This is a genomic window from Pseudomonas sp. SIMBA_041, from assembly GCF_046535095.1.
Classification (GTDB): Bacteria; Pseudomonadota; Gammaproteobacteria; order Pseudomonadales; family Pseudomonadaceae; genus Aquipseudomonas; species Aquipseudomonas mucoides.
Genome location: NZ_JAWRXJ010000014.1, coordinates 1 through 178,388, shown reverse-complemented (window position 1 = coordinate 178,388; position 178,388 = coordinate 1). Strand labels below are relative to the sequence as shown.

At 59.3% G+C, this 178,388-nt stretch carries 167 protein-coding genes, 5 tRNA genes, 5 pseudogenes and 1 riboswitch; of the genes and pseudogenes, 72 read left to right on the top strand and 105 right to left on the bottom strand.

What is annotated here, in order from left to right:
• Positions 1 to 2: 2 nt before the first annotated feature.
• Positions 3 to 75: transfer RNA gene (locus SB725_RS28085), tRNA-Glu, on the bottom strand.
• Between the two features lie 378 nt (positions 76 to 453).
• Here SB725_RS28085 and SB725_RS28080 point away from each other — a divergent pair.
• Entirely contained in the window at positions 454 to 1,224 is a 771-nt protein-coding gene (locus tag SB725_RS28080) for a hypothetical protein (RefSeq protein WP_027924010.1), read from the top strand.
• A gap of 150 nt (positions 1,225 to 1,374) precedes the next feature.
• Here the strand turns inward: SB725_RS28080 and SB725_RS28075 are convergent, their stop codons facing one another.
• From SB725_RS28075 to SB725_RS28060, 4 genes and pseudogenes are all read right to left on the bottom strand, one after another.
• Positions 1,375 to 2,079 (bottom strand): methyl-accepting chemotaxis protein, encoded by a 705-nt coding sequence (locus tag SB725_RS28075; protein WP_371258949.1) that lies wholly within the window; start codon positions 2,077 to 2,079, stop codon positions 1,375 to 1,377.
• A 204-nt stretch (positions 2,080 to 2,283) separates the two neighbouring features.
• Positions 2,284 to 2,460 (bottom strand): annotated as a pseudogene (locus tag SB725_RS28070) (HAMP domain-containing protein); the annotation flags it as partial.
• 987 nt (positions 2,461 to 3,447) lie between these two features.
• The gene (locus tag SB725_RS28065; protein ID WP_027924008.1) at positions 3,448 to 4,827 is read right to left on the bottom strand and encodes a PLP-dependent aminotransferase family protein; all 1,380 of its coding nucleotides are present in this window, start codon (positions 4,825 to 4,827) and stop codon (positions 3,448 to 3,450) included.
• A gap of 184 nt (positions 4,828 to 5,011) precedes the next feature.
• The gene (locus SB725_RS28060; protein ID WP_027924007.1) at positions 5,012 to 5,773 is read right to left on the bottom strand and encodes an SDR family oxidoreductase; all 762 of its coding nucleotides are present in this window, start codon (positions 5,771 to 5,773) and stop codon (positions 5,012 to 5,014) included.
• A gap of 228 nt (positions 5,774 to 6,001) precedes the next feature.
• Between SB725_RS28060 and SB725_RS28055 the strand changes: the two genes are divergently transcribed.
• Positions 6,002 to 7,006 (top strand): NADP-dependent oxidoreductase, encoded by a 1,005-nt coding sequence (locus tag SB725_RS28055; RefSeq protein ID WP_027924006.1) that lies wholly within the window; start codon positions 6,002 to 6,004, stop codon positions 7,004 to 7,006.
• Positions 7,007 to 7,145: 139 nt separating this feature from the next.
• Here SB725_RS28055 and pyrF read toward each other — a convergent pair whose 3' ends face one another.
• The gene (gene pyrF / locus SB725_RS28050) at positions 7,146 to 7,844 is read right to left on the bottom strand and encodes an orotidine-5'-phosphate decarboxylase (RefSeq protein WP_027924005.1); all 699 of its coding nucleotides are present in this window, start codon (positions 7,842 to 7,844) and stop codon (positions 7,146 to 7,148) included.
• A 293-nt stretch (positions 7,845 to 8,137) separates the two neighbouring features.
• On the opposite strand from pyrF, the gene SB725_RS28045 reads away from it, so the two are divergent.
• The 3 genes from SB725_RS28045 (at position 8,138) to xopAW (ending at position 11,049) form a co-directional block, all read left to right on the top strand.
• Positions 8,138 to 8,896, top strand: coding sequence for a response regulator (locus SB725_RS28045; protein WP_027924004.1), 759 nt, complete (start codon positions 8,138 to 8,140; stop codon positions 8,894 to 8,896).
• Positions 8,896 to 9,951 carry a sensor histidine kinase gene (locus SB725_RS28040; RefSeq protein WP_027924003.1) on the top strand — a complete coding sequence of 352 codons (1,056 nt, stop codon included), beginning with the start codon at positions 8,896 to 8,898 and terminating at the stop codon, positions 9,949 to 9,951. Before SB725_RS28045 ends, SB725_RS28040 begins: the two co-directional genes overlap by 1 nt.
• A 246-nt stretch (positions 9,952 to 10,197) precedes the next feature.
• Positions 10,198 to 11,049, top strand: coding sequence for a XopAW family type III secretion system calcium-binding effector (gene xopAW, locus SB725_RS28035; RefSeq protein WP_027924002.1), 852 nt, complete (start codon positions 10,198 to 10,200; stop codon positions 11,047 to 11,049).
• Positions 11,050 to 11,185: 136 nt separating this feature from the next.
• Here xopAW and SB725_RS28030 read toward each other — a convergent pair whose 3' ends face one another.
• The 10 genes and pseudogenes from SB725_RS28030 to SB725_RS27985 form a co-directional block, all read right to left on the bottom strand.
• A complete protein-coding gene (locus tag SB725_RS28030) occupies positions 11,186 to 12,241 on the bottom strand; it encodes an AI-2E family transporter (protein WP_027924001.1) in 1,056 nt (351 codons plus the stop codon).
• A 67-nt stretch (positions 12,242 to 12,308) separates the two neighbouring features.
• Complete coding sequence (locus SB725_RS28025) at positions 12,309 to 13,115, bottom strand: DUF4892 domain-containing protein (RefSeq protein ID WP_410922905.1); 807 nt, start codon at positions 13,113 to 13,115, stop codon at positions 12,309 to 12,311.
• Positions 13,116 to 13,159: 44 nt separating this feature from the next.
• Positions 13,160 to 13,261: pseudogene (locus SB725_RS28020) on the bottom strand (glutathione S-transferase); the annotation flags it as partial.
• 50 nt (positions 13,262 to 13,311) lie between these two features.
• Positions 13,312 to 14,166 (bottom strand): alpha/beta hydrolase, encoded by an 855-nt coding sequence (locus SB725_RS28015; RefSeq protein WP_027923999.1) that lies wholly within the window; start codon positions 14,164 to 14,166, stop codon positions 13,312 to 13,314.
• Positions 14,163 to 14,969 carry an alpha/beta fold hydrolase gene (locus tag SB725_RS28010; protein WP_027923998.1) on the bottom strand — a complete coding sequence of 269 codons (807 nt, stop codon included), beginning with the start codon at positions 14,967 to 14,969 and terminating at the stop codon, positions 14,163 to 14,165. Before SB725_RS28010 ends, SB725_RS28015 begins: the two co-directional genes overlap by 4 nt.
• Before the next feature lie 269 nt (positions 14,970 to 15,238).
• Complete coding sequence (locus SB725_RS28005; RefSeq protein ID WP_027923997.1) at positions 15,239 to 15,682, bottom strand: hotdog fold thioesterase; 444 nt, start codon at positions 15,680 to 15,682, stop codon at positions 15,239 to 15,241.
• A gap of 32 nt (positions 15,683 to 15,714) precedes the next feature.
• Positions 15,715 to 17,382 carry an AMP-binding protein gene (locus SB725_RS28000; RefSeq protein ID WP_410922904.1) on the bottom strand — a complete coding sequence of 556 codons (1,668 nt, stop codon included), beginning with the start codon at positions 17,380 to 17,382 and terminating at the stop codon, positions 15,715 to 15,717.
• A 211-nt stretch (positions 17,383 to 17,593) separates the two neighbouring features.
• Positions 17,594 to 18,046, bottom strand: coding sequence for a phosphohistidine phosphatase SixA (sixA, locus tag SB725_RS27995; RefSeq protein ID WP_027923995.1), 453 nt, complete (start codon positions 18,044 to 18,046; stop codon positions 17,594 to 17,596).
• Positions 18,043 to 18,390, bottom strand: coding sequence for a DUF4389 domain-containing protein (locus SB725_RS27990; RefSeq protein ID WP_027923994.1), 348 nt, complete (start codon positions 18,388 to 18,390; stop codon positions 18,043 to 18,045). The genes sixA and SB725_RS27990 overlap by 4 nt, the downstream gene beginning before the upstream one ends.
• A gap of 32 nt (positions 18,391 to 18,422) precedes the next feature.
• Positions 18,423 to 19,448 (bottom strand): NAD(P)H-dependent glycerol-3-phosphate dehydrogenase, encoded by a 1,026-nt coding sequence (locus SB725_RS27985; RefSeq protein WP_027923993.1) that lies wholly within the window; start codon positions 19,446 to 19,448, stop codon positions 18,423 to 18,425.
• Positions 19,449 to 19,645: 197 nt separating this feature from the next.
• Between SB725_RS27985 and SB725_RS27980 the strand changes: the two genes are divergently transcribed.
• From SB725_RS27980 to SB725_RS27955, 6 genes are all read left to right on the top strand, one after another.
• Positions 19,646 to 21,769, top strand: coding sequence for a TonB-dependent receptor plug domain-containing protein (locus SB725_RS27980; RefSeq protein ID WP_410922903.1), 2,124 nt, complete (start codon positions 19,646 to 19,648; stop codon positions 21,767 to 21,769).
• Entirely contained in the window at positions 21,770 to 22,702 is a 933-nt protein-coding gene (locus SB725_RS27975) for an ABC transporter substrate-binding protein (RefSeq protein ID WP_410922902.1), read from the top strand. It abuts the gene before it with no gap.
• On the top strand, positions 22,699 to 24,600 hold the full coding sequence (locus SB725_RS27970) for an ATP-binding protein (RefSeq protein ID WP_059182325.1): 1,902 nt from the start codon (positions 22,699 to 22,701) through the stop codon (positions 24,598 to 24,600). Before SB725_RS27975 ends, SB725_RS27970 begins: the two co-directional genes overlap by 4 nt.
• Positions 24,601 to 24,847: 247 nt before the next feature.
• On the top strand, positions 24,848 to 25,363 hold the full coding sequence (fabA, locus tag SB725_RS27965) for a 3-hydroxyacyl-[acyl-carrier-protein] dehydratase FabA (protein WP_008148022.1): 516 nt from the start codon (positions 24,848 to 24,850) through the stop codon (positions 25,361 to 25,363).
• A gap of 11 nt (positions 25,364 to 25,374) precedes the next feature.
• Positions 25,375 to 26,595: a beta-ketoacyl-ACP synthase I gene (fabB, locus tag SB725_RS27960; RefSeq protein WP_027923989.1), complete on the top strand. Its 1,221-nt coding sequence runs from the start codon at positions 25,375 to 25,377 to the stop codon at positions 26,593 to 26,595.
• Positions 26,596 to 26,895: 300 nt separating this feature from the next.
• Positions 26,896 to 27,084: a hypothetical protein gene (locus SB725_RS27955; RefSeq protein WP_027923988.1), complete on the top strand. Its 189-nt coding sequence runs from the start codon at positions 26,896 to 26,898 to the stop codon at positions 27,082 to 27,084.
• Positions 27,085 to 27,154: 70 nt separating this feature from the next.
• Here SB725_RS27955 and SB725_RS27950 read toward each other — a convergent pair whose 3' ends face one another.
• The 7 genes from SB725_RS27950 to SB725_RS27920 form a co-directional block, all read right to left on the bottom strand.
• A complete protein-coding gene (locus SB725_RS27950; protein WP_059182324.1) occupies positions 27,155 to 27,697 on the bottom strand; it encodes a DUF2058 domain-containing protein in 543 nt (180 codons plus the stop codon).
• Between the two features lie 28 nt (positions 27,698 to 27,725).
• Positions 27,726 to 28,559: a nucleoside triphosphate pyrophosphohydrolase gene (gene mazG, locus SB725_RS27945; RefSeq protein ID WP_410922901.1), complete on the bottom strand. Its 834-nt coding sequence runs from the start codon at positions 28,557 to 28,559 to the stop codon at positions 27,726 to 27,728.
• 121 nt (positions 28,560 to 28,680) lie between these two features.
• Complete coding sequence (gene relA / locus SB725_RS27940; RefSeq protein WP_027923985.1) at positions 28,681 to 30,924, bottom strand: GTP diphosphokinase; 2,244 nt, start codon at positions 30,922 to 30,924, stop codon at positions 28,681 to 28,683.
• 123 nt (positions 30,925 to 31,047) lie between these two features.
• Complete coding sequence (rlmD, locus tag SB725_RS27935; RefSeq protein WP_194940672.1) at positions 31,048 to 32,400, bottom strand: 23S rRNA (uracil(1939)-C(5))-methyltransferase RlmD; 1,353 nt, start codon at positions 32,398 to 32,400, stop codon at positions 31,048 to 31,050.
• Positions 32,400 to 33,302, bottom strand: coding sequence for a cysteine synthase CysM (gene cysM / locus SB725_RS27930; RefSeq protein WP_027923983.1), 903 nt, complete (start codon positions 33,300 to 33,302; stop codon positions 32,400 to 32,402). The genes rlmD and cysM overlap by 1 nt, the downstream gene beginning before the upstream one ends.
• A 204-nt stretch (positions 33,303 to 33,506) precedes the next feature.
• Positions 33,507 to 34,937: a histidine kinase sensor domain-containing protein gene (locus SB725_RS27925; RefSeq protein ID WP_410922900.1), complete on the bottom strand. Its 1,431-nt coding sequence runs from the start codon at positions 34,935 to 34,937 to the stop codon at positions 33,507 to 33,509.
• Positions 34,924 to 35,646, bottom strand: coding sequence for a response regulator transcription factor (locus tag SB725_RS27920; RefSeq protein ID WP_027923981.1), 723 nt, complete (start codon positions 35,644 to 35,646; stop codon positions 34,924 to 34,926). Before SB725_RS27920 ends, SB725_RS27925 begins: the two co-directional genes overlap by 14 nt.
• Before the next feature lie 215 nt (positions 35,647 to 35,861).
• Between SB725_RS27920 and SB725_RS27915 the strand changes: the two genes are divergently transcribed.
• Together SB725_RS27915 and SB725_RS27910 are read left to right on the top strand one after the other, a co-directional pair.
• Positions 35,862 to 38,618, top strand: a complete 2,757-nt coding sequence (locus tag SB725_RS27915) for a response regulator (RefSeq protein ID WP_027923980.1) — start codon at positions 35,862 to 35,864, stop codon at positions 38,616 to 38,618.
• A 102-nt stretch (positions 38,619 to 38,720) separates the two neighbouring features.
• Positions 38,721 to 39,710, top strand: a complete 990-nt coding sequence (locus SB725_RS27910) for a 2-hydroxyacid dehydrogenase (protein WP_027923979.1) — start codon at positions 38,721 to 38,723, stop codon at positions 39,708 to 39,710.
• Between the two features lie 6 nt (positions 39,711 to 39,716).
• Here the strand turns inward: SB725_RS27910 and SB725_RS27905 are convergent, their stop codons facing one another.
• The gene (locus SB725_RS27905) at positions 39,717 to 40,124 is read right to left on the bottom strand and encodes a hypothetical protein (protein WP_027923978.1); all 408 of its coding nucleotides are present in this window, start codon (positions 40,122 to 40,124) and stop codon (positions 39,717 to 39,719) included.
• A 134-nt stretch (positions 40,125 to 40,258) separates the two neighbouring features.
• Between SB725_RS27905 and SB725_RS27900 the strand changes: the two genes are divergently transcribed.
• On the top strand, positions 40,259 to 40,693 hold the full coding sequence (locus tag SB725_RS27900; protein WP_027923977.1) for a hypothetical protein: 435 nt from the start codon (positions 40,259 to 40,261) through the stop codon (positions 40,691 to 40,693).
• Positions 40,693 to 41,097, top strand: a complete 405-nt coding sequence (locus SB725_RS27895; protein ID WP_027923976.1) for an META domain-containing protein — start codon at positions 40,693 to 40,695, stop codon at positions 41,095 to 41,097. The genes SB725_RS27900 and SB725_RS27895 overlap by 1 nt, the downstream gene beginning before the upstream one ends.
• A 72-nt stretch (positions 41,098 to 41,169) precedes the next feature.
• Here SB725_RS27895 and SB725_RS27890 read toward each other — a convergent pair whose 3' ends face one another.
• Complete coding sequence (locus SB725_RS27890; protein ID WP_059182319.1) at positions 41,170 to 41,637, bottom strand: TlpA disulfide reductase family protein; 468 nt, start codon at positions 41,635 to 41,637, stop codon at positions 41,170 to 41,172.
• Positions 41,638 to 41,751: 114 nt separating this feature from the next.
• Here SB725_RS27890 and arsC point away from each other — a divergent pair, with 114 nt between their 5' ends.
• From arsC to SB725_RS27875, 3 genes are read left to right on the top strand one after another with little or no spacing between them, the layout of a single operon-like run.
• Complete coding sequence (gene arsC, locus SB725_RS27885; protein WP_027923974.1) at positions 41,752 to 42,105, top strand: arsenate reductase (glutaredoxin); 354 nt, start codon at positions 41,752 to 41,754, stop codon at positions 42,103 to 42,105.
• Positions 42,102 to 42,698: an NAD(P)H:quinone oxidoreductase gene (gene wrbA, locus SB725_RS27880; protein ID WP_027923973.1), complete on the top strand. Its 597-nt coding sequence runs from the start codon at positions 42,102 to 42,104 to the stop codon at positions 42,696 to 42,698. The genes arsC and wrbA overlap by 4 nt, the downstream gene beginning before the upstream one ends.
• Before the next feature lies 1 nt (position 42,699).
• Complete coding sequence (locus SB725_RS27875) at positions 42,700 to 43,125, top strand: DUF2069 domain-containing protein (protein WP_410922899.1); 426 nt, start codon at positions 42,700 to 42,702, stop codon at positions 43,123 to 43,125.
• Between the two features lie 99 nt (positions 43,126 to 43,224).
• Here SB725_RS27875 and SB725_RS27870 read toward each other — a convergent pair whose 3' ends face one another.
• Both SB725_RS27870 and ttcA read right to left on the bottom strand, forming a co-directional pair.
• Entirely contained in the window at positions 43,225 to 43,899 is a 675-nt protein-coding gene (locus SB725_RS27870; RefSeq protein WP_059182317.1) for a DNA-3-methyladenine glycosylase I, read from the bottom strand.
• 130 nt (positions 43,900 to 44,029) lie between these two features.
• Positions 44,030 to 44,854 (bottom strand): tRNA 2-thiocytidine(32) synthetase TtcA, encoded by an 825-nt coding sequence (gene ttcA / locus SB725_RS27865; protein WP_027923970.1) that lies wholly within the window; start codon positions 44,852 to 44,854, stop codon positions 44,030 to 44,032.
• 279 nt (positions 44,855 to 45,133) lie between these two features.
• On the opposite strand from ttcA, the gene SB725_RS27860 reads away from it, so the two are divergent.
• Positions 45,134 to 45,736 (top strand): Yip1 family protein, encoded by a 603-nt coding sequence (locus SB725_RS27860; RefSeq protein WP_008029348.1) that lies wholly within the window; start codon positions 45,134 to 45,136, stop codon positions 45,734 to 45,736.
• 149 nt (positions 45,737 to 45,885) lie between these two features.
• Positions 45,886 to 46,380, top strand: a complete 495-nt coding sequence (locus SB725_RS27855) for a SprT family zinc-dependent metalloprotease (RefSeq protein ID WP_027923969.1) — start codon at positions 45,886 to 45,888, stop codon at positions 46,378 to 46,380.
• Positions 46,381 to 46,435: 55 nt separating this feature from the next.
• On the opposite strand, the gene SB725_RS27850 is transcribed toward SB725_RS27855, so the two are convergent.
• The gene (locus SB725_RS27850) at positions 46,436 to 47,617 is read right to left on the bottom strand and encodes a CaiB/BaiF CoA transferase family protein (protein ID WP_194940669.1); all 1,182 of its coding nucleotides are present in this window, start codon (positions 47,615 to 47,617) and stop codon (positions 46,436 to 46,438) included.
• 144 nt (positions 47,618 to 47,761) lie between these two features.
• Positions 47,762 to 49,096 (bottom strand): dicarboxylate/amino acid:cation symporter, encoded by a 1,335-nt coding sequence (locus SB725_RS27845; protein WP_027923967.1) that lies wholly within the window; start codon positions 49,094 to 49,096, stop codon positions 47,762 to 47,764.
• Between the two features lie 339 nt (positions 49,097 to 49,435).
• Between SB725_RS27845 and SB725_RS27840 the strand changes: the two genes are divergently transcribed.
• The gene (locus tag SB725_RS27840) at positions 49,436 to 50,434 is read left to right on the top strand and encodes an AraC family transcriptional regulator (RefSeq protein ID WP_027923966.1); all 999 of its coding nucleotides are present in this window, start codon (positions 49,436 to 49,438) and stop codon (positions 50,432 to 50,434) included.
• 485 nt (positions 50,435 to 50,919) lie between these two features.
• Here the strand turns inward: SB725_RS27840 and SB725_RS27835 are convergent, their stop codons facing one another.
• From SB725_RS27835 to SB725_RS27820, 4 genes are all read right to left on the bottom strand, one after another.
• The gene (locus tag SB725_RS27835) at positions 50,920 to 52,965 is read right to left on the bottom strand and encodes a hypothetical protein (protein WP_410922898.1); all 2,046 of its coding nucleotides are present in this window, start codon (positions 52,963 to 52,965) and stop codon (positions 50,920 to 50,922) included.
• Between the two features lie 320 nt (positions 52,966 to 53,285).
• Positions 53,286 to 54,632, bottom strand: coding sequence for an ATP-binding protein (locus tag SB725_RS27830; RefSeq protein ID WP_059182314.1), 1,347 nt, complete (start codon positions 54,630 to 54,632; stop codon positions 53,286 to 53,288).
• The gene (locus SB725_RS27825) at positions 54,629 to 55,306 is read right to left on the bottom strand and encodes a response regulator transcription factor (RefSeq protein WP_027923963.1); all 678 of its coding nucleotides are present in this window, start codon (positions 55,304 to 55,306) and stop codon (positions 54,629 to 54,631) included. The genes SB725_RS27830 and SB725_RS27825 overlap by 4 nt, the downstream gene beginning before the upstream one ends.
• A gap of 54 nt (positions 55,307 to 55,360) precedes the next feature.
• Positions 55,361 to 55,666, bottom strand: coding sequence for a hypothetical protein (locus SB725_RS27820; RefSeq protein WP_059182313.1), 306 nt, complete (start codon positions 55,664 to 55,666; stop codon positions 55,361 to 55,363).
• 144 nt (positions 55,667 to 55,810) lie between these two features.
• Between SB725_RS27820 and SB725_RS27815 the strand changes: the two genes are divergently transcribed.
• Positions 55,811 to 56,602: a dienelactone hydrolase family protein gene (locus tag SB725_RS27815; protein WP_410922897.1), complete on the top strand. Its 792-nt coding sequence runs from the start codon at positions 55,811 to 55,813 to the stop codon at positions 56,600 to 56,602.
• Between the two features lie 162 nt (positions 56,603 to 56,764).
• Entirely contained in the window at positions 56,765 to 57,490 is a 726-nt protein-coding gene (locus tag SB725_RS27810; protein WP_410922896.1) for a 4'-phosphopantetheinyl transferase family protein, read from the top strand.
• Between the two features lie 126 nt (positions 57,491 to 57,616).
• Here the strand turns inward: SB725_RS27810 and SB725_RS27805 are convergent, their stop codons facing one another.
• On the bottom strand, positions 57,617 to 59,227 hold the full coding sequence (locus SB725_RS27805) for an ATP-binding protein (protein ID WP_059182311.1): 1,611 nt from the start codon (positions 59,225 to 59,227) through the stop codon (positions 57,617 to 57,619).
• Positions 59,224 to 59,946 carry a response regulator gene (locus tag SB725_RS27800; RefSeq protein WP_027923958.1) on the bottom strand — a complete coding sequence of 241 codons (723 nt, stop codon included), beginning with the start codon at positions 59,944 to 59,946 and terminating at the stop codon, positions 59,224 to 59,226. Before SB725_RS27800 ends, SB725_RS27805 begins: the two co-directional genes overlap by 4 nt.
• Positions 59,947 to 60,680: 734 nt before the next feature.
• Here SB725_RS27800 and SB725_RS27795 point away from each other — a divergent pair.
• Positions 60,681 to 63,575 (top strand): ribonucleoside-diphosphate reductase subunit alpha, encoded by a 2,895-nt coding sequence (locus SB725_RS27795; protein WP_410922895.1) that lies wholly within the window; start codon positions 60,681 to 60,683, stop codon positions 63,573 to 63,575.
• A 211-nt stretch (positions 63,576 to 63,786) separates the two neighbouring features.
• Here the strand turns inward: SB725_RS27795 and flgE are convergent, their stop codons facing one another.
• The 6 genes from flgE to SB725_RS27765 all read right to left on the bottom strand — a co-directional run bounded on the left by flgE (position 63,787) and on the right by SB725_RS27765 (position 68,900).
• Positions 63,787 to 65,103 (bottom strand): flagellar hook protein FlgE, encoded by a 1,317-nt coding sequence (flgE, locus tag SB725_RS27790; RefSeq protein WP_027923956.1) that lies wholly within the window; start codon positions 65,101 to 65,103, stop codon positions 63,787 to 63,789.
• Positions 65,104 to 65,134: 31 nt separating this feature from the next.
• On the bottom strand, positions 65,135 to 65,857 hold the full coding sequence (flgD, locus tag SB725_RS27785; RefSeq protein ID WP_027923955.1) for a flagellar hook assembly protein FlgD: 723 nt from the start codon (positions 65,855 to 65,857) through the stop codon (positions 65,135 to 65,137).
• 15 nt (positions 65,858 to 65,872) lie between these two features.
• A complete protein-coding gene (flgC, locus tag SB725_RS27780; RefSeq protein WP_007980123.1) occupies positions 65,873 to 66,316 on the bottom strand; it encodes a flagellar basal body rod protein FlgC in 444 nt (147 codons plus the stop codon).
• Between the two features lie 3 nt (positions 66,317 to 66,319).
• Entirely contained in the window at positions 66,320 to 66,727 is a 408-nt protein-coding gene (flgB, locus tag SB725_RS27775) for a flagellar basal body rod protein FlgB (RefSeq protein WP_027923954.1), read from the bottom strand.
• Positions 66,728 to 67,093: 366 nt separating this feature from the next.
• Positions 67,094 to 67,921, bottom strand: coding sequence for a protein-glutamate O-methyltransferase CheR (gene cheR / locus SB725_RS27770; RefSeq protein ID WP_010457158.1), 828 nt, complete (start codon positions 67,919 to 67,921; stop codon positions 67,094 to 67,096).
• A 46-nt stretch (positions 67,922 to 67,967) separates the two neighbouring features.
• On the bottom strand, positions 67,968 to 68,900 hold the full coding sequence (locus SB725_RS27765; protein ID WP_059182310.1) for a chemotaxis protein CheV: 933 nt from the start codon (positions 68,898 to 68,900) through the stop codon (positions 67,968 to 67,970).
• Positions 68,901 to 68,982: 82 nt separating this feature from the next.
• Here SB725_RS27765 and flgA point away from each other — a divergent pair, with 82 nt between their 5' ends.
• The 4 genes from flgA to SB725_RS27745 all read left to right on the top strand — a co-directional run bounded on the left by flgA (position 68,983) and on the right by SB725_RS27745 (position 71,594).
• On the top strand, positions 68,983 to 69,744 hold the full coding sequence (gene flgA, locus SB725_RS27760; RefSeq protein WP_081743963.1) for a flagellar basal body P-ring formation chaperone FlgA: 762 nt from the start codon (positions 68,983 to 68,985) through the stop codon (positions 69,742 to 69,744).
• A gap of 167 nt (positions 69,745 to 69,911) precedes the next feature.
• The gene (gene flgM, locus SB725_RS27755; RefSeq protein ID WP_027923951.1) at positions 69,912 to 70,238 is read left to right on the top strand and encodes a flagellar biosynthesis anti-sigma factor FlgM; all 327 of its coding nucleotides are present in this window, start codon (positions 69,912 to 69,914) and stop codon (positions 70,236 to 70,238) included.
• Positions 70,239 to 70,287: 49 nt separating this feature from the next.
• A complete protein-coding gene (locus tag SB725_RS27750; RefSeq protein ID WP_027923950.1) occupies positions 70,288 to 70,755 on the top strand; it encodes a flagella synthesis protein FlgN in 468 nt (155 codons plus the stop codon).
• A gap of 92 nt (positions 70,756 to 70,847) precedes the next feature.
• Positions 70,848 to 71,594: a flagellar brake protein gene (locus tag SB725_RS27745; RefSeq protein WP_027923949.1), complete on the top strand. Its 747-nt coding sequence runs from the start codon at positions 70,848 to 70,850 to the stop codon at positions 71,592 to 71,594.
• 67 nt (positions 71,595 to 71,661) lie between these two features.
• Here the strand turns inward: SB725_RS27745 and SB725_RS27740 are convergent, their stop codons facing one another.
• The 4 genes from SB725_RS27740 to SB725_RS27725 form a co-directional block, all read right to left on the bottom strand.
• Entirely contained in the window at positions 71,662 to 73,035 is a 1,374-nt protein-coding gene (locus tag SB725_RS27740; protein WP_027923948.1) for an MFS transporter, read from the bottom strand.
• Between the two features lie 69 nt (positions 73,036 to 73,104).
• Positions 73,105 to 74,346, bottom strand: coding sequence for a glutamine synthetase family protein (locus tag SB725_RS27735; RefSeq protein WP_172825979.1), 1,242 nt, complete (start codon positions 74,344 to 74,346; stop codon positions 73,105 to 73,107).
• A gap of 199 nt (positions 74,347 to 74,545) precedes the next feature.
• On the bottom strand, positions 74,546 to 75,238 hold the full coding sequence (locus SB725_RS27730; protein ID WP_059182309.1) for a sensor histidine kinase: 693 nt from the start codon (positions 75,236 to 75,238) through the stop codon (positions 74,546 to 74,548).
• Complete coding sequence (locus tag SB725_RS27725; RefSeq protein WP_194940666.1) at positions 75,235 to 76,839, bottom strand: tetratricopeptide repeat-containing response regulator; 1,605 nt, start codon at positions 76,837 to 76,839, stop codon at positions 75,235 to 75,237. Before SB725_RS27725 ends, SB725_RS27730 begins: the two co-directional genes overlap by 4 nt.
• A 207-nt stretch (positions 76,840 to 77,046) precedes the next feature.
• Here SB725_RS27725 and SB725_RS27720 point away from each other — a divergent pair, with 207 nt between their 5' ends.
• Positions 77,047 to 81,186, top strand: a complete 4,140-nt coding sequence (locus tag SB725_RS27720; RefSeq protein ID WP_410922893.1) for a CheR family methyltransferase — start codon at positions 77,047 to 77,049, stop codon at positions 81,184 to 81,186.
• Positions 81,187 to 81,198: 12 nt separating this feature from the next.
• Here SB725_RS27720 and SB725_RS27715 read toward each other — a convergent pair whose 3' ends face one another.
• The 3 genes from SB725_RS27715 to SB725_RS27705 all read right to left on the bottom strand — a co-directional run bounded on the left by SB725_RS27715 (position 81,199) and on the right by SB725_RS27705 (position 83,376).
• Complete coding sequence (locus SB725_RS27715; RefSeq protein ID WP_027923943.1) at positions 81,199 to 81,738, bottom strand: hypothetical protein; 540 nt, start codon at positions 81,736 to 81,738, stop codon at positions 81,199 to 81,201.
• 131 nt (positions 81,739 to 81,869) lie between these two features.
• A complete protein-coding gene (gene chrA, locus SB725_RS27710; RefSeq protein WP_410922892.1) occupies positions 81,870 to 83,207 on the bottom strand; it encodes a chromate efflux transporter in 1,338 nt (445 codons plus the stop codon).
• A 92-nt stretch (positions 83,208 to 83,299) separates the two neighbouring features.
• Positions 83,300 to 83,376: transfer RNA gene (locus SB725_RS27705), tRNA-Arg, on the bottom strand.
• Between the two features lie 290 nt (positions 83,377 to 83,666).
• Here SB725_RS27705 and SB725_RS27700 point away from each other — a divergent pair.
• The gene (locus tag SB725_RS27700) at positions 83,667 to 83,897 is read left to right on the top strand and encodes a hypothetical protein (RefSeq protein ID WP_410922906.1); all 231 of its coding nucleotides are present in this window, start codon (positions 83,667 to 83,669) and stop codon (positions 83,895 to 83,897) included.
• A gap of 22 nt (positions 83,898 to 83,919) precedes the next feature.
• Positions 83,920 to 84,099 carry a PA3371 family protein gene (locus SB725_RS27695; RefSeq protein WP_027923940.1) on the top strand — a complete coding sequence of 60 codons (180 nt, stop codon included), beginning with the start codon at positions 83,920 to 83,922 and terminating at the stop codon, positions 84,097 to 84,099.
• Here the strand turns inward: SB725_RS27695 and phnN are convergent.
• Positions 84,074 to 84,634 carry a phosphonate metabolism protein/1,5-bisphosphokinase (PRPP-forming) PhnN gene (gene phnN / locus SB725_RS27690; RefSeq protein ID WP_059182306.1) on the bottom strand — a complete coding sequence of 187 codons (561 nt, stop codon included), beginning with the start codon at positions 84,632 to 84,634 and terminating at the stop codon, positions 84,074 to 84,076. The genes SB725_RS27695 and phnN overlap by 26 nt on opposite strands.
• 385 nt (positions 84,635 to 85,019) lie before the next feature.
• Between phnN and SB725_RS27685 the strand changes: the two genes are divergently transcribed.
• Positions 85,020 to 85,346 carry an Arc family DNA-binding protein gene (locus SB725_RS27685; RefSeq protein WP_003178899.1) on the top strand — a complete coding sequence of 109 codons (327 nt, stop codon included), beginning with the start codon at positions 85,020 to 85,022 and terminating at the stop codon, positions 85,344 to 85,346.
• Positions 85,347 to 85,449: 103 nt separating this feature from the next.
• Here the strand turns inward: SB725_RS27685 and mgtE are convergent, their stop codons facing one another.
• Complete coding sequence (mgtE, locus tag SB725_RS27680; RefSeq protein WP_010457218.1) at positions 85,450 to 86,892, bottom strand: magnesium transporter; 1,443 nt, start codon at positions 86,890 to 86,892, stop codon at positions 85,450 to 85,452.
• 318 nt (positions 86,893 to 87,210) lie between these two features.
• On the opposite strand from mgtE, the gene SB725_RS27675 reads away from it, so the two are divergent.
• Complete coding sequence (locus SB725_RS27675) at positions 87,211 to 87,729, top strand: hypothetical protein (RefSeq protein ID WP_027923938.1); 519 nt, start codon at positions 87,211 to 87,213, stop codon at positions 87,727 to 87,729.
• Positions 87,730 to 87,748: 19 nt separating this feature from the next.
• On the opposite strand, the gene SB725_RS27670 is transcribed toward SB725_RS27675, so the two are convergent.
• From SB725_RS27670 to ltaE, 7 genes are all read right to left on the bottom strand, one after another.
• A tRNA-Arg gene (locus tag SB725_RS27670) sits at positions 87,749 to 87,825 on the bottom strand.
• Positions 87,826 to 87,897: 72 nt separating this feature from the next.
• Positions 87,898 to 87,974 (bottom strand) — tRNA-Arg (locus tag SB725_RS27665).
• Positions 87,975 to 88,081: 107 nt separating this feature from the next.
• Positions 88,082 to 88,172 (bottom strand) — tRNA-Ser (locus SB725_RS27660).
• A gap of 62 nt (positions 88,173 to 88,234) precedes the next feature.
• On the bottom strand, positions 88,235 to 88,423 hold the full coding sequence (csrA, locus tag SB725_RS27655) for a carbon storage regulator CsrA (RefSeq protein ID WP_002554426.1): 189 nt from the start codon (positions 88,421 to 88,423) through the stop codon (positions 88,235 to 88,237).
• A gap of 188 nt (positions 88,424 to 88,611) precedes the next feature.
• Complete coding sequence (locus tag SB725_RS27650) at positions 88,612 to 89,853, bottom strand: aspartate kinase (protein WP_027923937.1); 1,242 nt, start codon at positions 89,851 to 89,853, stop codon at positions 88,612 to 88,614.
• A gap of 91 nt (positions 89,854 to 89,944) precedes the next feature.
• A complete protein-coding gene (alaS, locus tag SB725_RS27645) occupies positions 89,945 to 92,569 on the bottom strand; it encodes an alanine--tRNA ligase (RefSeq protein WP_027923936.1) in 2,625 nt (874 codons plus the stop codon).
• 146 nt (positions 92,570 to 92,715) lie between these two features.
• Entirely contained in the window at positions 92,716 to 93,720 is a 1,005-nt protein-coding gene (gene ltaE, locus SB725_RS27640; protein ID WP_059182304.1) for a low-specificity L-threonine aldolase, read from the bottom strand.
• A 195-nt stretch (positions 93,721 to 93,915) separates the two neighbouring features.
• Positions 93,916 to 94,087, top strand: a riboswitch (FMN riboswitch).
• Positions 94,088 to 94,188: 101 nt separating this feature from the next.
• Here ltaE and SB725_RS27635 point away from each other — a divergent pair.
• Positions 94,189 to 94,698 (top strand): 6,7-dimethyl-8-ribityllumazine synthase, encoded by a 510-nt coding sequence (locus SB725_RS27635; RefSeq protein ID WP_027923934.1) that lies wholly within the window; start codon positions 94,189 to 94,191, stop codon positions 94,696 to 94,698.
• A 50-nt stretch (positions 94,699 to 94,748) separates the two neighbouring features.
• On the opposite strand, the gene astE is transcribed toward SB725_RS27635, so the two are convergent.
• From astE to SB725_RS27600, 7 genes are all read right to left on the bottom strand, one after another.
• The gene (astE, locus tag SB725_RS27630; protein ID WP_059182303.1) at positions 94,749 to 95,759 is read right to left on the bottom strand and encodes a succinylglutamate desuccinylase; all 1,011 of its coding nucleotides are present in this window, start codon (positions 95,757 to 95,759) and stop codon (positions 94,749 to 94,751) included.
• A gap of 12 nt (positions 95,760 to 95,771) precedes the next feature.
• Positions 95,772 to 96,059 carry a hypothetical protein gene (locus tag SB725_RS27625; protein WP_027923932.1) on the bottom strand — a complete coding sequence of 96 codons (288 nt, stop codon included), beginning with the start codon at positions 96,057 to 96,059 and terminating at the stop codon, positions 95,772 to 95,774.
• Between the two features lie 26 nt (positions 96,060 to 96,085).
• Positions 96,086 to 97,432, bottom strand: coding sequence for an N-succinylarginine dihydrolase (gene astB, locus SB725_RS27620; protein WP_027923931.1), 1,347 nt, complete (start codon positions 97,430 to 97,432; stop codon positions 96,086 to 96,088).
• Positions 97,433 to 97,596: 164 nt separating this feature from the next.
• Positions 97,597 to 99,066, bottom strand: coding sequence for a succinylglutamate-semialdehyde dehydrogenase (gene astD / locus SB725_RS27615; RefSeq protein ID WP_172825978.1), 1,470 nt, complete (start codon positions 99,064 to 99,066; stop codon positions 97,597 to 97,599).
• Positions 99,063 to 100,088, bottom strand: a complete 1,026-nt coding sequence (gene astA, locus SB725_RS27610; RefSeq protein WP_027923929.1) for an arginine N-succinyltransferase — start codon at positions 100,086 to 100,088, stop codon at positions 99,063 to 99,065. The genes astD and astA overlap by 4 nt, the downstream gene beginning before the upstream one ends.
• 84 nt (positions 100,089 to 100,172) lie before the next feature.
• Positions 100,173 to 101,192 (bottom strand): arginine/ornithine succinyltransferase subunit alpha, encoded by a 1,020-nt coding sequence (gene aruF, locus SB725_RS27605; RefSeq protein WP_027923928.1) that lies wholly within the window; start codon positions 101,190 to 101,192, stop codon positions 100,173 to 100,175.
• 197 nt (positions 101,193 to 101,389) lie between these two features.
• Entirely contained in the window at positions 101,390 to 102,610 is a 1,221-nt protein-coding gene (locus SB725_RS27600) for an aspartate aminotransferase family protein (RefSeq protein ID WP_059182301.1), read from the bottom strand.
• A 286-nt stretch (positions 102,611 to 102,896) separates the two neighbouring features.
• On the opposite strand from SB725_RS27600, the gene SB725_RS27595 reads away from it, so the two are divergent.
• The gene (locus SB725_RS27595) at positions 102,897 to 107,762 is read left to right on the top strand and encodes a dermonecrotic toxin domain-containing protein (RefSeq protein ID WP_410922891.1); all 4,866 of its coding nucleotides are present in this window, start codon (positions 102,897 to 102,899) and stop codon (positions 107,760 to 107,762) included.
• Positions 107,763 to 107,764: 2 nt separating this feature from the next.
• On the opposite strand, the gene argR is transcribed toward SB725_RS27595, so the two are convergent.
• The 7 genes from argR to acs all read right to left on the bottom strand — a co-directional run bounded on the left by argR (position 107,765) and on the right by acs (position 115,802).
• Positions 107,765 to 108,745, bottom strand: coding sequence for a transcriptional regulator ArgR (argR, locus tag SB725_RS27590; protein ID WP_027923925.1), 981 nt, complete (start codon positions 108,743 to 108,745; stop codon positions 107,765 to 107,767).
• Between the two features lie 243 nt (positions 108,746 to 108,988).
• Positions 108,989 to 109,753, bottom strand: coding sequence for an ABC transporter ATP-binding protein (locus SB725_RS27585; RefSeq protein WP_007943885.1), 765 nt, complete (start codon positions 109,751 to 109,753; stop codon positions 108,989 to 108,991).
• 27 nt (positions 109,754 to 109,780) lie between these two features.
• A complete protein-coding gene (locus SB725_RS27580; protein WP_410922890.1) occupies positions 109,781 to 110,893 on the bottom strand; it encodes a M14 family metallopeptidase in 1,113 nt (370 codons plus the stop codon).
• A 1-nt stretch (position 110,894) separates the two neighbouring features.
• On the bottom strand, positions 110,895 to 111,593 hold the full coding sequence (locus tag SB725_RS27575; protein ID WP_027923923.1) for an ABC transporter permease: 699 nt from the start codon (positions 111,591 to 111,593) through the stop codon (positions 110,895 to 110,897).
• Positions 111,590 to 112,279 (bottom strand): ABC transporter permease, encoded by a 690-nt coding sequence (locus tag SB725_RS27570; RefSeq protein WP_027923922.1) that lies wholly within the window; start codon positions 112,277 to 112,279, stop codon positions 111,590 to 111,592. Before SB725_RS27570 ends, SB725_RS27575 begins: the two co-directional genes overlap by 4 nt.
• 91 nt (positions 112,280 to 112,370) lie before the next feature.
• Positions 112,371 to 113,147, bottom strand: a complete 777-nt coding sequence (locus SB725_RS27565) for an ABC transporter substrate-binding protein (RefSeq protein ID WP_027923921.1) — start codon at positions 113,145 to 113,147, stop codon at positions 112,371 to 112,373.
• Positions 113,148 to 113,846: 699 nt separating this feature from the next.
• Positions 113,847 to 115,802 (bottom strand): acetate--CoA ligase, encoded by a 1,956-nt coding sequence (gene acs / locus SB725_RS27560; RefSeq protein WP_027923920.1) that lies wholly within the window; start codon positions 115,800 to 115,802, stop codon positions 113,847 to 113,849.
• Between the two features lie 495 nt (positions 115,803 to 116,297).
• Between acs and SB725_RS27555 the strand changes: the two genes are divergently transcribed.
• From SB725_RS27555 to SB725_RS27520, 8 genes and pseudogenes are all read left to right on the top strand, one after another.
• Complete coding sequence (locus SB725_RS27555) at positions 116,298 to 116,561, top strand: DUF2790 domain-containing protein (protein ID WP_027923919.1); 264 nt, start codon at positions 116,298 to 116,300, stop codon at positions 116,559 to 116,561.
• 188 nt (positions 116,562 to 116,749) lie between these two features.
• Positions 116,750 to 117,064: a hypothetical protein gene (locus SB725_RS27550; RefSeq protein WP_027923918.1), complete on the top strand. Its 315-nt coding sequence runs from the start codon at positions 116,750 to 116,752 to the stop codon at positions 117,062 to 117,064.
• 517 nt (positions 117,065 to 117,581) lie between these two features.
• Entirely contained in the window at positions 117,582 to 118,832 is a 1,251-nt protein-coding gene (locus tag SB725_RS27545) for a ribonucleotide-diphosphate reductase subunit beta (RefSeq protein ID WP_007943877.1), read from the top strand.
• A 416-nt stretch (positions 118,833 to 119,248) separates the two neighbouring features.
• Positions 119,249 to 119,782: a Bro-N domain-containing protein gene (locus SB725_RS27540; RefSeq protein WP_027923917.1), complete on the top strand. Its 534-nt coding sequence runs from the start codon at positions 119,249 to 119,251 to the stop codon at positions 119,780 to 119,782.
• Positions 119,783 to 119,892: 110 nt separating this feature from the next.
• Positions 119,893 to 120,606 carry an HNH endonuclease gene (locus SB725_RS27535; protein ID WP_027923916.1) on the top strand — a complete coding sequence of 238 codons (714 nt, stop codon included), beginning with the start codon at positions 119,893 to 119,895 and terminating at the stop codon, positions 120,604 to 120,606.
• A 191-nt stretch (positions 120,607 to 120,797) separates the two neighbouring features.
• Positions 120,798 to 121,988: pseudogene (locus SB725_RS27530) on the top strand (S-type pyocin domain-containing protein).
• Between the two features lie 10 nt (positions 121,989 to 121,998).
• A complete protein-coding gene (locus SB725_RS27525) occupies positions 121,999 to 122,250 on the top strand; it encodes a pyocin S6 family toxin immunity protein (protein WP_059182295.1) in 252 nt (83 codons plus the stop codon).
• Between the two features lie 50 nt (positions 122,251 to 122,300).
• A pseudogene (locus SB725_RS27520) lies at positions 122,301 to 122,540 on the top strand (toxin); the annotation flags it as partial.
• A gap of 68 nt (positions 122,541 to 122,608) precedes the next feature.
• On the opposite strand, the gene SB725_RS27515 reads toward SB725_RS27520, so the two are convergent.
• Both SB725_RS27515 and arsA read right to left on the bottom strand, forming a co-directional pair.
• On the bottom strand, positions 122,609 to 123,136 hold the full coding sequence (locus tag SB725_RS27515) for a hypothetical protein (RefSeq protein ID WP_027923913.1): 528 nt from the start codon (positions 123,134 to 123,136) through the stop codon (positions 122,609 to 122,611).
• A 45-nt stretch (positions 123,137 to 123,181) separates the two neighbouring features.
• A complete protein-coding gene (gene arsA, locus SB725_RS27510; protein ID WP_410922889.1) occupies positions 123,182 to 124,939 on the bottom strand; it encodes an arsenical pump-driving ATPase in 1,758 nt (585 codons plus the stop codon).
• 148 nt (positions 124,940 to 125,087) lie between these two features.
• Between arsA and SB725_RS27505 the strand changes: the two genes are divergently transcribed.
• The gene (locus SB725_RS27505) at positions 125,088 to 126,092 is read left to right on the top strand and encodes a hypothetical protein (protein WP_410922888.1); all 1,005 of its coding nucleotides are present in this window, start codon (positions 125,088 to 125,090) and stop codon (positions 126,090 to 126,092) included.
• On the opposite strand, the gene SB725_RS27500 is transcribed toward SB725_RS27505, so the two are convergent.
• The 3 genes from SB725_RS27500 to SB725_RS27490 form a co-directional block, all read right to left on the bottom strand.
• Entirely contained in the window at positions 126,078 to 126,914 is an 837-nt protein-coding gene (locus tag SB725_RS27500) for a hypothetical protein (RefSeq protein ID WP_410922887.1), read from the bottom strand. The two genes, SB725_RS27505 and SB725_RS27500, sit on opposite strands and share 15 nt — an antisense overlap.
• Before the next feature lie 87 nt (positions 126,915 to 127,001).
• Positions 127,002 to 127,250: a hypothetical protein gene (locus tag SB725_RS27495; RefSeq protein ID WP_410922886.1), complete on the bottom strand. Its 249-nt coding sequence runs from the start codon at positions 127,248 to 127,250 to the stop codon at positions 127,002 to 127,004.
• A gap of 101 nt (positions 127,251 to 127,351) precedes the next feature.
• Positions 127,352 to 128,167, bottom strand: a complete 816-nt coding sequence (locus tag SB725_RS27490; RefSeq protein WP_410922885.1) for a sulfite exporter TauE/SafE family protein — start codon at positions 128,165 to 128,167, stop codon at positions 127,352 to 127,354.
• 112 nt (positions 128,168 to 128,279) lie between these two features.
• Here SB725_RS27490 and SB725_RS27485 point away from each other — a divergent pair, with 112 nt between their 5' ends.
• The 3 genes from SB725_RS27485 to SB725_RS27475 all read left to right on the top strand — a co-directional run bounded on the left by SB725_RS27485 (position 128,280) and on the right by SB725_RS27475 (position 129,743).
• A complete protein-coding gene (locus SB725_RS27485; protein ID WP_410922884.1) occupies positions 128,280 to 129,047 on the top strand; it encodes an AraC family transcriptional regulator in 768 nt (255 codons plus the stop codon).
• A 94-nt stretch (positions 129,048 to 129,141) separates the two neighbouring features.
• Positions 129,142 to 129,459 (top strand): helix-turn-helix domain-containing protein, encoded by a 318-nt coding sequence (locus SB725_RS27480; protein ID WP_027923907.1) that lies wholly within the window; start codon positions 129,142 to 129,144, stop codon positions 129,457 to 129,459.
• Between the two features lie 11 nt (positions 129,460 to 129,470).
• Positions 129,471 to 129,743 carry an XRE family transcriptional regulator gene (locus tag SB725_RS27475; RefSeq protein WP_155953731.1) on the top strand — a complete coding sequence of 91 codons (273 nt, stop codon included), beginning with the start codon at positions 129,471 to 129,473 and terminating at the stop codon, positions 129,741 to 129,743.
• 43 nt (positions 129,744 to 129,786) lie between these two features.
• Here SB725_RS27475 and SB725_RS27470 read toward each other — a convergent pair whose 3' ends face one another.
• Positions 129,787 to 131,316, bottom strand: a complete 1,530-nt coding sequence (locus SB725_RS27470; protein ID WP_410922882.1) for an amidase family protein — start codon at positions 131,314 to 131,316, stop codon at positions 129,787 to 129,789.
• 113 nt (positions 131,317 to 131,429) lie between these two features.
• On the bottom strand, positions 131,430 to 132,506 hold the full coding sequence (locus SB725_RS27465; RefSeq protein WP_027923904.1) for an MBL fold metallo-hydrolase: 1,077 nt from the start codon (positions 132,504 to 132,506) through the stop codon (positions 131,430 to 131,432).
• Positions 132,507 to 132,720: 214 nt separating this feature from the next.
• Between SB725_RS27465 and SB725_RS27460 the strand changes: the two genes are divergently transcribed.
• Positions 132,721 to 133,338: a TetR/AcrR family transcriptional regulator gene (locus SB725_RS27460; RefSeq protein WP_027923903.1), complete on the top strand. Its 618-nt coding sequence runs from the start codon at positions 132,721 to 132,723 to the stop codon at positions 133,336 to 133,338.
• A gap of 120 nt (positions 133,339 to 133,458) precedes the next feature.
• Positions 133,459 to 133,992 (top strand): DUF1003 domain-containing protein, encoded by a 534-nt coding sequence (locus SB725_RS27455; protein ID WP_027923902.1) that lies wholly within the window; start codon positions 133,459 to 133,461, stop codon positions 133,990 to 133,992.
• Between the two features lie 7 nt (positions 133,993 to 133,999).
• On the opposite strand, the gene SB725_RS27450 is transcribed toward SB725_RS27455, so the two are convergent.
• Positions 134,000 to 134,941, bottom strand: a complete 942-nt coding sequence (locus SB725_RS27450) for a LysR family transcriptional regulator (RefSeq protein ID WP_194940647.1) — start codon at positions 134,939 to 134,941, stop codon at positions 134,000 to 134,002.
• Between the two features lie 15 nt (positions 134,942 to 134,956).
• On the opposite strand from SB725_RS27450, the gene SB725_RS27445 reads away from it, so the two are divergent.
• Positions 134,957 to 135,655: a CTP synthase gene (locus SB725_RS27445; RefSeq protein WP_410922881.1), complete on the top strand. Its 699-nt coding sequence runs from the start codon at positions 134,957 to 134,959 to the stop codon at positions 135,653 to 135,655.
• Positions 135,656 to 135,660: 5 nt separating this feature from the next.
• Positions 135,661 to 135,969, top strand: a complete 309-nt coding sequence (locus tag SB725_RS27440; protein ID WP_027923899.1) for an antibiotic biosynthesis monooxygenase family protein — start codon at positions 135,661 to 135,663, stop codon at positions 135,967 to 135,969.
• Positions 135,970 to 136,085: 116 nt separating this feature from the next.
• On the opposite strand, the gene SB725_RS27435 is transcribed toward SB725_RS27440, so the two are convergent.
• Positions 136,086 to 136,412, bottom strand: a complete 327-nt coding sequence (locus tag SB725_RS27435) for a DUF2025 family protein (protein WP_027923898.1) — start codon at positions 136,410 to 136,412, stop codon at positions 136,086 to 136,088.
• A gap of 237 nt (positions 136,413 to 136,649) precedes the next feature.
• On the opposite strand from SB725_RS27435, the gene SB725_RS27430 reads away from it, so the two are divergent.
• From SB725_RS27430 to SB725_RS27420, 3 genes are all read left to right on the top strand, one after another.
• The gene (locus SB725_RS27430; protein WP_410922880.1) at positions 136,650 to 137,777 is read left to right on the top strand and encodes a glycerophosphodiester phosphodiesterase; all 1,128 of its coding nucleotides are present in this window, start codon (positions 136,650 to 136,652) and stop codon (positions 137,775 to 137,777) included.
• Positions 137,778 to 137,930: 153 nt separating this feature from the next.
• Entirely contained in the window at positions 137,931 to 138,236 is a 306-nt protein-coding gene (locus tag SB725_RS27425; protein WP_027923896.1) for a PepSY domain-containing protein, read from the top strand.
• A gap of 126 nt (positions 138,237 to 138,362) precedes the next feature.
• On the top strand, positions 138,363 to 139,541 hold the full coding sequence (locus tag SB725_RS27420; protein ID WP_410922879.1) for an ATP-binding protein: 1,179 nt from the start codon (positions 138,363 to 138,365) through the stop codon (positions 139,539 to 139,541).
• Here the strand turns inward: SB725_RS27420 and SB725_RS27415 are convergent.
• Complete coding sequence (locus SB725_RS27415; protein WP_027923894.1) at positions 139,538 to 139,975, bottom strand: hypothetical protein; 438 nt, start codon at positions 139,973 to 139,975, stop codon at positions 139,538 to 139,540. The genes SB725_RS27420 and SB725_RS27415 overlap by 4 nt on opposite strands.
• A gap of 111 nt (positions 139,976 to 140,086) precedes the next feature.
• Positions 140,087 to 141,709 carry a methyl-accepting chemotaxis protein gene (locus SB725_RS27410; RefSeq protein ID WP_410922878.1) on the bottom strand — a complete coding sequence of 541 codons (1,623 nt, stop codon included), beginning with the start codon at positions 141,707 to 141,709 and terminating at the stop codon, positions 140,087 to 140,089.
• A gap of 318 nt (positions 141,710 to 142,027) precedes the next feature.
• On the opposite strand from SB725_RS27410, the gene SB725_RS27405 reads away from it, so the two are divergent.
• The 4 genes from SB725_RS27405 (at position 142,028) to SB725_RS27390 (ending at position 146,627) form a co-directional block, all read left to right on the top strand.
• Entirely contained in the window at positions 142,028 to 143,050 is a 1,023-nt protein-coding gene (locus tag SB725_RS27405) for a transporter (protein WP_027923892.1), read from the top strand.
• 165 nt (positions 143,051 to 143,215) lie between these two features.
• Positions 143,216 to 144,835 (top strand): inorganic phosphate transporter, encoded by a 1,620-nt coding sequence (locus tag SB725_RS27400; RefSeq protein WP_059182284.1) that lies wholly within the window; start codon positions 143,216 to 143,218, stop codon positions 144,833 to 144,835.
• A 206-nt stretch (positions 144,836 to 145,041) separates the two neighbouring features.
• Positions 145,042 to 145,908, top strand: coding sequence for a hypothetical protein (locus SB725_RS27395; protein WP_410922877.1), 867 nt, complete (start codon positions 145,042 to 145,044; stop codon positions 145,906 to 145,908).
• Positions 145,905 to 146,627, top strand: coding sequence for a TylF/MycF/NovP-related O-methyltransferase (locus SB725_RS27390; protein WP_007946102.1), 723 nt, complete (start codon positions 145,905 to 145,907; stop codon positions 146,625 to 146,627). Before SB725_RS27395 ends, SB725_RS27390 begins: the two co-directional genes overlap by 4 nt.
• Positions 146,628 to 146,856: 229 nt before the next feature.
• Here SB725_RS27390 and SB725_RS27385 read toward each other — a convergent pair whose 3' ends face one another.
• Complete coding sequence (locus SB725_RS27385) at positions 146,857 to 147,294, bottom strand: multidrug/biocide efflux PACE transporter (protein ID WP_027923889.1); 438 nt, start codon at positions 147,292 to 147,294, stop codon at positions 146,857 to 146,859.
• Between the two features lie 90 nt (positions 147,295 to 147,384).
• Here SB725_RS27385 and SB725_RS27380 point away from each other — a divergent pair, with 90 nt between their 5' ends.
• Positions 147,385 to 148,239, top strand: a complete 855-nt coding sequence (locus SB725_RS27380) for a LysR family transcriptional regulator (RefSeq protein ID WP_410922876.1) — start codon at positions 147,385 to 147,387, stop codon at positions 148,237 to 148,239.
• A gap of 22 nt (positions 148,240 to 148,261) precedes the next feature.
• Here SB725_RS27380 and SB725_RS27375 read toward each other — a convergent pair whose 3' ends face one another.
• From SB725_RS27375 to SB725_RS27360, 4 genes are all read right to left on the bottom strand, one after another.
• Entirely contained in the window at positions 148,262 to 149,497 is a 1,236-nt protein-coding gene (locus SB725_RS27375) for an RNA polymerase sigma factor (RefSeq protein ID WP_059182282.1), read from the bottom strand.
• Entirely contained in the window at positions 149,497 to 149,988 is a 492-nt protein-coding gene (locus SB725_RS27370; protein WP_027923886.1) for an SRPBCC family protein, read from the bottom strand. Before SB725_RS27370 ends, SB725_RS27375 begins: the two co-directional genes overlap by 1 nt.
• 27 nt (positions 149,989 to 150,015) lie before the next feature.
• Entirely contained in the window at positions 150,016 to 150,360 is a 345-nt protein-coding gene (locus SB725_RS27365) for a YciI family protein (RefSeq protein ID WP_194940643.1), read from the bottom strand.
• Positions 150,361 to 150,427: 67 nt separating this feature from the next.
• Entirely contained in the window at positions 150,428 to 150,853 is a 426-nt protein-coding gene (locus SB725_RS27360) for a YybH family protein (protein ID WP_410922875.1), read from the bottom strand.
• Between the two features lie 139 nt (positions 150,854 to 150,992).
• Between SB725_RS27360 and SB725_RS27355 the strand changes: the two genes are divergently transcribed.
• The gene (locus tag SB725_RS27355; RefSeq protein WP_059182281.1) at positions 150,993 to 151,478 is read left to right on the top strand and encodes a GNAT family N-acetyltransferase; all 486 of its coding nucleotides are present in this window, start codon (positions 150,993 to 150,995) and stop codon (positions 151,476 to 151,478) included.
• Between the two features lie 134 nt (positions 151,479 to 151,612).
• Here the strand turns inward: SB725_RS27355 and SB725_RS27350 are convergent, their stop codons facing one another.
• The 3 genes from SB725_RS27350 to SB725_RS27340 all read right to left on the bottom strand — a co-directional run bounded on the left by SB725_RS27350 (position 151,613) and on the right by SB725_RS27340 (position 153,635).
• Positions 151,613 to 152,101, bottom strand: a complete 489-nt coding sequence (locus SB725_RS27350) for a GNAT family N-acetyltransferase (RefSeq protein WP_059182280.1) — start codon at positions 152,099 to 152,101, stop codon at positions 151,613 to 151,615.
• A 315-nt stretch (positions 152,102 to 152,416) separates the two neighbouring features.
• Positions 152,417 to 152,905, bottom strand: a complete 489-nt coding sequence (locus tag SB725_RS27345) for a GyrI-like domain-containing protein (RefSeq protein ID WP_059182279.1) — start codon at positions 152,903 to 152,905, stop codon at positions 152,417 to 152,419.
• Between the two features lie 67 nt (positions 152,906 to 152,972).
• The gene (locus SB725_RS27340) at positions 152,973 to 153,635 is read right to left on the bottom strand and encodes a LysE family translocator (RefSeq protein WP_027923880.1); all 663 of its coding nucleotides are present in this window, start codon (positions 153,633 to 153,635) and stop codon (positions 152,973 to 152,975) included.
• A 139-nt stretch (positions 153,636 to 153,774) separates the two neighbouring features.
• Between SB725_RS27340 and alaC the strand changes: the two genes are divergently transcribed.
• Complete coding sequence (gene alaC, locus SB725_RS27335; RefSeq protein WP_194940640.1) at positions 153,775 to 154,986, top strand: alanine transaminase; 1,212 nt, start codon at positions 153,775 to 153,777, stop codon at positions 154,984 to 154,986.
• 155 nt (positions 154,987 to 155,141) lie between these two features.
• Here the strand turns inward: alaC and SB725_RS27330 are convergent, their stop codons facing one another.
• On the bottom strand, positions 155,142 to 156,494 hold the full coding sequence (locus tag SB725_RS27330) for a GntP family permease (protein WP_027923878.1): 1,353 nt from the start codon (positions 156,492 to 156,494) through the stop codon (positions 155,142 to 155,144).
• A gap of 82 nt (positions 156,495 to 156,576) precedes the next feature.
• A complete protein-coding gene (locus tag SB725_RS27325; protein ID WP_027923877.1) occupies positions 156,577 to 157,110 on the bottom strand; it encodes a gluconokinase in 534 nt (177 codons plus the stop codon).
• 214 nt (positions 157,111 to 157,324) lie between these two features.
• On the opposite strand from SB725_RS27325, the gene SB725_RS27320 reads away from it, so the two are divergent.
• Positions 157,325 to 158,356: a LacI family DNA-binding transcriptional regulator gene (locus tag SB725_RS27320; protein WP_027923876.1), complete on the top strand. Its 1,032-nt coding sequence runs from the start codon at positions 157,325 to 157,327 to the stop codon at positions 158,354 to 158,356.
• A gap of 100 nt (positions 158,357 to 158,456) precedes the next feature.
• Here SB725_RS27320 and SB725_RS27315 read toward each other — a convergent pair whose 3' ends face one another.
• A complete protein-coding gene (locus SB725_RS27315; protein WP_027923875.1) occupies positions 158,457 to 159,332 on the bottom strand; it encodes a LysR family transcriptional regulator in 876 nt (291 codons plus the stop codon).
• Between the two features lie 121 nt (positions 159,333 to 159,453).
• On the opposite strand from SB725_RS27315, the gene SB725_RS27310 reads away from it, so the two are divergent.
• The 3 genes from SB725_RS27310 (at position 159,454) to SB725_RS27300 (ending at position 161,226) form a co-directional block, all read left to right on the top strand.
• On the top strand, positions 159,454 to 159,885 hold the full coding sequence (locus SB725_RS27310; RefSeq protein ID WP_027923874.1) for a PACE efflux transporter: 432 nt from the start codon (positions 159,454 to 159,456) through the stop codon (positions 159,883 to 159,885).
• Positions 159,886 to 159,900: 15 nt separating this feature from the next.
• Positions 159,901 to 160,533 (top strand): glutathione S-transferase family protein, encoded by a 633-nt coding sequence (locus SB725_RS27305; protein ID WP_410922873.1) that lies wholly within the window; start codon positions 159,901 to 159,903, stop codon positions 160,531 to 160,533.
• A 138-nt stretch (positions 160,534 to 160,671) separates the two neighbouring features.
• Positions 160,672 to 161,226, top strand: a complete 555-nt coding sequence (locus tag SB725_RS27300; protein ID WP_027923872.1) for a hypothetical protein — start codon at positions 160,672 to 160,674, stop codon at positions 161,224 to 161,226.
• A 116-nt stretch (positions 161,227 to 161,342) separates the two neighbouring features.
• On the opposite strand, the pseudogene SB725_RS27295 reads toward SB725_RS27300, so the two are convergent.
• Positions 161,343 to 161,510 (bottom strand): annotated as a pseudogene (locus SB725_RS27295) (fatty acid desaturase); the annotation flags it as partial.
• A 338-nt stretch (positions 161,511 to 161,848) separates the two neighbouring features.
• Here SB725_RS27295 and SB725_RS27290 point away from each other — a divergent pair.
• Positions 161,849 to 162,283 carry a GNAT family N-acetyltransferase gene (locus SB725_RS27290; protein WP_059182273.1) on the top strand — a complete coding sequence of 145 codons (435 nt, stop codon included), beginning with the start codon at positions 161,849 to 161,851 and terminating at the stop codon, positions 162,281 to 162,283.
• A gap of 18 nt (positions 162,284 to 162,301) precedes the next feature.
• Here the strand turns inward: SB725_RS27290 and def are convergent, their stop codons facing one another.
• From def to SB725_RS27275, 3 genes are all read right to left on the bottom strand, one after another.
• Positions 162,302 to 162,841 (bottom strand): peptide deformylase, encoded by a 540-nt coding sequence (def, locus tag SB725_RS27285; RefSeq protein ID WP_027923869.1) that lies wholly within the window; start codon positions 162,839 to 162,841, stop codon positions 162,302 to 162,304.
• Entirely contained in the window at positions 162,838 to 163,797 is a 960-nt protein-coding gene (locus SB725_RS27280; protein WP_027923868.1) for a YihY/virulence factor BrkB family protein, read from the bottom strand. Before SB725_RS27280 ends, def begins: the two co-directional genes overlap by 4 nt.
• A gap of 173 nt (positions 163,798 to 163,970) precedes the next feature.
• Positions 163,971 to 164,162, bottom strand: a complete 192-nt coding sequence (locus SB725_RS27275) for a CsbD family protein (protein ID WP_027923867.1) — start codon at positions 164,160 to 164,162, stop codon at positions 163,971 to 163,973.
• 200 nt (positions 164,163 to 164,362) lie between these two features.
• Here SB725_RS27275 and SB725_RS27270 point away from each other — a divergent pair, with 200 nt between their 5' ends.
• Positions 164,363 to 164,740, top strand: a complete 378-nt coding sequence (locus SB725_RS27270; protein ID WP_027923866.1) for a hypothetical protein — start codon at positions 164,363 to 164,365, stop codon at positions 164,738 to 164,740.
• Positions 164,741 to 164,828: 88 nt separating this feature from the next.
• Here SB725_RS27270 and fadD1 read toward each other — a convergent pair whose 3' ends face one another.
• Both fadD1 and fadD2 read right to left on the bottom strand, forming a co-directional pair.
• Positions 164,829 to 166,529, bottom strand: a complete 1,701-nt coding sequence (fadD1, locus tag SB725_RS27265; protein ID WP_059182272.1) for a long-chain-fatty-acid--CoA ligase FadD1 — start codon at positions 166,527 to 166,529, stop codon at positions 164,829 to 164,831.
• A 361-nt stretch (positions 166,530 to 166,890) separates the two neighbouring features.
• On the bottom strand, positions 166,891 to 168,579 hold the full coding sequence (gene fadD2, locus SB725_RS27260) for a long-chain-fatty-acid--CoA ligase FadD2 (RefSeq protein WP_059182271.1): 1,689 nt from the start codon (positions 168,577 to 168,579) through the stop codon (positions 166,891 to 166,893).
• 245 nt (positions 168,580 to 168,824) lie between these two features.
• On the opposite strand from fadD2, the gene SB725_RS27255 reads away from it, so the two are divergent.
• Together SB725_RS27255 and SB725_RS27250 are read left to right on the top strand one after the other, a co-directional pair.
• On the top strand, positions 168,825 to 169,769 hold the full coding sequence (locus SB725_RS27255; RefSeq protein WP_027923863.1) for an alpha/beta hydrolase: 945 nt from the start codon (positions 168,825 to 168,827) through the stop codon (positions 169,767 to 169,769).
• Between the two features lie 42 nt (positions 169,770 to 169,811).
• Positions 169,812 to 170,282, top strand: coding sequence for a MaoC family dehydratase (locus tag SB725_RS27250; protein ID WP_027923862.1), 471 nt, complete (start codon positions 169,812 to 169,814; stop codon positions 170,280 to 170,282).
• Positions 170,283 to 170,339: 57 nt separating this feature from the next.
• Here SB725_RS27250 and SB725_RS27245 read toward each other — a convergent pair whose 3' ends face one another.
• Entirely contained in the window at positions 170,340 to 170,807 is a 468-nt protein-coding gene (locus SB725_RS27245) for a ferritin-like domain-containing protein (protein WP_027923861.1), read from the bottom strand.
• Between the two features lie 204 nt (positions 170,808 to 171,011).
• Here SB725_RS27245 and SB725_RS27240 point away from each other — a divergent pair, with 204 nt between their 5' ends.
• Positions 171,012 to 171,248, top strand: coding sequence for a DUF3820 family protein (locus SB725_RS27240; protein WP_007949456.1), 237 nt, complete (start codon positions 171,012 to 171,014; stop codon positions 171,246 to 171,248).
• A gap of 18 nt (positions 171,249 to 171,266) precedes the next feature.
• Positions 171,267 to 172,448 (top strand): aminotransferase class V-fold PLP-dependent enzyme, encoded by a 1,182-nt coding sequence (locus tag SB725_RS27235; protein WP_027923860.1) that lies wholly within the window; start codon positions 171,267 to 171,269, stop codon positions 172,446 to 172,448.
• 2 nt (positions 172,449 to 172,450) lie between these two features.
• On the opposite strand, the gene SB725_RS27230 is transcribed toward SB725_RS27235, so the two are convergent.
• From SB725_RS27230 to zwf, 4 genes are all read right to left on the bottom strand, one after another.
• Positions 172,451 to 173,176 (bottom strand): intradiol ring-cleavage dioxygenase, encoded by a 726-nt coding sequence (locus SB725_RS27230; protein ID WP_027923859.1) that lies wholly within the window; start codon positions 173,174 to 173,176, stop codon positions 172,451 to 172,453.
• Positions 173,177 to 173,390: 214 nt separating this feature from the next.
• Positions 173,391 to 174,056: a bifunctional 4-hydroxy-2-oxoglutarate aldolase/2-dehydro-3-deoxy-phosphogluconate aldolase gene (locus SB725_RS27225; protein WP_007949453.1), complete on the bottom strand. Its 666-nt coding sequence runs from the start codon at positions 174,054 to 174,056 to the stop codon at positions 173,391 to 173,393.
• Between the two features lie 17 nt (positions 174,057 to 174,073).
• On the bottom strand, positions 174,074 to 174,787 hold the full coding sequence (gene pgl, locus SB725_RS27220) for a 6-phosphogluconolactonase (RefSeq protein WP_027923858.1): 714 nt from the start codon (positions 174,785 to 174,787) through the stop codon (positions 174,074 to 174,076).
• A complete protein-coding gene (gene zwf / locus SB725_RS27215; protein WP_027923857.1) occupies positions 174,774 to 176,243 on the bottom strand; it encodes a glucose-6-phosphate dehydrogenase in 1,470 nt (489 codons plus the stop codon). Before zwf ends, pgl begins: the two co-directional genes overlap by 14 nt.
• Positions 176,244 to 176,469: 226 nt before the next feature.
• Between zwf and SB725_RS27210 the strand changes: the two genes are divergently transcribed.
• Positions 176,470 to 177,330: a MurR/RpiR family transcriptional regulator gene (locus tag SB725_RS27210; protein ID WP_172825977.1), complete on the top strand. Its 861-nt coding sequence runs from the start codon at positions 176,470 to 176,472 to the stop codon at positions 177,328 to 177,330.
• 79 nt (positions 177,331 to 177,409) lie between these two features.
• Here the strand turns inward: SB725_RS27210 and SB725_RS27205 are convergent, their stop codons facing one another.
• Positions 177,410 to 178,264: a D-hexose-6-phosphate mutarotase gene (locus tag SB725_RS27205; protein ID WP_027923856.1), complete on the bottom strand. Its 855-nt coding sequence runs from the start codon at positions 178,262 to 178,264 to the stop codon at positions 177,410 to 177,412.
• Positions 178,265 to 178,388: the final 124 nt, after the last annotated feature.

Here is a 178,388-nt window from a genome sequence, read left to right as displayed (position 1 = left end):
GGCGTCCCCTAGGGGACTCGAACCCCTGTTACCGCCGTGAAAGGGCGGTGTCCTAGGCCACTAGACGAAGGGGACACACGTACAACATTCACTCCCTACCGCGTTTCGCTGTGTGCTTTACGCTGTAAGTGGCGCGCATTCTATGGATGGATTGAGGGGTCGTCAACCCCCAGATATAAATTTATTTAAATCAATGACTTCGCCCTGCTTTCAGACGCGTTTCGGGCTTTTCCACAGACTGGCGCCCAACGCCTATATTCCGGCCTCCTTCAAGACGCTATAGTCCACGCCATCAAGATGATGGCAATCTGGAACATCTTCGCCACCATTTATATAAGCAGAGCAACGGCCGATACATTTATGGCCATAGCTGATTCAAGTCGTCGAGCGGCCTATGCGCCCCAATGGCAAGCCACTACACTCGAACGCAAACCCTATAAAGAGGTCTTACCGGTGACACCACTCATGATCACCCTGCTAGTTGTAGCCGGGATCGCACTATTGATCGCCATTGGCTACATGAACCATGTGGTGGAAAACAACAAGCTGGAAAAGGCCCGTACCAAGGTTGAGCTCAACGACCGCCTGCGTCGCTGCGGCGAGATCACCGAGACCTTTCCCGGCCAGTTGATGACACCGGCGCTCAAGCTGCTGTTGACCCGCCTGGAGCTCAACGTCTGCCAGCGCCTGCTCAACCTGGAAAAGACCAGTGCCAACCTCAGGGCGCGGATCACCGAACTGGAGGCCCTTGCCGCCCAGGGCGAGTCGATCCCAGTCAACAATCCGCCAGCACCGATCCAGACCGAAGCCAAGGCCAAGGACGTACGCTTCCTGCTGGAAGCCCTGCATGGCCAGATCACCCGTGCCGCACAGGACGGTTTCCTGCCGACCAACGAAGCCAAGCGCTGGATCCGCGAAGTCCGCCATATCCTGGTACTGCTGCACATCGAGTTCTTCAACAATCTTGGCCAGCATTGCTTGCAACAGAACCAGCCAGGTCAGGCGCGCCTGGCGTTCGAACGTGGCGTGCAGTACCTGCGTAAACAGCAAGAGCCGCAGGTCTATGCCGAGCAATTGGAATACCTGGAGAAACTCCTGGCTCGCGCCAACGCCATGGTGATGGACAACATCGCTGCCGTTGAGGGTGAGGCAAACCAGTTGAACGTAGGCCTCAAACAAGTCGACGCCGATGCCGACTGGAAAAAGAAAGTGATCTACGACTGATTTGCGAGAATAGAAAAGCCACCTGCGAAGGTGGCTTTTTTTTGGGTTGGGTTGGGTGGGGAGTGCAGTCGGGAGAGATGGGTTGGCTGTCGGGCCGTCATCGCGAGCAGGCTCGCTCCCACAAGGCTCCCACAGTGATCACAGGGCTCTTCAGAGCCGGAAGTGCCCCACCATCCCTTTCAGTTCAAGCCCGAGCTGAGCCAGCTCAATGCTGGACGCCGCGTTGCCCTGCATCGCCAGTGACGACTGATCCGCGCTCGCGCGAATGCTCGTGACGCTGCGATTGATTTCCTCGGCCACCGAACTCTGCTCCTCGGCTGCCGCGGCAATCTGCTGGTTCATCTGCTGAATCAACGACACCGCTGCCGCAATACTCCCCAGCGCACTCTCGGTCTGCAACGCATCGCTGACGGCGAGTTTCACCAGTTCGCCGCTGTTCTGAATCTGCTGCACCGACGATTGAGCGGCCGAGCGCAAGGCACTGACCAGTCGCTCGATCTCCTCGGTCGATTGCTGGGTACGCTTGGCGAGCGCCCGGACCTCGTCGGCCACCACGGCAAACCCCCTGCCCTGCTCGCCTGCCCGCGCGGCTTCGATCGCCGCGTTGAGCGCCAACAGGTTGGTCTGTTCGGCAACACTTTTGATCACGCTGAGCACTGTGCCAATGTTCTGGATCTCTGCGCTCAGGCTTTCGATGCTGGAACTGGCCGACGTCGCCGAATCCGCCAGTTGCTCGATGCGTGCCATGCTCTGGCGCACCACTTGCTGACCGCTTTCGACTTTGCCATCCGCGGTCTGTGCGGCCTGGGCCGCCTCTTCGGCATTGCGCGCCACGTCGTGCACCGTCGCGGTCATCTGGTTCATCGCCGTGGCGACCTGCTCGGTTTCTTCTTTCTGACTGCTGACTTCCAGGTTGGTCTGCTCGGTCACCGCCGACAGTGAATGCGCCGAACTGGCCAATTGCTCGATACCGGCCTGCAAGCCACTGACGATGCTGCTGAGCCCGGCGCCCATCTGCTGCATCGCCTGCATCAATTGGCCGATCTCGTCACGGCGCGTCACTTCAACCGTCGCACTCAAATCACCCGCGGCAATTTGCTGGGCAACCAGGATCACACTGCGCAGCGGTGCCACGATCAACCGGGTAATCACCCACGCCGCCACCAGCCCGACCAGCAACGCCAAGGCTGAGGAGCCTATGATCAGCAACGAGTTCTTTTTCAGCTCGGCCTGCATCGACTGGTCTTCGGCGACATAGGCTTGATCCACCCGCTCCACCACTTGCGCGGCGCGCTGATGCAACTGTTCGTAGACGGTTTTCTCCTGGGCCAACAGGCCGGTATATTCCGTCAGTTTTTCGCTGAAACTGCCGATGTGACCGCTCACTTCATTGAGGACCGTCTGATAGCCCTCATCCTTGACCGTGGTTTTCAGCTGTTCGGCCTGGGTCAACGCCTGTTCCGCCTGCTCGATCTTGCCCTGGCCTGCGCTGTCGTCACCCTTGCGGCTCTGGTCCAGACGCACGCGCGCCTCGTTCATGGCCTGCAACATCAACCGCGAGACCTGGCTGACCTGACTGGCCTGCTCAAGGAATTGCCCACCCTCCTTACCTTCGGATTGCTTCAAGGTGTAGGCGCCATCATCGGCCAGGCCGGCTTGCAACACATCAAGGTTGTTGGCCACGCTGGACACCGACCAACTGGCCATTTCCAGCGCCAGGTCCTTGGCCTGACTCAGCGAGACAAACTCATCGAACGCCTTGCGATAAGCACCCAGCGACTGCTCGACATCATTCATCACCGGCACGTTAGCCGCGGACGCAGCCTTGAGCTGGGTCGCCAGAGCGATCAGGCCATCAACGCCTTCGTGCAGGGCATCGGCGGTTTTCGGGTTGCCGTGCAAGGCGTACTCCTGCTCAAGCAGACGCACCTTGAGCAAGCCGCTATTGAGCGACGACATCTGCTTGAGCCCATCGAAGCGATGACTGATGGTTTGCAGGGACCACACGCCGATGGCTGCCACCAGCGCGGTCAGCAGCAGCACCAGGACAAACCCGACACCCATTTTTTTTGCCATACCGAGGTTGGCAAAACGTCCTTGCACGGCCGAAATCATTGCACTTAGTCCCCTGACATAGTCTGTTGACGCAGATTCGCAACGGGCCTGTGCCAGCACAAGTCTCTGGCGTCGGAATAATGGCAAAAAGCTACGCCCGCGTCGTTTTCAGAACGCTTGAGGTCGATTCAGAGTGGTGGCCTGAAAAAATGCCCGGGCACGAGGATCACAGGCGCAAGCCACGTTGATGCGCTGCCAGTCCGTGGCCTCACCGCCGGGATTGAATGCAGTGGCGGAAGACAACAACACACCGAAGCGTCGGGCTTGCGTGCGCACCTGAGCGTAGTCAGACATTCGTGATCGTGCCCAGATGAACAATCCGCCCACCGGTTTGCCGAAAACCTCCCAATCGGCATCTTCGAGTATCTGCAAGGCAGCCTCTCTGTCGGTGTTCAATCGCTGGCGCTGACGCTGGACCAATTTGCGATACGCGCCGCTGGCCAAGAGGCAAGCCAGCACCGATTCGCAGAATCTTGAAGCGCCCATGCTGCTGGTCATCTTGACCTCGGCCAGTCGCGAAACAACCGCGACACTGGCGACGACAAAGCCGACGCGCAATGAACTGCTGAGGGTTTTAGAGTAGCTACCGACGTAGATGACGTTGTCGTCGATACCCAGCGCCGCGAGGCGAGTGCCGGGGCCGCGGTGCAAATCGGCAAAGACGTCGTCTTCGATGACCAGTACACCGTGGTCTCGGGTCAGTTGCAGCACCTGCTGCGCCACGGCGGGTGCCAGGCTGCTGCCGGTCGGGTTGTGGTAGAAGCTATTGATAAACAGCGCACGGGGCCGGTACTTCAGCAACAACGCTTCAAGCGCCTGCGTATCAGGCCCGCGGGGGGTACGCGGCACCTCGATCATCGTCACGCCGTTCAGCCTGAGCAGATCGAACAACAGCGAATACCCCGGGCTTTCCACCACCACGCAATCCCCGGGTTTAAGCAACGTACGCACGATCAGATCCAGCCCGTGAGTCGCCCCGGTGGTGGTCAGTATCCGTCGTTCATCCACTTCGATGTCGAGTGGCTGGAGACGCTTGAGGATCTGCGATCGCAAGGCTGGCAACCCCAGTGGCGTGCTGTAGCTGAACAAAGCAGCCATGTCGGTGCGGCTAACCTGGCGAATCGCGTAGCTCAAATCGTCGGTTTCACGCCAGCTTTCGGGCAGGCTGCCACAGCCCAGTTGAAGTTTGCCCGTCACGCACTCCTGCGTTACGTCCGCCCCTTCTGACCAGGGACAACCCGGTCCCTGCGCAGGATGGGCAACTATGAAACCGGAGCCCTGACGCGGCGCCAGCATGCCTTGTGCGACCAGGCGCTCACAGGCTTCGACGACGCTGGATTGACTGAGCAGATTGACCCGTGCAATTTGCCGCGCTGAAGGCAAACGTGTCCCCGGCAGCACTCCGTCCCGACGGAGCCAGTCGGCCAACCCGTCGACGATTTGCTGCACGACTGGCACCAATGCCTGTCGATCGATTCTCAATTCCATGAGCAAGCAAACTCCTGTCCGTTTTGCGGGAAACAGTTAATCACAGGAGCGCTGGAGGAGAGGTGCGACAACGCCGCCAAAACCCTCGGTTCTAACCCTTTGAAACACATTGATCAGCCACGTCACGGAACTGTAAAAAAGCCCGCAAACGTGCGGGCTTTTTCCTACATTGCAGCGCCTGATTTCAAAACGCGGTAACGCCACCATCCACCGCCAGCGAATGACCGGTGGTGAACGCCGCACCGTCGCTGCACAAGTACAACACCGCGCTGGCGATCTCCTCTACCTTGCCGATGCGACCCACCGGGTGCATGGCGTTGGCAAACTCGCCCTTCTTCGGGTCTGCTTCATAGGCACGGCGGAACATGTCAGTGTCGATCACCGCCGGGCAGACCGCATTCACGCGAATCTTTTTCTTCGCATATTCGATGGCCGCCGACTTGGTCAGGCCGATGACCGCATGTTTGGACGCCGCGTAAATGCTCATCTTCGGCGCAGCCCCAAGGCCCGCCACCGAAGCGGTGTTGACGATCGCACCGCCACCCTGGGCCAACAACAAAGGCAACTGATACTTCATGCACAGCCAGACGCCCTTGACGTTGACGCCCATGATCGCGTCGAACTCATCCAGTGTGCCGTCGGCGAGTTTGCCTTTCTCGATCTCGATGCCGGCGTTGTTGAAGGCATAGTCGAGACGGCCGTAGGTGTTGACCACTTCGTCCATCAGATTTTTTACATCGCTTTCCAGCGTGACGTTGCAACGCACGAAGGTCGCTTCGCCGCCGGCCGTACGAATCAGCGCCACGGTGCCTTCGCCGCCGGCGGTGTCCATGTCGGCCACCACCACTTTCAACCCTTCGGCCGCGAATGCCTGGGCCGTCGCACGGCCAATACCGTTGGCAGCGCCGGTCACCACGGCGACCAGGCCGGAAAACGTCATGCTCATTGTTATGTCCTCGAGTGCGGGGGATTTCGAATTTTCAGTCTAGCCACGAAGGGTCATGCCACGGCAGCACTATCAGGTGGCCGGTTGGGCGCCCATGCGTGGCAGTGATAGAACGACGGTGCCAACTATCACTGCACTGGATCGATGTGCATTCGCCGTATCAGCCAAACTTGCGGCATTGGGCCTGAAGGGCTATCAACAAGGCTTCATTCATCTTGAGTGCCTGTCATGACTACCCAGACCAATCGCCAGTTCCTGCTCGCCAAACGTCCAGTGGGTCCAGCAACCCGCGAGACTTTTACCTATCAGGAAGTACCGGTCGGTGAGCCGGCGGCAGGTCAGATTCTGGTGAAAAACGAATACCTGTCCCTGGACCCGGCCATGCGCGGCTGGATGAACGAGGGCAAGTCCTACATTCCACCGGTCGGTCTGGGTGAAGTGATGCGTGCCCTGGGCGTAGGCAAAGTCGTTGCGTCGAACAACCCGGGGTTTGCGGTCGGGGACTACGTCAACGGCGCGCTTGGCGTGCAGGATTACTTCCTCGGCGAACCGCGCGGTTTCTACAAGGTTGATCCAAAACTGGCGCCGTTGCCACGCTACTTGTCCGCCCTGGGCATGACCGGGATGACGGCCTACTTCGCCCTGCTCGATGTCGGCGCGCCGAAGGCCGGTGACACGGTGGTGTTGTCGGGCGCAGCCGGCGCGGTGGGCAGCATCGCCGGGCAGATCGCCAAGATCAAAGGCTGCCGCGTGGTCGGGATTGCGGGCGGCGCGGACAAGTGTCAGTTCCTGATCGACGAATTGGGTTTTGACGGTGCCATCGACTACAAGAACGAGGACGTCGTCGCCGGTCTTAAACGCGAATGCCCGAAAGGGGTGGACGTGTATTTCGATAACGTCGGCGGCGACATTCTCGACGCCGTGCTGAGCCGACTGAACATGAAGGCACGCGTGGTGATTTGCGGCGCGATCAGCCAGTACAACAACAAGGAAGCGGTCAAGGGCCCGGCCAACTACCTGGCGCTGTTGGTCAACCGCGCGCGCATGGAAGGTTTTGTCGTGATGGACTACGCCGCCCAGTTCGCCGCCGCCGGGCAGGAAATGGCCGGCTGGATGGCCAAGGGGCAACTCAAGAGCAAGGAAGACATTGTTGACGGACTGGAGACATTCCCGGAGACACTGATGAAATTGTTCAGCGGCGAGAATTTCGGGAAGTTGGTATTGAAGGTTTAACCCACTCTTACCAGACACCACAAAACTACTGTAGGAGTGAGCCTGCTCGCGATAGCGGTGTATCAGTCAATGATGATGTCGACTGATAGACCGCAATCGCGAGCAGGCTCACTCCTACATTTTGATCTTCGGTGTTGGGTCAGGCGAGTTCGGCGACTACGGCGGCAAGCGCTTTTGCTGGATCAGCTGCCTGGCTGATCGGACGGCCAATCACCAGATAATCGGAACCGGCGTCCAGGGCCTGGCGTGGGGTCAGGATGCGGCGTTGATCGTCTTGCGCACTGCCCGCCGGACGAATGCCCGGGGTCACCAGTTGCAACGACGGGTGAGCCGACTTCAAGGCCTGGGCTTCCAGTGCCGAGCACACCAGACCGTCCATCCCGGCTTTTTCCGCCAGCGCGGCCAGGCGCAACACTTGCTCCTGTGGCTCGATGTCCAGACCGATACCGGCCAGGTCTTCACGTTCCATGCTGGTCAGCACGGTCACGCCGATCAGCAGCGGCTTGGGCCCGGTACGCTGGTCCAGCACTTCACGGCAGGCCGCCATCATGCGCAGGCCGCCGGAGCAGTGAACATTGACCATCCACACGCCCATTTCCGCCGCAGCTTTGACGGCCATGGCGGTGGTGTTCGGGATGTCGTGGAATTTCAGGTCCAGGAACACTTCAAAACCCTTGTCACGCAGGGTGCCGACGATTTCCGACGCGCAGCTGGTGAACAGTTCCTTGCCGACTTTTACCCGGCACAGCTTCGGGTCCAACTGGTCGGCCAGCTTCAGTGCGGCGTCACGGGTGGGGAAATCCAGGGCGACGATGATAGGAGTCTGGCAGACGGACATGTGAGGGCTCTCAGGCAGGACGAAATCGGCGCGCATTGTAGCGGAACCAGCGGCGCTGCGGGACCCGATGATCGGTAATTCGTCATCGGCGCTCAGGCAAGACTAGTCCTTTGGCCAATTGTGTCGAGGCCGATACACTCATGACACGCTCACAACATCCTTCATCGCTACCGTCGGCAGCCGCAACACGTCCTTACAGCACTTCCCGCCTCCGGGCCGGACGCCTATGCTGAAGCCACAACCTCGCAGCCCATCTTTGTGGTTGGCAGCCTCTCTGGCAGATGAACGCACGCATGCACAACACCCAAGCCCCTTTGAACGACGATCAAAAAGCGCCCGGCGATGACAAACGCTGGAGCATTCGCGCCCTGATCGTCGACGATGACGTCCCGATTCGCGAACTGATGATCGACTACCTCGCCCGGTTCAACATCCACGCCAGCGGGGTCACCGACGGCGCGGCGATGCGTCTGGCGCTGCAAGCCGAACATTTCGACGTGGTGGTGCTGGACCTGATGCTGCCGGGCGAAGACGGTTTGTCGTTGTGTCGCTGGCTGCGTGCCGAGTCGGACATTCCGATCCTGATGCTCACGGCCCGCTGCGAACCGACCGACCGGATCATCGGCCTGGAACTGGGCGCCGATGACTACATGGCCAAACCGTTCGAACCCCGTGAACTGGTGGCGAGGATTCAGACCATTCTGCGACGGGTGCGCGATGATCGCACCGAACAACGGGCGAACATTCGCTTCGACAATTGGCGCCTGAACAGCGTGTTGCGCCAGTTGATTGCCGCCGACGGCCTGGTGGTGCCCCTGTCCAACGCCGAGTTCCGCCTGCTCTGGGTGTTTATCGAACGTCCGCGCCGGGTGCTCAGCCGCGAGCAATTGCTGGACGCCGCTCGTGGCCGCTCGATCGAGGCCTTTGATCGCAGCATCGACCTGCTGGTCTCGCGCCTGCGCCAGAAACTCGGTGATGACCCCAAAGCCCCGCAGTTGATCAAGACCGTTCGCGGTGAGGGTTATCTGTTCGACGCCAGAGACATCGGCTGATGCGTGCGCGCTTCGATACGCTGTTCGGCCGCCTGTTCGGCGTGCTGTTGCTGGCGATTTTCCTTGCGCACCTGTTGGCCTTTGCCTGGTTTCACCATTACGGCCCGCCCCCTCCTCCACCGCCACGGCCGGAGTTTTCCCAAGGCCTCGACGGGCAGCGCCCACCGATGGACCCACGCTTTGAAAACCGCCCGCCTCGACCATGGTTCGGCGGGCCGTTGGTGCCGCTGACCTTTCAATTGATCTCGCTGGTCATTGCGGCCTGGTACGGCGCCAAACTGCTGAGCCGACCGATCCAGCGCCTGAGCGATGCCGCCGAGCGCTTGAGCGAAAACCTCGACAGCACGCCGCTGGATGAGTCGGGGCCACGGGAAGCGCGGCAAGCGGCCTACACCTTCAACTTGATGCAGAAACGCATCATCGAACAGGTGCAGCAGCGCTCGCGGATGCTTGGCGCGGTGTCCCATGACCTGCGCACGCCGCTGTCGCGACTCAAATTGCGCCTGGAGCAGATCGACGACGAGAAGCTGCAAGGTCAGATGCGTCAGGACCTGGACGACATGATCAGCATGCTCGACGCCACCCTGACGTATCTGCATGAACAGCGCACCAGCGAGGCCCGGCAATGGATGGACGTGCAAGCGTTGGTGGAATCGTTGTGTGAAAACGCCCAGGACCAGGGCGCCGATGTGCAGGCCAGCGGTCACTGCGCCCCGCTGCAAGTCCAGCCGATGGCGTTGCGTTCGTGTATCAATAATCTGCTGGATAACGCGCTGCGCTACGCGGGACAAGCGTTGATCACCCTCGAAGACAGTCGCGAAACCCTGGTAATTCGGGTGATTGACCATGGGCCGGGTATTGCGGCAGATAAACGTGAGGCGGTGTTTGAGCCGTTCTTTCGCCTGGAAGGCTCACGCAACCGCAACTCCGGCGGTGTCGGCCTGGGCATGACCATCGCCCGCGAGGCTTCGGAACGTCTGGGCGGGCAATTGAGCCTGGAAGAAACACCAGGCGGTGGTTTGACTGCCGTCATTGATCTACCTAGATCCCTGTAGCAGCCGGCGAAGCCTGCGTTCGGCTGCGCAGCAGTCGTAAACCGACTGACTCTATCTTGCTGAAACACCGCGGTGAAGGGTCTAGCGACTGCTTCGCAGTCGAACGCAGGCTTCGCCAGCTGCGACAAGTACCTGACGTGATCTGTGTACTGACCGGTACAAACCTCACATACCCACGACACCTTGCCCCTTGAGGCTGCAGAAGCCGGTGTCCCCACCGGTTTTCCATTCCAGGGAGTGAGCACAATGATCGGTAGCGTCAGCAACTACACGAGCTATACCAGCACCAGCAGCACCACAAACAATACCGCCCGCAGCCAGCCGTTCCAGAAAGAACTGCTGGCCAAGCTCGATACCAACAGCGACGGCGCGGTGGATCAGGACGAGCTGAAAAGTGCCTTGTCGCAAAAATCCGACGACGGCCTGGTGGTCAACCTGAGCAAAAATTTCGCCGACCTCGACAGCGATAACAGCGGCAACCTGAGCAGTGAAGAAATGGCCGCGATGGCCCCGCCTCCGCCACCGCAACACGATCAACCACCGAGCACTGAACTCGCCGATGCAATGATCAGCGCCCTGGACACCGACGGTGACGGCGCCATCAGCAGCGACGAGCTGAGCACCGGCCTGACCAGCGCTGGCAGCAGTGCCGACAGCAAGGAAATCTTCTCGGCCCTGGACAAGAACCAGGACGGTACCGTCAGCAAGGACGAACTCGCCGCCAGCCTCGCCCCTGCGCCCCCACCGCCACAGCAGGTGTCCAGCGAGGAACTGTTCGGCCAGCTCGATACCGACAGTGATGGCAGCGTGACCGCCACCGAACTGAGCAGCGCGCTGCAGGCGAGCAACCGCCCGTCATCGACCAGCACCGACACCAGCGCCGCACTGCTCAAGGCACTGGACAGTGACAGCAGCGGCGGTGTCAGCAGCGATGAATTGAAAGCAGCCTTGCAAGCAGGCCGTGAGAAAACCAGTGACAGCTCGACCGATCAGTTCAACGTCAACGATGCGCTGCACAAGATGGTCGCCAATCTGAGCAAACAGTATTCGCTCGATAACGTGGCGACGGTGGGCAAGTACCTGAACGTCGCGACCTGAGCCAAGCGTCAAGCCCGGTAGACCGCAGCGACCCTATCGCGAGCAGGCCCACGCCTACAGGGGATTTGTGAACGACACAGATCCAGTGTAGGCGTGAGCCTGCTCGCGATGGGGCCATAAGCCTGAATACAAAAATCTAAGGGCGGCGATCTTCTACCCGAGCCTGACTCTTGCTCCAGTCAGTCAGCAAGCTGTATGCCACCGCCAACAACGTCGGCCCGATAAACAGCCCGATAAAACCAAACGCAATCAACCCGCCGAACACCCCCAGCAGCACAATCACCAACGGCAGATTCCCGCCCCGGCTGATCAGGTACGGCTTGAGCACGTTGTCGACGCCACTGATGATGAACATGCCCCAGATTCCCAGGAACACCGCCATCCCGTACTCACCTTTCCACGCCAGCCACGCCGTGGCCGGAATCCACACCAGCGGTGGCCCCATCGGAATCAGACTGAGCAGGAAGGTCACGATGCCCAGTACCAAGGCTCCCGGCACCCCGGCGATCAGGAACCCGATCAGTGCCAGCACGGCCTGCGCCGCTGCCGTACCGATCACGCCGTTCACCACCCGCTGCACCGTGCCCGCCACCAGATCAATGTAATACCCGGCACGCTCGCCGATCAGGCGCTCCAGCAACCCATGAACAAAGATCGCCAGACGCGGGCCGTCGCGGTAGAAAAAGAACACAAACACGATGCTCAGTGTCAGCTCGAGAATCCCGCCGCCGATCTGCGCACTGCGCGCCAGCAGCCAGTTACCGACCTGCCCCAGATAAGGCTTGAGCGCGACCATCATCGCCGCGCCCTGTTCATCGATGCTGTTCCAGACCACCACCAGCCGTGCGCCCACAAAGGGAACACTGCCTAACCAGTCAGGCGCCTGAGGCAGGCCTTCGACTTGTACATCCTTGATAAACACCGTGGCGTCACGCACATGGTCGGCCAGGTTGAACCCCAGCCATACCAGCGGCACGGCCACCAGTAACATCCAGCCGAGGGTCAGCAGCGCTGCCGCCAAGGATTCGCGACCATTGAGCCAGCGGGTCAACAAACGCATCAGCGGCCAACTGGCAAACGCCAGCACCGCGCCCCAGAACAGCGCCGACCAGAACGGCGCCATCACCCAGAAGCTCGCACCAAACAGCACCAGGAGCAGAATCTGCACCAACAGCCGATCATTATTGGGCATGTAAAGTCTCGAAAAAATCAGTCAACAAAGGGTAGACGAATGCGCCGTGCGCATTCGCCTGTGCAGCTTATCGCAACAGCTCGATGTGCAGGCCAGAGCCTTCGACGGTGCCGCCTTCCAGTCGCGCCGCACGCACGCCCTGAGCAATCAATGCCTGACGCCAGGCCTCAGCCTTGGCACCGGAAACACTGACTCGCAAGGTGGTGTCCAGGTTCAGTCCGCGTGAAATCAGACGCAGCCACGTGTCGTCGGGATCAGCGTTCAGTTTCGGGAAATCGAGTTCACCGGTGCTTTTAAGCTGACGCAGCAGAGTGGCCGACGTCGGCAACAAGTCGCCCCACGGCGCCGCCGCATCGAATTGCTCGACATGCAGGTAGGCTTTGCGGTTGCCGCGAGTGATGCTGTAAAGCGCCACCAGCGAATTGTCCTGTGGCGCCGCCAATCTCAGCAGCAAATACGCCTGTTGATCGTCGGCACCGTAGAGCTTGGCATTGCCGAAGACTTCGTTGGCCCACAGGCTGCTTTCGCCGCAATCGCGGGCCTGGCACCAGAACAGCAACTCGGCGCCCTGTTTTTGCAAGGCTTCCCGCGCGGCGGTAAAGGCTTCGGTGGAGGAATGCTCCGGCGGCAACTCATAGGTGACCGAGGTGGTTTGCCCGCGTGCCGTGACCTGACCGTCAAAGCGCAACTGGCCACTGATCTTGCGGATCGAACCCAGGGGGTAAATCCGTTCGAGCTCGACGGCCGGACGATAATCAACGATCTGCGCATCTTCCATGCGCGGCAGGATCGGCAAGTCCTGACTGCCGGGGACATCCGCGGCAAACGATAAAGGACTGAAACAGCACAACGCCAGCAGACTGAGTGAACGCATGGACAGGCTCATCGGATCAGCATGGCCTGAGCCCCTTTTAACGTTCGTTCCTTTTTGTCGAAATCCGGCGCATGCAGGCCGGGTTCCTCGATCACGATAGAGACCTTGTGGCCGTTCGGGGTCGCAGCGGTATAGCGATCTATCATGGTTGTCTCCCATTTCAACCCGCCCAGCCTCGACAGTTGCCCGGCGCAAGTCAAGGAACGGCGAAGAACCGATTGAAACAGTCTGCGACAAGGTCGGCGCCGGTTTCGTCATTCAGGTGCAAATGATGACCGCCTGGCAGCTGTTCACGGCTAAAGGGTAGACGTTCCAGCAACTCGGAATGTTTGGCGAGCATGCCGTCGGCCGCGACCACCAGTTTGGCCGGACAACTGACTCGCTGGACAAAAGCCATGGCCTGTTCGGTGGTCAGACGCAGCGGCGATGGCAGCGTCAGGCGGTTGTCGGTGCGCCAGGTGTAACCGCCCGGCACGGGCATCAAGCCGCGCTGGGCCAGCAGCTCGGCGGCTTCGCGACTGACCGCCACCAACCCCTTCATGCGCGCTTCGATGGCGCGATCGAGGGTGTTGTAGACCGGTTTTTGCTTCTCCCGCAAATCCAGCTGCGCTTGCAGGGCCATGCCCATGCGCTCGGCGGCATTTTCGCCTTTGTCTGTAGGAGGAATGAGGCCGTCGATCAACGCCAGGTGTGTGACGCGCTCCGGCATCGACCCGGCAATGATCAACGAGGCGATGGCCCCCATGGAGTGCCCCATCAGTGCAAACCGCTTGAGGCCCAGTTGTTCGGCGACTTGCAACACGTCATGGGCGTAATCCCACATCGCGTAACCGGCGCCAGGCGGGCGATGCCCGGAATGACCGTGACCGGCCATGTCCAGGGCGATGATGCGCAAGCCTTTGAGCTTGGGCGCCAGTCGGGCAAAGCTGTTGGCATTGTCCAGCCAGCCATGCAGCGCAATCACCGGCAAGCCGTCTTCAGGACCGAACAAGTGTGCCGCCAACTCGATGTGCGGCAGGCTCAGACGGACTTCTTCGACGGCATTGCTCATGCGCAATCCTTTTGACGGCGACCGTCCCATCGGCTGAACAGGGTTTTCAGCAGCGTGGCCGTGTCGTGTGGACGTTCGAGAGGAAACATATGACCGCCGGGCAGCGTCAGGGATTCACCCTGCGGCATGCGTCCGACAGCGCTGGCGTGATGACGCATCACCACGCGGCTCTTGTGCCCGCGCACCACCGCCAGCGGCACTTTCAGCTGACGCGTGCGACCGGGACTGGTGTGGGGCACGCCACGGTAGATGCTGATTTCCGTGGCAGGATCGAAGCGCAGGCGCAGTGTGTCACCCACCTTGTGCAAACCGTGTTGCAAGTAGGCGTCAAAGCATTCCGGGTCAAAACTGCGGAACAAGGTTTTGCCTGAGAAGTAGCTACGCGCACTTTCGAGGTCGGCGAATTCTTCTCGGCGCCCCAGGGTACGGCCGGCCGGGGTCAAGCGGTCGATGAAGCCGAAACGCTTGGCGGCGCGAATGACCCATTGATCGGTGCGGGTCAGGACCGGTGAATCGAGCATCACCACGCCGCGATACAACTCCGGGCAACGCAAGGCCGCGTGCAAGTGCAGCACGCCCCCAAAGGAATGGCCGACGCCCCACACCGGTTCCGCTTGCTGCTTGAGGTGATGGATCAGTTCGTCCACCAGGTTGTACCAATTGTCGTCCGCGGGAAAACGCGGGTCATGAGCGTGCTGCTCCAGATGCGTCACCTGATACTCGGGCGCCAGCGCCGCGAACAACTTGCCGTAGGTTCCGGAAGGAAAGCCATTGGCGTGGGCGAAAAATATCTGTTGCGACATACCGGCAAATCCATGAGCGAGAACAGGCGTTGATTGTCCGTAAGACGACGGCTGACAGCAATGACTGTAAGTGACAGGAATGATGACAGTCCGGTCAGGGCAATACCGAAACGCTGATGAAGATCCCTGTAGCAGCTGTCGAGCCTTGGCGAGGCTGCGTTCGCGGTCAACCTGAAACACCGCGTTGGTAGATTTCACGACGGCTTCGCAGCCGAGCGCAGCCTCGCCGGGGCTCGACAGCAGCTATACGAGGCGGATGCAGGCTTCGTTTAGCGGGCCGGCGGGTTCTCCCCCAGCGGCACGACCGCCATGGTCAGGCGCGACACGCAACTGGCCTTGCCTTCATCGCTGGTCAAGCGGATGTCCCAGACGTGTGTCGTGCGGCCAATGTGGATGGGCGTGGCCACGGCCGTCACCCTCCCACTGCGCAGGCCGCGCAGGTGGTTGGCGTTGATTTCCAGGCCCACGCAGTAAAACTTGCTGGCGTCGATGCACAGGTAGCTGGCCATTGAGCCGACCGTTTCGGCCAGCACCACAGACGCGCCGCCGTGCAGCAGGCCGTAAGGCTGGTGAGTGCGGTGGTCAATGACCATGCTCGCGGTCAGGGAGCCTTCGTCAAACGCTTCGAAGCGGATATCCAGCACTTCGCCGATGGTGTTTTTCTGGATCGCGTTCAACTGCTCGATGTTGGGAGTGGTACGCCACAGACTCATCGCTGCTTTCCTTTGTTGGTTTTGTTCGTGGCTCAATCCTGCCACAGCACCGCCTCGCTGTGCTCGCTCCATTCTTCGAAGCGGTCGCCGTAAGCCGCTTCGATCACGTTGCGCTTGATCTTCAGCGTTGGCGTCAGGAAGCCGTTTTCCACGGCCCAGCTGTCCTTGACCACCACCAGACGCCGCAAACGCTCGTGTTTGTCGAGGACGCCATTGACCTCATCCAGGAGCTTTTCCAGGCTTGAGTGCAGCCCCGCCCTCGCCGTGCCGCTGGCGTCCTGCTGCCCGACCGCCGATAGCACGCACAGCCCCAGCGGTGCACTCAAACCGTCACCGACCACGCACACTTGTTCAATCCGCGAATGCACCGCCAGGCGATTTTCAATCGGTGCCGGCGCGACGTACTTGCCCTTGCTGGTCTTGAAAATTTCTTTCAGGCGTCCGGTCAGGCGCAGGTTGCCTTCGGCGTCTTCCTCACCCTTGTCGCCGGTGCGCAGGAAGCCGTCCCCGGTGATGGTTTCAGCGGTTTTCTGTGGTTCCTTGAAATAGCCGAGCATGGTCGCGCCGCTGCGCACCATGACCTCGCCCGATTCGTCGATCCGCACTTCTACCTCAGGGCACGGCTTGCCGATCCAGCCGGACTTGTTCTCGCCGGGCCGGCCAATGTGCGAATAGCCGCAGCTCTCGGTCATGCCGTAGACCTCCAGCACGTCCAGCCCCAGTTTGCGGTACCACAGCAGCAAGGTTTGTGGCACGGGCGCAGCACCGGACAAGGCAACGCGCAACGCGTCCAGCCCCAGCCCGGCGAGGACTTTATGCCCGACCCGCTTGCCGATGAAGGGCAGCCCGAGCAGAAAATCCAGGCGTTTTGCCGGGATCTTGCTGTACACGCCCATCTGGAATTTGGTCCAGATCCGCGGCACACCGAACAAGGCAGTAGGCCGGGCGCGCTTTAAATCCGTCAGGAAGGTGTCGAGGCTCTCGGCAAAAAACACCGTCTGCCCGGTGTAAATCGACGCCAACTCAACGAACATCCGCTCGGCCACATGGCACAGCGGCAGGTAGGACAACAGCCGGTCCGACTCGTTGAGGCCGAATAGCTGCGTACCGCGGGTGGTGGCGAACCCCAGATTGCCGAAACTGTGCATCACGCCTTTGGGCAGGCCGGTGGTGCCGGAGGTGTAAATGATAGTGGCCAACTGATCGGCTGCCGGCGTGGGGTCATCCTGGATGGGTGAGCTGCGTTGCAGGTCGGCCCAGCTGAAATCGAAGGTGCCCGGTGGGTGCAACGGCAGACTGATCGTCGGCAGCTCAGGTCTGACGCCGAGGGACATGCTCGGCCAGTCATCGAGCTTGCCGATAAACGCCAGCGCTGCTTCGGAATGATCGAGTACCTGGGCCACCGATTCGGCGGTCAGGTTGGGGTACAACGGCACCGAGACATGCCCGGCCATCCAGATCGCCAGGTCGGCGATGATCCAGTGGGCACAGTTTTTCGAAATCAGTGCGATGTGGCTGCCTTGCGGCAATTCACGAGCGCGCAGCCAGTGCGCGGCGCAGCGAGCCTGATGGCCGACGTCGGCCCAGGTCAGTGTTTCAACTTGCCCGCCACCCGTGGGCTGGACCAGAAAACGCTGGCGTGGATGACGGGCCTCACGCTCGTAGAAAACATCCAGCGGCAAACGAAAAGCAGCAGACATGCGACTCGCTCCTGAATTTTTGGTCTGGAGCAAGCGTAGTCAACCAAGCGGTTGCTTGGTTGACTATTTCATTACAAATATCAGCAACACCGCAGCCCCCTGTAGGACCCGGGCTTGCCCGCGATGCAGGCGCTGCGGTTTATGAATCAGACCGCGTCGATGCAATCGCGGGCAAGCCTCGCTCCCACATTGATGCCCTGTACCGACAGTGCTAAGGGTGTTTGATGCCCTTGAGTTTCATGGCGCCGGCCGGCGGCAGGTCACCTTCTAGCTCTGCCAGGCCGGCGGTCTTGACGGTTTCCGGCTCTTGCAGGTGACCGTGTTGCAGGTAACCGAGCAGATTGCCCACCAGCGGGTTGTGGCTGACCAACAGCGCGTTATCCACCGACACCAACTGCTCCGACACCGCTTGCGGGCGGTTGTCGGGCGTCAGCCACTCGACGGTGCGGATGTTCGGTTCGAACCCCAGCGCGTCGCGCACCAACTGCGCGGTCTGTTGCGCACGCAGGTAAGGGCTGGCGTAGATCGCGGTAATCGGCTGACCGATCAACTCGGCCGCACTGCGCAGCACTTCTTCGCGACCACGAAGAGTCAGCGCTCGCTCGGAATCGGGACGCGAGCCGTACGGTTCAGCTTCACCATGACGCAATACCCAGAGTTTCATAGCTTGGGTTCCTCATCTCGGGCCGGATGCGGCGCGGGCGCCACAACATGCGGCGCTTCACCTTCCGGTGTACGCGGCGTCGGCCAGTCGGCGAACGGCCAGGGTTTCTGGTCGCTGTGGAAGCTGCCGAAACGACCGATCTGCGCCAGGAACTGGCTCAGGCTGTCGCCAAAGTTCATCAGGCTGGCGCTCGGGGCGCCATAGAACAAACGATAGATCAGTTGCACCAGCACTACCGCGCCCAGGATGAACTGCGCCACTTGCCAGACCAGCACGAAGACAATCATCCACAGCACCCGCAGCAGGATGGACTCGTACTTGGTTTCCATTTTCGGATCGTTCATGTCGTGCTCCCCTGCTTATTTACAAAGCGTGCTTAGTTGAAACCGCTGGTCGAGATGAAGTCGACGTCGGTTTTCGGTTCGCCGCGCATCAACAGCTCAATCACTTGATTTAGCGTGCGCCCTTCGAACAGGATCGCGTGCAGCCCGGCGACCAGCGGCATATAGACGCCCACCTCCTGAGCCTTGGCCTTGAGCACTTTGAGCGTGTTCACGCCTTCGGCGACTTCACCCAGACGCGTCACCGCTTCCTCCAGGCTCAGGCCCTGGCCGAGGGCGAACCCGACCTGGTAATTGCGGCTTTTCGGCGACGAGCAGGTGACGATCAAATCGCCCACCCCGGCAAGACCGAGGAAGGTCATCGGGTTGGCGCCCTGATTCACTGCAAAACGGGTCATTTCCGCCAGTGCTCGAGTGATCAGCATGCTCTTGGTGTTTTCGCCCATGCCCAGCGCCACGGCCATGCCGGCAATGATCGCGTAGACGTTTTTCAGCGCCCCGCCCAACTCGACGCCAAAGCGGTCGGCGCTGGCGTACACGCGAAAAGTCCGGCCATGCAGCGCTTCCTGAACTCGCTGACACAGCTCTTCGTCTTCGCTGGCGACCACCGTCGCGGTCAGCGCGTGTTCGGCGATTTCACGGGCCAGGTTCGGTCCGGACAGCACGCCGATGCGCGCTTGCGGAGCGATTTCCTCGAGGATCTCGCTCATCAGCTTGAAGGTGTGGGCTTCGATGCCTTTGGTCAGGCTGACCAGCAGTTTGCCGCTCAACTGTGCGGCATGCGGGACCAGGACCGAACGCAGGGCACTGGAGGGCAGCGCGACGAAACACAGGTCGCAGGCGTCCAGCGTGGCTTGCAAGTCTGTCACCGGTTCTACCGCCGGGAGAATCTTGATGCCTTTGAGGTAACGCGGGTTCTCGCGATTGACCCGGATGGCCTCGGCCTGTTCGGGGTCTCGCATCCACTGCCGGACCTGATGCCCGTTTTCGGCCAGCAGATTAGCCACGGCGGTACCAAAACTTCCGCCTCCCAGGACCGCAATTGGGCGCTGTTCAGTCATATGCAATCCGTTAATCCATACCAGTGGCGATGTCGGCATTATACGGAGCGCCCCCGTGGCGGCCAGCCCCTGCGTCAATTACCAACACTTGTAGGAAGAAGTCCAATAAATACGAGGAAAATGCCGGCATCGTGAATGGAAAAGTGACCGCGCTCGGTTAACATGCGCGCCAACTCCTCACGATCAAAGGGTATGACGTGTCGCTTGGTTCTCCATCATCCCGTTCGCCGCTGGTCCTGGCGCTGATGTTCAGCCCGTCCTTGCTGGCCGACGATTTGTTCCTCGACAACGAACCGCTCCCGCAAGTGCTGACGGCGACACGCCTGAAGCAATCGCCGGCCGCAGTTCCGGGGAGCATGACGGTGATTGACAGCGAATTGATCAACGCCAGCGGCGCACGGGACATCAGCGAATTGTTGCGACTGGTGCCGGGCATGATGGTCGGCAACATCAGCGGCAACCAGGCCACCGTGAACTACCACGGCACCAACGCCACTGAGGCCCGCCGCCTGCAAGTGCTGATCGACGGTCGCTCGGTGTACCGCGCAGGCCTGGCCACGGTGGACTGGAGCGATATTCCGGTGGCCATGGAGGACATTGAGCGCATCGAAGTGTTTCGCGGCCCGAACACCGTCAGCTACGGCGCCAACGCGCTGATGGCCGTGGTCAACATCATCACGCGCAACCCGGCCAACAGCCATGGCACCCGCGTGAAAGTCACCCGTGGTCAACGCGGCATCAACGACTATTACGCCAGCCAGGGCACCGGCTGGGACGGCGGCGACTTGCGTCTGTCACTGTCGGGGCAGCAAGACGACGGTTTCGATTCGGACCGCAACGGGGCCGATTATCGGGACAGCCGTCGCCTGAACCGCTTCAACCTTGCGGTCAGCCAGACGCTCGCGCAAAACCAAAGCATCGACTGGCAATTGAATGCGAAGGAAGGCACCAACCAGCGACCGTATACCTACCGCCCGGTGTTCCCGGGGATTACCGCCGCCGGGGACAATTCCGACGTCGCCGCCAAAGATTACGCCGGCTCGCTGCGCTGGAACCTGGACCTCAATCCCGATCACAGCCTGTATGTACAAGGCTCGGCCCAACACTGGGATCGCCAGCAAACCTGGCGCGCCTGTGATGCCGAAGCGTCGTTCAGCCCGGAGCTGACCCAGCTTTGGCAGCTCAACCCGAATTACACCGAACGCCTGGCGCGCAACATGGATCGCTTCACCGGTCCCGGCGCACCTCTGGGCACGCCAGCGGAACAAGCGCTGGCCAATCAGGTGCTGGGGCAATGGAAAAACGGCGCCCGGCAAACACTCTGTGGCGACATCGACCAGAGCGCCCGGGAATCGCGCTACGACCTCGAAGTGCAGGACACCCTCAGCCTGTCCGACAGCCTGCGACTGGTCAGCGGCATGAACTATCGTTACGACCGGGCCGATTCCGAGACCTACTTCAATGGCACGCTCGACGACACCACGTGGCGCACGTTCGGCCAGCTGGAATGGCGTGCCACCGAGCACTGGTTGTTGCAGGGCGGGGCGATGTTCGAGGACACGCAATTGACCGGCAGCTCACTGACCCCGCGCGTGGCGGTCAATTACCTGATCAACCCGCGTCATGGCTTGCGTGCCGTGTATTCGGAAGCGATTCGCTCACCGGACATGTTCGAGAACAACGTCAACTGGAGTTACCAGGTGACCAACCTGCGGCCCACCGCTTACGGCCAGACCAGCGCCCGCTATTTCGTCAAGACCCGTGGGCCCGGCGACCTCGACAAGGAACGCATGCGCTCGCGAGAGCTGGGCTACAACGGCTACTTCGTCGAACTGGGGCTGAGCGTCGATGTGAAGCTGTTCTACGACGAAATCAACGGCATGATCAGCGAACCGCTGCGCAACAATCAGTACATCGCCAGCAACTCCAACACCTCGCGCTTCACCGGGGCGGAAACGCAACTGGACTGGCGCCTCGGCAGCGCTGACCGCCTGCGCCTGACCTATGCCTACGTGGACACCGACGCCAGTAATCCGCTGGATGAGCAACAGACCGCGCGCAACAGCGGCTCCGCCGGTTGGCTGCGCAACTGGGGACAGGGCTGGAACAGCGCCCTCTTCTACTATGGCGACGATGCGCTCAACGGCTATCGCTTCGAGCGGGTCGACACCCGCATCGCCAAACGCCTCGGTTTGGGCAAGGCCAACCTGGAACTGGCCGGCATCCTTCAGCAACGCCTGGACAATCAACCCACCACCTTTGTCGACAACAACTACGACGAGCGCCGAGTGGTTTACTTCAGCGCGGAGCTGACGTTTTAAATGCGCCGTCGCCTGTCATGGAAGTCGCCGCGACCGGGTCGCCTGCTGGCCGGGTTGTGCCTGGCGGTTGGCTGCCTGCTCGGCGCCCTGCCGATACAGGCTGCAGACATTCTGTTGACCGGCACCGAAGACAGCCCCGGCGTGCAGTCCTTCGTCCATGCATTGAGCGAGATGCGCCCCACCGACAACGTCCGCTTCCAACTACTGGCGAGTCTCCCCTCGCCAGGTAAACTGCCTGCCGCCACGCGCCTGATCCTGCTGGATCTGCCGAGCCTCGACTGGCGTCAGCAAGAGGCCCTGGGGCCGACGACGCTGGTACTGCGCATCAGTCGCCTGCAAGCCCAACAACGTTTCGGCGTGAACTTTCCACCACACCTCAGCCTGCTCTGGAGTGATCCGCCACTGGATCGGCAATTGCGCCTGACCCGACTGATCCTGCCCCAGGCGCGGCGCGTCGGCGTGCTGTTCGACAGTCACAGTGAATTCCTGCTGAAAGAAATGCGTCTGGCCGCCCTGGGGGAAAGTCTTGATGTGGTCGCCGAGCGCTGGGATAACACCAATGACAGTCGCCCCTTGCAGGATTTGCTGAAAAACTGCGACGTGCTGCTGGGCCTCGACGATCCCGACCTGTACAACCCGAAAACCGCAAAAAATCTGCTGTTGAGCAGCTATTCCCGGCAACTGGCCTTGATCGGCCCGAATGCCGCGTTCGTCAAGGCCGGCAGCCTGGCCAGCACTTACAGCGATCAGAGCGACTGGCTGCAAGTGCTCGACGAATTGCTCGACCTGCCACCGACGAGCTGGCCGCGCGCGCTTTACCCGCAACACTTCAAAGTCTCAAGTAACCCGCAAGTGGCTCGTTCATTAGGTATTGAGCAGATTGATGACGCATCTGCCGCCCTCCAGCTGGCTGAAGGAGAAAGCCGCCCATGACCTTCCGACGCCCTTGGGACATCAATACCCGCACCCAAATGATCAGCCTTGGCCCGGCCCTGTTGCTGACATTGGTGCTGATCAGTTTTTTTACGTTCGTACGGATTCAGGACCTGCGTCAGGAGCTCAATCACACCGGGCAGTTGATCGCCAACCAATTGGCTCCCGCCACCGAATACGGGGTGATTTCGGGTAACAACGAGGTGCTCGAAAGCTTGCTCAAGGCGACACTCGCCACGCCGAACGTGCGTTTCCTGGAGGTCCAGGACAACGCCAACCGGATTCTGGTGTACGTTGAGCAACCCTCGGAAACCCACCGACGCTCGCAGCAGGTTGAAGTGTTCCAGGCACCGGTGCGGTTGCAGCGGATCGCGCTCAACAATGATTTTTTCCAGGGCTCCAAAGCCTCGAGCACCGGCCCCTCCGAGGACTATCTGGGCCGGGTGATCGTCGGTCTGTCGAATGACGCCTTCAACCAGCGTCAGCAGGAAATCCTGTTGAAAGCCGCGATCCTCGCCCTGTTCGCCCTGCTGTTTACCTTTCTGGTGGCACGGCGCCTGGCGGGCAGCCTGTCGCAACCGATTCGCGACATTGGCAACGCGGTGAAGGCCATCCAGGAAGGCGATTACACACGCCCCTTGCCGATTGTCGACGACACCGAGCTGGGCGCGCTGTCGCAACACATCAACAACCTCGCCAGCGGCCTCGAACAAGCCAGTCGCGAACAGCATCAGGCGATGGCGCAGTTGATCCAGACACGCGAGGAAGCGGAAAAGGCCAACAATGCCAAGTCTGATTTCCTGGCGATGATGAGCCATGAACTGCGCACGCCGATGAATGGCGTACTCGGCATGCTGCAATTGCTCGAAACCACCGACATGACCGAAGAGCAGGTCGAATACGCGGCACTGGCCTCGGAGTCCACCGAACACCTGCTCAAGGTCATCAACGACATTCTCGACTTCTCGCGCATCGAGCGTTCGGAACTGGAACTCGAGCACATCCCGTTCAATCTCGCGGACCTGATCGTCAGTTGCGCCCAATCGTTCCAGCACAGCGCGGCGCAACGCGGGCTCGATCTGCAGTTGCTGATCCCCGACGACATGCGCGCCCTTCAGGTTCAAGGCGATCCGACACGCATCCGGCAGATTCTGGTCAACCTGGTCGGCAATGCCTTGAAGTTCACCGAGCATGGCCGCGTCAGCATCGAACCGCAGTGGCAATCGCTGGATCACGAACTGCTGTGGTTCACCTGCACCGTGCGCGACAGCGGCATTGGCATTTGCGCTGAAAGCCTGGAGCTGATGTTCAATGCCTTCCAGCAGGCCGACAGCTCCATCTCACGACGCTACGGGGGCACCGGCCTGGGGCTGCCGATTGCCCGCACGTTGGCTGAACGCATGGGCGGCACCTTGCGGGCGCAGAGCGAAGAAGGCCAGGGCTCGGTGTTTACCCTGGAAATTCCGCTGGCCCTCTATAAGCAGACGCTTCCGGTGCTGGCCCCGAGGGCGCAGACCGGCAATGAGGATGGCGCGGGGCATAACGTGTTGCTGGTCGAAGACAACCCGGTCAATCAGACCGTGATCGAAGCAATGTTGCGCAGCCTGGGCTTTACTGTCAGCGTCGCCACCGACGGCGCGCAGGCCGTGCGTAGCGCCGAAAGCCTGATTTTTGAAGCGATCCTGATGGACTGCCGACTGCCGATCATCGACGGCTATGAAGCGACCCGACAGATTCGCCAATTGCCCGGCTGTGCGGACTTGCCGATCATCGCCTTGACCGCCAATGCGCTGCAGGGCGATCGCGAAGCCTGTTTGTCGGCGGGCATGAACGATTACTTGGCCAAGCCCTTCAAACGAACGGATTTGCAGCAAATTCTGCAGCGCTGGGTGCAGTAGTACAGGCCTTTCGACCATCTGCGACTGGCGTGAAAGGCGAAAGTGCGGCAGTCTTAGGCACCCGAACAGGCCCGAAAAGGGGCTTGAATAATAATTTCAGTGCACAAGTGTACATTCATGTCCTTGGTGCTGTGACTTTCACCACAACGCAATAGTCTATGAGTAGGCTGCTGACTCGAGGCATGAACGCCTCGATCGGCCGGGAGATTTGCCCCACCCTGCCGCATGGGACTATTGAGGAGCTCGCATGACCCAACAAAACGCCTTTACTCGGGAAGACCTGCTGCGCTGCAGTCGCGGTGAGCTGTTCGGCCCAGGTAACGCACAACTGCCCGCCCCGAACATGCTGATGGTGGATCGCATCACCCATATCAGTGCCGAGGGTGGCAAGTACGGCAAAGGTGAATTGGTCGCCGAGCTGGATATCACTCCGGACCTGTGGTTTTTCGCCTGCCACTTCGAAGGTGATCCGGTGATGCCGGGCTGCCTGGGCCTTGACGCAATGTGGCAATTGGTCGGCTTCTTCCTCGGCTGGCAAGGCCTGCCGGGCCGTGGCCGTGCGCTGGGTTCGGGCGAAGTGAAATTCTTCGGCCAGGTCCTGCCGACCGCCAAAAAAGTCACCTATAACATTCAGATCAAGCGCGTGTTGAAAGGCAAACTGAACCTGGCCATTGCCGACGGTTCGGTCAGCGTCGACGGCCGCGAGATCTACACCGCCGAAGGCCTTCGGGTCGGCGTTTTCACCTCCACTGACAACTTCTAAGGGTTATCCGCATGCGCCGCGTCGTTATCACTGGTCTGGGCATCGTTTCGTGCCTGGGCAATGACAAAGAGACCGTCTCCGCTAACCTGCGTGCAAGTCGCCCTGGCATCCGGTTCAACCCGGAATATGCCGAAATGGGTCTGCGTAGCCAGGTTTCCGGCTCCATCGACCTTCCCCTCGAAGAACTGATCGATCGCAAGATCTATCGCTTCGTTGGCCACGCGGCGGCTTACGCCTACCTGGCCATGAAAGACGCCATCACCGACTCCGGTCTGACCGATGAGCAAGTCTCCAACCCGCGTACCGGCCTGATCGCCGGTTCCGGTGGCGCCTCCACGCTGAACCAGATGGAAGCGCTGGACATCCTGCGCGAGAAAGGCGTGAAGCGCGTTGGCCCGTACCGTGTAACGCGGACCATGAGCAGCACCGTTTCCGCTTGCCTGGCCACCCCGTTCAAGATCAAGGGCCTGAACTACTCCATCGCTTCTGCCTGCGCCACCAGTGCTCACTGCATCGGCAACGCCATGGAACAGATCCAGATGGGCAAGCAGGACGTCGTGTTCGCTGGCGGCGGCGAAGAAGAGCATTGGAGCCAGTCGTTCCTGTTCGACGCCATGGGCGCACTGTCCAGCCAGTACAACGAAACCCCGGAAAAAGCTTCCCGTGCCTACGACGCCAAGCGTGACGGTTTCGTCATCGCCGGCGGTGGCGGCATGGTCGTGGTCGAAGAGCTGGAACACGCTCTGGCCCGCGGCGCGAAGATCTACGCGGAAATCGTTGGCTACGGCGCGACTTCCGACGGCTACGACATGGTCGCCCCAAGCGGCGAAGGCGCCATCCGCTGCATGCAGATGGCCATGTCCACCGTTGACGCTCCGATCGACTACCTGAACACCCACGGCACCTCGACTCCGGTCGGCGACGTCGCGGAAATGAAAGGTGTGCGTGAAGTGTTCGGCGACAAGGCTCCGGCCATCAGCTCCACCAAGAGCCTGTCGGGTCACTCCCTGGGCGCCGCCGGCGTTCACGAAGCGATCTACTGCATGCTGATGATGGAAGGCAACTTCATGGCCGGTTCCGCCAACATCGAAGAACTGGACCCGGAAGTGGCAGACATGCCAATCCTGACCAAGACGCGCGAAAATGCCACCATCAACACCGTGATGAGCAACAGCTTCGGTTTCGGTGGCACCAACGCCACGCTGGTACTGAAGCGTTGGGCAGGTAAGTAATACCTCGCCGTTTCGCTGCACACAAAAACGCCCCGACTGGTTCGGGGCGTTTTTTTTGTGCCCTAATAAAGTGAATGCACCGCAGTTGCTGTAGCAGCTTGGTTATTCATGAACATGAAGCTTTTGTCATAAAACTCAACGCCCTGCGACCGAATGTCGCGCGTTACGCGGGCTGCAGGACTTTTGCAGAATCGGCAATTGTCCGTTACCAATCCCGAGCGTTTACTTAGCAAGCTAACAAAACGTATAACAAAGACCTGCACACGCCTTGGTGCAGATAATTGAGATTGGAGCTAGCAGATGACTGTAAAAGTAACTGAACGCGACGATTCACATAAATCCCATGAGGGTGTAGCCGCTGGTATCCGCATTTGGGATGTCCACCAACAGGACCTACTGGTGGGGATGTTTCACTCCGAGACTGACGCGCACAACTACAAAACCGAACTGGAAACACTGGAGCAGCAAAGGGCGTTGCGCTCCGCTTGAGCAACTACAGCATTGAAAACGACAAACCCCGCCATGAGCGGGGTTTGTCGTTGTTGCAACCTCTAACGGCTTACCACATCAGATCATCCGGAATCTGGTAGGCGGCGTACGGATCGTCCTCGGCGGCCACTTCTTCAGTCTTCACGTTCATCTGCACGATGCGTTGTGGATCACGCTCCTGGATCTTCAGCGCCGCTTCACGCGGGATCACTTCATAACCGCCGGCGTGGTGCACGATGGCCAGGAAGCCATTGCTGAGCTGATTACGCATCAGCGTGTTGACGCAGAGGCGCTTGACCTTTTTGTCATCAACGAAGTTGTAGTAGTCCTCGGTGGTCAGCTTCGGCAGACGCGAGACTTCGATCAATTGCTTGATCTGCGCGGCGCGGGCCTTGGCCTCGACTTTTTCCTGCTGCTGACGGTTCAGCTCCTGGTCGCGCTTGACCTTCTCGGCCTTCGCTTCCTGCGCCGCACGCTGCTGCGAGTCATCCAGCTCGATATGGCCTTTGTGGGCCAGGCGCTGTTGTTTCTGCTTCTCTTTGCCGACCTGTTTGGCCTGCTTCTGGTTGACCAGCCCTGCTTTGAGCAACTGGTCGCGAAGGGAAATGCTCATGGTGCTTGTTTCTCACTTAGGCAACTGCTCAACCGCAGCTGGTCAAATTCTTTTCCTGACGTTTGGCTTCGCCCCACAAGGCGTCCAACTCTTCGAGGGTGCAATCTTCTATGGGACGGTGGGTGTCGCGCAATGCCTGTTCGATAAAACGGAAGCGTCTTTCGAATTTGCTGTTGGCGCCACGCAGCGCGGTTTCCGGATCAACCTTGAGATGACGCGCCAGATTGACCACGGAAAACAGCAGATCACCGACTTCATCGGCAATCGCCGCCGAGTCATTGTCGGCCATCGCTTCGAGCACTTCATCAAGCTCTTCACGAACCTTGTCCAGCACCGGCAAGGCGTCCGGCCAGTCAAAACCGACCTGCCCGGCGCGCTTCTGCAACTTGGCCGAACGAGACAACGCCGGCAGCGCAGCAGGCACATCGTCGAGCAAGGACAGTTGTTGCGGCGCGGCAGACTTCTCCGCGCGCTCCTCGGCCTTGATCTCTTCCCAGCGCTGCTTGACCTGTTCTTCACTCAGGCGCGGGATGTCCATGGGCGCGTACAGATCACCGGTGGGGAACACATGAGGATGGCGACGGATCAGCTTGCGGGTAATGCTGTCGATCACACCGGCAAACTCGAAGCGCCCTTCTTCCCGGGCCAGCTGGCTGTAATAAACCACCTGAAACAGCAAATCCCCCAACTCGCCCTGCAAATGATCGAAGTCGCCGCGCTCGATGGCGTCAGCGACTTCATAGGCTTCCTCAAGGGTGTGCGGGACGATGGTGGCGTAGGTTTGCTTGATGTCCCACGGGCAACCGAAATGCGGGTCGCGCAGACGGTTCATCAAGTGCAATAAGTCTTCGAGTGAATACATCAATCAGTCTCTACACAAACCCTTGCAGGAGTGAGCCTGCTCCCGATGGGGGCGGTCAGTCGGCATTAATCGTGACGGATACACCGCTATCGCAAGCAGGCTCACTCCTACATTGATCATCTCAAGGAGTACGGTTACGGCGGGTTTCGATGATGTTCGGCAACTGGGAAATCCGTCCCAGCAACCGCCCCAGCGCATCCAGCCCCGGAATCTCGATGGTCAGGGACATCAACGCGGTGTTGTCCTCTTTGTTCGAGCGGGTGTTGACCGCCAGCACGTTGATCCGCTCGTTGAGCAGCACCTGCGACACGTCACGCAGCAAGCCGGAGCGGTCGTAGGCGCGGATGACAATGTCCACCGGGTAAGTGAGCACCGGCACCGGCCCCCAGCTGACCTGGATGATCCGCTCAGGCTCGCGCCCGCCCAGTTGCAGCACCGAGGCGCAGTCCTGGCGGTGAATGCTCACGCCGCGGCCCTGGGTGATGTAGCCGACGATGGCATCCCCCGGCAACGGCTGGCAGCAGCCGGCCATTTGCGTCATCAGATTGCCGACACCCTGGATCTGAATGTCGCCACGCTTGCCCGGTTTGTAGCCGGTGGCTTTGCGCGGGATCAGTTCCAGCTGCTCGTTGCCGCGTTCCGGCTCGACCAGTTGCTGCGCCAGGTTCACCAGTTGCGCCAGGCGCAGATCTCCGGCGCCCAAGGCCGCGAACATGTCCTCGGCGGTCTTCATGTTGGCCTTGTCGGCCAGCTTGTCGAAGTCCACCGCCGGCAGGCCCAGACGATTGAGTTCGCGCTCAAGCAGGGTTTTACCAGCCGCGACGTTCTGGTCACGCGCCTGCAACTTGAACCAGTGGACAATCTTCGCCCGTGCCCGCGAGGTGGTGATGTAACCCAGGTTCGGGTTCAGCCAGTCGCGGCTCGGGGTGCCGTGCTTGCTGGTGATGATCTCGACCTGTTCACCGGTTTGCAGGCTGTAGTTGAGTGGCACGATCCGGCCGTTGATCTTCGCGCCACGGCAGTTATGGCCGATTTCGGTGTGCACGCGGTACGCAAAGTCCAGCGGCGTCGCGCCTTTGGGCAGGTCGATGGCGTGACCGTCCGGGGTGAAGATGTAGACCCGGTCCGGCTCGATATCGACCCGCAACTGTTCCGCCAGGCCGCCGATATCGCCCAGCTCTTCGTGCCACTCGAGGACCTGACGTAGCCAGGAGATTTTCTCTTCGTAGTGGTTGGAGCCGGATTTGACGTCGGTGCCCTTGTAGCGCCAGTGCGCACACACGCCCAGCTCGGCTTCCTCGTGCATGGCGTGGGTGCGGATCTGCACTTCCAGCACCTTGCCCTCGGGGCCGATCACCGCAGTGTGCAGCGAGCGGTAGCCGTTCTCTTTCGGGTTGGCGATGTAGTCGTCGAATTCTTTGGGAATGTGCCGCCACAGGGTGTGGACAATGCCGAGCGCGGTGTAACAATCGCGCATTTCCGGCACCAGCACGCGAACGGCGCGCACGTCGTAGATCTGGCTGAATTCCAGACCCTTGCGCTGCATTTTGCGCCAAATCGAGTAGATGTGTTTGGCCCGGCCGCTGATGTCGGCATCGACGCCGGTGGCCTGCAATTCGTTCTTCAGCTGGCTCATCACGTCAGCGATGAAACGTTCGCGATCCAGACGCCGTTCATGCAGCAACTTGGCGATCTGTTTGTACTGGTCAGGCTCAAGGTAACGGAAGGACAAATCCTCCAGTTCCCACTTGATGTGACCGATACCGAGACGGTGCGCGAGAGGCGCATAGATGTCGAAGACTTCACGGGCGACGCGATTGCGTTTTTCGTCGTCAGCGGTTTTCACCGCTCGAATCGCACAGGTGCGTTCAGCCAGTTTGATCAGCGCGACGCGAACGTCGTCGACCATGGCGACCAGCATTTTGCGCAGGTTTTCGACCTGGCCCTGAGTGCCCAGCACCAGGGATTTACGCGGGCTCAGGCTGTCGCTGATCGCCGCCATGCGCTGCACGCCGTCGATAAGCTTGGCCACCACCGGGCCGAAGCGCTGGCTGATCGCAGGCAACAGAATCTGCCCTTCGCGCACGCCACGGTACAAGATCGCGGCGACCAGTGAATCCTGATCGAGTTTGAGGTCGGCGAGAATCTCGGCGATCTCAAGGCCCGTGCGGAAACTCGACGTCCCTTCGGACCAGAGATTCTTCGCCGCATTGGCCTGCTGTTCAGACGTACGAGCGAACTCGCACGCTTCCTTCAAGGCTTCGCGATCCAGTGCCGGATCGACACTGACCGCATGATCGAGCCAAGCCTCGAGATTGATACTGCCGTCTGTATTGATCGGCTGGTGTGCTCTCACCTGTACCATCTTGCTTACCTTCCCTACGACGCAGATTCAATGCGTCAAATCGCTGACCTTCGTTGCCCGCTTGCGCTCGCGGGGCTCATGCGAGCGCTGCACGGGCGGGACAGTCGGACCAGACGAGCCGTCCTAGCTCGCTTCAAATAACGCCATGGCCTCGACATGTGCCGTTTGAGGAAACATATCGAGAATCCCGGCACGTTTTAACCGGTAGCCCTGCTTGATCAATTCAACCGTGTCGCGCGCCAGCGTTGCCGGGTTGCACGACACGTACACCAACCGCTTGGCGCCCAAGGACGCCAGCTTGCGCACGGCCTCGAAAGCACCATCACGCGGTGGGTCCAAGAGTACCGCACAAAAGCCTTCGCGCGCCCATTCGGCGTCGGACAAAGGCTGGGATAAATCGGCCTGAAAAAACTTCGCGTTATGCAGATTATTACTAGCCGCGTTCGCAGCGGCGCGCTCGACCATGGCCTGCACACCTTCCACCGCGACCACTTCGCGAACGGCCTTGGCCAGCGGCAATGCAAAGTTACCCAAGCCACAAAACAAATCCAGAACCCGCTCATCCGCTTGCGGTTTCAGCCAGTCCAGCGCCTGGGCAATCATCGCTTCGTTGACCCCGGCATTGACCTGAATGAAATCCCCCGGCCGGTAGGCCAGTTCCAGGTCCCACTGCTCCAGGCGATAACCCAGCGACGCATCGGCCTCGACCGGTTGCGGTTCACCGTCCCCATGCAGCCACAATTGGGCTTCATGGACGGCGCAGAAATCCTTGAGGATGGCCATGTCGGCGTCAGACAACGGCGCCATGTGCCGCAGCAACACGGCCAATGACGAACCGCTGAACAATTCCACATGCCCCAGCGCTTGAGGTTTGCTCAAGCGACGGAGCATCTCCGGCAAGCCGCTCATGATCGGTTGCAAGGGCTGTACCAGCACCGTGCATTCGTTGATCGCGACGATGTCCTGACTGCCCGCTGCGCGGAAACCGACCTCGAGTTTTTTCGCTTTCATGTCCCAACGCACCGCCACGCGGGCGCGACGACGGTAACCGAATTCCGGACCGCTCAACGGCGCTGCCCACTCTTGCGGTTCGACACCGGCGACCTTTGACAGTTGCTCGGCAAGCATGCGTTGTTTCAGGGCGAGTTGTTCAGAATGAGGCATATGTTGCACGCTGCAGCCGCCACAGCGACCGGCGTGCGGGCACGGTGCCGGGCGACGCAGTTCGCTGGCCTGGAACACGCGCTCGGTGCGCGCCTCGACCACTTTGCCGTGGGCGCCCAATACTCGCGCCTCGACGTCTTCACCGGCCAATGCGCCGATGACGAACCAGGTGCGACCTTCAAAAAAAGCGATACCGCGACCGTCATTGGCCAGGCGCTCGATGCTCAAGCGCTGCTTTTTGCCGGTCGGGATTTGTGGGGCCTTGCTGCCGCCCGTGGGTTGGAAGCGCAGGCCTCTCTCGTGCTTGGCCATCAGTTAGGCGCGTCGAAAATGCCGGTCGACAAATAACGGTCGCCACGGTCGCAAATGATCGCGACGATCACCGCGTTTTCAACTTCTTTGGACAGGCGCAGCATCGCCGCCACGGCGCCGCCCGAAGACACGCCACAGAAGATGCCTTCTTCGCGGGCCAGACGACGGGTCACGTCCTCGGCTTCACTTTGCGCCATGTCGACAATACGGTCGACACGATCCGCCTGATAAATCTTCGGCAGGTATTCCTGCGGCCAGCGACGGATGCCCGGAATCGCCGAGCCTTCCATCGGTTGCAGGCCGATGATCTGCACGCCTTCGTTCTGTTCTTTCAAATAGCGAGAGACCCCCATGATGGTACCGGTGGTGCCCATCGAACTGACGAAATGGGTGATGGAGCCCTCGGTCTGACGCCAGATTTCCGGGCCGGTGGTGGTGTAGTGCGCTTGCGGGTTATCCCCGTTGGCGAACTGGTCCAGCACCTTGCCACGGCCTTCGGCTTCCATCCGCTGAGCGAGGTCGCGGGCGCCTTCCATACCTTCTTCCTGGGTGACCAGGATCAGCTCGGCACCATAAGCCGTCATCGCGGCTTTACGTTCGGCGCTGGAGTTGTCCGGCATGATCAGGATCATCTTGTAACCCTTGATCGCGGCGGCCATCGCCAACGCAATACCGGTGTTACCCGAGGTCGCTTCGATCAACGTATCGCCGACGTGGATCTGCCCGCGCAACTCGGCGCGAGTGATCATCGACAGCGCCGGACGGTCCTTGACCGAACCCGCCGGGTTATTCCCTTCGAGCTTGAGCAAAAGGGTATTGCTGGTGGCACCGGGCAGGCGCTGCAAACGGACCAGCGGAGTGTTGCCGACGCAATCGGCGATGGTTGGGTACTGCAAGGTCATGGCGTATTCGCAATCCAGACTGCGGGGGCGCCTATCATACCGGCAAACGTTCGAAGGCCATATCACGCAAAGTGCGGTGCTTATGGCTTATGGGAATAAGCAGTGAAATTCTGGTCACTCCTTTATGCCGACTGGTTAATTTGTGACGGGTGGCTGGGATGGCCTCATCGCGGGCAAGCCCGCTCCCACAGGGTTAGAGGACGATCACGCCATATACGGGTGACACACATCCAGTGTGGGAGCGGGCTTGCCCGCGATGGCGTCATCACTCACACCCTCAACTTCAGCCACCAACCGCATATTCAGCCGCAACCCAACCCCAGTGTTCTCAGCCCACAACTGTCCACCCTGACGCCGCACCGCATTCCTCGCAATGCTCAACCCCAACCCGAACCCGCCATCCCCCGGTCGCGAACCGTCGAGCCGAATGAAGGGGCAGAAGATCCGCTCAAGATCAGTCTCTGCCACCCCGCCGCCTTCATCTTCCAGCCACACATGCCAGAAATCGCCATCACGTTGCCCGCCCAGACTCACCACGCCGCCCTTGGGCGAATGACGAATGGCGTTGCGCAGGATGTTTTCCAGCGCCTGCGCCAGGGTGTTGAGGTTGCCGCGCACCCAGCACGACGAGTCCACCGTGCAGCGCAATTGACTGCCCGGCCAGCCGCTTTCATAGCAGGCATTTTCCGTGAGCATTTCCCACAAGGCCTGGACCTGAATCGCTTCGTCAGGCAACGGCGCACGCTCGGTATCGAGCCAGGCCAGTTGCAGCGTGTCCTCTACCAGACGCTGCATGCCATCGACCTCCCGCCCGATACGCTCGCGCAACGCCGTCAACCCCTGCTCGCTTTCGCTGGCCACCCGCAAGCGGCTCAACGGTGTGCGCAGTTCGTGGGACAGGTCGCGCAGCAATTGTTGCTGCAAGGCCACGGTGCTTTGCAGGCGCTCGGACATGTGGTCGAAGGCCCTGCCCAGCTCGCCGAGTTCATCCGAACGATTGGTGGTGCTGCTCGACAGGCGCACGTTCAATTGGTCCGCGCGCCAGGCGTTGGCCTGTTCGCGAAGACTGTTCAACGGCACGACCAGCAGTCGATACAGACCGACACACAACAACAGTGTGAACATTCCCGGAATGATGCCGTTGGTGATCACGCGCCAGATCAACCGGTATTGCCCCGGTACAAAACGTTGGGGCAACTCGATCACCAGGCTGCCGGCCGCCGGGTCGTTGGGAAAAGGGATTCTCAACCATGGCAAGCCCCTGGTGTGGCGACTCGTTGGCCAATCCAGCCCCCGCAAAAAGGTCAGGCGCTGAATTTCTTTATCTGTCAGCGGATAGCTGCTCAACGACTGCAAATCAGCGCCGATGACGCCGACCCAGGATCTCTCGCGCTTGCCGATACCCTGCAGCCAGACGTCGACGCCTGCACTCTGGTGCTGATTCCAGGCTTGCTCGGCTTCGGCGGCGTAGCGGGTCAGCGTGATCCGGGCCTCTTCGGACAAGAACAGGTTTTTCTGCTCCATGTACCGCCCCCACGACCAGCTCAGCCAGATCATCAGCAGACAAAACGCTACCAACAAACAGGCAAGTTTCCAGAACAGCGAGTGACGTCCCGGCAGGTCAGACCATTTCATCGGCAGCACTCAGGACGTAACCCTTGCCCCAAACCGTACGCACTTCGCGCTCGGTGTAGCCGATACCCTTGAGCTTGCGGCGGATCTGACTGATGTGCATGTCGAGGCTGCGGTCATGGGCGGCGTAACCCCGTTGCAGCACATGCTGATACAGGAAGGCTTTGCTCAACACTTCATCGCCATTGCGGTTGAGCGTTTCCAGCAACCGATATTCGCTGCGAGTCAGGCCGGCGGCGTGCTCGCCATGGAAAACCTCACACAGTTCATCGTCAAAACGCAGGCTGTGCGCCTCGCAGGCCAAAGGCTGCGGCGCCGGTCGACGGTCGAGCGCCACCCGACGCAGGATCGCTTCGATGCGCACGCGCAACTCGGCCATGCTGAAGGGTTTTGGCAGGTAGTCATCGGCGCCCAGACGAAAGCCGCTGATGCGATCCTCCTCGGCACCCAATGCCGACATCAGCACCACGGGCGTGGCATGGCTCTGGCGTAATTGCGTCAACACATTGAGCCCGTCCAGGCCCGGCAGCAGGATATCCATCAACACCACATCGAAAGCTTGCTGGCGCGCGATGGCCAGGCCTTCCTGACCGTTCTGGCACCAGGTCACCTGAAAACCGCAACGGCCCAAATGCTCGCGCACATAGGCACCGAGCACGAGGTCGTCTTCGATGGAAAGGATTCGGGGATGGCCAATCGGGATGGGAGTCATCAGTATCTGCAAATAATTCTCAGTTGAGCGATTATTAAAGATTGCCTGCCGATGGGCAACCCAAGGTTTGCCCAAGACACAAAAGCAGCCCGCCCGCCGACGAATGACGACATCAATTTTACGAAGATTGACTGCGTGCAAATCGCTACACTGCCCGGGTGGCGCGTACCGGATGTACCCGCAGGTCAATCAATCGCTGGATGCAGGAGAGATGCGTGCTCAAGAAACTGGGAATTAAAGGCCGCGTGCTGTTGCTGACCCTGTTGCCGACCACTTTGATGGCCTTGGTCCTGGGCGGCTATTTCACCTGGATGCAGCAATCCGACCTGCAATCCCAACTGATGCAGCGCGGCGAAATGATCGCCGAGCAGCTGGCACCGCTGGTGGCCCCGGCCATGGCGCACAAGGACAATGAGCTGCTGGAACGCATCGCCACCCAGTCGCTGGAAACAGCCGACGTGCGCGCAGTGACCTTCCTCGCCCCCGACCGCACACCGGTAGCCCACGCCGGCCCGACCATGCTCAATCAGGCGCCGCCGCTGGGCGACGGTTCGAAGATGTTGCGCCGCAGCGGCAACGATGCGACGCGTTACCTGCTGCCGGTGTTCGGCAAACACCGCAACCTGGCCGGCGACTTGATTCCCGACGAAGCCGACCGCCTGCTGGGCTGGGTCGAACTCGAGCTGTCGCACAGCGGCATGTTGCTGCGCGGTTACCGCAGCCTGTTTGCCAGCCTGATGATGATTGCTGCCGGTCTGGCGGGTGCGGCGCTGCTGGCCCTGCGCATGGGCCGGACCATCAATCGGCCGATCAGCCAGATCAAACTGGCGGTGGCGCAACTCAAGGACGGTCATCTGGAAACCCGCCTGCCACCCCTCGGCAGCCAGGAACTGGATGAACTGGCGTCCGGCATCAACCGCATGGCCGGCACCCTGCAGAACGCCCAGGAAGAATTGCAGCACAGTGTCGATCAGGCCACCGAAGACGTGCGTCAGAATCTGGAAACCATCGAGATCCAGAACATCGAGCTGGACCTGGCGCGCAAGGAAGCCCTGGAAGCGAGCCGGATCAAATCCGAGTTCCTGGCCAACATGAGCCATGAAATCCGCACGCCGCTCAACGGCATTCTCGGCTTCACCCACCTGCTGCAAAAAAGCGAGCTGACGCCGCGTCAGCTCGACTACCTGGGCACCATCGAAAAGTCCGCCGACAGCTTGCTGGGGATCATCAACGAGATCCTCGACTTCTCGAAAATCGAGGCCGGCAAACTGGTGCTCGACAACATTCCGTTCAACCTGCGCGACTTGCTGCAGGACACCCTGACCATCCTCGCCCCCGCCGCCCACGCAAAACAGCTGGAACTGGTGAGTCTGGTCTATCGCGACACGCCGTTGTCGCTGGTGGGCGATCCGCTGCGACTCAAGCAGATCCTCACCAACCTGGTCAGCAACGCGATCAAGTTCACCCGCGAAGGCACCATCGTCGCCCGTGCCATGCTCGAAGAAGAACACGAAGACAGCGTGCAACTGCGCATCAGCATCCAGGACACGGGCATCGGCCTGTCGAGTCAGGACGTGCGCGCGCTGTTCCAGGCTTTCAGCCAGGCCGACAATTCGTTGTCTCGGCAACCCGGCGGCACCGGGCTGGGGCTGGTGATTTCCAAGCGACTGATTGAACAGATGGGCGGCGAGATTGGCGTCGACAGTACGCCGGGCGAAGGTTCGGAGTTCTGGATCAGCCTGAGCCTGCCCAAGACCCGCGACGACGCCGAAGACCTGCCCAGCGCTCCCCTGCTCGGGCGCCGCGTGGCGGTGCTGGAAAACCATGAACTGGCGCGGCAGGCATTGCAGCATCAACTGGAAGATTGCGGCCTGAGCGTCACGCCATTCAATACCCTGGAAAGCCTGGCCAATGGCGTGACCGGCGCGCATCAGACCGATCAGGCCATCGACCTGGCGGTGCTCGGCATCACCAGCAACGACATGCCGCCCGAGCGTCTCAACCAGCACATCTGGGACCTCGAACACCTGGGCTGCAAAGTCCTGGTGCTGTGCCCGACCACCGAGCAGACACTGTTCCATCTCTCGGTGCCGAACCCGCACAGTCAGCTTCAGGCCAAACCGGCCTGCACGCGCAAACTGCGTCGGGCCTTGTCCGATCTGGTCAACCCGCGCCAGCAGCGCAGCGAACCCGGCGAACCGGTCTCCAGTCGTGCGCCGAAAGTCCTGTGCGTCGACGACAACCCGGCCAACCTGTTGCTGGTGCAAACCCTGCTCGAAGACATGGGTGCCAAGGTGCTTGCAGTTGAAAGCGGTTACGCGGCGGTCAAAGCGGTGCAGAACGAAACCTTCGACCTGGTATTGATGGACGTGCAAATGCCCGGCATGGACGGGCGTCAAAGCACCGAAGCGATTCGCCAGTGGGAAAGCGAGCGGCATTGCACTCCGCTGCCGATCGTTGCCCTCACCGCTCACGCCATGGCCAATGAAAAACGCGCACTGCTACAAAGCGGCATGGACGATTACCTGACCAAACCCATCAGCGAGCGGCAACTGGCGCAGGTGGTGCTGAAGTGGACAGGTCTGGCGTTGCGCAACCATGGGCCGGAGCGTGCCAACGAAAGCCACGGTGGCGGGCATGATTTGCTGGTGCTCGACCCCGAAGAAGGTTTACGCCTGGCCGCGGGGAAGGCGGATCTGGCGGCAGACATGCTGGCAATGTTGCTGGCCTCGCTTGAAGCCGACCGCGAAGCCATTCGCATCGCCCGGGAAAGCAATGACCAGAATGCATTGATCGAACGCGTCCACCGCTTGCACGGGGCGACCCGTTATTGCGGCGTCCCGCAACTGCGTGCGGCCTGTCAACGCAGTGAAACCCTGCTCAAGCAACAGGACCCGAAAGCCCCCGGCGCGCTGGAAGACCTCGACCGGGCGATCAATCGCCTGGCCGCGCATGCCCGCATCAACGCTTGATGCAGCGCAACGGCGCTGACCACCATCAGCGCTAAGCTGCCTTTGGTAGCAGCTGCCGAAGGCTGCTACATAAAAGCTTTGATCGAGTTAAATGGAGGACTCATGCGCACGATTCTTTTCAGCAGCCAGACCTACGACCGTGACAGTTTTCTGGGCGCCGAGCTGCCCGCCGGCATCGAACTGCACTTTCAATCGGCGCGGCTGAGCCTTGATACCGTGGCGCTGGCAGAACATCACGAGGTGGTCTGCGCCTTCATCAATGACGACCTCAGCGCCCCGGTGCTGGAACGTCTTGCTGCGGGCGGTACGCGCCTGATTGCCCTGCGCTCGGCCGGTTACAACCATGTCGACCTGGCGGTGGCGAAACGTCTGGGCCTTGCAATCGTGCGCGTCCCGGCTTATTCCCCGCACGCTGTGGCTGAACACGCGGTTGCGTTGATCCTGGCGCTCAACCGCCGCTTGCACCGGGCCTACAACCGCACCCGCGAAGGCGATTTCAGCCTGCACGGGCTGACCGGCTTCGACCTGGTGGGCAAGACCGTCGGCGTGGTCGGCACCGGGCAGATCGGCGCAACGTTCGCCAAGATCATGAACGGTTTCGGCTGCCAGTTGCTCGCCTACGACCCGTTCCCCAATCCGCAGGTCGAAGCCCTTGGCGCCCGCTACCTGAGTTTGCCGGAACTGCTGGCGCAGTCGCAGATCATCAGCCTGCATTGCCCACTCAATGAGCAAAGCAAACACCTGATCAACCGAGAATCACTGGCGCACATGCAACCGGGCGCAATGCTGATCAACACCGGGCGCGGCGGCCTGGTGGACACCCCGGCGCTGATCGACGCCTTGAAGGACGGCCAATTGGGTTATCTGGGGCTGGATGTGTATGAAGAAGAGGCGCAGCTGTTTTTCGAGGACCGCTCGGACCTGCCGCTACAGGATGATGTGCTGGCGCGGCTGCTGACCTTTCCGAATGTGATTGTCACTGCGCACCAGGCCTTCCTGACCCGCGAAGCCCTGGGCGCGATTGCCGCGACAACCTTGCAGAACATCGTCGCCTGGGGCGCCGGAACGCCGCAGAATCAGGTCGAGGGCTGATTTTTCTCAGGCTTTGGACAACAGGATCATCAGGCCCAGCCAGCCGAAACCGAGCAAGCGCTGCCCCACGGAATGCCCGCGACGCAGCAGGAACCAGACAAAAAACGGCGGCAGGAAGAAAATCATCAGCTTCAGCCAGAGTTCTACCGGTCGCGTCCCGTTCAGCGTGGGTGTCGGAGCCGGTGCTGAAACGTCGGCTTCCACCTGGGTTTTTCGTTTGCGTCCGAACGCGGCTGGAGTCACCCGGGCCACTTTCTCATCTTCCGGCAAACGCCCGAAAGAAATCGGTGCCTGTACGGGCGCTACTGTCGAAGTGGCCGCTTGCACCGTTGCCGCCGGTGCACCGCAATGAATGCAAGCAGGCGCCGTAGAGCTGATGCTTTGCTTGCACTCATAACATTCGATTAACGCCATGTCCGTTCCCTAAAAGTGTAAAAGCGGCAGTGTGCCATGAGTCGACAGGTTTTTTGAACCTGATCGAAGGTCATCTCCCCGCCCCATGCTGCGTGCAGGCCCGTGATAGCATACCGCGCATATTTGGAGGACCCATGGTCGAACACGATTTCCGCTACACCCTGATGAGCCCGCAACACACCCTTACCGAATGCCGGGCCCTCGTGCCGGGGCGTTATCAAGTCACCGGCAACGGCGGCTCGATCCGGATTGGCGACGTGCTGGTAGTGACCCTCAAAGGCAGCAAGGACTTGTCCATGCGCCTGACCGTTGAAACGGTTCGCCACTTGATCAACCCGCCGGGCCAATGGGTCGCGGTGAGCAGTGGCCCGGTGTTCGGCGAGTTGGGGATCCACACCTGGGAAGTCAATTGCGACAGCTGCGCCAAAGCCTTGAGCTTTGAATTCGCGGTCGACGCCAAACTGGGCAACAAGGCTGAAAAACCGGCTGCTAACGCGCGGATTGCCGAATTGGGCTGGACCACCGTGGGTGAAAAACACCTGTGCCCGACATGCCAGGAGTCTGCGTGATGAAACGCCTCGCCCTGACCTCCCTGGTCGGTGCCAGCCTGCTGGGCTGCGCCGCCGAGCCGGTGCAACTGCAACAAAACCGTAGCTACATTCTGGAATGGATCGGCGAACGTCCGTTGATGGACTACAGCCACCTGACCATCACCCTCGGTGACGACGGCCGGGCCTACGGCAACGGCGGCTGCAACCATTGGTTCGCGCCCTACACTCTGGAAGGCGACAAGCTGAGCTTCGGCCAGATCGGCAGCACCCGCAAGTTGTGCGCGCCAGCAGTCATGGAGCAGGAAAAACGCTTCTTGCAGGCGCTGGAAGGCGTGCAGCGCTGGGACATTTCCCCGATCGAGCAGATGCGTTTCTGGCCGGCCGAAGGCAAGCCGTTGCGTTGGTGGCTTGAAGAGGGTTGATCGACGCACAGCAACCTATGTAGCAGCTGGCTGCGCCAGCTGCTACAAGTCGTGTACGGCTTAACAGTCATCTCACTTGACCGCCTGCAACGCCTCAAGCTTTGCCATCACCCCCGCCGCCGTCTGCTCGCCCATCAGTTGTTCGCGAACCTTGCCCTTGTTATCGATGATGTACGTCACCGGCAACGCCTCGCTGCGTGGCAATTCAAAAAAATCGGCCGGGTCTGAAGCCAGGACCGTGAACTTGATCCCCAGTTTCTCGCTGGCGCTCTTCAGCTCTTCACCCTGCACGTTGTCGAAATTGACCCCGAACACGCCGATCTTCTTGTCCTTCAACTGATCGGCCAACGCGTTCAACTGTGGAATCTCGGTCCGGCAGGGGCCACACCATTCAGCCCAGTAATTAAGCACCAGCCATTTGCCATCCAGGCGATTGGCAGCAACCTTGTGACCGTCCTGGTCGATACCATAGTCATTGCCGCAGCCCCCCAGCATCAACGCCCCGATAATCGCCAATGCCGCTGCCAGTTGCCTTGTCATGTCGTAATCCTTGCTCAAAATTGAATGCGCCTGCGACCCATCGCCTCGCAAGGTTCTGGATTGCGCGCTGCACAGTTAGAATAGCCGCCACTTTACGCAAGAAGCGACCCGCACATGACCGATCTGACGCTTTATCACAACCCGCGCTGCTCGAAATCCCGCGGTGCGCTCGAACTGCTCGAGGCCCGTGGCCTGACCCCGACCGTGGTCCGCTACCTCGAAACTCCGCTGGACGCCGCGCAAATCCAGACCCTGCTGAGGAAACTCGGCCTCAGTGCCCGGCAACTGCTGCGCACCGGTGAGGACGAGTACAAAACCCTCAACCTGGCGGACAGCAGCCTGAGCGAAGCGCAATTGGTCGGCGCCATCGCGGCGCATCCGAAACTCATGGAGCGACCGATTCTCGAAGTCGGCGACAAAGCCGTCATCGGCCGTCCGCCAGAGCAAATCCTGGAGTTGCTGCCGTGAGCGCGCCGTACATTCTGGTGCTGTATTACAGCCGCAGCGGCTCGACCAATGAAATGGCCCGGCAAATTGCCCGTGGCGTCGAGCAGTCCGGGATGGAAGCGCGCCTGCGCACCGTGCCGGCGATCTCCACCGAATGTGAAGCGGTGTCGCCGGACATTCCGGACGAAGGCGCGCTGTACGCCAGCCTCGACGACCTGAAGAACTGCGCGGGCCTGGCCCTGGGCAGCCCGACCCGTTTCGGCAACATGGCCGCGCCACTCAAGTATTTCCTCGATGGCACCAGCAACCTGTGGCTGACCGGCGCGCTGGTGGGCAAGCCGGCTGGCGTGTTCACCTCCACGGCGAGCCTGCACGGCGGCCAGGAAACCACGCTGCTGTCGATGATGTTGCCGCTGCTGCACCACGGCATGCTGATCACCGGCTTGCCTTACAGCGAGTCGGCGCTGCTGGAAACCCGTGGCGGCGGCACGCCATACGGCGCCAGTCATCACGCCGGGGCCGACGGCAAAAGCGGTTTGAATGAACATGAAGTGGCGCTGTGCCGGGCCTTGGGCCTGCGGTTGGCGAAGACTGCGCAAAAGCTGGGGAACTGACGTGGCCAAGAAGCCGAAGATTCTGCCGTCCATTGAATGGCTCGAGCCGCGGGTCCGGGCGATGCGCGACATCAGCCTGCTGTGCTTTTTCGGTCTGGTGGGGCTGTTGTGCGCCTATTATCTGGTGTTCGCCGACCTGCATGGCGCGCGGCCATGGGTGATTCTGCTGATCGAGCTGGTGCCTTTGTTGTTACTGGCACCCGGCATGATTATCGGCAGTGCCCGCGGGCATTCGTGGATGTGTTTTGTGGTGAACCTGTATTTCATCAAGGGCGCGTTGGCGGCGTATGACCCGAACCGGCAGCTGTTTGGGTTGCTGGAGATGGGGGCGAGCCTGGCAGTCTTTTGCTCGGCATTGTTGTATGTGCGGTGGCGGTTTCAGCTCAATCGCAAGCTTGCGGGCGAAGGTGAGATTAGCGTCGCCTGACAGACCGCTGTCGCGAGCAGGCTCACTCCTACACTGGATCTGTGGTGTTCACAAATCCCCTGCAGGAGTGAGCCTGCTCACGATGGGATCAACTCGGTCTTAATGATTGACGGTGTAAGCCAGCATCATCGAAATCTGGCTCATCGCCCGCCCGCCACTCTGTTCATGCCACTGGTTGAACACCTCCTGCACCAAGGCCAGATCGCGCAAACTGGTCGGCACCTTGTCGACGATCTTCTGCGCATTCAACGCCGCAACCACGTCGTAGCTCGGCACAAACGTGTCCTTGCCGACCATGCGCAAGAAACGCGGCGCCGACAGCCCGCCCAATTGATGGCCGCGTTTTTTAAGGTACGTCCACAGCCCGACGATATCCGTCACCGGCCAATCGGCAATCAGCGCACCAAAGCTGCCCTTCTCATGCGCGACGTCCAGAATGAACTGCGCGTTGCGCGGCACGCTTTTGAGCTTGCCCAGGTGGCGGATGATTCGCGCATCCTGCATCAAGCGTTCGAGGTGTTCGGCGCTCATCAGCACGACTTTCTCCGGGTCGAACTTGAAGAACACTTCTTCGAAAGCCGGCCACTTGGCGTCGACCAGGCTGTGCTTGAGGCCGGCGCGGAAGACCCGCAGGGCCATAGTCGAGAGGTAGCGGTCGTCGCTGATTTTGCGCAATTGTGCCGGGGTTTTCGGAACGGGCAGATGGGCTTCCAGTTCAGCTGCTGAACCGAAGCGGTTCAGACAGTATTCGTGCAGCCACTTGTAATCGCGCATGCCCTCTCCTGAGGTATTAAACGAAAAACCAAATGGGGGAGCGAGCCTGCTCGCGAAGAGGGAGCATCAGTCAACCTACTCGTTGAATGACACACCGCTTTCGCGAGCAGGCTCGCTCCCACAGTTTTAATCAGAGGTTGACCACGTTAACGAAGCGCGAAGCCGCCGTCTCGTCGATCTTGAGGCTGGTGAAATCAAACAGGTTGCGATCCGCCAGTTGAGACGGCTGCACATTTTGCAGACTGCGGAAAATGCTTTCGGTACGGCCCGGGGTCTTGCGTTCCCAGTCTTGCAGCATGTCCTTGACCACCTGACGTTGCAGGTTTTCCTGAGAACCACAGAGGTTGCACGGGATGATCGGGAATTGCTTGAAGTCCGAATAGGCCTGGATGTCTTTTTCGTTGCAGTAGGCCAGCGGACGGATCACCACGTTGCGCCCGTCGTCGGCGCGCAGTTTTGGCGGCATGGCCTTGAGCGAACCGTTGAAGAACATGTTGAGGAAGAACGTCTCGACGATGTCGTCACGGTGATGACCGAGGGCCATTTTGGTCGCGCCGATTTCGTCGGCAAAGGTGTACAGCGTGCCGCGACGCAGCCGCGAGCACAGCGAGCAGGTGGTCTTGCCCTCCGGGATCAGCTCCTTGACCACCGAGTAGGTGTCTTTCTCGACGATGTGGTACTCGATGCCCAGTTCCTTGAGGTAGGCCGGCAGCACGTGCTCCGGGAACCCTGGCTGCTTCTGGTCCATGTTCACGGCCACGATCTCGAACTTGATCGGGGCGACCTTCTGCAAGTGCATCAGCACGTCGAGCATGGTGTAGCTGTCCTTGCCACCGGACAGGCAGACCATGACCTTGTCGCCGTCTTCAATCATGTTGAAATCGGCAACAGCCTCACCGGCCTGACGGCGAAGGCGCTTTTGCAGTTTGTTCTGGTTAACCGTGAGAGTGCCCATGACGCGAATCCGTGAGGTGTGACGAAAGGTCGGCATTTTACGCAAAAACTTCGCTCTTGTGGCGAGCGCCCCACAGGGACTTATGTCGACAGACCCGTCGGCGATTAACAGTGATCTTTACAGCGCGATTTGCTCTAAGCCCCTATCACCTGTACGGGTAAGTCCTTTCTATACTGCGACATAAGGTCGCATTCAAATCCAGACCTTTACTTACGTGGCCACTTTGGCCTGTAGGCGCTCCACTGGGGGGCGACGGTAAAAACAAGAGGAGTGACTGGCATGATCCATCACGTAGTGGGGCTTTTCACCCACCCCGACCAGGAATGGAAAGAAATCCGTGGCGACCAAGAGGAAAGCATCAGCCACATGTACCTGACTCACACGCTGATTCTGGCGGCGATCCCCGCCGTGTCCGCGTTTATCGGCACCACGCAGGTCGGCTGGGTAATCGGCAGCCGCGCACCCGTGATGCTGACGCAGGAAAGCGCGCTATGGATGACGATCATGTCTTACGTGGCGATGCTCGGCGGTGTTGCAGTCATGGGGGCGTTCATCCACTGGATGGCTCGCACCTATGACGCCAACCCGAGCCTGGCCCGTTGCGTTGCGTTTGCGACCTACACCGCAACCCCGCTGTTCATCGGCGGTCTGGCGGCGCTGTACCCACACATGTGGCTGGGGATGATCGTCGGGACGGCGGCCATCTGCTACACGGTGTACCTGCTGTACGTGGGGCTACCCACTTTCATGAACATTCCATCAGACGAGGGGTTCCTGTTTTCAAGTTCGGTGCTTGCGGTAGGCCTGGTGGTGTTGGTTGCCATCATGGCGTTCACAGTCATTGTCTGGGGACTCGGCGTGGGGCCGGTCTATACGAACTAATGGTTCTTTCCACCCAAAAACAAGATCTGCCAATACAGGCCGCCGCAAGGCGGCCTTCTAATGCCGGGGGCGACGACCATTCGGCGCCTCGGCGATTCGCAAGACTCCAGGGTTGCGGCATACTCGACGTCTCTGGAGATCCATCAAGCATGCCCGAGCAACTCAATACCCGCGTCGAAGACTGTTACCAACTGGCCGAATCCTTTTTCAAACGAACGTTCAAACGCCCCGTGGTGAGCCTCAAGCTGCGCGGTCAAAAAGCCGGTGTCGCGCATTTGCACGAGAACCTGCTGCGCTTCAATCCGCAGCTGTACCGGGAAAACACCGAAGACTTCCTCAAGCAAACCGTGGCCCACGAGGTCGCGCACCTGATCGCTCATCAACTGTTTGGCGACCGCATCCAGCCGCACGGTGAAGAGTGGCAGCTGATCATGCGCGGCGTGTACGAACTGCCGCCCAATCGCTGCCACACCTACGACGTCAAACGCCGCAGCGTGACGCGCTATATCTACAAATGCCCGTGTGCAGACAGCGATTTCCCGTTTTCAGCGCAGCGCCATGGTCTGGTGCGACAGGGCCGGCGGTATTTGTGCCGGCGGTGCCGGAGCACGTTGGTGTTCAGTGGGGAGATGCGGGTCGAGTAACCGCACGATCGTTCCCACGCTCCGCGTGGAACGATCAATGGGGCCCTGTCAGCCGCTAGATAACCACCTTGGCACGCCGCAATTCTTCGATCCGCTGCGCACTAAACCCCAACTCCCCCAACACCTGATCCGTATGCTGCCCCAGCGCCGCGCCGATATACCGTGGCTCAGGCAAACCGTCCGAAAACTTCAACGGACATGCCATCTGCGCCTGCGTAGAACCATCCCCTCGCGGAACCTCGGTCACCAAACCCCGCGCCTTCAGCTGCGGATGCGCAATCGCCTCGCCCAGATTCAACACCGGCTCGACACACGCATCCAGCTCAGCAAACAAGCCGCACAACTCGCCGAAATCATGTTTCTCGAATTCAGTCTTCAACGCGTCCTTGAGCTTTTTCTGGTCCGCAGGCTTTGGCGACAACCCCAGGGATGACAACTCCTCCAGCCCCAGCGCCGTACACAGTTGCTTCATAAACGCGGGCTCCAGGCTGCCCACTGAAAACCAGCGTCCATCCCGTGAACGGTAATAGTCATAGAAGCTGCCGCCATTGAGCATCTGGTTTTCCCGGCGCGGCTCCACGCCACAGGCCAGGTACCCGGCGCCGGCCATGGCGTTCAGGCTGAACGCACAATCGGTCATGCTCACGTCCAGGTGCTGGCCCTGCCCGGTCTGCTGCCGGGCGATGACCGCCGCGAGCAGGCCGATGACCCCGTGCAGCGAGCCCCCGGCGACATCCGCCACTTGCATGCCCAACGGCAGCGGCCCGCTGTCGGCGCGGCCGGTGTAGCTGGCCAGTCCCGCCAGCGCCAGGTAGTTGATGTCGTGGCCGGCGCGGTCTTTGTAGGGGCCGGTCTGGCCATAACCGGTAATCGATACGTAGATCAACTTGGGATTGATCGCCTTCAAGGCTTCATAACCCAGGCCCAGGCGTTCCATCACACCGGGACGGAACTGCTCCAGCACGATGTCATAGTCGGTCAGCAACTGCTTGATCACCTCCAGTGCTTCGGGGTGCTTGAGGTCCAGCGCCAGGCTGCGCTTGTTGCGATTGAGGTAGGCGTGACTCGCGGACACGCCCTGATCATGCGGCGGCAACACCCGCAGCAGATCCATGCGCGTCGGTGATTCGATGCGCAACACCTCGGCGCCCATGTCCGCCAGCAACAACGAGGCAAACGGCCCCGGCAACAGTGTCGAAAAATCCAGAACCTTGAGTGATGCCAATGGCCCGAGCATGAGCGATCTCCGTGAACGATACCTCCAGCCTAGGCAGCCGATCGGATTGCAGCAATCACCCGAAGTGTCAGCAAAGGTGACCGTTACGCTCAAATCACGGGCAAGAAAAAACCCGCCGAAGCGGGTTTTTCATTGCAACGCGTGTTACTTGACGTTGCTTGGGGTTGGGCCTTCGGCCACGCCCAGGTCGTCTTCTACGCGCTCGTCGGAGATGCCGCGACCGCCAGAAGCCAGTTCTGCGTGCATCACGTCAACGTCCAGCTCCTTGACCCACTTGGCCACGACCAGGGTGGCAACGGCGTTACCCACCAGGTTGGTCAGGGCGCGGGCTTCGGACATGAAGCGGTCGATACCGAGAATCAGCGCCAGGCCGGCAACCGGCAAGTGGCCGACGGCGGACAAGGTAGCGGCCAACACGATGAAACCACTACCGGTCACGCCAGCAGCGCCTTTGGAGGACAGCAGCAACACCACCAACAGAGTGATCTGGTGAGTGATGTCCATGTGGGTGTCGGTCGCCTGAGCGATGAACACGGCCGCCATGGTCAGGTAGATCGCGGTGCCGTCGAGGTTGAACGAGTAACCCGTCGGGATCACCAGACCCACGACGGATTTCTGCGCGCCCAGACGTTCCATCTTGATCAGCATGCGTGGCAGTACCGATTCCGAAGAAGAAGTACCCAACACGATCAGCAGTTCTTCACGGATGTAGCGAATGACTTTGAGAATGCTGAAGCCATGAGCGCGAGCGATACCGCCCAGCACAACCAGTACGAACACGAGGCACGTGATGTAGAAGCACGCCATCAACTGACCCAGCTGCACCAGCGAGCCGACACCGTAGGCGCCGATGGTGAACGCCATGGCGCCGAAGGCACCCAGTGGCGCGAGCTTCATGATCATGTTGATGATGTTGAACATCACGTGGGCGAAGCGATCGATGAAATCGAGCAGCGGTCGGCCGTAGGAGCCCAGGCGATGCAGGGCGAAACCGAAGATCACCGAGAACATCAGCACCTGCAGGATATCGCCGGTGGCGAACGCGCCGAAGATGGTGTTCGGGATCACGTTCAGCAGGAAGCCAACCACGCTTTGATCAGCGCCGGCGGCCACGTACTGCGCCACTTTGGAGGCATCCAGCGTGGTCACGTCGATGTGCATGCCGTTGCCCGGCTGGACGATGTTGACCACCACCAGACCGACCAGCAAAGCGATGGTCGACACGATTTCAAAATACAGCAGCGCGTAACCGCCGGTCTTGCCGACCGATTTCATGTCCTGCATGCCGGCGATACCGCTGACCACGGTGCAGAAGATGATCGGGGCGATGATCATTTTGATCAGTTTGATGAACCCGTCACCCAGCGGCTTGAGGGCCACACCGGCCTGCGGATAGAAGTGACCGATCAAAATACCGATGATGATGGCAACGATCACCTGGAAATACAGGGATTTATACAGTGGCTGACGAGTCGTCATTGCAAAGTTCCTCAAGAGTGCCCGGTGACAACATCCACCTGTTGTCCCTGACACCTGAATTGCGAACCCTCCTGCTTCTGGAGGGATTTGTTTTTCGAGCTGCGCGACGGCAGGCATCTGCTCGTTGTATCGCAAGGCCCGTGCCACCTTCGCCGAAATCCCGGCAAGCCTTTTGACATCAAGGGCTGCAGGTTTTTCTTCGTCACCGAGCGGTGACACAGATGTGGCGGATTTCCGCCCATCTATCCAACCTCGTCCGGCAATTTGGCGGATATCCGCCTTGTTCGTCGGCGGTCAGCGCGGCTACCATCCGTCGTTCAATGGACGGACCTGCCTCCTATGCGCGAACGCACCATCGCCAGTCATTTCGCCCGTGCCGTCCTCGGTGGCGCGCGCCGGCTGGGTTATGACTATTCAGACCTGTTGCAGCAACTGGGCATCAGTCCCGAGCTGCTGGACGAACCGCGGGCGCGTATCGCACCGGAGCAGTTCACCCGTTTGATCCAGGGTCTGTGGCTGGCACTGGACGACGAATACCTCGGATTCGGGCCGGTCCCGAGTAAAACCGGGAGCTTCGCCATGATGTGCCACGCCGTGATCCACTGCCGCAATCTGGAAAAGGCACTGCATCGCGGCTTATTGTTTTATAGCTTATTCCCCGACGGTCCGCGCCTGACCCTGGCCCACGAAGGCGAAATGATCCGCCTGAGCCTCGACGATTCGAAGTTCCAGGACCCGGATCATTTCCTCACCGAAAGCCAGTTGATGGTGTGGCACCGCCTCGGCAGCTGGCTGATCGGCCAGCGCATGCGTTTGGAACAAGTGACGTTCAGTTACCCAAGGCCCGAACACGGCGCCGAATACGATTTACTGTTCCCCTGCCCGATGGTGTTTTCCTCCGCGCAGAGCAGCCTGCTGTTTCACAGTCGTTACCTGAACATGCCGCTGTTGCAGGACGAACGCACCCTCAAGCATTTCCTCGAACACTCCCCCGCCGACCTGCTGTCGCGCCCGGATGACGGCGACAGCCTGAGCAGCCAATTGCGCCGTTTGCTGAGCCGCGACAGCGCTCGCTGGCCGGACCTGGAAGCGGTGGCCGCGCACATGCACATCAGCCCGCAGACCTTGCGTCGGCATTTGCGCGAGGAAGGCACGAGTTTTCAGGAATTGAAGGATCAACTGAGGCGCGATATTGCGATTTATCATTTGGGGCGCGCGGATTTGTCGTTGCAGCAGATTGCTGAACAGTTGGGGTTTTCCGAGCCTTCGGCGTTTCATCGGGCGTTCAAGAAGTGGACCGGGTTGACGCCAGGGGCTTATCGCGCGCAGGAGAATTGATTTTTTGTATTGAATCTACGGGCCCCTTCGCGAGCAGGCTCACTCCTACAGGGATCTTCAGTGAACACACTATTTGTGTGCAACCGAGATCAAATGTAGGAGTGAGCCTGCTCGCGATGAACGATAACGCGGTCTACCAGACTGAACGCCTACGGCGGATCAAGCCTGTCCAGCATCCGGTTCACCGCCGGCTCCCCAGCCTCACAACCTGCAATCCCCAGTACCGTGTTGCGCGGTGTCCCCACCACCTCTTGAACGCAGTGAAGCTGCGTGGTTGGTTGAACCCCAAACGATAGAACCCACGCCCCAGGCGCACGAGCCGGCGGATTCTGGCGTAGTCGTAGGCAGCGCCGCAAGGATGTGTAGCCTGAGTGAGTATCTGGAGATGCCTTTTAAACACCTCTGTTTATGGCTTGATCAGATACCCGCAGGAAGGCAGGGAAGAACACATAAATTCGTCCCTTTTTCCCTCGAGTCTTTCTCTATCAATAGTTCAACGGAATAATCGCAAATGCTTTGGCGCTGGTAACATACGGCACCCCGTTTGCAGGTGCGTTGACGGGCAGTGTACTTATGATGGGAATAGATCGCTGTGTTGACCCGTCCGGGCGGAACCATTCTGTAATACAAGTAATCCAGCTCCGGTTCAAATTATCGACCCGAATTGTCGACATCCATCCTCTTCTAACATACCCGTCACTTCCCGCTTGAATCATCGGTGGATAGTCAGGAAGGTTATCCACCTTATATTTGTCGTACCGGATACTCATAGGGGAAATAAACGTGTTTAGCCAAATTGCATCCCCTGTCTGACCTTGCTCTCGAGCCCAAGCCTCTGCCTGCCGGGGCGTCAGCATTGTGGCGCTGAATACCACTTGATAGACATTAGAGACTGTTACCGGGTACCTGCCGGTGCTGCCGTTAGCGTCTTCAACTTCAATATAGGTACTCCCATTCATTCGCCCTGTAACGTTTCCTTCCTGGGAGACAAACGCAATATTCGGATTGCCCGACTTATAAGTTATCGGCAGTTGCCCCGTCGTCGGCCGGCGCGTTGCGTTGTTATTGTTGATGGGGTCACCCGTTTCACTCCACCCACTCACATAGAGCGCCAAACCGTTCAGCAGCATTACCGAGGGGTCGATATCCAAGGGGCGAGCAACAATAAAATCCCGCGACGGAGTAGATTCCGACTCACTTCCGTATAACGCTTTGGCCGTGAAGCTTTGAGGACCTACCCCCAGGGTGGCAGGAGCGGTCCAGCTGCCGTCAGTTTGACTGGTGGGAACGGGCGCCCCTATAGCGGCGTTCATATTGAGGATCTGGACCGACCGGCCTTTGCTTGCATTGCCTTCCAGGGTCACGTTCATATCAGTGATCGTTTCACCCGGAAGAATTTCCCTCCCCCCGGAGTCTCTTATCGAGGTGATGGTTGGCCTTTCATCCACTACCGGCTCACCAATCACCTGCGCCGTGGCAGGCGTCGAGGTAGCGACGACCGCACCGCCCCGGACCAACTGATACACCACCTTCACGGTGCTATTGGCGATGATCTTGCTGTTTGGAATACTCCCCACAAACTGACTCGGTATGTGTGTGACTGGCGAAGTTTCTTCGTGAGTCGCAACGACGTTGCCATTCAACTCGGCGGTAAAAACCAGTTTGATCGAATCGCCCACTTTCCAGATCGTTTCAATAAGGTGGATCAACGCCGATAACGGATTACCGTTCAACTTGGCGAGGTCCACAGTGTTGGGATCGTCATTGTTCTCGGTCGGGATTTCTCGCAGGATTGCCATCGCCAGTGTTAGCCGATTGAGATGAACATCGGCAGTCACAATATCCGACCAGGTAGGTGGCCCGTTAGGGTTGTTCAGGAAGTCGACAACCCTGAACTTGAACTCAAAATCTGAATCGTCTCCCCCCTCTATCAGTGTCTGCCGGGGGATCGGGATGACGATGTTTTGCGGTGGAGCAGAGTCAGGTGGCTCGCTGTCTGGCAGCAGTTGGTAGCGCACAAGAACACCGTTGCAATCGACAAAAATACGGTCATACCACTGGATATTTTTGTAGGTTACGGTAACCGTTACGCTATCTGCCTCGTCGGCACCGATACTCTGATGACTGACGTTAATGGCCAATACAGGCGGGGTGTCACCCGGAGGGGAGCTGCGGTAGAGCAGTTTGAGTGGCTGGGTCAACTCCGTATTGCCTGAAGTACGCCGGACTCGAATGTTCAGTTCATTGTTGCCTTTCTGAAAATAATCAGGAGGAACGGTCAGCGAAATATCCTTTTCCTCCTCTCCCTCGGCGACGATCGTCTGGTCCACATCATCTCCATTCAGAACAAGTGTCAGCACGTCTTTTTCCGCCTGCCCGATGTAAGCCAGTGAAAAGACCATAAAACCGGCTCTGACATGAGCAATGGAGGCACCGCCGTGTGCATTTTCATCAGGCGGATACAGCTCGATCATCTTGGGGGCGAAAGGTAGCGACAAGTCAAATACTTGAATCGTGCGTTCGTTGCTCATTGCAAACTCCAGGTCCGATTTTCAGCAGGGCTGGTGTTATATGGCACGAACTTATCATGGGACGGCTACTGTCAAATCTGACAGTAGCGACGGGTGGCTGCGATCTAAAAATCAAACGGTCGCTGGTGAGTGTCTGGCGATGTGTTCAAAACATCAGTTGTTTCATCGCCAAGGCTGGCCCCATCGCGAGCGGGCTCACGCCCACACTTGGTCTCAAGTGCCCACAAAAAGTGGGTTCACCGAAGGTCCCTTGCGGGAGCGAGTCGGCTCCGGGGAGCTATCCGACTAAGATGCCCAAAAGAACACCACCCACCCTGCGGTCAAACCACCGGAAAATGAATCCGGAACGCCGCCCCGCCCATCGGCGAATCCCCCAGCGTCAGCTTCGCGCTGTAGCTCTCGATAATGTCCTTCACCACCGCAAGTCCAATCCCCTGCCCCGGATGCTGGCGATCCAGCCGCTCGCCCCGTTGAAGAATCCGCGCGCGCTGATCTGCCGGCACACCCGGCCCATCATCCTCGACACACAACTCCACCCCGCTCAGGGTTTCACGCACGCTGATGCGCACTTCACCCAGGCACAGCCGATAAGCGTTTTCCAGCAGGTTGCCCATCATTTCCAGCAAGGCGCCCTGCTCGATCGGTATGTAACACGGTTGCGGCAGATCAAACGCCACACGCACGCGTTTGTCGCGGTAGACCTTGTCCAGCGTGTCGCACAGGCTTTGCAACACCGGTTGCAGGCGCACCTGGTGGCGCACCAGACCGCTTTTGCGCAGGCTCGCGCGTTGCAGTTGATAGCTGATTTGTTGGCTCATGCGCTCGATCTGGGTTTGCAACACCCAGGCCTGCTCGCGGTTTTCCGGGCGCTGGGCCATGTCTTCGCTGACGCCTTGCAACACGGTCAGCGGGGTTTTAAGGCTGTGGGCGAGGTCGTCGAGGGAGTCGCGGTAACGACTGCGCTGCTCACGCTCGCTGTGCAGCAAGCGGTTGAGGGAGCCGGTCAGGCGCAGCAGTTCGCGCGGGTGTTGTTCGCTGAGGCTTTCGAGGGTGCCGCTTTCGATTTCGTCGAGTTCCTGGCTAAGCCGGCGCAACGCCTGCAACCCCCAGGTCAGGCCGATCCACAGCAACGACAGCAACACCAGCAAGGCTGCGCCGAAACCGAGGTAGAGGTTTTCGCGCAGGCCTTCGAGGGTGTTTTCGTACTCGCGCACCGGTTGCAGCGTGACGATGCTGAACGCCGCGCTTTTGCCGCCGAGCAACTTGACCTCGACGTCATAAACGAAGAATTCCTGCCCATTGGCCTCACGAATCCGCGCGAACTCGTTGCCGCGTCCGTCGTAACGCGGCTTGTAGTTGATCAGCTCTTGCCCGGTGGCCTTCGACCGCCAGACCAGGTGACCTTCGCGGTCGAAGATGTAGCCGAGCAAACGGCTGTCGGTCAGGTTGAAGCGCTCATCGGGCAATTGCGCCGGCATTTGCAAGGAGTTGTTTTCCACCCGAGCGGCGGAGATCAGCGTGGTGACGTCCGAGGCCAGGCGTTGCTCGATCGAGTCCTGCAACGCCAGGCTGAACGCGCCCTGCATCGCCGGCAGCAACGCCAACATGAACAACACCGCCAACAGCGTGGCGGCGAGCATCAAGCGAACGCGAAGGGAACGAATCAAGTGCAGCGCTCATTGAACAGGTAACCGAGGCCGCGCACGGTATCGATCGGTTTGAACCCGGCCGGGCCTTCGAGTTTGCGGCGCAGACGGCCGACCAGGACTTCAATGACGTTCGGATCGCGCTCGTCGTCATCGGGGTAGAGCTGCTCCATCAAGCGGTCCTTGGCCACCACTTGCTGGTGATGACGCATGAGGTATTCGAGGATCCGGTACTCATACGCCGTCAGCGCCAGCGGTTGTTCATCGAGGGACGCTTGCTTGCGATTGAGGTCCAGCAACAACGGCCCGGCGACGATGGTCGACTGGGTGAAACCGCTGGAGCGGCGCAGCAAGGCATTCAGCCGCGCGTCGAGTTCTTCGAACTGGAACGGCTTGACCACATAATCGTCGGCGCCGGCGGCGAGGCCCTCGACCTTGTCCTGCCAGTTGCCGCGCGCGGTGAGGATCAGGATCGGAAAGGTCTTGCCCTGCGTGCGCAATTGACGGATCAAGTCGAGCCCGCCCATGCCCGGCAGGCCGAGGTCGATCACCGCCAGGTCAAAATTGAACTGTCCGGTCTGGTACAGCGCCTCTTCGGCATTGGCCACGGATTCGACCACGTGGCCGCTCTCCGTCAGGCGGGTTTGCAGGTGATGGCGCAACAGCGCTTCATCTTCGACGACCAGCAGTTTCATAACGCTCTCCCGGGCAAAACAACATCTCCAATGGCACAACGGCGCATCCAACGGTCAGGACAGATCATAGCGGCCCATCAGGTCTTGCTGATTGAGTTTAATGCCATTGTGCGAGACCGACACGTTGGCGTAACCGGCGCGGTAGTCGGCCGGGGTTGTGGGGTGGCCCAAATGCGCATTCCAGGGACTGTCATGGCCCACGGTACTGACCGTGCTGAAGCTGTTCAGTGTGAGGGATCTTTTGACCTTCTCGTTGGTCTTCCCAAGAGCAAGGCTGGCTATGATGTCATCGGAGGCAAGCGCGGCGGTGCTGGCGCTCAGAACGGTGAAAGCCAGAATCAGGTTTTTAAAGCCAGTCATTAGGGAATGTCCTCATGCGCAGGTGCTTTGGGTACGGAGCTACCTTACTGGCGCGCCCCTGAACTGCCCCTGAACGCAGACTGAACCTGAGCTGAACCAGATTGACCCGGCTGTTTTGATGACTCACTTGCAGGAGATCCGACCATGCGCGTATTCCTCGCCCTCTGTTGGCTGGTGTTGAGCGGGCTGACTCAAGCCGCCATCAAGACTCAGGAAATCCCCTATCAAAGTGCCGACGGCACAAAAATGATCGGCTATTACGCCTACGACGACGCCATCAAGGGGCCGCGCCCCGGCGTGGTGGTGGTGCATGAGTTCTGGGGCCTGAATGATTACGCCAAGCGCCGCGCCCGTGACCTCGCCGGCCTGGGCTACAGCGCGCTGGCCATCGACATGTATGGCGGCGGCAAGAACACCGAGCATCCGAAGGATGCGATGGCGTTCATGCAGGCAGTGCTGAAAGACAGCTCGGCGGCCGCCGTGCGTTTTCAGGCCGGGCTTGACCTGTTGAAGCAACAACCGCAAACCGACCCGAATAAAGTCGCGGCGATAGGTTACTGCTTCGGCGGTGGTGTGGTGCTGAACGCGGCGCGCCAGGGTGCCCCGCTGCTGGGAGTGGTGAGCTTCCACGGCGCGCTGGCAACCAATACGCCAGCAACCCCTGGCCGTGTGAAGGCGAAAATCCTGGTGGAACATGGAGCGCTGGACAGTATGGTCACGCCGGATGCCGTGGCGACGTTCAAGGCTGAAATGGACAAGGCAGGCGCCGACTATACATTCGTCAGCCTGGAGGGCGCCAAGCACGGGTTCAGCAATCCGGACGCGGACCGGTTGAGCCATGGCGATCATGGTGGACCGGATATCGGGTACAACAAAGCGGCGGATGAGCGTTCGTGGGCGGATATGCGGGCGTTTTTCAAAAAGATATTTGGTTAGTCAGGTGGACCGCGGCGCGGCTATCGCGAGCGAGCTCACTCCCACAGGGATCTATGTCGCTACGCAGATCCGGTGCGGGAGCGAGCTCGCTCGCGATGGCCGCGCCGCCCATCCAGACCTTTGCACTACCCAGCCCGTGAGCAACCCGGCAAAATGCCCGCCATGAATCCCGCCCCCGCCCTTCCCGTCTGCTGCACCCCACTCGACGCCCATTGGCCGCTGCCGTTGGTGCTGCCCGATACGGTGTTGCTGAGTACCCACTTCGACAGTTCGCAACTGGCCAGCGATGATTTCCGGCGCAGCGCCATCGAGCCGCCGGCAAGCATTCAGCGCTCGGTCGCCAAGCGCCAGGCCGAGTTTCTCGCCGGACGGGTGTGCGCCAGGGCCGCGCTGCAACAATTGGAAGGCCTGAGTTTTATCCCGGCCATCGGGGAAGACCGGGCTCCGGTGTGGCCCGCGCACATCGCCGGTTCAATCACCCACAGCACCGGCCGGGCAGCGGCCATTGTCGCGAGGAAAACCGATTGGCGCGGGTTGGGGATGGACCTGGAAAACCTGCTCAACCCGGAACGGGCCGAGCGCCTGGCCGGGGAAATCCTCACGCCGCCGGAGTTGCAACGCATGACGGCCGGTCGTCGCGATGATCGGGCGCTGCTGGTGACGCTGACGTTTTCGGTGAAGGAAAGTCTGTTCAAGGCGCTGTACCCGATTGTTCAGCAGCGCTTTTATTTTGAACATGCCGAGGTGCTGGAATGGACCGAGGCCGGTGAGGTGCGGTTGCGGTTGCTGACGGATTTGTCTGGCAAGTGGCGCAATGGCACGGAGCTGGAGGCGCAGTTTGGGTTGATGGATGGGCAGTTGTTGAGTCTGGTCAGTATCAAGGCTTGAAGATTTATAGCGCTTGTACTGGCCTCATCGCGAGCAAGCTCGCTCCCACAGGGATTTATGTCGCTACGCAGATCCAGTGTGGGAGCGAGCTTGCTCGCGATGGCGGCCTGACTCTGACCACACCTCTCAACGCTTCTCCTGATTGCGCGGCCAACTCAAACTGAAACAAGCCCCACCCAGACTTTTGCTCTTGCTGATCAACGCCCGCCCGTCATGCCAATGGATAATCCGTCGCACAATGGACAACCCCAACCCATGACCGCCCGACGCCCGGGTACGGCTGTCGTCCAGGCGCAGGAACGGCGTGAAAATCCGTTCCCAGGCCAACTCCGGCACACCCGGTCCGTCATCCTCGACGTCCACCCGGCAGCGTTGCTGCCCCACCTGATAACTCACGGTCACCCGCGACGAGGCGTGGCGCATGGCGTTGCTGACCAGGTTCTGGATGGCCCGATGCAAGTAACGCGGTTCAGCCTCGACCCAGGCGTCATCGCAATCTGCCGCCGACAGGCATAACCCGCGCTGCACCGTAACGTCGGCGCGTAACGGCGCCAGTTCTTCGATCACTTGATTGACCAGCGCGTCCAGGTCGATCCGCTGGAAATTCAGCGCCGGCGAGCCCTGCTCCAGCCGCGCGTAGGTCAGCATCTCGTCGACCAGTTTGTCGAGGTCCTCGATGTCGTGGTCCATGCCTTCGCGGTATTTTTCCAGCTGCTGCGGCGTGGTGGCCGAGCCGATCATCTCCAGGCCGAAACGCAGGCGCGCCACCGGTGTGCGCAATTCGTGGGACACCGCGCGCACCAGCTCACGCTGGATCGCCAGCAATTGCTGCAAGTGCTCGGCCATGCCGTTGAACGCGGCGGCCAGTCGCCCCACCGAGTCGGCGCCGCGCGCCGGTACACGGGTTTCCAGGCTGCCCTTGGCGATGCGCGTGGCGGCGGCTTCCAGACCGCGCAAACGGCGCTCCAGTTGCCGCACCAGGAGGTAGACGATCAAACCAATCAGGCTCAAACCCAGGGCCGCGATCAACACCAGCCATTCGGGCGGATAGGGATTCATCTGGTACAACGGGCCGATCTCCAGCACCCACGGCGTCCCGACCATGCCGGCAAACACCCGGATCGAGTCGCCGCCCTTGCCCAGCGCCATCACCGTGTCGCCCTCGGACACCCGGCGGCTCTGGTCTTCATCCATGTCCGCCTGCTCGACCTTGACCAGGCGCAAGTCGAAACCGAAGCCCTTGTCTTCTTTCAGCAGCGCCAACCGTTCGGGCTGCTCCGCCACCGGGTAGCGCACCAGTTCATCGACCAGCAGATAAATCGTGGCACGGGCCAGTTGTTCACTGATCTGCTGCACCTCCCCCGTCAGCACAAGCTGTTCCTTGTCGCTGACCAGCCGATAGACCTTGGCCGCGTGCGGGCCGGTCTGCTCCACCAGCGCCTGACCGCGCAGTACGCGGGTGCGCTGGGTGAGGTCGAGGTCGGTCTGGGCGAACGTGGTCAACGCCAGTGGAATCCCGAGCAAGCGCTCCCAGACCAACAACGCGCGGTGGCGCTCAGTGTCGTTCATCGGCTTGAGGTTGTCGGCCATCAACGAAAACGTACCGTGGGCCAAGCGCTCCCGGTATTGCTCGCTGCGCACCTCATTGAGCAGATGCAGCGCCAGCACGCCGAGCACCGCGACCAACACCAGCGCCGCGCACATGCCGCCATAAATGCGCAGGAAGATCGAATTCACAGCGACGGGTCTACGCAAGCTTCGGGAACGAACAAATAACCTTTGCTGCGGATGGTCTTGATCAGTCGCGGATGCTCGGGGTCATCGCCTATTTTCGGGCGGATGCGCGAGATACGCACATCGATGGAACGGTCCTGGCCGTCATAACCGATGCCGCGCAACGCGGTAAAAATCTCTTCCCGGGACAGGATGCGCCCGGCGTTGGCGACGAGCAGCCAGAGCAGGTCGAACTCGGCGCTGGTCAGCTCGATGCCGTTGTCATGCAGCCAGGCTTCACGCAACGCGTTGTCCACCACCAGCGGACCAAACTGCAGACGCCGCTGTTTTTCCGGGGTGGCCTCGGGGGCTTCGCTACGGCGCAACAGGGCCTGAATGCGTGCCAGCAACAGGCGCGGGCGCACGGGTTTGCACACGTAGTCGTCGGCACCGAGGTCGAGGCCGAGGATCTGGTCGGTATCGTCGGTGCGGGCGGTGAGCATGAGGATCGGGCCGTCATATTTGTCACGGACCTTGCGGCAAATGCTCAAGCCGTCTTCGCCCGGCAGCATCAGGTCGAGAATTACCAGGTCCGGTTTCTCTTTGATGATGCGTGCCGCCGCCAGCGCACCGTTGCCTTCGATTGAAACGCGCAGGCCATTGGCCTCCAGGTAGTCGCGGGTCAGTTCGGCCAGACGCTGGTCGTCCTCCACAATCAATACCTGCCAGGCTTCTTGCTCCACGGTGACCTCTGCTTGCCAACAACACTTATAAGGAAGGATCCGCCCGTCTTTTTGTAATGATTGGGGAGGATAAGAATGCATAACCATGGGGCGATTGTATAAACGCCGCCCGCCGAGAACACAAGCCGGCAAATGCGTTCGGACAACCCGGTTTTTTGTGATAGGGTTCGCGCCCTTAAAAATCCAAACGGCTGTTTTCAATCGTTGAAAATCGATGAAAAACGGCTCGCTCCAGCTAGGTCGCGGCCTACACGCCCGTTCCACCTTTCACACACAATTTACGCACAGGTTTATCCACAGGTAGTACGTTGCAACACCCTCCAAAACGCATTATCTTGTACCTCGGCGCCAAAAAAACCCTACATGTAGGGTTTTAGCTTAAAAGCCCAACCACATTTCAGACCAGAAACTCAAGCGCTTTATTGCCTGTTTATGGTTGAACCAAGCACGAAATTACAAGCCCAAACCGCACAGGCGGATGGCACCGTTTTTTCAGGCCAGAACAGCCGAAACGGTACGGGTGTTGCAGTCATCACTGGCACCCCTGAAAGGAATCCGGCTTCGAGTCCAGGCTCGCGGCCAAAAACTTCGGCAAGGAAGCGGCATCATTAGCCTTTTTCCTACTGTCCCGAAGTTGTTATGCCCGACCTCCGTCGGTTGTAGTGCTTTTGGACAGAACGGTGGGCACCTTTATGGTGCCCAAACAAACATAGAGAATGTGGAGACACCCCCCCATGCAAACCGACACAACTCGCGAGAACCCGCAGGGCACCTTGCCGCAGGCCGCTGATTCGACTTCGGATCTGTCCGCCACCGCGCCTGGCCAGCTGCGTGTGATCAAGCGTAACGGCACTGTCGTTCCTTACACCGATGACAAGATCACCGTCGCCATCACCAAAGCGTTTCTCGCAGTTGAGGGCGGCACCGCGGCCGCCTCGTCGCGAATCCATGACACCGTGGCCCGCCTGACCGAACAAGTCACCGCGACCTTCAAGCGTCGCATGCCCTCGGGCGGCACCATCCACATCGAAGAAATCCAGGACCAGGTTGAACTGGCCCTGATGCGTGCCGGCGAGCAGAAAGTAGCCCGCGACTACGTGATCTACCGTGACGGCCGTTCGAAACAACGCGCCGCCCACGCCCCGGCCGAAGAAGCCGTCAACGCTCACCCGTCGATCCGCATCACCCGCACCGATGGCAGCTTTGCACCTCTGGACATGGGTCGTCTGAACACCATCGTCACCGAAGCGTGCGAAGGCCTGGAAGAAGTCGACGGCGACCTGATCCAGCGCGAAACCCTGAAAAACCTGTACGACGGCGTGGCCCTGACCGACGTCAACACCGCCCTGGTGATGACTGCCCGTACCCTGGTTGAACGTGAGCCGAACTACTCGTTCGTGACCGCTCGCCTGCTGATGGACACCCTGCGTGCCGAAGGCCTGAGCTTCCTCAACGTTGCCGAAAGCGCGACCCACCACGAGATGGTCGACCTGTACGCCAAGGCGCTGCCTGCGTACATCGCCAAGGGTATCGAATTCGAATTGCTGAACCCGGTCCTGGCGACTTTCGACCTGGAAAAACTCGGCAAGGCGATCAACCACGAGCGCGATCAGCAGTTCACGTACCTGGGCCTGCAAACCCTGTACGACCGTTACTTCATCCACAAGGACGGTATCCGCTTCGAACTGCCGCAAATCTTCTTCATGCGTGTGGCCATGGGCCTGGCGATCGAAGAGAAGCAGAAAGAAGACCGTGCCATCGAGTTCTACAACCTGTTGTCGTCCTTCGACTACATGTCCTCGACGCCAACCCTGTTCAACGCCGGCACCCTGCGTCCACAGCTGTCGAGCTGCTACCTGACCACCGTGCCAGATGACCTGTCGGGCATCTACCACGCGATCCACGACAACGCCATGTTGTCGAAATTCGCCGGCGGCCTGGGCAACGACTGGACGCCGGTTCGTGCGCTGGGTTCGTACATCAAGGGCACCAACGGCAAATCCCAAGGCGTTGTTCCGTTCCTCAAAGTAGTGAACGACACCGCCGTTGCCGTTAACCAGGGTGGCAAGCGCAAAGGCGCTGTGTGTGCCTACCTGGAAACCTGGCACATGGACATCGAAGAGTTCATCGAGCTGCGCAAGAACACCGGTGATGACCGTCGTCGTACCCACGACATGAACACCGCCAACTGGATCCCTGACCTGTTCATGAAGCGCGTCTTCGATGACGGCAAGTGGACCCTGTTCTCGCCATCCGAAGTACCGGACCTGCACGACCTGACCGGTAAAGCCTTCGAAGAGCGCTACGAGTACTACGAAGCCCTGACCGAATACCCAGGCAAGGTCAAACTGTTCAAGACCATCCAGGCCAAAGACCTGTGGCGCAAAATGCTGTCCATGCTGTTTGAAACCGGCCACCCATGGCTGACCTTCAAAGACCCGTGCAACCTGCGCAGCCCGCAGCAGCACGTGGGCGTGGTCCACAGCTCGAACCTGTGCACCGAGATCACCTTGAACACCAACAAGGACGAGATCGCCGTTTGCAACCTGGGCTCGATCAACCTGCCGAACCACATCGTCAACGGCAAGCTGGACACCGCCAAGCTGGAACGCACCGTGAACACCGCTGTTCGCATGCTCGATAACGTGATCGACATCAACTACTACTCGGTGCCGCAAGCGAAAAACTCCAACTTCAAGCACCGTCCGGTCGGCCTGGGCATCATGGGCTTCCAGGATGCGCTGTACCTGCAGCACATTCCTTACGGTTCCGACGCTGCCGTCGAGTTCGCCGACAAGTCGATGGAAGCGGTCAGCTACTACGCGATCCAGGCTTCTTGCGACCTCGCCGACGAGCGTGGCGCCTACGAGACGTTCCAGGGTTCGCTGTGGTCCAAAGGCATCCTGCCGCTGGATTCGCAACAGATCCTGATCGAACAACGTGGCCAGAAGTACATCGACGTTGACCTGAACGAATCCCTGGACTGGGCACCGGTTCGCGCCCGTGTGCAGAAAGGCATTCGTAACTCCAACATCATGGCCATCGCACCGACCGCGACCATCGCCAACATCACTGGCGTCTCGCAGTCGATCGAACCGACCTACCAGAACCTCTACGTGAAATCGAACCTGTCGGGCGAATTCACCGTGATCAACCCGTACCTGGTTCGCGACCTCAAGGCTCGCGGTCTGTGGGACTCGGTCATGATCAACGACCTGAAGTACTACGACGGTTCGGTGCAGCAGATCGAGCGCATCCCGCAAGAACTCAAAGAGCTCTACGCGACTGCTTTCGAAGTGGACACCAAGTGGATCGTTGACGCGGCAAGCCGTCGCCAGAAGTGGATCGACCAGGCTCAATCGCTGAACCTGTACATCGCTGGCGCTTCGGGCAAGAAACTGGACGTTACCTACCGCATGGCCTGGTACCGTGGCCTGAAAACCACTTACTACCTCCGTGCCCTGGCCGCGACCAGCACCGAGAAGTCGACCATCAACACCGGCAAGCTGAACGCTGTTTCCAGTGGCGGCAACCACGGTGAAGATTCGGTCCTGGCAGCACCTGCCGGCCCTGCTCCAGTGCCAAAGGCCTGCGCCATCGACGAGCCGGATTGCGAAGCTTGCCAATAAGCCGAGCCAGTAGGCGCTGAAAGGCGCTGACCTGAAACCCCCGATCAATCCTCTGGATAGGTCGGGGGTTTTCTTTTACCCAAAGGAAAGTGGTGACCGGGCTGCTCGCGATGAGGCCAGCCCTGATTACCAGGATGTTTGCACCAAGGACAAATCCCGACCATAAAAAAACCCCTCTTTCGAGGGGTTCTTTATGCGGCGCTATCAGGCATCAGGTCATCTGAATGATGGTCTGCATGATGGTGCTCTGGGTGGAGATGGTCTTGGCGTTCGCCTGGTAGTTGCTCTGCGCCTTGATCAAATCAACCAGTTCGTTGGTCAGGTTGACGTTGGACTCTTCCAGCGAGTTGGACACTACCGAACCCAAGGTACCGGTTTTCGGTGCATCGATGCCAGGCACGCCCGAGGCGAAGGTTTCTTTCCAGCCAGAACCACCGATTGGCTGCAAGCCTTGTTCGTTGGCGAAGCTGGCAATGGCGACCTGGCCGATGGCCTTGGTTTGCTGGTTGGTGAAGTTGGCGGTCATGACACCGCTTTCGTCGATGGTCAGGCTGGAAATCTGGCCTGTCGCGTAACCGTCCTGATACTGCGCAGTACGTGCGGTTGGCGAAGCGTACGAAGTGGTTTTGGTCATGTCGAACGCGATACCGGCCGCGGCTGCGTCCGAACCGTTCAAGGCCCAGGTTGGCGGGTTGGTGTTGGCGTTAACCATCACGCCCGGCTTCCAGCCAGTCATGGTCAGGGTGGTACCCGTTTGCGTCCAGCCGGCACCGCCCACCAGAGTCTTGATGCTGCCATCAGGATTGAAGGTGATATCCGCCTGGATCGGCACCGGCGGCTCAGCCAGTGGGTTGGTTGGGCTACGGCCGTCCATGTAGGTGTAGACAGTCCAGGAGTTGGACGCCGCATTTTTAACGTAGTACTGGTCCATCGTGTGTTGGTTACCCTGCGTGTCGTACACAGGGGTGGAAATAGTTTTGTTGTAGCTGTTGGTGTCTTTGACGTTGAACGGGGTCACTGTTGGCAGTGGGTCCGAGGAGTTCAGGTTCATCGTCTGATCGACACGGGTGGTCGCATGCGGCGCCAGGCTCGAGGTGTCGATTTTCAGGTCGGTCAGCACACCGTTGATGATCTTGCCGTTGGCGTCTACGCCAAAACCCTGCAAGCGACGGCCGTTGTTGTCGACCACGTAGTTCTGGGCGTCAGTCTTGAACGCACCGGCCCGGGTGTAGCTCAGCGAGCCGTTGTCGCTCATGACGAAGAAACCGTTGCCCTGGATACCCATGTCCAACACGTTGCCGGTGTTGTTCACGTCACCCTGGCCGAACTGCTGGGAAACGTTGGCCAGACGCACGCCGTTGCCGACGGTCTTGCTGCCGGTACCCAGGCGCGTGGCCGAGTACACGTCTTCGAATTCTGCACGGGACGATTTGAAACCGGTGGTCGCGACGTTGGCGATGTTGTTACCGGTGACGTCCAGTTGTTTGTTGGCTGCATAGAGACCGCTAAGGCCGATATTGAAAGACATATTCCACTCCTTTGTGCCGTGTTAGTCGGCTCTATATACCAATGGTCTGTACTTTGGACAGGGCAACACTGCCCAGGCCTGCCAGGTTCAGCATCAACTCACCGCCGGTCTGGCTGATGGTCACGCTGTTGACGGTTGCCGGCAGGTAAGTCACCAGCGAGGTCGCCTTGCTGTCGTAAGTCGCGGTAGCTGCAAACTTGTAAGTGCCGGCCTTGGCCACTTCACCCGCATCGTTCTTGCCGTCCCAGATGAAACCGGCGTTGCCGGCCTGCTGACTGCCAAGATCGATGGTGCGAACCACTTTGCCATCGGTATCGGTGATCTTGATCGTGACCGGGTTCGTCGAGGCCGGTACGACCGCCGTACCGTTGAAACTCTTGGAGGTATCGACCACCGCGGTGTCGGTCTGGGCGACAACCGAACGACCCACCAGCGAAGAAGCCTGCAACGCTTGCGACGAGTTGTAGTTGCCGGCAATGCCGCTGACCGTATCGTTGAGCGTGGTGATGCCTTCCAGGCTGCTGAACTGCGCCAACTGCGCAACGAACGCGCCGTTGTCCTGCGGTTCCAGCGGGTTCTGGTTTTTCAGTTGAGTCACCAACAACTGCAAGAAGGCGTCTTTGCCCAACGCTTTATTGCCGGTGGCGCTGCTGGTAGCGGCGGCCAGGCCGTCGCTGCTGGTGTTGCTCTTGACCGAAGAATTGGCCAGGACATCCTTGATGCTTACGGCGCTGGTAGTATCGGTAACACTCATCTGAGTCGCCCCTTATCACTGACCGAGGGTCAGGACCTTCTGCATCATGGTTTTGGCGGTGTTCATCATTTCGGCGTTGGTCTGGAACGAACGGCTCGCGGAAATCATGTCGGCCATTTCTTCGACGACGTTGACGTTCGGGTAGTAGACGTAGCCCTTGGCGTCGGCAGCGGGATGGTTCGGCTCATAACGCGCTTCGAGGTTGCTCTGGTCTTCGACCACGCCGAGCACTTGCACGCCTTGACCGGCAGCGTCCTGGCTCTGGAACAGCGAATCGCTGCCGCCGCTCTGGCCGCCCTGGAACATGGTGGCGAACACCGGGTGACGGGCGCGATAGGTCTGGTCGATGCTCGACGAGACGGTTTCGGCGTTGGCGATGTTCGAGGCCACGGTGTTCAAGCGCGTGGTTTGTGCACTCATGCCGCTACCGGCAATGTTGAAAACACTGGATAGAGACATGACTTACTCTCCGCGCAGGGCTGATACCAGCCCTTTGAATTTGCTGTTGAGCAGGGTGAAGCTGGCCTGGAAGCCGACGGCGTTTTCCGCGTAGTTCGACTGTTCCAGTTGGGCGTCCACGGTGTTCTGGTCGATCGACGGTTGCATCGGCGTGCGATACAGCAGCGACTCGTCGCCATTGCCCAGGCCTTCAGCTTCGATATGACGGCTGTTGGTCATGTTCAAGGCAAAGGTACCGCCCTTGGTTTTCTCGTTCTGTGCGGCAAGCACTTTTGAGAAGTCCAGATCCCGAGCCTTGTAGTTCGGGGTGTCGGCGTTGGCGATGTTGTTGGCCAGGACTTCGGCACGCTGAGCGCGGAAGCCCAGGGCTTGTTCGTGGATACCGAGCGCTTTATCGAAGCTGATGCTCATGTCGGGAAACCTTCGGGTGACCTGATTTTTCGTAACAGAGACATAGCAAGCGGCGTGCCAAATCGAAAAACCCCGGAAACCGGGGCTTTGCCGGCAGTGGCAAGGGCGGCAATGCCAGAAAAGCGGCAACCGGTTTCCGCAGGCTGCCGCTTTTCTGCCGCTTATCGCCTTCGAAAGAACAACTCTTACCCTGTGGGAGCCGGGCTTGCCCGCGATGGCGGTGTGTCAGCCCCATCAAATTCGTCAGTGATACCGCCATCGCGGGTAAACCCGGCTCCCTCAAGGGTTTAGGGGTGTTGGCGGAAAACCATCAGGCATAAAAAACGGGAGCCCCTGAGGACTCCCGTTTGTTGTGCCGCCAACGAATCACTTCGCCTGGTAAATGATCCCCGGGCTGCACTGGACCATCTGGTAATGGTCCGGCAAACCGTTCAGCGCTTCAGACGCGCCGAGGAACAGATAGCCACCTGGCTTGAGCGTGCTGTGAATGCGCAACAGGATGTCTTTCTTCACCTCGGCGGAGAAGTAGATCAGCACGTTGCGGCAGAACACGATGTCGAACTTGCCCAGCGCTGCATAACTATCCAGCAGGTTGAACGAACGAAACTCCACGCGGCTCTTGATCGGCGCCTTGATCGCCCAGCGTCCCGGCCCTTTCGGGTCGAAGTAACGCTGAAGACGCTCGGGCGACAGGCCACGGCCGATCGCCAGGCTGTCGTACTCGCCGGTCTTGCAGTTGGTCAGCATGGTGCCGGACAGGTCGGTGGCGACAATCTGCGCCCCCATCTTCAACTGGCCCATGTTGACGCGTTCGAACTCATCGATGGACATCGACAGCGAGTACGGTTCCTGCCCCGACGAACACGCAGCGGACCAGATCCGCAAGCGCTGGCCGGGTGCAGCCTTGATCGCTTCAGGCAATACCTTGTTCTTCAACACTTCAAACGGATAGGTGTCACGAAACCACAGGGTTTCGTTGGTCGTCATCGCGTCCACCACCATCTCGCGCAAACCGCTGCGCGGCTGGGTCTGGATGCGCTGGACCAGCTCACCCAGGGATTTGATGCCTTGCTGTTCCATCAGTTTGTTGAGACGGCTCGAGACCAGGTACTGCTTGTTTTCACCGAGCAAAATGCCACAGGCTTTTTCCAGGAAGACCCGGAACTGTTCGAAATCCAAATTACCCGTAGACAAAGATACCGCCTCTTAAATCGTGTTAATCACCAGGGGCAGAAGGCCCCTAGCTGATATCTGCTGCTTTGATCCGGTCGACTACCCGGGATGCCAGGTCATCAGGACGGAACTTGGCAAGGAAGTCATCGGCACCGACTTTCTTGACCATCGCCTGATTGAATACCCCGGACAACGAAGTATGCAGGATGATATGAAGCTTTTGCATGCGTGGGTCGTTGCGGATCTCGGCCGTGAGGGTGTACCCGTCCATTTCCGGCATCTCGATGTCGGAAATCATCATCAGGAACTCTTCTTCCGGCTTTTTCCCTTCGTCGACCAGCTTTCGCAAGTAATCCAGCGCTTGCTTGCCGTCGTTCAACGCCACCACTTCGACACCGACGGTTTGCAGGCAACGAGTCACTTGCTTGCGCGCCACCGACGAGTCATCGACGGTCAAGACCTTCAAGGACAAGGCCTTGTGCTGGGTTTCGACATCGACCACACCGACCGAAATCGCTTCCGGTGTCGGCGCCACTTCCGCGAGGATTTTCTCGACGTCGATGATTTCGACTAACTGATTGTCGACCCGAGTCACAGCCGTCAGGTAGTGATCGCGTCCCGTGCCCTTGGGTGGCGGATGAATCTCTTCCCAGTTCATGTTGACGATGCGCTCCACCGAGCGCACCAGGAAACCCTGGGTCTTGGTGTTGTACTCCGTGATGATCACGAACGGATTGCTTTGATCTTTGAGCGCGCCGGAGCCGGTCGCCATGGCCAGATCAAGAATCGGAATGGTCGCCCCCCGGATATTTGCCACACCGCACACGACAGGACTGGATTTTGGCATCAGCGTGAGTTTTGGGCATTGCAGCACTTCCCGAACCTTGAACACGTTGATCCCATAGAGTTGCTGGCCGTCGAGACGGAACAACAGCAGCTCCAGGCGATTCTGCCCTACCAGTTGCGTGCGCTGGTTTACCGCATCCATTACACCAGCCATGCACAGACTCCTACACCAACGCTTAAGTGTGTTGCGACGCACGTTCATTGCTAAACGGCACGGCGCTTGCTTTTTAACTCTTATGAACACAGAACTGACATTTTTCCGACGCCTGACATCAAACGCTCGCCACGTGCTTTGCGCGATGTCGGCCGTCTGCCTGTTCAACGCTGGCAGCCCTGCCCTTGCTGACGCAGTTACCTTGCCTGACATGCTTATCGGCGTCACTCAGGGCTTTCTTGAGTTCACCGTAGAAGACTATTTGGCGACCAGTCAAACCGAAGGCCGTTATGAGATCGAGGTCAAGCAGCTCGATCCGCGCCTGCGCATGCCCATGTGCGACAAGGAATTGACAGCCACTCTGGAGAGCCCGGCGATCCCGATTGGCCGGGTCACGGTCAAGGTTCGTTGCGACAGCACCTCGCCCTGGACGGTGTTCGTGCCCGCTCAAGTCCGCCTGTTTCGCGACGTCGTCACCACCACGCGGCCCCTCAAACGCGCCGGCTATATCGAGCCGGGCGACGTCATGCTGCGCGAACGCGACATCAGCCTGATCGGCCAGGGATACTTCACCTCCATCGATCAGACGATTGGACAAAAACTTACCCGACCAACGGTCGCCGATCAGGTGCTGACGCTGGTCCATCTCGAACAGGCCGAAGTCATTTCCAAAGGTGACCAAGTGGTGATTACCGCCCGCAGTGGTACGCTCAGCGTGCGCATGCCGGGCGAAGCCCTGTCCAATGGCGGCTTGCGTGAACAGATCCGGGTAAAAAACCTCAACTCCCAACGGGTCATCAAGGCGCAGGTCATGGCGCCGGGCCAGGTGGAAGTGGCCATGTAGAAACTCTGCGCTTGCGAAAACATGGCGCTGGCCGTGGCTGTTCCCTAAACTGTGCCTCACGCAGGAAATGCGCTGGCGCATGCAGGCTCGTTGATAAATGGGCCTAAAGTTTTTGCAGGAAGAGCCGAAAACATGGCAAGCGTCCAAATTCCCAGAGGTTTTTTATCATGGTCATCGATTTCAGCCGTTTGAACAGTTCCTCGTCACTGACCGGCAGTACGCGTACCAGCGCCAACAAGGACACTGCCGAAGCCGGCAAATCCGCGCCGCTGAATACCCCGGCCGAACAGGCCAGTACCGCCAAAAGCGGGGAATCGGTACACCTCAGCAATGAGGCTCAACAGTTGCAGAAGGTCACTGACAAGCTGCGCGATCAGCCTGCCGTCGACAATGCCCGCGTGGCCGAGTTGAAAGCAGCGATTGCCGATGGCAGCTATAAAGTCGACAGCAACCGTGTAGCCAGCAAACTGCTCAACTTCGAAGCCCAGCGCTAGGCCCCCGGCCTGCGCCAGGCTTTTGGACGCTTAAACCCCAAGGCCAGCCATGCACGACACTAATTTACTGCAACTGATCATCGACGACTTTGCTCCAGCACAACACTTGCTGGAGTTACTGCAAACCGAGTCCCTCGCCTTGCATGGTCGCGACATGCCACTGCTCGAAGACATTCTGGCGCGCAAACAGGCAATGATCATTCTGCTCGAACAGCATGGCCGCAAGCGCAGCGAAGTCCTCGCCAGCCTCAATCTGCCCACCAATCGCAAGGGCCTGGAGCAACTCGCCAGCGAATCCAGCGTCGGTGACCAGTTACTTGCGCAAAGCGATGCCCTGACCGACCTTCTGGCTCAGTGCCAGGCCATCAACGTCAATAATGGTCAGTCGATCCTGGTCCAGCAGGCCGCCACGGCCAATCAGCTGAAAATCCTCACCGGCGGCGAACCACCCGCGCTTTACGATGCCCGCGGATCAACCGCCAAGCTAGCGAAGCCGCGCCCGCTCAGTCAGGCGTGAACCTGTTGATGAGTTCGCACTTTCAAGACGCGCTACATGATGGCAGTATGCTGGCCATGCGCAGTCACATTTTGTCCGGAGAACGATGAACCGTGCCCAATGCCTTAACCGCGGAAGATGCTCCGCAGCCACCCAAGGTGCTCTCCACGCCCATGGAGATCGCGGGTAACCTGCGGCAACTGCAAGAAAGCCATGACCCGCTGATCATTACGTTCCACGAACGTAACCAGCGCTTCCAGAGCTATCTGGTTGAGGTTGACCGTGACAACAACATGATTGCCCTGGATGAAATGGTGCCCCGCGATGGTGAGCGCTATCTGCTGGCAGGCGAATCGTTTCGGGTCGAAGGCTTCCACGACGGCGTGCGCATCGCCTGGGAAAGCAACGGCCCGCTGAGCATCGACGAACTCAGCGACGCACGCTGCTATCGCGGCAAACTCCCTGACGAAGTCGTCTACCATCAGCGCCGCAATGCCTTCCGGGCTGCATTGAAACTGGCGCAATTGGTCAATGTCGAACTGGGCGGTGAAAAGCTCAAGTCGCCCATCAAAGGCAAGTTGCTGGATATTTCCGCCACCGGCTGCAAGCTGCGCTTTGAGGGTGACATCACCAGCCGACTGCAATTGGGCCAGGTCTACGACCGCTTCGTCGCCGACCTGCCCTTCGGCAGCATGACCACCCCGGTGGAACTGCGTTACCTGCACTTCGAAGAAAGGATCTCCACCACCTTCGCCGGCATCCGCTTTCACAACATGAGCGGGCTGGTGCAGCGCCAGGTCGAGCGATTCGTGTATCAGCTTCAACGTGAAGCACGGCGCTTCGATAAAGACGATCTCTGATACACCGCTTCAACAAAAAACGGGCAGCCCCTTGCGGTGACTGCCCGTTTTTTTATGCATCAAAAAATCAAGGCCTGGCTTCAGTGAAACTTTGTTCGCGACCGGCGTCCGGGTCTTCCGGTGGCGTCGGCTCACCTTCCAGTTCCACCTCTGGTTCCGGCTCCGCTTCCGGATGCGGCGGACTCTGCATCTGCTCTTGAACGATCTGCTCGTCGACACGCGGGTCAAGGCACACCACCAGCGGCGAGCTCGACATGCTGTCCGGCATGGCGACGTGATGCAGCGGCGCATCGTCGACCTGATGCAGGTTGGTGACCGCTTTCGGACGGATCCGCCACACCAGCACCAGTGCGAAGAAACTGAAGAACGCGTAGAGCATGTGGCTGCCGAACAGCTTCATCAGCACCCCGGCGACCAGCGGCCCGATACTGGCGCCGACGCCGTAGGTCACCAGCAGCATCGCTGTCAGCGAGACCCGGCGATCACCCTCGACATGGTCATTGGAGAACGCCACCGCCAACGGATACAGGCAGAACTGCACCAGCGAACAGAAGAACCCGGAGATGAACAAGACCTCCAGCGGCACCTTCTGCAGAATCGCCAGCGGCAACGCGGCCAGTGCCAGGCTGAAGGCAAAACAGCGGATCAACAGCGCCCGGTCATAACGATCAGACAGCCAACCCAGCGGCCACTGCACCAGCAGGCCAGCAAAAATACAGCTACCCATGAACAGACCGACCTGCTCGGTGGACAACCCCTGCTGCGACGCATACAGCGGCGCCAGACCGTAGAACGAGCCGACGATCAGCCCTGCCCCCAATACCGTGCTCAACGACTGCGGTACACGTTTGATAAAGAAGCGCGGCTCCATCGGCGCGGGGTGCAACGGCGCCGGGTGAATCCGTCGAGTCAGGGCCACCGGCACCAGGCACAGGGCAAAGCACAAGGCGACCAGCATCAGCAGCTCCAGGCCCAGGCCTGGATGCATGACCAGAATCAGCTGACCCAGCACCAACCCCAGGTAGGAAGCGATCATGTAGCCGCTGAAGACCATGCCGCGCTGCTTGGCATCGGCCTGCTCGTTGAGCCAGCTCTCAATGACCATGTACTGACACATCATCCCCAGGCCGACGATCACCCGCAGGAACAGCCAGGCCGGCAGCCAGTCGATCAATCCATGACCGAGCACCGCCGCACCGACGATCCCGGCACACGCGGCATAGGCACGAATATGCCCGACCCGGGCAATCAATCGGTGACCGATCTTGCCGCCCAGCACCAGGCCAAAATAGTTGGCCGCCATCAACGCACCGACCCACAAGCTGTCGACGTGATCGGCCGCCAGGCGCAAGGCCAGGTAAGTGCTCAACAGGCCCGAGCCGATCAACATCATCAGCGAGGCGAAATACAGCGCTCGAAAGGATTTCCAGATTTGGCGCATCGGCGTTCCGAGCGGCTCCTTGCAGTGAAGATCAGGCTACCGAAACGATAGCCCGAAGACGACGAAGCGTCAGGCCTGAGCAGCTAAAACACGCCGTTCCCAGGGAGTAATTTCATCAAAGAAGCTGGTCAGTTCCATGGACTTCGAAGCGACGTAGCCTTCGATGAACTCAGTGCCAAACAGTTCCTTCGCCAATTGGCTACGTTTCAGACGCTCAAGAGCCGCATGCAAGGTACACGGCAACGAAAGATTATCCGGCACGTCGAATTCGCCCTGGATCGCCTCGGTCGGCTCCAGCTCGTTTTCAATGCCATGCAACCCGGCGGCAAGGCTGGCGGCGATCGCCAGGTACGGATTGGCGTCCGCTCCCGGCAAACGGTTTTCGACCCGACGAGCGACCGGTGAACTGGCCGGAATGCGCAACCCGGCGGCGCGGTTGTCGTGGGACCAGCAGGCATTATTCGGCGACGCGTACGGATGGCACAAGCGCTGATACGAGTTCACGTTCGGTGCAAACAACGCCGTGAAATCGGCCATGCCGGCCTGCTGGCCACCGATGAAGTGACGGAAGGTCGCGGTCGGCTGACCGGCCTCGTCGCTGAACACGTTACGCCCGGTGTTGATGTCGACAATGCTTTGGTGAATGTGCATCGAACTGCCCGGTGTGTGCGCCAGCGGCTTGGCCATGCAGACCACCGTCAAGCCATGCTTGAGCGCGACTTCCTTGAGCAGGTGCTTGAACAGCAAAGTCTGATCCGCCAGCAGCAGCGGATCACCGTGCAGCAGGTTGATCTCGAACTGGCTGACACCCATTTCGTGCATGAAGGTGTCGCGCGGCAGGCCCAACGCCGCCATGCAGGTGTAGACCTCACTGAAGAACGGCCGCAAGCCGCTATTGGAACTGACACTGAATGCCGACTGACCGTCCTCGCGACGACCGTCCAGGCCCAGCGGCGGCTGGAACGGTTGAGTCGGATCGGGGTTGGGCGCAAACACGAAGAACTCCAGCTCGGTCGCCACCACCGGCGCCAGGCCGCGAGCCGCGTAACGCGCGATCACCGATTTGAGTTGACCGCGGGTCGACAGACTCGACGGTTCACCGGTCAATTCGTCCGCATCGCAAATGGCCAGCGCCCGGGGCTGTTGGCTCCAGGGCAAGCGATAGATATGCGCAGGGTCCGGCACCAACGCAAGGTCGCCGTCATCGCTGCCGTAAAAACGCGCGGGTGGATACCCGCCCATGATGCATTGCAGCAGCACACCCCGCGCCAACTGCAACCGACGTCCTTCGAGGAAACCCTCGGCCGTCATGACTTTGCCCCGGGGAACTCCATTCAAGTCCGGGGTGACACATTCAATCTCATCAATGCCCGCCAATCGCTGTGCGAGTGAACGATGGCCATCGGTAGTCATGACTCAATCCTTTGTTGTGCGAGCCGCGAACGGCGACCCGTACAAAATAGGCTTCGCCTGTTCAGAATTTCAAGCAGCGCCACACAATAAAGAACGCTCAGGGCAGGTAAAGGCTGAATACACCGCCGCCCAACGGGCCGCCATTGCTGAGCCGGGTGCTGCCGACGACGCCATTGCGCTGATGCATCGCGGCGATGCGCCCGGCAAAGTACAGGCCCAGGCCGGTGCTACTGCTGCTGTAGTTGATGCCTTGCACATAATCCGCCTGAAACTCGATCATCTCCGCCGGATAGCCGGCGCCATCATCATTGATGCTCAGCACCAGTTGACCGCCCTCGTCGCTGACGCTGATCAGCAGCGACTCGCGCGCGTAGCGAATGGCGTTGTTGATGATGTTGCCCAGTACCGAGGCGACCAGCTCGCGGTCGAAGAAACCCAGCGGGCTCAACGGGTCGACTTCATAGGTCGCAATAATGCCGCGACTGGCGAACACGTCTTGATGGCTGGCCAGTTGCGCTTCAAGAAAGTCATCCAGGTCATGGTAGGCCGGTTGCAACGGCAACTGATTGACCCCCAGTTTGTACAGGCCCAACAACTGCACGAGCATGCCGTTGAGGTGGGCGAACTCGTATTCGATGACGCCCTGCTCCGGGCTGTGCTGCTCCGGGTCGGGCAAGCGCGCCAGCCACTGGCTGTGCGCCTGCATCAGCATGGCCAGCGAGTTCTTCATGTCGTGCACGGTGGAGGCAATCACCGTCGAGAAATCCAATGCCGGGTTGTCTTGGCTCATCCGCCGAACGCCTTGATTTTCAGTTTCTGATAGCGCGGATAACGCGCGTCGGTGTCGGGCATCAAGCCGACCATTTTCAGGCAGACCCGACATTCATCGATTTCCGCCGATGGCACACTGGTGTCGGTGCCGTGCAGCAGCGACTGCGCCATGTTCAAGGCGATACTGATGTTTTTCGGCTGCATCGCCAGCGCCTTGCGGAACACCGACCGGGCTTCCACCAGGTTGCCGGTCTTGTACACCCGCACGCCCTCACGATTGAGCTCGGCGGCGGCGTTGCTGGAACTGAGGATGGTCGGGTCGTCGGTCAACTTGGCGATGCCCTTCATCACCACCGGATCATCACCGTAGATTTCCGCGCAATTCTTCAGCATCGAGGCGCCCGCGCTGGCTTGGCCAAGCATTTGCAACTGCTTGGCCACCAGCAGCGCCGCTTCGGCACTCATGAATTGCTCCATGCCGTCGAGACGCATCATCGCTTGTTCGGTGAGTTTCTCGGCGGTTTCGGCGTCGTTGAGCAACAGGCTGGTGGCTTTCATCAGCCGCGCACGAATCTGCAGGCCCGGGTCGGATGGGTTTTCCTTGGCCACCAGGCTGAGGGTCGTGTTGATTTCCAGGCGGGTGCGGGTATCCAGGCCTTTCTCACTGCCTTTGCTGATCAAGGCGTGAGCCAGACCGAGGTTGCTTTCCGCATCCTTGAAACGCGACTGCGCGCCCTGGGACACCGCCTGGCGATACGCCCTGGAGGCGGTGTCGAAATCTTCGTTGGCCATCGCCAGTTTGCCCAGCAAGGCTTGCCGGCGCACGGCCAGCGGCGACAGGCGAATGGCTTCTTCCAATACTTTCTGCGCGCCCTTGGTGTCGCCTTCGACCACCAGCACGTCGGCCATGCCGTCATACAACGCCGGCATCATCGGAAACACTTTCAGGGCTTTTTCGTAGATGCCCTTGGCCTGGCTGACCTGGCCGCGCTTGAACAGCAACTGGCCCAACCCGGCAAACGCCCACGGCAACGGCCGATCAGCAATGATGCTGTCGTAAAGGCGCTCCAGCGCTTCGTTCTGATTCAAGTCGCGCAAGGCATCCGCGCGATAGCGCAGACACAGCGGCGAATAACGGATGTCCTTCTTGCACAGCTCGATGCAGGCATTGAGCACTTCCAGCGGCTTGCCACGGTCGAGGGCTTGCAGGATCGGCTTGAGCAGGTTCTTGCGCTGCTCCAGCCGCTCCAGACGCTGAGCCAGGCCCGAGCGGTTGAACGGCTTGGTCAGGTAGGCATCCGGTTCATGCTCCAGCGCACTGAGCACCATGGCCTGGCTGGTTTCGGCGGTGACCATGACGAACACGCTTTCATGGCTGATCAGCTTCTCGATCATCAAGTCTTCGAGGACCTGCTGACCGTTCTTCTTGCCGTCGCCGAGGTGGAAATCCTGCAGGATAAAATCGTAGGCCTTCTGCGAACACATGCGCAGCGCCTGCTCGCCGGAATCCGCGGTATCCACGTCCTTGACGCCCAGCTCTCGCAGCATGGACCTGACGGAACTGCGGAAATCCGAGAAATCATCGACGATCAGAAAACTCTTTTGGTGATACGACAGCATCGAAGATTTCCAGGCAGTTTTAAGAAGAAGAGCATGACCGTTCGGGTTATCGGCCAGCAGTGCCGATACCTTGAGACGCCGTGACGCTCAAGCGATGGCTAAATATTTGAAGGGGTTATGTAAAAACGGGATTATTCTGTTTTATCGACGCGCGTGTTACCCCCGTTTTACGACAACGCCCCATGTCGCCGGTAGAAGGCAGAACAGATGACCAGCACCCCCAAACAACCGGCCGGCGCTTCCGAGCGCAAGGCCCCACGCCCGAGCGACCTGGACTTCCCGGTGGTCGGCATCGGCGCGTCTGCGGGGGGACTGCAAGCCATCAAGCTGTTTTTCCAGAACATGCCTCAAGACAACGGCATGGCGTTTGTCATCATTCTTCACCTGTCGCCCGACCATCAGAGCATTGCCGACAAGATCATCCAGGAATCGACGAAAATGCCGGTCCTGCAGGTCACCGAGACCGTGCCCATCGAGAAAAACCACGTATATGTCATCTCGCCGGCCCAGCGCCTGGCCATGGATGACGGTTTTCTAAAGGTCAGCAGCAACGCCGCGCGCGAGACGCGGCATGCCTCTATCGACCTGTTCTTCCGCGACCTCGCCGAGGTCCATCGCGAGCGTGCGTTTTGCCTGATCCTGTCAGGCAGCGGCTCCGATGGCGCGGTCGGTTTGTCACGCATCAAGGAACACGGTGGCGTGACCATGGCCCAGGTGCCGGAAGACGCCGAATTCGACGGCATGCCTCGCGCAGCCATCGATACCGGCATGGTCGACCTGATATTACCCGTCACGGAAATGCCACAAAAATTGCTCGAACTGTGGCAAAACGCCAAGGAAATCACGTTGCCCATTGCCGGTGACGCGGAACTGAAAACCTTCCACTCGGTGTCGGAACGCGAGGCCGCTATCAATGAACAAATGCTCCACGACATTCTGATCCAGTTGCGCACCGGCACCGGCCACGACTTCAAGCATTACAAACGCGCCACCGTGTTGCGGCGGATCGAACGGCGGATGCAAGTCACCGCCCAGCCCGACCTGGGCGCCTACTTCCGCTACCTGCAAAACAATCCCGAAGAAACCAAGGCGCTGCTCGGCGACATGCTGATTGGGGTGACCAACTTCTTCAGAGACCGAGAGGCGTTCGAAGCGCTGGAACGGGATGTTTTACCGCAACTGGTCAGCGCCGCCGTGTCGGCGCAACCGGAAAAAGAAGAAATTCGCGTCTGGTCCGCCGGCTGTTCCACCGGCGAAGAAGCCTACAGCCTGGCGATCTTGCTCAACGACCAGCTGCAACTGGACGCCAGCAAGGCAACGATGCAGTTGTTCGCCACCGACATCGATGAACGCGCCATCAGCGTTGGCCGCGCCGGGTTGTATCCGCAAGCGATCATCACCGATGTGCCGCCGACGCGGCTGCGGCATTACTTCGTCAAGGAGGACGATCACTACCGGATCCGCAAGGAAATTCGCGAACGGGTGCTGTTTGCCAAGCACAGCCTGCTGTCGGATCCGCCGTTCTCGCAGATCGACCTGATCGTCTGCCGCAACTTGCTGATCTATCTGGATCGCGAAGTGCAGCGTGAAATCCTGCAGATGTTCCACTTTGCGCTGCGGCCTGGCGGGTTCCTGTTTCTCGGCTCTTCAGAGAGCGCGGACGCTTGCCACGAATTGTTCGCCCCGGTGGATAAACGCAATCGCATCTTCCGCGCCAAGACCGGTACCGCCAACAGCCGTCGGACGCCGACCATGCCCCGCGGCGGTTACGTGCGGGCGAGTACGTCCCGCGAGGCGCCGCCCCGCGCGGTGCCGCGCAAGCTGTCCTTTGCCGACATTCACCAGCGTGCGCTTGAGCTCGCCGCGCCGCCGAGCATGATTGTCGATGCCAACGCCGAAATCCTGCACATGAGTGATGGCGCCGGGCACTTTCTGCGGCATGTGGGTGGCGAACTGACGCGCAACCTGCTGACACTGATCCTGCCGGAGCTGCGCCTGGAAATCCGCACCACGCTGTTTCAGGTGCAGCAGAGCAACCTGGTGGTCAAGTCCAGGGCCGTACCGCTCAAGCGCGGCAACCAGAGCTACATGATCAACCTCGTGGCTCAGCCTTATAAGGACGAAGAGTCGGATGGCGAGTACGTGCTGGTGATCTTCGAAGAAGTCGAAGTCGACCCGTCCGAACAGACCGTCACGACCCTGCTACAGACCGAAAGCCAGGTGCTGTCCAATCTTGAGCGCGAACTGCAACGAACCAAGTTGCATTTGCAGGACACCATTGAACAATCGGAAGTCTCCAGTGAAGAACTGAAAGCCTCCAACGAAGAAATGCAGGCAATCAACGAAGAGTTGCGCTCGGCCACCGAAGAGCTGGAAACCAGCAAGGAAGAGTTGCAATCGATCAACGAAGAGTTGCTGACGGTCAACTACGAGCTGAAAACCAAAGTTGAAGAAACCGACAAGATCAACGACTACCTGACCAACCTGATCGCTTCCACCGACATTGCCACGGTGTTTGTCGACCGCAACATGCGGATCAAATGGTTCACCCCGCGCGCCACCGACATTTTCAGCATGCTGCCGGTCGATACCGGCCGCTCGCTGCTCGACATCACCCATCGCCTGCACTACGACGGCCTGGCCAGTGACGCGGCGCAGGTGTTCGAATCGTTGAACATGATCGAACGGGAAGTCAGCAGCACCGACAAACGCTGGTACATCGCCCGCCTGTTGCCGTACCGCTCCAGCGAAGACCACATCGACGGCACGGTGCTGACGTTCATCGACATCACCAAGCGCCGCGCGGCGGAAGAAGATCTGCGCCTGGGTGAAGAACGCATGCGCCTGGTGGCCGAAAGCACCCGCGACTACGCGATCATCACCCTCGATGAACAGGGCATCATCACCAGCTGGAACAAAGGCGCCGAGCTGATCTTCGGCTACAGCAAGGCCGAGGCGGAAGGCGCTTTCTACGATTTCATTTTTTCCGCCGAAGACCGTGCCGCCGGGGTTCCTGAAAACGAACTGCTGGCAGTGCGCACCCAGGGCCGCAGCGAAGATGAACGCTGGCACTTGCGCAAGGATGGCAGCCGCTTCTTTTGCAGCGGCGAAGTGACCTTGCTCAGCGGCGACAACCTGCGCGGTTACGTGAAAATCGCCCGAGACCTGACCGGCCACAAACGTCAACACGAAGAACAGAGCCAGGAACTGGCCGAGACGCGCAATACCAATTACCTCAAAGATGAATTCTTTGCGGTCATGTCCCACGAGCTCAAGCACCCGCTGAACCTGATCCAGCTCAACGCCGAATTGCTGCGCCGCCTGCCCGTGACCAAGTCCCTGCCCCCGGCCGCCAAAGCGGTGAACACCATTTGTGATGCCGTCACCAGCCAGGCGCGGATCATCGATGATCTGCTGGACGTCGCCCGAGTGCGCACCGGCAAGCTAAAGCTGCAACCGGTCGCCGTCGACCTTGTCAGTGTGCTGCGCGATATCCATACCGTGGTCCTGAACGAGCAACACGAAACCAAGGTCGAGCTGCATGTGCCTTCAGGGCCGCTGATGGTCCACGCAGACCCGACGCGCCTGGAACAGATCATCTGGAACCTGGTGAACAACGCCCTGAAATTCACCCCGGCCAATGGGCTGGTTCAGCTGATTGCCGGTCAGGCCGGAAACAAGATACGGCTGGATGTCAAAGACAACGGCACCGGCATCGCTGCCGAAAACCTCGAACATGTATTCGATCTGTTTGGCCAGGCTGAAAAGCAACATGCCACGCATTCCCGCGAAGGACTGGGGATCGGGTTGTCACTGGTCCGCCAGTTGACCGAAGCACAACGGGGCACGGTCGAAGTGAATTCCCAAGGGCTGGGCGCGGGCTGTACGTTCAGCGTCTATTTGCCGATGGCCCACACCGATGACGCAGAGAAATCCTCCGCTCAGGTCAACGAGACCGCTGGCAGGTTAAGCGGGCTGACGATTCTGTTGGTCGATGACTCGGCCGAAGTGCTGGAAACCTTGAAGATGCTGCTGGAAATGGAAGACGCCGAAGTCATCGCTTTCGACCGGCCGGTAGCCGCTCTGGACGCGGCAAAACACACGCGCTTCGACTTGATCATTTCGGACCTGGGCATGCCGGTCATGAACGGTCACGAACTGATGAGCGCGTTACGCAAACTGCCTCAGGCCAAGGACGTGCCGGCGATTGCGCTGACGGGTTATGGCACCCGCAGCGACATTCAAAAAGCCCGGCAATCGGGTTTTAACCAGCACCTTGGTAAACCGGTGTCCTACGATGACCTGATCGAAACCATCGAGGCTCTGCGGCGCTCTTCGGTCCTCTGATCGGCCAGTTAACTAGTTCAAATAGGCGCGTTGCACGCAGACGCGCCGGTCAATGGCCTGGCGCAGGCGCTCCTTGTGGTCCGACCAGACCCTCGGATCGACCTTGCTGGCGCGCATCAACTCCAGCATGGCCGTCTTGGCCGCCAGGTATTCCGACCAGGCATCCTCGGAACGTATCTTCAAACGCTCGCGCTCGGTCATCTCCATGCGCCGCAGCGCCAGTGTCGGCTCATCGGTGATGACAGGACTGAGCGTCAATTGCGGCCGATGGGGCGCAACAAATGCCTGAGTGTCCGCCAGCCATTCCCTCGCTCGCTGCGCGCCCCACTTCAACGCCGTGCAATAGTGCTCACCGACGCGCCGATCGTGAAACTCCTCGCAGATTGCCCAGCCGTCGTCATCGTAAATACCCACAAACACCTGGGTGACGCCTTCGACGCTGGTCCGTGCCTGCACGTCAACCTGCAGGCCATTGCCGAGCACTTCTTCATGGGTGTGGAGCGGTAACCGACTGTTGGTCCATAACCAGAATTGAGCCCCCCTGCGTCGCATCGTTTCACCTCCTGAAATCCTTTCAGGAGTAAGGCACAGCGATGACAGGTTTGCCATGTAGGTCGTCGGTTGGCCGGACATAAAAAAACCCTGTCGGATGGAGGTATCCGACAGGGCTTTTTTTATTGTTTCTAACGCAACAGATGCACTGCCAGACCCACAAGTGCACAGGCCATCAGCACCTGAATGACGCCCCGCTTGAAGCGGAACAAGGCAATGGCCGCGGCGATCGCGATCAGTGCCGAGGGCCAATCGAGTTGGCCGCTGAAACCCTTTGGCCACAGCACGTGATAGCCGAAGAAGCACGCCAGATTGAGAATCACACCCACGACGGCGGCCGTAATCGCAGTCAGTGGCGCAGTGAACTTGAGCTCATTGTGGGTCGACTCGACCAATGGCCCGCCCGCGAGGATGAACAGGAACGAGGGCAGGAAGGTAAACCAGGTCACCAGGCAGGCAGCGACGGCTCCCGCGAGAAAAACATGGTCGCTGCCGAACACTTGAGCAACATACGCGCCGACAAAACTGACGAAGGCCACGACCATGATCAACGGTCCAGGTGTGGTTTCGCCTAACGCCAGGCCATCGATCATTTGAGTCGGTGTCAGCCAGCCATAATGCCCGACCACCCCTTGATAGACATAGGGAAGCACGGCATACGCACCGCCAAACGTCAGCAGGGCCGCTTTGGTAAAGAACCACCCCATCTGGGTCAGGGTGCCTTCCCAGCCAAAGAGCGCGGTCAAAATCCCCATTGGCAGGCCCCATAACGCGGCGCCGATCACGGCCAGCGTTGCCAATTTCAACCAACTGAACCGGGCATGCTCCGGGGACGGGGTGTCATCATCGATCACAGCCGGGCCAAAGGACTTTTTGGCAGCTCCATGACCACCGGTCCTGAACTTATCGGGCGCCAGGCGTCCGCCGACATAGCCAAGCACTGCGGCACCCAGAACGATCAGCGGGAACGGCACATTGAACGCGAAGATGGCGGTGAATGAAGCGGCCGCTATCGCCCATAGCCAATTGTTCTTCAATGCCCGAGAGCCGATCCGATGGGCCGCCTGCACGACAATGGCGGTCACGGCAGGCTTGATGCCATAGAAAAGCCCGGCCACCACCGGCACGTCACCGAAGGCGATGTACATCCACGACAACCCGATCAGGATGAACAACGACGGCAGCACAAACAGTGCGCCGGCAATCACCCCGCCCCAGGTTCGATGCATCAGCCAGCCGATATAGGTCGCCAACTGCTGCGCCTCTGGCCCGGGGAGCAACATGCAGTAGTTGAGGGCATGCAGGAATCGGCGCTCGGATATCCAGCGCCGCCGTTCGACCAGCTCTTGGTGCATGATCGAGATCTGCCCCGCAGGCCCGCCGAAACTGATGAAGCCAAGCTTCAACCAGAACCAGAACGCCTCACGAAGACTGATTGCGCCCGGCCTGGACAGCTTTTCTTCAACCATTAGCGCCAAAGCCTCTGGAAACGAACAAGCAGGGAATGTGCGATGCGGGCACTAACGGAAACGGCGCCTTGCGCAAGGCGCCATGAAATAGATGGTGTCCCAGGGCAGGTTCGAACTGCCAACCTTCCCCTTAGGAGGGGGATGCTCTATCCAATTGAGCTACTGAGACACACGTCGCCCGCACGAAATGCGGTGCGATGGACGGCGTGCATGTTAACGGGCAAGCCCGGATTTGTCATGTCGTCCGTAGGGCTTTTTAAGTGTAGGCAGACGCCCCACCGGGCTGTGGCTTTGTTTACCGTGCAAATTGCATCCCCTCAAAATGCCATCATTGCAATTTGCAATGCCACCCCTTCTCAACGACAAGTTAATTCCTTGTTTTTAAAGGATTTAATAGCCGTTAAACTATTGGCACGCGGGCTGCTTCAGCTGTTCTCAAGAACAACCGAGGTGAGCCTCATGAATCGCGACCTTTTACTCTCGAATGCGATCGCCCTGGCAGTCCTGGCGGGTTTTCATTTTGCCCCCGAGAACAGCGCGGTGCAGGTCGCTCAACGTATGCCGCATTACCTGCAGCTGCAAAAAGCCCCGCAATTGGCGGTCATGAGCGATCAGGGCGGGTTTATTCGCCAGGATGTGAGCCAGGAAGGCCCATCGCTATCGCAGGCTTCCGAACGCTTTGTATTTTGAATCACCCTATCAGGAGCACAGCATGTCCAAATCAGCCGCAGGATTTTTGATCCTTGCCTTACTGAGCGGCATTCTTCATTTGGCTTTGGTTCAGGAGGTGGTTGTCACCCTGCCGCTGATTGCCTGCGGCGTTTTCGCCGGGTTGTTTGTGTTGGCGCTAATTGCCGGGCGAAAAATCAAGTTCGATCCGGTGCTGCGTTAAATTTCAGCAGATCGAGGAGATGGGCAACGGTCACGGCGAGCTCGCCAGAGTTATCGAGTCGATGGACTGGCATGTTGTCAGCCGCGAACTGTGTGTTGCGGTGTAGCCTGTCTTCTATGTCCGCCAGGCTCTCACGACCACGCCGCACCAGGCGTTCGCGCAACACTTCATCCTTGACGGTCAACAGTACCGGGATCAGATCGGGGTAACGCTGTAGCGCCTCGGCAAGATGAGCGCGAGAACCGTTGACCAATACATGCCGGCCCTCCTTTAGCCACTGATCGATCTGAATCGGAATCCCATAATCCAGGCCATTGGCCTGCCACGACAGCGCGAAGTCACCCGCGTCTTTCAGGTGCCGGAATTCCTCGCGCGAGACGCCGACAGCGTCCTCGCCCACCGACTCGGCCGAGCGCGTTATGACCCTGCGCACCACTTCGCAGTTCATCAACTGCAAAGGTTTTCGAGCCGCTTCAATGAGGCTGTCTTTGCCGGATCCGGAAGGCCCCATCATATAAATCAGCCTGCCATCCATCCTGAATCATCCCCCACAGCGAGTTCGCCCCTAGTAAATCGGCCAATTGCCACTATCCTGTATCAGACAAGGATCAAGGATCGAATCCGCATAGCATGCACCTTCAGACGTCTTCAGACATCATCTGCGGGAGCAAAGGACGCGGTCGGCAATGCGGCTCTGGGCAACTTTTCCAACCAGTCCACATTTCTGACAAGGGGTGCTGGCATTAAGCCTTTACCCGGCTCAATATTTGTCACAGAATTGACGCCAATGATATGGCTTCTTTGAGGCATGATGCGGGCCTCTTTCAATTCAGGTTGAACATTTGGCCAGTAAGCTTGTCCTACCAGACATCCTGCGGCCAATCCCGAGAACCGCTCCCCTGAACTAACCGGTTAAATATATGCGCCCATTGAAACAGGCAATTTATTCCAGCCGTACGGCTGACAAGTTCGTCGTACGTCTGCCAGACGGAATGCGTGAACGCATTGCCGAGGTGGCTCGCAATCATCATCGCAGCATGAACTCCGAAATCATTGCACGCCTTGAGCAGAGTCTTATTCAGGAAGGTGCACTGGGCGAAGAGTTGAGCATGCGCCTGGACAGCCCGGAGCTGTCATTGCACGAACGCGAATTACTGCAACGTTTCCGTCAACTGTCCCACCGCCAGCAAAACGCCCTTGTTTCGCTGATCGCCCACGACGCTGAAATGGCCGCAGACGCGTCCTGAATCACCCCGAAAGCTCAAGCCAGCATTATCGCTGGCTTTTTTTTGCCTGAAATTTGGCCATAAAAAACCCGCCAATTGGGCGGGTTTCTTAAAGCGGGTCAAGTCAGAGCAGGAAGATCGTCGCCAGCCCAAGGAAGATGAAGAACCCGCCACTGTCGGTCATGGCGGTGATCATCACGCTCGCGCCCATCGCAGGATCGCGCCCAAGCCGCGCCAGGGTCATCGGAATCAAAACCCCCATCAACGCCGCCAGCAACAGGTTGAGCGTCATGGCGGCCGTCATGACCACGCCAAGGGACCAACTGCCGTAAAGCAGATAGGCCACCACGCCAATCACCCCGCCCCAGACCAGGCCATTGATCAGACCGACCGCCAATTCCTTGCGCATCAGCCGCGAGGTATTGCCGGTACTGACCTGATCCAGCGCCATCGCACGAACGATCATGGTGATGGTCTGGTTACCGGAGTTGCCACCGATACCGGCTACGATCGGCATCAATGCCGCCAGTGCGACCAGTTTTTCGATGGAGCCTTCGAACAGGCCGATCACCCGCGATGCAATAAACGCGGTAATCAGGTTTACCGCCAGCCAGGCCCAACGGTTGCGCAGGGATTTCCAGACTGACGCGAAAATATCTTCTTCTTCGCGCAGACCCGCCATGTTGAGAACTTCGTTTTCGCTCTCTTCACGAATCAGGTCGACCATTTCATCGATGGTCAGACGGCCGATCAGCTTGCCGTTCTTGTCGACCACGGGGGCCGAGATCAAGTCGTAACGTTCGAACGCCTGAGCGGCGTCATAGGCGTCCTCGTCCGGGTGAAAACTCACCGGGTCGCTGGCCATGACTTCTGAAACCTGTTTTTCCGGATCGTTGACCAGCAGACGCTTGATCGGCAGTACACCTTTCAGCACGCCGTCGTAGTCGACAACGAACAGCTTGTCGGTGTGGCCGGGCAGCTCTTTGAGGCGACGCAGGTAACGCAGAACCACTTCGAGACTGACATCCTCACGGATGGTCACCATCTCGAAGTCCATCAGTGCCCCGACTTGCTCCTCGTCGTAGGACAACGCGGAGCGAACGCGCTCACGCTGTTGACCATCGAGGGTTTCCATCAGCTCGTGGACGACGTCTCGCGGCAGCTCGGACGCCAGGTCAGCGAGTTCGTCGGCGTCCATGTCCTTGGCCGCGGCCAGGAGCTCGTGATCGTCCATGTCGGCGATCAGGGTTTCACGGACCGAGTCGGATACTTCGAGCAGGATGTCGCCATCGCGATCAGCCTTGACCAATTGCCAAAGCGTCAGACGATCGTCCAGCGGCAGCGCTTCAAGGATGTAGGCAACGTCGGCGGAGTGCAGATCATCGAGTTTGCGTTGCAGCTCGACGAGGTTTTGCCGGTGAACCAGGTTCTCGACCCGGTCGTGATGCGGACCTTCCTGGCGATGAGTCAGGTCTTCGACGACCCGCTGACGCTGCAACAGCTCAACAACTTGAGCGAGGCGGTCCTGCAGGCTTTCTTGCGTTTTCTTTACTTCAACTTCGGACATAGGCGAACTCCACTCCCAGCAGCGGGGCACGCCGGAAGGATCAATCAGTCAATTCATGATTGGTGAAACGGGGTACTGAGTAACTACTGGGTAAGTCCATGGAGGTATTCCACAAGCCCCGGCGGGGCTGACGGGCGCAATGATACACCGCCCAACGGTTTTAAACGTTAAAAAATCGTGGCTGAAACAAGCGCTTGCAAGCCAAACCTGAGCGCCACCCTATCTATCAAGTGCGACGACTCATTCTGAAAAGAAAACACACCATCTTCCAAAAATGTAGCAGCTACCCTTGGTATCGACCGTCAAGGAGGACGCCATATGCCATCGATTGCGTACTATTTTTTGCTGACCACCCTGCTCTGCCTGCCGCCCCTGTTGCACGCGAAGACTGTGCATCGCTGCGAAGCTGCCAACGGGCATGTCACCTTCACCACCTTGAGCTGTACGGCCGGAGAGAGCCTTTCATTGCAGGATGTGCGCACTTTCACACCCGGCAGCACGATGGCGCTCATGCCAGATGCCAACACTGGTGAAACATCAGGTATGAAAAACATCAGGAGAGAACCGATCATCGCGGGTCAGGCAGAAGACAAATGCGGGAACCTGATCAGCGCCAGGGAGCGACGCGAAGCGATCATCAATCAACGCGTCGTCGCAGGCATGAGTCAGCAGGACGTCGAGAGCGCACTTGGCAAGCCAGACAAGATCAATATCAGGAATTCATCAACGAGTTACCGCTACGACGCGAAGCGAGGCCGTAGCGCACAGGTCGAGTTTGATGAGAAAGGATGTACGAAAGGGAAAGCCAAATCCCAGACAGCAAAAAGCCCGCGTTAGACGCAGGCTTTTTGGTGTTTGGTGCACTCGACAGGATTCGAACCTGTGACCGCTCGGTTCGTAGCCGAGTACTCTATCCAGCTGAGCTACGAGTGCATTTTGTGTTTTTAAACCAGACCACAACTGGCTGAAGCAAAGTCGCTCGCATCACTGCAAACAACTCTTAAATGGTGCACTCGACAGGATTCGAACCTGTGACCGCTCGGTTCGTAGCCGAGTACTCTATCCAGCTGAGCTACGAGTGCATTTGTTGCCGCGCATTATAGGCCGTTTAATCTCTATGTCAAACACTTTTTCTAGTAATTTCAACAACTTACCGAAGAAGCCAGATTACAACGTACTACGCAAATAATGGCGGAGAACGGGGGATTCGAACCCCCGACACCCTTTTGAGGTGTACTCCCTTAGCAGGGGAGCGCCTTCGGCCACTCGGCCAGCTCTCCGCAACACGGGGCGTATCTTAACCAACCTTTTCCCCGTTTGCAAACATAAAAAACGATAAAAATTAATGGCTTGGTTCTTCGTCCTTCTCTTTCTTTATACGCAGGTAAATTTCCTCACGGTGCACAGCAACCTCTTTCGGGGCGTTCACACCGATACGCACTTGATTTCCTTTGACGCCGAGCACGGTCACGGTGATTTCGCCATCACCAATAATCAGGCTTTCTGCGCACCGACGGGTCAGAATCAGCATACCTTTCTCCTAACGCATTTCATTTCAGGGACAACAGTCTGCAAAAAAAAGGCACTCGACCCACAACCAGAATGATCGCAGCCCTACATGCCTGAGTATTGACCAGCGCGAGCAAAAGAACAGTTTTAGGCCGCGCCATTCAAAAAAAGACAAAGGGCGCGGTCAGACCGCGCCCTTTGGTAAACGCATCACTCGCCCTGACGGGCCGGTGCGTCCAGTTCGAAAGCTGTGTGCAGAGCGCGCACAGCCAGTTCCAGGTACTTCTCTTCGATCACAACGGAGACTTTGATTTCCGATGTCGAGATCATCTGGATGTTGATGCTTTCTTTCGCCAGGGATTCGAACATGCGGCTGGCCACGCCTGCGTGGGAGCGCATGCCGACGCCGACGATCGATACCTTGGCAATCTTGGTGTCGCCCACGACTTCACGGGCACCCAGCTCGCCAGCGGTTTTTTCCAGCACGGCTTGCGCCGCCTGGTAGTCGTTGCGGTGCACAGTGAAGGTGAAGTCGGTGGTGTTATCGTGCGCGACGTTCTGCACGATCATGTCGACTTCGATGTTCGCGGCACTGATCGGGCCGAGAATCTTGAATGCAACGCCCGGGATGTCTGGCACGCCACGGATGGTCAGCTTGGCTTCATCGCGGTTGAATGCGATACCGGAAATGATCGGCTGTTCCATGGTTTCCTCTTCATCAATAGTAATGAGGGTGCCCGGACCCTCCTTGAAGCTGTGCAGTACGCGCAGCGGAACGTTGTACTTGCCGGCAAACTCGACCGCACGGATCTGCAGTACCTTGGAACCGAGGCTGGCCATTTCCAGCATCTCTTCGAAGGTAATCTTTTCCAGGCGTTGAGCCACGGACACCACACGCGGGTCGGTGGTGTAGACACCATCGACGTCGGTGTAGATCTGGCATTCATCAGCCTTCAGGGCTGCGGCCAGCGCCACGCCGGTGGTGTCGGAACCGCCGCGACCGAGGGTGGTGATGTTGCCGTGCTCGTCGACGCCCTGGAAACCGGCGACAACCACTACGCGACCGGCTTTCAGATCACCACGAATCTTCTGGTCATCAATCTGCAAGATACGCGCTTTATTGTGCGCGCTATCGGTCAGAATCCGCACCTGATTACCGGTGTAGGACACCGCTGGCACGCCGCGCTTGATCAGCGCCATGGCCAACAGTGCAATCGTCACCTGCTCACCGGTGGAAACGATCACATCCAGCTCGCGGGGAACCGGTTGGCCGTCGCCACTGATTTGCTTGGCCAGATCGATCAGACGGTTGGTTTCGCCGCTCATTGCAGACAGCACAACCACCAGGTCATCGCCAGCATCGCGGAATTTCTTAACCTTGTCGGCGACCTGCTCGATTCTCTCGACAGTGCCGACCGAGGTGCCTCCAAATTTCTGTACGATCAAAGCCATTTCAAAGCCGCCTCTGCCCATGAAGGGCGCCCAAATAATCACTCAAACAGCGTTCTGACCCGCTACTAGACCGCGGGTCAGACACACTGCCTTATAAACCCTGCTCTACAAATGGAACGGTCAGGGCCAATGCTGCATCCAGAGCGCCGGCGTCTGTACCGCCGCCCTGCGCCATGTCTGGACGACCACCGCCCTTCCCGCCCACTGCCGCAGCGGCTTGCTTCATCAAATCACCGGCTTTGAGTTGGCCAGTCAGGTCTTTGGTTACGCCTGCAACCAGAACGACCTTTTCCTCATGGACACTGCCGAGCAGGATCACTGCGCGGCCGAGTTTGTTTTTCAGTTGATCGACCAGCGCCAGCAGCGCCTTGCCATCCTGACCGTCCAGACGCACGGCCAGCACCTTCACGCCTTTGACGTCCAGGGCTGCGGCCGACAGATCGTCGCCCGCTGCACTGGCAGCCTTGGCTTGCAACTGCTCGAGTTGCTTTTCCAGCAGACGGTTGCGCTCCAGCACAGCCGACAGCTTGTCGATCAGGTTGTCGCGGCTACCCTTGACCAGGTTGGCCGCTTCCTTGAGTTGTTCTTCGGCCGCATTCAAGTAGGCCAGTGCCGCAGCGCCGGTGACGGCCTCGATACGACGCACACCCGATGCCACACCGCCTTCGCTGATGATTTTCAACAGACCGATGTCGCCGGTACGGTTGGCGTGGATACCGCCACACAGCTCAACCGAGAAATCGCCACCCATGCTCAGCACGCGCACATTGTCGCCGTACTTCTCGCCGAACAGCGCCATGGCGCCCTTCTTCTTGGCTGTCTCGATGTCGGTTTCTTCGGTTTCAACCGCGGAGTTCTTGCGGATCTCGGCGTTGACGATGTCTTCCAGAGCTTTCAATTGCTCAGGCTTGATGGCTTCGAAGTGGCTGAAGTCAAAGCGCAGGCGCTGACTGTCGACCAACGAACCTTTCTGCTGAACGTGATCGCCCAGCACCTGACGCAATGCGGCGTGCAGCAAGTGAGTGGCCGAGTGGTTCAGCGACGTGGCATGACGCACGTCGGCTTCGACGTGAGCTTCAACCGGCGCGCCGATGATCAGGCTGCCCGATGCCAATACACCGTGGTGCAGGAAGGCGCCGCCGGTCTTGGTGGTATCGCGCACGTCGAAGCGGCTGTTGCCGGCTTGCAGATAACCACAGTCACCAATCTGGCCACCGGACTCCGCGTAGAACGGGGTCTGGTTTAGAACGACCACGCCTTCTTCGCCTTCGCTCAACACGTCAACCGATTGCCCTTCTTTATAGAGAGCCACGACTTTCGCCGAACCGCTGGTCGCTTTGTAACCGGTAAATTCGGTAGCCACATCAACCTTGACCAGGCTGTTGTAGTCCATGCCGAAGGAGCTGGCGGAACGGGCACGGACGCGTTGGGCTTCCATTTCGCGCTCAAAGCCTTCTTCGTCGATGGTCAGGCTGCGCTCGCGAGCGATGTCGCCGGTCAGGTCCATCGGGAAACCGTAGGTGTCGTAGAGTTTGAACACGACGTCGCCCGGTACCACGTCGCCTTTGAGGTCGGCCAGATCCTGCTCGAGGATTTTCAGGCCTTGCTCCAGGGTCTTGGCGAACTGCTCTTCTTCAGCTTTCAGAACACGTTCGATGTGCGCCTGCTGGGATTTCAGCTCAGGGAAGGCTTCGCCCATCTCGGCAACCAGGGCCGCAACGATCTGATAGAAGAAACTGCCCTTGGCGCCCAGCTTGTTGCCGTGACGGCAAGCGCGACGAATGATCCGGCGCAGTACATAGCCGCGACCTTCGTTGGACGGCAGCACACCGTCAGCGATCAGGAAGCCGCAAGAACGAATGTGGTCAGCCACGACTTTCAGGGAAGCCTGAGCGTCGTTGGTGCAACCGATGGCCTTGGCCGAAGCGCTCAGCAGGCTCTGGAACAGGTCGATTTCATAGTTCGAGTGAACGTGCTGCAGCACGGCACTGATCCGCTCCAGGCCCATGCCGGTGTCGACCGACGGCGCTGGCAGCGGGTGCAACACGCCATCGGCGGTGCGGTTGAACTGCATGAACACGTTGTTCCAGATCTCGATGTAACGGTCACCGTCTTCTTCCGGCGAGCCCGGTGGGCCGCCCCAGATGTCGGCACCGTGATCATAGAAAATTTCGGTGCAAGGACCGCACGGGCCGGTATCGCCCATGGTCCAGAAGTTGTCGGACGCGTACGGCGCGCCTTTGTTGTCGCCGATGCGAACCATGCGCTCGGCCGGAACACCAATTTCCTTGGTCCAGATGTCGTACGCCTCGTCATCGCTGGCGTAGACGGTCACCCAGAGCTTTTCCTTCGGCAGATTCAGCCACTGGTCGGAGGTCAGGAAGTTCCAGGCGTAGGTGATCGCGTCACGCTTGAAATAATCACCGAAGCTGAAGTTACCCAGCATTTCGAAGAAAGTGTGGTGACGGGCGGTATAACCGACGTTTTCCAGGTCGTTGTGCTTGCCGCCGGCGCGCACGCATTTCTGGCTGCTGACCGCGCGGGTGTACGCGCGTTTTTCCTGGCCCAGGAAGCAGTCCTTGAACTGGTTCATCCCCGCGTTAGTGAACAGCAGGGTTGGGTCGTTGCCCGGAATCAAAGAGCTGGAGGCTACACGAGTGTGGCCTTGCTCTTCGAAGAAGCGAAGGAAGGCTTCACGGATTTCTGCGCTTTTCATTAGGTTCTTCCACGGAGGCTGCGGCCAAAGGCCTGTTCGAAACGTCAACAGACGAAGCGACGGCAAAGGGCCGCATTATATCGGCCCTGCGCGCGGGGTACAGCGTGTTTATACGATAGAAACAGTCAATTGGAGCGCTAACGCTATCACTTGCGCGAAAAGTCGACGAATGCCGCGACGACCTGCCCGATTTGCTCACGATTGACGTCCATGTGCGTGACCATACGCAGACGCCCTGCCGCGCTCAACTTGATCCCGCGTTCGGCGGCGAACGTCTTGATGGCTTCGGCCTTGTCACCCATCTGCACGTACACCATGTTGGTCTGCACCGGTTCGACGTCGTAACCCGCCGCGCGCAGGCCTTCAGCCAACAGCTGCGCATTGGCGTGGTCGTCGGCCAGACGCTGGACGTTGTTATCCAGCGCATACAAGCCTGCTGCCGCCAGAATCCCGGCCTGACGCATGCCGCCTCCGACCATCTTGCGCAATCGGCGCGCCTTGGCAATCAACTCGACCGAGCCGCACAACACCGAACCGACCGGCGCGCCCAGGCCTTTGGACAGACACACCGACACGGAATCGAAGTGCTGAGTGATTTCCCGGGCATCAACCCCCAGTTTGACGGCCGCGTTGTAGAGCCGCGCGCCGTCCAGGTGCAGCTGCAAGCCATGTTCACGGGTAAAGCTGCGGGCCCGCGCCAGATACTCCAGCGGCAGCACTTTGCCTTGCATGGTGTTTTCCAGCGCCAGCAAACGGGTGCGGGCGAAGTGGAAATCGTCCGGTTTGATCGCGGCGGCCACCTGAGCCAGGTCCAGCGAGCCATCGGCCTGCAGTTCCAACGGCTGCGGTTGAATCGAACCGAGCACCGCTGCACCGCCACCTTCATACTTATAGGTGTGGGCCTGTTGGCCGACAATGTATTCCTCGCCCCGCTCGCAATGTGCCATCAAACCCAGCAGGTTACTCATCGTGCCTGTCGGCACAAACAGGGCTGCGGCGAAACCCAGACGTTTTGCCAGCTCGGCTTCAAGACGGTTGACCGTCGGATCCTCGCCATAAACGTCGTCACCGGTGGCCGCGCAGGCCATTGCGTCGAGCATCCCGGCGGAAGGTTGGGTGACGGTGTCGCTGCGAAGATCGATAACGCTCATGAATCTGGCCTCGGTAAGCAGGGGAAATCCCTTTCAAGTAGGAATTACTGCGGTCATGACGACGAATAATCAACCCTTGAGCCGGAAAAGACAGCCCAAACCAGCGAAAAAGTCGATAACAATCATCAGATAGCAGCGATGCGCGGCTCACAAATATGTGTTAAAAACGCTGCGCCGCCAGACAATCTGACGGCAAAACGTTCTCAGGGCGGGGTGCAACTCCCCACCGGCGGTAATTGCGCGCAACGCGCATAGCCCGCGAGCGCTTGGCGACAGGTACGGCAATGACCGTGCATGACGACAAGGTCAGCAGACCCGGTGTGATCCCGGGGCCGACGGTCATAGTCCGGATGAAGAGAGAACGGGATTGACGCCAAAGGGCCGTCCGCTGCATTCGTGCGAGCGTGCGTACCCTGAAATCCCATTCGATTCATATGCCCTGTTTTAACCATAAACAGGAGTCAGAACATGCAACCCACCGCAATCGATAGCAAAAGCAAAAACCATCAGGGCGAGCGCGTTGCGTTCATCCAGGCCTGCTGGCACAAGGAAATCGTCGATCAGAGCCGTAAAGGCTTTGTCACCGAAATGATTGCCCAGGGTTATCAGGAATCGGACATCGATTTCTTCGAAGTCGGCGGCGCCTTTGAAATGCCCCTGCACGCCAAGTTGCTGGCCAAGACCGGCCGTTATTCGGGCATCGTCGCGGCAGCCCTGGTGGTTGATGGCGGGATCTACCGTCACGAGTTCGTCGCCCAGTCGGTGGTCAGTGGCCTGATGCAGGTGCAACTGGAAACTGAAGTGCCCGTGTTCTCGGTATCCCTGACCCCGCACCACTTCCATGCAGGTGAAGAGCACCAGAAGTTCTTCTTCGAGCATTTCCTGCATAAAGGTCAGGAAGCCGCGAAGACCTGCGCGGATACGCTGCACAAGATCCGTAACCTGCGTCGCTCCGAACCCCGGGCGGTAGCCGTCTAAGTCGGAAGATCGTTCCCACGCACCGCGTGGGAACGATCAGTGCGCAAAAGTCAGGCGAGGTTTTCGTCGGTGGTCGGTACGATCAGGATGCCGGCGCGCAAGCCATTCTTCACCTTGGGGTTCGGGAAGATAATCCGGGCGCCCTCTTCTTCGATGATCCAGCGGGTATTGGCGATGTCTTCCGCCAGCAGGTAACCCACGTCCAGTTCGGAAAAGTTCTCGATGTCCGCCGGAAGGTTCAAGCGGAAGCTGTCGCTGTGCTTGATGATTTCCCGTGCCACGCTGTACAGCTGCAAACCGTCCAGTGCTGCTTCGGTCAGTTCCGGTTCGGCGCCTTCGATGATCTGTTTCAGGCGGGTTTCCAGCTGGGAAACGTTGACCCCGGCGTTCTGCCCGAATGGCCTTGCCTTGCCCAGTTCAAGGGTGAAGGACTCGGCGCCCAGCTTGTCGTAGGTGTAGGAACTGAAAACGATGGATGGCTTGTTCTGCAACAGCACCGCTTCCATGCCGGCAGCACGCAGGCGTGCCAGTTCCTGTCGCGAATGCTGGCGACCTTCCTTCCAGGGGTACAAGGCGAACTGCTCAATCTTCGAGCCGCGAATCGCGGTGTGCAGGTCGTAGTGCAGACGCTGACGATCTGGCAGGCTGAAGAAACTCGCCGCCAGCCGCTCCAGCTCACAAGCGCGTAAGGCTTCGGAGCCGCTGCTTTGCTCGTGACGGCCGTTGAACAGCCGATTGACGTCCTGCTCGACAAAGCGCTCGCCTTTGCGAATCGCTTCCGGGTTACCGAACAGGAACAGAATACGTGCGCGCGGCTTCAAATCACCGCGAGCGATGTCATGCAACAGGCGGTCAAGCAACTCGATTGGCGCTGTTTCGTTGCCGTGAATACCGGCTGACAACAGCAGGTCCAGGCCATTGTCGCGCGCTTCAGGTGGCCGGACTTCCAGCGCACCTTCGCTCAACCAGCGCATCCGCACGCCTTCGACAGTCAGTTGAGTCTTCTCCGCCGGTTCACGGCCGGCGAGGGTCAGTTCAAGCAGTTTGCCGAGGGCGAGCATAGAGCGGTTTCCTTAGTGGTCGTGTGCGCAATCCGGGCCGTGCACGTGGTCTTCGTCGCCGACTTCAGCCGGTTCCATTTCCAGTTGCAGACTTACCAGATTAGTCGCCAATGGACGCAGCAGCAGGTTGGCGTATTCAGCGTCACCTTCTTCGACGTCCACGCCGATCAGCAGTTGGCCACGGCCATCGTGCTGGATCCACAGCTCTTTGCCTTGCCACAGGACCGCGACGCGGGTGCAGGAGGTTTCCAGTTGCGTGCCGTCGGTGTCTTCAAGGATCAGCTGCAGGGTATCGCTCATGTTTTTTACGCTCTCGTTTGAGACTTTCAATTGATCTGGAATGGATAAACCGCGCCCAGTTTAAGGATTTGCGTCAGTTCATCCAGTGCCGTCCGGCATTCAAGCAGCAATTGCGGGTCCGCGAGATCGTTTTCGGTCATGCGGTCGCGGTAGTGCTTGTCGACCCATTCGGTCAACGTGCCGTACAACGGTGCCGTCATGATAACCCCTGGGTTGACCGCCGCCAGCTCGGTTTCATTCAGTGCGACGCGCAGCCGCAGGCAAGCCGGGCCGCCACCGTTCTGCATGCTTTGCTTCAGATCGAAGACTTTCACTTCGCGGATCAGGCCGCCGGAGCTGGTCAGACCTTGCAGGTACTGCCAGACACGCTCGTTGCCACGGCATTCTTCGGGCACGATCAACAGCATCGAACCGTCAGGACGCGACAGCAGTTGGCTGTTGAACAGGTAGGACCGAACGGCGTCTTCCACGGTGACGGCGGAACGCGGCACGCAGATGGACTGGAATTTGCCGCCGACTTTTGCGAGTTTGCTTTGCAGCTCGGCCAGCATCTGCTCGGTGTCGAGGAATGCATCCTCGTGATAGAACAACACTTCGCCATTACCTACAGCGATCACGTCGTTGTGGAATACGCCCTGATCGATCACCGACGGGTTCTGCTGCGCGTAGACCACACCGTCTTCGCTCAAGCCGTGCAGGCGGGCAACGGCCTGTGACGCTTCCAGCGTCTGGCGTGCTGGGTATTTCTGCGGTGCAGGGTAGCGGGTATCGAATGCGCTGCGACCGAACACGAAGAACTCGACGCCGGCTTCACCGTATTCACGGCAGAAACGGGTGTGGTTGGCCGCGCCTTCGTCACCGAACTGCGCCACGGCCGGCAACGCGGCATGGTGCGCAAAGTGCTTCTGATCGGCGAACATCGCACCCAGCACGCGGCTGGTGGTCGGGTGTTCGATGCTGCGGTGGTACTTGCAGTTGAGGTTGGCGGCGGTGAAATGAACGCGGCCGTCAGCGGTGTCGGCACTCGGGCTGACCGTGGCGGCGTTGGCTACCCACATGCTCGACGCCGAGCAACTGGCAACCAGCAACGGCATCGCGTCTTTAGCGGCTTGCTCGATCACTTGCGCGTCGGTGCCGCTGAAACCCAAACGGCGCAGTGCGGCCACGTCCGGGCGTTCTTGTGGCGCCAACACACCTTGCTGAAAGCCCATTTCCATCAGCGCTTTCATTTTCGCCAGGCCTTGCAGCGCGGCTTCCTTCGGGTTCGAAGACTGCTGGCTGTTGCTCTGGGACGCGACGTTGCCGTAGGACAAACCGCCGTAGTTATGGGTCGGCCCCACTAGACCGTCAAAATTGACTTCATAGGATTTCATCAGCGAGGCTCCACGAGAATCTGTTGTTATAGGCTTCTGGTAACTGTTCTTTTAGACCGGGTCGCGGCCATCGCGGGAAGCCCGGCTCCCACAGGTTCGGCGGTGTTCATACACTATGTATTCGACGCAAATCCGGTGGGAGCGGGCTTGCCCGCGATTGGGCATTACACCATCTTCACGCCAGGCGTGAGAGCAGCAGGCAACACCAGGCTCGGGGTTTCCAGCGAGGCCACCGGGTAAGCGCAGTAATCGGCTGCGTAGTAGGCGCTGGCGCGATGGTTGCCCGAGGCCCCCACACCGCCGAATGGTGCGCTGCTCGCGGCACCGGTCAGCTGCTTGTTCCAGTTGACGATACCGGCGCGGCTTTCCAGCCAGAACTGCCGGTAACGCGCTTCGGAATCCGACAGCAAACCCGCCGCCAGGCCATAGTCGGTATCGTTGGCTTCGGCGATCGCCGCTTCAAAATCAGCGTAGCGGATCACTTGCAGCAACGGGCCGAACAGCTCTTCGTCAGGACGGTCAGCCACGGCCGTCACGTCCAGAATGCCCGGGGTCAGCAACGCGGCTTGTGCCTGCGGCTGAGTCATTTCCAGCAACGCCACTGCGCCATTGGCCAGCAAATGTTCTTGCGCGTCCATCAACGCTTTCGCGGCGCCAAGGGAAATAACCGACCCCATGAAGGGTGCCGGTTGTTGATCAAACGCACCCACTTCAATCGTCGCGCTGACCGCCACCAGACGCGCCAGCAGCGTGTCGCCCCAGGCGCCCTGCGGCACCAGCAAGCGGCGTGCACAGGTGCAACGCTGACCGGCGGAAATGAAGGCCGACTGGATGATGGTGTAAACAGCGGCATCGAGGTCTGCCACTTCGTCGACCACCAGCGGGTTGTTACCCCCCATTTCCAGCGCCAGGATTTTGTCTGGACGACCGGCGAATTGCTGATGCAGGTGATTACCGGTGCGGCTGGAACCAGTGAAGAACAGACCGTCGATGCCCGGGTTTGCCGCCAGGGCAATACCGGTTTCACGAGCGCCTTGCAGCAGGTTCAACACGCCCGCCGGCAAGCCGGCTTCGATCCAGCATTTAACCGTCAGCTCGGCGACTTTCGGGGTCAACTCGCTGGGTTTGAACAACACGCTGTTACCGGCCAGCAGCGCTGGCACGATGTGACCGTTCGGCAAGTGGCCAGGGAAATTGTAAGGACCGAACACCGCCACCACGCCGTGCGGTTTATGACGCAGCACAGCAGTGGCGTCGCCCAGCGGGCCGCTCTTCTCGCCGGTACGTTCACGGTAGCTCTGCACCGAAATCGCAATCTTGTTGACCATGCTGGTCACTTCGGTCGCCGACTCCCACAGTGGCTTGCCGGTTTCTTCACCGATGCAGCGCGCCAGTTCGTCAGCCTTGTTTTTCAGTGCGGCGGCAAAGGCCTCAAGCACGGCAATGCGCTCGTCCAGGGTCCGACGGGCCCAGCCCGGGAATGCCTGACGCGCGGCTTGCACGGCGGATTCAACCTGAGCCGCCGTGGCGCCTTCGCCGGACCACAGCACTTGCTGGGTCACCGGGTTCAGCGACTGGAAGGCTTCACCCTGGCCGGCCAGCCATTCACCTGCGATGTATAGCGAATTCATTATTTCGACTCCCGAGCAGCAGACAACGGAACGGCGCGCACTTGATCGCCGGCGTTGAGTTGAAGACGTTTGGCGGTCAGCGGATCAACCACCAGCGTGCCGGCGGCGAAGCGTGCTGGCGCGGCAGTGATCCGGCAGTCTTCGCGCTTGCGGTTATGAATCAGGAACGGCGTAGCGTCGTCGCCCGGTGTGCCGATGGCCAGCACCAGCGCCTCGCTGTCACGCACCGCGCGAATCTTGCCGGTTTCGCACTCGACGGCCGGGCCGGCGTCGAAGATGTCGACGTAGCCCTGGTAGCTGAAACCTTCGCTCTTGAGCATGGCCAGCGCCGGCTCGGTGTCCGGATGGACCTTGCCGATGACGTTGCGCGCGTCGGGCGAAAGGAAGCAGGTGTACAGCGGAAACTTCGGCATCAGTTCGGCAATGAATGCCTTGTTGCCCACGCCGGTCAGGTAATCAGCCTGGCTGAATTCCATCTTGAAGAAGTGACGGCCCAGGCTCTCCCAGAAAGGCGAACGCCCGGCTTCATCGGAGACACCACGCATCTCGGCGATGATCTTGTTGCCGAACAGTTGCGGGAACTCGGCAATGAACAACATCCGCGCCTTCGCCAGCATGCGGCCATTGAGGCCGGTGCGGAAATCGGCGTGCAGGAACAACGAGCACAGCTCGGAGTTGCCGGTCAGGTCATTGGCCAGGAACAGCGTCGGAATCTCGCGGTAGATGTTCAGCTCTTGCGAAGCGCTGACCGTCAGGCCGACCCGGAAGTTGTACCAAGGCTCACGCAGGCCGACCGCACCGGCGATGGCGGAAATGCCCACCACGCGGCCCGCGTCATCCTCAAGTACGAACAGGTAGTCCGCATCAGCGCGCCCGGCTTCGCCGCGAAAGGTCTTCTCGGCCCAGCCGACCCGATGGGCCAGACGTTCTTCGTTGGCCGGCAAGGTAGTCAGGCCGGTGCCGGTGCTGCGGGCCAGGTCGATCAGAGCGGGTAAATCGCTGCTGCGTACGGGACGAACGATCATGCTATCTCCTCAAACGGGCCGCTTGCGCCACCCGTGAAATTTCGCTGCTTTCCAGGTATCTCTCGCTGGAAATCAATGCCGGCGTTAAACCGCCACCAGGCGCACGCTGGCACCTTCACCGACGCCCAAGGCTTCGGCCGCTTCCAGATCCAGGGTCACGGGTTTGCCTGGCGCGTAATCGAGCTCAAGCAACACGGCGCGGTAATCCTGCAACTGGGCATTGGCCACCAGGTACTGACGTCCGACACCTTTGACCGGCTCGCCGATTTTCACCGGTACGACGCGGCTCTGGGCGATCGAACGGATCCCCGTCACACGGGCGTGCAAGGTCGGGCCACCGTCGAAAATGTCGATGTAGTGATCGGTCTCGAAGCCTTCGCGCATCAGGATGTCGAAGGTGATCTGCGCCCGTGGATGCACCTGGCCCATCGCCTCTTGAGCGGAGTCCGGCAGCAGCGGCACATAGATCGGGTAATGCGGCATCAGCTCGGCCAGGAACGTGCGGCTCTTCAGACCGCACAGACGCTCGGCTTCAGCGTAGTTGAGGTCGAAGAAGTTGCGGCCGATGGCATCCCAGAATGGCGAGTCGCCGTTTTCATCGCTGTAACCGACGATCTCGGTCACCACGGAATCGGCAAAGCGCTCCGGATGGCTGGCGACGAACAGCAGGCGCCCACGAGAATTGAGCTCGGCCCAAGGCGACCCCACCAGCTCGCGCTGCACGTAGAAACTGGTCAGCAGGCTGTTGCCGGTCAGGTCGTGGCACTGGGAGAGCACGTGAATCTTGTTATGAATCTTCAGCTCGCGGGAGGCGTGCACGAAGGTTTCATTACGGAAACTGTAGAACGGCTCGGAATAACCGGCCGAGGCCACGATCGCCGAGCAACCGGCCAGCTTGCCGGTGGTCGTGTCTTCGAGGACGAAGAAATAGCTCTCTTCACCATTGAAGCTGACTTCGGCAGCAAACGAGGCTTCGCTTGCAGCGATCTTGTCGCTCAGGCGTTCAACGTCATCCGGCAAGGAAGTGACACCAATCGGGCTGTCCGCAGCCAGACGCTGTACCTCGCCCAGATCAGCCATTTGCGCGGGGCGCATCACCAGCATGGTGTCACTCCTTTCTCGAAAAACTCTTTGAGGAAAATAACCGGCCCCCTTGTAGGAGCGAGCCTGCTCGCGATGGTGGATCAGCAACATTGATGTCGACTGACACACCATCGCGAGCAGGCTCACTCCTACAGAAAAGCGGGCCTGGCATAAAAATTGGGTTCGACGCCTGAAAGTTCAGGCGTCGAAGGGCCCTATCAGGCTTGTGTCAGTTTGGCGGCAGCACGTTCGAAGCGGTCCAGACCGGCATCGATATCAGCGTCTTCAACCACCAGGCTCGGCGCGAAGCGAATCACGTCCGGGCCGGCTTGCAGAATCATCAGGCCTTCACGTTCGGCGGCGTTGAAGATGTCTTTGGCCTTGCCCTTCCAGGCATCGCTCAGCACGCAACCGATCAGCAGACCCAGGCCACGAACCTGAGTGAACAGGCCGTACTTCTCGCCGATCTGCTCAAGGCGCGCCTTGAACTTGTCGTGCTTGGCATTGACGCCGGCCAGCACTTCAGGGGTGTTGATCACGTCGATCACGGCTTCAGCGACAGCGCACGCCAGCGGGTTGCCGCCGTAAGTGGTGCCGTGAGTGCCGACGACCAGGTGTTTGGCCAGGTCTTCGGTGGTCAGCATGGCGGCGATCGGGAAACCACCGCCCAGGCTCTTGGCACTGGTCAGGATGTCCGGGGTCACGCCGTAATGCTGGTAGGCGAACAGCTTGCCGCTGCGGCCCATGCCGGTTTGCACTTCGTCGAACACCAACAGCGCGTTGTGCTCGGTGCACAGGTCGCGAGCGCCTTGCAGATAGGCCAGCTCGGCCGGTAACACACCGCCCTCGCCCTGGATCGGCTCAAGCACCACCGCGCAGGTCTTGTCGGAAATGGCTGCTTTCAACGCCGCCAGATCGTTGTACGGCACGTGGGTGATGCCGGTGATTTTCGGACCGAAACCGTCGGAGTACTTCGACTGGCCACCGACGTTCACGGTGAACAGGGTGCGACCGTGGAAGCTGTTCAGCGCGGCGATGATTTCGTACTTCTCGGTACCAAAACGATCGAAGGCGACGCGACGGGCCAGTTTGAAAGCGGCCTCGTTGGCTTCGGCGCCGGAGTTACAGAAGAACACGCGCTCGGCAAACGTAGCGTCGATCAGCTTATGCGCCAGGCGCAGGGCCGGCTCATTGGTGAACACGTTGGACACGTGCCACAGCTTGTTAGCCTGCTCGGTCAAGGCACCGACCAGCGCAGGGTGTGCGTGGCCCAATACGTTAACGGCAATCCCGCCGGCGAAGTCGATCAGCTCGCGGCCAGACTGGTCCCAGACGCGGGAACCGGCACCACGCACAGGGATGAAAGCGGCAGGCGCGTAGTTAGGAACCATTACCTGGTCGAAATCGGCGCGTTGTACCGCAGCGTGCTCAACGGACATCGGAGTCTCCTGAAGAGGAACACTCGCCTGAAACTGGCGAGCGATGGGGGGATTGTAAGGACAGTTTTCAGCCCGGCCTTGCCGCCAAGCGACAACTTCTTATAGCGCAAACCCCGGTTTCAGTCGGGTTTACGGCAATGCGACATATAGCGTCGCAAAGGCGCAGTTTAAACCGCCGGCACAGGTTATAGGCAGGCTTGTCGAACGGTGCGGTAAATATGTACCGCACCAGCCCCGTCATCGTCTGTTTTGCTGGTGACTCATCCAAACGCTAAGGGAATAGCGCATGAGTCGACACGAACAAGATCGCCCTTCTAACGCAGCCGGCAATGAATCCGCCACGCAGCCGGACGATCACTACCATCACCTGTTCAACAATCTGCCGACCTGGGTACTGGAAGCCTCGCCCGCCACACGCGACGCCCTAAAAAACGCCTCGCCTGCCACGCCGCGGTGGTACGGCACCGCGACATCCGTGCAACACCAGTCGCTGAAAAAGCTCGGCCAGGACCACTGGACCCAGCGAAATCGCCTGGACTCAACCCTGTCCAAGCTGCAAAGCGCACGCGCCTTCGCCGAACCTCTTCTGACCGCGGCGCTGAAAACCCGGTTTGATCTGGAACTGGACGTCAACACCACGTTCCTGCGCCTTTACATCCCGCAAACCGTGCCCTGGTTCGGAGTCAGGACGGGCGCCGCACGCACCTGGACGGTGTCGCTGCTTGATGCCGCCCTGCATAACTTCCAGGAATCGGAAGTGGCGGCTGATGCTTACGAATCGGCATCGACGTTCATTACCGCGCCGTCACCCAATGGGCAGTTCGATACGCTGCCAGCGATCAAACAAAAAATAACCGTCGCCGCCTTTGCGCGGCTGTGCCGGGATCTGGACATCGGCGCCCGGTACAACACGTACCTCAAAGACAATCTGGGGCTGACTAACCCGGTGGCCGGCGCGGTGTTGAAATCGAAGGTGATCGGCTCGCACCAAGCGGCACTCAAAGCGGCGTTGCAAATGGCTCAACTGCGCAAGGACATTCCGGAGGATGCCTGCCTCTCGATCCTGCGCCTTGTGGAAGGGCGTTCAGGTGCGCGACTCAATGGTCAACCGCTGTACGGCCATGACCTGAGCATCATGTCCTCCTCCCTGACCGGCATTGTCATTTTCGCAGCGAGTCTGGAGCGCGCACGCAAAGGAACGCGGATCATCGCCTACATTCCCGACGATCCCGAACATCCACTCAAGGAATACCCGAACACTCTGGCGTTCATGAACGAGCTGACCCGCAAGCTGCGTGCCCCGGCTTACCAGACATTCTTCAGCCGTTTCGTCGAGCACAAGGAAAGGGGCCACTTTTTCGCTGATCTCAATCAACGTCTTCAGCGCGTCACCTGGCATCAGCACACGCGTGGCGACCCATTGCCTAGCTGGCGGGAAACGCCCATCGACAGGCCCAACCTGCGGTTTTCAATGACGCCGTTCAGCGCGGACCTGTGGAATCATGTCTATCAGCGCCAACTGAACAAGATCATCAACGATGCCAGCACGCAGGCCGTCGCCACCGCCTCCGCGGACCGAAACGGGCGCTGGGCATTGTGGGATGCCTTCAGCAAAGTGGCGTCGACGCTGCTTGAAATCGCGTCGTTCGTTGCCTTGCCATTCGTTCCGTTTCTCGGCGAAGTAATGCTGGGTTACATGGCCTACCAGTTACTCGACGAAACGTTCGAAGGCATCGTAGACCTGGCCGAAGGGTTGAAAACGGAGGCGCTAAGGCATCTGATAACGCTCGCTGAAACAGTGGTTGAAGTGGGCACATTCGCAGTGGGTGGCGCGATCGCTGCCGGCGCCTTCAGCCGTTTGCTTTCGCGCGAAGCGGTCGCGCTGGTCGACCCGCTCAAACCCGTCGCAACGCCAAAAGGAAAAATCCGCTACTGGAAGCAAGATCTACTCCCGTACGAACACGCCCAAAGCCTGCCTGACGGCGCAACCCCCGATCAACTTGGCCTCTATCGCCACGGGGGCAAGACGCTGCTGCCCCTGGAAGGAAAACTGTACGCCGTGAAACCCGAAGGCACCTCCGGCGCGTATCAGATTGAGCATCCGACCCGCACCGATGCTTATCAGCCTTCTTTACTGCACAACCACCACGGCGCCTGGCACACTGAACTGGAGCAGCCGCTGCATTGGGATCGGGAAACGGTCATGCGTCGCATCGGCCACGATGTCGAGTCGTTCAGCAACGCCGAGCGCGAGCAGATCCTGCAGGTCAGCGGTTTTCACGACAATGCCCTGCGCGAGATGCATGCCGAACACTACCGCCCGCCTTCGCTGCTGACCGACACGATCAAGCGCTACAGGATCAACCGGGACATCGACACCTTTATCGAGCAGATCGGCAGTGATCAAGCCGAGCACTACCAAAAGGCCGATGCGGTCATGCAGCATCAACTGCTGAGCAGCTACGACGACTGGCCTGTCGACACGCCGATGCCGGCAGCGCAAGACCAAACGTCAACCTTCAGACAACAGACCGCCGAACTTGCCCGGAGCCACCGCAAATCGCTGTTCGATCTGCGCTACCGAGCACTGGAAAAAACCGATGACCTGCGAGTCCAGCGACTGCTGGATGACGTGCAGGGGCTACCCACCGATATCGCCGAGGAATTGGTGAGCAATGCATCCGGCACCGAGCTGAAACAACTGCACAACGGCCACCTTCCCCAGCGACTCAAGAATGCAGCGCTCAAAGCCATGGAAGCCGTGCGCGCGACCCGAGCTTGCGAAGGCTTTTATTCCGAAGCGCTGGACACCACCGACACCCACCGACTGGCCTTGCACAGCCTGAATTCGCTGCCCGATTTGCCGGCCGAATTACGCATCGAAGTGAGGGACTACTCGGCCGAGGGGACCTTGCGCGACAGCATTGGCCAGCCCGATGCGCCCATTCAAAAAATACTGATTCGCGCTGAAGACGGCACTTACCAGGTTCACCAGGACACTGGCTCGACGCAGGGGAGTTTTTATCAGGCCCTGTTCCGGGCGCTGCCGGAGTCGCAGCGCAACAAGCTGAACCCTTTGATCGCAGACGCCCGGACACTCAAACAACGCATCGCCGAACACGCACTGGACCAACCGGCCTTACGCAGGCTGTTCGCAAAAAATCCCCATCGAAAACCGTTCTATGACCCAACCACCATGCGCCTGCCCGGTGGTGCCGAGGGCTACAGTCGAATCGACCGCGAGACACCGACGCTCAACGACCGGGTGCGCGAGGTTTACCCCAACCTTCCCCAGGAAGAAATGCAGTCCATTGTCCAGGCATTGCAACTTCATCCCGATGGCGCTCGCGTAGAACTTTCACGTGTGAGGAGGGAGTTGGCCCGACTGCATCAGGACCTGCGCGTCTGGGTCAGTGACTCGCCCACGGCTCATCCTGAAACCGGACGCCCGCTCAGTGAGCTGGAGCAACAAGCCGAGCGAAACAATCGCCGGTTGCTGGCCCAGGAAATCCAGCGCAGCTGGCGGCGACAGTCCGACCGGGATTTCGACACCCCGGAGGGGGTGACCCAATATGTGCTCAGGTTCGAACAGCCGATACTCGGTGACTTTCCGCCACTGAGTGCCGACTTCAGTCATGTGTCGCGGTTGTCCCTGGAAGGCACGCGCAGTGCGCAGGCCATTCCCGCGTTTCTAAGGGGCTTCAGCGGACTGCGCCGCCTGGAGTTGCGCCGATTTTCCCTGACCACCCTCCCCGACGCCATCAGCCGAATGCCCGACCTTCAAGCCTTGGTCTTGAGCGATTGCGGCATCCGGGTCGACGCCGCCACCTGGTCGAAGCTGGCGTCACTGAAAAAACTGGCCATGCTGGACCTTTACAAAAATCCGTTTGAAAGCCTGCCGCGCATCGACACGATGAGTGAGCTGGTGCACCTGGACCTGAGCGACACTCGCATGACGGAGATTCCGGCCGGCGCTCTGCAACACCCGAAGCTCGAAACCCTCCTGCTGATGAACAACCGCATCAGCGAGTTGCCTGCCGAGTTATTCGAAAGTTCGCTGTACGACAAGCGCGGCCTGCACCTCACCCACAACCCGCTTTCGAACAGCGCGCGGGAATTGATCAAGCAACACCACTTCGAAAACGCCTACGACATGGGTGTCTATGCTCCCGAAGCCGATATTGATCGCATCAAGGCGTTGTACCCCAGCATGGAAGTCGAACAGGCCAGTGAGTTTGTCTACGAATTGCCGGGGACTCTGGAGGAAGGCCGCACATACCTTACGCGCCTCGAAGAAGAGCTCACCCAACTGAAAAATGATTTGTCTGCCTGGACCACCGATGTTCCGGACCAGCACCCCGTGACGGGTGAACCGTTCAGCCCCGACCAACTCTCTGCCGAGCAAGCCAACCGTGACGAACTCAAGCAGGCACTTGAGAAGTGCTGGCAGCGTGAATCTGGACTGGATGATTTCAACGACGCACTTGAGCCGACGTTCGAGCTTATGGTCCGCCCGGTTATCAATGGCGAGCTGCCCGCCATGAGTGCAGACTTCAGTCATGTTTCCGCGCTGGAGATCCAAAGCGCCGAGGGTGCAACACGACTGGGGCGTTTCCTCGAGTCCTTTACCAACCTCAAAAGCCTGAGGCTGCGCGAGTGCGACCTCGGTGACATCCCCGATGCGGTCTTCAAGATGGGGCGCCTGCGCTCGCTGTCGCTCCCCGAATGCCGGGTCAGCCTGTCTGCGCAGACGGCAAATGCATTGGCGGGCATGGAGCAGCTTGATTACATCGACCTGAGCTTAAACCCGTTGGGGCGTACGCCGGATCTAAGCCAAATGCCCAACCTGTCGACCGTGTTGCTCAACGACACCGGCATCACTGACATCCCCCATGGCCTGCTTCAGCTGACGGATCTGGACTGGGTCGACCTGAGCATGAATGCAATTACCGAGGTGCCCAGCGACCTGCTGGAATTGCCGGTGGAGGTGGCTGAAAACATCACCTTGAGAGGCAATCCGTTTTCGGAGGAAAGCCTGGCGCAACTGGTCCGCTACTTTGAACTGACCCGTGCGGATTTTGGCGTGGACGAGGTCATCAACCAAGGTGAGATGCAGGTTTCGACTTCAGAGGGTTCCGAGGTCGACGAATAACATCAGCCGCGCTCGGACGGCACCGACGACAACTCGAATGGACTGCTGCTGCGCCGCTGGTTGCGATCTTCCCGCGGCGTGGCACCGAAGAAGTTGCGATAGGCACTGGAGAAATGTGGCCCCGAGGAGAAGCCACACGACAGGCCGATCTGGATGATCGACTTGCTGGTTTGCATCAACATCTGCCGGGCCTTGTTCAGGCGCAATTCCAGGTAGTACTGGCTCGGCACACGGTTGAGGTATTGCTTGAAGATCCGCTCTAATTGCCGACGGGACACGCACACGTGCTGGGCGATTTCGTCGGTGGTCAGCGGCTCTTCGATGTTGGCTTCCATCAGCAGCACCGCTTGGGTGAGCTTTGGATGGCTGGAACCGAGGCGGTTTTGCAGCGGGATACGTTGGCGCTCCCCGCCTTCGCGAATGCGCTCGACCACCAGTTCTTCCGAGACGGCGCCAGCGAGTTCGGCGCCATGATCACGGGCCAATACTGCCAACAACAAATCAAGTACCGACAGGCCGCCGCACGCGGTCAGCCGATCGCGATCCCAATCGAACAAATGACTGGTGGCGATGACTTTAGGGAAACGCTCGGTGAAATCGTCCTGCCAGCGCCAGTGCACGGCAGCGCGATACCCATCAAGCAAACCCAACTGCGCCAGCGGGTACACACCCGCCGACAAACCGCCAATCACACAACCGGAACGCACCAGTTGTTTCAACGCACTGCTGAGCGCCGGCGCAAGCGTGGTCGGCGGCTCATCGGCGAGCAAAAACAGCTTCTGGAAATTTTCGAGTTTGCCGGCCCACGGCTCACCCGGCAATTGCCAGGCGCCTTCGGTCGGCGGTTCGGCCTGCAAAAACGACAGTTCGTAAACCACGTCCGGGTGCACACGCTGGGCAACACGCAAGGCCTCCTCAGCCAGCGCAAGCGTCAGTGCTTTAGTGCTGGGCCAAATCAGGAAACCAATTCGATGGGCAGTCATGGCGGGCAATCCGAAACGAGAACAGTGAAGAAGGCATGGGCCAATGCTAGCCCGTAAATGAACGCAAATCTCAAACCTGTAGCGATCAAATGTGGGAGCCGGCTTGCCAGCGATAACGGTGGATCAGATAACATCTCTGATGCAGACATACCGCTATCGCTGGCAAGCCAGCCCCCACAGGGATCGGGGCCGGCCTTCAGGTTGCGAAGCATGCACTATCCCGGTGCACAACGGCAGTCTTGATTACTTCAGGCTGCCCGAGAGGAATTGTTGCAGACGCTCGGACTGGGGATTGACCAGCACCTCACGCGGGTTGCCACTTTCTTCGACGACACCTTTGTGCAGGAACACCAACTGGTTCGACACTTCACGGGCAAAGCCCATTTCGTGCGTGACCACCACCATGGTCCGGCCTTCCTGGGCCAGGGCCTGCATGACTTTCAGCACGTCGCCGACCAGTTCCGGGTCGAGTGCCGAGGTCGGTTCGTCGAACAGCATCACCTCAGGTTCCATCGCCAGCGCACGGGCAATCGCCACACGCTGTTGCTCGCCGCCGGACATGTGGCCAGGGTAGGCGTCCTTACGGTGACCCACGCCGACCTTGTTCAGGTAATGCTCGGCTTTTTCGCGGGCTTCGGCCTTGGACATGCCCAGCACGTGAACTGGCGCTTCCATGATGTTTTCCAGCGCGGTCATGTGCGACCACAGGTTGAAATGCTGGAACACCATCGACAGGCGCGAACGCATGCGTTGCAGCTGTTTCGGGTCGGCCGCCTTCAACGCGCCGTCCTTGTTGGCGACCAGTTTCAGCTCTTCGTTGTTGAGCAGAATCTTGCCTGCGTGCGGCTGCTCCAGCAGGTTGATGCAGCGCAGGAAGGTACTTTTGCCGGAGCCACTGGAGCCGATGATGCTGATCACATCGCCAGCCGCCGCTTTCAGGGACACGCCCTTGAGCACTTCGTGACTGCCATAGCGTTTATGCAGGTCTTGGACTTCAAGTTTGTACATGCGGTCGGTTCTCACAAAAACAGTCAGTCAGTCGTTGAGCAAGCGCCCGTGACGCAGCGCTTCGCGCCCCGCCACCTTGGCCAGCCAGAAACCGGGTTGGGCATAACGCAGCCGTTCAATGGCAAACAGCACCCCGGACGTACCAGCACACACCGTGCTGACCCGATCCGACAACGGATCGATCACTTCAAAAATCTCGTCACCGGCTTCGATCCACTCACCGGGTTTACGCAGGAAACTCACCACACCGGGGTGCGGTGCAAACAGCAATTCGGTGCCTTCGAACGGCAAGCCTTCGCACGATTCTTGCGCAGGTTTTGGCCATTCGCCGCTGATCAGGCCTTGCTCGGCGAGGAACGCCAGAATGCCTTCGGCGTGAGCCACGGACTCAAGACGACCGGTATCCGCCTGACCACCTAATTCAAGGGTAGTCGCCAGACACGCCAGCGGAATCTGTGCATCCGGGAACAGGCGCGACAGACGCAACCACGGCAGCGAGCAGGCTTCGTCGAAGGAACTGCCGCCGGAATCTTCCGCGAGCAAACCCACCTTCACGTTCAAGTGCGCGGCCAACGAACGCCACTGCGGCCAGTGTTGCGGCAAGGCGTACATGTGCAGTGCCGCTTCGGCGTCGCAGTGCAAATCCAGCACCACATCGGCGGTGCAGGCGTGGCTGAGCAAGACGCGCTGCATGCCTTGCAACTGACTCGCAGCCGGTGGCAATGCAGCAAGCGCATCGCTCATGGCCTGACGGATCATCTGGATATTGGCGTGCGGATCATCACCGAGGTGCCCTGCCAGCTCAGACGCAACCGGCGCGCTCAGCTCAACGAAATCGCGGTTGAAATTCTTGCCGCTGCCGGCCTCGAAACGCCCTTGATGATTGCCCTGCAACAGTTGACCGAGACCCAGTGGGTTGGCCACCGGCACCAACTCGATCACACCGTTGAGCAAGCCTTGGGCTTCGAGCTCGGTCAGGCGCTTTTTCAGCTCCCAGGCCGTGCGCATCCCCGGCAGTTCATCGGCGTGCAGGCTGGCCTGGATGTAGGCCTTGCGCTCGCCACTGCCGAAGCGGAATACCGAAATCTGGCGTTCGCTGCCCAGGTGGCTCCACGGCAATACGTGATCGATGCGTTCCATATCAGTGCTTCCGCGGGGCCAGATAGCCCAGCCAGCGGCGCTCGGCCAGTTTGAACAGCTTCACCAGGATGAAGGTCAGGCACAGGTAGAACGCGCCGGCGGTGATGTAGGCTTCGAACGGCAGGTAGTACTGGGCGTTGACCGTGCGTGCGGCACCGGTGATGTCGATCAGGGTCACAATGGACGCCAGACTGGTGGTCTGCAGCATCATGATCACTTCGTTGCTGTACTGCGGCAGCGCCCGGCGCAGGGCCGATGGCAACAGGATGCGCTTGTACATCTTGTAGCGCGACATGCCCATCGCCTTGGCGGCTTCGATCTCGCCATTCGGGGTGGCCCGCAGGCTGCCCGCAATGATTTCGGCAGTGTAGGCGCTGGTGTTGATGGCAAAGGCCAGGCATGCACAGAACGTTGCGCTGGACAGCCACGGCCACAGGAAGCTTTCACGTACCGCTTCGAATTGCGCCAACCCGTAGTAGATCAGGAACAGCTGCACCAGCATCGGCGTGCCGCGGATCACGTAGGTGTAGAGCCAGGCGCTCATGTTGACGGCGGCGTTCTTCGACACGCGCATCAAGCCCAGGGGCAAGGCGCACAGCAGGCCGAAAAACAGCGACAGCGCGAGCAATTTGAGGGTAGTCACCAAGCCGCCGAGGTACAGCGGCAAGGCCTCCCAAATGACGTTGTAGTCGAAGATCATAGATCAGCCGCCCTTACGCCTACCGAGTAGCGCTTCTCAAGGTGACGCAATGCCAGCAACGAAACACTGGTGATGACCAGGTACATCGCCGCCACTGCGAGGAAGAAGGTGAAAGGCTCGCGGGTGGCATCTGCCGCCTGCTTGGCCTTGAACATCATGTCTTGCAGACCTACCACCGAAATCAGCGCGGTAGCCTTGGTCAAGACCAGCCAGTTATTGGTGAAGCCCGGAATCGCCAGGCGAATCATCTGCGGCACCAATACCCGGAAGAACACCTGAAAACTGCTCATGCCGTACGCCATGCCGGCTTCTGCCTGCCCCTTCGGGATCGCCATGAAGGCGCCACGGAAGGTTTCCGACAGGTACGCACCGAAGATGAAACCGAGGGTGCCGATACCGGCGGCCAACGGGTTCAGGTCGATGTAGTCGTTAAAGCCCAGCAGCGGTGCGACGCGGTTGAGCAGGTCCTGGCCGCCGTAGAAAATCAGCAGGATCAGCACCAGATCGGGAATACCGCGGATCACCGTGGAATACAGATCGCCCAGCCAGGCCAGCCAGCGAATCGGCGACAGACGCAGCGCAACGCCGATCAGCCCCAGAACAATGGCCAGGACCATGGACGACAAGGCGAGCTGAAGCGTCAGCCATGCGCCATCGAGGATGACAGCCCCGTAGCCTTTCAACATGATTCAGGTCCTCGAAAGTTGGGATGAAAAAATGGCGCAAACCTCAGAGATCCTGTTGCTTGCGCCATTTCGGACTTGTCGCCGCAGCGTATTACTTGCCGTAGATATCGAAGGCGAAGTACTTGTCCTGGATTTGCTTGTATTTGCCGTTCTCACGAATGGCGGCGATGGCAGCGTTGAGCTTGTCGAGATCAGCCTTGTCATCCTTGCGCACAGCGATACCCACGCCGTCGCCGAAGTATTTGACGTCGGTGAACGCCGGGCCAACGAAGGCGAAGCCCTTGCCAGCGTCGGTTTTCAGGAAACCGTCATCCAGCAGCGTAGCGTCTGCCACGGTGCCGTCGAGGCGGCCGGCGGCCACGTCGAGGTAAATTTCGTTCTGCGAACCGTAAGGCTTGATCTCCGCACCCAGCGGGGCCAGGACTTCGCGGGCGAAACGCTCGTGGATCGAGCCACGTTGCACGCCGATGTTCTTGCCCTTGAGCTCAGTCAGGCCTTCGCTGACTTGAGTGCCCGCCTTCATGACCAGGCGAGCCGGGGTGTTGTAGTACTTGTTGGTGAAGTCGACAGACTTCTTGCGGTCTTCAGTGATCGACATGGACGACAGGATCGCGTCGATCTTGCGCACTTTCAGTGCCGGGATCAGACCGTCGAACTCTTGCTCGACCCATACGCACTTGACCTTCATCTGCTCGCACAGAGCGTTGCCGATGTCGTAGTCGAAACCAACGATGCTGCCGTCCGGCGCTTTGGAAGCGAACGGAGGGTAAGCCGCTTCGATGCCGATTTTCAGAGGCTTTTCATCGGCGAAGGTTGGCAGCGACAGCACGGACAGTGCCAGGGCGCCAAGCAGCACGAGTTTCTTCATCTTGGGACTCCATCGGTAAAGGGCAAAAACGGCAGAGTGAGCGACAGCCCAATATGCGAGTGAGTAGAACGACAAAGCGGTTGCTGCGTCGTAGGAATCGCGTGTTGTTTTCAACACGGTCACCGACGAGCGAGTGATCGGCATTCTAACGACAGGCCCGAAGCCGATATTTCTTCAATGCGACAACAAATTACAGATGCACCGAGAAAGCCGCTTGAGCGCGTTGACAGCCCTGCAAAATCATGCAAGAGCAAAAGACAGTGAACCGATCTACGTTGCAAATTGCGGGCCTATTATTGGCAAACCCTTCTAATCCGGCAAGCTTGGCGTTATGTCTTATTTTTCCAGGGGGCTTGGGAGGCGTGGGAATGGGGTTTTGCGTTTCCCAATACCCCGGATTGGCACGAGCGGTTACACATTCAGTTACTTGAAGGAGGATGGGTAACAGTGGGAAAGGACCGACAACTGAGTCCGATAATTATTGGCTGTTGTTTATGGGGTGCCTGACCTGACCCCATCGCGGGCAAGCCTGCTCCCACAGCGGTCTCTATTGCTCACAAACTCCATGCCCACTAAAGATCCCTGTGGGAGCGGGCTTGCCCGCGATGGGGCCGGGGCTGCTCACGCAAAAATATCAGGCAATAAAAAACCCCACCAGGCTCACCACCTGGCGGGGTTTCATGCCTCAAGACCCGCTACTTAAGCAACGTTCATGGTCTTGTGCGTATCAATCAAATGCTGCACCACTCCCGGATCCGCCAGGGTCGAGATATCCCCCAACCCGTCGTATTCAGCCGTGGCGATCTTGCGCAGAATCCGGCGCATGATCTTGCCCGAACGGGTTTTCGGCAGCCCAGGTGCCCACTGAATCACATCCGGCGAGGCGATCGGACCAATCTCCTTGCGCACCCAGTTTTTCAGTTCCAGACGCAGCTGCTCGCTCGGCTCTTCGCCATTTTTCAGGGTTACGTAGACATAAATGCCCTGCCCCTTGATGTCGTGCGGCACGCCGACCACTGCCGCTTCGGCGACTTTCGGGTGCGCAACCATCGCGCTTTCGATCTCGGCGGTGCCCATGCGGTGGCCAGACACGTTGAGCACGTCATCCACGCGACCCGTGATCCAGTAGTAACCATCCGCATCACGACGCGCACCGTCACCGGTGAAATACATACCGCGGAAGGTCTTGAAGTAGGTATCGACGAAACGGTCATGGTCGCCGTACAGCGTACGGGCCTGACCCGGCCACGAATCGAGAATCACCAGGTTGCCCTCGGCAACGCCCTCGATGATGTTACCGAGGTTGTCCACCAGCGCCGGCACCACACCGAAGAATGGACGCGCCGCCGAACCCGGCTTGAGCGCGTGAGCGCCCGGCAGTGGGCTCATCATGTTGCCGCCGGTTTCGGTCTGCCACCAAGTGTCGACGATCGGGCAACGGGACTTGCCGACATTCTTGTAGTACCAATCCCAGGCTTCCGGGTTGATCGGCTCGCCGACCGAACCGAGCAGGCGCAGGCTGCTGCCGTCAGCCCCCTCAACCGCCGCAGTGCCCGACGCCATCATCGCGCGGATCGCCGTCGGTGCGGTGTAGAGGATGTTGACCTTGTGCTTGTCGACGATCTTCGCCACCCGGGTGATGTCCGGATAGTTCGGCACGCCTTCGAACAGCAGCGTGGTCGCGCCATTGGCCAGCGGACCGTAGACGATGTAGCTGTGACCGGTGACCCAGCCAACGTCAGCGGTGCACCAGTAGATTTCGCCCGGACGGTAGTCGAACACGCGCTCGTGGGTCATCGCCGCATACAACAGATAACCGCCGGTGGTGTGCTGCACGCCCTTAGGCTTGCCGGTCGAACCGGAGGTGTAAAGGATGAACAGCGCTTCTTCGGCGCCCATCTCTTTCGGCGCGCAGACACTGCCCGCTACTTTCATGAGGTCTTCAAACCAGATGTCGCGGTGCTGGTTCCACTTGATGTCGCCACCGGTGCGCTTGCACACGATGACTTTCTGGATGCTGCTGGTTTCCGGGTTGGTCAGCGCGTCGTCGACGTTGGTCTTGAGCGGGATCTTCTTGCCGGCACGAATACCTTCGTCAGCGGTGATCACCACTTTGGATTTGCAGTCGATGATGCGACCGGCCAGGGCTTCCGGCGAGAAACCACCGAACACCACCGAGTGAATCGCGCCGATCCGGGTGCAGGCCAGCATGGCGACCACGGCTTCGGGGATCATCGGCATATAGATAGTCACCACGTCGCCGCGGTGCACATCCTGGCCGCGCAAGGCGTTGGCGAATTTGCAGACTTGTTCGTGCAACTCGCGGTAGGTGATGTTGCGGCTTTCGGAAGGGTCATCCCCTTCCCAGATGATCGCGATTTGATCGCCGCGCTCGGCCAGATGACGGTCGAGGCAGTTGTAGGAAACGTTCAGGGTGCCGTCGGCGAACCATTTAATGTCGACATGGTGATCGTCGAAGGACGTCTGCTTCACCGTGGTGAAAGGCTTGATCCAGTCGAGGCGCTTGGCTTGCTCGCGCCAGAAGCCGTCCGGGTTGACGACCGACTGCTGGTACATGGCCTTGTAGGTCGCCTCGTCAGTCAGCGTGTTAGCCAGGACCTCGGGACGAACGGGATACAGGGAAGCCGCACTCATCTTTCTTACCTCGGTGGAATAGTTGTTTTTGTATGGCCCCAGTTGTAGCTGGGCCGGGCCTATAGAACCATTCGACGATGGTAGTAACAAGCCCCTACAAAATGTCCTGAAAAGCCCGCAACCCCAACTACCACGCCTCTTTCAGGGTGTTTCAACCCCCAGTCACAATGCGGTCTGTAGCCGCTGGCGAAGCCTGCGTCCGGCTGCACAGCAGTCGAACGCAGGCTTCGCCAGCGGCTACAAGTCGTACGTCGTCGTAGATAGATGGGGCTGTTTTCGTGGATTGTTACGAAATCTGTCAAAGGTGTTTATCAAATCCACGGCTATATGATTGAAACCCCTACGCCTAAAATCTGCCACGCCAACAAGGCAATCTGATTAACCAAGTTGCAGCCCCCACGAAGGCAGTTAATCAAACACTCCGGTACCCAAGCTCCACACGCAACCCCACAAAGGTTGCGTGACCCCATTCGACCTCTAAAAGGTAAATTTGAAATGAAAGCTTTATTAGTTCTGGCCCTCAGCAGCCTGTGCGCAACCGCCATGGCAGACGAGGTTCCGACTGATGTCGCACAGCAACAACCGGTAGTTGAGGAATACACTTACTCCACCCATCTGGACATCGCCAAAGTTGTTTCCATGAGCGAAGTACCGAATGTATGTGAAGTTGTCCCGATGAAAATGGAATACGAAGACTCCAAGGGCCAACACCATATTCTGAGCTACACCATGATGGGTAACGGCTGCTCCAATGGCTGATCATTCGCCCGCCTTTTAACGGTTCGACCCATCCGCCCCGCCCTTTCAAGGCAGATGCAGCGCCGAACCTAATACATCTATTTATTCGATTGTTTTAAGCATTTATTTGCGCTTTTCAATCAAATTAGTTGGCGTAGCATTCATTCCATACCCAAGGCACAAAACGCCAACAAACCTGGAGCACGACCATGAAAACCAAACTGATCCTCGCCCTGACCCTTTCTGTCCTGGCTGCCAACACTTTCGCTGCTGACGGTTTCGACCGCACCGGCTCGGCTGCCCACACCGCACAAGCAGCTGTCGCTTCTGATGGATACGACCACACCGGTTCGGCTTCCTTTGCCGCCGATGGTGCCGATCACATCGGTGCAGGCAAGCTGGCTTCGGATGGCTTTGATCACACAGGCGCCGCCAAAGTCGCTGCTGACGGCTTCGATCGCACCGGTTCGGCCAAAGTCGCCGCCGATGGTGCTGATCACGTCGGTGCAGCACGCCTGAGCTGATCATCGAGCCTGACTTCACAGCCCGGCTTCGGCCGGGCTTAGTTGTGTCTTGAACCACCGAAAACCGATTCAAAACACAACATGTAGTGAAAAACCGCTTTTTTTGCCTATTTTTTGAACAAAAAAGTAGTGCGTCAAAATTTATGAAAAAAAATCTGCACCGGCGATATCCAGCCAAAGCCCTATAAACCCTCGCTCCGACCGAAAAACCTGCCTTCTCGTCCGCTCCATGCGCGGATTCGCCCCACCACGGCCGCAAAAATTTCCCTATAATGCCGGCTTAAACGGGCCTGCAATATTCCCTTACAGGGATAACAGCCAGTCTGAAGCCCACGCCGACGTCCTCACCGATTTCTGCGCCCCTCAGAGGCTCTCGGAACCCCGTACAAAATTATGTTTATTTGCCTGCGTGTACCGCTGCAAAAAACGCTATCCAACGCGGCCAGTACGGCCGTGTGAAAAACAACCGATCAGTTTTCACACGGGCATCTGGCCCTCACGCAGGAGACGACACGTCATGCTGAGCTGGGACGAATTCGACAAAGAAGACAGCGGCGAAGCCGTGGTAAAAGGCGCTAACGCCGGCCACGCGACCGAAGCCAACATGGACCGACTCGACACCGCTGGTGGTGTCGCCGCTCAAGAAGCTCGCGCCGTTACCGCGAACGACTCTGCCGCCATCGCCCGTGCCAAAGCTGCCCTGGACACCCTCGACGTCGCCGAAGGCCTCGCCGAACTCGAAGGCGCCTCTGCTCGCGTCGCTGTCGACGAAAAGCGCATGATCAACTGCCGCGCCGACCTCAACCAACTCGTACCGTTCAAGTACGACTGGGCCTGGCAGAAGTATCTGGACGGTTGCGCAAACCACTGGATGCCGCAAGAAGTCAACATGACCGCCGACATCGCCCTCTGGAAAGACCCGGAAGGCCTGACCGACGACGAGCGCCGCATCGTCATGCGCAACCTCGGCTTCTTCTCCACCGCCGACTCCCTGGTTGCCAACAACCTGGTCCTGGCCGTTTACCGCCTGATCACCAACCCGGAATGCCGCCAGTACATCCTGCGCCAGGCCTTCGAAGAGGCGATCCACACCCACGCCTACCAGTACTGCATCGAATCGTTGGCCATGGATGAAGGCGAGATCTTCAACATGTACCACGAGATCCCATCGGTCGCGAAAAAAGCCACCTGGGGCCTCAAATACACCCGTTCGATCTCCGATCCGAAGTTCGAAACCGGCACCGTCGAAACCGACAAAGAACTGCTGCGCAACCTGATCGCCTACTACTGCGTTCTGGAAGGCATCTTCTTCTACTGCGGCTTCACCCAGATCCTCTCCATGGGCCGCCGCAACAAAATGACCGGCGTCGCCGAGCAGTTCCAGTACATCCTGCGCGACGAATCCATGCACCTGAACTTCGGCATCGACGTGATCAACCAGATCAAAATCGAAAACCCGCACTTGTGGGATGCCGAGATGAAGGAAGAAGCTTCGCAGATGATTCTGCAGGGCACTCAGCTGGAGATCGAATACGCACGTGACACCATGCCTCGCGGCGTGTTGGGCATGAACGCGGCGATGATGGAGGACTACCTGAAGTTCATCGCTAACCGTCGCCTGTCGCAGATCGGTCTTAAAGAAGAGTATCCAGGCACGACTAACCCGTTCCCTTGGATGAGCGAGATTATGGACTTGAAGAAAGAGAAGAATTTCTTTGAGACTCGGGTAATCGAATACCAAACTGGTGGTGCGCTTAGCTGGGATTGATTTCCGAGCTCACCGCGATTTGACGATTGCCGTCTGAATCGACAAATCTGAAAAGCAAAAGCCCCGATCTGATCGGGGCTTTTTTATGAGTGATGGGTAGTCCTTTTCCATCCCTACACCACAACGCAAAATCTCCTACATCACTTGCAGCCGTATCCGCATTGATGCCAGCTCAAAGCACCTCTAAGCTCCATTGCAGGTGCCTAAGAAACGCCCAACGTAGAAAGCTTTGCCAATCACTCAGAGATGCAATCACCTTAAGGTGGATTGTCGTTTGGAGGTGTGATGGCGTGGCACGTTGGGATTTCTTTAGTCCATTCTACGTTGGGTTCAGGCCCTCAAAAATCTAAACGTAGAGGTCATGGATATGCCTAAACTTTATCGACAGCTTGCTCTCGAAACCCTGGAGATCAGCGATGTCTGATCCCTTCTCTGTAACTGTTTTCTCCCGCCACAACCTCACCCTCCACGCCCTCCTCCTGGAAAATCAGCCCTGGTTTTGCGCCCGCGATTTCGGTCGGTTAATGGGTTTTCATCTGAATGATCGGGTGGTCAGCAAACTCGACGAAGATCAGCGGAATACGTTGTTGATTGAATACTACGGGCAAGCGGAAAGACGGCTGATGCTCAGCGAGTCCGGCGTGTATGCATTGTTGGTATATCACTACACGCCGGGGAATAGGCTGTTGCGGGGGTGGCTAACTCATCAAGTGGTGCCGGCATTACGCGATTCAAGCCAATCAAAGAATACGGATCGACCCATGCTGAGTTTGTTGGATTGGCCGGAAATGTCGTTGAGTCTGTTGCATTGGCAGGATGAAGGCTGGATTCGGCTGCGGGATATGCCTTATCTGTTGCTCAATCGCACACGGCGGCGGGTGCCGGTGGTGAAGCCTTGGTGGCGGAAGGTTTTGGAGTTGTTTCAGTCTTCAAAGCATTCGGTGGGTTAGCCTTTGTAGGACCAACCGAAAGAAGCGCCGGTCTTATCTGTAGGAATTTTCGTAGACAGTCGTAATGGCCACTCAGTATCGTCCGAGGGTATTCAGCCCTCGGCGATTGTATGGACACGGAAAAGAGCAACAGCGATTGGACTGACATTGAGATTCAGGCTGCGGTCGATGCCTATCTCAACATGTTGTCCCGCGAGCAGAGCGGTCAGAAAGTCGTTAAGACTGAGGAGAACCGCATCCTACGTGAGGGAGCCTTAGCCGGTCGGACCAAAGGGTCGGTTGAGTTTCGGATGCAGAACATCTCTACCGTGCTGGAGGAGTTGGGTCGAGATCGCATTGCAGGTTACAAACCCGCCAAGAATGTCGGCGCGAATGTTGCGCGAAGCATTCGAGAAGCGCTCAACGCTCCAAGTACGTTGACCCCTGAGGATTTTGTCCCGACAGCGGACGAGGCAACGCTGGAACAGCGATCGGCCAAACTTGAAAAACAACCGATTAAAGACGTGCCGAAAGGGATTGAGAGACCAGAACAGACTCAGTCCAGCGGAAAGTCTTTTGTTCGCGATCCTGGGGTGAGAGCTTGGGTTCGCCAGCAGGCTAACGGTAGATGCGAAGGCTGTGGCGAGCCCGCTCCGTTCGAAAAGGATGGCAGGCCGTTTCTTGAGGTCCACCACGTTAAGCATTTAGCGCAGGACGGTTCAGATCGTCCGAGTAATGCCGTGGCCCTGTGCCCGAACTGTCATCGACGTTGTCACCACTCGGGTGACCGGGATGAGTTCACTGCCTCACTGTTCCAGAAGGTGGAACGGTTGAAGTTTGAGTGATTTTTCTTGGAAAATTCTATAGGCACGTGTGCATGAAGATGGCGAGCCATAAGGATTGCGCTGCCCTCCAATAAAAAGAGAAAACGCCTAGAGTCATCCAGGACCCGTCCTACAGCCACGATCAGCCACGTTCGTTAACGTCGCGCAGCTCCTTTTCCAGGGCTGCCGATGGATGAACGAAAGGATGATCAGTGGCTGGCAACAAGGACATTCCGCGGATTAAGAATCCGCCCTCCGGTGATGGGCATCACGTCACCTACCGTTACATGACGGCCACCGAATTGGCCGAGCGGGACGCAAGGCAAAAAGCCTACGAGGCCATGCTGGGCAGGCAAGACGCCTTCGAACGCAGCCGTCAGGTCATAGCGGAAAAGCAAAGGCCGGCACAAGCGGGATGTGTCTTCGCTAAGTCCTGCAACCTGCCGGACGCCATCATCGAATACTCGAATCCTTCGGGTGTTGTGCCGACCGACAGTCTCAAGAATTACGGCGAAATTGCCTGGCTCGGCGCTCGTGATGTAGACGATGCCGGGCTGCTGAATCTCGAAACCATCAGTGGCAGTACCGTCTCACTCGGCATCGGTCGACTGGCACTTAGAGCCCCCGCTCTCGCTGTACCTTTATTGGCACTTGAGGCTGCCACTGCCGCCACATTGGCCGGTGTCGTCGCGTTGTTCTGGACGCCAAGCCTGGGTGATAGCGCGCTCTATACCGAAGATCAACTGCGTGCCTTGAAACAGGCCAGAACCCGCGTTCGTTTGCAGGTCGAGCAACAGGCTGATGGCAGCCTCAAGGGCTACGGCTTTTACACCGGCAAGAACCGTGATTGGGAAATGGTCGATGTCGTGCAGTTCACACTGCGCGGCAGCCAGCAGGTGGCGGATCTAGGGGAGGGTGTTGAGCTGATCTGGACGCCAGCCGTGGATGGCTCGGACATCCTCGGGATTCCTGCGCTGGAGGCGGCACCCCAGGCGCCGCATATTTAGGTGTATCCGCCGACGCCGGCGGCGGCCAGCATTATTGTGAACCCGGTGTATCCGCCGGAGTACAAGGATTTCATTCTGGTGTTTCCGGCTGATTCAGGGATTAGGCCGGTTTACATTGTTCTCAGTCAATCCGGTGATCATTCGTATTATGACCACCCGAAAACGCTTCCCGCATTCCCAGATACTGCCCGCGTAAAGTCGAAGTCATCTGTTCAAGGGGGAGGAAGGAAACGCGCTCGTTGGGTTGACAGTAAGGGGCGAATTTATGAATGGGACTACAAAAGTAATGCTGTGGAAAAATACGACAAACTCGGGGTCCATTTAGGCGAATTCAACCACATCACAGGCGAGCAAACAAAACCTGCGAAACCAGGCAGAAAAACTTCAAGAAATTAAGGAATACAGCATGCGCTACCTTTTAATAACTGGCTTTTATCCGGATGACAAGCAGGACGACTCCTTGCAGTTTGAGCTGGATATCGAAGGAAATGAACTCAATGAGAAAGTTGCGCATTTGATTGAATCGAAGCCACTTAATGAAGTGGAACCAGGAGAGCTACTTTTAAACGAAGATCAGGTAATGGCACTATCAAGACTTCTGGGCATCAGTTTCCCAGAGGGTTTAGAGTACTTTATGGGGACTTGCTCCAAGCAATGAAACCCAATGTGACAACCCTCCGGTGATGGGCATGACGTCACCATCCGAACCTGATTCTGCTAGCTGCTCGCGAAGCGGACGAATCAGGTGCTGTGCCACTGAAAAAGATCAGTGGCACAGCGATTCCCGTCGGTCTGGGCTCTCTCGCCTTGGCCGGCTCAGCATTCGCCGCAGGCACCGTCGCAGCAGCGCTGGTTGGTCTCGTAGCGTTGGTCACACCCTCGAATCTGGGCGACAGCTCGCTTTACACCGAACACCAACTCCGTTCGCTCAAACAGGCCCGCATCCGAGCTCCGTTTGAAAAGGCTCTAAAACGTTGTTACCCAGCCTAAGCCGATGGCCACCCATGCTCCCTCGTTCACTTGTTCATCATCTCGCTATGATGTGCGTCGCCTTCCATCGCGTCCTTGCCATGGTCGGAAAGCTGGGCATCAAACCACTGGTGAAGCGCCGCTACCAAGGCTGGATCCGAGGTCTTGAAGGCCAATTCGGCTCCGCCTTCGATGTCTTTGTAGGTGATCGCCATTTGCCCAGGCTTGGCCGCTTTCAGGTCCGCCAGGCCAGGCATGTCTTGGCCATGGATGTGCGCCGGGCCTGAGAAGTCGCCCTTGAGAAACCGCTCGCGGATGTCTTGAAGGTGCTGGCGAACCCACTGCACTTGGGCAGCATCCGCAGGCTGTTTGGCGACCACTTGCTGAATTCCGCCTTCGGCGGTCTTGGTAAAGACATGGGTCGTCGCTGCGAGACTGAACGGCATGACATCCTTGCCGCGACCTGCAACCTCGGCTTGCCGTTGTGCGTCATCGTTCGAATGGTTCGTGGTCTGAGCGTAAAGGTTCGCAGCAAGCGCCGAGAGAACGATTGAGGCGATGGCGGTTTTTAGCACGGTCTTTCTCCGATGTGGGAAGGGCGTTAAGCCGATGCTGACGCGTCAATCCAGCAGGCGCTTGAGCGCTGCGACCCCAACAGGTGGCTCCGCCGTCCAGGGCACCACGATGACATCGTGGCTGGTTTGGCCTGCAACCCGCGCCATCTGCTTGCGCTCACTGTCCAGGCGCGCTCGCAGCAGCGGGTCATCGGTGTCTGTCGCCAATAGAGACTTATTGACCACCCAGGCAAACGGTTCGATTTTGGCCCTGCGCAAGTCATCCTGCAGTGCCGCCGCCTGAGACACCGGTGTGGCTTCGGGCAACGTCACCAGGATGATTTTGGTGTAGTGCGCATCTTGCAGGCGCATCAAAGGCGTGACGATGTGGTCCGAGGCGCCGTTGAATTCCCGAACCATCTGGCGGTGATAGGCGCCTGTGGCATCCATCAATAGCAGTGAGTGACCCGTGGGGGCGGTATCGAGCACCACGAACGACGTTCTGGCTTGAGCAACCACGCGGGAGAACGCGTGGAAGACCGCGACCTCTTCGGTGCAGGGGGATCGTAGATCCTCGATGAGCAAGGCTATTTCATCGTCCGTCAGGGTCGGCGCGCGGGAGGCCACGATCTTGTCCACGTATTTTTGGGTCTCGACCTTGGGGTCGATGCGGCCAACGTCGAGCCCTTGCACATCGGCGTTGAGGGTCGCCGCCAGATGCGCCGCAGGGTCCGTGGTGCTCAGGTGCACGGACTTGCCGTGCTGCACCAGACCCAGGGCGATGGCGGCGGCAATGGTGGTTTTGCCTACTCCGCCTTTGCCCATGACCATGATCAACCCGCGTTCGTCCTTCGCAAGCTCGGCAACCAGTTCCGAGAGGGTGTGATGCTCCAGGGGTGAGCGCGTTTGTGTTGCAGCCGTTGTTGGCCTGGCAAGTTCCGGGGAAAGCAGACCGCGGAGCGCGGGCAAGCCAACGGAATCTATAGCCTTGAGCGAAATGTAGTCGGCTGAAAGCTGGCGCAGCGACGTGGGCATCTCGTCGAGCGCCTGCTGGCCGATCGCTTCGATGGCGGCTGCGATCGGGTCATTCAAGTCGCTGCGTTTGAACACAGCGTTCACCACTAAACGCTGGTTTTCCAGACCCAACTCACGGAGCTCGTCGGAGGAACGCGCGGCCTCGCCCAGTGCGCCTTTGTCAGGGCGAGCCACTAGCACGACGGTGGTCAGGGCTGGATTGTTGAGCGCCGCCAACGCCTGATTGAAAAGTTGCTCCTGCATTTTCAACCCCGAGTGCGGCCCCAGGCATGACGCACCACGATCATTGCCTTCCAAAAATCCGCTCCACGCTTTGGGCAGGCTCAACAGCCTGAGCGTATGCCCCGTGGGTGCGGTATCGAACACCACATGATCATAGGCCGCGCCGCCCTGTGACAGGAGATGGGAGAACTCATCGAACGTTGCGATTTCGGTCGTGCACGCTCCCGAGAGTTGCTCACGCACCAGAGCAATATCTTGATCGCTGGCCTGGGAGCCCATTTGCTCGACCACCCGGGCCCGGTAGTCGATGGCAGCGGTCCCGGGGTCGATGTTGAGCACGAACATTCCAGGCACATTCGGCACCGCTACAGGCTGATTGCTCAGCTCGACACCGAGCATCTCATCAAGGTTCGAGGCCGCGTCTGTGCTGACCAGCAGCACCTTCTTGCCTGCATCAGCCAAGGCGATTGATACCGCTGTGGAAACCGACGTTTTGCCAACCCCGCCCTTGCCAGTGAAGAACATATATTTGGTGGGTTGAGCGAGCAGTTTGATGGTGGACTGCATGGCACGCTAGCCTCGCTGCGGAGCACAATTGAGGCTCAGAGTTTAGACCGATGTTCAGCACATCCAACTTTATCTGGAAAACAGTCAGTGCAACCCGCCGCAGCTCCCGCTATTAATACCCTTCCCCACTCAAGGACCCGAGCCTGCCATGAAATTCGACCTCGCCTATTGCCTCAGCCTCGACGACAAGCTGTCGATCTATGACGTGCGCGATCTGAATTTCGACGAAACCATGGCGTTCGACTCCGCCAAAGAGCACTTCCAGTGCCCCAACGATGCCTGTCGCTTGGCGTTCGATGCGGCCAATGTGCTGACAACCTTCAACGCCAAAAACGTGAATTACGTCCGCACCCCGCACTTCAAGAACACCCCCGGCACCCGGCACATGGCAGATTGTCCTTATGCCAGTCTCAAAGCCTCGGCGTCTGGTGTGGACGCGGACGGTGCGGAAACGGATGACAGTCGCGAGGAGCATTTCCCGTCGGAGTTGTTACTGACCCGGCGTCAGTATGTGCGTCAACCATCGAACCCGGCGGGGACGGCGGATGAAGTTCGAGACATCCCGAAAACCGTTTCGGCGGACCATCACACAGAGCACCCGACCCGCGAATCAGCACCCGACAAGACCAGTGTCTTCGCCCACCCGGTAGAGTGTTTTGTGTCGAACTTCAAGGACAAGGAGTTGCTCAAGCGCATGCCGCTGAAGATTGGCGAGCACACGGCGCCTTATGGGTCGTTCTTCAAGAAGATCGAATACCTGACGGACAACAAGGGGCTGATTTACTGGGGCAAGATCAAGGAGATCAAGGATTACACCCAGAGCTTTCGCATCGATTTCGAACAGAAGGTCTGGTTCAAGCAGGCGGATGAGGCGAAGAAGAAGCCGTATTCAGTCAACGTTTACCTGAGCAAGAAGCTGATCGACAACTACCGCAAGCGCAAAGCGTTTCTGGAAGAGATCAAGCACGCCATCGAGAGCGGCAAGGATTTGTATTGCTTCTTTTATGGCGTGACGCCGGAGTTGAAGCAGGTGCCGAGCAAGAAAAACCCCGAGCAGACGTTCGGGGTGTTCAGTGCGAATATCGAGAACCTGGATCACTTTAATATTCGGGAAGCGCCGGGGTTGGCGGGTACGCAATCAGGGCAGCTGTAGCGCAACGCCGCCGGGGTGTTGCTTGATCAGGCTATACGGCAGGACACCCCAGCCCACATTTCCACACACTGCGGCCACGTGAGGAAAGGACGGATCTAACTTGATCCCCTGCTCGGTGAAATACCAGGAAGGAAAACTCCAGCGGTCCTCGTCATCGTAGTCGCAGTCGTCGTCCCCTTCTGGCGTGACCGTCATTTGATTGGGATAGAGATTAAGCAATTGAGCCACCAGCCACGGCGCCAGCTCTTTGCCGCGGTAATCAGAATAGGCACTGAATGACTCAGACGAAGAAATGTAGGCGTCGTAGTTTTCCTCGTAGTGCAGCGGTTTTCCCTGTCCCACCCACAGCACGTCATCAAGCGTCAGAGATTGGCCCGTTTTAGCATCCAGGTTGAGTGAGTCATTGACCTGATCCGGGTAAGCACCGCCACAGAAGTACTCGGTTGAGACACGGACGCTCATGACGTTCGGCGTCATCCACAGAGGCTGGCTCGTCTGTGCGTAGTAGGCGTCAGCGTAGTTAGCGAAGCATCCGTAATACCCCACAACCTCCTGCCACAAACGGGCCATCAATTGCTGATTGATACGCTTACGCTCCTCAGCGTTGTAGCCCGAAACCACTTCAAACAGCTCGGCTTTAGATTGTGGGTCGCGCCACCATTGCAGCGTGTAACCCATGAAGGTTTCAGTCTTGCCTTGTGTAAGCTTCATACCCTGCAAGCGTAGGTATTCATAAGGCGCCTTGTCGTGAAGCCTGGCGAGATAGGGCAAGGTGTCAGCGGGAATCTGAGGAAGGTTCGCTGGCTGCAGATCAATCTTCAAGACTTTGCCTTTAGGGCTAGTCCATTCTCCGGACCAGCCGCTGGACTTTGGTTGTAAGCGAATTGTCGGAAAAGGTTTGTGCTCTCCCTATCGCTGGTCACCCTCTTCCAGCACAAGTGCTTTTCCTTCCTTTGAGCCACTAAGCACCAAGTCCTTGCGGTACTTTTGGTAAAAGTAACGACCCTCACTGCCATCGGCGCTCACCTCCAGCACAATCGGCATTTTTCCCAGAGTCCCGGTATAGACCTGCCTGCCGCTGTCGGCCCACAACATCGTAGAAAACGTGGAGCACACCAATACGACAATGCCAGCAAGACGAAACAGTCCTTTAAACATCAAATCATCCTTGAATGCAGCAAGTATTGGCTCGCAAGAAAGAGCGGCGGATTATGGCGAACCCGTGTTCGAGAATCGATAAAAAGCTGACTTGATAACGATCAGCTCAGGCACATGCTGACCATCACCAACACCAGCAACCCCACATAGACCTGCGCATGCACCCGATCCGGTATCCGCCCGATCCACGGTGTGGCCAACCGAATCCCCACCAACGATCCCATCGTCAACACCGCAAACGCCAGCAGATCCACATAGCCGATAAACCACGGCCCCAGATCAAACTCAGCAAACCCCGCCATCGCCATGTAAGTCAGCGTCCCGGCCAACGCCACCGGCAGGCTCAACGGATTGGCCATGGACGTCGCCTGACTCATGCTCAGCCCACAGCGTCGCAACAACGGTACGGTCATGACGCTGCCACCCACGCCGAGAAACGTTGCGATCACGCCGATTCCTGCGCCACCACCCGACACTTCTGCCCTCCCCAATCGTCGTGGGATTGCGGTGTCGGACGCTGTCAGAAAACCACGTCGGAACAGGCAATCCACAATGGTCACGCCCAGGTACGCGATGAAGGCATAACGAATCACCTCACCACTTACCCACATCGCGGCGAGCGCTCCGAGGATTGCGCCCAGGCCGATGAACCCGCCCAGCGGCCACACATAATGACGAACGAGATTGCCGGCGCGACGGTGTTTGCCAGTGGCGATCAGTGCGTTGACGATCATCACACAGGTCGAAGTCGCCACGGCAATGTGCATCGCCGATTGGCCTATGGGATCGTCGGCGCCATGGCTGGCGGTGAGCATGCGGTAGAGCAATGGCACGACGACGAAGCCGCCGCCAAAACCGAACAACACAGCAGTGACGCCAGTCATGCACCCGAAAAATGCCAGCAGGAGATAAAACATTGCGCGTCGTCCGTTGGTTGAAAGCGGTCGACGATAGAGCGATGCGCCTTGGCCTGCTTCAGCAAGTCAGCCAATAATGTTCGCGTTTACGCCAACTGCTGGAAGCCGCTCGATGCGCAATGTTTCGATTGATCTACTGGATGACACGCCTCGCCCGGTGGTGGCGATCGGCACGGATTATTCCCACGGCCATGTGTTGCCTCGTCATACACATCGGCGGGCGCAGTTGTTGTATGGCGCCACCGGGGTGATGCAGGTCAGCACGCATGACGGCAATTGGGTGGTGCCGCCACAGCGGGCGGTGTGGATTCCGGCGGGGGTGGCGCATGAGGTGTTGATGCTGGGGGTCAGCACATGCAGTTTGTACATCGAACCTGGTGCGGTTCACCTGGGGTCGCGTTGCCAGGTGATCAATGTGTCGCCGTTGATGCGGCACTTGTTGATGGAGGCGGTGGAGATCCCACTGGTGTACGACGAGGCCAGGCGCGATGGCGCGCTGATCGACTTGCTGCTGCATGAACTGGCGCGCAGTGCTCACTTGCCGCTGCACATTCCTTTACCGGTCGATGCGCGGTTGCTGGGGTTGTGCCAAGGCTTTTTGCAGCGGCCCGATGCGCATCAATCGCCGCAGCAATGGGCCGATCAATTGCACATCAGCTTGCGCACGTTCAATCGGCTGTTCCGCCAGCAGACTGGCCTCAGTTTCAGCCAATGGCGCCAGCGGGCCTGTGTGGTGTTGGCCCTGGCGCGGTTGGCGGCGGGGACGCCGGTGACGCGGATTGCGCTGGATTTCGGTTATGACAGCCCTGCGGCATTCTCGACCATGTTTCGCCGCCTATTGGGGCAAGCACCGTCCGTCTGGATGGAGGGGGCGACATAGCAAAAATCAAAAAATGAGTTTGATCCGGGCGCAAAACAACTGTACAAAACAACAGTACTTTTTTGGATTAGCACTCTCGAGCCCGGAGAACACCATGGCCTCTATTGCGATGAAAATCACCCTGGAACGTATCGCCCTTTTCCAATTCACCCCGGCCCATTGCGCCCAGGCCCGAGCGATGCTGGGTTGGAGCGTGGAAGAGCTCTCGGAGGAATCCGGTGTCTCCGTGGACGCCATTGTGCGATTCGAGGCCGAACGCGATGTGCTGGATGTCACCCGGCTGGCGTTGGCGTATCGGTTTGAATCGGAAGGCCTGGTGTTCTTCCCCGGATTTGCGCCGGGTCGAGGGATGAATGTGAAAGGGTCGACGCCTGATCCGGTGGGTCGGGCGGACTACGCGATGGTTGAGTGAGGAGTCAGCAGATGAATGGAATCAATGAATGCGACAGGCGCGGTCATCCGTCTTTGGGTGATATCGATGCGGGGCAGATGAGGGCAAAGGCCGAATACCTCATGAAGATTGGCATGCTGCTGGATATCGGTCAGTTGGGCAAGGCGGAAGCGGCGCAAAGGCTGGGGCTGTCAGCCGGGGAGCTGGATGAAATTCTCGGTGGGAACGTTCGCGATCTGACAGTGGCGAAGATTGTGGGCCGCTCCATGGCAAGCGGCCCGACGGTGGAGGATCAGGCGTTCTGATGCCTGACTTGATCACGCCGAAATGACCGTCTCCGTTAAGACCCTACTGCTCTTCAAAAGCCGGATTCTGGCGTTCTAACGATGCTTGCTCATAGCTGTAAGCCAGCGCCAGCAGTTGGGGTTCACTCCAGCGCTGGCCGAAAAAGAACACAGACGTCGGCTGCCCATCACTGCTCATGCCCGACGGGACGGTAATGGCGGGGTAACCGGCGACGGCGGCGCTGAATTGCGAGTAGCCATCGGCATCGGCGAACAATGCGTCCAGGTGATGTTCAGTCATTTGCTCATCAATGGCAGCCTTGAAACTGGCATTGAGGATGCCGAACATCTCGGCGGCCTGCGAGGGGGTCATGTCCAGTTCGTTGATGTCGTTCAGCATTTGCTGCCCGTAGCCTTCGGCGCCCGGGTTAAGTGCGTTGAAGTCGATCAACTGTTGAAGCGTCTGAATCGGCAAGCCTGAACGACTGGCCAGGTACTCGGGCAGTTCATGTTTCATGCCTGCCATGAGGGCGTTGAAGTAGCCATCGATATCAGGCAGTCGAAGTGTCAACGGCACCAGGGTCGCGCCTTGCTCTTCCAGTGTGGCCAGGGCAATCAGGAATTCAAAACCAGGTCGAAGAACAGTGCCGTTCGTGCCGACGTACTCAGTCGGGTAACCGATTCTTTTGCCTTGCAGCGCGTCGGAGGTAAGCAGCGCGGTGTAGTCAACGCCGACGGGGGCATCGCGGGTGACCGGGTCACTGGCGTCAACGCCTTGCAGGGCATTGAACATCAGCGCGGCATCGCGGACGGTCCGAGAGAGGGAGCCCGGCGTGTCTTGCAGACGTGTGATGGGAATGATGCCCGATCGGCTGAACAGACCCAACGTAGGCTTCACGCCCACCACGCCATTGGCCGAAGCAGGGCACGCGATGGAACCGTTGGTTTCGGTCCCCATGGCCAACGGTGCGAAACCGGCGGCAACACCGGCGGCTGAACCCGAGCTGGAACCGCAGATTTCGCCGTTCAACACGTGGGGATTTTTACCTTGGCCACCTCGGCCACTCCAACCGTGGGGCAAGCCCATTTCCCGGACGTAAGCCCATTCGCTCATGTTGGTTTTGCCGAGAATGACGGCACCTGCGTCACGCAACTGTTGGACCACAAACGCGTCGTTCGCAGCAGGCTGACCGACCATGGCCAAAGAACCCGCGCTCGTTTGCATCTGGTCCGCCGTGTCGATGTTGTCCTTGAGCAGAACGGGGATGCCGTGCAGCGGGCCACGCACTTTTCCGTCCTGACGCTCCTGGTCCAAGGCGCTGGCAATGTCGATGGCCTGGGGGTTGAGCTCGATAATCGCGTTGATCGACGGCCCTTGCTTATCCAGCGTGTGAATACGCGCCTGTAAATATTCCACCAGGGCGACAGAGGTGAGTTCGTTACGGGCCATTCGCTCGGTGAGCTCGCTGACGCTCGCATATTCGAGCGGCTGGGCAGTGACGGAGGCATTGTTGTCTGCCAATGCAGGCCCGGAGACCGATAGCAGAATGATCTGCGCCAGCGCCGTCATGCGGTTTTTTAAAATGTCCTTCATTTACAGCATCCTTGTTATGGCTAATCACGGGCGAGTCATTTCACCCGCCGCACAGCCTACCGAAACCGTAGGAAACGGCTGTCAGTCACAAGGAGCTGTCAATGTAGGAAACGTCACCCTGACTTGTAGCCGCTACAAGCCAAACGCCCTTCTTCCTTCACCGTACTTTCCATTTCCGACCACCATGCGGCCCCTCGCTGTGGGTACATGATGTTAAACGCCTCGCCCATTTGCGGCGTAGTGATCGACACATTGCGCTCCCAGGCCAACGCCAAAATCCGGTCGAAGGGCTCGAACCAGGGGTGCATCGACAAGTCGAAGGTGCCGTTGTGAATGGGCAGTAGCCAGCGTCCTTTGAGGTCGATGTGTGCCTGCAGGGTTTCTTCCGGCTGCATGTGAATGTGCGGCCATTCAACGTTGTAGGCGCCGGTTTCCATCAGCGTCAGGTCGAACGGGCCGTACTGTTCGCCGATGCGTTTGAAGCCGTCGAAATAGCCGCTGTCACCGCTGAAGAAGACCCGAGTGTCGCCGTCGATCATCACCCACGAGGCCCAAAGGGTGCTGTTGCCGTCGAACAAACCGCGCCCGGAAAAGTGTTGTGAAGGGGTGGCGATGAACTGGATGCCGTCGACCTCAGTGCCCTGCCACCAATCGAGTTGGCGCACTTTGCCGGCCTCCACGCCCCATTTGATCAGCGTGTCGCCGACGCCCAGCGGGGTAAGGAAGTACTTGGCCTTGTCCGCCAGTTTGAGTACCGCGCGATAGTCGAGGTGGTCGTAGTGATCGTGAGACAGGATCACCGCTTCAATCGGCGGCAATTCTTCCAGGCTGATCGGCGGCTGGTGGAAGCGCTTGGGGCCGGCCCATTGCACGGGTGAAGCGCGCTCGGCGAAGACCGGGTCGGTGATCCAGAATTTGTCCCGCAGCTTCAGCAGGACGGTGGAGTGGCCGAGGCGGTAGACGCTGTGGTTGGGCGCTGCGATCAACGCCGCCTGGGTCAGGGCTTGTACCGGCACTGAGGCCGCTGGGCGGCTATTGCGCGGTTTGTGGAAGATCATGCTCCACATGATGCGCAGCATTTTGTGAACGCCTTCACGTTGCACGGGCACATGGTTTTGAAAGCGCCCTAGTGCCTGATGAGAAGCTTCAGGCGTAGGGGCGTTATCCGCAGCGGAAGTAGAAGTGGCCATGACTGAGTGACTCCAGAAAAACCGCAAGATGGCAGTTCTTCACGGTGGGACGATAAATGGCCAAAGCACGCACGCATCAGCCGGAGATCTATTTTTCGCTGGGCAGGATTAACAAAACTTTACACTGCACAGTGTAGTTTCTAGGTTGCATCAAAGCCGATGACAAGTAAACTACCGAGTGTAACTTTCCTTTGCCTCTTGCCGAAGCGTACTTATGACAGCTCCACAGCGCCTCACCGACCGAAAACGTGCAGCCATTATCCAGGCGGCGATTGTCGAATTCCGTGCCAACGGTTTCGATATCACCAGCATGGACAAGATTGCCGCCACTGCCGGCGTGTCGAAGCGCACGGTGTACAACCACTTCCCGAGCAAGGAAGAGTTGTTTGCCGAAATCCTCAATCAATTGTGGGCGCGGGTACTGTCAGATCAGGAAACGTCCTACCGCCCTGACCTGCCCTTGCGCGACCAGATGCGCGTGATGTTGCAGGCGAAAATGCAGACGCTCGGCGATGACAATTTTCTCGACCTGGCGCGGGTGGCCATCGCCGCCACGATTCATTCGCCCGAGCGTGCGCAGAACATGGTCGCCAGAATGGGCCAGCGTGAAGAAGACCTGACCGTGTGGATTCGCACGGCACAGGCCGATGGTCGATTGAAACCGGTCGACCCCGCGTTTGCCGCCCAACAGATTCAGGGGATGCTCAAGTCCTTTGCGTTCTGGCCACAGATTTCCATGGGGTTGCCGGGGCTGTCACCGCAGATGCAGACCACCGTGGTGGAGTCGGCGCTGGACATGTTTCTGGCCTGTTATCAGGTCTGCGAAAAATGACACGGTCCCGCCCTTCCCCTGCAGGGCTCAGCGCTCAATAAATCAGTGCAATGTGTTTCAGAATGAAACTGGCGTGGGGGCTATAGTGAGCGTCAGTCCCAGCGCCATGCAGAGAGCATCATGACCACCCCAACCGCTGATAAAAAACCCGTCGTCGATCATTTACGCTTCCATCGCGCTCACGCCCACCTCGCGCCTACTTTCGGCAACGACAAATTTGCCCTGCGCGCCGAAGCCTTCGCGCGGTTCTTCGGCACGCCGACCTTTCTCGGGGCGCAGACGCTGATCGTGGCGGTGTGGATATGCCTCAATATCTTTGGCGTGACCCATTTCGACGTCTACCCGTTCATCCTGCTCAACCTGGCGTTCAGCCTGCAAGCGGCTTACGCCGCCCCACTGATTCTGCTGGCCCAGACCCGTCAGGCGGCGCGTGACAAAGCGCAATCCGATGCCGATGCGCAACACCGTGAGGCCATCGCCGTGGCCAACAGCGAACGTCAGGCCGAAGCTGCAAAAAACAACGCGCAATTGATGGAGTTGCTCGAACAAAACACCCGGCTCACCGAGATGACCAAGACCCTCACCGAGCGCATTGAAAACCTGACCTCGGAAATGCATCAGCACTTCGTGCGCAAAGAGCCGCCCAAGGTTTAACGCGCGCTCAAGGCAATCGCAGCGCCTGCCCCAACTCATCAAACAGCGTCACCACAGAGCGCAATGCGCGGCAGTCTGGACGGGTCAGCAGCCAGAGCGCGGTGTCGTAACCGTCCAGAGGAGCGGTCAGTGGCTGCAACGTGTCGCCGATCAAAAAGTCCGGCAAGGCCGCCACCCCTAACCCGGCCCGCACCAGCTCGGTCACTGACAGCATACTGTTGCAGCGATAGGCCGGCGTGACGCCCGGCAAGTGCTGACGCCGCCAGGCAACGGTGGGATGGTCAGGCAGGAAATCGTCAGGCGCGATCCAGGTCAGCGAAGCCAAATCTTCAGGGTCGACAGACTTCAGATACCGCTGACTGGCGCACACCCGATAGGAAATGTCCGCCAGACGTCGACCAACCAAATGCTCGGGCGGTGTGCGCGTCAGGCGCAACGCGATGTCAGCATCGCGGCGGCTGAGGTTGGCGAAGTCGTTGGAGGTGCTCAGCTCAATGGTTAGTGCCGGGTAGGACGGCATGAACTGCGCCAGCGCCGGCAGCAGCAACCCTTGCAGGACCGAATCGGTGCAGGTCAGGCGAACGGTGCCGCTGATGACTTCCCCGCCCTGCTCCACCCCGATTCGCGCCGCGTCCAACGCTTGTTCTGCGCGCTCGGCCTGCTCGGCCAAGGTTTGCGCGAGCGTCGTCGGCAAATACCCGGCGCGGCTCTTTTCGAACAGTTGTTGCCCCAATGCCGCTTCCAGTCGGCGGACGGCGCGAAACACCGTTGAAACGTCGACTTTCAGCAGGTTCGAGGCCCTGGACAGCGAACCGCCACGCACCAGCGCGAGGATCAGGGCCAGGTCGGGATAGTCCAGCCGATAGTGCGTCGCTGCATTGATCATTTGGGATAACGCCAATATTGAGTGCGTGAACGCCAATCTATAGTGGCTGCCAGGAATCAACAAGCCGAGAGAGCACTCATGGAAACCCCCTTAATCCGCATCGCCCTGATCGGCGACTACGACCCTCAAATCACCGCCCACCAAGCCATTCCCGTCGCCCTTGGCATGGCTGCCGAAGAGTTGAACCTGGACGTGCAATTCCAGTGGCTGGCCACTGACCAGATCAACGCCGACACACCGCTGCAAGGTTTCGAGGGTTTCTGGTGCGTGCCCGGGAGTCCTTATCGAGACATGGACGGGGCGTTACGGGCGATCCGCTTTGCCCGAGAGCAGCAACGGCCGTTCCTCGGCACCTGTGGCGGGTTTCAACATGCGGTTTTGGAGTACGCCCGCCATGTGTTGGGCTGGGAAGATGCCGAACACGGCGAGACGCATCCTGATGCCGCACGGGCGCTTCTGACCCCGCTGACCTGTTCGCTGGTAGAAGCGGTGGACAGCATTCATCTGGCTGTAGGTTCGTTGATCGCCAAGGCGTACGAAACGACTGCCATACGCGAAGGCTATCGCTGTCGCTTCGGTGTGAATCCTGAGTTCGAACGAGCGCTATTGGTCCAGCAGCTGCACGCCGTTGGCCATGATTCCCAAGGGGACTTGCGGGCGGTTGAGCTCAAGGGACATCCGTTCTTTGTCGCCACGTTGTTCCAGCCGGAACGTGCAGCGCTCAAGGGCGTTCTGCCGCCGCTGGTCCGCGCTTTCATCAAGGCTTGTGTGAGGTAGAAACCATGACGACGCCTTACTACGCGGTGATTTTCACCTCCCGGCGCACTGAAGGTGATCACGGTTACGCCGAGGCCGCCGAACGCATGGTGGAACTGGCTCGTGAGCAGCCGGGGTTTCTGGGTGTGGAATCGGCTCGGGGCGAGGATGGGCTCGGGATTACGGTTTCGTATTGGGCCAGTGAAGCGGCGATTCTGGCGTGGAAACATCATCCCGAGCACAGTCAGATTCGTGAGCGTGGGCGGTCGACGTGGTATGCGGAGTGTCAGACGCGGGTGTGCAGGGTTGAGCGGGATTATCGGTTTCAGCTCTGAGCGTTGTGGTGTCCTTTTGGACGCCATCGCGAGCAGGCTCACTCCTACAGGGGAACGCGTTTCAACTGTAGGAGTGAGCCTGCTTGCGATGAGGCCAGCCAAGGCTCCGCAAACCTTCAACCCCGGACAAGACTCCGCACCGCCGCAATCTGCGGCACGTCCCGCCGCTGCATATACACCCGCAACGGCTCGGTGATGTTGATGCGGTCATCAATATTCTGATCCAGCAGCAACTGAATCAACTCACGCTTGAGCGTCATGACCGGCCCCGGCCCTGGCGCCCAGACAAACTCGCTCACCGGAATGATGCCGTCATCGGCCACGTCCATGCCGAACGCGTCTTCGCTGAATCGAACGATGTAATGACCCGTCTTGCGATTGAGGCCGACGAAGCCGTTGAGTTGGTCGGCAGCCTGGCAGATGAGTTCGGAAGTGATGCGCATATAAACCTCACAAAAAGGTCGTTAACGACCGGTGATCGATGGTTTACACGCAAGGAAAACGACGCGGGTTTCCCTCTGCCGGGGAAACTGCCGCGGCCAAGAGTACTGCAAAGCAGCGCACACCGGCGCTGAAAAAATGAGCTTTAAACACGTTTATGTCGGTCTGGCGATAGCGCGAGCGGCGCTCAGTTGTTAAAAGGGACGTCTTTGAAAATCTCTCTGCGAAAGGATCTCGACATGCCGGTTACCTTCACCAAAAGCGCCCTGCTGCTGAGCCTGATGCTCGGCCTCGGCCAGGCACAGGCCGCCAGCGAGCCCAGCCCGACCGCTCTGGCCAGCCGTTTGGGCATTCCGCACCCGGCGGTAATCGCCCACCGCGGCGCGTCGTTCGATGCCCCCGAGTCCACCGCGCCCGCCTATAAACTGGCCCGCGACCTGGGCGCCGATTACCTGGAAATGGACCTGCAACGCAGCAAGGACGGCGTGCTGTTTGCCCTGCACGACAACAACCTGCAACGCACCACCGACGTCGCCACCCGGTTCCCGGATCGCAAGAACAGCCCGGCCAACGCGTTCACCATGGCCGAGCTGAAAACCCTCGACGCCGGCAGTTGGTTCAACACGGCTTACCCGGATCGCGCGCGTCCGTCCTACGCCGGGCTGAAAATCCTGACGCTGGACGAGATCATCGACATCGCCCAAGGCAACCCGCTGCACAAGCCGGGCTTGTACATCGAGACCAAAGAGCCGAAGCAATTCCCCGGCATCGAGCGCGACCTCAAGGACAAGTTGCAGGACCGAGGCTGGCTGAGCCCGGCCGGTTCGAAACTGGGGAAAAGTGATCTGGCGGTCGGCCAGGGCAAAGGCAAGGTCGTGCTGCAGACCTTCGAGAAGAGCAGCCTGGAACTGCTGCAAAAAGAAATGCCGAAAGTGCCGAAGATCCTGCTGCTGTGGGTCGGCGAAGGCAGCATCGAGCCGAAATCCAAAGTGACGTTCGCTGAATCTGGCGACAAGGACAAAGCCACTTATTACGCCAGGCAGGAACCGAAAGACAAAGCTGAATTTCAGCAATGGGTCGAGTACGCCAAGGCCCAGGGCGCTATCGGCACCGGCCCTTCCGCCGCACTGACCCAGGGTGGCGATCAAAGCTATTCGGACCTGGTGCAGCCGTGGATGAACCAGTTCACCCACGATCAGGGTTTGTTGGTGCACGTGTACACCATTGATGATGCGGTGGATTACCAGAAGGTGATGGATGCCGGGGTGGATGGAGTCTTTACTAACCGGGCCAGTGAGTTGTTGAAGTTCTATAAGCGGCCGGCGGCGGGGACGGTTGCGCAGTTGCTGCAGAATAACGGGTATTGATTCGGGACCGCGGTGCGGCTATCGCGGGCAAGCCACGCTCCCACAGGAATTGGGCAGCACTTGTGGGTGGTGGCTTTCTGGAATTAAGGATGAATTAAGTTGCCATAGTTAATCTGGCGCCACTTAAACAGAACAACCCAAGGAAAGAACTTCATGAAAACATTGACGGCCCTGTTCACCGCCGCTGCCCTGACCCTCACTGCTGGCCTGGCCCAGGCTGATGTTCGCGTCGATCAGATCCATGAACTGGTCAAGAGCGGCAAGATCAAGCCGCTGGAAGAACTGAACCAGGCAGCGCTGAAACTGCATCCGGGTGCGACCATCACCGACACGGACCTGGACAACCACTTCAACGGCTACGAATACGAAGTTGAACTGCGTCTGGCTGACGGCACGGAATGGGACGTCGATTTCGATGCTGCGACCGGCAAAGTCCTGAGCAACAAACAGGACAAGTAACCCGAACTGATAAAGCCGCACGATCTCCAAATCGTGCGGCTTTTTTACGTCCCGAATTCAGCGCGAGCCAACGCGCCGCCAGCCCGATAGAATCGGTCCACGGTGTTCACGCAGGGATTGATCGATATGGGGCAAACAGCGGCAGCAGACATCGCCACGATCGGTCGGATCAGCGCGGTGCCGGCGATTCTCCAGGTCATCCGCGAGTTGACGGGCCTGCGTTTCTGCGCGGTGGCGCGCGTGACGGAGAATTCCTGGACCGCTTGCGCCGTGCTCGATCAACTGGATTTTGGCTTGCAGGTCGGCGGTGAGCTGGAGGTGGCCACGACCCTGTGCCACGAAATTCGTCAGGCCCACCAGTCGGTGGTGATCGACAAGGCCAGTGAAGACCCGCTCTACCACAATCACCACACGCCGCGTATTTACCAGTTTGAAAGCTACATCTCAGTGCCGATCTTCCGCACCGACGGACGCTTTTTCGGCACCATTTGCGCACTTGATCCCCACCCTGCACCGCTCACATCCAGTACGATCCAGAGCACCATGGAATCCTTCGCCCGGATGCTGGCGCTGCAAATCGAAGCCGAAGAAAACCAGCAGCACACCGAAGCGGCACTCAAGCAGGAACGTGAAACCTCGCAATTGCGCGAACAGTTCATCGCCGTGCTCGGCCATGACCTGCGCAACCCGTTGTTCGCGATCAGTGCCGGCGCCGAAATGCTCCTGCGCAAACTGCCTGAGCCAGCGAATCAGCAACGGGCCCGGCATATCCTCACCAGCGCCCGACGCGCCACCCGACTGGTCGATGACGTGCTGGATTTTGCCCGTGGCTCCTTTGGCAGCGGCATTCCGGTGAACATCAAACCCTGCGCGGATCTGGGCGCGGCTTTACGGCATGTGATTTCCGAGGTCCAGAGTGTTCACCCGGACCGCGTCATAACCTCTTCCATCGGCGATTTGCACAACGTCCCGTGCGACCGCGAGCGGGTCGCCCAGTTGCTGTCCAATCTGGTGGCGAATGCGGTAATCCACGGCGATCCCCAAGGTCCTGTCGAGGTCAATGCGCAGATCAAGGACAGGCACTTCCTCCTGAGCGTAAAAAATCAGGGGCTGATTGCCGAGAACGCATTGGTCTACCTGTTCCGCCCCTACTCGCGACCGGCCAGCGATACGCCGCAGACCGGCCTCGGATTGGGCTTGTACATTGCCAGTCAGATTGCGCAGTCCCACGGTGGAAAACTGGACGTGGTTTCGACCGCGCTACAGGGCACGACGTTTACCTTCACACTGCCTGTGCAGGCTTAGGCGCTGGTACTGACCAGCGAACCCGACGTGCTGGAATCAGCGTCCTGCAACGCCTGCAACAACGCCGCCGTTGCTGTCTGCAACGAACCTGAGGTGGTCGCCACCTGCGACTGAGCCGCCGCGACATCAGCGGCTTTGGCGTCGGCATCTTCCTGTTTTGCCTGGGCTGCTTGCAGCTGTTGCTGTTGTTCCTGCATCTGCTTTTGCAGTTCGGCGATTTGCTTGCGCAAGGCTTTCACCGCATCGGATTCTTCGCTGCTGCTGGAACTGCTGTCGCTCGACGCGGGAGCGCCACCGGCGGCCACTTTGCTGTCGTCGGAAGGCGTCTCGGTGGTGGCGGTGACGGAGGTGTCGGCGGCGGGATCGCTGATCGCGGTTTTGCTGGTGGAGGTGGTGAGGGTCTGGTTGATCGAGACAGAGGTGATGCTGACCATGGGATGTATCCAGTGTGGGATTTGGGTATCTCCCACATCGACATGGCCCGGCCGCACTTGAGATCGACTGTGTACCGACTCGGTAAGCGAGCCGGTACACAGCCGTCGGTCTTACGCGCTCAAACGCGCCGTCACTTCATTCAACTGCGACGACACCCCGTGCAGGTTGTGGCTTGCCGCTTCGGTGCGTTGCACGTTGTCCAGATTGGTACTGGCGATGCTGGTGATCTCGGTAAGGTTGCGCGAGATGTCCTCGGCCACCGAGGTCTGCTCTTCGGCAGCGGTGGCGATCTGGCGGTTCATGTCGCGAATCGCTTCGACGGCCTGGGTGATCCGCTCCAGCATGGCGCCGGCCTCGGTCACTTGCTGCACGCTTTCTTCACTGCGTGACTGCCCGCTTTCAATCGCCTGCGCCGCGTCCACCGCGCCGGTTTGCACGGTCTGAATGATCTGGTTGATCTCGATGATCGACGCCGCCGTGCGCTGGGCCAGGCTGCGCACTTCATCGGCGACCACCGCAAAACCGCGCCCGGCTTCACCGGCACGGGCCGCTTCGATGGCGGCGTTGAGCGCCAGCAGGTTGGTCTGTTCGGCGATGCCGCGAATCACTTCCAGCACCTTGCCGATGCGGCCGCTGTCGGTTTCCAGCTGACGAATGACCGTGGCGGTGTTGGCGATTTCACCGCGCATCTGGGTGATGGTATGGATGGTGCCCTGCATGACTTTTTCGCCCTGTTGCGCGGACTGGTCAGCGTCGTCGGCAGCGCGTGCGGCGTCGGCGGCGTGACGCGCAACTTCTTGCGCGGTCGCGGACATTTCATTCATCGCCGTGGCCACCTGATCAGTGCGGTTGAACTGCTCGTTGGTGCCACCCGCCATCTGGCTGGCGATGGCGTTCAGTTCGCCGCTGGCGCTGTCGAGGTCCTTGGCGCTGCGCTGCAAATGGCTGAAGGTGTCGGCGAGGAAATCACGCAGGGTATTGGCGGCGACCGCCAGTTTGCCCAGCTCATCCTGACGGGTGCTGGCCACGCGATCGGCGAATTTGCCCTGGCTGAGTTGCGCCACGTAGTCGATCAGTTTGCGAATCGGTTCAACCAGATTGCGGTTGACCAGCCACAGGCTCAACAGACCGATCAGCAAGCCCGAGGCGAGCATCACGATGATCCCCAGCAACACGGTGCGGTCAGCGTCGGCACTGATTAGCTTCGACTGCTCGGCGCCCTGTTTGCGCAGTTCGACAACCAGTTCGCTCATCTGATCACTGGCCGCGCGGTCCACGCCTTTCACAGCGGTATCGCCAGCAGTCGGGTCGGCACCGGCTGCGACGTAGGCATCGCGACCCTTTTGATAGGCAGTGCCCAGCAAGCGGTGTTCATCACGCAGGCGTTCGATGCGGGTCTTGAGTTGCGGCTCGATGCCCTTCTGCCCGGCCAGTTCACCGAGGATGCTTTGCACATCGCGCTGACGGTCTTCGTATTGCTTCCAGTATTTGTCCAGGTCCGCCGGTTGCTTGCCGCGCAGCAGGACGTTTTTCCATTCCTGAACCTGCACCTTGAATTGCAGGTTGGCTTCATCGATCAACTGGGAAGTGTGCAGCGGGCCGTCAATCAGGTTCGCGTAGCTCTGAACACCGCTGGACAGGAAATGAAAGCAAGCCAAAGCGATCAGCAACATCGCCAGCAGGCTGCCGCTCAACAAGGCGAGGATTTGTGCTCTCAGGGATTTTTGCAGCATCGAGTGATACTCATGACAGGGGTGAGACACGCCGTGACATGGCGTGAAAGGTGTCCGGACGTCCCTGTCTGCGACTTGGCTCGTGGCCAAAGGCGCGCACGTTAACGTAAGCGAGATCGGCGTGCCAGAGCGGTTCTTTAATCCAATCCGACCGTCGGTAGAGCCACTATTTGGCCTTCATTGATCCGTCACACAACCGTCAAGAATCCTTGCGATGATGCGGCTCAGGTGAACCTGTAAACCCGCCACAACTCGACCCTGCAGCCGCAGGCTTCGCCAGCTGCTACATAGAGCGATAGCGCCCCCTTGCGAGCACTCATGAACCACAGCATCGACCAAAGCCATCGCGACACGGACCTGTTCGGCCTGCTCTACGGTTTCAGTTTTCGCCCCGGTGAACGTGGTCGCGAGATCGATTCGGCCAAAGCGCTGCAATACCTGCAACAACCCGACGACAGCCAAGAATTCCTCTGGCTGCACCTGAACCTGGCGCACGCCGCGTGCGAGCGCTGGATGAAAAGTCATCTGGAATTGCCGGAGGAATTTTTCGAGGCGCTGCACGAAGGCTCGCGTTCGACGCGCATCGAACATGTGGATTCAGCCTTGCTGGCGGTGGTCAACGACGTGGTGTTCAACCTCAGCAGCATGGTCTCCTCGGATGTCTCGACCCTGTGGGTGTGCGCCCGCAGTCGGCTGATCATCAGTGCCCGTCTGCAACCGCTGCACTCGGTGGACAAGCTGCGCTCTTCGGTGAAGGCCGGTGAATGTTTTCGATCGCCGCTGGAGTTGCTTGTGCATTTGCTGCGCGATCAGGGCGAGGTGCTGACGCAAATCGTGCGCAAGACCAGCTTGAGTGTGGATCAGATCGAAGATGAACTGTTGTCGTCGCGGCTGTCGACCAACCGCGCCGAACTGGGTGCCAACCGCCGCGTGCTGGTGCGTCTGCAACGCCTGCTGGCGCTGGAGCCGGGGTCGTTGCTGCGCTTGCTCAATCGGCCACCGCAATGGCTGCAGAAGGAGGACGTCAAGGAGCTGCGCAAGTCCACCGAGGAGTTTGCGCTGATCATCAACGACCTCACGGCGCTGGGTGAGCGGATCAAACTGCTGCAAGAAGAAATCGCCGCCAACCTCAACGAGCAGAGCAACCGCACGCTGTTTACGCTGACGGTGGTGACGGTGCTGGCGTTGCCGATCAACATCATTGCCGGTTTCTTTGGCATGAACGTCGGCGGCATCCCTCTGTCCGGCGACCCGGAAGGGTTCTGGATCCTGGTGGCACTGGTCGCAACCTTTACCGTGCTGGCCGGACGCTGGGCGTTTCGCAAGCGCCAGGATTACTAAGTCTCCCCGCAACCTGCAGTAGCTGGCGAAGCCTGCTGCTACAGGTTGCGGGGGAATTCTGATTAACGGAATAGCAAAAACCCTAAACCCTGATCTGACGCAGTCTCTCTGTAACAATTAGCAACGACTATCCCTGATACACCTCCCTCATCAGGATTGTTCGTTATGGCTACGCCTTCCTACCCTGCCGATACTCAGGCATCCGCTGTCCGTAGCGCCAAACCTCAACTCGATAAAAAGCCTAGCCTGCTTACCCTCGTGGTGTTTTTCGGGGTGCTGGCCAGCGGGCTATTGTTCACCGCTTACAGCCTGATGCACGACATGAGCGAACTCGGTACGGTGGTCACCACTTGGACCCCGTTTCTGCTGTTGGGCGTAGCACTGCTGATCGCGCTGGGCTTTGAATTCGTCAACGGTTTCCACGACACCGCCAACGCGGTGGCCACGGTGATTTACACCAACTCGATGCCGCCGAACTTCGCGGTGGCGTGGTCCGGCTTCTTCAACTTCCTCGGCGTGCTGCTGTCCAGCGGTGCGGTGGCGTTCGGCATCATCGCCCTGCTGCCCGTGGAGCTGATTCTGCAAGTCGGTTCCTCCGCCGGTTTCGCCATGATCTTCGCCCTGTTGATCGCGGCGATCCTGTGGAACCTCGGCACTTGGTGGCTGGGCTTGCCGGCCTCGTCGTCGCACACCTTGATCGGTTCGATTATCGGCGTCGGCGTGGCCAATGCCCTGATGCACGGTCACGACGGCACCAGCGGTGTGGATTGGGCGCAGGCGACCAAGATCGGCTACGCGTTGCTGTTATCGCCGCTGGTGGGCTTCGGCTTTGCCGCGCTGTTGCTGCTGGCCTTGCGTGCGTTCGTCAAGAATCGGGCGCTGTACAAGGCGCCGGTCGGCAACACGCCGCCGCCGTGGTGGATTCGCGGGATGTTGATCGTGACCTGCACCGGTGTCTCGTTCGCCCACGGTTCCAACGACGGCCAGAAAGGCATGGGCCTGATCATGTTGATTCTGGTCGGCACGCTGCCCATGGCCTATGCGCTGAACCGCACCATGCCGGCCGACCAGGCGCTGCAGTTCGCCGCCGTAGCAGAAGTGACCCAGCAAGCGCTGGTCAAGGCGGCGCCACAACCGGCCCCGGCCGACCCGCGTCCGGTGCTGTCCGAATACGTGCGCAGCAAGGAAGCCACGCCGCAGCTGGTCCCGGCACTCGCCGCCCTCACCGGCAGCATCGGCGCCCAGGTCAAGGGTTACGGCTCGCTGTCCAAAGTGCCGGCCGAGGCCGTGGGCAACGTGCGCAACGACATGTACCTGACCAGCGAAACCATTCGCCTGATGGACAAGAACAAAGTCGGCAATTTCGACGCCGACACCAGCGGCAAACTGCAACTGTTCAAGCAGCAGATCGACAACTCGACGCGTTTCATTCCGTTGTGGGTGAAGATCGCCGTGGCGATTGCTTTGGGCCTGGGCACCATGGTCGGCTGGAAGCGCATCGTGGTGACGGTTGGCGAGAAGATCGGCAAGACCCACCTGACCTACGCCCAGGGCGCCTCGGCGGAAACCGTGGCGATGCTGACGATTGGCGCGGCGGATATGTTCGGCCTGCCGGTGTCGACCACCCATGTGTTGTCGTCGGGTGTGGCCGGGAGCATGGTCGCCAACGGCGGCGGTTTGCAGATGAAAACCATCCGCAACCTGCTGATGGCCTGGGTGCTGACCTTGCCCGCGGCGATCATGTTGTCGGGCAGCCTGTACTGGTTGTTCACCAAACTGTTCTAAATCGACACAACCCCCTGTAGCCGCTGGCGCAGCCGGACGCAGGCTGCGCCAGCGGCTACAGGGATTTTTTTTTTGCCGGGTAAAAAGCATTTCGTCGCAAATACAGGCGATTACGCATTTATTGATCCACTACCCGCCCGTTAGCACTTCAGTTTGCTAACGTGTTGCCGATTCTTAAGAGACTCGATGCATTCAGGAGTGGGATCGTGAATCTGTATATCAATCAGCTTCAGCAAAAAGCTGACTTCAAAGAAGCCATCTACGCCGGCGACATCTTCCTGAACACTCAGCTGCGCGCGGCCAAAGAGCTGTGTGCGTTTGCTCAGGAAAGCATCACCGCCGCTTTCGACGGCGAGACCAAGCACCAGGCCCTGCACACGCTGATGCCGGTGGAAGAATTCGTGGTGTTGGTAACACGCCTCAAGGGCCAGTTCACCAACAGCCAGCGCGCCAAGGACCTGATCCTGTCGTTTATCGACGAGATCGGCGTCGACCCGCGCGAGTACATTTTCGACGTACCGCGCATTCGCGTGGTGCCCAACTATGATTACCTGCACGCCGGCGTCAGCTACGCCTACAAACCGCACCGCGACACGTGGTACGGCAGCGTCGATTGCCAGATCAACACCTGGATGCCGGTGCACACCATTCGCCCCGACCAGACCATGATGATCAATGCCGGTTACTTCGACGTGCCGGTGAAGAACACCTCCAGCGAATGGAGCCTCAACGACTGGATCAGCAACCAGCGGCACAAGGCCAAGGACAACCTCAAGGAGGAAGTCCGCGTGCACCCGGTGCCACTGGAGGCGATCAATACCGCGTCTGAAGTGCGCATCGCCGGCAACACCGGTGAGATGCTGATTTTCTCCGGCTCGCACTTGCACGGCACGGTCGCCAACCACACCGATCAAACCCGCTTCAGCGTGGATTTCCGCCTGATGCACCTCGATGACCTCAAGCACAAGCGTGGCGCAATCAACGTCGACAGCGCCTGCCCTGACGTCGGCGCCGGTTTCAAAGATTATTTCCACGCCCACGACTTCTCGAATTTCCAAGGAATCCAGCAATGACCAAGCGTCGCATCACGCCTGCCGAGGCCCAGTACAACGAAACCCGTGCCAACGTTCTGAAACGGGTCGATGCCGAATACGTGGCCGACGCCCCGTTCGTGTTCGCCAACCGCATCGGCGTAACCGCTGCCCTGTCGCGCATGGAACTGTTCAAGAAAGTCGCTGAAGTACCGGGCGCGATCATCGAGTGCGGCGTGTACAAGGGCAACTCGCTGATGCTGTACATGCACTTGTCGATGATCCTGGAACCGTACGCGATCAACCGTTCGATCATCGGCTTCGACACCTTTGAAGGCTTCCAGAGCATCGACAAGAAAGAAGACCCGGCCGACGTCAACGAGACCATGTTCTCCGACACCGACCAATCGCTGATCCAGGACATGATCGACGCCAATGACCTGCTGCGCCCGGTCAACCGCATCCCGCGTTGCGAACTGGTCAAGGGCGACATCGTCAAGACCGTGCCGGAGTGGGTCAAGACCCGTCCTGACCTGGTCGTGGCCATGCTGATCCTCGACACCGACCTGTACGAATCGACCAAAGTCGCGCTGGAAACCTTCCTGCCGTACATGCCAAAAGGCGCGATCGTGGTGCTGGACGAAGTGGCTTACCGCAACTTCCCGGGCGAAACCAAAGCCCTGCGCGAAGTGCTGGACCTGAACAAGATCGAGCTGAAGCGTTTGCCGTTTGATTCGTGCGTGGGCTACTTCCACGTCTAACGCATACCCCGGGGCTGACACAAAACCCGGTGGGAGCGAGCGTGCTCGCGATGAGGTCATCACATTCAACATCACTGTTGACTGAACCACCGCCATCGCGAGCAAGCTCACTCCTGCACATAATCTCCTTCAGGTTATGGGCTGGATCACCCAGCCAGTCCATAAACCCTCTGACCCGCGACCGCTGCTTGCCGTCCACTTCATACATCCCCCCCTCCGACCGCGTTATTCATCCTTCGCAAACAGTGCGCGTCACCAACCGCTCCCGCACCACGTCATACACCCAGTGGTAAAGGTAGGTGTACGGCAGGAAAAACAGCAGCACACCGATGTCGAGCAGGAACGCTTCCCACAGGCCGATCTTCAGCCACCAGGCAATCAGCGGCACACCAAAGGCAACCAGACCACCTTCAAACAACAGCGCATGGACCACCCGGACCCACGCGTTATGCGCCATTTTGTAGTGCTTGAGCACACGGTCGAACAGGCCGTTGAAGACCACGTTCCAGGCCAGAGCCAGGGCTGCAATGAACAGGGTGACCATGCCCATGTCGAGCAGCGGTTTGTCCATGATCCAGGCCAGTAACGGGGTACAGATCAGGATGGCCAGCAGTTCGAAACCCACGGCTTGGAAAATACGTTCAGTGATGGATTTGTTGGCGCTCATGGCCAGGCTCCTCTGAGTGACTGTGGTTGCCATGATCCTTCATCACACCGATACTTCATAACCAATAACCATCGATCAAGGCGATAGTTCATGGCCTCTCACGAAGTGTTGCTGGCGTTTGTCCAGGCGGCGACTCAAGGCTCGTTTTCCGCAGCGGCGCGCAAGCTGGGCCGTAGCCAGTCGACCATCAGTGCGGCGGTGGCCAGTCTTGAAATCGATTTGAATCTGGTCCTGTTCGACCGCAGCAGTCGTAAACCCAGCCTGACTCCGGTCGGGCACGTGATGCTGCAACGGGCCGAGGAGATCCTGGCCGCCACCAGCCGCCTGGAAATGACCGCCAGCCAGTTGTCACAAGGCGTCGAGCCGAAACTGACCGTGGCGATTTCCGATACCTATCAATCCGACCGCTTCGAAGCGGCGCTGGGTGCGTTTGAACAGCGTTATCCGGACCTGGAGCTTGAGTGCCTGATTGCTGAATGCGATGACTTGATTGCGCTGGTGCAACGGGGGCGGGCGCAGGTGGCGTTCGCCGAAATGCAGGACAGTTATCCGCCGGATCTGGTGAGTTCGACGGTTGAGGAGCGCACGGAAATTGCGTTGTTCGTCTCCCCGGCGCATCCATTGGCGGCGCTTCATCATATTGATCAGGATGTCCTGCAACAGCACCGGGAATTGCGCCTGGCGACCATCGTCAATCCGTATGAAAGCCGGGCGAAGGGGCGTGTGTGGTCGGCGCCGAGTTATTTGATGCTGCTGGAAATGGCTCAGGGTGGCTTTGGCTGGGCGCCGTTGCCGCGCTGGCTGGTGGAGCGGTTTGGGCCGGGGTCGTTACAGGAACTGAAAGTGCGCGGCTGGCCGAAACCGGTGTTTGTCGATGCACTGTGGTCGCGCCAGCATCCACCGGGGCCGGCGGGGAGTTGGTTGTTGCACAAGATGCTGGAATAGCGATGGGGCCCTCCAGATCACATCACTCCAACGCCTTGATCCGCGCTTCAAGAAACCGCCGCTCCGGCATTTGCTGGGTCAACTCCAAGGCTCGCTCATACGCCGCCCGCGCCTCCTCCACCCTGCCCAACTGCCGACAAAACTCCGCCCGCGCCGAATGCGCCAGGTGGTAGTCCTGCAATTCACCTCGATCCAGAATCGCTTCAACCAGGGCCAAACCCGCCAACGGTCCATCGCGCCTGGAGATCGCTGCCGCCCGGTTCAACTCGATCACCGGCGACGGCACCACCCGCAACAGCAGGTCATACAGACCGACAATCTGCAGCCAATCGGTGTCCTGCGGTGTCGCCGCCTCGGCATGCACCGCCGCAATGGCCGCTTGCAGGCAATAAGGCCCGAAGCGCTGCCGGGTCAGCGCCTGTTCGACCAAGGCGCAGCCCTCGGCAATCATCCCTGCGTCCCACAACGAGCGGTCCTGCTCATCCAGCAGGATCAACTCGCCGGTCGCCGACGTCCGGGCCTGGCGTCGTGATTCGTGCAGCAACATCATCGCCAGCAAGCCCATGACCTCCGGCTCCGGCAGCAACTCCAGCAACAATCGCCCCAGCCGGATCGCCTCGCGCGTCAGGTCTTCGCGCGTCACTTCAGCGCCGATGGACGCCGAGTAACCCTCGTTGAACACCAGGTAAATCACCCGCAGCACGCTGTCGAGGCGCTCGGGCAGTTCCGCCAGCGTCGGCACTTGATAAGGGATTTTCGCATCACGGATTTTTGCCTTCGCCCGCACGATGCGTTGAGCGATGGTGGCCGGCGCCGACAGGAACGCCCGGGCGATTTCTTCTGTGGTCAGGTCGCAGACTTCGCGCAAGGTCAGTGGCACCTGAGCGTCGTAGGCGAGTGCCGGGTGACAGCAGGTGAAGATCAGGCGCAGGCGATCGTCTTCCACGTCTTCGTCACTCCAGTCGGCCTGCTCCAGCGCCTCCAGCTGCGCGATCAGCATCGGTTGCGAAGCAATAAAACGCGTGCGCCGACGCAAGGCATCGATGGCCTTGAAGCGCCCGGTGGACACCAGCCAGGCGCGCGGATTGGCCGGCACGCCGTCACGCTGCCAGCGTTCGACCGCGATGAAAAAGGCCTCGTGCAGGGCCTCTTCGGCGAGGTCGAAATCGCCGAGCAAGCGGATCAGCGTCGCCAGGATCCGCCGCGAGTCTTCGCGGTAAACCTGCTCGACCCGGGCCTGCACCGCCTCGCCAGGCATCAGTCCGGCATGCCTTCGGTCACCAGCGTTTCCAGGCGATCAAGGCTTTGCCCCCAGCCGTCATGAAACCCCATGGCTTCGTGGGCCTGGTGATCCTCTTGGGACCAATGCATGGCACGCGCGGTGTACAGGGTTTTGCCGTCCCGCTCTTCGAGCGTCACTTCGGCCGCCATGAACGGTTTGCCCGACGGAATCCAGCCTGGGATAAACGCGTCGGTGAACACCAGCCGCTCAGGCGCGACAATCTCCAGAAACACGCCCATCGTTGGGTACTCGCTGCCGTCCGGGGCGCGCATCAAGGTGCGAAACTGGCCGCCGACCCACAGGTCCATTTCACACTCTGGCGTGGTCATGCCGTGCGGCCCCCACCATTGGGCGAGCAAGGTCGGCTCGGTCCAGGCGCGGAAGATCTTCTGGCGTGGCGCGTCGATCAGGCGGCTGATGGATAACTCGAACTCGGCAGATTTTTTTTCAGCTGATTGCGGGCTCATGCACAACTCCTTTTTGGTTGTTGTTATTCAAGGATTCAACTGACGAACGGGACGCACCTCGACGCAGCCGACCCGGGCCGCCGGGATGTTGCCGGCGACCTGGAGCGCTTCATTGAGGTCCTTGGCATCGATCAGGTAGAAGCCGGCCAACTGCTCCTTGGTTTCGGCGAACGGACCGTCGGTGATCGACATCTTGCCGTTACGCATGCGCACGGTGGTGGCGGTCTGCACCGACTCCAGTGCCTCGGCCGCGAGCATCCGGCCGCCGCTCTGGATCGACTCGGCGTAGGCCATGCACTCGGCGTCGTTCGGGCTCTCGGGCAGCGAGTGCAAGGTGTGCTCGTTGCTGTAGACCAGGCATAGGTATTTCATGTGGCTCTCCTGAATCGAACGGATCAACTATGGCTGCAGATTGACGCGTTGGCGAAATTCCCGACGATCAGGGCTCCAGATTGAACAGCGCAGCGCCACTGGCCATGTCGAACGGGGCCGACCAGTGTTCGTGGACAATCCGCCATTGCTCGGCGTCGCGACGGTAGCAAGCGGTCACGCGCATCCAGCAGGCCTGGGTTTCACCCTTGTCGTTGGTGCCGCCACAATGGGCCAGCCAATGGGCGAAGGCGATGTGCTCGTCCGCCACGATGTTCATGTGAGCGAAGTCGAACTTATGCGGGCCCTGGCACATTTCCATGCACTCCAGCCAATGCGCGCGGTAGGCGGTTTTGCCCCGAAATTGCAAGGCTTTGACCGCGTCGTAGGAGACGATGTCCTCGGCATACAGGGCCATGATTTCGTCGACATCCTTGGAGATGACGGCCTGGCGATAAGTGTTGATCAGGGTCTCGATTTCGTGATTGGCACTCATGGTGGTTCTCCGTGTTTTTTGTGTGAAGACACCCTTAGTCGTTTGGCAAAAAGCCAAATCGACAGTCGAAATAAAAATAATCCATCGGCGCAAACTCGCTAGAATCCGAGGCTCATTCATGTGGGAAAAGGACACTCCAGTGACAGCCCGTCTCGTGCCTTACGAAAGCCTGAACGCGCGCCAGCGCCAGCAGGTCGAGGCCATCGAAGTACACAAGGAACAAATCAGGTTCAGCGGCGACATTCACGGTGCATTGCACACCTTGCTGTCCAAACCCGGCCCCGGCGTCAAAGGATTTGCGCTGCTGGTCGAGGATGCTCCGGTGGCCTTCCTGCTGCTCAAGCGCCCGCCGGTGTTACCGGCCTGGGCCGATGAACACAGCGCCACGCTGCATGCGTTGCAAGTCGATCAACGTGCTCAGGGAAAAGGCTATGGCAAGGCTTGCCTGCAAGCGCTGCCCGAGGTGGCGCGACAGGCGTTTCCGGAGATAAAGGGGCTGGAATTGTCGGTGGATGCGGACAATGAGGCGGCCATCGCGCTGTATGCAAAATTCGGCTGGGTGGATAGCGGCGAGGCCTACAAGGGCCGGATTGGGTATGAGCGGCGAATGGGCCTGGTTTTCTGAGGCTCTACTGACCCAACACCAAGCCCATGTTGGAGTGAGCCTGCTCGCGATGGCAATTTGACAGTCACCTCACTGTTGAATGTGTAGACGCTATCGCGAGCAGGCTCACTCCTACGGGGGGATCTTCGTAGGTCTTACAAATCCAGCACCATCTCATGCCACGCCATCCCGCCATGGTCCGAAGCCGACGGTTTGATGTAGGCAAAGCCAAACCCGGCATACAGCGGAACATGCCGCTCCTTGCACATCAGGTGGATATGGGTTTTGCCCAGTGCACGCATCCGCTCAATGAACTCACCCATCAACCGCTTCGCCAGCCCCTGCCCCTGATAGTCCGGGTGCACCACCACCGACATGATCACCACATGCGGGCCGGCCGGGTCGTGGCCGATCAGCTCCTTGAACGCTTCATCCGACATCTCCACCTGAAACGCCGCACCGGAATTGATGAAACCGGCTACAACGCCGTCGACTTCAGCCACGATGAAACCCTCGGGCCAGGTGGCAATGCGGGTGGCGATTTTCTCGCGGGTGGCGGCCTCGTCACCTTCGTAGGCAACGGTTTCGATGGCGTAGCAGCGGTCCAGGTCAGTGGCGGTGACGTTGCGGATGAGGGTGTTCATGGCGGCTCGGAATCAGCGTGGGAAAGGCTGCGAATCATAGTTGAATAAGGTGTTCATATCGATCACTGCCGGCACCGTAAAGCCTGCGTATAGGCGCTTTCATTGCTCGAAGGTTCGGATTATTGATGGAGCCGGTCTCAGGACATCAATAGGGGAAACACACCATGAGCAGCGTTCAGATCGGTCTTCTTATGTTGTTGGGCATCAGCACGTTTGGCTTCATCACCTTGTCGATCGACCTGATGCGCGCGCGCCGGATGAAGCAGGGTAAATGACACGTCGAGAGGCGGACGCATGGTCCGCCCCTCGCTGTAATCATTCGGATTTGAGCGGCAGCCAGATTTCCAGCACGCCGGTGTTGAGCTTGGGGTTGAAGTCTTCGCTGTAGCGTTCGAACTCCGGGGCGTCCGCCGCCTCTTTGCCGGACTGCGGCAACCAGGTTTTCCAGATGTACTGAAAGGTCTGGGGCAAGGTATCCAGCGATCCCTTGTGCTCGAATACGGCGTAGTGCTGCGGTTGAACCTCGATCCAGCGGTACTTATCCGGCAGGTCGTCGAGCTTTTCGATTTCGACGCCGGCGATGTATTCGAATCCGCCCTTGCCATCCGGATTGCAGCAGATGCCGTAGGTCACTTCGCCTTTTTGACCGGGAATCTGGCCAATCTCGGGAATGAATTTTTCCCAAAGGTCGGGGATCTTTTTTGTCGTCTCCGCTGTAAATAGGCCACCCAGCCCTGCAATGAGCAAAAAATGCCCATGTACGAAGCGGGGCTCGGCTGGTTTCACGCCTGTTTGCTCATCCATGGCTCAACTCCTGTGGCTTAAAAATGGGTTCGGCTGGGAGTATAGAAGCCAAACCCGATTCGCCCAGTTACAGGGCGTGCAACTGTTCCACGGCCGCCGAGCCAACAAACTCGTTGTACCCCGATAGGATCACGTAGACCGCGAAATAGCAGAAGATCGCTGCCGATGCCATGTATGAGTAGCGCAGCAGTTTGTCACCCAGCAACTTGCCGCCATGGCTCGCGGCAAAGCACAAACCGGCACTCCAGAGCAGCCCGGCACAGAGGAATCCGCCGAGAAACAGCGCGGAGCTGAGCGCACCACCGCCACCGGAACGGGCGATCAGCGTGCCGCCCACCGCCGCGAACCACAGGATGGCGCTGGGCGAAGACATGGCGAGAAAGATCCCGCGGAAAAATTCTTTGCGATGGGAGTTCTGCCCCACCTCTTCGGCTTGCGCCAATGCCGCTTCGTGGTGAATCGCCGAATAGATCATCTTTGCCGCAAAATAGATCAGCAACGCCGAACCACCGATCCACAGCACCCAGCGCACGGTTTCGTATTGCAGCAAAACGGTCATGCCCGCCAGCGCCAGCACGGCGTAGATCAGGTCGCCGACACAGGTCCCCAAACCCAGCGCAAAGCCCTGAAAATAGCCGCGTTGCATGGCCAGGGTGATCATCGCGATGTTGGCCACGCCGATATCCAGGCACAACGAAAGGCTCAGCAAGAAGCCGCTGCTAAATTCCATCAACCGATTTCCTTCGGAAAAATTTGTTTACACACTCGCTGGACAGTGTGCCACGACTGCCCTTATCTTCCGCAACAGGCCACCGCAGTGGCCAGCGTCGCTCGGACGGTTCCGGGCGCTCACGTTATCCGAGGCAACAATGGCCGAACAAGGTTCGCCGCGCCGCTTTGCGCGCATAGATCGACTCCCCCCTTATGTATTCAACATCACTGCCGAGCTGAAGATGGCCGCCCGTCGTCGTGGCGAAGACATCATCGACTTCAGCATGGGCAACCCTGATGGGCCTACTCCGCCGCACATCGTCGAAAAACTGGTGACTGTTGCCCAGCGCGAAGACACCCACGGCTACTCGACGTCCAAAGGCATTCCGCGCCTGCGCCGGGCGATTTCCAATTGGTACAAGGATCGCTACGAGGTCGACATCGACCCGGAAACCGAAGCCATTGTCACCATCGGTTCCAAGGAAGGCCTGGCGCACCTGATGCTGGCCACCCTGGATCAGGGCGATACCGTGCTGGTGCCGAACCCGAGTTATCCGATTCACATCTACGGTGCCGTGATTGCCGGCGCCCAGGTGCGTTCGGTACCGCTGATTCCGGGCGTGGATTTCTTCGCCGAACTGGAACAGGCGATTCGTGGCTCGATCCCGAAGCCGAAAATGATGATCCTCGGCTTCCCGTCCAACCCTACCGCGCAATGCGTGGAGCTGGACTTCTTTGAACGGGTGATCGCCCTCGCCAAGCAGTACGACGTACTGGTGGTGCACGACCTGGCCTACGCCGACATCGTCTATGACGGCTGGAAAGCTCCGTCGATCATGCAAGTGCCGGGCGCCAAGGACATCGCGGTGGAGTTTTTCACCCTGTCCAAGAGTTACAACATGGCGGGTTGGCGGATCGGTTTCATGGTCGGCAACCCGGAACTGGTCAACGCCCTGGCACGGATCAAGAGTTACCACGACTACGGCACGTTCACCCCCCTGCAAGTCGCGGCGATTGCGGCGCTGGAAGGCGATCAGCAATGCGTCAAGGACATCGCCGAGCAGTATCGGCAGCGGCGCAACGTGCTGGTCAAAGGCCTGCATGAGCTGGGCTGGATGGTCGAGAACCCGAAAGCGTCGATGTACGTCTGGGCCAAGATTCCCGAGGCGTATGCGCACCTGGGCTCGCTGGAGTTCGCCAAGAAGCTGCTGGCCGAGGCCAAGGTCTGCGTCTCGCCGGGCGTGGGCTTTGGTGAGTACGGGGATGATCACGTGCGCTTCGCGCTGATCGAAAACCAGGACCGGATTCGTCAGGCCGTGCGCGGGATACGCGGGATGTTCAGGGCGGATGGCTTGGTCACCAAAAACTAGCGCCTGACACATAACACTGTGGGAGCGAGCTTGCTCGCGATGAGGGCTTAACATTCAACGAAGAGGTTGAATGTTAGTCAGTCATCGCGAGCAAGCTCGCTCCCACATTAGTTTCGGGGTGATCACAAGAGCTGTGTCACCACCTGTGTTTTTGCTTAAACAAACATCGACAGCAGCAGGATAAAGCCCAGCGCAACCACGGACAGGATGGTTTCCATCGCGGTCCAGGTCTTGAAGGTTTCTGCCACGGTCATGTTGAAGTACTGCTTCACCAGCCAAAAACCCGCGTCGTTGACGTGAGACAGGACCAACGAACCGGCACCGGTGGCCAACACCAGCAGCTCACGGTTCACACCCGGAATCATCCCCACCACCGGCACCACAATGCCCGCGCCGGTAATGGTCGCCACAGTCGCCGAACCGGTTGCCACGCGGATCACCGCCGCCACCAGCCACGCCAGCAGGATCGGCGAGATCTGTGCGTTCACCGCCATGTGGCCGATCACGTCACCCACGCCGCTGGTCACCAGCATCTGCTTGAAGCCACCACCGGCACCGATGATCAGAATGATCGCGGCAGTCGGCGCGAGGCTCGAATCGAGCCATTTCAGAATGCGTTTCGAGTCGATGCCCTGACGGTGACCGAAGGTGTACAGCGACAGCAGCAACGCCAGCAACAGCGCCGAGATCGGGTGGCCGATCAGGTCCATGAAGGAGCGGGCGAAATTGCCTTCTGGCAGTACCACATCGGCAAAGGTCTTGAGCAACATCAGGAACACTGGCAGCAGCACGGTGATCAGCGTGATGCTGAAGCTTGGCAGGTCGGCCGAGTCAGGCTCGCGCGCCAGTTGATCCACCAGTTCCTGGTTAGGATGGCCGGGGATGTATTTGGCAATGAATGTACCGAAGATCGGGCCGGCAATGATGGCCGTTGGCAGCGCCACAATCAGACCGTAGAGAATGGTTTTACCGATGTCGGCACCGAACACGCCAATGGCCAGCAACGGCCCCGGGTGCGGCGGAACCAGGCCGTGCACGGCGGACAGACCGGCCAGCAGCGGGATACCGATCTTGATGATCGACACGCCGGTACGGCGCGCAACGATGAACACCAGCGGGATCAGCAGCACGAAACCGATTTCGAAGAACAGCGGAATGCCGACCAGGAACGCCGCGAACATCATCGCCCACTGCACTTTGTCTTTGCCGAACGCGCGAATCAGCGTCTGGGCAATCTGATCCGCCCCGCCCGACTCGGCCATCATTTTGCCGAGCATGGTGCCCAGCGCGAGGATGATCCCGACAAAACCGAGCACGCCACCGAAACCGTCCTGGAACGCTTTGATAACGGTACCGATCGGCATGCCGGAGGTCAGCCCGAGAAAGGCAGCGGCGATGATCAGGGCAATGAACGGGTGGAACTTGAACTTGGTAATCAGGAATATAAGCCCGATCACCGTGACCACTGCATCAAGCAGCAGGAACGTCTCGTGGGACATGCCAAACATTAGGGGTGTCTCCTGGTTGTTGTTGTTATTAAAGCGGGTAATTCGCGAGCCATCAGGACAGCGCTATCTTTTTTGGCAACACTCATACGGCCTGTTTCAGGCCGTGTGCCTGCCACCAGACATGCGCCTGCGACGCCAGTTGCTCGACGCTGTAGGTCGATGCATCCAGCGCCAGGGTCAACGGCTCGCCCACGGGGGATTCGAGGGTGGCGAACTGGCTGTCGATCAGGGTCGAAGGCATGAAGTGCCCGGGCCGGTGCGACACACGCTCGGCGGCGACTTCAGGGGTCAGCTCAAGAAACACGAAGCCCAGGCCCGGCAAAGCGCTGCGCAACACTTCGCGGTAGCTGTGTTTGAGGGCCGAGCAGGTCAGCACCGGGCGTTCGCCCTTGGCGTCGACGCGGCGCAGTTCATCGCACAGGCTGTCGAGCCAGCCGGCACGGTCCTGGTCGTTCAGGGGGATACCCGCGCTCATCTTTTCGATATTGGCGGCAGGGTGGAAAGTATCGCCTTCAATGGCAGTGGCGCCGCTGAGTTGGCACAAGGCCTCGCTGACGCATGTCTTGCCGCAACCGGCAACGCCCATGATGACCAGGGCGGTGATGGGATGATTCATGTAACACCTCAGCGCGCAGACAGCGCTACCTTTGACAGCTATGACACTCGATCAAAAGTAGAAGTTGCCGACGCCTTCTTGTCATTTTTGTGGGTTGCAGCATTTTCGTCCCAGTGCCAAAAAGCGAGGTTCAGGCAAAACTCGCTTACGCATTTGCAGCCGCTTCGGGACAGCGCTACCTTAGTGCCTTGAATTTTGTTTGGCAAGCCGCCCGATGACCTCCCCTAAAAACGATAAAAATACCCGCACCACTGGCCGCCCTACCCTCAATGAAGTAGCCCGACTGGCCGGGGTCAGCCCGATTACCGCCTCCCGTGCGTTGCGCGGCGTCAGCACCGTGGCCGCCGAACTGGTAGAAAAAGTCCAGAAAGCCGCGCTCGAACTCAACTACGTGGTCAACCCCGCCGCCCGCGCCCTGGCCTCGGCGCAGAGCCATTCGGTGGTGGTTTTGGTGCCATCGCTGTCCAACCTGTTGTTCATCGACACACTGGAAGCCATTCATCAGGTGCTTCGCCCCAAGGGCTTCGAAGTGCTGATCGGCAACTTCCATTATTCACGCGATGAAGAAGAAAACCTGCTGCGCAACTACATGGCCTATCAACCTCGCGGCTTGCTGCTGACCGGTTTCGACCGCACTGAAAGTTCGCGACGGATGATTGAAGCCAGCAACATTCCCTGTGTGTACATGATGGAACTGGACAGCGCGGCGGGTGTGAATTGCGTGGGTTTCTCGCAACTGGCCGCCGGCGAAACGGCGGCCGAACATTTGCTGTCCCGTGGTCGCAAGCGCCTGGCCTACATTGGCGCGCAACTGGACCAGCGCACCTTGCTACGCGGCGAAGGGTTCCGCAAAGCCCTGCAGAAGGCCGGGTTGTACGACCCGGGTCTGGAAGTGCTGACCCCGCGTGCCTCCTCCGTCGGATTGGGCGGCGAGCTGTTTCTGCAACTACTGGCCAGTCACCCCGATGTCGATGCGATCTTCTTCGGCAACGACGACCTGGCCCAGGGCGCACTGCTTGAAGCCCTGCGCCATGGCATCAAGATCCCGGAACAAGTCGCCATCCTCGGTTTCAACGACCTGCCCGCCTCGGCGCACATGGTGCCGCGCCTGAGCAGCATCAATACGCCGCGCGAGGCCATTGGCCGACGTTCGGCGGAGTTGATGTTGACGTTGCTGGCGGGGAATTCGGTGGCTAAACCGGTGCAGGATATGGGGTTTGAACTAAAAATCCGGGAAAGCACATAACCCCCCTGTAGGAGTGAGCCTGCTCGCGATGGCGGAGTGTCAATCAACAGGGATTTGACGGAGAGACCGTTATCGCGAGCAGGCTCTCTCCTACAGGGGATCAGCGTTGGCACAGCGATTCGACAAACGCCAACGCGCCTTTCTGCAACGGCTGGCTCTTGAGCCAAACGGCATGCACCGGCAACTCCAGACCATTCTCGATGTTGCGAAAGTTCAGGCGCTTGAGCCTTCCGGCATCGAGTAGCGGCTGGACCACAGACACCGGAAAGTTACCCCAACCCAATCCCGCTTCGACCATCTCCAGCGCCATCGCCAACGTGTCGGTGCGCCAGTAAGACTCGCCCACCAAGGGCCGGGTTTCGCTGATCGGCAGATCGCGGCTGGCGACGATAATTTGCCGGACATTGACCAGATCCTCGAGAAACAAATCCCGCCCTTGAAACATCGGGTTGTTCGCCGCGAGCGTGGCGACCATCCGCTCCGTGCCGACAAACTGAAACCGCTCCAGCGCATTCATGCTGAGCCCGGCGAAGGCCAGGCACACGCTGACCCGGCCGCTGTGCAGCATGGCCAACACATCATCCTGCGGCGCACTGAGCACTTCGACTTCCAGCAGTGGATGACGCTCGGCAATCACCTTGATCGCCGCCATCAAACGCCCCTTGTCGATGTCCGCCACCACGCCGATCGACAACTTGCTCTCCAGCCCCAGCGATAACTCGATCGCATGCACTTGCAGGTGTTTGAGTTGCTCGGCGATCAGTCGTGCGTGCGGCACCAGTGCACTGGCCATGGCGGTGGGCACCGGTTCGCGATGACTGCGGTCAAACAGCGGATAACCCAGTTCAGCCTCCAGGTTGGCGATGCCCATGCTCACGGCCGACGGGACTTTCCCCAGCGCCCGGGCAGCGGCTGAAAACGAGCCGCGTTCGATCACCGCAAGAAACAACTCGATGCTGTCGCTGTTGAAATTCATCCACCGTCCTATCAATAAAACTGAAAGCTACTGACTTTTTCTGTCACGACTATTGAAGCTATCTTTCGCCGCCTTCGCCAGTGCTGCTGGTTTCAAGTTCGCAAGAAAGAGGCAAATCCCCATGCAAGGCGTTAAACGCAAACTGGTCTATGTATCGTTGTATGAAGTCATCGGCATGACGTTTTCGGCACTCGGCCTGGCGCTGTTGTCCGGCACTTCCCCAGGCAGCACCGGCCCCTTGGCGGTGATCATCACCACCCTCGCCGTGACCTGGAATTTCATCTACACCTCGCTGTTCGAGCGTTGGGAAAGTCGCCAGTTATCACGCACCCGCACCGTTAAACGGCGCATCGTCCATGCCGTGGGTTTTCAACTAACCTTGATAGTGTTTCTCATCCCGTTGATTGCCTGGTGGATGAACATCAGTCTGGTGCAAGCGTTCCTGCTGGACTTGGCATTGATTATTTTCATCCCGTGCTACACCTTTGCGTTCAACTGGTTATTTGATCGCACGTTTGGTTTGCCAACGTCGGCGCTGCCGGATCCGGTTTGAAAACGGAGTAGCTCAATGGAACATGCACTGAAGATTCTCGGTAAGGCGTCGTCGATCAACGTCAGAAAAGTCCTGTGGACCTGTGAGGAACTGGGCGTTACCTACGAGCGTGAGGACTGGGGCAGCGGTTATGCGTCGACCCACACGCCGGAGTTTCTGCGCCTGAACCCCAATGCACAGGTGCCGGTGATCATCGATGAGGCAGGCGTGTTGTGGGAGTCGAATACCATCTGCCGCTACCTGGCCGGCAAACACCAAAATACCGATCTGCTGCCGCATGACCCGGCGGCGCGTGCGCGGGTGGAGCAGTGGATGGATTGGCAAGCCACCGAGCTCAACCCTTCCTGGAGCTACGCGTTTACCGCGTTGGTGCGCAAGGACCCGGAGTTTCAGGACCCGCACCGGATTGCCGTCGGCGTGCGAGGCTGGAACCAGAAAATGGCCCTCCTCGAACACCAACTCGCGACCACCAAAGCCTATGTCGCCGGGCCTCGTTTTACCCTGGCCGACATTGTCATCGGGCTGTCGGTCAACCGCTGGCTGATGACCCCGATGGAGCGGCCGGACTTCCCCGCCATCGACGAATATTTCCAACGCCTGGCACAACGCCAGGGTTTCCTGAAACACGGCTGTAACGGCTTGCCGTGACGGCGCGGTCGAACGCTGCCGCCTGACGGCAACTCCTGACCGCTATTACCCCCTCAAGCCCCGTAAATATGGGTATCAAGCGACGGCACGCTAATTGCTCCTGCCCTCCGGTCAGCAATTACCTACAGGCTATTCATCATGTTGGTCAGTGCAAAACAAACACAAATGGTCCCTCTGCCCAAGCGTCCCGGCGAAGACCCGAGTGCTGAAGCCGCCGCCGGGCTGCAAAGCGGCATGCAGGGCGCGATGCTGCAAGCGCTGCAAACCAATGTTCAGGCGCAGGTCCAGGCGTCCGCGACCCAACAAACCACGCAGCAAGTGAACGAGGCGAGCAAGATCAGCGACAACATCGATGAAGCCTTTGCCAAGACCCGCGTGGCGCTGCAAGCAGCCGATCCGTCGAAAGTGCCGGCCGACATTCAAGGCAACTCCACCGACAGTTCGGCAATGACCGACTTCAAGGACTACATGAGCAAAACGCCGGAACAGCGGCTGCGCGACAGTATTCTGAAAGACATGGGCATTACCGAAGAAGACTTGAAAGCCATGCCGCCGGAGAAACAACAGGCCATCGCGCAAGAGATTGCCGATCGCATGCAAGACAAGATGAAACTGGCGCAGGCCGAGAAAGAAACCAGCAGTAGCGAAAAAAGCGGCACTCAAGTAGTCGACAAGTTTCTGGCATCGCTTTAACCCGCGAGCATAAAAAAGGGTCCCTCTACCGGGACCCTTTTTCATTTTTACCGTGGTCAGTTCAATTGCAAGGTCGAGTTGAACTGTCTGATTGCATCGACGACATGCCGCGAGCCTACAGTGCTCAACCAGAGCCCCAATCGGTCACTGGCCAGAACAATACTGAACCAGCCGCCGTACACGCCGATCAACAACAGCCAGGTCGGCCATTCGGTGCGGGCCGTCAGGCGTTGACGCAGGGTGTCGATTTCTTCTCGGTGGGCGGTATCGAAGTACTGGGGCATGGCGTTGTTCAGATCGGGGACCAGTCCCCTTCTGTGCAGTTGCCTTGGGAAATCTTGCAGATTATTCGGTTATTTCGTTAAACCTGCAGCAGGAGCCCGATTGCCGGGCTCCCTTGTCGCGGGATCAGTGACCGAACACATCCACCTTCTTGGCCTTCTTGTCCGCGCGCTTTTCATCGGCGGTTTTCGCCGGCTTTTTCTTCGCTGCTTTCTTTGAATCCATGCCTTTGGCCATGATACGTACTCCACTCATACGGGATGTGAGATCAGGTATACACCTATCCCTGCGCGTACGTTCTTTTATAATCGCCCGCTTTGCACACCGACAGTCCAGACCCATGCCCGACACCCAGTACACCCTGCTCGACGAGCCGTTATGGCCCCTGATGAACAAATTTTATCGCGCGCACCAATCGCCGATGAAAGCCGTGCGCGATGCTCGGTTATGGGTGGCACGACGCAATGAGATTGTGGCGGCGCTGTGTTTGCGACCGGTGGCGGGCGGGTATTGGTTGACGGGGTTGTTTGTTGACCCGACCTGTCGCGAACAGGGGATTGCCGGCGAGTTGATTACGGCAGCGGTCAAGGACCTCGACCTTCCGGTGTGGCTGTTTTGCCATCCGGATCTGCGTGGCTTTTATGAACGTCGCGGCTTTACCTTCGATCCGCAGATGCCGTACGCCATGGTGGAGCGGTTGAGTCGTTATGCGCGCAGCAAGCCGATGATTGCGATGGGGCTGGAGCTAGGCAAACCGCTCATTCAAGACTTGTGAAAATCCAATGTGGTGGTCTTAGTCGTCAGCGTTCGGATCAAGGTCCGGGAACATGACTTCGGTAAACCCGAACTTGCTGAAGTCGGTAATGCGCGACGGGTACAAACGGCCGATCAGGTGATCGCATTCATGCTGCACCACCCGCGCATGGAAGCCTGAGGCGATGCGCACGATGGGTTGGCCCTTGGGGTCGACACCTTCGTAGCGAATCTGCTGATAACGGTCCACGGCGCCGCGCAGGCCCGGCACGGACAGGCACCCTTCAAACCCCTCTTCCAGCGTCGGGCTCAACGGTGTGATCAGTGGATTGATCAGGATGGTTTGCGGCACCGCCTCGGCGTCCGGGTACCGTTCACTGTGCTCGAAACCGAAGATCACCAGTTGCAGGTCGACCCCGATCTGCGGCGCAGCCAGGCCGACGCCGCCAACGCTTTCCATGGTCTGGAACATGTCGTCGATCAACTGCCACAACTCGGGGCTGTCGAACATCTCGGCCGGTACCGGCGGGGCAACGCGCAGCAGGCGCTCATCGCCCATTTTCAGAATTTCACGGATCATTTGGTGACTTCGTCAGTGGAGGGATGGACCGAGTGATCGCGCCCCAATCCCGAAACGTGGTGTTTTTGATGGTCGTGGCCGTGTTCGCCAGGAACCTTCTCGCCGGGGTCCTTGCCTTCGCTCGACATGTGCTCGATGACCGCGTTCATCTCCGCGCCGAGCAACAGCACCGCGGCGGAAATGTAGAAGTACAGCAACAGCACGATGATCGCGCCGATACTGCCATACATGGCGTTGTAGTTGGCGAACTCCTTGACGTACAGACCGAAGCCCACAGAGGCACAGATCCACACCACCACCGCCAGTACCGATCCCGGCGTGATAAAGCGAAACTCCTGTTTGACGTCGGGCATGACGTAATAAATCACGGCCACCGCGACCATCAGCAGAATCACCACCACCGGCCAGCGCACGATGGTCCAGAGGGTCACGATGAAGTCTTCGAGGCCGACCTGCGCGGCGATCCAGCCCATCAACTGCGGACCGAGCACCATCAGCGCGGCGGCGACCAGCAGCATGCCGGCGATGCCGACGGTGTAGATGATCGACAACGGGAAGCGCTTCCACGCCGGCCGGCCTTCGACCACATCGTAGGCCGCGTTCATCGCGCTCATCATCAGCCGCACACCGGCGGAGGCGGTGTACAGCGCAATCACGATACCCACCGAGAGCAATCCACCCTTGGATTGCTGGAGCTGGTCAATGACCGGGTTGACCTGTTCCAGCGCCTGGGGCGGCAAGACCAGTTCCGATTGCAGGCGCAGCCAGGAGAAAAAGTCCGGCAGGTGCAGAAAACCGATCAGGGCAATCAGGAACAAAATGAAGGGAAACAGCGAGAACAACATCTGATAGGCCAGCGCCGAGGCATAGGTCGACATTTCATCGTCGATGAACTCGGTGACCGTGCGCACCATCACACGGTGCAGGGGCAGGCCTTTCATGTCCGGGAAAATCATTAGCGTCTCCTTTCGCCGCAAGATTGGGGTTGAAGTCGTGGCGACTCAGGGGCCGTTTGCTACATCAAAATAGCCTACTTGGCGACTTTGAAACAATTTCCGCGCTCAAGTTCAGGCTGACACAAAAACGGCCATCCGAGGATGGCCGTTCGTGATCATCGTCAAAGGCCGAATCAAGCCTTGTCGACGCCTTTCTTGATGGCGTCTTTGGCTTTGCCTATAGCTTGCTGAGCCTCGCCTTTCTTTTCCTGCACTTTGCCTTCAGCTTGCAGGCGGGTGTTGTCAGTGGCCTTACCGACACCTTGCTTGACGTTGCCGACGGCTTCGTTGGCCATGCCTTTTACTTTATCGCCAGTGCTGCTCATGGTGTTGCTCCTGTGAACAAATCAATGAGAAAAGTCGTTACACAAGGATTGACCGGGGGCGTTTGCAGGGAGTTTCATTTATTTTGTACGGCACATTTCGTCGATCTTGGCAGGTTGGGCTTTATGTTTGCCGACCAACCCTCGAGAATGCGCAACGTATTCAGGCCATGGCGCTGAAGATCCAATCCCGTAGGAATGTTATGAAACTCGATAAAAAGCAGGCCATTGCCCGCAGAAACCAGGAACTTGGCGGTGCCGTGCTTGGCGTCAATAACTGCCATTTCACCGAATTGAACCGCAACCGCAACATCTGGTGGTTCGATATCCCGGTCGCGCGCCTGGCCATTGGTCAGTACGAATGGGTTCACTTGCTGATGCACACGCCGGACACCGACGAGCTGCTGCACCTGAAAGTGCCGACCGTGTTCCTGCGCGAGAAGCTTGAAGGCCTGGTGGTGCGCAATGAAGGCAAGCGCAAGGCGGCCTTGAGCCTGGAGCTGAGTGCCGACAAGGACTCGTTCCTGCAGGACATGCGCCCGGCGGGTACCAACGTCAATTTCGCGCCGTTCCGCCTCTGAAAGCGAAAGCCTGCTCGCGATAGCGGTCTGACAGTCAAAGAAGATTTGGCAGACAAAAAAAGCCCCGCATCTGCGGGGCTTTTTGTTGTTACGCGCCGACCTTTTTCGCGGCGATTTTCTTCAGTTCTTCGTCGCGCAACTCGCGGCGCAGAATCTTGCCGACGTTAGTGGTCGGCAGCGCGTCGCGGAACTCGACGGCACGCGGCACCTTGTAGCCGGTGACGTTCGCACGCATGTGCTCCATCACTTGCTCTTTGGTCAGCGTCACGCCCGGTTTGGCGACGATGAAGATCTTGATCGCCTCGCCCGACTTCTCATCCGGCACACCTATGGCCGCACATTGCAGCACGCCCGGCAGGGTCGCGAGCACGTCTTCCAGTTCGTTCGGGTACACGTTGAAACCGGAAACCAGGATCATGTCTTTCTTGCGATCGACAATACGCATGTAGCCGTCCGGCTGGATCAGCGCGATGTCACCGGTCTTCAACCAGCCTTCGCTGTCGAGGATTTCATCGGTGGCTTCCTGGCGCTGCCAGTAGCCTTTCATCACCTGCGGACCTTTGACGCACAGTTCGCCGATTTCACCCAACGGTTGCTCCACGCCAGCATCGTCGATGACTTTGCAGCGGGTCGAAGGGACCGGAATACCGATGGTGCCGATCTGGATGTGCTGGATCGGGTTGACGGTGGCCACTGGACTGGTTTCGGTCATGCCATAACCTTCGCAGATGGCGCAGCCGGTGACCGCTTTCCAGCGTTCGGCGGCAGCCAGTTGCAGGGCCATGCCACCGGACAGGGTGACTTTCAGCGCCGAGAAGTCCAGCTTGCGGAAACCTTCGTTATTGCACAGGGCCACGAACAACGTGTTGAGGCCGACAAAACCGCTGAACTTCCACTTCGACAGTTCCTTGACCATCGCCGGCAAGTCGCGCGGGTTGCTGATCAGGATGTTGTGGTTGCCGATCAGCATCATCGCCATGCAATGAAAGGTGAACGCATAGATGTGATAAAGCGGCAACGGCGTGATCAGGATCTCGCAACCTTCATTAAGGTTGGAGCCCATCAGCGCCTTGCATTGCAGCATGTTTGCCACGAGGTTGCGGTGGGTCAGCATCGCCCCTTTTGCCACGCCGGTGGTGCCGCCGGTGTATTGCAGCACCGCGACATCGCTGCTGGCCGGGTTGGCTTCAGCCACTGGCTGGCCATGGCCCTTGCTCAGCACGTCGTTGAATTTGATGGCCTTGGGCAAGTGATACGCCGGGACCATCTTCTTCACGTACTTGATGACGCTGTTGATCAACAGGCGCTTGAGCGGCGGCAGCAAGTCGGCCACTTCGGTGACGATCACGTGCTTGACGCCGGTTTTCGGCACGACGGTTTCCGCCAGATGCGCCATGTTGGCCAGGCAGACCAGGGCTTTGGCACCGGAATCGTTGAACTGGTGTTCCATTTCCCGCGCGGTGTACAGCGGGTTGGTGTTGACCACGATCAGCCCGGCGCGGATGGCACCGAAGACGGCGACCGGGTACTGCAACACGTTGGGCAACTGCACGGCGATTCGATCGCCCGGCTGCAAGTCGGTATGCTGTTGCAGGTAAGCGGCAAAGGCACCGGACAATTCGTACAGTTCACCGTAGGTGAGTGTCTTGCCCAGGTTGCTGAATGCCGGCTTGTTGGCGAAGCGTTGGCAGGATTGCTTCAACACTGCCTGAATATTCGGGTACTCGTCTGGATTGATCTCGGCAGCGATCCCAGCTGGGTACTTATCCTTCCAAAAGTCTTCGATCATGGAAGCCCACTCCTCAGCAACGCGAATTCAGCACCGCATTTGATGCGATTATTATTGGTGTGTGTTTTATCGGTGAGTCTGGCTTTTTACTAGGCCGAGAAGTCACAAAGCGCGCCGAGAGTAGCAGCTTTGCCAAGGGTCGACCAGAGCCAAAAGCGGCCTCTATGGTCACAATTGTGACTCAAGAATAACCGGCAGTCATTTTAGAGCAAAAAACCTATAAAGCCTTGAAAGCCCCGAAAACAGGAGCTTTCCAGCCCCTAAAAGCATCGCGGGCAAGCCATGCTCCTACAAGGATCAGCGATGATCTTGTGGGAGCGTGGCTTGCCCGCGATCCGCGCAAAGCGCGGCCATTCAATGATTAAGCGATATCGCGCAACTCCCGCCGCAGAATCTTCCCGACCGGCGTCATCGGCAACGACTCACGCAACACGATGTGCTTGGGCACTTTGTACGCCGTGAAGTTTTCCTTGCAGTACGCCTTCAGCTCTTCAAGGCTGACCCCCGCTTCACGGGCCACTACAAACAACTTCACCGCCTCCCCCGAACGCTCGTCCGGCACACCGATGACCGCACAGTTGGCGACTCTCGGGTGAGCCATCACCACGTCTTCAATCTCGTTCGGGTACACGTTGAAACCCGAGACGATGATCATGTCTTTCTTGCGATCGACGATGCGCACAAAACCGTCCGGGTCGATTACCGCAATGTCGCCGGACTTGAACCAGCCCTCGGCATCCAGCACTTCGGCGGTGGCTTCCGGTTTCTGCCAGTAGCCCTTCATGATCTGCGGGCCCTTGATGCACAGTTCGCCGCGCTCGCCCAATGGCTGCTCGACGCCGTCATCGTTGATCACTTTGAGCGTGGTGCCCGGCACCGGCAGGCCGACCGTGCCGATCCGCGATTGATCGCCGTACGGGTTGGTACAGGCCACTGGCGACGTTTCGGTCAGGCCGTAACCTTCGGTGATGCGGCAACCGGTCATCTGCTCCCAACGCTCGGCGGTGGCCTTGACCAGCGCCGTGCCGCCGGAGTTGGTCAGCTTGAGGCTGGAGAAATCCAGGGTCTTGAAGTCCGGGTGATCCATCAAGGCAACGAACAGCGTGTTGAGCCCCAGCAACGCCGAGAACCGCCAGTTCTTCAGCTCCTTGATGAAGCCGCCAATGTCGCGCGGATTGGTGATCAGCACGTTGTGGTTGCCGGTCACCATCATGCACATGCAATTCGCCGTGAAAGCATAGATGTGGTACAGCGGCAGCGGCGCGATCATCACCTCCTGCCCTTCGCGCAGCAGCGGTTGACCGTCAGCGCCGAACTGCCCAAGGCATGCCCGCGCCTGTTGCATGTTCGCCACCAGGTTGCCGTGGCTCAGCATTGCGCCCTTGGCCAAACCGGTGGTGCCGCCGGTGTATTGCAGCACGGCGATGTCGCCGAGGCTGACTTTCAGCGGCTTGATCCCCAGGCCACGTCCCATGTGCAGCGCGTTCTTGAACGAAATGGCCTGCGGCAACGAATACGCCGGGACCATTTTCTTGACCTTGCTGACCATGGTATTGACCAGCCAGCCCTTGGCGGCAGGCATCAGGTCGCCCATTCGCGCTTCGATCAGGTACTGGATGTCAGTGTCGGGCAGCACTTCCTGGACCTTCTGCCCGAACATGTTCAGGTACACCAGCGCCCGCGCGCCGGAATCCTTGAACTGATGACGCATCTCCCGCGCGGTGTACAACGGGTTGGTGTTGACCACGATCAGCCCGGCGCGCAAGGCACCGAACACGGCAATCGGGTAATGCAGGACGTTAGGCATCTGCACCGCGATGCGATCCCCCGGCACCAGGTCGGTGTGGGCTTGCAGGTACGCGGCGAAGGCCAGGCTCTGGCGTTCCAGTTCGGCGTAGGTCAGGGTCACGCCCATGTTGCTGAAGGCCGGGCGATCAGCAAATTTCTTGCAGGAACGCTCGAACACCTCAATCACCGACTTATAGGCCCCAAGATCGATGTCCAGGGGCACGCCGGCCGGGCGTTTGTCATTCCAGAAATCAGGTTGCATTGTTCTTGTCCTCTTTACCTGAGCCTATCCGGGCCGCTTTTCTGTCACTTCTAAAAAACCTGAAGCGAAAGGCGGGGCTCCACGGACACTAGCAGTTATGGCGATTCAGGCAAATACAGCCAACGCCGTCATTGACCGCGTGAATCTTCCTGCCGTGGCGCGGCCTGATCAGACGGCAAGCGCGGGATGCGCTATACAATGCAACCACGCCCATGCCACATGCAGCCCCATGCAAAGGAATCGCCATGATCCACGACACGTTCTGGCTGACCGCGAGTGACCACAGCCGCCTCTTCGTCAACCAGTGGCTGCCCGCCTCGCCGTTAAAAGCCGTGATCCTGCTGGCCCATGGCATGGCCGAACACAGCGCTCGCTACGCCCGGCTGGCGGAAAAATTCTGCGAGCAGGGCTACGGCGTGTATGCACCGGATCTGCGTGGACATGGCAAAACTGCCGAAAACGGCACGCTGGGCCATTTCGCCGATGACGATGGCTGGTGCAAAGTCGTCGGCGACCTCGCCAGCCTCAACCAACACATCGGCCAGCATCATCCTGGCGTGCCCATTGTGTTGCTCGGTCACAGCATGGGCAGCTACATCGCCCAGGCTTATCTGCTGCATCACAGCGCCAGCCTGCACGGCGCGGTGCTTAGCGGCTCGAACTTCCAGCCCGTGGCGCTCTATCGCGCGGCGCGGCAGATCGCCCGCCTGGAGAAGTTGCGCCAGGGGCCCAAGGGCCGTAGTGCGCTGATTGAATGGCTGTCCTTCGGTTCGTTCAACAAACAATTCAAACCGGCGCGCACCCGTTTCGACTGGCTCAGTCGCGACCCGGCAGAAGTGGATAGGTACGCCAACGACCCGCTCTGCGGCTTCCGTTGCACCAACCAGCTGTGGATCGATTTGCTCGGTGGGTTGCAGCAAATCAGCAAAGCGTCCAATCTCGCCCAGATCGATCCGGGCCTGCCGCTGCTGGTGATTGGCGGCGAATGTGATCCGGTGAGCGAAGGCAAACGTCTGAAAGATCTGGCTGACGCCTTGCGTGCGGCAGGCAGCCAGAACCTGCACCTGACGATTTACCCGCAGGCGCGGCATGAACTGTTCAATGAGAGCAACCGCGAGGAAGTGATCAACGACGTGTTGCAGTGGATTGCCCAGGCCCTCAGCCACCGCCGGCCACCCCGGTCGGAATAGTTTTTTTGTGGATTCATTTATTCGTCACAGGAATCGAGACAGATGACCCAGGTTACCAACACCCCTTACGAAGCCCTCGAAGTCGGCCAGACCGCCAGCTACAGCAAAAAGGTCGAGGAGCGCGACATTCAGTTGTTCGCTGCAATGTCCGGCGATCACAACCCGGTGCACCTGGACGCCGAATTCGCGGCAGGCACCATGTTCAAGGAGCGCATCGCCCATGGCATGTTCAGTGGCGCGCTGATCAGCGCCGCCGTGGCGTGCGAGCTGCCTGGGCCGGGGACGATCTATATTGGCCAGCAGATGAGCTTTCAGAAACCGGTGAAAATCGGCGACACCCTGACCGTACGCCTGGAAATCCTCGAGAAACTACCGAAGTTTCGTGTACGCATTGCCACTCGCGTGTTCAACCAGAACGATGAGTTGGTGGTCGACGGCGAAGCCGAGATCCTGGCACCGCGCAAGCAGCAGACCGTGACGTTGCCGACATTGCCGGCGATCAGCATCGGCTAATCGACCAGGCATAAAAAACGCCAGACTGGCTGGCGTTTTTTGGCAGGCAACGAACGCTTACGAGCGTGCGCGAGCCTGGTTACGCAGGGCTTTCACCTGGTCATGATTGCGTTGCACGCCGTGGTACTGACGTTCAACCAGATCACGAATACCCACCAGGTTGTGTTTGTTGATTTTCTCCATGGCTTCGCGGTAAGCCTTCAGCGCGTGGTCTTCACCGCGTTCGGCTTCGTTCAGAACGGCTTCTTCGTCTTTGCCGGTGAACATCGACTTCACGTCGACCCAACGACGGTGCAAGTCGCCGCTGACACTGGTAGAAGTTTCTGGATCACCCCCCATCGAACGCACGGCTGATTGCAGTTCAGCAGCGGCGGTGGCGCAATCGGCAGAACGCTGAACGAACAGCGTTTTGAGTTCTGGGTGCTTGATGTCTTCAGCGCAAGTCTTGAACCCTTCCTGACCGTCTTTGCTGGTTTCAATCAGGTCGTTGAGTACAGAGATGGCTTCTTTATTCATGTCGGTCATTTTTCAATTCCTTGCGGGTTGATGAAAGATGCAATGACTGTTGCACCCTGCATGCCAGCTTCTGACTGATTATTTATTCGTTATTTTTCAATCAGTTATATAAAACAGCAAAATCTGTATCCGTTTTTTTTGCATGATCTGTCAATTGGCCTGCATGCAGAATGCCTGTATTTTCCAGACGCATAGAATCAAGACGACCCACTGATGAACCCTGAAAAACTCGAACTGCTGATCACTCGCGAAATGCCCTTCGGCAAATACAAGGGCCGGATCATTGCCGACCTGCCCGGCCAGTACCTGAACTGGTTTGCCCGGGAAGGATTTCCCCATGGCGAACTCGGTGGCTTGCTGGCCTTGATGCAGGAAATCGACCACAACGGCTTGTCGGAACTGCTAGAACCCCTGCGCGCCAAACACGGCAAACCTGCGCCCCGCCATTGATCCTGACCCGAGTAGCCCATGCCCGATAACACCCGCCGCGCCCGTGATGAATCCTTCTGGAAGACCTTTGCCGACCGCTACGCCGTCGAACCCGGCCCGATCAACCTGGAAAACGGTTACTTCGGGCGCATGTCGCGAACGGTGGTCGAGGAATACCAGCGCAACATCGAGCTCATCAATCGCAGCAACTCGGTGTATGTCCGCCAGCGCTTCGAACAGGGTGAAATCCTGCAGATCCGCGCGCAACTGGCCGAGTTGGTGGACGTGCCCGCCGAAGCCGTCGCCCTGACCCGCAACGCTTCGGACGGCATGCAATCGTTGATCCGCAACTACAACCGCCTGCAACCGGGCGATCAAGTGCTGTTCAGCGATCTGGAATACGACACTGTCAAAGGCGCGATGCGTTGGCTGGCGCGCAATCGCGGGGTCGAGGTGATCGAAATCAATCACGCCCACCCCGCCAGTTTCGACAGTTTGCTGGCCAGTTACCGCGACGCTTTTGCGCGTTATCCCAAACTCAAACTGATGGCCCTGACTCACGTCACCCACCGCACCGGCCTGGTGATGCCGGTGCAGGCGATTGCCGCCGCCGCCAAGGAACACGGCGTCGATGTGATCCTCGATGGCGCCCACGCACTGGGGCAGATTGACTTCAAGCTCGATGAACTCGGTGTCTCGTTCGCCGGCTTCAACCTGCACAAATGGATCGGTGCGCCGCTGACCCTGGGCTTCATCTACATCGCGCCCGAGCGCCTGGCCGATATCGACCCGGACATGGGCGAGGTGCATTTCCCGGTCACCGATATTCGAGCACGCACGCCGTACAGCACACCCAATATTCCGGCGCTGCTGACCTTGCCGCTGGTGTTCGAAGAACATCAGGCCATGGGCGGGTCCGCCGCCAAAAGTGCCCGGCTCAACTACTTGCGCAATCTGTGGGTGCGCGAAGTGCGCGAACTCCCGGGGATCGAAGTGATGACGCCGGATGATCCTCGCTTGTATTGCGGCATCACGTCGATGCGTTTCACCCGACAAGCCGATCAACAACCGATGGTCGAGCGACTGCTCAACGACTACAACCTGTTTACCGTCATGCGCAGCGGTGCCGCGAGTGGTCCGTGCATTCGCATCACCCCGGGCCTGACCACCACCGCCGTACACATGCAACTGCTGGCCCGGGCGCTGAGCGAACTGCGCTGAGGTCATACGGTGTACTTGTCGAAATCCTCGGGCTTGATGTGCGATGACACCGCGAAGGTGTCGATGCCTATGGTCGTGGCGCCGAAGAAGCCATCTTCATTCGAATCCCGGCTGAGGGTGTGCACGTTCAAGGTCGACGCTTCGCCGCTGTGGTGCTTGTAGTAAACGTCTTCATCGTTGGTCAGCGCCAAGGACTTGCGACCGCTGTACTCACGTGAGTTGAGGACCGAGCGCGACGCCACCTCGGGCAAGTACAACTGACCGACCCAGGCGACATGCCGTTCTTCCAGGTAATTGTTGCCGGCGGTGATGCGCACGGCGACGTGAATGTGCAGCGCACGGCCGGCGTAGAACCCCGGATAGACCGTGGTAAACCGCACGACGCCTTGCCTGTCGGTGAACTGCCCGCCTCGCAGGTAGGTGTCGTCGTCGGTGCGCGGGACCGAGCCGATGTCACCGTTGTCCACTTCCTTGTCTGGATCAATCCTGCTCCAGCCCGAATAAAACCCGCGCGCATTGCAATGCCAGATATCGACCAGCGCGCCGGTGACAGGTTGCCCGGTCATGGCATCAACGATTTGCAGGCGCAGCACCAGGGGAACACCATCGGCGCCTTCGCTGATGTTGCGCCGGATCAGTTTCGGATTGCGGAAATACGGGCCGGGGATCTGCTCAGGAGATAGCAGGTAAACCGGTGATGCGGGTGCAACTGAGGTGTTGTCGTCCATGACGTTCTCTCTTCCATAAGAAGCGTGCAGATTAACGTCGGGCGAGTGGTGAGATGCGGTAACTATGTATCGCTCGAGGAAGACCTGTAGCAACTGCCGAAGGCCGCTATAAGGAATTTCGATGGCCAGTTTTTTGCGGGCAAAAAAAAACGGTGCACCGACCAAGCGCACCGTAAAGCCGTAGAACACACAACGAAGTGTCAGGTAAAGCGGATCAGTCCAGCAGCGCCAAGGCCTCGGCGGTGCATTCCTGAATGCGGGCCCAGTCGCCGTTCTTGATCCACTCCGGATCAAGCATCCAGCTACCGCCCACGCACATCACGTTTTTCAACGCCATGTAGCTCTTGATGTTGGCCGGACCGACGCCACCAGTCGGGCAGAATTTCACTTCGCCGAATGGACCGCCGAGGGCCTTGATGGCCGCGACGCCGCCGCTGACTTCCGCCGGGAACAGCTTGAAGCGGCGATAACCCAGGCCATAGCCTTCCATGATGCCGGAGGCGTTGCTGATCCCCGGCAACAGCGGGATCGGGCTGTTGACGCTGGCTTCAAGCAAATCACGGGTGATGCCCGGTGTGACGATGAACTGCGAACCGGCCGCTTCGGCGGCGGCGAGCATGTGGCGATCGAGCACGGTGCCGGCACCGGTCATCAGTTCCGGACGCTGTTCGCGCAGGATCTGGATGGCCTTGAGGCCGAACTGCGAACGCAGGGTCACTTCCAGGGCGGTCAGGCCACCGGCGGCCAGGGCGTCGGCCAGTGGCAGCACGTCCTGCTCGCGAGCGATGGTGATCACCGGCAGAATCCGCGCCTTGGCGCAGAGGCTGTCGATCAGGGCAACTTTGTCCGCCATGGATACGGTCGGGGATGGGGTTGTCATAGCGGCTGTTCCTTGGCTCATGGGCACCAGTAAATCTCTAACGTAGGTTGCAAAAACGCGCGAATCGGCATGGCGGCGACATCGTCGACGGCCAATGCGGCACTCAGGGTGGTCAGCTTGGATTGACCGGAAATCGATAGCACTTTGTGTTTGGCCGAGGCCAGCAGCGCACGGCTCATGGTCAGGCGCTGATGCGGCACGGTCGGCGCCAGCATCGGGTAGCAGCGACGTGTGCCGTCGACTTTCAAGGCGTCGGCCAGGTTCGGGCTGTTCGGGAACAACGAGGCGGTGTGGCCGTCGTCGCCCATGCCCAGCACCAGCACGTCGATCACCGGCAGTTCGGACAACAAACGGTCGGCCTGCTCGGCCGCCTGTTCCAGGTTGGCGCTGGCGCTGTACAGACTCAGGAACTGAGCCTTGGCCGCCGGGCCTTGCAACAGATAACGCTTGAGCAGACCGGCATTGCTGTCGGCATGTTCCACCGGCACCCAACGCTCGTCAGCCAGGCTGACCACCACGTTCGACCAGTCCAGTGCCTGCTTGGCCAGGTGCTGGAAAAACGCCACCGGACTGCGACCGCCAGACACCACCAGCGTGGCGGTGCCCTGGGCCTCGATCGCTTCGCTCAGTTGCTTGGCCACCGACAGTGCCAGCGCTTGTGCTAACAGCACCGGGCTCTTGAACTCATGGGCGCTGACGCCCTGAGGCAGTTTCAAATCAGATATCGCCATACCACGACCTCCCGTCCCGCGTGATCAGAGCAATGGAGCTCATCGGTCCCCAGGACCCGGCCGCGTAAGGCTTGGGCGCATCACCGGATTTTTTCCACCCGGCGATCAACTGGTCACACCACTTCCACGCGGCTTCGATTTCATCTTTACGGACAAACAGGTTCTGATTGCCGCGCATCACTTCCAGCAACAACCGCTCGTAGGCATCGGGAATCCGCGCGCTGCGATAGGTGTCGGAAAAATTCAGCTGCAACGGACCGCTGCGCAGCTGCATGCCCTTGTCCAGGCCTTGTTCTTTGGTCATCACGCGCAAGGAAATGCCTTCGTCCGGTTGCAGGCGGATAATCAGCTTGTTGCTGATTTGCAGGCGCTGCTCGGGGGCGAAGATGTAGTGCGACGGTTCCTTGAAGTGAATGACGATCTGCGACAGCTTCTGCGGCATGCGCTTGCCGGTGCGCAGGTAAAACGGTACGCCGGCCCAACGCCAGTTGCGGATATCGGCACGCAAGGCGACGAAGGTTTCGGTGTCGCTCTGGGTGTTCGAATTGGGCTCTTCCAGGTAACCCGGCACCGGCTTGCCTTCGCTGTAGCCGGCGATGTATTGACCGCGCACCACCTGAGTGGTCAGGCCTTCCGGGCTGATCGGCGCAAGTGCCTTGAGGACTTTGACTTTCTCGTCGCGGATGCTGTCGGCGGACAGGTCGGCCGGTGGGTCCATGGCGATCAGGCAGAGCAGTTGCAGCAGGTGATTCTGGATCATGTCCCGCAGCTGCCCGGCCTTGTCGAAGTAACCCCAGCGGCCTTCGATCCCGACCTTCTCGGCCACGGTGATTTCCACGTGGGAGATGTAGTTCTGGTTCCACTGGGTTTCGAACAGGCTGTTGGCGAAACGCAGGGCAATGAGGTTTTGAACCGTCTCTTTGCCCAGGTAGTGGTCGATGCGATAGGTGCGGTTTTCCGGGAAAAACTGCGCCACCGCGTCGTTGACCTTGCGCGAGGATTCCAGGTCCGAGCCGATCGGTTTTTCCAGCACCACGCGGGTGTTTTCCGCGAGGCCGACCTTGGCCAGGTTCTCGCAAATCGCGCCGTACACAGCGGCCGGCGTGGCAAAGTAGGCAATCACACGCTGGGCGCTGCCGGCCATATCGGCCAGGGCGATGTAATCGTCAGCCTTGAGGAAGTCCACGTGCAGGTAGGTCAGCCGCGCCAGAAAGCGCTCGACCACGGCTTCGTCCAGCTCTTTGGCGCCCACATAACGACGCAGTTCGGCGCCGATGAATGCCAGGTGCTGCTGCTCGGTGCCGGGCTCGCGGGCCAGCGCGATAATGCGCGTATCCTCGTGCAGAAGGCCTGCGCCATCGAGTTGATAGAGGGCAGGAAACAGCTTGCGCAAAGCCAGGTCGCCGAGGGCGCCGAACAAGGCAAAGGTGCACGGTTCAACCGTAATCGAAGGCATGATGTTTGTTCTTTTATCAAGTTAAGCTACAAATACCTTTTTTTAAGGCATCGCTCAAGAGAAAATGTAGTAATAACCACAACATTTTCGCAAAATACAGAATCCGAGTGGTAGCCGGTCGGAGCCATCAGTAGGATAGGCCACCGTTTGGGGCCGCATCCAAGGCCCTTTTGGCATAGCCGAACTCTAATTTGCGCAGCTGACCCAAGGAACACATATGGACCGCGTGCGAAATTTACTGGAACAGATCCAGAATCGCCTTGAAGACCTGAACAAGGCGGAACGTAAAGTCGCCGAAGTGATCCTGCTCAACCCAGAGCAGGCCACCCGGTTCAGCATCGCTGCGCTCGCCCAGGCCTCCAAGGTCAGCGAGCCGACCGTCAACCGCTTCTGCCGCTCGTTCGGCGTCAGCGGCTACCCGGAACTCAAACTTCAGTTGGCCCAAAGCCTGGCCAGTGGCGCGGCGTATGTCAGCCGCGCGGTCGAGGCCGATGACAACCCTGAAGCCTATACAAAGAAGATTTTCGGCAGCGCCATCGCCTCACTGGACAGTGCCCTGCAGGCGTTGGACCCGAACCTGATCAGCCGCGCCGTCGACTTGTTGATCCAGGCCCGGCAGATCCACTTCTTCGGCCTCGGCGCCTCGGCCCCGGTGGCGCTGGACGCGCAGCACAAGTTCTTCCGCTTCAACCTGGCCGTCACCGCCCACGCCGACGTACTGATGCAACGCATGATTGCGTCGGTGGCGCACACCGGCGAATTGTTCGTGATCATTTCCTACACCGGCCGCACCCGCGAACTGGTGGAAGTGGCGCGCATCGCCCGTGAGAACGGTGCGTCGGTGCTGGGCCTGACCGCCGAGGGTTCGCCGTTGGCCAAGGCCAGTACGCTGAGCCTGAATATTCCACTGCCGGAAGACACCGACATCTACATGCCGATGACTTCACGCATCATCCAGCTGACCGTGCTGGACGTGCTGGCGACCGGCATGACGCTGCGTCGCGGGGTGGATTTCCAGCCGCATTTGCGCAAGATCAAAGAAAGCCTGAATGCGAGCCGGTATCCGGTTGGGGATGAGTTCAACTAACCTGGCATCTCCGCAGCCTGACAGGGCCTCATCGCGAGCAAGCTCGCGATGAGGCCAGCCGCACCACCGCAATCTTGAGCTAAACGCCAACCCGCGCCTGCAAACTCAAATGCGCCCTCTCTCCTGGCGCCAGGCTCAGGCGATGGGCGCCGCCACTCGCCGCTTCCACACACACGAATTCTGAAATCTCATTCCAGCTCACCCCCAGCAATGGCCGCGAGCCGGGATGCCAGACCACCGTGTCCGAATGGTCACCGGTATCGATGCACAATTCACGTTGCCAAGCGTGGTCCTTGAGCTGCAACTCGCCGTCGTGCTGGAACACGCGCTGGCAACCGCCATCGACCCGCAACTCCCCCTCCTGCTGGCAAACCTGGCGATTCAAGTGATCATACCCCTGCGCGCCCTCGAGCCCAGACAGCGCTACCTCACCCACGTCACCAATACGCCAGTAAGCGTGCAACGCCTGACTCAATTGGCACGGCAAGGTGTCTTGATGCTCGGTGCTCAGGCGCAAATCCATGCGTTCGCCCAAATGGGCGTGCAGGTCCACCTGCCAGTCACACAACTGCAGTTGCCAGTGCAATCGCACGCCATCGTCATCGTGGCTGCTGTCGAGCAGCTTCCAGTCGATCAGCCGTGCCCAACCATGGGAAGGCCAAGCGTTTTCGCTTGGATGACGGCCATACCAAGGCCAGCACACAGGCACGCCACCACGAATCGCACCGACCTGCGGCCACTTCGCCGCGCACCAGAGCCAGGGCTTTTGACCCGCAGGCTGGAAATGCAGCAACTGCGCGCCCTGGCGACTGAACACCGCCTGACACAGCGGATGATCGATCACCAACACGTCGCGCTTCTGATAGCGCTCCCACGCAAACACCGGACGTTCGCGCAAGGATTTGAAGAAGCGTTGTAGCGGATGCTCATGCATGTGCCACGGTCCTGAAAATCATCTGTTGCCGGGGCGCGCGCCCCCCCAAAAAAAAGCGGACAGCCTGGGCTGTCCGCAAATATGCGCACATAGAGAGGAGCTTATCGCAACAGCGTTAGAACAC

What these genes read in the sequence shown, in the direction of transcription:
- SB725_RS28075 (WP_371258949.1), bottom strand. Translation starts at nt 2,079, where the DNA reads ATGACCGCGACGGTGCACGACGTGGCGCGCAATGCCGAAGAGGCGGCC.
- SB725_RS28065 (WP_027924008.1), bottom strand. Translation starts at nt 4,827, where the DNA reads ATGGAATTGAGAATCGATCGACAGGCATTGGTGCCAGTCGTGCAGCAA.
- SB725_RS28060 (WP_027924007.1), bottom strand. Translation starts at nt 5,773, where the DNA reads ATGAGCATGACGTTTTCCGGCCTGGTCGCCGTGGTGACCGGCGCTGCC.
- SB725_RS28055 (WP_027924006.1), top strand. Translation starts at nt 6,002, where the DNA reads ATGACTACCCAGACCAATCGCCAGTTCCTGCTCGCCAAACGTCCAGTG.
- pyrF (WP_027924005.1), bottom strand. Translation starts at nt 7,844, where the DNA reads ATGTCCGTCTGCCAGACTCCTATCATCGTCGCCCTGGATTTCCCCACC.
- SB725_RS28045 (WP_027924004.1), top strand. Translation starts at nt 8,138, where the DNA reads ATGCACAACACCCAAGCCCCTTTGAACGACGATCAAAAAGCGCCCGGC.
- SB725_RS28040 (WP_027924003.1), top strand. Translation starts at nt 8,896, where the DNA reads ATGCGTGCGCGCTTCGATACGCTGTTCGGCCGCCTGTTCGGCGTGCTG.
- xopAW (WP_027924002.1), top strand. Translation starts at nt 10,198, where the DNA reads ATGATCGGTAGCGTCAGCAACTACACGAGCTATACCAGCACCAGCAGC.
- SB725_RS28030 (WP_027924001.1), bottom strand. Translation starts at nt 12,241, where the DNA reads ATGCCCAATAATGATCGGCTGTTGGTGCAGATTCTGCTCCTGGTGCTG.
- SB725_RS28025 (WP_410922905.1), bottom strand. Translation starts at nt 13,115, where the DNA reads ATGCGTTCACTCAGTCTGCTGGCGTTGTGCTGTTTCAGTCCTTTATCG.
- SB725_RS28015 (WP_027923999.1), bottom strand. Translation starts at nt 14,166, where the DNA reads ATGAGCAATGCCGTCGAAGAAGTCCGTCTGAGCCTGCCGCACATCGAG.
- SB725_RS28010 (WP_027923998.1), bottom strand. Translation starts at nt 14,969, where the DNA reads ATGTCGCAACAGATATTTTTCGCCCACGCCAATGGCTTTCCTTCCGGA.
- SB725_RS28005 (WP_027923997.1), bottom strand. Translation starts at nt 15,682, where the DNA reads ATGAGTCTGTGGCGTACCACTCCCAACATCGAGCAGTTGAACGCGATC.
- SB725_RS28000 (WP_410922904.1), bottom strand. Translation starts at nt 17,382, where the DNA reads ATGTCTGCTGCTTTTCGTTTGCCGCTGGATGTTTTCTACGAGCGTGAG.
- sixA (WP_027923995.1), bottom strand. Translation starts at nt 18,046, where the DNA reads ATGAAACTCTGGGTATTGCGTCATGGTGAAGCTGAACCGTACGGCTCG.
- SB725_RS27990 (WP_027923994.1), bottom strand. Translation starts at nt 18,390, where the DNA reads ATGAACGATCCGAAAATGGAAACCAAGTACGAGTCCATCCTGCTGCGG.
- SB725_RS27985 (WP_027923993.1), bottom strand. Translation starts at nt 19,448, where the DNA reads ATGACTGAACAGCGCCCAATTGCGGTCCTGGGAGGCGGAAGTTTTGGT.
- SB725_RS27975 (WP_410922902.1), top strand. Translation starts at nt 21,770, where the DNA reads ATGCGCCGTCGCCTGTCATGGAAGTCGCCGCGACCGGGTCGCCTGCTG.
- SB725_RS27970 (WP_059182325.1), top strand. Translation starts at nt 22,699, where the DNA reads ATGACCTTCCGACGCCCTTGGGACATCAATACCCGCACCCAAATGATC.
- fabA (WP_008148022.1), top strand. Translation starts at nt 24,848, where the DNA reads ATGACCCAACAAAACGCCTTTACTCGGGAAGACCTGCTGCGCTGCAGT.
- fabB (WP_027923989.1), top strand. Translation starts at nt 25,375, where the DNA reads ATGCGCCGCGTCGTTATCACTGGTCTGGGCATCGTTTCGTGCCTGGGC.
- SB725_RS27955 (WP_027923988.1), top strand. Translation starts at nt 26,896, where the DNA reads ATGACTGTAAAAGTAACTGAACGCGACGATTCACATAAATCCCATGAG.
- SB725_RS27950 (WP_059182324.1), bottom strand. Translation starts at nt 27,697, where the DNA reads ATGAGCATTTCCCTTCGCGACCAGTTGCTCAAAGCAGGGCTGGTCAAC.
- mazG (WP_410922901.1), bottom strand. Translation starts at nt 28,559, where the DNA reads ATGTATTCACTCGAAGACTTATTGCACTTGATGAACCGTCTGCGCGAC.
- relA (WP_027923985.1), bottom strand. Translation starts at nt 30,924, where the DNA reads ATGGTACAGGTGAGAGCACACCAGCCGATCAATACAGACGGCAGTATC.
- rlmD (WP_194940672.1), bottom strand. Translation starts at nt 32,400, where the DNA reads ATGGCCAAGCACGAGAGAGGCCTGCGCTTCCAACCCACGGGCGGCAGC.
- cysM (WP_027923983.1), bottom strand. Translation starts at nt 33,302, where the DNA reads ATGACCTTGCAGTACCCAACCATCGCCGATTGCGTCGGCAACACTCCG.
- SB725_RS27925 (WP_410922900.1), bottom strand. Translation starts at nt 34,937, where the DNA reads ATGAAATGGTCTGACCTGCCGGGACGTCACTCGCTGTTCTGGAAACTT.
- SB725_RS27920 (WP_027923981.1), bottom strand. Translation starts at nt 35,646, where the DNA reads ATGACTCCCATCCCGATTGGCCATCCCCGAATCCTTTCCATCGAAGAC.
- SB725_RS27910 (WP_027923979.1), top strand. Translation starts at nt 38,721, where the DNA reads ATGCGCACGATTCTTTTCAGCAGCCAGACCTACGACCGTGACAGTTTT.
- SB725_RS27905 (WP_027923978.1), bottom strand. Translation starts at nt 40,124, where the DNA reads ATGGCGTTAATCGAATGTTATGAGTGCAAGCAAAGCATCAGCTCTACG.
- SB725_RS27900 (WP_027923977.1), top strand. Translation starts at nt 40,259, where the DNA reads ATGGTCGAACACGATTTCCGCTACACCCTGATGAGCCCGCAACACACC.
- SB725_RS27895 (WP_027923976.1), top strand. Translation starts at nt 40,693, where the DNA reads ATGAAACGCCTCGCCCTGACCTCCCTGGTCGGTGCCAGCCTGCTGGGC.
- SB725_RS27890 (WP_059182319.1), bottom strand. Translation starts at nt 41,637, where the DNA reads ATGACAAGGCAACTGGCAGCGGCATTGGCGATTATCGGGGCGTTGATG.
- arsC (WP_027923974.1), top strand. Translation starts at nt 41,752, where the DNA reads ATGACCGATCTGACGCTTTATCACAACCCGCGCTGCTCGAAATCCCGC.
- SB725_RS27870 (WP_059182317.1), bottom strand. Translation starts at nt 43,899, where the DNA reads ATGCGCGATTACAAGTGGCTGCACGAATACTGTCTGAACCGCTTCGGT.
- ttcA (WP_027923970.1), bottom strand. Translation starts at nt 44,854, where the DNA reads ATGGGCACTCTCACGGTTAACCAGAACAAACTGCAAAAGCGCCTTCGC.
- SB725_RS27860 (WP_008029348.1), top strand. Translation starts at nt 45,134, where the DNA reads ATGATCCATCACGTAGTGGGGCTTTTCACCCACCCCGACCAGGAATGG.
- SB725_RS27855 (WP_027923969.1), top strand. Translation starts at nt 45,886, where the DNA reads ATGCCCGAGCAACTCAATACCCGCGTCGAAGACTGTTACCAACTGGCC.
- SB725_RS27850 (WP_194940669.1), bottom strand. Translation starts at nt 47,617, where the DNA reads ATGCTCGGGCCATTGGCATCACTCAAGGTTCTGGATTTTTCGACACTG.
- SB725_RS27845 (WP_027923967.1), bottom strand. Translation starts at nt 49,096, where the DNA reads ATGACGACTCGTCAGCCACTGTATAAATCCCTGTATTTCCAGGTGATC.
- SB725_RS27840 (WP_027923966.1), top strand. Translation starts at nt 49,436, where the DNA reads ATGCGCGAACGCACCATCGCCAGTCATTTCGCCCGTGCCGTCCTCGGT.
- SB725_RS27835 (WP_410922898.1), bottom strand. Translation starts at nt 52,965, where the DNA reads ATGAGCAACGAACGCACGATTCAAGTATTTGACTTGTCGCTACCTTTC.
- SB725_RS27825 (WP_027923963.1), bottom strand. Translation starts at nt 55,306, where the DNA reads ATGAAACTGCTGGTCGTCGAAGATGAAGCGCTGTTGCGCCATCACCTG.
- SB725_RS27820 (WP_059182313.1), bottom strand. Translation starts at nt 55,666, where the DNA reads ATGACTGGCTTTAAAAACCTGATTCTGGCTTTCACCGTTCTGAGCGCC.
- SB725_RS27815 (WP_410922897.1), top strand. Translation starts at nt 55,811, where the DNA reads ATGCGCGTATTCCTCGCCCTCTGTTGGCTGGTGTTGAGCGGGCTGACT.
- SB725_RS27810 (WP_410922896.1), top strand. Translation starts at nt 56,765, where the DNA reads ATGAATCCCGCCCCCGCCCTTCCCGTCTGCTGCACCCCACTCGACGCC.
- SB725_RS27795 (WP_410922895.1), top strand. Translation starts at nt 60,681, where the DNA reads ATGCAAACCGACACAACTCGCGAGAACCCGCAGGGCACCTTGCCGCAG.
- flgE (WP_027923956.1), bottom strand. Translation starts at nt 65,103, where the DNA reads ATGTCTTTCAATATCGGCCTTAGCGGTCTCTATGCAGCCAACAAACAA.
- flgD (WP_027923955.1), bottom strand. Translation starts at nt 65,857, where the DNA reads ATGAGTGTTACCGATACTACCAGCGCCGTAAGCATCAAGGATGTCCTG.
- flgC (WP_007980123.1), bottom strand. Translation starts at nt 66,316, where the DNA reads ATGTCTCTATCCAGTGTTTTCAACATTGCCGGTAGCGGCATGAGTGCA.
- flgB (WP_027923954.1), bottom strand. Translation starts at nt 66,727, where the DNA reads ATGAGCATCAGCTTCGATAAAGCGCTCGGTATCCACGAACAAGCCCTG.
- SB725_RS27765 (WP_059182310.1), bottom strand. Translation starts at nt 68,900, where the DNA reads ATGGCTGGTGTAATGGATGCGGTAAACCAGCGCACGCAACTGGTAGGG.
- flgA (WP_081743963.1), top strand. Translation starts at nt 68,983, where the DNA reads ATGAACACAGAACTGACATTTTTCCGACGCCTGACATCAAACGCTCGC.
- flgM (WP_027923951.1), top strand. Translation starts at nt 69,912, where the DNA reads ATGGTCATCGATTTCAGCCGTTTGAACAGTTCCTCGTCACTGACCGGC.
- SB725_RS27750 (WP_027923950.1), top strand. Translation starts at nt 70,288, where the DNA reads ATGCACGACACTAATTTACTGCAACTGATCATCGACGACTTTGCTCCA.
- SB725_RS27740 (WP_027923948.1), bottom strand. Translation starts at nt 73,035, where the DNA reads ATGCGCCAAATCTGGAAATCCTTTCGAGCGCTGTATTTCGCCTCGCTG.
- SB725_RS27735 (WP_172825979.1), bottom strand. Translation starts at nt 74,346, where the DNA reads ATGACGGCCGAGGGTTTCCTCGAAGGACGTCGGTTGCAGTTGGCGCGG.
- SB725_RS27730 (WP_059182309.1), bottom strand. Translation starts at nt 75,238, where the DNA reads ATGAGCCAAGACAACCCGGCATTGGATTTCTCGACGGTGATTGCCTCC.
- SB725_RS27725 (WP_194940666.1), bottom strand. Translation starts at nt 76,839, where the DNA reads ATGCTGTCGTATCACCAAAAGAGTTTTCTGATCGTCGATGATTTCTCG.
- SB725_RS27720 (WP_410922893.1), top strand. Translation starts at nt 77,047, where the DNA reads ATGACCAGCACCCCCAAACAACCGGCCGGCGCTTCCGAGCGCAAGGCC.
- SB725_RS27715 (WP_027923943.1), bottom strand. Translation starts at nt 81,738, where the DNA reads ATGCGACGCAGGGGGGCTCAATTCTGGTTATGGACCAACAGTCGGTTA.
- chrA (WP_410922892.1), bottom strand. Translation starts at nt 83,207, where the DNA reads ATGGTTGAAGAAAAGCTGTCCAGGCCGGGCGCAATCAGTCTTCGTGAG.
- SB725_RS27700 (WP_410922906.1), top strand. Translation starts at nt 83,667, where the DNA reads ATGAATCGCGACCTTTTACTCTCGAATGCGATCGCCCTGGCAGTCCTG.
- SB725_RS27695 (WP_027923940.1), top strand. Translation starts at nt 83,920, where the DNA reads ATGTCCAAATCAGCCGCAGGATTTTTGATCCTTGCCTTACTGAGCGGC.
- phnN (WP_059182306.1), bottom strand. Translation starts at nt 84,634, where the DNA reads ATGGATGGCAGGCTGATTTATATGATGGGGCCTTCCGGATCCGGCAAA.
- SB725_RS27685 (WP_003178899.1), top strand. Translation starts at nt 85,020, where the DNA reads ATGCGCCCATTGAAACAGGCAATTTATTCCAGCCGTACGGCTGACAAG.
- mgtE (WP_010457218.1), bottom strand. Translation starts at nt 86,892, where the DNA reads ATGTCCGAAGTTGAAGTAAAGAAAACGCAAGAAAGCCTGCAGGACCGC.
- SB725_RS27675 (WP_027923938.1), top strand. Translation starts at nt 87,211, where the DNA reads ATGCCATCGATTGCGTACTATTTTTTGCTGACCACCCTGCTCTGCCTG.
- csrA (WP_002554426.1), bottom strand. Translation starts at nt 88,423, where the DNA reads ATGCTGATTCTGACCCGTCGGTGCGCAGAAAGCCTGATTATTGGTGAT.
- SB725_RS27650 (WP_027923937.1), bottom strand. Translation starts at nt 89,853, where the DNA reads ATGGCTTTGATCGTACAGAAATTTGGAGGCACCTCGGTCGGCACTGTC.
- alaS (WP_027923936.1), bottom strand. Translation starts at nt 92,569, where the DNA reads ATGAAAAGCGCAGAAATCCGTGAAGCCTTCCTTCGCTTCTTCGAAGAG.
- ltaE (WP_059182304.1), bottom strand. Translation starts at nt 93,720, where the DNA reads ATGAGCGTTATCGATCTTCGCAGCGACACCGTCACCCAACCTTCCGCC.
- SB725_RS27635 (WP_027923934.1), top strand. Translation starts at nt 94,189, where the DNA reads ATGCAACCCACCGCAATCGATAGCAAAAGCAAAAACCATCAGGGCGAG.
- astE (WP_059182303.1), bottom strand. Translation starts at nt 95,759, where the DNA reads ATGCTCGCCCTCGGCAAACTGCTTGAACTGACCCTCGCCGGCCGTGAA.
- SB725_RS27625 (WP_027923932.1), bottom strand. Translation starts at nt 96,059, where the DNA reads ATGAGCGATACCCTGCAGCTGATCCTTGAAGACACCGACGGCACGCAA.
- astB (WP_027923931.1), bottom strand. Translation starts at nt 97,432, where the DNA reads ATGAAATCCTATGAAGTCAATTTTGACGGTCTAGTGGGGCCGACCCAT.
- astA (WP_027923929.1), bottom strand. Translation starts at nt 100,088, where the DNA reads ATGATCGTTCGTCCCGTACGCAGCAGCGATTTACCCGCTCTGATCGAC.
- aruF (WP_027923928.1), bottom strand. Translation starts at nt 101,192, where the DNA reads ATGCTGGTGATGCGCCCCGCGCAAATGGCTGATCTGGGCGAGGTACAG.
- SB725_RS27600 (WP_059182301.1), bottom strand. Translation starts at nt 102,610, where the DNA reads ATGTCCGTTGAGCACGCTGCGGTACAACGCGCCGATTTCGACCAGGTA.
- SB725_RS27595 (WP_410922891.1), top strand. Translation starts at nt 102,897, where the DNA reads ATGAGTCGACACGAACAAGATCGCCCTTCTAACGCAGCCGGCAATGAA.
- argR (WP_027923925.1), bottom strand. Translation starts at nt 108,745, where the DNA reads ATGACTGCCCATCGAATTGGTTTCCTGATTTGGCCCAGCACTAAAGCA.
- SB725_RS27585 (WP_007943885.1), bottom strand. Translation starts at nt 109,753, where the DNA reads ATGTACAAACTTGAAGTCCAAGACCTGCATAAACGCTATGGCAGTCAC.
- SB725_RS27580 (WP_410922890.1), bottom strand. Translation starts at nt 110,893, where the DNA reads ATGGAACGCATCGATCACGTATTGCCGTGGAGCCACCTGGGCAGCGAA.
- SB725_RS27575 (WP_027923923.1), bottom strand. Translation starts at nt 111,593, where the DNA reads ATGATCTTCGACTACAACGTCATTTGGGAGGCCTTGCCGCTGTACCTC.
- SB725_RS27570 (WP_027923922.1), bottom strand. Translation starts at nt 112,279, where the DNA reads ATGTTGAAAGGCTACGGGGCTGTCATCCTCGATGGCGCATGGCTGACG.
- SB725_RS27565 (WP_027923921.1), bottom strand. Translation starts at nt 113,147, where the DNA reads ATGAAGAAACTCGTGCTGCTTGGCGCCCTGGCACTGTCCGTGCTGTCG.
- acs (WP_027923920.1), bottom strand. Translation starts at nt 115,802, where the DNA reads ATGAGTGCGGCTTCCCTGTATCCCGTTCGTCCCGAGGTCCTGGCTAAC.
- SB725_RS27555 (WP_027923919.1), top strand. Translation starts at nt 116,298, where the DNA reads ATGAAAGCTTTATTAGTTCTGGCCCTCAGCAGCCTGTGCGCAACCGCC.
- SB725_RS27550 (WP_027923918.1), top strand. Translation starts at nt 116,750, where the DNA reads ATGAAAACCAAACTGATCCTCGCCCTGACCCTTTCTGTCCTGGCTGCC.
- SB725_RS27545 (WP_007943877.1), top strand. Translation starts at nt 117,582, where the DNA reads ATGCTGAGCTGGGACGAATTCGACAAAGAAGACAGCGGCGAAGCCGTG.
- SB725_RS27540 (WP_027923917.1), top strand. Translation starts at nt 119,249, where the DNA reads ATGTCTGATCCCTTCTCTGTAACTGTTTTCTCCCGCCACAACCTCACC.
- SB725_RS27535 (WP_027923916.1), top strand. Translation starts at nt 119,893, where the DNA reads ATGGACACGGAAAAGAGCAACAGCGATTGGACTGACATTGAGATTCAG.
- SB725_RS27525 (WP_059182295.1), top strand. Translation starts at nt 121,999, where the DNA reads ATGCGCTACCTTTTAATAACTGGCTTTTATCCGGATGACAAGCAGGAC.
- arsA (WP_410922889.1), bottom strand. Translation starts at nt 124,939, where the DNA reads ATGCAGTCCACCATCAAACTGCTCGCTCAACCCACCAAATATATGTTC.
- SB725_RS27505 (WP_410922888.1), top strand. Translation starts at nt 125,088, where the DNA reads ATGAAATTCGACCTCGCCTATTGCCTCAGCCTCGACGACAAGCTGTCG.
- SB725_RS27495 (WP_410922886.1), bottom strand. Translation starts at nt 127,250, where the DNA reads ATGTTTAAAGGACTGTTTCGTCTTGCTGGCATTGTCGTATTGGTGTGC.
- SB725_RS27490 (WP_410922885.1), bottom strand. Translation starts at nt 128,167, where the DNA reads ATGTTTTATCTCCTGCTGGCATTTTTCGGGTGCATGACTGGCGTCACT.
- SB725_RS27485 (WP_410922884.1), top strand. Translation starts at nt 128,280, where the DNA reads ATGCGCAATGTTTCGATTGATCTACTGGATGACACGCCTCGCCCGGTG.
- SB725_RS27480 (WP_027923907.1), top strand. Translation starts at nt 129,142, where the DNA reads ATGGCCTCTATTGCGATGAAAATCACCCTGGAACGTATCGCCCTTTTC.
- SB725_RS27475 (WP_155953731.1), top strand. Translation starts at nt 129,471, where the DNA reads ATGAATGGAATCAATGAATGCGACAGGCGCGGTCATCCGTCTTTGGGT.
- SB725_RS27470 (WP_410922882.1), bottom strand. Translation starts at nt 131,316, where the DNA reads ATGAAGGACATTTTAAAAAACCGCATGACGGCGCTGGCGCAGATCATT.
- SB725_RS27465 (WP_027923904.1), bottom strand. Translation starts at nt 132,506, where the DNA reads ATGGCCACTTCTACTTCCGCTGCGGATAACGCCCCTACGCCTGAAGCT.
- SB725_RS27460 (WP_027923903.1), top strand. Translation starts at nt 132,721, where the DNA reads ATGACAGCTCCACAGCGCCTCACCGACCGAAAACGTGCAGCCATTATC.
- SB725_RS27455 (WP_027923902.1), top strand. Translation starts at nt 133,459, where the DNA reads ATGACCACCCCAACCGCTGATAAAAAACCCGTCGTCGATCATTTACGC.
- SB725_RS27445 (WP_410922881.1), top strand. Translation starts at nt 134,957, where the DNA reads ATGGAAACCCCCTTAATCCGCATCGCCCTGATCGGCGACTACGACCCT.
- SB725_RS27440 (WP_027923899.1), top strand. Translation starts at nt 135,661, where the DNA reads ATGACGACGCCTTACTACGCGGTGATTTTCACCTCCCGGCGCACTGAA.
- SB725_RS27435 (WP_027923898.1), bottom strand. Translation starts at nt 136,412, where the DNA reads ATGCGCATCACTTCCGAACTCATCTGCCAGGCTGCCGACCAACTCAAC.
- SB725_RS27430 (WP_410922880.1), top strand. Translation starts at nt 136,650, where the DNA reads ATGCCGGTTACCTTCACCAAAAGCGCCCTGCTGCTGAGCCTGATGCTC.
- SB725_RS27425 (WP_027923896.1), top strand. Translation starts at nt 137,931, where the DNA reads ATGAAAACATTGACGGCCCTGTTCACCGCCGCTGCCCTGACCCTCACT.
- SB725_RS27420 (WP_410922879.1), top strand. Translation starts at nt 138,363, where the DNA reads ATGGGGCAAACAGCGGCAGCAGACATCGCCACGATCGGTCGGATCAGC.
- SB725_RS27415 (WP_027923894.1), bottom strand. Translation starts at nt 139,975, where the DNA reads ATGGTCAGCATCACCTCTGTCTCGATCAACCAGACCCTCACCACCTCC.
- SB725_RS27410 (WP_410922878.1), bottom strand. Translation starts at nt 141,709, where the DNA reads ATGCTGCAAAAATCCCTGAGAGCACAAATCCTCGCCTTGTTGAGCGGC.
- SB725_RS27405 (WP_027923892.1), top strand. Translation starts at nt 142,028, where the DNA reads ATGAACCACAGCATCGACCAAAGCCATCGCGACACGGACCTGTTCGGC.
- SB725_RS27400 (WP_059182284.1), top strand. Translation starts at nt 143,216, where the DNA reads ATGGCTACGCCTTCCTACCCTGCCGATACTCAGGCATCCGCTGTCCGT.
- SB725_RS27390 (WP_007946102.1), top strand. Translation starts at nt 145,905, where the DNA reads ATGACCAAGCGTCGCATCACGCCTGCCGAGGCCCAGTACAACGAAACC.
- SB725_RS27385 (WP_027923889.1), bottom strand. Translation starts at nt 147,294, where the DNA reads ATGAGCGCCAACAAATCCATCACTGAACGTATTTTCCAAGCCGTGGGT.
- SB725_RS27380 (WP_410922876.1), top strand. Translation starts at nt 147,385, where the DNA reads ATGGCCTCTCACGAAGTGTTGCTGGCGTTTGTCCAGGCGGCGACTCAA.
- SB725_RS27375 (WP_059182282.1), bottom strand. Translation starts at nt 149,497, where the DNA reads ATGCCTGGCGAGGCGGTGCAGGCCCGGGTCGAGCAGGTTTACCGCGAA.
- SB725_RS27370 (WP_027923886.1), bottom strand. Translation starts at nt 149,988, where the DNA reads ATGAGCCCGCAATCAGCTGAAAAAAAATCTGCCGAGTTCGAGTTATCC.
- SB725_RS27365 (WP_194940643.1), bottom strand. Translation starts at nt 150,360, where the DNA reads ATGAAATACCTATGCCTGGTCTACAGCAACGAGCACACCTTGCACTCG.
- SB725_RS27360 (WP_410922875.1), bottom strand. Translation starts at nt 150,853, where the DNA reads ATGAGTGCCAATCACGAAATCGAGACCCTGATCAACACTTATCGCCAG.
- SB725_RS27350 (WP_059182280.1), bottom strand. Translation starts at nt 152,101, where the DNA reads ATGAACACCCTCATCCGCAACGTCACCGCCACTGACCTGGACCGCTGC.
- SB725_RS27345 (WP_059182279.1), bottom strand. Translation starts at nt 152,905, where the DNA reads ATGGATGAGCAAACAGGCGTGAAACCAGCCGAGCCCCGCTTCGTACAT.
- SB725_RS27340 (WP_027923880.1), bottom strand. Translation starts at nt 153,635, where the DNA reads ATGGAATTTAGCAGCGGCTTCTTGCTGAGCCTTTCGTTGTGCCTGGAT.
- alaC (WP_194940640.1), top strand. Translation starts at nt 153,775, where the DNA reads ATGGCCGAACAAGGTTCGCCGCGCCGCTTTGCGCGCATAGATCGACTC.
- SB725_RS27330 (WP_027923878.1), bottom strand. Translation starts at nt 156,494, where the DNA reads ATGTTTGGCATGTCCCACGAGACGTTCCTGCTGCTTGATGCAGTGGTC.
- SB725_RS27325 (WP_027923877.1), bottom strand. Translation starts at nt 157,110, where the DNA reads ATGAATCATCCCATCACCGCCCTGGTCATCATGGGCGTTGCCGGTTGC.
- SB725_RS27320 (WP_027923876.1), top strand. Translation starts at nt 157,325, where the DNA reads ATGACCTCCCCTAAAAACGATAAAAATACCCGCACCACTGGCCGCCCT.
- SB725_RS27315 (WP_027923875.1), bottom strand. Translation starts at nt 159,332, where the DNA reads ATGAATTTCAACAGCGACAGCATCGAGTTGTTTCTTGCGGTGATCGAA.
- SB725_RS27310 (WP_027923874.1), top strand. Translation starts at nt 159,454, where the DNA reads ATGCAAGGCGTTAAACGCAAACTGGTCTATGTATCGTTGTATGAAGTC.
- SB725_RS27305 (WP_410922873.1), top strand. Translation starts at nt 159,901, where the DNA reads ATGGAACATGCACTGAAGATTCTCGGTAAGGCGTCGTCGATCAACGTC.
- SB725_RS27300 (WP_027923872.1), top strand. Translation starts at nt 160,672, where the DNA reads ATGTTGGTCAGTGCAAAACAAACACAAATGGTCCCTCTGCCCAAGCGT.
- SB725_RS27290 (WP_059182273.1), top strand. Translation starts at nt 161,849, where the DNA reads ATGCCCGACACCCAGTACACCCTGCTCGACGAGCCGTTATGGCCCCTG.
- def (WP_027923869.1), bottom strand. Translation starts at nt 162,841, where the DNA reads ATGATCCGTGAAATTCTGAAAATGGGCGATGAGCGCCTGCTGCGCGTT.
- SB725_RS27280 (WP_027923868.1), bottom strand. Translation starts at nt 163,797, where the DNA reads ATGATTTTCCCGGACATGAAAGGCCTGCCCCTGCACCGTGTGATGGTG.
- SB725_RS27275 (WP_027923867.1), bottom strand. Translation starts at nt 164,162, where the DNA reads ATGAGCAGCACTGGCGATAAAGTAAAAGGCATGGCCAACGAAGCCGTC.
- SB725_RS27270 (WP_027923866.1), top strand. Translation starts at nt 164,363, where the DNA reads ATGAAACTCGATAAAAAGCAGGCCATTGCCCGCAGAAACCAGGAACTT.
- fadD1 (WP_059182272.1), bottom strand. Translation starts at nt 166,529, where the DNA reads ATGATCGAAGACTTTTGGAAGGATAAGTACCCAGCTGGGATCGCTGCC.
- fadD2 (WP_059182271.1), bottom strand. Translation starts at nt 168,579, where the DNA reads ATGCAACCTGATTTCTGGAATGACAAACGCCCGGCCGGCGTGCCCCTG.
- SB725_RS27255 (WP_027923863.1), top strand. Translation starts at nt 168,825, where the DNA reads ATGATCCACGACACGTTCTGGCTGACCGCGAGTGACCACAGCCGCCTC.
- SB725_RS27250 (WP_027923862.1), top strand. Translation starts at nt 169,812, where the DNA reads ATGACCCAGGTTACCAACACCCCTTACGAAGCCCTCGAAGTCGGCCAG.
- SB725_RS27245 (WP_027923861.1), bottom strand. Translation starts at nt 170,807, where the DNA reads ATGACCGACATGAATAAAGAAGCCATCTCTGTACTCAACGACCTGATT.
- SB725_RS27240 (WP_007949456.1), top strand. Translation starts at nt 171,012, where the DNA reads ATGAACCCTGAAAAACTCGAACTGCTGATCACTCGCGAAATGCCCTTC.
- SB725_RS27235 (WP_027923860.1), top strand. Translation starts at nt 171,267, where the DNA reads ATGCCCGATAACACCCGCCGCGCCCGTGATGAATCCTTCTGGAAGACC.
- SB725_RS27230 (WP_027923859.1), bottom strand. Translation starts at nt 173,176, where the DNA reads ATGGACGACAACACCTCAGTTGCACCCGCATCACCGGTTTACCTGCTA.
- SB725_RS27225 (WP_007949453.1), bottom strand. Translation starts at nt 174,056, where the DNA reads ATGACAACCCCATCCCCGACCGTATCCATGGCGGACAAAGTTGCCCTG.
- pgl (WP_027923858.1), bottom strand. Translation starts at nt 174,787, where the DNA reads ATGGCGATATCTGATTTGAAACTGCCTCAGGGCGTCAGCGCCCATGAG.
- zwf (WP_027923857.1), bottom strand. Translation starts at nt 176,243, where the DNA reads ATGCCTTCGATTACGGTTGAACCGTGCACCTTTGCCTTGTTCGGCGCC.
- SB725_RS27205 (WP_027923856.1), bottom strand. Translation starts at nt 178,264, where the DNA reads ATGCATGAGCATCCGCTACAACGCTTCTTCAAATCCTTGCGCGAACGT.